The organism is Pantoea sp. X-Soil-TKNS-1279 (assembly GCF_059730565.1).
The window spans coordinates 632813-863498 of sequence record NZ_AP035948.1 but is presented as its reverse complement, the minus strand read 5'-3'; the positions used below and the strand labels follow the sequence as shown (position 1 = coordinate 863498).

201 protein-coding genes, 4 tRNA genes, 1 pseudogene, 1 riboswitch and 1 other annotated feature (2 of these 208 cut by a window edge) are annotated in these 230686 nt (G+C 54.4%); of the genes and pseudogenes, 91 read left to right on the top strand and 115 right to left on the bottom strand.

Going from position 1 to position 230686, the window contains the following annotated elements:
- Positions 1-720: the 5' end (the start) of a bifunctional aconitate hydratase 2/2-methylisocitrate dehydratase gene (gene acnB, locus AC6I8N_RS03870; protein WP_497830082.1), read on the bottom strand. The gene continues 1878 nt to the left of window position 1, outside the view; 720 of the gene's 2598 nt are visible here — the first part of the coding sequence; the start codon lies at positions 718-720; the stop codon falls past the left edge of the window.
- A 340-nt stretch (positions 721-1060) separates the two neighbouring features.
- Positions 1061-2056 (bottom strand): aldo/keto reductase, encoded by a 996-nt coding sequence (locus AC6I8N_RS03865; protein WP_497830081.1) that lies wholly within the window; start codon positions 2054-2056, stop codon positions 1061-1063.
- A 98-nt stretch (positions 2057-2154) separates the two neighbouring features.
- Here AC6I8N_RS03865 and AC6I8N_RS03860 point away from each other — a divergent pair, with 98 nt between their 5' ends.
- Positions 2155-3051 (top strand): LysR family transcriptional regulator, encoded by an 897-nt coding sequence (locus AC6I8N_RS03860; protein WP_497830080.1) that lies wholly within the window; start codon positions 2155-2157, stop codon positions 3049-3051.
- Between the two features lie 150 nt (positions 3052-3201).
- Here AC6I8N_RS03860 and lpdA read toward each other — a convergent pair whose 3' ends face one another.
- The 4 genes from lpdA to pdhR all read right to left on the bottom strand — a co-directional run bounded on the left by lpdA (position 3202) and on the right by pdhR (position 10266).
- The gene (lpdA, locus tag AC6I8N_RS03855) at positions 3202-4626 is read right to left on the bottom strand and encodes a dihydrolipoyl dehydrogenase (RefSeq protein WP_036626678.1); all 1425 of its coding nucleotides are present in this window, start codon (positions 4624-4626) and stop codon (positions 3202-3204) included.
- 174 nt (positions 4627-4800) lie between these two features.
- Complete coding sequence (gene aceF / locus AC6I8N_RS03850; RefSeq protein ID WP_497830079.1) at positions 4801-6693, bottom strand: pyruvate dehydrogenase complex dihydrolipoyllysine-residue acetyltransferase; 1893 nt, start codon at positions 6691-6693, stop codon at positions 4801-4803.
- 14 nt (positions 6694-6707) lie between these two features.
- Positions 6708-9374: a pyruvate dehydrogenase (acetyl-transferring), homodimeric type gene (gene aceE / locus AC6I8N_RS03845; RefSeq protein ID WP_208724796.1), complete on the bottom strand. Its 2667-nt coding sequence runs from the start codon at positions 9372-9374 to the stop codon at positions 6708-6710.
- A gap of 127 nt (positions 9375-9501) precedes the next feature.
- Positions 9502-10266, bottom strand: coding sequence for a pyruvate dehydrogenase complex transcriptional repressor PdhR (gene pdhR / locus AC6I8N_RS03840; protein WP_021184716.1), 765 nt, complete (start codon positions 10264-10266; stop codon positions 9502-9504).
- Between the two features lie 504 nt (positions 10267-10770).
- Between pdhR and aroP the strand changes: the two genes are divergently transcribed.
- From aroP to AC6I8N_RS03825, 3 genes are all read left to right on the top strand, one after another.
- Positions 10771-12126 carry an aromatic amino acid transporter AroP gene (gene aroP, locus AC6I8N_RS03835; RefSeq protein WP_208724795.1) on the top strand — a complete coding sequence of 452 codons (1356 nt, stop codon included), beginning with the start codon at positions 10771-10773 and terminating at the stop codon, positions 12124-12126.
- A 172-nt stretch (positions 12127-12298) separates the two neighbouring features.
- Positions 12299-13711, top strand: a complete 1413-nt coding sequence (locus AC6I8N_RS03830) for a glycoside-pentoside-hexuronide (GPH):cation symporter (RefSeq protein WP_208724794.1) — start codon at positions 12299-12301, stop codon at positions 13709-13711.
- On the top strand, positions 13708-14667 hold the full coding sequence (locus AC6I8N_RS03825; protein WP_497830078.1) for a glycoside hydrolase family 43 protein: 960 nt from the start codon (positions 13708-13710) through the stop codon (positions 14665-14667). Before AC6I8N_RS03830 ends, AC6I8N_RS03825 begins: the two co-directional genes overlap by 4 nt.
- Here AC6I8N_RS03825 and ampE read toward each other — a convergent pair.
- Both ampE and ampD read right to left on the bottom strand, forming a co-directional pair.
- Entirely contained in the window at positions 14649-15503 is an 855-nt protein-coding gene (ampE, locus tag AC6I8N_RS03820; RefSeq protein WP_497830077.1) for a beta-lactamase regulator AmpE, read from the bottom strand. The genes AC6I8N_RS03825 and ampE overlap by 19 nt on opposite strands.
- A 16-nt stretch (positions 15504-15519) precedes the next feature.
- On the bottom strand, positions 15520-16071 hold the full coding sequence (ampD, locus tag AC6I8N_RS03815) for a 1,6-anhydro-N-acetylmuramyl-L-alanine amidase AmpD (RefSeq protein ID WP_208724792.1): 552 nt from the start codon (positions 16069-16071) through the stop codon (positions 15520-15522).
- Between the two features lie 182 nt (positions 16072-16253).
- On the opposite strand from ampD, the gene nadC reads away from it, so the two are divergent.
- From nadC to hofC, 4 genes are all read left to right on the top strand, one after another.
- The gene (gene nadC / locus AC6I8N_RS03810) at positions 16254-17150 is read left to right on the top strand and encodes a carboxylating nicotinate-nucleotide diphosphorylase (protein WP_497830076.1); all 897 of its coding nucleotides are present in this window, start codon (positions 16254-16256) and stop codon (positions 17148-17150) included.
- Positions 17151-17329: 179 nt separating this feature from the next.
- A complete protein-coding gene (gene ppdD / locus AC6I8N_RS03805; protein ID WP_021184723.1) occupies positions 17330-17785 on the top strand; it encodes a prepilin peptidase-dependent pilin in 456 nt (151 codons plus the stop codon).
- On the top strand, positions 17772-19160 hold the full coding sequence (gene gspE / locus AC6I8N_RS03800) for a type II secretion system protein GspE (RefSeq protein ID WP_497830075.1): 1389 nt from the start codon (positions 17772-17774) through the stop codon (positions 19158-19160). Before ppdD ends, gspE begins: the two co-directional genes overlap by 14 nt.
- A complete protein-coding gene (hofC, locus tag AC6I8N_RS03795) occupies positions 19153-20352 on the top strand; it encodes a protein transport protein HofC (protein ID WP_021184725.1) in 1200 nt (399 codons plus the stop codon). Before gspE ends, hofC begins: the two co-directional genes overlap by 8 nt.
- 98 nt (positions 20353-20450) lie before the next feature.
- On the opposite strand, the gene AC6I8N_RS03790 is transcribed toward hofC, so the two are convergent.
- On the bottom strand, positions 20451-21491 hold the full coding sequence (locus tag AC6I8N_RS03790) for a GMP reductase (protein ID WP_021184726.1): 1041 nt from the start codon (positions 21489-21491) through the stop codon (positions 20451-20453).
- 229 nt (positions 21492-21720) lie between these two features.
- Here AC6I8N_RS03790 and coaE point away from each other — a divergent pair, with 229 nt between their 5' ends.
- The 3 genes from coaE to yacG are packed head-to-tail and all read left to right on the top strand — an operon-like array spanning position 21721 to position 23283.
- A complete protein-coding gene (coaE, locus tag AC6I8N_RS03785; protein WP_497830074.1) occupies positions 21721-22329 on the top strand; it encodes a dephospho-CoA kinase in 609 nt (202 codons plus the stop codon).
- Between the two features lie 4 nt (positions 22330-22333).
- Entirely contained in the window at positions 22334-23077 is a 744-nt protein-coding gene (zapD, locus tag AC6I8N_RS03780; RefSeq protein ID WP_497830073.1) for a cell division protein ZapD, read from the top strand.
- Positions 23078-23085: 8 nt separating this feature from the next.
- Complete coding sequence (gene yacG, locus AC6I8N_RS03775) at positions 23086-23283, top strand: DNA gyrase inhibitor YacG (protein WP_021184729.1); 198 nt, start codon at positions 23086-23088, stop codon at positions 23281-23283.
- Between the two features lie 24 nt (positions 23284-23307).
- On the opposite strand, the gene mutT is transcribed toward yacG, so the two are convergent.
- The 22 genes from mutT to ilvI all read right to left on the bottom strand — a co-directional run bounded on the left by mutT (position 23308) and on the right by ilvI (position 49067).
- Entirely contained in the window at positions 23308-23703 is a 396-nt protein-coding gene (gene mutT / locus AC6I8N_RS03770) for an 8-oxo-dGTP diphosphatase MutT (protein ID WP_497830072.1), read from the bottom strand.
- Between the two features lie 97 nt (positions 23704-23800).
- Positions 23801-26506, bottom strand: a complete 2706-nt coding sequence (secA, locus tag AC6I8N_RS03765; RefSeq protein ID WP_497830071.1) for a preprotein translocase subunit SecA — start codon at positions 26504-26506, stop codon at positions 23801-23803.
- 69 nt (positions 26507-26575) lie between these two features.
- Positions 26576-27082, bottom strand: coding sequence for a secA translation cis-regulator SecM (gene secM / locus AC6I8N_RS03760; protein ID WP_497830070.1), 507 nt, complete (start codon positions 27080-27082; stop codon positions 26576-26578).
- Between the two features lie 268 nt (positions 27083-27350).
- A complete protein-coding gene (gene lpxC / locus AC6I8N_RS03755) occupies positions 27351-28268 on the bottom strand; it encodes a UDP-3-O-acyl-N-acetylglucosamine deacetylase (RefSeq protein WP_021184733.1) in 918 nt (305 codons plus the stop codon).
- A gap of 101 nt (positions 28269-28369) precedes the next feature.
- Positions 28370-29524, bottom strand: a complete 1155-nt coding sequence (gene ftsZ / locus AC6I8N_RS03750; RefSeq protein WP_021184734.1) for a cell division protein FtsZ — start codon at positions 29522-29524, stop codon at positions 28370-28372.
- A gap of 71 nt (positions 29525-29595) precedes the next feature.
- Positions 29596-30852: a cell division protein FtsA gene (gene ftsA, locus AC6I8N_RS03745; protein ID WP_013507861.1), complete on the bottom strand. Its 1257-nt coding sequence runs from the start codon at positions 30850-30852 to the stop codon at positions 29596-29598.
- Positions 30849-31688, bottom strand: coding sequence for a cell division protein FtsQ (ftsQ, locus tag AC6I8N_RS03740; protein ID WP_021184735.1), 840 nt, complete (start codon positions 31686-31688; stop codon positions 30849-30851). Before ftsQ ends, ftsA begins: the two co-directional genes overlap by 4 nt.
- 1 nt (position 31689) lies before the next feature.
- Positions 31690-32610 (bottom strand): D-alanine--D-alanine ligase, encoded by a 921-nt coding sequence (locus AC6I8N_RS03735; protein ID WP_208724783.1) that lies wholly within the window; start codon positions 32608-32610, stop codon positions 31690-31692.
- Positions 32603-34078, bottom strand: a complete 1476-nt coding sequence (gene murC / locus AC6I8N_RS03730; RefSeq protein ID WP_497830069.1) for a UDP-N-acetylmuramate--L-alanine ligase — start codon at positions 34076-34078, stop codon at positions 32603-32605. Before murC ends, AC6I8N_RS03735 begins: the two co-directional genes overlap by 8 nt.
- A 70-nt stretch (positions 34079-34148) precedes the next feature.
- Complete coding sequence (murG, locus tag AC6I8N_RS03725) at positions 34149-35207, bottom strand: undecaprenyldiphospho-muramoylpentapeptide beta-N-acetylglucosaminyltransferase (protein ID WP_415173440.1); 1059 nt, start codon at positions 35205-35207, stop codon at positions 34149-34151.
- The gene (gene ftsW / locus AC6I8N_RS03720) at positions 35204-36418 is read right to left on the bottom strand and encodes a cell division protein FtsW (RefSeq protein ID WP_021184739.1); all 1215 of its coding nucleotides are present in this window, start codon (positions 36416-36418) and stop codon (positions 35204-35206) included. The genes murG and ftsW overlap by 4 nt, the downstream gene beginning before the upstream one ends.
- Positions 36418-37734 (bottom strand): UDP-N-acetylmuramoyl-L-alanine--D-glutamate ligase, encoded by a 1317-nt coding sequence (gene murD, locus AC6I8N_RS03715; protein WP_208724780.1) that lies wholly within the window; start codon positions 37732-37734, stop codon positions 36418-36420. The genes ftsW and murD overlap by 1 nt, the downstream gene beginning before the upstream one ends.
- Before the next feature lie 2 nt (positions 37735-37736).
- Positions 37737-38819, bottom strand: a complete 1083-nt coding sequence (gene mraY, locus AC6I8N_RS03710) for a phospho-N-acetylmuramoyl-pentapeptide-transferase (RefSeq protein ID WP_013507854.1) — start codon at positions 38817-38819, stop codon at positions 37737-37739.
- Positions 38813-40174: a UDP-N-acetylmuramoyl-tripeptide--D-alanyl-D-alanine ligase gene (murF, locus tag AC6I8N_RS03705; RefSeq protein ID WP_497830068.1), complete on the bottom strand. Its 1362-nt coding sequence runs from the start codon at positions 40172-40174 to the stop codon at positions 38813-38815. Before murF ends, mraY begins: the two co-directional genes overlap by 7 nt.
- Entirely contained in the window at positions 40171-41658 is a 1488-nt protein-coding gene (gene murE / locus AC6I8N_RS03700; RefSeq protein ID WP_021184742.1) for a UDP-N-acetylmuramoyl-L-alanyl-D-glutamate--2,6-diaminopimelate ligase, read from the bottom strand. Before murE ends, murF begins: the two co-directional genes overlap by 4 nt.
- Positions 41645-43411 (bottom strand): peptidoglycan glycosyltransferase FtsI, encoded by a 1767-nt coding sequence (locus tag AC6I8N_RS03695; protein WP_021184743.1) that lies wholly within the window; start codon positions 43409-43411, stop codon positions 41645-41647. The genes murE and AC6I8N_RS03695 overlap by 14 nt, the downstream gene beginning before the upstream one ends.
- A gap of 16 nt (positions 43412-43427) precedes the next feature.
- Positions 43428-43748, bottom strand: coding sequence for a cell division protein FtsL (ftsL, locus tag AC6I8N_RS03690; protein ID WP_021184744.1), 321 nt, complete (start codon positions 43746-43748; stop codon positions 43428-43430).
- Positions 43745-44686, bottom strand: a complete 942-nt coding sequence (gene rsmH / locus AC6I8N_RS03685; protein ID WP_021184745.1) for a 16S rRNA (cytosine(1402)-N(4))-methyltransferase RsmH — start codon at positions 44684-44686, stop codon at positions 43745-43747. The genes ftsL and rsmH overlap by 4 nt, the downstream gene beginning before the upstream one ends.
- Positions 44687-44688: 2 nt before the next feature.
- Entirely contained in the window at positions 44689-45147 is a 459-nt protein-coding gene (gene mraZ, locus AC6I8N_RS03680) for a division/cell wall cluster transcriptional repressor MraZ (RefSeq protein ID WP_021184747.1), read from the bottom strand.
- A gap of 494 nt (positions 45148-45641) precedes the next feature.
- Complete coding sequence (gene cra, locus AC6I8N_RS03675; protein ID WP_021184748.1) at positions 45642-46652, bottom strand: catabolite repressor/activator; 1011 nt, start codon at positions 46650-46652, stop codon at positions 45642-45644.
- Positions 46653-46848: 196 nt separating this feature from the next.
- Positions 46849-47340, bottom strand: a complete 492-nt coding sequence (gene ilvN / locus AC6I8N_RS03670) for an acetolactate synthase small subunit (RefSeq protein ID WP_021184749.1) — start codon at positions 47338-47340, stop codon at positions 46849-46851.
- Positions 47341-47342: 2 nt separating this feature from the next.
- Positions 47343-49067: an acetolactate synthase 3 large subunit gene (gene ilvI, locus AC6I8N_RS03665; protein ID WP_021184750.1), complete on the bottom strand. Its 1725-nt coding sequence runs from the start codon at positions 49065-49067 to the stop codon at positions 47343-47345.
- Between the two features lie 915 nt (positions 49068-49982).
- Here ilvI and leuA point away from each other — a divergent pair.
- From leuA to leuD, 4 genes are read left to right on the top strand one after another with little or no spacing between them, the layout of a single operon-like run.
- Positions 49983-51545, top strand: a complete 1563-nt coding sequence (gene leuA / locus AC6I8N_RS03660; RefSeq protein WP_497830067.1) for a 2-isopropylmalate synthase — start codon at positions 49983-49985, stop codon at positions 51543-51545.
- A gap of 2 nt (positions 51546-51547) precedes the next feature.
- Positions 51548-52639, top strand: a complete 1092-nt coding sequence (leuB, locus tag AC6I8N_RS03655) for a 3-isopropylmalate dehydrogenase (protein WP_021184753.1) — start codon at positions 51548-51550, stop codon at positions 52637-52639.
- A 4-nt stretch (positions 52640-52643) separates the two neighbouring features.
- The gene (leuC, locus tag AC6I8N_RS03650; protein WP_021184754.1) at positions 52644-54050 is read left to right on the top strand and encodes a 3-isopropylmalate dehydratase large subunit; all 1407 of its coding nucleotides are present in this window, start codon (positions 52644-52646) and stop codon (positions 54048-54050) included.
- Positions 54051-54053: 3 nt separating this feature from the next.
- Positions 54054-54659, top strand: coding sequence for a 3-isopropylmalate dehydratase small subunit (gene leuD, locus AC6I8N_RS03645; RefSeq protein WP_497830066.1), 606 nt, complete (start codon positions 54054-54056; stop codon positions 54657-54659).
- 56 nt (positions 54660-54715) lie between these two features.
- On the opposite strand, the gene AC6I8N_RS03640 is transcribed toward leuD, so the two are convergent.
- On the bottom strand, positions 54716-55894 hold the full coding sequence (locus AC6I8N_RS03640) for an MFS transporter (protein WP_497830065.1): 1179 nt from the start codon (positions 55892-55894) through the stop codon (positions 54716-54718).
- A 254-nt stretch (positions 55895-56148) separates the two neighbouring features.
- Between AC6I8N_RS03640 and sgrR the strand changes: the two genes are divergently transcribed.
- From sgrR to thiQ, 4 genes are all read left to right on the top strand, one after another.
- A complete protein-coding gene (gene sgrR / locus AC6I8N_RS03635) occupies positions 56149-57810 on the top strand; it encodes an HTH-type transcriptional regulator SgrR (RefSeq protein ID WP_208724775.1) in 1662 nt (553 codons plus the stop codon).
- 35 nt (positions 57811-57845) lie between these two features.
- Positions 57846-57943, top strand: a riboswitch (TPP riboswitch).
- 47 nt (positions 57944-57990) lie between these two features.
- Positions 57991-58977 carry a thiamine ABC transporter substrate binding subunit gene (gene thiB / locus AC6I8N_RS03630; protein ID WP_497830064.1) on the top strand — a complete coding sequence of 329 codons (987 nt, stop codon included), beginning with the start codon at positions 57991-57993 and terminating at the stop codon, positions 58975-58977.
- Positions 58953-60563, top strand: a complete 1611-nt coding sequence (gene thiP / locus AC6I8N_RS03625; RefSeq protein WP_497830063.1) for a thiamine/thiamine pyrophosphate ABC transporter permease ThiP — start codon at positions 58953-58955, stop codon at positions 60561-60563. Before thiB ends, thiP begins: the two co-directional genes overlap by 25 nt.
- Complete coding sequence (thiQ, locus tag AC6I8N_RS03620; protein WP_208724772.1) at positions 60547-61248, top strand: thiamine ABC transporter ATP-binding protein ThiQ; 702 nt, start codon at positions 60547-60549, stop codon at positions 61246-61248. Before thiP ends, thiQ begins: the two co-directional genes overlap by 17 nt.
- Here thiQ and AC6I8N_RS03615 read toward each other — a convergent pair.
- A complete protein-coding gene (locus AC6I8N_RS03615) occupies positions 61245-62009 on the bottom strand; it encodes a DedA family protein (protein WP_021184761.1) in 765 nt (254 codons plus the stop codon). The two genes, thiQ and AC6I8N_RS03615, sit on opposite strands and share 4 nt — an antisense overlap.
- A 167-nt stretch (positions 62010-62176) precedes the next feature.
- Between AC6I8N_RS03615 and polB the strand changes: the two genes are divergently transcribed.
- From polB to rluA, 3 genes are all read left to right on the top strand, one after another.
- Positions 62177-64537: a DNA polymerase II gene (gene polB, locus AC6I8N_RS03610; RefSeq protein WP_497830062.1), complete on the top strand. Its 2361-nt coding sequence runs from the start codon at positions 62177-62179 to the stop codon at positions 64535-64537.
- A gap of 154 nt (positions 64538-64691) precedes the next feature.
- Positions 64692-67598, top strand: a complete 2907-nt coding sequence (gene rapA, locus AC6I8N_RS03605) for an RNA polymerase-associated protein RapA (RefSeq protein ID WP_497830061.1) — start codon at positions 64692-64694, stop codon at positions 67596-67598.
- 37 nt (positions 67599-67635) lie between these two features.
- Positions 67636-68289 carry a bifunctional tRNA pseudouridine(32) synthase/23S rRNA pseudouridine(746) synthase RluA gene (rluA, locus tag AC6I8N_RS03600; protein WP_021184764.1) on the top strand — a complete coding sequence of 218 codons (654 nt, stop codon included), beginning with the start codon at positions 67636-67638 and terminating at the stop codon, positions 68287-68289.
- A gap of 91 nt (positions 68290-68380) precedes the next feature.
- On the opposite strand, the gene djlA is transcribed toward rluA, so the two are convergent.
- Positions 68381-69196, bottom strand: coding sequence for a co-chaperone DjlA (gene djlA, locus AC6I8N_RS03595; protein WP_208724769.1), 816 nt, complete (start codon positions 69194-69196; stop codon positions 68381-68383).
- A gap of 182 nt (positions 69197-69378) precedes the next feature.
- Between djlA and lptD the strand changes: the two genes are divergently transcribed.
- Genes lptD through apaH form a run of 6 tightly spaced genes read left to right on the top strand, consistent with a single transcriptional unit; the run spans position 69379 to position 76203 of the window.
- Positions 69379-71751 (top strand): LPS assembly protein LptD, encoded by a 2373-nt coding sequence (lptD, locus tag AC6I8N_RS03590; RefSeq protein WP_497830060.1) that lies wholly within the window; start codon positions 69379-69381, stop codon positions 71749-71751.
- Between the two features lie 54 nt (positions 71752-71805).
- The gene (surA, locus tag AC6I8N_RS03585) at positions 71806-73101 is read left to right on the top strand and encodes a peptidylprolyl isomerase SurA (protein WP_021184767.1); all 1296 of its coding nucleotides are present in this window, start codon (positions 71806-71808) and stop codon (positions 73099-73101) included.
- Positions 73091-74083 (top strand): 4-hydroxythreonine-4-phosphate dehydrogenase PdxA, encoded by a 993-nt coding sequence (gene pdxA / locus AC6I8N_RS03580; RefSeq protein ID WP_497830059.1) that lies wholly within the window; start codon positions 73091-73093, stop codon positions 74081-74083. Before surA ends, pdxA begins: the two co-directional genes overlap by 11 nt.
- Positions 74076-74900 carry a 16S rRNA (adenine(1518)-N(6)/adenine(1519)-N(6))-dimethyltransferase RsmA gene (gene rsmA / locus AC6I8N_RS03575; RefSeq protein ID WP_021184769.1) on the top strand — a complete coding sequence of 275 codons (825 nt, stop codon included), beginning with the start codon at positions 74076-74078 and terminating at the stop codon, positions 74898-74900. The genes pdxA and rsmA overlap by 8 nt, the downstream gene beginning before the upstream one ends.
- A gap of 4 nt (positions 74901-74904) precedes the next feature.
- The gene (gene apaG, locus AC6I8N_RS03570) at positions 74905-75282 is read left to right on the top strand and encodes a Co2+/Mg2+ efflux facilitator ApaG/CorD (RefSeq protein WP_021184770.1); all 378 of its coding nucleotides are present in this window, start codon (positions 74905-74907) and stop codon (positions 75280-75282) included.
- Positions 75283-75333: 51 nt separating this feature from the next.
- Positions 75334-76203, top strand: a complete 870-nt coding sequence (gene apaH / locus AC6I8N_RS03565; protein ID WP_021184771.1) for a bis(5'-nucleosyl)-tetraphosphatase (symmetrical) ApaH — start codon at positions 75334-75336, stop codon at positions 76201-76203.
- A 96-nt stretch (positions 76204-76299) separates the two neighbouring features.
- Here apaH and folA read toward each other — a convergent pair whose 3' ends face one another.
- The 10 genes from folA to ribF form a co-directional block, all read right to left on the bottom strand.
- Positions 76300-76782 (bottom strand): type 3 dihydrofolate reductase, encoded by a 483-nt coding sequence (gene folA / locus AC6I8N_RS03560; protein WP_021184772.1) that lies wholly within the window; start codon positions 76780-76782, stop codon positions 76300-76302.
- Positions 76783-77069: 287 nt separating this feature from the next.
- On the bottom strand, positions 77070-78212 hold the full coding sequence (locus AC6I8N_RS03555) for a porin (RefSeq protein WP_021184773.1): 1143 nt from the start codon (positions 78210-78212) through the stop codon (positions 77070-77072).
- A 236-nt stretch (positions 78213-78448) separates the two neighbouring features.
- Positions 78449-81673 (bottom strand): carbamoyl-phosphate synthase large subunit, encoded by a 3225-nt coding sequence (gene carB / locus AC6I8N_RS03550; RefSeq protein WP_021184774.1) that lies wholly within the window; start codon positions 81671-81673, stop codon positions 78449-78451.
- Between the two features lie 13 nt (positions 81674-81686).
- Positions 81687-82835, bottom strand: coding sequence for a glutamine-hydrolyzing carbamoyl-phosphate synthase small subunit (gene carA / locus AC6I8N_RS03545; RefSeq protein ID WP_036626638.1), 1149 nt, complete (start codon positions 82833-82835; stop codon positions 81687-81689).
- A 470-nt stretch (positions 82836-83305) separates the two neighbouring features.
- Entirely contained in the window at positions 83306-84121 is an 816-nt protein-coding gene (gene dapB, locus AC6I8N_RS03540; protein WP_497830058.1) for a 4-hydroxy-tetrahydrodipicolinate reductase, read from the bottom strand.
- Between the two features lie 246 nt (positions 84122-84367).
- Positions 84368-85321 carry a 4-hydroxy-3-methylbut-2-enyl diphosphate reductase gene (ispH, locus tag AC6I8N_RS03535; RefSeq protein ID WP_013507818.1) on the bottom strand — a complete coding sequence of 318 codons (954 nt, stop codon included), beginning with the start codon at positions 85319-85321 and terminating at the stop codon, positions 84368-84370.
- A complete protein-coding gene (gene fkpB / locus AC6I8N_RS03530) occupies positions 85302-85772 on the bottom strand; it encodes an FKBP-type peptidyl-prolyl cis-trans isomerase (protein ID WP_021184777.1) in 471 nt (156 codons plus the stop codon). The genes ispH and fkpB overlap by 20 nt, the downstream gene beginning before the upstream one ends.
- A 9-nt stretch (positions 85773-85781) precedes the next feature.
- The gene (gene lspA, locus AC6I8N_RS03525; protein WP_036626641.1) at positions 85782-86282 is read right to left on the bottom strand and encodes a signal peptidase II; all 501 of its coding nucleotides are present in this window, start codon (positions 86280-86282) and stop codon (positions 85782-85784) included.
- A complete protein-coding gene (ileS, locus tag AC6I8N_RS03520; RefSeq protein ID WP_497830057.1) occupies positions 86282-89101 on the bottom strand; it encodes an isoleucine--tRNA ligase in 2820 nt (939 codons plus the stop codon). Before ileS ends, lspA begins: the two co-directional genes overlap by 1 nt.
- 27 nt (positions 89102-89128) lie before the next feature.
- Entirely contained in the window at positions 89129-90067 is a 939-nt protein-coding gene (gene ribF / locus AC6I8N_RS03515) for a bifunctional riboflavin kinase/FAD synthetase (protein WP_497830056.1), read from the bottom strand.
- A gap of 318 nt (positions 90068-90385) precedes the next feature.
- Between ribF and rpsT the strand changes: the two genes are divergently transcribed.
- The gene (gene rpsT / locus AC6I8N_RS03510; RefSeq protein ID WP_013507813.1) at positions 90386-90649 is read left to right on the top strand and encodes a 30S ribosomal protein S20; all 264 of its coding nucleotides are present in this window, start codon (positions 90386-90388) and stop codon (positions 90647-90649) included.
- Positions 90650-90700: 51 nt separating this feature from the next.
- Here rpsT and nhaR read toward each other — a convergent pair whose 3' ends face one another.
- The 4 genes from nhaR to dnaK form a co-directional block, all read right to left on the bottom strand.
- On the bottom strand, positions 90701-91603 hold the full coding sequence (gene nhaR, locus AC6I8N_RS03505; RefSeq protein WP_497830055.1) for a transcriptional activator NhaR: 903 nt from the start codon (positions 91601-91603) through the stop codon (positions 90701-90703).
- Positions 91604-91625: 22 nt separating this feature from the next.
- Positions 91626-92798, bottom strand: coding sequence for a Na+/H+ antiporter NhaA (gene nhaA, locus AC6I8N_RS03500; RefSeq protein ID WP_497830054.1), 1173 nt, complete (start codon positions 92796-92798; stop codon positions 91626-91628).
- 176 nt (positions 92799-92974) lie between these two features.
- A complete protein-coding gene (gene dnaJ / locus AC6I8N_RS03495) occupies positions 92975-94117 on the bottom strand; it encodes a molecular chaperone DnaJ (protein ID WP_013507810.1) in 1143 nt (380 codons plus the stop codon).
- 100 nt (positions 94118-94217) lie between these two features.
- Positions 94218-96128 carry a molecular chaperone DnaK gene (gene dnaK, locus AC6I8N_RS03490; RefSeq protein WP_013507809.1) on the bottom strand — a complete coding sequence of 637 codons (1911 nt, stop codon included), beginning with the start codon at positions 96126-96128 and terminating at the stop codon, positions 94218-94220.
- Between the two features lie 292 nt (positions 96129-96420).
- Between dnaK and satP the strand changes: the two genes are divergently transcribed.
- Entirely contained in the window at positions 96421-96987 is a 567-nt protein-coding gene (gene satP, locus AC6I8N_RS03485) for an acetate uptake transporter (protein WP_497830053.1), read from the top strand.
- A gap of 36 nt (positions 96988-97023) precedes the next feature.
- Here the strand turns inward: satP and AC6I8N_RS03480 are convergent, their stop codons facing one another.
- The 3 genes from AC6I8N_RS03480 to tal all read right to left on the bottom strand — a co-directional run bounded on the left by AC6I8N_RS03480 (position 97024) and on the right by tal (position 100209).
- On the bottom strand, positions 97024-98334 hold the full coding sequence (locus AC6I8N_RS03480) for an MFS transporter (RefSeq protein WP_497830052.1): 1311 nt from the start codon (positions 98332-98334) through the stop codon (positions 97024-97026).
- Between the two features lie 112 nt (positions 98335-98446).
- On the bottom strand, positions 98447-99034 hold the full coding sequence (gene mog / locus AC6I8N_RS03475) for a molybdopterin adenylyltransferase (protein WP_036626658.1): 588 nt from the start codon (positions 99032-99034) through the stop codon (positions 98447-98449).
- 221 nt (positions 99035-99255) lie between these two features.
- A complete protein-coding gene (gene tal / locus AC6I8N_RS03470; protein ID WP_013507805.1) occupies positions 99256-100209 on the bottom strand; it encodes a transaldolase in 954 nt (317 codons plus the stop codon).
- Positions 100210-100422: 213 nt separating this feature from the next.
- Here tal and yaaA point away from each other — a divergent pair, with 213 nt between their 5' ends.
- Positions 100423-101199, top strand: coding sequence for a peroxide stress protein YaaA (yaaA, locus tag AC6I8N_RS03465; RefSeq protein WP_021184786.1), 777 nt, complete (start codon positions 100423-100425; stop codon positions 101197-101199).
- Positions 101200-101250: 51 nt separating this feature from the next.
- Here yaaA and thrC read toward each other — a convergent pair whose 3' ends face one another.
- The 5 genes from thrC to AC6I8N_RS03440 form a co-directional block, all read right to left on the bottom strand.
- Positions 101251-102534, bottom strand: coding sequence for a threonine synthase (gene thrC / locus AC6I8N_RS03460; RefSeq protein WP_208724760.1), 1284 nt, complete (start codon positions 102532-102534; stop codon positions 101251-101253).
- A 3-nt stretch (positions 102535-102537) separates the two neighbouring features.
- Positions 102538-103467, bottom strand: coding sequence for a homoserine kinase (gene thrB, locus AC6I8N_RS03455; RefSeq protein WP_021184788.1), 930 nt, complete (start codon positions 103465-103467; stop codon positions 102538-102540).
- A gap of 2 nt (positions 103468-103469) precedes the next feature.
- A complete protein-coding gene (thrA, locus tag AC6I8N_RS03450; protein WP_497830051.1) occupies positions 103470-105932 on the bottom strand; it encodes a bifunctional aspartate kinase/homoserine dehydrogenase I in 2463 nt (820 codons plus the stop codon).
- 26 nt (positions 105933-105958) lie between these two features.
- Positions 105959-106080, bottom strand: a sequence feature (Thr leader region).
- Entirely contained in the window at positions 106016-106087 is a 72-nt protein-coding gene (gene thrL, locus AC6I8N_RS03445) for a thr operon leader peptide (protein WP_071783593.1), read from the bottom strand. It overlaps the preceding feature by 65 nt.
- Before the next feature lie 185 nt (positions 106088-106272).
- On the bottom strand, positions 106273-106977 hold the full coding sequence (locus AC6I8N_RS03440; RefSeq protein ID WP_497830050.1) for a tRNA/rRNA methyltransferase: 705 nt from the start codon (positions 106975-106977) through the stop codon (positions 106273-106275).
- 609 nt (positions 106978-107586) lie between these two features.
- Between AC6I8N_RS03440 and arcA the strand changes: the two genes are divergently transcribed.
- Complete coding sequence (arcA, locus tag AC6I8N_RS03435) at positions 107587-108303, top strand: two-component system response regulator ArcA (protein WP_013507799.1); 717 nt, start codon at positions 107587-107589, stop codon at positions 108301-108303.
- A 66-nt stretch (positions 108304-108369) separates the two neighbouring features.
- Here arcA and creA read toward each other — a convergent pair whose 3' ends face one another.
- The gene (gene creA, locus AC6I8N_RS03430) at positions 108370-108843 is read right to left on the bottom strand and encodes a protein CreA (RefSeq protein ID WP_013507798.1); all 474 of its coding nucleotides are present in this window, start codon (positions 108841-108843) and stop codon (positions 108370-108372) included.
- Between the two features lie 195 nt (positions 108844-109038).
- On the opposite strand from creA, the gene robA reads away from it, so the two are divergent.
- Complete coding sequence (gene robA / locus AC6I8N_RS03425) at positions 109039-109920, top strand: MDR efflux pump AcrAB transcriptional activator RobA (protein ID WP_021184792.1); 882 nt, start codon at positions 109039-109041, stop codon at positions 109918-109920.
- 42 nt (positions 109921-109962) lie between these two features.
- On the opposite strand, the gene gpmB is transcribed toward robA, so the two are convergent.
- Positions 109963-110610: a 2,3-diphosphoglycerate-dependent phosphoglycerate mutase GpmB gene (gpmB, locus tag AC6I8N_RS03420; protein ID WP_021184793.1), complete on the bottom strand. Its 648-nt coding sequence runs from the start codon at positions 110608-110610 to the stop codon at positions 109963-109965.
- A 51-nt stretch (positions 110611-110661) separates the two neighbouring features.
- On the opposite strand from gpmB, the gene yjjX reads away from it, so the two are divergent.
- A complete protein-coding gene (gene yjjX, locus AC6I8N_RS03415) occupies positions 110662-111180 on the top strand; it encodes an inosine/xanthosine triphosphatase (RefSeq protein WP_497830049.1) in 519 nt (172 codons plus the stop codon).
- Here yjjX and trpR read toward each other — a convergent pair whose 3' ends face one another.
- On the bottom strand, positions 111181-111489 hold the full coding sequence (gene trpR, locus AC6I8N_RS03410; RefSeq protein ID WP_497830048.1) for a trp operon repressor: 309 nt from the start codon (positions 111487-111489) through the stop codon (positions 111181-111183).
- A gap of 44 nt (positions 111490-111533) precedes the next feature.
- The gene (gene sltY, locus AC6I8N_RS03405) at positions 111534-113453 is read right to left on the bottom strand and encodes a murein transglycosylase (RefSeq protein ID WP_497830660.1); all 1920 of its coding nucleotides are present in this window, start codon (positions 113451-113453) and stop codon (positions 111534-111536) included.
- Between the two features lie 259 nt (positions 113454-113712).
- Between sltY and atzF the strand changes: the two genes are divergently transcribed.
- The 9 genes from atzF to deoR all read left to right on the top strand — a co-directional run bounded on the left by atzF (position 113713) and on the right by deoR (position 126342).
- Positions 113713-115509, top strand: a complete 1797-nt coding sequence (atzF, locus tag AC6I8N_RS03400; RefSeq protein ID WP_497830047.1) for an allophanate hydrolase — start codon at positions 113713-113715, stop codon at positions 115507-115509.
- Between the two features lie 2 nt (positions 115510-115511).
- The gene (gene uca / locus AC6I8N_RS03395) at positions 115512-119129 is read left to right on the top strand and encodes an urea carboxylase (protein ID WP_497830046.1); all 3618 of its coding nucleotides are present in this window, start codon (positions 115512-115514) and stop codon (positions 119127-119129) included.
- 9 nt (positions 119130-119138) lie between these two features.
- Positions 119139-119840 (top strand): GntR family transcriptional regulator, encoded by a 702-nt coding sequence (locus AC6I8N_RS03390; protein ID WP_021184798.1) that lies wholly within the window; start codon positions 119139-119141, stop codon positions 119838-119840.
- Positions 119841-119870: 30 nt separating this feature from the next.
- The gene (gene urtA / locus AC6I8N_RS03385) at positions 119871-121139 is read left to right on the top strand and encodes an urea ABC transporter substrate-binding protein (protein ID WP_021184799.1); all 1269 of its coding nucleotides are present in this window, start codon (positions 119871-119873) and stop codon (positions 121137-121139) included.
- Between the two features lie 262 nt (positions 121140-121401).
- On the top strand, positions 121402-122967 hold the full coding sequence (gene urtB / locus AC6I8N_RS03380; RefSeq protein ID WP_021184800.1) for an urea ABC transporter permease subunit UrtB: 1566 nt from the start codon (positions 121402-121404) through the stop codon (positions 122965-122967).
- Entirely contained in the window at positions 122967-124043 is a 1077-nt protein-coding gene (gene urtC, locus AC6I8N_RS03375; RefSeq protein WP_497830045.1) for an urea ABC transporter permease subunit UrtC, read from the top strand. Before urtB ends, urtC begins: the two co-directional genes overlap by 1 nt.
- Positions 124036-124827 (top strand): urea ABC transporter ATP-binding protein UrtD, encoded by a 792-nt coding sequence (gene urtD, locus AC6I8N_RS03370; RefSeq protein ID WP_021184802.1) that lies wholly within the window; start codon positions 124036-124038, stop codon positions 124825-124827. Before urtC ends, urtD begins: the two co-directional genes overlap by 8 nt.
- A 1-nt stretch (position 124828) precedes the next feature.
- Entirely contained in the window at positions 124829-125527 is a 699-nt protein-coding gene (urtE, locus tag AC6I8N_RS03365; protein ID WP_021184803.1) for an urea ABC transporter ATP-binding subunit UrtE, read from the top strand.
- 50 nt (positions 125528-125577) lie between these two features.
- Complete coding sequence (deoR, locus tag AC6I8N_RS03360) at positions 125578-126342, top strand: DNA-binding transcriptional repressor DeoR (RefSeq protein ID WP_021184804.1); 765 nt, start codon at positions 125578-125580, stop codon at positions 126340-126342.
- On the opposite strand, the gene AC6I8N_RS03355 is transcribed toward deoR, so the two are convergent.
- The gene (locus AC6I8N_RS03355) at positions 126339-127286 is read right to left on the bottom strand and encodes a 2-hydroxyacid dehydrogenase (protein ID WP_497830044.1); all 948 of its coding nucleotides are present in this window, start codon (positions 127284-127286) and stop codon (positions 126339-126341) included. The two genes, deoR and AC6I8N_RS03355, sit on opposite strands and share 4 nt — an antisense overlap.
- Before the next feature lie 186 nt (positions 127287-127472).
- Here AC6I8N_RS03355 and ettA point away from each other — a divergent pair, with 186 nt between their 5' ends.
- From ettA to AC6I8N_RS03340, 3 genes are all read left to right on the top strand, one after another.
- The gene (ettA, locus tag AC6I8N_RS03350; RefSeq protein WP_071783592.1) at positions 127473-129140 is read left to right on the top strand and encodes an energy-dependent translational throttle protein EttA; all 1668 of its coding nucleotides are present in this window, start codon (positions 127473-127475) and stop codon (positions 129138-129140) included.
- A 345-nt stretch (positions 129141-129485) separates the two neighbouring features.
- Positions 129486-130640, top strand: a complete 1155-nt coding sequence (locus AC6I8N_RS03345) for a mandelate racemase/muconate lactonizing enzyme family protein (RefSeq protein ID WP_497830043.1) — start codon at positions 129486-129488, stop codon at positions 130638-130640.
- Positions 130633-131919, top strand: coding sequence for an MFS transporter (locus AC6I8N_RS03340; protein WP_021185819.1), 1287 nt, complete (start codon positions 130633-130635; stop codon positions 131917-131919). The genes AC6I8N_RS03345 and AC6I8N_RS03340 overlap by 8 nt, the downstream gene beginning before the upstream one ends.
- Positions 131920-131942: 23 nt before the next feature.
- Here the strand turns inward: AC6I8N_RS03340 and nadR are convergent, their stop codons facing one another.
- Genes nadR through serB form a run of 3 tightly spaced genes read right to left on the bottom strand, consistent with a single transcriptional unit; the run spans position 131943 to position 135613 of the window.
- A complete protein-coding gene (gene nadR / locus AC6I8N_RS03335) occupies positions 131943-133181 on the bottom strand; it encodes a multifunctional transcriptional regulator/nicotinamide-nucleotide adenylyltransferase/ribosylnicotinamide kinase NadR (protein ID WP_021185818.1) in 1239 nt (412 codons plus the stop codon).
- Positions 133182-133239: 58 nt separating this feature from the next.
- A complete protein-coding gene (radA, locus tag AC6I8N_RS03330; RefSeq protein WP_013507777.1) occupies positions 133240-134622 on the bottom strand; it encodes a DNA repair protein RadA in 1383 nt (460 codons plus the stop codon).
- A gap of 13 nt (positions 134623-134635) precedes the next feature.
- On the bottom strand, positions 134636-135613 hold the full coding sequence (gene serB / locus AC6I8N_RS03325) for a phosphoserine phosphatase (protein WP_021185816.1): 978 nt from the start codon (positions 135611-135613) through the stop codon (positions 134636-134638).
- 107 nt (positions 135614-135720) lie between these two features.
- Here serB and AC6I8N_RS03320 point away from each other — a divergent pair, with 107 nt between their 5' ends.
- Complete coding sequence (locus AC6I8N_RS03320) at positions 135721-136374, top strand: YtjB family periplasmic protein (RefSeq protein ID WP_497830042.1); 654 nt, start codon at positions 135721-135723, stop codon at positions 136372-136374.
- Positions 136375-136406: 32 nt separating this feature from the next.
- Here AC6I8N_RS03320 and yjjJ read toward each other — a convergent pair whose 3' ends face one another.
- The 4 genes from yjjJ to AC6I8N_RS03300 form a co-directional block, all read right to left on the bottom strand.
- The gene (gene yjjJ / locus AC6I8N_RS03315) at positions 136407-137735 is read right to left on the bottom strand and encodes a type II toxin-antitoxin system HipA family toxin YjjJ (RefSeq protein WP_497830041.1); all 1329 of its coding nucleotides are present in this window, start codon (positions 137733-137735) and stop codon (positions 136407-136409) included.
- A gap of 105 nt (positions 137736-137840) precedes the next feature.
- Positions 137841-138524: a pyrimidine 5'-nucleotidase gene (yjjG, locus tag AC6I8N_RS03310; protein WP_021185813.1), complete on the bottom strand. Its 684-nt coding sequence runs from the start codon at positions 138522-138524 to the stop codon at positions 137841-137843.
- Positions 138525-138544: 20 nt separating this feature from the next.
- Complete coding sequence (gene rimI / locus AC6I8N_RS03305) at positions 138545-138985, bottom strand: ribosomal protein S18-alanine N-acetyltransferase (RefSeq protein ID WP_036627496.1); 441 nt, start codon at positions 138983-138985, stop codon at positions 138545-138547.
- Positions 138957-139367, bottom strand: coding sequence for a DNA polymerase III subunit psi (locus AC6I8N_RS03300; RefSeq protein ID WP_497830040.1), 411 nt, complete (start codon positions 139365-139367; stop codon positions 138957-138959). The genes rimI and AC6I8N_RS03300 overlap by 29 nt, the downstream gene beginning before the upstream one ends.
- A gap of 106 nt (positions 139368-139473) precedes the next feature.
- On the opposite strand from AC6I8N_RS03300, the gene rsmC reads away from it, so the two are divergent.
- The 4 genes from rsmC (at position 139474) to AC6I8N_RS03280 (ending at position 140969) form a co-directional block, all read left to right on the top strand.
- The gene (rsmC, locus tag AC6I8N_RS03295) at positions 139474-140505 is read left to right on the top strand and encodes a 16S rRNA (guanine(1207)-N(2))-methyltransferase RsmC (RefSeq protein ID WP_497830039.1); all 1032 of its coding nucleotides are present in this window, start codon (positions 139474-139476) and stop codon (positions 140503-140505) included.
- 142 nt (positions 140506-140647) lie between these two features.
- Positions 140648-140734: transfer RNA gene (locus AC6I8N_RS03290), tRNA-Leu, on the top strand.
- Between the two features lie 32 nt (positions 140735-140766).
- Positions 140767-140853 (top strand) — tRNA-Leu (locus AC6I8N_RS03285).
- Positions 140854-140882: 29 nt separating this feature from the next.
- Positions 140883-140969, top strand: a tRNA-Leu gene (locus AC6I8N_RS03280).
- Positions 140970-141053: 84 nt separating this feature from the next.
- On the opposite strand, the gene AC6I8N_RS03275 is transcribed toward AC6I8N_RS03280, so the two are convergent.
- Entirely contained in the window at positions 141054-141338 is a 285-nt protein-coding gene (locus AC6I8N_RS03275; protein WP_021185811.1) for a DUF1435 domain-containing protein, read from the bottom strand.
- 232 nt (positions 141339-141570) lie between these two features.
- Here AC6I8N_RS03275 and AC6I8N_RS03270 point away from each other — a divergent pair, with 232 nt between their 5' ends.
- The 3 genes from AC6I8N_RS03270 (at position 141571) to AC6I8N_RS03260 (ending at position 144120) form a co-directional block, all read left to right on the top strand.
- A complete protein-coding gene (locus AC6I8N_RS03270) occupies positions 141571-142665 on the top strand; it encodes a diguanylate cyclase domain-containing protein (RefSeq protein WP_497830038.1) in 1095 nt (364 codons plus the stop codon).
- A gap of 113 nt (positions 142666-142778) precedes the next feature.
- Complete coding sequence (gene fhuF, locus AC6I8N_RS03265; RefSeq protein ID WP_497830037.1) at positions 142779-143582, top strand: siderophore-iron reductase FhuF; 804 nt, start codon at positions 142779-142781, stop codon at positions 143580-143582.
- A gap of 85 nt (positions 143583-143667) precedes the next feature.
- Complete coding sequence (locus AC6I8N_RS03260; RefSeq protein ID WP_497830036.1) at positions 143668-144120, top strand: YbaK/EbsC family protein; 453 nt, start codon at positions 143668-143670, stop codon at positions 144118-144120.
- On the opposite strand, the gene AC6I8N_RS03255 is transcribed toward AC6I8N_RS03260, so the two are convergent.
- The 4 genes from AC6I8N_RS03255 to AC6I8N_RS03240 form a co-directional block, all read right to left on the bottom strand.
- On the bottom strand, positions 144117-145337 hold the full coding sequence (locus tag AC6I8N_RS03255) for an MFS transporter (protein WP_021185807.1): 1221 nt from the start codon (positions 145335-145337) through the stop codon (positions 144117-144119). The genes AC6I8N_RS03260 and AC6I8N_RS03255 overlap by 4 nt on opposite strands.
- 217 nt (positions 145338-145554) lie before the next feature.
- Positions 145555-146538, bottom strand: coding sequence for a nucleoside hydrolase (locus tag AC6I8N_RS03250; RefSeq protein ID WP_036627489.1), 984 nt, complete (start codon positions 146536-146538; stop codon positions 145555-145557).
- Between the two features lie 8 nt (positions 146539-146546).
- A complete protein-coding gene (locus tag AC6I8N_RS03245) occupies positions 146547-147569 on the bottom strand; it encodes a LacI family DNA-binding transcriptional regulator (protein ID WP_497830035.1) in 1023 nt (340 codons plus the stop codon).
- 53 nt (positions 147570-147622) lie between these two features.
- On the bottom strand, positions 147623-149017 hold the full coding sequence (locus AC6I8N_RS03240; RefSeq protein ID WP_497830034.1) for an MFS transporter: 1395 nt from the start codon (positions 149015-149017) through the stop codon (positions 147623-147625).
- Between the two features lie 584 nt (positions 149018-149601).
- On the opposite strand from AC6I8N_RS03240, the gene AC6I8N_RS03235 reads away from it, so the two are divergent.
- On the top strand, positions 149602-150156 hold the full coding sequence (locus AC6I8N_RS03235) for a histidine phosphatase family protein (RefSeq protein WP_497830033.1): 555 nt from the start codon (positions 149602-149604) through the stop codon (positions 150154-150156).
- Here AC6I8N_RS03235 and AC6I8N_RS03230 read toward each other — a convergent pair.
- Complete coding sequence (locus tag AC6I8N_RS03230) at positions 150149-151099, bottom strand: beta-propeller fold lactonase family protein (RefSeq protein ID WP_497830032.1); 951 nt, start codon at positions 151097-151099, stop codon at positions 150149-150151. The two genes, AC6I8N_RS03235 and AC6I8N_RS03230, sit on opposite strands and share 8 nt — an antisense overlap.
- Positions 151100-151500: 401 nt before the next feature.
- Between AC6I8N_RS03230 and AC6I8N_RS03225 the strand changes: the two genes are divergently transcribed.
- Positions 151501-152520 (top strand): glycosyltransferase family 32 protein, encoded by a 1020-nt coding sequence (locus AC6I8N_RS03225; protein WP_208724740.1) that lies wholly within the window; start codon positions 151501-151503, stop codon positions 152518-152520.
- On the opposite strand, the gene AC6I8N_RS03220 is transcribed toward AC6I8N_RS03225, so the two are convergent.
- The gene (locus AC6I8N_RS03220) at positions 152494-153417 is read right to left on the bottom strand and encodes a LysR family transcriptional regulator (RefSeq protein WP_021185800.1); all 924 of its coding nucleotides are present in this window, start codon (positions 153415-153417) and stop codon (positions 152494-152496) included. The genes AC6I8N_RS03225 and AC6I8N_RS03220 overlap by 27 nt on opposite strands.
- Positions 153418-153537: 120 nt before the next feature.
- On the opposite strand from AC6I8N_RS03220, the gene AC6I8N_RS03215 reads away from it, so the two are divergent.
- From AC6I8N_RS03215 to AC6I8N_RS03200, 4 genes are all read left to right on the top strand, one after another.
- Positions 153538-153927, top strand: coding sequence for a tautomerase family protein (locus AC6I8N_RS03215; protein ID WP_021185799.1), 390 nt, complete (start codon positions 153538-153540; stop codon positions 153925-153927).
- A 215-nt stretch (positions 153928-154142) separates the two neighbouring features.
- Complete coding sequence (opgB, locus tag AC6I8N_RS03210) at positions 154143-156440, top strand: phosphatidylglycerol--membrane-oligosaccharide glycerophosphotransferase (protein WP_497830031.1); 2298 nt, start codon at positions 154143-154145, stop codon at positions 156438-156440.
- Between the two features lie 292 nt (positions 156441-156732).
- Positions 156733-158334, top strand: a complete 1602-nt coding sequence (locus AC6I8N_RS03205; protein ID WP_497830030.1) for an APC family permease — start codon at positions 156733-156735, stop codon at positions 158332-158334.
- 173 nt (positions 158335-158507) lie between these two features.
- Entirely contained in the window at positions 158508-158936 is a 429-nt protein-coding gene (locus AC6I8N_RS03200; protein WP_497830029.1) for a hypothetical protein, read from the top strand.
- Here AC6I8N_RS03200 and AC6I8N_RS03195 read toward each other — a convergent pair.
- On the bottom strand, positions 158933-159643 hold the full coding sequence (locus AC6I8N_RS03195) for a GNAT family N-acetyltransferase (RefSeq protein ID WP_497830028.1): 711 nt from the start codon (positions 159641-159643) through the stop codon (positions 158933-158935). The genes AC6I8N_RS03200 and AC6I8N_RS03195 overlap by 4 nt on opposite strands.
- Before the next feature lie 103 nt (positions 159644-159746).
- On the opposite strand from AC6I8N_RS03195, the gene pdxR reads away from it, so the two are divergent.
- Positions 159747-161195: a MocR-like pyridoxine biosynthesis transcription factor PdxR gene (gene pdxR / locus AC6I8N_RS03190; RefSeq protein ID WP_497830027.1), complete on the top strand. Its 1449-nt coding sequence runs from the start codon at positions 159747-159749 to the stop codon at positions 161193-161195.
- On the opposite strand, the gene AC6I8N_RS03185 is transcribed toward pdxR, so the two are convergent.
- From AC6I8N_RS03185 to AC6I8N_RS03170, 4 genes are all read right to left on the bottom strand, one after another.
- The gene (locus AC6I8N_RS03185) at positions 161192-161638 is read right to left on the bottom strand and encodes an RcnB family protein (RefSeq protein WP_497830026.1); all 447 of its coding nucleotides are present in this window, start codon (positions 161636-161638) and stop codon (positions 161192-161194) included. The genes pdxR and AC6I8N_RS03185 overlap by 4 nt on opposite strands.
- A 166-nt stretch (positions 161639-161804) precedes the next feature.
- A complete protein-coding gene (locus AC6I8N_RS03180; RefSeq protein ID WP_497830025.1) occupies positions 161805-162986 on the bottom strand; it encodes a serine hydrolase domain-containing protein in 1182 nt (393 codons plus the stop codon).
- 144 nt (positions 162987-163130) lie between these two features.
- Positions 163131-163913 (bottom strand): MetQ/NlpA family ABC transporter substrate-binding protein, encoded by a 783-nt coding sequence (locus AC6I8N_RS03175; protein WP_021185790.1) that lies wholly within the window; start codon positions 163911-163913, stop codon positions 163131-163133.
- 14 nt (positions 163914-163927) lie between these two features.
- Positions 163928-164947, bottom strand: coding sequence for an isopenicillin N synthase family dioxygenase (locus AC6I8N_RS03170; protein WP_208724734.1), 1020 nt, complete (start codon positions 164945-164947; stop codon positions 163928-163930).
- 233 nt (positions 164948-165180) lie between these two features.
- On the opposite strand from AC6I8N_RS03170, the gene AC6I8N_RS03165 reads away from it, so the two are divergent.
- The gene (locus AC6I8N_RS03165) at positions 165181-165855 is read left to right on the top strand and encodes a YecA/YgfB family protein (protein WP_415173075.1); all 675 of its coding nucleotides are present in this window, start codon (positions 165181-165183) and stop codon (positions 165853-165855) included.
- 87 nt (positions 165856-165942) lie between these two features.
- Here AC6I8N_RS03165 and AC6I8N_RS03160 read toward each other — a convergent pair whose 3' ends face one another.
- Positions 165943-166992, bottom strand: coding sequence for a DUF1176 domain-containing protein (locus AC6I8N_RS03160; RefSeq protein WP_497830024.1), 1050 nt, complete (start codon positions 166990-166992; stop codon positions 165943-165945).
- Positions 166993-167220: 228 nt separating this feature from the next.
- Between AC6I8N_RS03160 and AC6I8N_RS03155 the strand changes: the two genes are divergently transcribed.
- A complete protein-coding gene (locus AC6I8N_RS03155) occupies positions 167221-170454 on the top strand; it encodes a DEAD/DEAH box helicase (protein WP_497830023.1) in 3234 nt (1077 codons plus the stop codon).
- Here the strand turns inward: AC6I8N_RS03155 and AC6I8N_RS03150 are convergent.
- On the bottom strand, positions 170438-171328 hold the full coding sequence (locus AC6I8N_RS03150; RefSeq protein ID WP_497830022.1) for a LysR family transcriptional regulator: 891 nt from the start codon (positions 171326-171328) through the stop codon (positions 170438-170440). The genes AC6I8N_RS03155 and AC6I8N_RS03150 overlap by 17 nt on opposite strands.
- A 90-nt stretch (positions 171329-171418) precedes the next feature.
- Here AC6I8N_RS03150 and AC6I8N_RS03145 point away from each other — a divergent pair, with 90 nt between their 5' ends.
- Positions 171419-172198, top strand: coding sequence for an NAD(P)H-dependent oxidoreductase (locus tag AC6I8N_RS03145; RefSeq protein ID WP_415173071.1), 780 nt, complete (start codon positions 171419-171421; stop codon positions 172196-172198).
- On the opposite strand, the gene AC6I8N_RS03140 is transcribed toward AC6I8N_RS03145, so the two are convergent.
- Together AC6I8N_RS03140 and AC6I8N_RS03135 are read right to left on the bottom strand one after the other, a co-directional pair.
- Positions 172199-172528: a DUF1493 family protein gene (locus tag AC6I8N_RS03140; protein ID WP_497830021.1), complete on the bottom strand. Its 330-nt coding sequence runs from the start codon at positions 172526-172528 to the stop codon at positions 172199-172201.
- 107 nt (positions 172529-172635) lie between these two features.
- Positions 172636-173327: pseudogene (locus AC6I8N_RS03135) on the bottom strand (AraC family transcriptional regulator).
- Here AC6I8N_RS03135 and AC6I8N_RS03130 point away from each other — a divergent pair.
- Positions 173259-173402 carry a hypothetical protein gene (locus tag AC6I8N_RS03130; RefSeq protein ID WP_497830721.1) on the top strand — a complete coding sequence of 48 codons (144 nt, stop codon included), beginning with the start codon at positions 173259-173261 and terminating at the stop codon, positions 173400-173402. The pseudogene AC6I8N_RS03135 and the gene AC6I8N_RS03130 overlap by 69 nt on opposite strands.
- 40 nt (positions 173403-173442) lie before the next feature.
- Here AC6I8N_RS03130 and AC6I8N_RS03125 read toward each other — a convergent pair whose 3' ends face one another.
- The 9 genes from AC6I8N_RS03125 to AC6I8N_RS03085 form a co-directional block, all read right to left on the bottom strand.
- Positions 173443-174399 carry a nickel/cobalt transporter gene (locus AC6I8N_RS03125; protein WP_497830020.1) on the bottom strand — a complete coding sequence of 319 codons (957 nt, stop codon included), beginning with the start codon at positions 174397-174399 and terminating at the stop codon, positions 173443-173445.
- A gap of 368 nt (positions 174400-174767) precedes the next feature.
- Complete coding sequence (locus tag AC6I8N_RS03120; RefSeq protein ID WP_497830019.1) at positions 174768-175235, bottom strand: hypothetical protein; 468 nt, start codon at positions 175233-175235, stop codon at positions 174768-174770.
- 2 nt (positions 175236-175237) lie between these two features.
- Entirely contained in the window at positions 175238-175960 is a 723-nt protein-coding gene (locus AC6I8N_RS03115) for a hypothetical protein (protein WP_208724724.1), read from the bottom strand.
- A gap of 230 nt (positions 175961-176190) precedes the next feature.
- Positions 176191-178518: a phage/plasmid primase, P4 family gene (locus AC6I8N_RS03110; protein ID WP_497830018.1), complete on the bottom strand. Its 2328-nt coding sequence runs from the start codon at positions 178516-178518 to the stop codon at positions 176191-176193.
- An 11-nt stretch (positions 178519-178529) separates the two neighbouring features.
- Positions 178530-178853 (bottom strand): DUF5375 family protein, encoded by a 324-nt coding sequence (locus tag AC6I8N_RS03105; protein WP_497830017.1) that lies wholly within the window; start codon positions 178851-178853, stop codon positions 178530-178532.
- The gene (locus tag AC6I8N_RS03100; RefSeq protein WP_497830016.1) at positions 178850-179074 is read right to left on the bottom strand and encodes a hypothetical protein; all 225 of its coding nucleotides are present in this window, start codon (positions 179072-179074) and stop codon (positions 178850-178852) included. Before AC6I8N_RS03100 ends, AC6I8N_RS03105 begins: the two co-directional genes overlap by 4 nt.
- Positions 179071-179610, bottom strand: coding sequence for a host cell division inhibitor Icd-like protein (locus tag AC6I8N_RS03095; protein ID WP_497830015.1), 540 nt, complete (start codon positions 179608-179610; stop codon positions 179071-179073). The genes AC6I8N_RS03100 and AC6I8N_RS03095 overlap by 4 nt, the downstream gene beginning before the upstream one ends.
- A gap of 11 nt (positions 179611-179621) precedes the next feature.
- Positions 179622-179840 (bottom strand): hypothetical protein, encoded by a 219-nt coding sequence (locus AC6I8N_RS03090; protein ID WP_497830014.1) that lies wholly within the window; start codon positions 179838-179840, stop codon positions 179622-179624.
- Positions 179837-180055 carry a helix-turn-helix transcriptional regulator gene (locus AC6I8N_RS03085; RefSeq protein WP_497830659.1) on the bottom strand — a complete coding sequence of 73 codons (219 nt, stop codon included), beginning with the start codon at positions 180053-180055 and terminating at the stop codon, positions 179837-179839. Before AC6I8N_RS03085 ends, AC6I8N_RS03090 begins: the two co-directional genes overlap by 4 nt.
- A gap of 583 nt (positions 180056-180638) precedes the next feature.
- Here AC6I8N_RS03085 and AC6I8N_RS03080 point away from each other — a divergent pair.
- From AC6I8N_RS03080 to AC6I8N_RS03070, 3 genes are read left to right on the top strand one after another with little or no spacing between them, the layout of a single operon-like run.
- Positions 180639-181379 carry a phage polarity suppression protein gene (locus AC6I8N_RS03080; RefSeq protein ID WP_497830013.1) on the top strand — a complete coding sequence of 247 codons (741 nt, stop codon included), beginning with the start codon at positions 180639-180641 and terminating at the stop codon, positions 181377-181379.
- Positions 181376-181924 carry a phage polarity suppression protein gene (locus AC6I8N_RS03075; RefSeq protein WP_497830012.1) on the top strand — a complete coding sequence of 183 codons (549 nt, stop codon included), beginning with the start codon at positions 181376-181378 and terminating at the stop codon, positions 181922-181924. The genes AC6I8N_RS03080 and AC6I8N_RS03075 overlap by 4 nt, the downstream gene beginning before the upstream one ends.
- Entirely contained in the window at positions 181924-182202 is a 279-nt protein-coding gene (locus AC6I8N_RS03070) for an ogr/Delta-like zinc finger family protein (protein WP_497830011.1), read from the top strand. The genes AC6I8N_RS03075 and AC6I8N_RS03070 overlap by 1 nt, the downstream gene beginning before the upstream one ends.
- Positions 182203-182505: 303 nt before the next feature.
- Here AC6I8N_RS03070 and AC6I8N_RS03065 read toward each other — a convergent pair whose 3' ends face one another.
- The 5 genes from AC6I8N_RS03065 to AC6I8N_RS03045 all read right to left on the bottom strand — a co-directional run bounded on the left by AC6I8N_RS03065 (position 182506) and on the right by AC6I8N_RS03045 (position 188451).
- Entirely contained in the window at positions 182506-184545 is a 2040-nt protein-coding gene (locus tag AC6I8N_RS03065) for an ATP-binding protein (protein WP_497830010.1), read from the bottom strand.
- Positions 184542-185006: a hypothetical protein gene (locus AC6I8N_RS03060; protein ID WP_497830009.1), complete on the bottom strand. Its 465-nt coding sequence runs from the start codon at positions 185004-185006 to the stop codon at positions 184542-184544. The genes AC6I8N_RS03065 and AC6I8N_RS03060 overlap by 4 nt, the downstream gene beginning before the upstream one ends.
- 2 nt (positions 185007-185008) lie before the next feature.
- A complete protein-coding gene (locus AC6I8N_RS03055; RefSeq protein WP_497830008.1) occupies positions 185009-185911 on the bottom strand; it encodes a hypothetical protein in 903 nt (300 codons plus the stop codon).
- Between the two features lie 127 nt (positions 185912-186038).
- A complete protein-coding gene (locus AC6I8N_RS03050) occupies positions 186039-187307 on the bottom strand; it encodes a tyrosine-type recombinase/integrase (RefSeq protein WP_497830007.1) in 1269 nt (422 codons plus the stop codon).
- A gap of 679 nt (positions 187308-187986) precedes the next feature.
- Positions 187987-188451, bottom strand: a complete 465-nt coding sequence (locus AC6I8N_RS03045) for a helix-turn-helix domain-containing protein (protein ID WP_497830006.1) — start codon at positions 188449-188451, stop codon at positions 187987-187989.
- 241 nt (positions 188452-188692) lie between these two features.
- Between AC6I8N_RS03045 and AC6I8N_RS03040 the strand changes: the two genes are divergently transcribed.
- Both AC6I8N_RS03040 and AC6I8N_RS03035 read left to right on the top strand, forming a co-directional pair.
- Entirely contained in the window at positions 188693-189190 is a 498-nt protein-coding gene (locus tag AC6I8N_RS03040) for a hypothetical protein (RefSeq protein WP_497830005.1), read from the top strand.
- A gap of 109 nt (positions 189191-189299) precedes the next feature.
- Positions 189300-190022, top strand: a complete 723-nt coding sequence (locus AC6I8N_RS03035) for a hypothetical protein (RefSeq protein WP_497830004.1) — start codon at positions 189300-189302, stop codon at positions 190020-190022.
- Here the strand turns inward: AC6I8N_RS03035 and AC6I8N_RS03030 are convergent.
- The 3 genes from AC6I8N_RS03030 to AC6I8N_RS03020 all read right to left on the bottom strand — a co-directional run bounded on the left by AC6I8N_RS03030 (position 190011) and on the right by AC6I8N_RS03020 (position 192098).
- Entirely contained in the window at positions 190011-190910 is a 900-nt protein-coding gene (locus AC6I8N_RS03030) for a Dam family site-specific DNA-(adenine-N6)-methyltransferase (RefSeq protein WP_497830003.1), read from the bottom strand. The genes AC6I8N_RS03035 and AC6I8N_RS03030 overlap by 12 nt on opposite strands.
- Before the next feature lie 113 nt (positions 190911-191023).
- Positions 191024-191584, bottom strand: coding sequence for a recombinase family protein (locus AC6I8N_RS03025; RefSeq protein WP_497830002.1), 561 nt, complete (start codon positions 191582-191584; stop codon positions 191024-191026).
- Positions 191585-191738: 154 nt separating this feature from the next.
- Positions 191739-192098 (bottom strand): hypothetical protein, encoded by a 360-nt coding sequence (locus tag AC6I8N_RS03020; protein WP_497830001.1) that lies wholly within the window; start codon positions 192096-192098, stop codon positions 191739-191741.
- 1281 nt (positions 192099-193379) lie between these two features.
- On the opposite strand from AC6I8N_RS03020, the gene AC6I8N_RS03015 reads away from it, so the two are divergent.
- On the top strand, positions 193380-193712 hold the full coding sequence (locus AC6I8N_RS03015; protein ID WP_497830000.1) for an NIPSNAP family protein: 333 nt from the start codon (positions 193380-193382) through the stop codon (positions 193710-193712).
- A 133-nt stretch (positions 193713-193845) separates the two neighbouring features.
- On the opposite strand, the gene AC6I8N_RS03010 is transcribed toward AC6I8N_RS03015, so the two are convergent.
- Both AC6I8N_RS03010 and AC6I8N_RS03005 read right to left on the bottom strand, forming a co-directional pair.
- Entirely contained in the window at positions 193846-195756 is a 1911-nt protein-coding gene (locus tag AC6I8N_RS03010; RefSeq protein ID WP_497830658.1) for a tyrosine-type recombinase/integrase, read from the bottom strand.
- A gap of 89 nt (positions 195757-195845) precedes the next feature.
- Positions 195846-195930 (bottom strand) — tRNA-Leu (locus tag AC6I8N_RS03005).
- Positions 195931-196177: 247 nt separating this feature from the next.
- Here AC6I8N_RS03005 and AC6I8N_RS03000 point away from each other — a divergent pair.
- The 3 genes from AC6I8N_RS03000 to AC6I8N_RS02990 all read left to right on the top strand — a co-directional run bounded on the left by AC6I8N_RS03000 (position 196178) and on the right by AC6I8N_RS02990 (position 198250).
- Positions 196178-196684 (top strand): YjjA family protein, encoded by a 507-nt coding sequence (locus tag AC6I8N_RS03000; RefSeq protein ID WP_497829999.1) that lies wholly within the window; start codon positions 196178-196180, stop codon positions 196682-196684.
- A gap of 175 nt (positions 196685-196859) precedes the next feature.
- The gene (locus AC6I8N_RS02995) at positions 196860-197495 is read left to right on the top strand and encodes a hypothetical protein (RefSeq protein ID WP_497829998.1); all 636 of its coding nucleotides are present in this window, start codon (positions 196860-196862) and stop codon (positions 197493-197495) included.
- 77 nt (positions 197496-197572) lie between these two features.
- Positions 197573-198250, top strand: coding sequence for a MarC family NAAT transporter (locus AC6I8N_RS02990; RefSeq protein ID WP_497829997.1), 678 nt, complete (start codon positions 197573-197575; stop codon positions 198248-198250).
- Between the two features lie 77 nt (positions 198251-198327).
- On the opposite strand, the gene AC6I8N_RS02985 is transcribed toward AC6I8N_RS02990, so the two are convergent.
- Genes AC6I8N_RS02985 through AC6I8N_RS02975 form a run of 3 tightly spaced genes read right to left on the bottom strand, consistent with a single transcriptional unit; the run spans position 198328 to position 202123 of the window.
- Entirely contained in the window at positions 198328-199581 is a 1254-nt protein-coding gene (locus AC6I8N_RS02985; protein WP_021185776.1) for a c-type cytochrome, read from the bottom strand.
- A gap of 4 nt (positions 199582-199585) precedes the next feature.
- Positions 199586-201355 (bottom strand): GMC family oxidoreductase, encoded by a 1770-nt coding sequence (locus AC6I8N_RS02980; RefSeq protein WP_497829996.1) that lies wholly within the window; start codon positions 201353-201355, stop codon positions 199586-199588.
- Positions 201356-201391: 36 nt separating this feature from the next.
- Entirely contained in the window at positions 201392-202123 is a 732-nt protein-coding gene (locus AC6I8N_RS02975; protein WP_021185774.1) for a gluconate 2-dehydrogenase subunit 3 family protein, read from the bottom strand.
- A gap of 532 nt (positions 202124-202655) precedes the next feature.
- Between AC6I8N_RS02975 and AC6I8N_RS02970 the strand changes: the two genes are divergently transcribed.
- From AC6I8N_RS02970 to AC6I8N_RS02960, 3 genes are all read left to right on the top strand, one after another.
- Positions 202656-204227 carry an ABC transporter substrate-binding protein gene (locus AC6I8N_RS02970; RefSeq protein ID WP_497829995.1) on the top strand — a complete coding sequence of 524 codons (1572 nt, stop codon included), beginning with the start codon at positions 202656-202658 and terminating at the stop codon, positions 204225-204227.
- 94 nt (positions 204228-204321) lie between these two features.
- Positions 204322-205824, top strand: a complete 1503-nt coding sequence (locus tag AC6I8N_RS02965; RefSeq protein ID WP_497829994.1) for a helicase HerA-like C-terminal domain-containing protein — start codon at positions 204322-204324, stop codon at positions 205822-205824.
- A 10-nt stretch (positions 205825-205834) separates the two neighbouring features.
- Positions 205835-207118, top strand: coding sequence for a DUF445 domain-containing protein (locus AC6I8N_RS02960; RefSeq protein ID WP_497829993.1), 1284 nt, complete (start codon positions 205835-205837; stop codon positions 207116-207118).
- 77 nt (positions 207119-207195) lie between these two features.
- Here the strand turns inward: AC6I8N_RS02960 and lptG are convergent, their stop codons facing one another.
- Positions 207196-208272, bottom strand: a complete 1077-nt coding sequence (gene lptG, locus AC6I8N_RS02955) for an LPS export ABC transporter permease LptG (RefSeq protein ID WP_497829992.1) — start codon at positions 208270-208272, stop codon at positions 207196-207198.
- Positions 208272-209372 (bottom strand): LPS export ABC transporter permease LptF, encoded by a 1101-nt coding sequence (gene lptF, locus AC6I8N_RS02950; protein ID WP_021185768.1) that lies wholly within the window; start codon positions 209370-209372, stop codon positions 208272-208274. The genes lptG and lptF overlap by 1 nt, the downstream gene beginning before the upstream one ends.
- Before the next feature lie 269 nt (positions 209373-209641).
- On the opposite strand from lptF, the gene pepA reads away from it, so the two are divergent.
- The 4 genes from pepA to AC6I8N_RS02930 all read left to right on the top strand — a co-directional run bounded on the left by pepA (position 209642) and on the right by AC6I8N_RS02930 (position 215118).
- Positions 209642-211153, top strand: a complete 1512-nt coding sequence (gene pepA / locus AC6I8N_RS02945) for a leucyl aminopeptidase (RefSeq protein WP_021185767.1) — start codon at positions 209642-209644, stop codon at positions 211151-211153.
- Positions 211154-211226: 73 nt separating this feature from the next.
- Positions 211227-211685: a DNA polymerase III subunit chi gene (locus tag AC6I8N_RS02940; protein WP_021185766.1), complete on the top strand. Its 459-nt coding sequence runs from the start codon at positions 211227-211229 to the stop codon at positions 211683-211685.
- A 5-nt stretch (positions 211686-211690) separates the two neighbouring features.
- Positions 211691-214546, top strand: a complete 2856-nt coding sequence (locus AC6I8N_RS02935) for a valine--tRNA ligase (protein ID WP_021185765.1) — start codon at positions 211691-211693, stop codon at positions 214544-214546.
- 68 nt (positions 214547-214614) lie between these two features.
- The gene (locus tag AC6I8N_RS02930) at positions 214615-215118 is read left to right on the top strand and encodes a GNAT family N-acetyltransferase (protein ID WP_021185764.1); all 504 of its coding nucleotides are present in this window, start codon (positions 214615-214617) and stop codon (positions 215116-215118) included.
- 39 nt (positions 215119-215157) lie between these two features.
- Here the strand turns inward: AC6I8N_RS02930 and miaE are convergent, their stop codons facing one another.
- Entirely contained in the window at positions 215158-215919 is a 762-nt protein-coding gene (miaE, locus tag AC6I8N_RS02925) for a tRNA isopentenyl-2-thiomethyl-A-37 hydroxylase MiaE (RefSeq protein WP_497829991.1), read from the bottom strand.
- A 57-nt stretch (positions 215920-215976) separates the two neighbouring features.
- Positions 215977-216396: a ribonuclease E inhibitor RraB gene (rraB, locus tag AC6I8N_RS02920; RefSeq protein WP_013507725.1), complete on the bottom strand. Its 420-nt coding sequence runs from the start codon at positions 216394-216396 to the stop codon at positions 215977-215979.
- A 164-nt stretch (positions 216397-216560) separates the two neighbouring features.
- On the opposite strand from rraB, the gene argF reads away from it, so the two are divergent.
- The 4 genes from argF to ridA all read left to right on the top strand — a co-directional run bounded on the left by argF (position 216561) and on the right by ridA (position 219693).
- Positions 216561-217568 carry an ornithine carbamoyltransferase gene (gene argF / locus AC6I8N_RS02915; RefSeq protein ID WP_021185762.1) on the top strand — a complete coding sequence of 336 codons (1008 nt, stop codon included), beginning with the start codon at positions 216561-216563 and terminating at the stop codon, positions 217566-217568.
- A 244-nt stretch (positions 217569-217812) separates the two neighbouring features.
- Positions 217813-218748, top strand: a complete 936-nt coding sequence (pyrB, locus tag AC6I8N_RS02910) for an aspartate carbamoyltransferase (RefSeq protein ID WP_208724712.1) — start codon at positions 217813-217815, stop codon at positions 218746-218748.
- 13 nt (positions 218749-218761) lie between these two features.
- Complete coding sequence (gene pyrI, locus AC6I8N_RS02905; RefSeq protein ID WP_021185759.1) at positions 218762-219226, top strand: aspartate carbamoyltransferase regulatory subunit; 465 nt, start codon at positions 218762-218764, stop codon at positions 219224-219226.
- Between the two features lie 80 nt (positions 219227-219306).
- On the top strand, positions 219307-219693 hold the full coding sequence (gene ridA, locus AC6I8N_RS02900; protein WP_208724711.1) for a Rid family detoxifying hydrolase: 387 nt from the start codon (positions 219307-219309) through the stop codon (positions 219691-219693).
- Positions 219694-220040: 347 nt separating this feature from the next.
- On the opposite strand, the gene AC6I8N_RS02895 is transcribed toward ridA, so the two are convergent.
- Entirely contained in the window at positions 220041-222425 is a 2385-nt protein-coding gene (locus AC6I8N_RS02895; protein ID WP_497829990.1) for a beta-N-acetylhexosaminidase, read from the bottom strand.
- A 269-nt stretch (positions 222426-222694) separates the two neighbouring features.
- On the opposite strand from AC6I8N_RS02895, the gene nrdD reads away from it, so the two are divergent.
- The gene (gene nrdD, locus AC6I8N_RS02890) at positions 222695-224833 is read left to right on the top strand and encodes an anaerobic ribonucleoside-triphosphate reductase (RefSeq protein WP_497829989.1); all 2139 of its coding nucleotides are present in this window, start codon (positions 222695-222697) and stop codon (positions 224831-224833) included.
- Entirely contained in the window at positions 224830-225396 is a 567-nt protein-coding gene (nrdG, locus tag AC6I8N_RS02885) for an anaerobic ribonucleoside-triphosphate reductase-activating protein (RefSeq protein ID WP_208724709.1), read from the top strand. Before nrdD ends, nrdG begins: the two co-directional genes overlap by 4 nt.
- On the opposite strand, the gene AC6I8N_RS02880 is transcribed toward nrdG, so the two are convergent.
- Positions 225289-226326: a permease gene (locus tag AC6I8N_RS02880; protein WP_497829988.1), complete on the bottom strand. Its 1038-nt coding sequence runs from the start codon at positions 226324-226326 to the stop codon at positions 225289-225291. The two genes, nrdG and AC6I8N_RS02880, sit on opposite strands and share 108 nt — an antisense overlap.
- A 155-nt stretch (positions 226327-226481) precedes the next feature.
- On the bottom strand, positions 226482-226910 hold the full coding sequence (locus AC6I8N_RS02875; protein WP_021185754.1) for a YhbP family protein: 429 nt from the start codon (positions 226908-226910) through the stop codon (positions 226482-226484).
- Between the two features lie 100 nt (positions 226911-227010).
- On the opposite strand from AC6I8N_RS02875, the gene AC6I8N_RS02870 reads away from it, so the two are divergent.
- A complete protein-coding gene (locus tag AC6I8N_RS02870) occupies positions 227011-227298 on the top strand; it encodes a GIY-YIG nuclease family protein (protein WP_013507715.1) in 288 nt (95 codons plus the stop codon).
- Here AC6I8N_RS02870 and AC6I8N_RS02865 read toward each other — a convergent pair.
- Positions 227282-227788, bottom strand: coding sequence for a GNAT family N-acetyltransferase (locus AC6I8N_RS02865; RefSeq protein WP_013507714.1), 507 nt, complete (start codon positions 227786-227788; stop codon positions 227282-227284). The genes AC6I8N_RS02870 and AC6I8N_RS02865 overlap by 17 nt on opposite strands.
- Positions 227782-228309 (bottom strand): ubiquinone anaerobic biosynthesis accessory factor UbiT, encoded by a 528-nt coding sequence (ubiT, locus tag AC6I8N_RS02860; protein ID WP_497829987.1) that lies wholly within the window; start codon positions 228307-228309, stop codon positions 227782-227784. Before ubiT ends, AC6I8N_RS02865 begins: the two co-directional genes overlap by 7 nt.
- 202 nt (positions 228310-228511) lie before the next feature.
- Here ubiT and ubiU point away from each other — a divergent pair, with 202 nt between their 5' ends.
- The 3 genes from ubiU to AC6I8N_RS02845 form a co-directional block, all read left to right on the top strand.
- Complete coding sequence (gene ubiU / locus AC6I8N_RS02855; RefSeq protein ID WP_021185752.1) at positions 228512-229507, top strand: ubiquinone anaerobic biosynthesis protein UbiU; 996 nt, start codon at positions 228512-228514, stop codon at positions 229505-229507.
- A 9-nt stretch (positions 229508-229516) separates the two neighbouring features.
- On the top strand, positions 229517-230404 hold the full coding sequence (locus AC6I8N_RS02850; protein ID WP_497829986.1) for a U32 family peptidase: 888 nt from the start codon (positions 229517-229519) through the stop codon (positions 230402-230404).
- A 117-nt stretch (positions 230405-230521) separates the two neighbouring features.
- Positions 230522-230686, top strand: partial view of a luciferase-like monooxygenase gene (locus AC6I8N_RS02845; protein WP_497829985.1) — the beginning only. Its footprint extends 846 nt past the window's final position; the window shows 165 of its 1011 coding nt (coding positions 1-165); it begins with the start codon at positions 230522-230524; the stop codon falls past the right edge of the window.

Here is a 230686-nt window from a genome sequence, read left to right as displayed (position 1 = left end):
GACCACGTCGCCAACGTACGTCAGCGGGAAACCTTTTTTCTGTAATGCTTCGATTTGTTTGATCGGACCAATGTTACCGGCATCATCGGGTTCGATGCCTTCACGGGCGTTCTTCAGCATCGCCAGTGCGTGCAGTGGAATATCCGGGCGAGACCATGCATCCGGTGCCGGAGAGAGGTCATCGGTGTTGGTTTCGCCGGTCACTTTGAACACGGTGGTGGTGATTTTTTCTGCCAGTTTAGGACGCTTCAGGAACCATTCTGCATCGGCCCAGGACTGGATGATTTTTTTCGCGTGTGGGTTACCCGCTTTGGCTTTCTCTTCGACATCGTAGAAGTTATCGAACATCAGCAGCGTGTGAGACAGGGCTTCTGCGGCAATCGGTGCCAGTGCTTCATCATCAAGCGATTCAATCAGCGCATGGATGTTGTAGCCACCTTGCATGGTGCCCAGCAGTTCGACTGCTTTTTCAGGAGTAACCAGAGGAGAGTGGGCTTCGCCCTTCGCGACAGCTGCCAGGAAACCGGCTTTTACATACGCCGCTTCATCAACACCCGGTGGGACACGATTGACCAACAGGTCAGTAAGGAATTCTTCTTCACCCGCTGGCGGGTTTTTCAGCAGTTCAACCAGCGCGGCCATTTGGGAAGCATCTAACGGCTTAGGTACGATTCCCTGGGCAGCACGCTCGGCAACGTGCTTACGGTATTCTTCTAGCACGACGTTCTCCTCGCTCTCATTGTATAGCTTTCCGGTGCACCCTTTAATGCAGTCCAACAGTAGGGTGAGGTGCCCGGTTCCGCGTCGGCCAGCATAGCAGCATTTCGGCTGATTGTTAATCTGTTTACAAAAAAGCAACATCCTTTCGTTAAGCAGCAGATTTCGCTGCACAGGGGACACATCACAAAAAAGGCAGGCAAACGTATTGCTCCGTAGCGGCGCGATTTATCACGCAATAACAGCAGCGATGCCGGGAAACCTCGCGCGATAAATCGCGCCGCTACGAATGGTGCCTTAACAGGCAGCAAGTGCCTGTTAAGTTGAGCATTTTCAGGACACCTTAACGATCAACCAGCACAAATTCTGTGGCGTTATAACGCTCACCCTGGATATGTTGCGGATCGAACAGCGCATCCAGGGTGCTGATATCGGCGCTGCGCAATGGCAGCGTGGCGGCGGCACAGTTTTGTTCCAGATGCACGATTTTGCTGGCACCAGGAATCGGGACAATAAACTCCCCTTTTGCCAGCACCCAGGCCAGCGCCAGCTGTGCAGGCGTGGCATCATAACCTGTAGCCATCTCTGTCAGCTGATTCACTAACTTCTGGTTATGCGCCTGAGCATCCTGCTGGAAGCGTGGCAGGTTACGCCGGAAATCATCCTCTGCCAGCGTTTCCCCCGCTGGGAATTTTCCTGTCAGGAACCCCCGACCTAATGGGCTGTAAGGCACAAAGCCTATATTCAGCTCGCGGCAGGTGGCGAGGATTTCTTGCTCCGGGTCACGCGTCCATAAGGAGTATTCACTTTGCAACGCCGAGATAGGGTGTACCGCATTGGCGCGCCGCAAGGTGGCGGAGGAGACTTCCGACAAGCCGAGGTATTTGACTTTACCTTCACGCACCAGATCGGCCATCACGCCCACCACGTCTTCAATCGGTACCGCAGGATCAAGACGATGTTGATAGAGAAGATCGATGCTCTCTACACCGAGACGTTTCAGCGAGCCTTCTACCGCACGGCGAATATGCGCCGGGTCGCTGTTCACGCCAGTAACGCGCTCCCAGCCTTCCCCTTGTTCGTTGATACGGAAGCCAAATTTGGTGGCAATTTTAATGTCTTTGCGCCCTTGCAACGCTTTTGCCAGCAAGGTTTCATTGGTAAAAGGGCCATAAACCTCGGCGGTATCAAGAAAATCGACACCCAGCTCAAAGGCGCGTGCCAGGGTATTCAACGCTTGCTTCTCATCATTCTGGCCATAGGCAAATGACATGCCCATGCAGCCCAATCCCAATGCTGAAACCTGTAATCCCTGATTGCCTAATTGACGCTGTTGCATTGTTTCATCCTCGTTGCTGTCAGTGTTATTGTTATAACCCTCAACAATTGCAGCAACAATTGAGGCATTCTTGCCGATTTAGTGAGTAAAATTCAGTAATGAACCCTTATCGCGCCACGCTACAGGAACTGGAGATGTTTGCCGCTATCGCGCAGCATCTGAGCTTTCGCAAAGCCGCCAGTGAACGCAATATCACCCCCTCGGCGCTCAGCCATGCGATGCGTAATTTTGAAGAGCGCCTCGGAGTACGATTGTTGAATCGCACTACGCGCAAAGTGGCCCTGACCGAAGCCGGAGATCGTTTTCTCCAGCGTATTCAACCCGCATTGCAGGACCTGGCGCAGGCGGTTGATGAACTAAACGACTGGCGCAGCGACCCGCGGGGTAGCCTGCGGATCAGCATGCCACGTTCAGCAGAAGCGCTGTTTTTCCAGTCCCTGATCCTGCCGTTTATGCAGCGCTATCCAGACATCACGCTGGAGATCGACAGCAACGATACGCTGCTGGATATTGTGGCCGCCGGTTTCGATGCCGGCGTGCGCTATGGTGCGGTGCTGGCACAGGATATGGTGGCGGTCCCCTTCGGCATCCCAATGCGCGCATTGGCCGTTGCCACCCCCGGATTCATTGCACGCTATGGCGTGCCGGGCACCCCCGCTGAACTGCTGAATTTTTCCTGTATCGAACGCCGCTTTCCCAGTGGGCGTCGTTACCGTTGGGAGTTCTGGCAGGACGGACAAAAACAGGAAGTGGCAGTAAACGGTTCGTTAGTACTCGACAATAATGAACGCATTTTGCAAGCGGCACTGGCGGGAGCAGGTATTGCCTTTCTACATCAGGGGACGGTGATGGAGGCGATCCAGCGTGGTGATCTGGTGGAAATTTTATCTGATTTTACTCAGGTGGAAGAAGGGTTCTGGCTTTATTATCCAAGTCGTAAATATCTGTCTACGCCATTGCGTTATTTCATTGACTGGCTTAAGGAAAATAGATGATTAATTCTCAAACAAAGATATAGCGGCGCGATTTATCGCGCTTATTTAAACATTTGCATGTAATAAAACCAGCGCGATAAATCGCGCCGCTACGAAATATGCCAAAAAAAAACGGCTCACTCAGGGAGCCGCTTTTTTATTTTTCAGCGCTTATTTCTTTTTCGCTTTCGCGTTCGGCAGGTCGGTGATGCTACCTTCGAACACTTCCGCTGCCAGGCCCACAGACTCGTGTAACGTCGGGTGCGCATGGATGGTCAGCGCGATATCTTCGGCATCACAACCCATCTCAATCGCCAGACCGATTTCACCCAGCAGCTCGCCGCCGTTGGTGCCGACAATGGCGCCACCAATCACACGGTGCGTTTCTTTGTCGAAAATCAGTTTGGTCATACCGTCAGCACAGTCAGAGGCGATAGCACGGCCTGAAGCAGCCCACGGGAAGGTGGAAACTTCGTAGCTGATGCCTTTCTCTTTCGCTTCTTTCTCGGTCAGACCTACCCATGCCACTTCTGGCTCGGTGTAAGCAATTGACGGAATCACTTTCGGGTCGAAGTAATGCTTCATACCGGCGATAACTTCAGCCGCAACGTGGCCTTCGTGCACGCCTTTGTGCGCCAGCATCGGCTGACCAACGATGTCACCGATCGCATAGATGTGTGGCACGTTGGTGCGCATTTGTTTGTCGACGCGGATAAAACCACGATCGTCCACTTCTACGCCCGCTTTACCGGCATCCAGACCTTTACCATTCGGCACACGGCCAATCGCCACCAGCACGGCATCATAACGCTGTGCTTCAGACGGCGCTTTTTTGCCTTCCATGGAAACGTAAATGCCATCTTCTTTCGCGACAACGGCGGTGACTTTAGTTTCCAGCATCAGGTTGAATTTCTTGCTGATGCGTTTGGTGAACACTTTCACCACGTCTTTATCGGCCGCCGGGATAACCTGGTCAAACATCTCAACCACGTCGATCTCTGAACCCAGCGCATGGTAAACAGTACCCATCTCCAGACCGATGATACCGCCACCCATAACCAGCAGACGCTTAGGTACTTCTTTCAGTTCCAGCGCATCTGTTGAATCCCACACGCGCGGATCTTCGTGCGGAATGAACGGCAGTTCAATCGGACGAGAACCGGCAGCGATGATAGCGTTGTCGAAGTTAATGGTGGTCGCCCCACCTTCACCTTCAACCACCAGGGTGTTAGCACCGGTGAATTTACCCAGACCGTTCACCACTTTGACTTTACGGCCTTTGGCCATACCCGCCAGGCCACCGGTCAGTTGTGTGATGACTTTCTCTTTCCAGGTACGAATTTTGTTGATGTCAGTTGAAGGCTGGCCAAACACGATGCCGTGTTCTTCCAGTGCTTTCGCTTCTTCAATGACTTTCGCTACGTGCAGCAGCGCTTTTGACGGGATACAGCCAACGTTCAGACAGACACCACCGAGGGTGCTGTAGCGCTCTACCAGTACGGTTTCCAGACCTAAATCAGCGCAACGGAAGGCTGCAGAGTAACCTGCAGGACCTGCCCCAAGTACCACGACTTGAGTTTTAATCTCTGTACTCATCATGACCTCTTATTAGATTTCCGGCGGTCAGACGCGAACCTGTCCCAGGCTCTGGATGCCCTTATTCCACCGGCACATTTCACCGCAAGAGTTTACAGAATTGTTAATAAACTGCCAACCGCGGTGACTCTGAATGCGTACAACAAGGCCGGCATTCGCCGGCCTTGATTAACTTCACATCACCAGACGGCGAATGTCTGACAACATGTTGTTGATGATGGTGATAAAGCGCGCACCATCAGCACCGTCAATCACGCGGTGGTCGAAGGAAAGAGAGATTGGCATCATCAGACGCGGAGCAAACTCTTTACCATTCCATACCGGCTCCATCGCCGATTTGGAGACACCGAGGATAGCCACTTCCGGCGCGTTCACGATTGGCGCAAAGTGCGTGGTGCCCAGGCCACCCAGGCTGGAGATGGTGAAACATCCACCCTGCATATCGCCCGCAGTCAGCTTACCGTCACGCGCTTTTTTCGAGATCGCCATCAGTTCACGGGACAGCTCGGTGATGCCTTTTTTGTTCACATCTTTGAACACCGGAACCACCAGACCGTTTGGCGTATCCACGGCCACACCGATGTTGATGTATTTCTTCAGCGTCAGTTTCTGACCATCTTCGGACAGTGAGCTGTTGAAACGCGGCATCTGCTCCAGCGCAGCGGCAACGGCTTTCATGATAAACACCACCGGGGTGAATTTCACATCCAGCTTACGTTTCTCTGCTTCGCTGTTCTGCTGCTTACGGAACGCTTCCAGATCGGTGATATCGGTTTTGTCGAAGTGAGTCACATGCGGGATCATGACCCAGTTACGGCTCAGGTTAGCACCGGAGATTTTCTGGATACGACCCAGCTCGACTTCTTCGATTTCACCAAACTTGCTGAAGTCCACTTTCGGCCACGGCAACATGCCAGGCAGACCGCCGCCACTCGCCGCCGCAGCCGGAGCTGCTTCAGCGCGTTTCACCGCGTCTTTCACATACGCCTGAACGTCTTCTTTCAGGATGCGACCTTTACGGCCAGTGCCTTTGACTTTCGCCAGGTTGACACCGAACTCGCGCGCCAGGCGACGAATCACCGGGGTAGCATGCACGTAAGCGTCGTTCTCAGCAAAATCACTCTTCGCATCCGCTTTGGCGGCAGTGGGTGCCGGAGCGGCCTGAGCAGCAGGTGCCGGAGCAGATTCCTGTTTCGCCGGTGCAGCAGCAGCAGCAGGCGCAGCGCCTTCGACTTCAAACACCATGATCAGCGAACCCGTTTTCACTTTGTCACCGGTGGAAACTTTCAGCTCTTTCACGGTGCCCGCGAACGGCGCCGGGACTTCCATTGAGGCCTTATCGCCTTCAACCACAATCAGTGACTGCTCAGCGGTAACTTTGTCGCCCACTTTGACCAGCACTTCAGTGACTTCAACTTCATCACCACCGATATCCGGTACGTTGACATCTTTCGCGCCAGCAGCAGCGGCCGGTGCCGGGGCCGCAGCAGGTTGTGCCGCCGCCGCAGGGGCTGCCGGAGCAGCAGCGCCTTGCGCTTCAAATACCATGATAAGTGAACCAGTGTTCACTTTATCGCCGGTAGCAATTTTGATCTCTTTCACTACGCCCGCGAACGGTGCCGGGACTTCCATTGAGGCTTTGTCGCCTTCAACGGTGATCAGGGACTGCTCAGCCGCAACGGTGTCGCCCACTTTAACCAGAATCTCGGTGACTTCGACTTCATCACCACCGATATCCGGCACGTTGACGTCTTTGCTGACAGCAGCGGCAGCCGCAGGTGCCGGCGCGGCTTCTGCTTTCTTCTCTTCTGCCGCCGGTGCAGCAGCCGCTGCGCCTTCTGCGTCAAAGATCATGATCAGTTTGCCGGTTTCGACTTTGTCGCCGGTGGCAATTTTGATCTCTTTGACTACGCCAGCCTGCGGTGATGGCACTTCCATCGAGGCTTTGTCGCCTTCCACGGTGATCAGTGACTGTTCGGCTTCAACCTTGTCACCTACTTTGACCAGGATCTCGGTGACTTCAACTTCATCTGCCCCGATATCCGGCACTTTAATTTCGATAGCCATTACTCTCTTACCTCTTAAGCCAGACGCGGGTTAACTTTATCGGCATCGATGTTGAATTTGGTGATCGCTTCCGCCACCACTTTCTTATCGATTTCGCCGCGTTTAGCCAGTTCACCCAGTGCTGCAACCACGACATACGATGCATCCACTTCGAAGTGGTGACGCAGGTTTTCACGGCTGTCTGAACGACCGAAGCCATCAGTACCCAGCACACGGTAATCGCTCGCCGGTACGTAGCTACGAACCTGTTCTGCGAACAGTTTCATGTAGTCAGTTGACGCAACGGCCGGCGCGTCATTCATCACCTGAGCGATGTAAGGCACACGCGGGGTTTCAGTCGGATGCAGCATGTTCCAGCGCTCGCAATCCTGACCATCACGCGCCAGTTCAGTGAACGAGGTCACGCTGTAGACGTCAGAACCGATACCGTAGTCTTTCGCCAGGATCTGAGCCGCTTCACGGACGTGACGCAGGATAGAACCAGAGCCAAGCAGCTGCACTTTACCTTTGCTACCTTCAACCGCTTCCAGCTTGTAGATACCCTTACGGATACCCTCTTCCGCACCCTGCGGCATCGCAGGCATGTGGTAGTTTTCGTTCAGCGTAGTGATGTAGTAGTAAATGTTTTCCTGCGCTTCGCCGTACATACGCACCAGACCATCATGCATGATGACAGCCACTTCGTAGGCATAAGACGGATCGTAAGAGATACAGTTCGGGATAGTCAGCGACTGAATATGGCTGTGACCATCTTCATGCTGCAAGCCTTCACCGTTCAGGGTGGTACGACCGGAGGTGCCGCCGACGAGGAAGCCGCGCGCCTGTTGGTCGCCTGCCAGCCACATCAGATCACCAATACGCTGGAAGCCGAACATCGAGTAATAGATGTAGAACGGAATCATTGGCAGATTGTTGGTGCTGTAAGAGGTCGCCGCCGCCAGCCAGGATGAACCTGCGCCCAGCTCGTTGATCCCTTCCTGCAAAATCTGGCCTTTTTCATCTTCTTTATAGTAAGCAACCTGCTCACGGTCCTGCGGGGTGTACTGCTGGCCGTTCGGGCTGTAGATACCAATCTGACGGAACAGACCTTCCATACCAAAGGTACGGGCTTCGTCCGCGAGGATCGGCACCAGACGATCTTTGATCGACTTGTTCTTCAGCATCACGTTCAGCGCACGCACGAAAGCGATGGTGGTAGAGATCTCTTTGCTCTGCTCTTCCAGCAGCGCGCTGAACTCTTCCAGTGCCGGCATTTCCAGCTTCTCGGTGAAGTTTGGCTGGCGAGTCGGCAGGTAGCCGCCCAGCTTCTCACGCTGACCGTGCAGGTAGTTGTACTCTTCTGAGCCTTTTTCGAAGGTCACGTACGGCAGTTTTTCGATGTTTTCATCAGCTACCGGCACATTGAAGCGATCGCGGATGTAGCGAACGCCATCCATGTTCATCTTCTTCACCTGGTGAGCGATGTTTTTACCTTCGGCGGTGTCACCCATACCATAACCTTTGATGGTATGTGCCAGAATCAGCGTCGGCTGGCCTTTGGTGTCCTGCGCTTTTTTCAGTGCCGCGTAGATTTTCTTCGGATCGTGACCACCACGGTTCAGGGCGAAGATCTCTTCGTCTGACCAGTCTTTCACCAGCGCAGCAGTCTCCGGGTATTTACCGAAGAAGTGCTCACGCACGTAGGCACCATCGCGTGATTTGAAGGTCTGATAGTCACCGTCAACGGTTTCGTTCATCAGCTGGATCAGTTTACCGCTGGTATCTTTCTTCAGCAGCTCATCCCAACGTGCGCCCCAGATCACCTTGATCACGTTCCAGCCAGCACCGGCAAAGATGCCTTCCAGCTCGTTGATGATCTTACCGTTACCGGTGACCGGGCCATCCAGACGTTGCAGGTTACAGTTGATGATGAACACCAGGTTGTCCAGTTTTTCGCGGACAGCAATGGTGATCGCACCTTTAGATTCCGGCTCATCCATCTCACCGTCACCCAGGAAGGCGTAAACGGTCTGAGCAGAGGTGTCTTTCAGACCACGATGATCCAGATATTTCAGGAATTTCGCCTGGTAGATCGCATTCAGTGGGCCAAGGCCCATGGATACGGTCGGGAACTGCCAGAATTCCGGCATCAGTTTCGGGTGCGGATAAGAAGAAAGACCGTTGCCATGCACTTCCTGACGGAAATTGTTCATCTGCTCTTCGGTCAGACGGCCTTCAAGGAACGCACGAGAGTAGATACCCGGAGAGATATGGCCCTGGAAGTAAACCAGATCGCCGCCATCTTTCTCGCTACGCGCACGGAAGAAGTGGTTAAAGCACACTTCATAGATAGTCGCGGAGGACTGGAAGGATGAGAGGTGACCACCCAGCTCCAGATCTTTCTTCGACGCACGCAGTACCGACATGATGGCGTTCCAGCGGATTGCGGAACGGATACGACGTTCAAGCGAGGTGTTGCCCGGATAGTCCGGTTCATCTTCAACGGCAATAGAGTTGATGTAGTTGCTCACGGCAGAAGAACCTGCAGCAACTTTTACGCCGCCTTTGCGTGCAGCACTTAATACCTGGTCAATCAGATACTGCGCGCGCTCAACACCTTCTTCACGGATGACCGATTCGATCGCCTGTAGCCAGTCACGAGTTTCGATCGGATCCACGTCATTGTGTAAACGTTCTGACATGGGGTGTATTCCTTATCTGTGTCTAATACGTTGAATTGTCAGGAGCCTGTCTGCTTGTGCTTTGCTTCAGTTCACAGCACAAGAAGACAGGCCCGTCGCTTTTTATCCGCACGTTCGTTGCCGCGCGTTATTCCTTACGTTGCTGTAAACGACGCAGGGAGCGTTCACGACGACTCTGCTCCCGACTTCTATCCAGCAAGATTTCCTCAATGAACGCCAGGTGACGGTGTGATGCCTCGCGTGCTTGTTCTGGCTCACGAGCCACAATCGCCTCAAAAATACTGGCGCGGTGACCGCTCACTTTCGCCAGCATTTCCCGGCGAGCGTAGAGCAATTCAAAATTCTGACGGACGTTTTGTTCCAGCATAGGGCCCATAGAACGCAGCAAATGCAAAAGCACCACATTATGGGCCGCTTCTGTGACAGCGATCTGATACTGCATCACGGCGTCGGCTTCAGCGTCGAGATCGCCACTGTCCTGAGCCTGCTGGATTTGAACATGGCAGTCGCGAATGCGTTGCAGGTCCTCATCCGTACCACGCAACGCCGCGTAATACGCAGCAATGCCTTCCAACGCGTGGCGGGTTTCCAGCAGGTCAAACTGAGATTCCGGATGTTGGGCAAGCAGGCTGACCAGCGGATCGCTCAGGCTTTGCCAGAGATGCTTTTGAACGAAGGTGCCGCCACCCTGACGGCGCAGCAGCAACCCTTTCGCCTCAAGGCGCTGGATCGCTTCACGAAGAGAAGGACGTGATACATCGAATTGTTTGGCGAGTTCGCGCTCGGGTAGCAGCTTCTCTCCTGGCCGCAGCGTCCCTTCCATAATCAGGGATTCCAGCTGCTGCTCAATGGCATCGGAGAGCTTTGGTTGGCGAATCTTACTGTAAGCCATCGTCCCTTCTTATTGTGACTGACGTCCGGAGTAAATTGGTAATACCAATTGCCAAAAGTTGCCGGTAAAGTAACAAAGTATTCACCTTGTGTCTATATGGCAGCCGTCACACTTCAGGGGATTATCATTGGTTAAATGCGCTAAACGGCTGGGATAAAGACAGAAATAGAGCTGCGGGGCGAATTGTTAACAGAATCCGCTTTTACCAAACCTTACACAGGCTTAGCGTATCCCTTCCACACTCACCATAAGGGAAAGCTATTCGTGTTTATTACCAATTCATGTCAGAAATACCGCGTCAGCGCGGCAGTGGATGCTGCTGCTTTTCCAGGCGTCTCTTAGCACAAAAAGCAAAAGCAGGTGCAAAGCGTCGCGCTTATCACTATTCTGGTCGCCAAGGTAGCTCACGTATGCACACAGCACGCCAGATACCGTAAATAAATGAGTACGTTATGTAAAAATAGCCTTACATTGGGCGAAAAATAACAACATCACGAGGTTCGTATGGAACAACAGCATGGCGACACGCTGCACCGCGGCTTGAAAAATCGCCATATTCAGCTGATTGCGCTGGGTGGTGCCGTAGGTACTGGTCTGTTTCTGGGTAGCGCTTCAGTCATCAAATCTGCCGGCCCGGCCGTTATTCTGGGCTATGCAATTGCCGGATTTATTGCCTTTCTGATTATGCGCCAATTGGGCGAAATGGTAGTGGAAGAGCCGGTTGCCGGTAGCTTCAGCCATTTTGCCTACAAATATTGGGGCAACTTCGCCGGTTTCGCCTCTGGCTGGAACTACTGGGTGTTGTATGTACTGGTTGCCATGGCCGAGTTAACCGCCGTGGGTAAATATATCCAGTTCTGGTGGCCCGACTTCCCCACCTGGGCAACCGCCGCCATCTTCTTTGTCGCGATCAACGCCATCAACCTGACCAACGTGAAAGTGTTTGGTGAGATGGAGTTCTGGTTTGCCATCATCAAAGTCGTTGCGGTCATTGGTATGATCCTGTTTGGCGGCTGGCTGCTGTTCAGCGGCAATGGCGGCCCGCAGGCGACCGTCAGCAACCTGTGGAACCAGGGCGGCTTCCTGCCGAATGGCTTTGGTGGGTTGGTGATGATGATGGCGATCATTATGTTCTCGTTTGGCGGTCTGGAGCTGGTGGGGATCACCGCTGCGGAAGCCGACAACCCGGAGCAAAGCATCCCTAAAGCGACCAACCAGGTGCTGTGGCGTATTCTGATTTTCTATATCGGCTCACTGGCGGTGCTGCTGTCGCTGCTGCCGTGGACTCGCGTCACCGCTGACACCAGCCCGTTTGTACTGATTTTCCACGAACTGGGTGATGCGCTGGTGGCGAATGCACTCAACGTGGTGATCCTGACGGCGGCACTGTCGGTGTATAACAGCTGCGTTTACTGTAACAGCCGCATGTTGTTCGGCCTGGCGCAGCAGGGCAATGCCCCGAAAGCCCTGTTGAAAGTCGATAAACGCGGTGTACCGGTGGCAACCATTCTGGTGTCTGCGGTAGCAACTGCCCTCTGCGTGCTGATTAACTACCTGATGCCTGGCGAAGCCTTCGGCCTGTTGATGTCCCTGGTGGTTTCGGCGCTGGTGATTAACTGGGCGATGATCAGCCTCGCTCACCTGAAATTCCGTAAGAAGAAAGACCAGCAGGGCGTTACCACACGTTTCCGCGCCATCCTTTACCCGCTGGGTAACTGGATCTGTCTGGTGTTCCTCGCCGGTATTCTGGTGATTATGGCGATTACTCCCGGCATGGCGATTTCGGTCTGGCTGATTCCGGTTTGGCTGGTAGTACTGGCTATCGGCTACGCGATTAAAAACAAAGCGCAGCAAGCGTAAATCTGCCCACTCTGCCCGCCCTTGATCGGCGGGCAGAGATCTTCCTTCTTTAGATCTCCCTCACACTTTTTTCCGCCCAGGTGTTTTGTCCATCATCCTGACCAAATGGTCCCCGCCAGATTGCTGATTTTCCGCTAATAATTTTCCCACTGGTTATTACTGGAGAACAACAATGAAAGGAACCGCGCTCTCATTTCGGGAAAAGCTGGGATACGGCATGGGCGATGCCGGATGTAACATGATTGGCGGGGCCATCATGCTCTTCCTTAACTATTTCTATACCGATGTGTTTGGCCTCGCACCGGCGCTGGTCGGCACCTTATTGCTTTCCGTGCGGGTACTGGATGCGGTGACAGACCCGATTATGGGTGCCATTGCCGATCGCACGCAAAGCCGCTGGGGCCGTTTCCGCCCCTGGCTGCTGTGGATCTCCGTCCCCTATGTTCTGTTTAGCGTGTTGATGTTCACCACTCCGGACTGGAGCTATGAAAACAAGGTCATCTGGGCCTTTGTTACTTACTTTTTGATGTCATTAACCTACACCGCCATCAATATTCCTTACTGCTCGCTGGGTGGCGTCATCACGAATGATCCGGGTGAACGCGTCTCCTGCCAGTCATACCGTTTTGTCATGGTCGGGGTTGCCACATTGATTTTATCCCTGTCGCTGTTGCCAATGGCCGAGTGGTTTGGCGGCGACAACAAAGCGCGTGGTTATCAGATGGCGATGAGCGTGCTGGCACTGATTGGCCTGGCGATGTTTCTGTTCTGCTTTGCCACAGTACGTGAGCGTATTCGCCCGGCGGTACCCACCAATGATGATTTGAAAAACGACCTACGTGACGTGTGGAAAAATGACCAGTGGGTACGCATTCTGCTGCTGACATTCTGCAACGTCTGCCCGGGTTTTATCCGTATGGCCGCTACCATGTATTACGTCACCTGGGTAATGGGTCAGTCGACCCATTTTGCCACCTTATTTATCAGCCTGGGCGTCATTGGCATGATGCTGGGCAGCACGCTGGCAAAAGTGCTGACCGATCGCTGGTGCAAATTAAAAGTGTTTTTCTGGACGAACATCGCCCTGGCGCTGTTTTCCTCTGGTTTCTACTGGATCAACCCGCATGCCACTCTGAGCGTGGTGATCGCCTACTTCCTGCTGAATATCCTGCATCAAATTCCTTCACCGCTGCACTGGTCGCTGATGGCCGATGTTGATGATTATGGCGAGTGGAAAACCGGCAAACGCATCACCGGCATGAGCTTCTCTGGCAACCTGTTTTTCCTCAAAGTCGGACTGGCCGTCGCCGGGGCGATGGTCGGTTTCCTGCTCTCCATCTATGGCTATGATGCCGGGGCGAAACAACAATCAGACCAGGCAATCAACGGCATTATGCTGCTATTCACCGTTATTCCTGGCGTTGGTTATCTGATCACCGCCGGTGTCGTCCGTCTGCTGAAAGTGGATCGAAAATTGATGCGTACCATTCAGGACGATCTGGCGTTGCGCCGCGCGAACTTTCGCGATCTGCAAACATCACGTCCCTCCTCTGCCGCCGTTATCGAACCCGGAGAAATTAAATGAGTCATTCCTGGCCTAATCCCTTTATCACGCAACGTGCTGATCCTTTTATTCTCCGTCATGACAACGGGTATTACTTTGTCGCGTCAGTGCCTGAATATGATCGTCTGGAAATACGTTATGCAACCACGCTGGCAGCACTGCCCGAGGCTGAACCGGTTGTGGTTTGGCACAAACCGGACACGGGACCGTTTAGCGCACTGATCTGGGCACCCGAGCTGCATCATATCAACGGCCAGTGGGTGATCTATTTTGCTGCTGCCCCCACGCGTGAAATTAAAGATGGCTTGTTCCAGCACCGCATGTACGCGTTGGTTTGTAGCGATGCTGACCCGCTGACCGGCCACTGGCAGCCGGTGCGTCGGGTGCATACGCCGTTAGACAGCTTCTCACTCGACGCTACACATTTTGTTCATCAGGGAAGAAACTGGTATCTGTGGGCGCAGAAAGATCCCGCTATCCCAGGTAACTCGAATCTGTATCTCGCTGAATTGCTTAATCCCTGGACGCTGAAAGGCACGCCACAGATGCTGAGCCGCCCGGAATATGAATGGGAATGTGCCGGATTTAGCGTGAACGAAGGTCCGGCGGTGATTCGTCATGGTAACCGGTTGTTTGTCACCTACTCCGCCAGCGCGACGGATGAAAACTATTGTCTGGGAATTCTCAGCATTGATGTGGATGCCGACCCACTGCAAGCAGCCGCGTGGCAAAAATCAGCGCGCCCGGTCTTCAACACCAGTTGGGACAATCATCAGTACGGACCAGGCCACAATAGCTTTACCGTCGACGAACAAGGGAAGGATGTACTGGTTTATCACGCGCGTAACTACACGGAAATTGAGGGCGATCCGTTATGGGATCCTAATCGCCATACGCGGTTGAAATACTTTGCCTGGCGTGATGACGGCACACCGGATTTTGGTGTGCCGCCCGCCGATCACACCAGCGTACCGTAGATGGTCAACAGCGCGACTACCACCACCAGCACCAGGGAAATGCGTTTTGCCAGCGCAACAGCCACGCGCGGGGTTTCCACTTTATCAACATGGGGATCCCGCGCCAGGGAGAACTGCGCCAGACTGGTCAACACCTGATATTGCGAGCGATGCCAGTCAGTCAGCGAGGCGAACCAGGCGGGCAACGCTCGCTCACCATGCCCCAGTAACGCGTAGGCAACGCCTGCAAGACGTACCGGAATCCAGTCCAGCAGATGTAAAATGCGGTCAACACCTGATTGCGCACGTTCCAGCGGGGTATGATGCTTTGCCAGCCAGCTTTGCCAGGCTCGCAGAAAGGCGTAGCCCACCAGCAGCACTGGCCCGTAAGGACCGCCCACCACGAACCAGAACAGCGGGGCCAGATAAAATCGGAAGTTAATCCAGATCAGCGCGTTCTGAAGCTCACGCAGAAATTCGCGCTCGCTGCACTCAACCGGCACCCCGTGAATCAGCGTCAGCTCTGCCGCCATCGCCTGATGCGCCGCCTGGTCATCGTGACTCGCTGCTTTCAGATAAGTGTGATAATGCAGGCGTACCGAACCTGCGCCAATACACAGCAATCCCACGACAATCCAGAACAACAGCTGCACCACACCAAAAAGCAACCCTTTCAGGCTCCAGGCCAGCAGCCAGACAATCAGCATGGCGATAACCGTCATCACCAGGGTGCGAAGCAGCGAAAAATGCCGGCGACCACGAAACAATGGCTCCAGCCGATGATCCAGCTGCCAGTGCTCACCCAGCTTAAACAATCGTTCCCAACCTAAAACCAATAACAAGCTAAACAACGTCATACCTGCTCCTGCTGATTCAGGGATTCTCCCGCTTTAAGGCATGTTTATAGCGTACCCAGTCAAATGCCGGTCCCGGATCGGTTTTACGTTCCGGCGCAATATCACTGTGTCCGGTGATACGTTCCGCTGTCAGCGGATAGTGTTGCATCAATAGCTCGGTTACCTGTGCCAGCGTCGCATACTGTGCATCGGTATAGGGCAGAATATCGGTGCCTTCCAGCTCTATCCCCATCGAAAAATCATTACAATTTTCCCGACCGTCAAACTGCGATGCCCCCGCATGCCAGGCTCGCTGGTCAAAGGAAACATACTGCACCAGTTCACCGTCGCGCCGGATCAGACAGTGCGCAGCCACACGTAAATGGGCAATATCGGCAAAATAAGGATGCGCATCCGCAGGCAGAGTCCCCGTGAACAGACGATCAATCCACGGGCCGCCAAATTCGCCGGGCGGCAAACTGATATTGTGAATAATCAGCACCGAAGGTATTTCATTTTCCGGCCGCTGATTGAAGTGCGGTGAAAGCACCTTACGCGCACTGCTAATCCAGCCATCTTCCAGTTTCATGCCGTTTTCCCTACGTTGAGGTCAGGCTGAGAATAACATGATTCTTTCCGGGAGCTTGTGAGTTAATGCGAAAGGCAGAGAAAGTTAAGGATACTAAACATTTCATCACCATGAACTGGTATTGACGCAAGAATCAGGCTAAGGTGTGCGCTCATTCTCTCGTCATCTGGAGCAGAAATAGTATGGCATCGCGTCGTTACGATCCCGATCATCGTCGTCAGGCATTGATCAGGCGCATTGAGCAGGACATCCCGGAAGCCGTTGCCTCTGCGCTTCGGGAAGACTTAGGCGGCGAAGTGGATGCCGATCGTGACATCACAGCGCTATTGCTCCCGGCAGACAAACAAGCCGAAGCCAAAATCATCACACGCGAAGCCGGTGTTTTCTGTGGTAAACGCTGGGTGGAAGAGGTCTTCATCCAACTGGGTAATAAAGTCACCATCACCTGGCATGTTGAAGATGGGCAAACCCTGACCGCTGACCAGTTGTTGTTTGAACTCCAGGGCCCGGCACGTCTGCTGTTGACGGCGGAACGCACCGCGCTGAATTTTGTACAAACGCTCTCTGGTGTGGCAACCGAAGTCAGTCATTATGTGGCCTTGCTGGCAGGCAGCAATACGCAGTTACTGGATACACGAAAAACCTTACCGGGGTTGCGAACCGCCCTTAAATATGCCGTGCTCTGCGGGGGCGGTAGTAATCATCGTCTCGGTCTGTCTGACGCCTTTCTGATTAAAGAGAACCATATTATCGCCAGTGGCTCGGTGCGCCAGGCCGTGGAGAAAGCGTTGTGGCTGCACCCTGATGTGCCGGTCGAGGTCGAAGTTGAAACGCTGAATGAGTTGCGGGATGCGCTGGATGCGGGTGCCGACATCGTGATGCTCGATAACTTCAGTCTCGAGATGATGCGTGATGCCGTGGTGCTGACACAAAAGCGCGCATTACTCGAAGTGTCCGGCAACGTGACAGAAACGACACTGCCGCAAATTGCGCAAACCGGGGTGGATTATGTCTCGGTAGGAGCGTTAACCAAACACGTACGCGCACTTGATCTTTCTATGCGTTTTCGCGAAACCTGATAGTCCCGTCGCGGTGCGGTGCGCTGCACCGCGAATCTGCGAGGTTGCTTCCAGTTCCCTGTTCAGCAGGCTGCAAATGCGGATCTTTTCTGCGTAACGTTTCCAGCCGTTTGATTTCATCGCTTTTTCTTTCCTGCCCCCTTTTTTACCGTGACGGCTCCACAACAAGGAGCCTGCTTATGGAACGACAACGTGGTTTTACCCTCATCGAATTAATGATTGTGATCGGCATTGTGGCCATCCTCAGCGCAATCGGTGTTCCGGCTTATCAAAATTATCTACAACGCGCCGCTCTGACGGATATGTTACAGACGATGGTGCCTTACAAGACGGCGGTGGAACTTTGTGCCATTGAACGTGGTGGCCCTGCTCAATGCCAGGCAGGTGATCGGGGGATACCGGCAGCCAAAGGTTCGCGTTATGTCGCGACACTTGCCGTCATCAACGGCGTCATCACGCTGACCGGGCAGGAAAGCCTGTCAGGATTAACGGTGGAGATGCAACCGGTGTGGAACAGCACCGATGGCACGCTTGACTGGCAACGTAGCTGTAACAGCGACAACAGCACCCTGCGCGAAAACTGCCTGGAACAGTTCCGCTTTGCCGACAAAGGTGGACGTCATGGAGAAGCCTGATGACATGCTCAAGACGCTGTGTCGGCGTCATAACGCGATAATCCTGCATCATGATGACACTTTGCTGCGCGTGGCTGTGTCCGGTACACCTGATCCGGCGCTTCTGGAGGCACTGCAATTTGCCAGTCAGTGCAAAGTCGAGGTGGAGTGCTGGCCAGCCGCCCGAATCGAGCTGCAACTCCACGAGCCGGGGCGTTCTGAGGTGCCCAAAGAACAGGCTGCGGTGGAGTCTGCCATCAACGCAGTGGAGTATATTCTGCGCCAGGCATTACAACGTCGTGCATCCGATGTCCATTTTGAGCCACAGCATCACGCGTTGCGTGTTCGGCTGCGTATTGATGGTGTCCTGCACAAGCTGGCGCAATTACCCGATGCTCAACCCGCTGCGGTGCTGGCCCGGCTGAAAATTCTCGGCGGGCTGGATATTGCTGAACGACGATTGCCACAGGATGGGCAATTTACGCTGGAACTGGAAGGGAAGCAGGCCTCCTTTCGTCTCTCCACCTTACCCATCAGCCACGGAGAGAAAGCGGTTGTACGTTTAATGCAGAGCGAAAATAGTGCGATTGCGCTGGATAAACTCGGCATGCCGACCAGCCAGTTGCGTCAGTTCAGCACGGCACTGGCGAAACCGCAGGGGTTGATTCTGGTAACCGGCCCAACCGGTAGCGGCAAAACCTTCACCCTTTACAGCGGATTGAGTGCACTCAATGTGCCGGAAAAAAACGTCTGTAGTGTTGAAGATCCGGTGGAAATTCCGCTTGAAGGTATCAACCAGACACAAATTCAGCCCCGCAGTGGGCTGGATTTTAATCTGGTGTTGCGCGCCTTATTGCGCCAGGACCCGGACATCATCATGGTGGGTGAAATACGTGATGCGGAGACGGCGGGGATTGCCGTCAAAGCCGCGCAAACCGGTCATCTGGTCCTCTCTACGCTGCATACCAACTCAACCGCTGAAACCCTGACGCGGCTTCGGCAAATGGGGATCCCCGGCTATCTGCTAGGTCCGGCGCTGCAACTGATTGTTGCACAACGGCTGGTAAGACGCCTGTGTATACATTGCCGCCAACCGGGGCAGGCAATTGCTCATCTGCCCCCCGAATTATGGCCGGGAACGCTCCAGACCTGGCGGGCTCCGGGGTGCGACCACTGTTTTTCTGGCTACTATGGGCGGTTGGCACTTTTCGAACTCCTGCCCATGACCGCCAAATTGCAGAACGCCATCTCAGCTGATATGCCACTGGAGCATCTGCTCTCACTGGCAAATCAGCAGGGAATGAAAACGCTGGTCGCCGCCGGACTGGAAGCGGTCAGTCGAGGGGAAACCTCACTGGAAGAGATGCAACGTGTGGTTGGATTGGGCAATGGCTAATCTCTATCATTTTCGCTGGCAGGCACTGGATAGTGCGGGTTTACTGCAAAACGGTGAATCATTAATCTCCACCCCGGATGCACTGCTGCACCAGTTGGCGGATCGTGGAATGATGGCCGTGAGTTGGAAACGGGGGAAGTGCTGGCGTGCGCGCGACTGGAAGTGGCAGCAAAAAAGCAACCTCATCCAACAACTTGCCACGCTGCTCAAGGCAGGGCTTCCTCTGGCAGAAAGCCTGGCTCTGCTTGCCGAAGGGCACCCCGATATCGGCTGGCGTACATTACTCAGAGGGTTGCAGCAACGGGTGCTTGCCGGAGTACCCTTTTCCCAGGCATTACGCGACTGGCCGCAAATTTTCCCGCCGTTGTTTCCGGCATTAATGCAGGTGGGAGAACTTACCGGGCAATTAGACGAATGTTGCCGCCAACTGGCGCAGCAGCAAACCGGCCAACAGCTTTTGCGTCAGAAAGTGGTCAAGGCACTGCGCTACCCATTGTTCATTATGCTGGTCGCGATAGCAGTGAGTGCTGGCATGCTGCTATTTGTCTTGCCGGAATTTGTCTCGGTGTACGCCAGCTTCGATGCACCACTCCCGGCACTCACTGCCGGTGTGATGGCATTATCAGCCTTGCTACAGGCGGTTGCTTTACCGTTACTGTTGACCTGCGGAGCCGTTGCCATTCTGGTTCAACAATTTTATCGACGATCTCCCCGCTGGCAGCGTCAATGCCAGCTTTGGCTATTGCGGCTGCCATTGCTGGCACCGTTATGGCGCGGCAGCCAGCTCACGCAAATTTATGACATTCTGCAACTGACACAGCGGGCCGGCCTGACCTTACTGCAAAGTTTGCAAGCGGTTGAAGTCACACTGGCTGCCCGACTTTGGCGTGAGGCTATCAGGGAATTGCAGCAACATATTGCAGCTGGCGCACCCTTGCACCAGGCTCTGCTACAACATCAATTGTTCACTCCCCTGTGTGCCCAACTCATTAAAGTGGGTGAAGAGGTGGGTGCTTTAGATGTCATGCTGTCACGCCTGGCGGAATGGCATCGGCAGAATACGCTGAGCCGCGCAGAGTCTCTGGCCGCAGCACTTGAGCCCATGATGATGGTCGTTATTGGCGGCATCGTGGGGACACTGGTGATTGCGATGTATCTGCCGGTATTTGGCCTGGGTGATGCTATTCGCTGATGGGCGTGCATTTTTATTTGTAGCGGCATGATTATTCGCGCAATTTCGTACGCGAAGTCAGAAAAGGCCGCGCGATAAATCGCGCCGCTACCGGTGAATCAGCGAGTAAACACCCGATTTTCCTGTTCCGCCACCCGAATAAAAGTGGTGCGTTTGGTCAGTTCTTTGAGTCTTTCCGCCCCAACATAAGTACATGCCGATCGCAGGCCACCGAGGATATCTTTAATCGTGTCGTCAACCGGACCACGCAGCGGCAGCCGAACGGTTTTGCCCTCTGCCGCACGGTACTGCGCAACACCACCAACATGGCGCTTCATGGCTGATTCTGAACTCATGCCATAAAACAGCATAAATTGCTCGCCCTGCTCCTCAACGATAGTGCCTTCACACTCATCATGTGCCGCCAGCATACCGCCAAGCATGACAAAATCGGCTCCGCCACCAAAGGCTTTGGCGATATCACCCGGTACGGCACAACCGCCATCACTGACGATCTGCCCCCCCAGCCCATGAGCAGCATCTGCACATTCAATTACCGCTGAAAGCTGCGGATAACCCACCCCAGTTTTCACGCGTGTGGTGCAGACTGAGCCGGGACCAATACCCACTTTCACGATATCCGCACCAGACAAAATCAGTTCTTCCACCATTTCCCCGGTGACCACATTACCGGCACAAATCGTTTTATCCGGGAAACTCTCGCGCGCACGTTGCAGGAACGCGACAAAGTGCTCGGAATAACCATTAGCAACATCGATGCAAATAAAGTTAAGTTGAGGTGAAAGCGCCAGAACGGCACTGAGTTTGCTGAAGTCTGCTTCTGACGTCCCGGTAGACACCATTACATGCCCCAGCACCGATGCGGGCACACGCTGAATAAACGCCTGCCAGTCTTCGACACTGTAGTGTTTGTGCACGGCGGTCAGCACGCCAAATCCTGCCAGCGCTTCTGCCATAGTGAAAGTACCGACCGTATCCATATTAGCGGCGATAACCGGTACGCCAGTCCAGCTTAGTGCAGAGTGTTTAAAGGTAAAAGTACGCTCAAGTTCAACATCAGAACGGCTTTTGAGAGTGGAACGTTTAGGGCGGATCAGTACGTCTTTAAAGCCCAGTTTAACATCTTCTTCAATACGCATAACGGGTGTCCTGGTTAGTGGCATCGAACCTCAGTTCGGGTAGCGCTCACGGCTCCAGTGTCGTTATCATACGCGCCATTCGTTCTACGACAAGACTGCGAATTTCACTTTATTTAAGCTACAATCCGTTAAATTTAGCTGAGAAAATCGATTGTGATCCTGCTCTCATCTTGCCTTAAGTTTTACGCAGGTTGTGGCAGCATGACGGTGCAGATTCCAGGAAAACGCTATGCCTTTTACCGTTGCGCTAACGGGTGGCATTGGCAGTGGTAAATCCACCATCGCCAATGCCTTCGCGGCGCTGGGTGCCGAGATCATCGACGCCGACACCATTGCCAGAGAAGTAGTTGAACCGGGTACGCCAGCATTGCAGGCGATCGTTAAACGTCATGGCGAATCGATCCTGACGGCAGAAGGCACGCTTTATCGTACACGGTTGCGCGAAATTATTTTTCAGCAGCCGCAGGAAAAAAACTGGCTGAACCAATTGTTGCATCCATTAATTAATGCGCGAACTCAGCAGTTAAAGGCACTCACTACCTCACCTTATGTGCTGTGGGTGGTGCCGTTGCTGGTGGAAAACGGCCTGCAACATCAGGCCAACCGCGTGCTGGTGGTGGATGTGGATGAGGCAACCCAATTGCAGCGTACGCAACAACGCGACGGGATATCTCTCGCGCAAGCCCAAAATATTCTTGCCGCGCAGGCCAGCCGACAACAGCGCCTGGCCGTCGCGGATGACATCATCGATAATAGCGGCACGCCTGATGATGCGCTGCCGCGTGTTGCTGAACTTCACCAGCGCTACTTGCGTCTGGCCGCAGCAGAACAGGATTAACATCATGAGTACAGTCGTTCTGTTTGAACATCCCCTGAATGAGAAAATGCGTACCTGGTTACGCGTCGAGTTTCTGCTTAACCAATTGCACGAAACCATCCCCGTCTCCAGTTCCGTTTCCGCGCTGGGTGTCTTCCGCATTCTTGCCGATTTGCTGGACATCTTTGAACGGGGTGACATGCGCACTGAACTGCTGAAAGAACAGGAACGCCAGCAGCAAAAGTTGCGCGCCTGGCTCGATGTCCCGGGAGTGGATCTGCAACGAGTGCAGACGTTAAGCAAACAGCTAAAACAGCAATCGAGCGAGCTGTTACAGGCACCACGTATGGGCCAGCAATTGCGTGAAGATCGTCTGATCGGGCTGGTTCGTCAGCGCCTGAGCATTCCTGGTGGTTGCTGTAGTTTTGATTTGCCCGGCCTGCATATCTGGTTGCATCTCGAACAACCGATGCGTGATGCGCAAGTCAACGCCTGGCTGGAATCGCTTAATCCACTGCGTAACAGCCTTGTGATGATCCTTGATTTAGTTCGCCAATCGGGTGTGTTTCGCAATCAAACCAGCCTGAACGGGTTTTATCAGGATAACGCCGAAGGTGCTGATTTGTTGCGGTTGCAACTCACACTGGAAGATGCCCTATATCCGCAAGTCTCCGGCCATAAGAGCCGTTATGCCATTCGCTTCCTGCCGCTGGACAGTGAACGTGGTGAAGTACCCGAACGACTTAACTTTGAACTGGCCTGTTGTTAGAGGATGTTATGCAGGAAGAGATGATTGTTGTACCTTGCCCCAATTGCGGTAAAGACGTGATGTGGGACGAACTGAGTCCCTGGCGCCCATTTTGTAGCAAACGTTGCCAGCTGATTGATTTAGGCGAATGGGCAGCAGAAGAAAAACGTATTGCCAGCAGCGGTGATATGACCGACAGCGACGACTGGAGCGAAGAACAACAGTAACTATCAGGGGCCTGGCCCCTGATATCAGATTTCTCCCGCCACCAGCCGTGCAATCAATGCATGGTTTGCGGGTGGGAATTCTTCTGCAACCAAGGCTGTTTGATCGACCCAGCGTTGCGGCTGCCCTTCCTTACCCCAGGGCTCGCCATGCCAACCTTCCACCAGAAAGAAGTGCAGCGTGACACGCAAATCTTCATAGCTGTGATCAGCTTGCCCAATTGGCTGAGCTGCCGTCACTTCAATCCCCGTCTCTTCCATTAGCTCACGCTTCAACGCCTGTTCAGCGGTTTCGTCCTGTTCGATTTTGCCGCCAGGAAATTCCCATTTGTTAGCCATGTGGGAACTTGCTGCACGTTGAGCAAGGAAGATCTGGTGACTGGCATTGCGAATGATGCCCACCGCGACTTGCAGGTGTTTCATAAGCTGAATTCCGCTATAAGAATAAAATGAGTCGCTGATTCTAAAGCAGTCACCGTGAAAACGCATAAAAAAAGGAGCCAATCGGCTCCTTTCTTTATCAGGCCAGACGGCCGTGGCACTGCTTATATTTTTTACCTGAACCACATGGGCAAGGATCGTTACGACCGACCTTACGTTCGCCGCCCTGCGCCGCCAGCGCGGCAGCCGCTGCGGTCTCATCATCCACATGACTCAACTGCTGCTGCTGTGCCAGACGCTCAGCTTCTTCCCGACGTTGTTGCTCCATCGCTTCAACTTCTTCCGGCATACGCACCTGAACTTTGCTCAGGGTGCTGATCACTTCGTATTTCAGCGATTCCAGCATGGCGGCAAACATGGAGAAAGATTCGCGCTTGTATTCCTGCTTCGGATCTTTCTGCGCGTAACCACGCAGATGAATACCCTGACGCAGATAATCCATCGCCGCCAGATGCTCTTTCCACAGTGAGTCCAGCGTTTGCAGCATCACGCCTTTTTCAAAGTTACGCATCATTTCCACGCCCACCACTTCTTCTTTGGCAGCGTAGCTTTCTGTCGCATGCTTCATGATGCGCTCGCGCAGCGTCTCTTCATGCAGGTCAGGTTCTTTATCCAGCCATTCCGCAATCGGCAGATCCAGGTCGAAATCAGTACGCAGACGCTCTTCAAGGCCAGGCACATCCCACATTTCCTCCAGCGACTGCGGCGGAATATAGGTGTCGATGGTTGCTTTAAACACATCCTCACGGATGCTGTTGATGGTTTCTGATACGTCAGACACATCCAGCAGCTCGTTACGCTGGCTGTAGATCGCGCGGCGCTGATCGTTAGCAACATCATCATACTCAAGCAGTTGCTTACGGATATCGAAGTTACGGCTTTCTACTTTACGCTGCGCATTGGCAATCGCTTTGGTTACCCACGGATGTTCAATCGCTTCACCTGGCTTCATCCCCAGCTTACGCATCATGTTAGAGACACGATCCGAGGCGAAGATACGCATCAATCCATCTTCCATTGACAGGTAGAAACGTGAAGAACCGGCGTCACCCTGACGGCCCGCACGGCCACGCAGCTGGTTATCGATACGACGCGATTCATGGCGCTCAGTACCGATAATATGCAAACCACCGGCAGCCAGAACCGCTTCATGACGCTGCTGCCAGGCGGCTTTGATTTCTTCAATCTGTGCGTCGGTTGGCGCTTCCAGCTCCGCCACTTCCGCATGCCAGTTACCACCCAGCATAATGTCAGTACCACGACCCGCCATGTTTGTGGCGATGGTCACAGCACCAGGCTGACCAGCCTGTGCCACGATATCTGCTTCACGGGCGTGGAATTTGGCGTTCAGTACACTGTGTTTAATGCCGGCACGCGTCAGTTCGTTGGATACCACTTCAGATTTTTCAATTGAAATGGTACCCACCAGCACCGGCTGCCCATTGGCAGTACAGGCACGAATATCTTCAATGATGGCATCAATCTTCTCTTTCTCGGTCATGTAGACCAGATCGGCCATATCTTTACGCACCATCGGACGGTTGGTTGGCACCACGATGGTATCGAGTTTGTAGATCGAGCTAAATTCAAAGGCTTCGGTATCCGCTGTACCGGTCATACCGGCCAGTTTTTCGTAGATACGGAAATAGTTCTGGAAGGTGATGGACGCCAGCGTCTGGTTTTCGTTCTGGATCTCCACGCCTTCTTTGGCTTCAACCGCCTGATGCAGACCATCTGACCAACGACGTCCCTGCATCGTACGACCGGTGTGTTCATCAACGATCACAACCTCACCATCTTTAACGATGTAGTCAACGTCACGGGTGAACAACGCATGCGCACGCAGAGCCGCAGTGACATGGTGCATCAGCATAATGTTGGTCGGTGAATAGAGAGATTCACCCTCATCCATAATGTTCTGGCTAACCAGCAGTTCTTCGACTTTAACCAGACCGCGCTCAGTCATATGTGCCTGACGCGCTTTTTCATCCACCCAGAAGTCACCTTCGCCCTGGAAGGTATCGGAATCTTCTTTGTCCTGACGGATCAGGTGCGGGATGATTTTGTTGACCTTGATATACAGGTCAGAGCTGTCTTCAGCCGGGCCAGAGATGATCAGCGGCGTACGCGCTTCATCGATCAGGATGGAGTCGACCTCATCCACCAGCGCATAATGCAGTTTACGCTGCACGCGCTCTTCCGGGCTGAAAGCCATGTTGTCACGCAGATAGTCGAAACCATACTCATTGTTGGTACCGTACGTGATATCGGCAGCATAGGCAGCGCGTTTGGCAATTGACGGCATACCTGGCAGGTTGATACCCACGGTCAGACCAAGGAATTCAAACAGCGGACGGTTATTTTCGGCGTCACGTTGAGCAAGGTAATCGTTCACGGTTACGACGTGGACGCCTTTGCCACTCAGGGCATTCAGGTAAGCAGGCAGCGTAGCTGTCAAGGTTTTACCTTCACCGGTACGCATCTCAGCGATGCAACGTTCGTTGAGTACCATGCCGCCAATCAACTGCACGTCGAAGTGGCGCATGCCAAACACACGCTTACTTGCCTCACGTACGGTGGCGAAGGCTTCCGGGATCAAGCTTTCCAGGCTTTCACCTTTTTCCAGACGCTCGCGGAATAAACCCGTTTTCGCTTTCAATTCGTCATCGGAGAGCTTTTCAAAATCCGGCTCCATCTTATTGATGACATCCACGACTTTGCGCATGCGGCGCAGAGTACGATCATTGCTACTACCAAAAACTTTAGTTAATAATTTGATTAACATGATAATTATTTTCTCAATTCAGTCGTGACACCACGAACTGCGCAATCTAAACAAAGTGAGTGAAAAAGGTTAGCAATTGAGCAATGAAGGTCCGGCGCGAATGCCCTGAAGAGCAGACAACCAGAAAGCGGGGGTATTAATTTGCGGTTCTGAGACGCGAACAGCGCGTTGCGGTTCGGCAACCATCTGTGGCTTCGCCGGTGAAGTCAGCAATGCTTGTAATGAATCGATGAGCGCCAGCTTTTGTGCTGCCAGCGGAGCCACCTGATCGCTCTGCGCCTGCGCCGGTGGCGTCATGCTGAAAGAGAGATGGCGAATAACGGTGCGAATGGCATGTTGATGCCAGTAATCGACATTAAAACTTGGGCGGCGTGCCGTTTCCTGGAGACGGATCAGGTGGTCGAAACGGACGATATTACCGACAAACAGGCTGCTGACAGGGGTATCAGCGGAAGTAGGTTCGGAGGTTTGCGCACACGCGGGCAAGCCAAAACTGGCTGCAACCATCCCCAACAGGAGATGCGGCCAGAAGTAGCGTCTGCCAAATTGTCGCCAGCGTGAGAAAATCCCGATCACAACCCGTCCACAATGCTTCAGTAAAATAGTATTCCCGCCTGCGGCGGTACTTACCCTGCCAATTCAGGCGCCTGATAATAGCATTTATGTGTGACTTCCACACCAGTGATTCAATGGTCGTCGGGCGAATTCACGCTTTTTCGTACAAGAACTAACCCGTGTTGACAGTGAAATGCGAGTCGTTACGCAGAAAGGATAGAGAATAAAAAAACGGCAGGTTCCACTGACCGGAGAGAGTGTCAGGGAGACCCGCCGTTTTATGTCTGACTTACGCCAGAACCAGATTGGGTGCTTTGAATGCCAGCGGCAGTTCAGCTTCGTCTTCGAAGGTTGCCCATTCCCAGGCTTCCTGCTTCGCCAGTACCGCTTGGAGCAGCTTGTTGTTCAATGCATGGCCTGATTTAAAGGCGGTAAACGCGCCAATAACGTTGTGGCCGCACATAAACAGGTCGCCGATCGCGTCCAGCATTTTGTGACGAACGAACTCATCCTCAAAGCGCAGACCTTCTTCGTTCAGTACGCGGAAATCATCGAGGCCAATCGCACAATCTAAACTACCGCCCAGGCACAGGCCTTTAGACTGCAGATATTCGATTTCACGCATAAAGCCGAAAGTACGCGCACGGCTGATCTGGCGAACAAACGCCTCGGCCGAGAAGTTCAACTGATAGCGCTGCGAACTTGAATCAATTGCCGGATGTTTGAAATCGATGGTGAAGTCGAGTGAGAAACCATTGTACGGTTTAATCTCTGCCCACTTGTCGCCATCTTCAACGCGCACCGCTTGCTTAACACGCACAAATTTCTTCGCGCTGTTCAGCTCTTCGATGCCCGCATCCATCAGCAGATAGATAAAAGGTGCAGCACTGCCGTCCATGATCGGGATTTCCGGCGCATCGACTTCAACAATGATGTTGTCGATACCCAGGCCCGCCAGCGCGGCGTTCAGGTGTTCTACGGTCGAAATACGCACGCCTTCATCATTCACCAGGCAAGTACTCAGCATGGTGTCGCGCACGTATTTTGCATCAGCCGGGAAATCTACCGGTGGATTCAAGTCTGTGCGACGATAGATGACCCCGGTATTAGCCGACGCAGGGCGTAAGGTCAGCGTGACTTTTTTACCGGTATGTAAACCGACGCCAGTCGCCTGAACAATACGTTTTAATGTCCTTTGTTTGATCATCGCATTATCTCGCAATATTACCCATCCGACCGCCAGTATAAATTACCGGCGGGCGAATACTTTAGCACAAAGAGCGGAGAATCCCAATTCTCGGGATATTCTTAGTCGGCCTGCTTACGCAGAAACGCCGGAATATCCAGATAGTCAGGCTCTTTGCTTGACGAAGCAGCCGGGTCGTTAACCACTTTCGCAGCAGGTTTTTGCTCCTGCGGCAGCGGCGCCATGCCATGCTGCTGGTAACGATGGTCCATCACTGGCTGGCTGGCCGGTTTGTTGGTCACCAGGGTGATTTCCGGACGCTTGTCCATACCGATACCGGTCGCGACCACGGTCACACGCAGTTCATCGTTCATCTCTGGATCCAGAGAAGTACCGATTACCACGGTAGCGTTGTCTGAAGCGAAGGCACGGATGGTGTTACCCACGGTTTCGAACTCGTCGAGACGCAGATCGAAGCCAGCGGTGATGTTAACCAGCACCCCACGCGCGCCGGACAGGTCGATATCTTCCAGCAGCGGGCTGGAGATCGCCATTTCGGCCGCTTCTTCCGCACGGTCTTCACCACATGCCACGCCAGAACCCATCATGGCGTAACCCATCTCTGACATCACCGTACGTACGTCGGCGAAGTCAACGTTCATCAGACCCGGACGGGTAATCAGCTCAGCGATACCCTGCACCGCACCTTTCAGTACGTCGTTAGCTGCACCGAAGGCATCCAGCAGAGAAATGCCACGACCCAGCACTTTCAGCAGCTTGTCGTTCGGAATCGTGATCAGTGAATCGACATGCTTCGACAGTTCAGCGATACCCTGCTCGGCAAAAGCCATGCGCTTTTTACCTTCGAAGTTGAAGGGCTTAGTCACCACCGCAACGGTCAGGATACCCAAATCTTTCGCGACTTCCGCAACCACCGGTGCCGCACCCGTACCGGTGCCGCCACCCATGCCCGCCGCAATGAACACCATGTCTGCCCCATCCAGCGCAGAACGCAGTGCTTCGCGATCTTCTTCCGCTGAAGTGCGACCGACTTCCGGGTTTGCACCCGCACCCAGACCCTTGGTGATATTGGTCCCGATCTGGATAGTCTGGCCGACCGCCGTTTTACGTAACGCCTGCGCGTCGGTGTTCACAGCGAAGAATTCCACACCTTCGATACGCTCGCGTACCATGTGTTCTACGGCGTTGCCACCGCCACCGCCGACGCCGATGACTTTAATCACCGCGTCATTGGTCAATTCCATAGGTTCAAACATGATTTCTCTCCGTTATGTGCCTGTCGCCTGGAGATCATAAAAACTGCCAGCATGATCCCCTTTTACAAAAATTAAAACTCTTTCTTCAGCCAGCTGTTGATTCGTTTGAACCAGTTACCCACTGAAGCACGTTTTTCCGTTTCCGCATCACCATTCATATGTGACTCTTTGCCGTAATGCAGCAGACCAACTGCGGTTGAATAGTACGGCTCCTGCGCATAATCCGTCAGGCCGGTGATGTTCAGTGGCTGACCAATACGCACCTGCGTGTGAAAAACACGCTGGGCGCAGGCCGCCAGGCCTTCAATCTGCGCCGCGCCACCGGTCAGCACAATACCGGCTGCCAGATGGTGCTTCACGCCCTGCTGGCGCAGCTGTTCCTGCAATTGCAGAATCTCGTCATTCACCAGATTCAGCAGTTCGGTGTAACGCGGCTCAATCACTTCTGCCAGCGTCTGACGCTGCAAACTACGTGGTGGGCGTCCACCCACACTCGGGACTTCCACATTCTCGTCTTTACCGACGATGGAACCCAGCGCGCAGCCATGACGAACTTTAATCGCTTCAGCGTCCGTCGGCGGTGTACCAAAGGCGTAAGCGATATCGCTGGTCACCACGTTCCCGGCATACGGGATCACTTTGGTGTGACGCAGCGCGCCGCCGGTATACACCGCGATATCCATAGTACCGCCACCAATGTCGACCACGCACACGCCCAATTCGCGCTCATCTTCCGTCAACACCGAGAAGCTGGAAGCCAAACCGGCAAAAATCAGTTGGTCCACTTTCAGACCGCATCGTTCTACCGCCTTCACGATATTTTTCGCCATATCGTTGTGGCAGGTGATCAAATGAACTTTCGCCTGCATGCGCACACCGGACAGCCCAACCGGATTCTTAATGCCTTCCTGGTAGTCGATGGCATATTCCTGCGGAATCACATGCAGGATACGATGTTCATCACGAACGCGAACCGATTTAGCGGTATGCACCACGTTCTCCACATCATCCTGAGTGACTTCCTCTTCGGAAATCGGAACCATCCCGATTTCGTTCTGACAACTGATATGTTTGCCCGATAAAGCAAGGTAGACGGATGAAATCTGGCAATCTGCCATCAGTTCAGCCTGATCGATGGCGCGCTGCACGCATTTCACCACCGACTCAAGGTCATTCACGCCACCTTTGTCCATACCGCGAGACGGGCAGCTGCCCACCCCAATAATGTTGACCATACCATCGGGCAGAATTTCCCCAACCAGGGCGGCAACCTTCGCGGTGCCGATTTCAAGTCCTACTACCAGTTTTCTGTCCGTTGCCTTGATCATTGTTGTTTAGCCTGTGCCTGGTTCTGTTGCTGATTGACTTCCTGTGGCTCTAACGGTGCCGGTGTCCATCCTACGGCAGCACCCGAGTCATAGCGCAAATCGACATAGCTGATGCGCTTGTTACCGCTCTGGGCCTGCTGTTGCAGTTCCGGGTAGAGCTCAATAAAACGGTTCAGACGCTTCATGGTATCGCTGCGCCCCAACTCGATGCGCACATCATCGCTGGTCACCAGCTGCCACGAGCGCCGCGCCGTCATCGACGCGACCTTCAGGGTAAACTTGCTGGCCTTCAGTACATCACTCATGGTGTGATACCCGGCCAGCACCTCTTTCTCACTGCCTTCCGGCCCGTACAGCATTGGCATGGTTTCTTTACCAATGTGACTGGCCGGGATGCTGAAGGAGACACCATCAGCGTCCACCATGTGCAGGTCATTCCAGCGTGCCACCGGAACATACTCCACCAGGTTAATCTTCAGCTCATCAGGCCACTGCTTACGCACGCTGACCTGTTTAATCCACGGCAAACGTTCAATTTGCTGCTGGATAATGTCGACATCCTGCGACATAAAGGTGCCCGGTGCGCCGAGTGACAAAATCGCCTGGCGAATGTCATCGTGCGTGGTGTAATGCGTTTCACCGGTCACCACCAGTTTCGATAATGGCAGGCGAGATGCATCGTTCATCCACTTCAACACCACCAGCCCGCCAGCCACCATAATGCCTAACACAATCAGCAGGAACACGATGCCGAAAAGCCGGGCACCGTTGCTACGCCCGGAGCGCGTGCGCTCCTGGGGTTCGCGGTTGCGTACGTTCAGCGCCGCCTGTGACATATCAGTCGGCCAACTCCAGAATACGGGCAACCAGCTGCGGGAAGCTGAGTCCCGCCTGCTTCGCTGCCATCGGCACCAGACTATGGCTGGTCATTCCTGGCGAAGTATTCACTTCCAGCAGCTGGAAATTATCCTCACCGTCGACCATCACATCCACTCGTCCCCAGCCGCTGCAACCTAATGCCCGCCAGGCCGCCAGTACCAACGACTGCAATTCTGCTTCACGCTCAACACTCAAGCCGCTCGGGCAGAAGTATTGAGTATCGTCAGAAATGTATTTTGCTTCATAGTCATAGAACTCACTGGCAGTTTGAATTTTGATGGATGGCAGAATCTGGTCGCCTAAAATGCCGACGGTGTATTCCGCACCACTCAAAAACGCTTCCACCAGCACGTCATCATCGTGACGAAACGCTTCTGCCAGCGCCGCCGGTAACGCATCACGCGTATTAACCCGGCTGATCCCCACGCTTGAACCTTCGCAGCTTGGTTTGACGAACACCGGTAAGCCCAGTGCATCAATATCGGCCAACGTCTGCGCATCCAGCCCGTTTTCCTGCTGCTGACGCGTCAGCCAGACAAATTTTCCAGCCGGCAATCCCCTGCCCTGCCACAGCAATTTGCTGCGCAGTTTATCCATGGTGATCGCCGAGGCCATAACACCGCTGCCGGTGTAGGGGATCTGCTGGAATTCCAGCACCGCCTGCAAAGTACCGTCTTCACCGCCACGGCCATGCAGGGCAATGAAAGCTTTATCAAATCCTTGTTGTTTCAGGGTGAGAACTGAAACATCGCGTGTATCCACCGGATGCGCGTCAATACCCATCTCGCGCAATCCAGCCAGCACCGCGCTACCGGACATCAACGAAACTTCACGCTCCGCCGAGGTGCCGCCAAACAAAACCGCTACCTTCTCAGCCATTGCGCACCTCCGCCTTCATTGCGGGCTGTAAACGGATTTCCGCCAGCTTGCGCGCGATTTTGCCAATATTACCTGCGCCCTGAACAATCACCAGGTCGTTGCCACTCAACAGGGGTGCCAGCGTCTCTGGCAGCGCATCGTGTTCAGACACCAGAATCGGATCAACTTTGCCGCGACCGCGAATCGCGCGGCACAGCGAACGGCTATCCGCTCCCGGAATCGCGGCTTCGCCCGCCGGATACACATCCAGCATCAGCAGCACATCCACCTGTGACAACACGTTGGCAAAGTCGTCAAACAGATCGCGGGTGCGCGTGTAACGATGCGGCTGAAATACCATCACCAGTTTTTTCTCTGGCCAGCCAGCGCGCGCAGCTTTGATCGTCACATCCACCTCGGTGGGGTGATGACCATAATCGTCGACCAGCATCGCGCTACCCGGCGTACCGTTAACCGGGGCGGTATCAAACTCACCCAGCACATCAAAACGTCGGCCCGTGCCCTGGAAGCTTTCGAGCGCAGCCAGAATCGCGTTGTCGTCGATGCCTTCTTCGGTCGCTACCGCCACCGCAGCCGCTGCGTTGAGCGCGTTATGGCGACCCGGCGCATTCAGCGTCACATGCAGCACTGGCTTGTCATGACGAATCAGGGTGAAGTGCCCCTGTGCACCACGCTGCTCATAATTTTCGATGCGCACATCAGCATCTTCGCTAAAACCGTAGGTGGTGAGTTGACGGCCGACGCGCGGGATCAGATCGCGGATCACCACATCATCGACACACATCACCGCACGGCCGTAGAACGGCAGGTTATGCAGGAAATTGATAAACGTCTGTTTCAGGTTCTCGAAATCGCCCTGATAGGTATCCATATGATCGGCTTCGATATTGGTGACAATCGCCACCATCGGTTGCAGATGCAGGAACGACGCATCGCTTTCATCCGCTTCAGCAATCAGATAACGACTGCTACCCAGCCGTGCATGGGTGCCTGCGGCTTTCACCAGGCCACCGTTGACGAAGGTCGGATCCAGGCCACCTTCGGCATAAATACTGGCTACCATCGCGGTAGTGGTGGTTTTGCCGTGCGTACCGGCAATCGCGATGCCGTGGCGGAAGCGCATCAGCTCCGCCAGCATCTCTGCGCGACGAATCACCGGGATACGCTGTTCACGCGCCGCCACCAGTTCCGGGTTGTCCTGCGCCACGGCAGTGGAGACCACCACCACACTCGCATCGGTCACGTTTTCCGGGCGATGGTTGAAATAGATCGTTGCGCCCAGCGATGCCAGATGCTGCGTCACCGGGTTGGGTGCCAAATCGGAACCGCTAATATGATAACCTTCGTTCGCCAACACTTCGGCAATACCGCCCATGCCAGCACCGCCAATGCCGACAAAGTGGATGTGCCGGACGCGACGCATCTCGGGCACAATGGAACGCAGTTTTGCCAATTGTTGTGTATTCATCTGTCTCTGTTACCTGTGTTTTCCATTTGTACCTGAACCAGGTACGGGTCAATCTGACTGACCGATTAACTTACTTCGCGGCGCGCGCAACTTCCTGAGCAACCCGTTCAGTTGCATCGGGAATCGCCACCTGGCGGGCTTTTTCTGCCATCTCCAGCAAGGTAGCGCGATCCCAGTGGCGCAGCGTCTCCGCGACCACAGCTGCGGTGAACTGCGGCTGCTCAAAAATTTTGGCTGCGCCCGCCTGCTCCAGCGGCAACGCATTCCAGTACTGCTGACGATCTTTATGCATGAAAGGCACGAAAATCGCCGGTAAGCCTGCGGCGGCCACTTCACTGACGGTCAGCGCACCGGAACGGCACACCACCACATCAGCCCAGGCATAAGCAGCAGCCATGTCATCGATGAACTCGGTGACTTTATGCTGCGGCTGACCGGCATCGCGATACGCCTGTTGCACCGTCTCCAGCGCACCTTTGCCGGTCTGATGCCATAACGTGATGACATCACCGAGTTCAGCGGCAACCTGCGGCAGCGTCTGATTGAGGATACGCGCCCCCTGGCTGCCCCCTACGACCAGCACACGCACCGGACCGCTACGGCCAGTCAGGCGTTCAGCAGGTAACGGCAGCGCCAACACATCGGTACGTACCGGGTTTCCAACCACATCCGCATTGGGGAATGCGCCGGGAAAAGCCTGCATCACTTTGCTGGCTATCTTTGCCAGCCATTTGTTGGTCAGCCCGGCGATACCGTTCTGTTCATGCAGCACCACCGGGATACCGCAGCTCCATGCCGCCAGACCGCCAGGGCCAGACACATAACCGCCCATACCCAATACCACATCTGGCTGCCAGTTCTTCATGATGCGGCGCGCCTGACGCCAGGCATTAAAGATGCGCAGCGGTGCCAACAGTTGGGCTTTCACCCCTTTGCCACGTAATCCGCTGATGCGGATAAAATCAATCTCGATACCATGTTTTGGCACCAGATCGGCTTCCATGCGATCGGCGGTCCCCAGCCAGCGTACCTGCCAGCCCTGTTCCATCAGATGATGGGCGACAGCCAGACCAGGGAACACATGTCCACCGGTTCCACCTGCCATCACCATCAGTCGCTTCCCACTCATCGACCACCTCGGGTAAACGCCTGGGCTTTCGCCAGACGCGTTTCATAATCTATGCGCAACAAAAACACGATGGCCGTCGACATAATGATCAAACTGGAACCACCGTAACTAATTAGCGGTAACGTCAGACCTTTGGTCGGCAGCATACCGGCGGCCGCACCGACGTTAACCAATGCCTGGAAGCTGAACCATACGCCGATGGAACAGGCCAGAAAGCCGGAAAAACGTTGGTCGATCTCCAGCGCGCGACGGCCAATCGACATCGCGCGAAAAGCGACGAAGAATACCATCAACAGCGCCAAAACCACACCGGCATAACCCAATTCTTCACCGATGATGGAGAAGATAAAGTCGGTATGCGCTTCCGGCAGATATTCCAGTTTCTGCACCGAGTTGCCCAGCCCCTGCCCCCAGAACTCACCACGGCCAAACGCCATCAATGACTGGGTTAACTGGTAGCCGCTACCAAAGGGATCTTCCCACGGGTTCCAGAACGACGTCACACGACGCATACGATAGGGTTCCGCGATAATCAGCAGCACCACGGCGAAAATACCGGAACCGATGATTGCGAGGAACTGCCACAACTTCGCGCCTGCCAGAAACAGCATCGCCAGCGTGGTGACAAACAGCACCACCACCGTTCCGAGGTCGGGCTGCGCCAGCAGTAACACCGCCAGCACCACCATCACGCCCATCGGTTTACAGAAGCCCCAGAAGTTGTTACGCACCTCTTCCACTTTGCGCACCAGATAACTGGCGAGATAGCAGAACAGCGACAGCTTCGATAGCTCCGCAGGCTGAATACGCAACGGTCCCAATGCAATCCAGCGCGATGCACCGTTGACCGAGCTACCCACCACCAGCACCACCAGCAGCATCACTACGGACACCACCAGCATGGCATTGCTGTATCGTTGCCAGAAATCCATCGGCACGCGCAAAGTGACCAGCGCCATACCGAACGCCAGTGCGATATAAAAAGCATCACGCTTGGCAAAATAGAACGGGTCTTCATTCAAGCGCTGGCCCACTGGCATTGAGGCCGAGGTCACCATAATGAAGCCCACCAGGGCCAGACCAAACGTCAGCCACAGCAGCGTGCGGTCGTACAGCACCACCGGCGCATCTTCGTTTTCCCGCGCGCCCATCACCCAATCTTTCAGGCGCAGGGAAAGGAAGCTGGCTACACCGGCACCGGGAATCCGCATCAGCCTAACTCCTTCGCCAGTTGCGCGAACTGATCGCCACGCTGTTCAAAATTACGGAACTGATCGAGGCTGGCGCAGGCTGGTGACAGCAGCACCATATCGCCCGCTTTTGCCTGCTGCGCGATCTGTTCCATTGCCTGCTGCATGGTTTCAGTGCGGGTAGCCACGTCTGGCCGTAAGGCCGCCAGTGCATCGCCGTCACGACCAAAGCAGAACAGTCGCACATTGTCACCTTGCAGATAACGCGCCAACGGGCTGAAATCAGCGGATTTACCATCGCCGCCCAGCAATAGCCACAGCGTGCCTTTGACCTGCAAACCATTCAACGCGGCTTCAGTGCTGCCAACATTGGTGGCTTTGGAGTCGTTAATCCAACGAATACCGTGCGCTTCATGTGCCAGTTGGAAGCGATGCGGCAAGCCGGTAAAGGTGGTCAGCGCTTTCAGGCTGGAGGCTCGCGGGATATTCACCGCATCAGCCAGCGCCAACGCCGCTAACGCATTGGTGAAGTTGTGTTGCCCCACCAGCTTCATTTCGTCGGTGTTCAGCACCTTCTCACCTTTCACGCGCAGCCAGGTACTGCCCTGCTGCCGGTTGAGATGATAATCACCGATATCGATACCAAAGCTGACGCAGCGGGTATCGGCACCGCGTACCGGCATGGTCATGCCGTCATCGGCGTTAACCACACAAATCCGGGCATTTTCGTAGATGCGCAGTTTGGCAGCGCGGTACTGCTGCATGCCCAACGGATAGCGATCCATATGATCTTCCGTCACGTTGAGGATGGTCGCCGCTGCCGCTTTCAAGCTGTAAGTGGTTTCCAGCTGGAAGCTGGAGAGTTCCAGCACGTACAGCTGAGCCGGGGATTTCAGCAGTGACAACGCCGGTAAACCGATATTGCCACCCACGCCCACCTGCCAGCCTGCGGCACGCGCCATTTCCCCCACCAGGGTGGTCACGGTGCTTTTACCGTTAGAGCCGGTAATCGCCACAATCGGTGCCTGCGCTTCACGACAGAACAGCTCGATATCACCCACGATTTCGATACCGGCATCTGCCGCTTCGCTCAACGCCGGGTGCGCAAGGGCAATACCTGGGCTGGCGATAATTAAATCGGCCGCCAGCAACCAGTCGTTGTTCAGTCCACCGACATAGCGCTCCACCTGTTCTGGCAGCTTATCCAGACCCGGCGGTGACACACGGGTGTCCATCACGCGGGGCGTTACGCCCTGCGCTAAAAAGAAATCAACACAGGAGAGGCCGGTCAGCCCCAACCCGATGATGACGACTTTTCTGCCCCGATAGTCAGCCATGATTAACGTACCTTCAGCGTTGCCAGGCCAATCAGCACCAGCATCAGCGAAATAATCCAGAAGCGCACGATCACGCGCGGCTCCGGCCAGCCTTTCAATTCATAGTGATGGTGAATCGGTGCCATGCGGAAAATGCGTTGTCCGCGCAGCTTGAACGACCCCACCTGGAGGATCACTGACAGCGTCTCCACCACGAACACGCCACCCATGATCACCAGCAAAAATTCCTGACGCAGCAACACCGCGATGGTACCGAGCGCGCCACCCAGCGCCAGCGAACCGACATCACCCATAAAAACTTGCGCCGGATAGGTGTTGAACCACAGGAAACCGAGGCCTGCACCGACAATCGCGGTACACACGATAACCAGTTCCCCTGCATGACGCAGATAAGGGATATGCAGATACTCAGCAAACTTCACGTTACCGGTCGCCCAGGCAACCAACGCAAAGCCGGCAGCAACGAACACGGTCGGCATGATTGCCAGACCATCCAGACCATCGGTCAGGTTGACGGCGTTCCCCGTCCCTACAATCACAAAGTAAGCCAGTAGAATGTAAAACAGCCCCAGCTGCGGCATGATGTCTTTGAAGAAAGGCACCACCAGCTCTGTCGCCGGGGTGTCTTTACCCGCCAGGTAGAGCGCGAACGCCACACCGAGCGAAATCACCGACATCCAGAAGTATTTCCAGCGGGCGATTAACCCTTTGGTGTCTTTGCGTACCACTTTGCGGTAATCATCGACAAAGCCAATCACACCGAATCCAACCAGTACCACCAATACGCACCAGACATACGGGTTGGACGGATATGCCCACATCAACACCGATACAGTGATGGAAGTAAGAATCATCAGGCCGCCCATTGTCGGGGTGCCGCGCTTACTGAAGTGCGACTCAGGGCCATCGTTACGTACTACCTGACCAATTTGCAGCTTTTGCAGCCAGGCAATCAGGCGTGGGCCCATCCACAGAGAGAGGAACAGAGCGGTCAGCAGGCTGACAATGGCGCGAAACGTCAAATAGGAAAAGACGTTAAAGCCGGAATAAAGTGCGACCAGATGCTCGGCCAGCCAAACTAACATGTTCCTTTCTCCTGTAAGCTCTGTACTACCTGCTCCATGGCGGCACTACGCGAACCTTTAATCAAAATCGTTAACTCCTGATGTTCGGACAATAACGTCCGTAAACGTTCAATCAGCGCGGCTTTGCTGGCGAAATGTTCGCCATTGCCACTGTTTTCACTGATCAACTGACTAAAGCGTCCGGTGCTCAGTACACAATCAATTCCAGCGGCTTTCGCCGCCTCGCCGACCTGACGGTGACAGGACTCCGTCTCATCACCAAGTTCCGCCATATCGCCGACCACCATGACGCGATAGCCCGGCATATCGCCCAGCACCTGCGCGGCAGCAGTCATCGATCCCACATTGGCGTTGTAGCTATCATCAATCAGCAGTTGATGCTCAGCCAGACGAACCGGGAAGAGGCGGCCTGGAACAGGCTGTAATTTCGTCAGACCTGCCTGAATTGCGCTGAGAGGTGCATCTACCGACAGTGCCAACGCGGCTGCGGCCAGGGCGTTGGCAATATTGTGGCGGCCCGGCAGCGGTAGCGTCACCGCGATATCACCGCGCGGGGTGTGCAGCGTGAATGCGGTGGCATCGGCGCGCAGTTGGACATCGCTGGCACCAAACTCCACCTCAGCCTGCGGTTGTGGTGAAAAACGCCACAAGGTTTTACCCGCCAGCAACGGTTGCCAGTTCGCCAAATCATTGCTGTCGGCGTTGATAATGGCCGTGCCATGCTCTGGTAAGCCACCAAAAATCTCACCTTTGGCTTTGGCGACACCGGCAAGCGAACCGAAACCTTCCAGATGCGCTGCGGCAAGGTTATTCACCAGCGCCGTCTCCGGGCGTGTTAAATCGGTGGTGTAGGCAATCTCGCCCTGGTGGTTCGCACCCAGCTCAATCACCGCGTAGTCATGGTCTTTGGTCAAACGCAGCAGCGTCATTGGCACGCCGAAGTCATTATTCAGGTTACCGGCGGTATACAGCGTCTCACCACACTCGCGCAGAATCGCCGCGGTCATCTCTTTAACCGAGGTTTTGCCGGACGAGCCGGTCAACGCGACCACACGGGCTTTTGCCTGTTGGCGCACCCAGGCAGCCAGTTGACCAAAAGCGATACGGGTATCGGCCACCACGACCTGCGGCACCGCCACAGGCAAGTGCTTACTTACCAGCAATGCTTGCGCGCCACTGGCGATCGCATCGCCGACAAAGTCGTGTGCATCAAAGCGTTCACCCACCAGGGCGACAAACAGGCATCCTGCTGTCACTTTTCGGGTATCGGTGACCACGTCGTTGACGGTTGCATCGCTTCCGTACAACTTACCGCCACTGACGTTAGCCAGTGTCTCGAGGGAAATCGGGATCATGCCATCACCCCCAGTAAACGGGCGACCGTGTCGCGGTCGGAATAGTCCAGGCGGCGATTGCCGACAATCTGATAATCTTCGTGCCCTTTACCTGCCACCAGCACGATATCCTCGGCTTTGGCTTGCATAATGGCATTGGTGACCGCCTGCGCCCGCCCCGCTACCACGCGCGCGCGGCCAGGGTCGAGCAATCCGGTCAAGATGTCATTCACGATTGCCTGCGGATCTTCACTACGTGGGTTGTCATCGGTGATCACCACCACGTCAGCAAACTGTTCAGCAATCGCCCCCATCAGCGGGCGCTTACCTTTATCGCGATCGCCACCACAACCAAACAGGCACCATAACTGACCTTTACAGTGCAGGCGCGCTGCTTCCAGCGCTTTCTCCAGCGCATCTGGCGTATGGGCGTAATCAACCACTACCGTAGGTTTTTCCGGCGCACTAAACACTTCCATACGACCTGTGACCGGCAGTAACTGCGATGCGCTGCTGACCAGGGCATCCAGTGGGTATTCCAGCGACAGTAGCGTTGCCAAAGCCAGCAACAGGTTGCTAACGTTAAAAGCCCCCATCAGGCGGCTGTCAAACTCGCCATCACCCCAACTGGAGCTGAAGCGGATATGTGCCCCGCCATCGTGATAGTTTACGGCGGTGGCTTTCAGCCAGCGGCCATGACAACCGGGTTGCAGGTTATCCGCCATGGTGACGGCAACGGCATCCGGCAGGTTTGCCAGCCAACGACGTCCAACCTCGTCATCCGCGTTGATAATCGCCGCACCAACATGGTGTTCAGAGAACAACAACCATTTGGCCGCTTCGTAGCTTTGCATATCACCGTGATAATCGAGGTGATCGCGACTCAGATTGGTAAACACCGCAGCAGCAAACGGCAGAGCAGCAACACGATGCTGTACCAGGCCATGCGACGACACCTCCATCGCCGCCAGCGTTGCGCCCTGGCCAACCAGGTCATGCAGGACATGCTGAACATCCACGGCGGAACCGGTGGTATTTTCCGTCGGTGCCAGTTGGCCATACAGACCATTACCCACCGTCCCCATCACCGCGCCCGTCTCGCCCAAAAGATTGGCCCACTGCGCGATCAATTGGGTGGTGGTGGTTTTGCCGTTGGTGCCGGTGACACCAATTAATTTCAGTTTTTCAGCAGGTTGTTGATAAAAGCGTCCAGCCAGTGCCGAGAGACGCTGCGGCAACTGCGCCAGATAGATAACCGGGACACCATGTATCTCGCGGATATCTCCATCACTGGCTTCACCTTCGGCTTCGGCAATCACTGCCGCCACGCCTTGGGCAATAGCCTGCGGAATAAATCGACGTCCATCAGCATGATGGCCCGCCACGGCGATAAACAGATCGCCAGAAGCCGCAGAGCGGCTATCCAGTGTCATGTCACGGAGTGGACGCGCCGGCGCGCCCGGCACCCAAGGGGCCAGTAAGTCGCGCAGGTTACGATCTGTCACTTGATTCCTCACTCTGGTTCTTCACCAAATCGTTCTTATCATTTACCGGTAGCGCATCGGGTTCGATGTTCATGGTACGCAGTACGCCGCCCATGATGGCACCAAACACCGGCGCGGAGACCGCACCACCATAATATTTACCGGCCTGGGGATCGTTGATCACCACCACCAAAGCAAAACGAGGATGACTGGCAGGTGCTACGCCTGCGGTGTAAGCAATGTATTTATTGACGTAGCGTCCATCGGGACCGACTTTCTTCGCGGTACCGGTTTTGATCGCAATGCGATAACCCTTGATGGCGGCCTTAACGCCACCGCCACCCGGCAGAGCAACGCTTTCCATCATATGCACCACGGTTTTCACCAGGTCTTCCGGGAAAACACGTTCACCGGCAACCGGTGGATCAACCTTGGTAATCGACAGCGGACGATAGACGCCATAGCTGCCAATGGTTGCGTAGACTCGCGCTAACTGTAACGGCGTTACCATTAGCCCGTAGCCGAAAGAGAAGGTGGCCCTCTCTATGTCAGACCACCGTTGTTTTTGAGGATATAAGCCACTGCTTTCTCCGACCAACCCCAAATTGGTCGCCTTACCCAGCCCAAAGCGCGCGTAAGTGTCTACGAGTGCTGAGGACGGCATCGCTAACGCCAGACGTGAAACCCCGACGTTACTCGACTTCTGTAGGACCCCGGTCAGGGTCAATTCGTTGTAGCGCGCCACATCTTTGATCTCATGACCATTGATACGATAAGGCACGGTATTCAGTACGCTGTTTTCTTTCACCACGCCGCGTTGCAGGGCGGTCATCACCACCATCGGCTTAACGGTGGAGCCAGGCTCGAAGATGTCGGTAATAGCGCGGTTACGCATCACATCTTTTGGTGTGTTGGCAAGGTTGTTCGGGTTATAGGCCGGGCTGTTAGCCATCGCCAGCACTTCACCGGTGTTAACGTCCACCAACACCGCAGAACCCGATTCGGCTTTGTTAAAGGCCACCGCGTTATTCAGTTCGCGATACACCAGCGCCTGCAAACGTTCATCAATGCTCAGCGTCAGGTTATGGGCAGCACGGCTATCCACCGAGGAGATATCTTCAATCACGCGACCGTAACGATCTTTACGCACCGTACGTTCGCCAGGTTCACCGGTCAGCCATTTGTCGAAGCTTTTTTCTGTGCCTTCAATGCCCTGACCGTCGATATTGGTAAAGCCAATCAGGTGGGCAGTAACCTGACCAGCCGGATAGTAGCGACGAGACTCTTCACGCAGATAGATACCGGGAAGCTTGAGTTTTTTGACATATTCGCCGATCGCCGGGTTTACCTGACGGGCCAGATAAACAAAACGCCCTTTCGGGTTGGCGTTGATGCGTGAGGCGAGTTGGTCGAGCGGGATCGACAGCGCATCCGACAGCGCTTTCCAGCGGCTATCGACAGAGACGCCGCCGTGTTCATTCAGTTCTTTCGGATCGGCCCAGATGGCGTTCACCGGCACGCTGACCGCCAACGGACGCCCGGCGCGATCGCTGATCATGCCACGCGCGGTAGGGACTGCCTGCACACGCAGTGAACGCAAATCCCCTTCTTTCACCAGTTTGTCAGGATTAATCACCTGCAACCAGGCAACACGCGATAACAGGCCACCCAGCGCCAGTAAAATACAGCCGCACAGCAACGCAAAACGCCAGCTGACAAAGCTGGCCTTATCTTCCGGTTTTTTTAACTTCAGCGTTTTGCTTGCGCCGCTCATCAGGTTCTGAGATTCCTTATTGCTGCACCACAATGTTTTCCTGTGAAGGATCGACATGCTGCATTTGCAATTTCTCGGTTGCGATTCGTTCTACCCGGCTGTGATCACCGAGCGCGTTCTCTTCCAGAATCAGGTTGCGCCACTCGATATCCAAGGCATCACGCTCCAGCACCAACTGTTCACGTTCTGCCGTCAGACGACGCGTCTTATGCGTGGTCGTGACCACCAGCATCGCGGAAATCAGGACCGCCACCAGCAACAGCACCGGAATCTTGCCAAAACGCAGCAGATCGCCACCAATGACACCGGGCAGGCTATGACGCTCGTTTCCGATCATGACGCTGTCCTTTCAGCAATACGCAGCACCGAACTGCGTGCGCGCGGGTTATCAGCGACTTCGGCTTCGCCCGGCACCAGCTTGCCAAGCGTTTTCAGTTCCCGACCACCCAACGCCTTCAACTGCGTTTCGGTCATTGGGATACCTGCCGGTACTTGCGGACCACGGCTCTGATCGCGCATAAAGCGTTTCACCAGGCGATCCTCCAGTGAGTGGAAGCTGATCACGGACAATCTGCCGCCAGGTGCCAGTACTGACAACGCCCCTTTCAGCGCGGTGTCGATCTCTTCCAGCTCACTGTTGATCCAGATACGAATCGCCTGAAAACTGCGGGTCGCCGGATGCTTGAATTTATCTTTTACCGGTGTTGCCGCAGCAATCACTTCAGCCAACTCTTTGGTGCGCGTCATCGGCTGCTCGCGGTTGCGCTCGACAATCGCCCGGGCAATGCGCTTGGCAAAACGTTCCTCACCGTAGGTCTTCAGCACAAAAGCGATATCGGCTTCTTCAGCGCTGAGTAACCATTCCGACGCTGACTGGCCACGCGTCGGGTCCATACGCATGTCCAACGGCCCATCACGCATGAAAGAGAAACCACGTTCTGCGTCATCCAACTGCGGCGATGACACGCCTAAATCGAGTAAAACGCCGTCGATCTTGCCGGTCAGCCCGCGCTCGGTTACGTATTCCGCCAGTGCCGAAAACGGCCCATGCACGATCGAGAAGCGCGGATCTTTTATCTCAGCGGCTGCGGCTATGGCTTGCGGATCGCGATCAATCGCCAGTAGCTGCCCGTTCGCGCCAAGTTGCGAAAGGATCAATCTGGAGTGACCACCGCGACCAAAAGTGCCGTCAATGTATATGCCGTCTTCCCTGATATTGAGAGCGTTTACCGCCTCATCCAGCAGCACTGTGGTGTGTTTGAAATTTTCCTGCATAGCTATAGCGACAAGTCCTGCAACCGCTCAGATAAAGGTTCCTGAGCTGACTGTTCTGCGTCAATATCATCCTTAACTTGTTGATACCAGGTCTGTTCATCCCACAGTTCAAACTTGTTGAACTGGCCGACCAGCATCACTTCTTTCGTCAGGCTCGCATGTTGGCGAAGGGTATTTGCCAACAACAAGCGGCCTGCATTATCCATCTGACACTCACTGGCATGCCCCAACAGCAGACGCTGCACGCGACGCTCGGCGGGGTTCATGCTGGATAAGCGAGACAGCTTTTTCTCAATGATTTCCCATTCGGGCAGGGTATAAAGCAGCAGGCAGGGCTGATGGAGGTCGATGGTGCAAACCATTTGACCCTGAGACTCTGCGATCAGCAATTCACGATAGCGTGTTGGTACGGCCAGCCGCCCTTTGCTGTCGAGATTGACTAACGTTGCCCCACGGAACATGCCAGCCTCACCCCTCAGATACCCTTTTTCACCACTTTATCCCACATTTTACCACGAAAAGAGTTTACGGAGCCGATGAAATCCTTGTCAAGCCGCAACGGCGAGTGAATATCACTCTTTACAGCGGGTGAAATTATTCAAAGAAGGGTGGAAGAAGACGATGAATGGCAAAATAAAAATTAACCTGATGAATAATGGAATAAAAATTTTCGCGTCATGAAAAATGGCGAAAAATAAAGCGCGTTGCCCCGTTAAGATAAATATCCCGCGTTATGCGACAGCGGCTGCATTTTAGGGGATTTCCGAAAAGAAGCCCAGCACCATCGCGACAGCTCTGCTACCCGCTGCTGCCGAAGATGTAAACAAATAAGAAAAGCCAGGCAGTTTAATTTGTTAGCAAATCAGGTGAAAATTTACGCTTTTTTACCTGAATGGTGGCAGGGGAAAATTAACAGGCTGGTTAATAAAGTGGGGCAGCACGCCACCCCACCGATTCATTTTGTCCGACGGCTTAATTGACCACGGCGAAATAAATTACGTCGAATTCGGGTTAAACCCGGCTTCGGTTTTCGGGGTTCATCCAGTGACGCTAAAACAAGTTCAAGCACGCGTTCCGCAACATCACGATGACGCTGCCCTACGGCCAGTACCGGACACTCAAGGAAATCCAGCAATTCGTGGTCGCCAAAGGTGGCAATCGCCAGGTCGGTTGGCAGACGCCCGTCACGTTTCAGCGTCACATCCATCACCCCCTGTAACAGACCAAATGAGGTGGTGAACAACGCCTCTGGCATAGGATGATCTTCCAGATATTTCTCGAACAGCGCCGCGGCAGCCGTGCGTTCAAAGCTATTGCAGTAGATATAATCGATTGGGCGCTCGTCGCCTTTCCACGCCTCACGGAAACCCATTTCGCGCAGGAAGCTCACCGACAGCTCCGGCAGCGCGCCAAGGAACAGGACGTTTTTCACCGGCAGCTGACGCAATTCAGCGGCCAGTTGCTGGGCATCATCCTGATCGGCACCGACCACGCTGGTAAAATGTTCACGATCCAGCGCACGGTCCAGCGCAATGATCGGCAGCGGATCGTTGATCCAGCGCTGATAAAACGGGTGTTCCGGCGGCAGAGAAGTAGAAACAATGATCGCATCAACCTGACGCTGCAAAAGATGTTCAATGCAGCGCATCTCGTTATCAGGCTGATCTTCAGAACAGGCGATCAGCAGCTGATATCCACGCTGCCGCGCCTGGCGTTCAAGGTAATTGGCAATGCGCGTATAGCTGGTGTTTTCCAGATCGGGGATCACCAGCCCAATGGAACGGGTACGCCCGGCGCGCAGGCCCGCCGCCACGGCATTCGGGTGATAATTGTACTCACGCACCACCGCCATCACTTTCTCGACGGTTTTGTCGCTGACACGATATTGCCGCGCTTTGCCATTGATCACATAGCTGGCCGTAGTGCGCGACACGCCAGCCAGGCGCGCGATTTCATCCAGTTTCACGATGACACCTTAATTCCTGATAAGCCCTGTGGCGAAAATGCCCGCAGAGTAGCTAAGGGTAAAACATTTGTAACATCTAACCGCAGAAAACTACGCTGAGCAACCGCTTTTATCCGTCAGCTTGTTCAAGCGCATAAAATAAAAAAACCCGGCATTACGCCGGGTTAGCATCGTGACTGTCTGTTACTGACGGTGATTAACGCATGATGCGATCGCCGCGCGATACACCAACGATACCGGAACGCGCCACTTCAACAATTTCCGCTACGTCACGGACAGTGTTAAGAAACGCATCCAGCTTGTCGCTGGTGCCTGCCAGCTGAACCGTGTACAGCGTTGGCGTCACGTCGATGATCTGCCCACGGAAAATTTCCGCGCTGCGTTTCACTTCTTCGCGGCCATAGCCGGTCGCCTGGATTTTCACCAGCATGATTTCACGTTCAACGTAGGCACCCTGCCCCAGCTCGCTGACACGTAACACGTCAACTAACTTGTGCAGTTGTTTTTCGATCTGCTCCAGCACCTTTTCATCGCCGACGGTTTGAATCGTCATACGTGACAGGGTGGGATCGTCAGTTGGCGCTACCGTCAGGCTTTCAATGTTGTAGCCGCGTTGCGAAAACAGGCCAACCACGCGGGACAATGCGCCGGATTCGTTCTCCAGCAGTACCGATAAAATACGACGCATAATTATGTCCTCTCCGTTTTGCTCAACCACATCTCGTCCATACCGCCACCACGAATCTGCATCGGGTAAACGTGCTCGCTGCCATCAACCGTCACATCAACAAACACCAGTCGCCCTTTCGCCAGGGTTTCCAGTGCCTGGGTCAGCTTCTCTTCCAACTCGGCCGGATGCTGAATCGCGATACCAACGTGACCATAGGCTTCCGCCAGGCGTACGAAGTCCGGCAAGGACTCCATGTAAGATTGTGAATGGCGGCCAGAGTAGATCATGTCCTGCCACTGCTTCACCATGCCGAGGAAGCGGTTGTTGAGGTTCAGTACCAGCACCGGCAAATCATATTGCAGCGCGGTCGACAGTTCCTGAATGTTCATCTGGATACTGCCGTCACCGGTGACACAGATTACGGTTTCTTCCGGCAGCGCCATCTTCACACCCAACGCCGCAGGCAGGCCAAAGCCCATGGTGCCCAAACCACCGGAGTTGATCCAGCGACGAGGTTTGTCGAACTGATAATACAGCGCTGCGAACATCTGGTGCTGGCCCACGTCCGAAGTGACGTAAGCATCGCCTTTGGTCAAACGCCAGATGGTTTCGATCACTGCCTGCGGTTTGATTTTATCGCTGGTGCGATCAAATTCGAGGCATTTGCGACCACGCCAGCCATCAATGGTCTGCCACCAGTCGCGCAGGCTGTCGAGCTCCTGCTTCACCTCGGTCTGCGCCAGCAGTTCCAGCATCTGGGTCAGCGTCTGTTTCGCATCACCGACGATCGGAATGTCTGCGGCAACGGTCTTGGAAATCGAGGTTGGGTCAACGTCGATATGCATCACCGTGGCATTCGGGCAATACTTCGCCAGATTGTTGGTGGTACGGTCATCAAAACGCACGCCGATACCGAAAATCAGGTCAGCGTTATGCATGGTCATGTTGGCTTCATAAGTACCGTGCATACCCAGCATACCCACGCACTGACGATGCGTTCCAGGGAAAGCACCCAGCCCCATCAGTGAGGTCGTCACCGGGATGTTGAGCTTTTCCGCCAGTTGCAACAATTCGGCTTCGCAACCCGAGGTAATAGCACCGCCACCGACATACATCACTGGCTTATGGGCCGCCAGCAGGGTTTGCAGCGCGCGCTTAATCTGCCCCTTATGACCCTGAATAGTTGGGTTATAAGAACGCATGCTGACCGACTCTGGCCAGACATAAGGCAGCTTATTCGCCGGGTTCAGGATATCTTTCGGCAGGTCAATCACCACCGGGCCCGGGCGGCCACTTTTTGCCAGCCAGAACGCTTTTTTGATGACGGTTGGGATCTCTTCGGTGCTTTTGACCAGGAAGCTGTGCTTCACCACCGGGCGGGAAATCCCCACCATGTCGCACTCCTGGAAGGCGTCATAGCCGATCAGTGACGACGGCACCTGACCCGACAGAACCACCATCGGGATCGAGTCCATATAAGCAGTGGCGATGCCGGTAATGGCATTGGTGGCGCCAGGACCGGAAGTCACCAGCACGACACCCACTTCGCCGGTAGCACGCGCCAGGCCGTCAGCCATGTGCACCGCGCCTTGTTCGTGGCGAACTAATACGTGGTCGATACCGCCGACCGTTTGCAGAGCGTCATAAATATCGAGCACCGCTCCGCCCGGATAACCGAAGACCTGCTTAACGCCCTGATCGATTAACGAACGGACGACCATTTCGGCTCCTGACAACATCTCCATTTTCTGCCTCCAGGCTTGAGGGACGGAATCCACGGACGTTCGCTTTCCAGCCGCGTCAGTGACATCCTGCCCCGGATTCGCCAATTAAGATCAAAACCTTATGTTTATGCTCAGAAGACGGAATTCATTTCCGCCTTCCAGGTACAGGGAATCTACTTGAGTTCATTCTTTTGAGAGTAGGTCGATTACCATAACCGCAGAAAACCCGGCAGGCAAACGCCCATCCCTCTCAGCCCCGTTTCTTTCCACCTCAAAGGCACTAAGGCGTGATAATTGCCCGCGAGGATTAAACTAATCCCAGCACAGAACAGCAGATGATAATGCTGGTTCGGTAATTATTTACAGCGAGTTATAAGAAATACACGATGCATATTTTGCAACATTCCAGCCCACAATCTTACCCGGCAATTAATTCCTGGCGTGATTATCTTTAAAATCCTTATCTGACGTGAGATTCGTCTAAACAACCGCTGCGCCATTGTTTTACCACCAGGCAAACAAACCCGATAAAACAAATTAAAATCAACAATTTAAAATAAATATTCATTTTTAAAACATTTTTGCAAGTGATCAAAATCGCCAGCGCCGCGTTAATATTTGTTTTTCCTCTGAACAAGCGAATAATCCCAGCAGATCCACCTTGAGCACCTTGAGAAATAACCTTTCACTTATGGTTGACATCAGCGGCCTTTCTCAGTATCAATATGTGCAGCACTCAATTTACAAGGTTTGATCCATGTCCCGTTCTTTCCGTCTACTTGGTCTACTACTAATCGCATCCCCATTGCGCGGTAGACTCGTGGGCGGAATCAACAACTGATTCGAACCTGCAGAAAGTTTAAAAAAACCCGCGCCAATGCGCGGGTTTTTTTATGCTCGTAGCACCGGCGAAGTTAATGCATAAGGAAGATTACGATGAGCCAGCAAGTTATTATTTTCGATACCACTCTGCGCGATGGCGAGCAGGCGTTACAGGCCAGCCTGAGTGTTAAAGAAAAATTGCAGATTGCCCTGGCGCTGGAACGTATGGGCGTAGACGTAATGGAAGTCGGTTTCCCGGTCTCTTCTCCGGGCGACTTTGAATCCGTTCAGACCATTGCACGCACCATCAAGAACAGCCGCGTCTGTGGCCTGGCACGTTGCGTTGAGAAAGATATCGACGCCGCTTACGAATCTCTGCGCGTTGCAGAAGCGTTCCGTATCCATACCTTTATCGCCACCTCGCCGATGCATATCGCCACTAAGTTGCGCAGTACGCTGCCTGAGGTGATTGAGCGTGCGGTGCATATGATCAAGCGTGCGCGTAACTACACCAACGACGTGGAATTCTCCTGCGAAGACGGTGGCCGTACACCGATTGATGACCTGTGCCGCATGGTGGAAGCCGCGATTAATGCTGGCGCCACCACCATTAACATCCCGGACACCGTGGGTTACACCCTGCCGCACGAATACGCCAACATCATCAGCCAGCTGATCAATCGCGTGCCGAATATTGATAAAGCGATTCTGTCTGTGCATACCCACGATGACCTGGGCATGGCCACCGGCAACGCGATTGCAGCGGTGATGGCCGGTGCACGTCAGGTTGAGGGAACGCTGAACGGCCTGGGCGAACGTGCCGGTAACTGTGCACTGGAAGAGGTAATCATGGCGATCAAAACCCGCCAGCAGATCATGAACGTGCACACCAATATCAAACATCAGGAAATCTACCGCACCAGCCAGACCGTCAGCCAGATCTGCAACATGCCGATCCCGGCCAACAAAGCGGTGGTCGGTTCGAATGCCTTCGCCCACTCGTCCGGCATCCACCAGGATGGCGTGCTGAAAAACCGCGAAAACTACGAAATCCTGACGCCGGAATCGATCGGTCTGCATAAAATCCAGCTCAACCTGACCTCACGTTCAGGTCGTGCCGCGGTGAAACACCGTATGGAAGAGATGGGCTACAAAGAGACCGACTACAACCTGGATACTCTGTACGACGCCTTCCTGAAGCTGGCGGATAAGAAAGGTCAGGTGTTCGATTACGATCTGGAAGCGCTGGCCTTCATCAACAGACAGAATGAAGAACCGGAACATTTCCAGCTGAAAGAATTCAACGTGCAGACCGGCTCCAGCGTGACCGCCACTGCATCTGTCCAGCTGGGCTGTGGTGAAGAGATCAAATCTGACGCCGCCACCGGTAACGGTCCGGTCGACGCCGTCTATCAGGCGATTAACCGTATCACCGGCTTTGAAGCGGAGCTGGTGAACTACAAACTGACCGCCAAAGGCCACGGTGAGAACGCCCTGGGTCAGGTTGATATCGTGGTCAACTACAACGGTCGCAAATTCCACGGCGTGGGCCTGGCGACCGATATCGTCGAATCCTCCGCCAAAGCGATGGTCAACGCCCTGAACAATATCTGGCGTGCCAAACAGGTGGAAAAAGAATTGCAGCGCAAATTTAAAGAGCAAAAGGAAACGGTGTAACTATGACTAAGTCTTTTCATATCGCGGTAATGCCGGGCGACGGAATCGGCCCGGAAGTGATGGCGCAGGCCATGAAAGTTCTGGACGCGATTCGTGCGCGTTTCGACATGCGTATCACCACCAGCGAATATGATGTTGGCGGTATCGCCATCGATCGTCACGGCGAACCGCTGCCACCTGCCTCTGTTGCCGGTGCCGAGCAGGCCGATGCCATTCTGTTTGGTTCCGTGGGTGGTCCGAAGTGGGAACACCTGCCGCCCGCACAGCAACCGGAACGTGGCGCACTGCTGCCACTGCGTAAACACTTCAAACTGTTCAGCAACCTGCGTCCGGCAGCGCTGTATAAAGGTCTGGAAGCCTTCTGCCCGTTGCGCAGCGACATCGCCGCGCGTGGCTTCGATATCCTGTGCGTACGCGAGCTGACTGGCGGTATCTACTTCGGTCAACCGAAAGGCCGTGAAGGCAGCGGCCCACACGAACGCGCATTCGACACCGAGGTGTATCACCGTTTTGAGATCGAACGTATTGCCCGCATTGCGTTTGAATCTGCGCGCAAACGCCGCAACAAAGTGACATCAATCGATAAAGCCAACGTGTTGCAGACCTCTGTGATGTGGCGTGAGATCGTCAACGAAGTGGCGAAAGATTACCCGGATGTGCAACTGAGCCATATGTACATCGACAACGCCACCATGCAGCTGATTAAAGATCCATCACAGTTCGACGTACTGCTGTGTTCAAACCTGTTTGGCGACATTCTCTCTGATGAATGCGCGATGATTACCGGTTCAATGGGCATGCTGCCGTCAGCCAGCCTGAACGAAGAAGGTTTCGGCCTGTACGAGCCAGCGGGTGGTTCAGCCCCAGATATCGCGGGTCAGAATATTGCCAACCCGGTAGCTCAGATCCTCTCGTTGTCCCTGCTGCTGCGCTATAGCCTGAACGCCACTGAGGCTGCCGACAGCATTGAGCGCGCGATCAACCGTGCGCTGGAAGCGGGTCATCGCACCCGTGATTTGGCCGGAGACGGTCAGTCCGTGAGCACCGATGAAATGGGCAGCATCATTGCCCGCTTCATCACCGAGGAAAAATAAAAAAATGAAAAGCTTATACCAGAAGTTATTTGATGCACATGTCGTCCACGAAGCACCGAACGAAACCCCGTTACTGTACATCGATCGTCATTTGATCCATGAAGTCACGTCACCGCAGGCCTTTGATGGCCTGCGCGCTCACGGTCGCAAAGTCCGTCAGCCGTCGAAGACCTTCGCTACCATGGACCATAACGTCTCCACCCAGACCAAAGACATCAATGCGTCGGGCGAGATGGCACGTATTCAGATGCAGGAACTGATCAAGAACTGCGCTGAATTCGGTATCCAGTTGTATGACCTGAACCACCCGTTCCAGGGCATCGTCCACGTCATCGGCCCGGAACAGGGTATGACCCTGCCGGGTATGACCATCGTCTGTGGTGATTCCCACACCGCGACTCACGGTGCTTTTGGTTCACTGGCGTTCGGTATCGGCACCTCTGAAGTGGAGCATGTGTTTGCCACCCAGACCCTGAAACAGGGCCGTGCCAAAACCATGAAGATTGAAGTGCTGGGTGAAGCCGCACCGGGCATCACCGCGAAAGATATCGTGCTGGCGATCATCGGTAAAACCGGCAGCGCCGGCGGTACCGGTCATGTGGTGGAGTTCTGTGGCCCGGCGATTGAAGCGCTGACCATGGAAGGCCGTATGACGTTGTGCAACATGGCAATTGAAATGGGTGCCAAAGCGGGCCTGGTCGCGCCGGATGACACCACCTTTAATTATCTGAAAGACAAACAATTCGCACCGAAGGGCGAGCAGTGGGAACAGGCTGTTGCTTACTGGCGCACCCTTAAATCCGACAGCGATGCGAAATTCGATACCGTAGTGACGCTGAACGCCGCCGATATCGCCCCGCAGGTGACCTGGGGCACCAACCCGGGCCAGGTGATGGCAGTTGACCAGGCAATCCCGAACCCGGCCTCATTCGCCGATCCGGTTGAGCGCGCCTCTGCCGAAAAAGCGCTGGCCTACATGGATCTGCAACCGGGTATCAAACTGACCGACGTGGCGATCGATAAAGTGTTTATCGGTTCCTGCACCAACTCACGTATCGAAGACCTGCGTGCTGCTGCCGCGATCGCCAAAGGCCGCCATGTAGCGCCTGGTGTGGTTGCGATGGTGGTACCGGGTTCTGGTCCGGTAAAAGCGCAAGCGGAAGCGGAAGGTCTGGACAAGATTTTCCTCGAAGCCGGTTTTGAATGGCGTCTGCCAGGTTGTTCTATGTGCCTGGCGATGAACAATGACCGTCTGAATCCGGGTGAGCGCTGTGCTTCCACCAGTAACCGTAACTTTGAAGGTCGTCAGGGCCGTGGTGGACGTACCCACCTGGTCAGCCCGGCGATGGCCGCTGCGGCGGCGGTGACGGGCCGTTTTGCCGATATTCGTGAACTGACTCAGGGAGCTTAAGCCATGGCGAAGAAATTTACTCAGCACAGCGGAATCGTAGCCCCGCTGGATGCCGCGAATGTTGATACCGATGCCATCATTCCTAAGCAGTTCCTGCAAAAGGTGACTCGCACCGGCTTTGGTGCGCACCTGTTCCACGACTGGCGTTTTGATGATGATGCAGGCACCGTACCGACCGCCAGCTTCGTGCTGAACAAGCCGGAATACAAAGGCACCAGCATTTTGCTGGCGCGTGAAAACTTTGGCTGTGGCTCCTCGCGTGAGCACGCACCCTGGGCACTGACCGATTTCGGTTTCCAGGTGGTGATTGCACCCAGCTTTGCGGATATCTTCTACGGCAACAGCTTCAACAACCAGTTGCTGCCGGTGAAGTTAAGCGATGAAGAAGTTGATGAGATGTTTAAGGTGGTCGCAAGCCATCCAGGCATCAGCTTTATCGTGGATCTGGAAGCCCAGACCGTGACTGCTGGCGACAAAACCTATAGCTTCGAAATCGACAGCTTCCGTCGCCACTGCATGATTAACGGACTCGACAGCATTGGCCTGACGCTGCAACACGAAGCGTCCATCGCCGACTACGAGACGAATCAGCCCGCGTTTTTACGTTAAAATAGCGCGATTAATCGCGCCGCTACAGCCGTAGCGGCGCAATTTATTGCGCGCAGTTACACATCCCGCACGCGCGAAGCCAGCCCCAACGCCAGCACTGCCAACCCTAGCGCCAGCCAGTACACCGACTCATGGCCGAACTGTTCACTCAGCGCCCCCTGAATCAAACCCGCCACAATCATTCCGGTTGAGATCGAGGTAGTAAACATGGTGGTAGCCGCGCCTGCACGTCCCGGCATCAGGTCCTGGAACCACAACATACCGATTCCGGCAACAATCCCGATAAACGCAGCATTGAACAGCTGCAACACCATCAGCGCGGTACGTGACTGGAACAGACCCAGCCCGAGATAAAACACCATTGCGGCCACCAGCGCCACCTGCACCAGCCGACGTTTACCGAAGCGACGCGCATAATGCCCGGCCAGCAACATAATCGGGATCTCCAGCCCGGCAGCCGTTCCCATCAACAGGCCAGCCAGCTTTTCCGGCAAACCGAGTGTGGAGCTGATATAGAGCGGCATATCAATGATATACATCACGTTGCAGGTCCACATTATCACCGAGGCGATAAACAGCAGACGCACCTGGCTGTCTTTCCACGGACTCAGTTGTGTCAACACCTGCTCGGGAGACACGATCACACGCGGCACCGACGGCAGGGTGCGCCAGATCAGCAGCAGGCTTAACAAAAAGATCACCGCCGCCACGCAAAACAGCGTCACAAAGCCATAGTTCAATGCCAGCGCGAACGATAACGGCGGGCCGATCACCCACGCCAGCGACAACTGCGCACGCATGACCGAACTGAACATCACCACTTCGCGGGCGGAACGGTCAGCATACTCACGCGCCAACGCAAAAATTTGCGGCACTGCCACGCTGGCCAATGCCGACAGCAGCACGCCCAACGTAATCAACGTCAGATAATGACGGGTAAAGGCAAACAACAGCGAATTACACACCGCCATCAGGCAACAAAACATAATCAGGTGGCGGCGATCGCCGTGGTTGTCGGAACGTTTCGCCATCAGCAGGCTGATGACAATCCCGGCAATCGCGTTGACGGTAAAGAACAACCCAACCCAGAACGGCCTGACCTGCACTTCACGCGTCAGGAACAGGCTCAGCGTCGGTGCCTGCAAAGCACCGGCCACGCCAACCATAAAGGAGACGGCCATAAAAGCCAGATAAACCGGGTTGAGGAACGGCTTACGCGTTAACAGCGATTTCATGCAGAAATCCCTTTGCGGATTCAATCGGGGAAAAAAATGAGGGTAGAAGATTCCACAGCAAGACGAAAAAAGCCAGCAGAGAACACACTGCTGGCGGTGAAATTGCACCCTACTCAGAAAAGGTTCTACGTCGGCAGAACCGCTGGCAGAGCGCCATTCATGACTGAATGCCTCCCGCTCTTCCATTGGGGTCTACTATGCCTCTAATATAGGGCAAGAAAAACTGAGCGATTACGCGGCGGAGTTCCCCTTTTATGTCCTCTTCACGTCTACAACAGCAATTTATTCGCCTGTGGCAAAGTTGCCAGGGCCAGGATCAGGAAACCACCCTAAGCGAACTGGCTGAATTGCTGCACTGCTCGCGACGTCATATGCGCAACCTGTTGAATGCCATGCAGGATGCGGGTTGGTTAATCTGGCAGGCGGAAGCCGGACGGGGTAAACGTTCAACGCTGAGTTTTTGTTATACCGGGCTGGCATTGCAGCAGCAGCGGGCCGAAGATTTGCTGGAGCAGGATCGCATCGAACAACTGGTGCAATTGGTAGGCGACAAAAATCAGGTACGCCAAATGATTGCTTCTCACCTCGGCCGTAGCTTCCGCCAGGGTAAGCATATTCTGCGCGTCCTGTATTATCGCCCGCTTCCCAACCTGCTACCCGGTTCCCCGTTGCGTCGCTCCGAAACCCATTTAGCGCGGCAAATCTTCAGTGGTCTGACACGGATAAATGAGGAAAAGGGGGAAATTGAACCCGATATTGCCCATCACTGGCAACAAACATCGCTGCTGCACTGGCGCTTTTTCCTGCGACCCGCGATTCGTTTTCACCACGGTCGTGAACTTGAGATGGAGGATGTCATCAGCTCGTTGGATCGTCTGCGTACCCAACCGCTGTTCTCCCATATTGCCAAACTTCACTCCCCTGCCCCCTGGACGCTGGATATTCAACTGACTCAACCTGATAACTGGCTACCGTGGCTGCTTGGCAGCGTCAGCGCGATGATCTTGCCGCGCGAATGGCAAACGGTACGCGATTTCGCCCGTCAGCCGATTGGCACAGGCCCCTACAGCGTGGTGCGCAACCAGCAAAGCCAACTTAAAATTGCCGCTTTTGATGACTACTTCGGCTACCGCGCGCTGATTGATGATGTCTCAATCTGGGTATTGCCGGAAATCAGCGACGAACTGGTGTATGCCGGAGTGAAGTTGCAGGGCGAAACCGCCGATGAAAAATCGGAGGAGAGCCGCCTGGAAGAGGGTTGCTATTTTCTGCTGTATGACCAACGTTCAGAGCAAGGACGCGATGCCCATTTCCGCCGCTGGGTCAGCTATCTGTTTAACCCTATCGCCCTGCTGAACAACGCCGGGGTAGGGTATCAACGCTACTGGTTCCCGGCCTATGGCTTGATTCCTCGCTGGCACCACCGCCGCGACTTAACCCCAGTCAGCAAACCACAGCATCTCACCCAACTGACCATCAGCTGGTACAGCCATCATGTTGAGCATGAAGGGATCGCCAATGCGCTGCGCCCACTGCTGGCGCAGCAGGGCGTAGAGTTAATCACCCGTGAACTGAGTTACGAAGCATGGTTTAACGGTGAAGGCGAAAGCGATATCTGGCTCGGCAGTGTCAACTTCACCCTGCCACTGGATTACTCGCTGTTCGCCCAATTGTATGAGCTGCCGCTGATGCAGCAATGCATCCCAATAGACTGGCAAAGCGCGGCTGAACGCTGGCGCGAAAAAACGCTACCGCTGGCGGAATGGAGTAAGCAACTGGTGGACAGTGACTACCTGCATCCGCTGTTTCATCACTGGTTGCTGCTGGAAGGCCAGCGCAGTATGCGTGGTGTGCGCATGAATACCCTTGGCTGGTTTGACTTTAAATCCGCCTGGTTTGCCCCGCCGGAGCTGTGAACCTTTCGCCCTGAGCCGGAAATGACTAGAATGAGCCGTTCTCAACGGGGTGCCCTGCATTACAGGGGCTGAGAGAGACCCGTCGAACCTGATCCGGTTAATACCGGCGTAGGGATTTGAGATGCCTCACTGCTCAGATCCTTTGCGACTCAACCTTATCTTCTCCTCAAGGAGCGCAAAGTGTTTAAAAAAATTCTGCCCGTGCTGCTGCTGATTTCTGCCCCGGCGCTGGCTGCCAAACCGGTACTGACCGTCTACACCTACGATTCATTCTCTGCCGATTGGGGACCCGGTCCGGCAGTAAAAAAAGCCTTTGAAGCCCAGTGCGGCTGTGAGCTGAAATATGTCGCGCTCGAAGATGGCGTGTCGCTGCTCAATCGTGTCCGGATGGAAGGCAAAAACAGCAAAGCGGATATCGTGCTGGGCCTCGATAACAATCTGGTGCAGGCGGCAGAAAAAACCGGCCTGTTTGCCAAAAGCCAGGTGGATACCGGCGCACTCCAGCTGCCAGATGGCTGGCACAACGACACCTTTATCCCGTTCGACTATGGCTACTTCGCCTTTGTCTATGACAAAAACAAATTGAAGAACCCGCCCAAAAGTCTGAAAGAGTTGGTGGAAAGTCCTGAAAAATGGCGCGTGATCTATGAAGATCCACGTACCAGCACCCCCGGACTTGGCCTGCTGCTGTGGATGCAAAAGGTGTATGGCGACAAAGCACCGGAAGCCTGGCAAAAACTGGCGCAAAAAACCGTCACCGTCACCAAAGGCTGGAGTGAAGCTTATGGCCTGTTCCTGAAAGGTGAAGGCGATCTGGTGCTGAGTTACACCACCTCCCCGGCTTATCACATCATTGAAGAGAAGAAAGAAAACTACGCGGCAGCGCCGTTCAGCGAAGGCCATTACATGCAGGTTGAAGTGGCGGCACAGCTCGCCAGCAGCAAACAACCAAAACTGGCACAGCAATTTATGCAGTTTATGGTATCCCCGGCCTTCCAGCAGACCATCCCGACCGGCAACTGGATGTATCCGGTCATTAAAAGCGATCTGCCTGCCGGTTATCAGACGCTAAACGTACCGCAAACGGCGTTGCAATATAGCCCGACTGAGGTTGCCGACCATCGCGCCGACTGGATAAGTGCATGGCAACGCGCCGTCAGCCGTTAATTCCCGGCTGGCTGCTGCCCGGCAGTTTCACCGCGCTCTTGTTATGCGCGGTGGCGCTGCTGGCGTTTGGCGCGCTGCTGATGTCAGCCCCCATCGGTGACTGGCGTGGCCTGCTCACCGATGACTATCTGCATCACGTACTGGCTTTCTCCTTCTGGCAGGCGTTACTGTCGGCGCTGTTCTCAGTCATCCCCGCGATCCCGCTGGCACGCGCCCTGTACCGTCGACGTTTTCCCGGACGTAACCTGCTGTTACGCCTGTGCGCCATGACGCTGGTGCTGCCGGTACTGGTGGCAATATTCGGCCTGCTGAGCGTCTATGGTCGCAGCGGCTGGCTGGCCCAGCTGTGCAGCCTGGTAGGTATCGATTATCACTTCTCACCCTATGGGTTGCAGGGCATTTTGCTGGCACATGTGTTCTTCAATCTGCCGCTGGCCACGCGCATGCTGTTGCAGTCGCTGGAAAGCATCCCGGGCGAGCAACGTCAGCTGGCGGCACAGCTCGGCCTGCGCAGTTGGAACCTGTTCCGCTTACTCGAATGGCCGTGGCTGCGGCGGCAGATTATGCCGACCGCCGCGTTGATTTTTATGCTGTGCTTTGCCAGTTTTGCCACCGTGCTGGCGCTGGGCGGTGGCCCACAGGCCACCACGCTGGAGCTGGCAATTTTTCAGGCGCTGAGTTTTGACTACGATCCCGGCCGCGCGGCCCTGCTGGCGCTGCTGCAACTGGGCTGCTGCCTGCTGCTGGTGTTGCTGAGCCAGCGCTTCAGCCAAGCTATTCCGAGCGGAAGTCAGCAGATACGCGGCTGGCGCGATCCCCAGGATAGCTGGCGCGCGCGCCTCAGCGATGGCTTATTGATCGGTTTAGCCTTGTTGTTGTTGCTCCCGCCTTTGCTGGCGGTAGTGACTGATGGCCTGCGTGGCGGCGTCGCCGGGGCGATTCAACAACCGGCTCTGTGGCAGGCCACCTTTACCTCATTACGCATTGCCATCGGAGCAGGCGTGTTGTGCGTCATTCTTACCCTGATGCTGTTATGGAGCAGCCGTGAACTGCGCCTGCGTCATCACACTATCCCGGCGCAAGCAATGGAACTGAGTGGCATGTTGATTCTGGCAATGCCAGGTATCGTGCTGGCGAGCGGTTTTTTCTTGCTGTTCAACGCCACCGTTGGCCTGCCGCAATCCGCCGACGGACTGGTGATCTTCACGAACGCACTGATCGCTATCCCCTATGCCATGAAAGTGCTGGAGAACCCGATGCGCGATCTCAGCGCGCGTTACAATCAGTTATGCGCCTCGCTGGGTATGCAGGGGTTGAACCGCCTGCGCCTGCTTGAACTGCGCGCACTGAAACGTCCGATTGCCCAGGCGCTGGCCTTTGCCTGCGTGTTGTCGATTGGCGATTTTGGCGTGGTGGCGTTGTTTGGCAGCGCGGATTTCCGCACGTTGCCATTCTATCTGTTCCAGCAAATTGGGGCCTATCGCGGTGAGGACGGCGCGGTCACCGCGTTGCTGTTGCTGCTGCTGTGCCTGCTCCTGTTTACCCTGATGGAAAAATTGCCAGGTCGTCATGCTGACACTGAATAACCTCACCTACCTGTACCAGCATCTGCCGATGCGCTTCCAGTTTAGTGCGCAAGCCGGCGAACGGCTGGCGATCCTGGGTCCGAGCGGAGCCGGGAAAAGTACCCTGCTTAGCCTGATTGGCGGCTTTTTGCCGGTCAGCAGCGGCAGTTTATGGTTAAACGGCGAAGAGCATACCGCCAGCGTCCCCGCCGCGCGCCCGGTGTCGATGTTATTCCAGGAGAACAACCTGTTTCCGCACCTGACGGTGCAGCAGAATCTGGGACTGGGGCTGCATCCGGGCTTAAAACTCACCGCTGACCAGAAACAGCAGGTGCTTGAGATCGCCGGGCAGACCGGGCTTCAGGAGATGCTACAGCGCCTGCCGGGACAGCTCTCCGGCGGGCAACGCCAACGCGTAGCGCTGGCGCGCTGTCTGCTGCGCAATCAGCCGATTCTATTGTTGGATGAACCTTTTTCTGCACTCGATCCGGCGTTGCGTCAGGAGATGCTGCAACTGGTGCATAGCGTCTGCGTCGCGCGTAACATCACGCTGCTGATGGTGTCGCATAGTCTGGAAGATGCGCGGCAAATCGCGTCGCGCAGTCTGGTGGTGGTTGATGGTCGGATTTACTGGGATGGCAGCACGGAAGACCTGCTCAATGGCAGAACCCCCGCCGCCGCCATTCTCGGCGTGGCACAACGTTAAGCGAAGAACACCTTCCACAGCAGATGACGGAACACCGGCATCATTGGGTGGAACTGGATAGCAATAAACGCTGCCACGCCGACCACTGCGGCCAACGGTGCCAGCCAGCGTAAACGCGCCGCCGGTAGATACGCCGTTGCCCAGTCGATATTTTTGCCACTGCGCCACCAACGCCAGCACAGCCAGAACCCCAGCCATACCAGCAACGCCACCAGCGCCAGCAGCCAGGTAAAGTGGCTGCCTTGTGCGGCCTGCGGCACATCAATCGCCACCCCGGCGAGGATACCAGGCATCAGATACAGCGGCGGCCAGAGGATGCAGCCAATAATGTTCGGTGGCAGGAATTTGCGCACCGGTAACTCCAGCATCCCAGCCGCCAGCGGAATCAATGGACGCGTCGGGCCGACAAAGCGCCCAACCAGAATGGTAAACATGCTGTGCTGATGCAGCGCATGCTCGGTCTTATCCAGCAAACCACGATACTTCTGTAAATATTTCCAGCGATGCAGCGGGCCCTGGAATCTCCAGCCAATGCCATAGGAAACCCAGTCGCCAATCAGGCAACCGACCAGCCCGGCAGCCCAGGCCGGATAGAGACCAATCTGGCCGCTGCCGACCAGCGCGCCCAGACTTGCCATCAACACCGTGCCCGGCAGCAGCAATCCTACGAAGGCCAGCGACTCAAGAAACGTCACCAGCGCGACAGCAAACAATGCCCATTCCAGAGATTGCGTAAAAAGATGTTGTACCCAGGCTTCCATAAATATCCTCTGCGGAATATGAAGGCTGGATTGTCCAGAGCCAGCCGCGCAGCGTCAAGGCAAGATTTGTACACCAATGTTGACAAAGCGCCGACAATTTAAGCAAACCAAAGACACTGTATAAACATCCATGATACACTAAACGGGTTATCACACCCGGAGTTCCCGTGACCGATCCACGCGCAGGTTTTCTGCTTACCCGACACTGGCGAGACACCCCCACTGGCAGCGAAGTGGTGCTGTGGCTGGCTACCGACAGCGGCGCGCAGCGCTTAGTGTTGCCCGCTCAGGAGTCGGTGGCGTTTATTCCCAGCGAATTTCAATCGCAGGTCGAAACGCTAATCCGCGACGAGCGCCACACGCGCATTCAGTCCCTGAAATTAAGAGATTTCCGTCGCCGTCCGGTGTTCGGCCTCTATTGTCGCAGCTATCGCCAACTGCAAAATCTGGAAAAACGCCTGCGGGACAATGGCATCCCGGTGTATGAAGCGGATATCCGCCCGCCGGAGCGCTATCTGATGGAACGCTTTATCACCGCGCCGGTGTGGTTCAGTGGCGACACGCGCGGTGACAGCGTAGTTAATGCGCGCCTTAAACCCCATCCCGACTATCGCCCAGAACTAAAATGGGTGTCGCTGGACATCGAAACCACCGAACATGGCGAACTCTACTGCATCGGGCTGGAAGGTTGTGGCCAGCGTCAGGTGTATATGCTCGGCCCGCCCAACGGCGATGCCAGCCCGCTTGATTTCGAACTGATTTACGTTGATAGCCGCCCGCAACTGCTGGAGCAACTTAATGCCTGGTTCGCCCGCCATGAACCTGATGTCATTATCGGCTGGAACCTGGTGCAATTCGACCTGCGTGTGTTGCAAAAACACGCCGATCGTTATGGCATTCCGCTGCGTCTGGGACGCCAGCAACAGCCGCTGGAGTGGCGCGAGCATGGTTTTAAACCCGGCGTCTTTTTTGCGCAGGCCACCGGGCGCCTGATTATTGACGGCATCGAGGCGTTAAAATCCGCCTTCTGGGATTTCCCCTCCTTCAGTCTGGAAACCGTTTCGCAGGCGTTACTGGGTGAAGGCAAAGCCATCGATAATCCGTGGCAACGCATGGAAGAGATCAACTGGCGCTTCGCCAACGATAAACCGGCGCTGGCGCGCTATAACCTGAAAGATTGTGAACTGGTGACGCGCATTTTCCATCATACCGCCATCATGCCGTTTCTACTGGAACGCGCTACGGTGAATGGGCTGGCGGTCGATCGCCACGGCGGTTCAGTGGCGGCATTTGGTCATCTCTACATTCCACGTATGCATCGCGCCGGGTTTGTTGCGCCTAATCTCGGCGAAGTGACGCCGGAAGCCAGCCCCGGTGGTTACGTGATGGATTCGCGTCCCGGCCTGTACGATTCGGTGTTGGTGCTGGATTACAAAAGCCTCTATCCATCGATTATCCGTACTTTCCTGATTGATCCGGTGGGACTGGTGGAAGGGCTGGCACATCCTGCTGATGCCGACTCGGTACCCGGTTTTCGCGGCGCACGTTTTTCCCGTGCCACCCACTGCCTGCCCGCGATCGTTGAGCAGATCTGGCAGGGGCGTGAGCGGGCAAAACTCGACCACAACAAACCGCTGTCGCAGGCGCTGAAAATTATCATGAACGCTTTTTACGGCGTGCTGGGTACCAGCGCCTGTCGCTTTTTCGATCCCCGCCTCGCGTCCTCCATCACCCTACGCGGGCACGCTATCATGCAGCAAACGCGTGAACTGATTGAAGCCAAAGGCTATGACGTGATTTACGGCGACACCGATTCAACGTTTGTCTGGTTGAAGGGGGCGCACAGCGAAGAACAGGCGGCGGTAATTGGTCGTCAGTTGGCCGAACACGTCAATGGCTGGTGGCAGGAACATTTGCAGCAAACCTATGGCCTGAGCAGTGCGCTGGAGCTGGAGTACGAAAACCATTTCAGTCGTTTCTTAATGCCTACCATTCGCGGTGCGGAACAGGGCAGTAAAAAGCGCTATGCTGGTCTGATTCGCACCGACGACAGTGAACGGCTGGTGTTCAAAGGGCTTGAATCGGTACGCACCGACTGGACCCCCCTGGCGCAACAGTTCCAGCAAACCTTGTATGGTCGCATCTTTCGCGGTGAACCCTGGCAGGATTATATCCGGGATACCGTGGCGCAATTGCTGGCAGGCGAACTTGATGATCAGCTGGTCTATAAAAAGCGCCTGCGCCGCCCGCTCAAAGATTATGAGCGCAACGTGCCACCGCATGTTCGCGCCGCGCGCCTGGCGGATGAGGTCAACCGCAAACTGGGGCGGCCGTTGCAGTATCAGAACGGCGGCACCATTCGCTATGTCATCGCCACCGCAGGCCCGGAGCCTCTGGAAGCGCGCCATACGCCGCTCGACTATGATCACTATGTGACGAAGCAGTTGCAGCCCGTGGCGGAAGGCATTTTACCCTTCGTCGGCGATGATTTTGCTACACTGATTACCGGGCAGTTGGGGCTTTTTTGACAGGTGACGAATGCCCTGCCATCCAGTACCATAGCGCCCTTCCTGAATCTCACCGCATCCACACGCTGCCCAAACCCTTTCGTTTGGCGGTACGGTTTTGCCTGAGAGCAGGTGCACATCTTCATGACATGACAGAGAATCGAACAGGAATTATATGGTTTTTACACTGGGTCAACGCTGGATTAGTGATACGGAAAGTGAACTGGGACTGGGCACGGTAGTTGCGCTGGATACGCGCATGGTCACACTGATGTTCCCGGCAACCGGCGAAAACCGCCTCTATGCCCGTAATGATTCTCCTGTTACCCGCGTGATCTTCAATCCGGGTGATACCGTCACCAGCCATGAAGGCTGGCAGATGCGCGTCGATGACGTCCGTAACGAAAACGAGTTAATTACCTACATCGGCACACGTCTCGACACCGAAGAATCCAACGTGCTGATGCGCGAAGTGATGCTCGACAGCAAACTGGTATTCAGCAAACCGCAGGATCGCCTGTTCGCCGGACAGTTGGATCGCATGGACAGGTTTGCGTTGCGCTTCCGCGCCCGTAAATATCAGAGCGAGCAGTACAACCTGCCGACCAGCGGTTTACGTGGTATGCGCACCAACCTGATCCCACATCAGCTGCACATTGCGCACGATGTTGGCCGTCGCCATGCACCGCGAGTTTTGCTGGCTGACGAAGTGGGTCTGGGTAAAACCATCGAAGCCGGGATGATCATCCAGCAACAGTTGCTGGCTGGACGTGCGGAGCGCGTGCTGATTGTGGTACCGGAAACCCTGCAACATCAGTGGCTGGTGGAGATGCTGCGCCGCTTCAATCTGCGCTTTGCGCTGTTTGATGATGACCGCTACACCGAAGCGCAGCACGACAGCGATAACCCATTTGATACCGAGCAGCTGATCATCTGCTCGCTCGATTTTGTCCGCCGTAATAAGCAGCGTCTGGAATTGCTGGCCGATGCCGCCTGGGATCTGCTGGTGGTTGATGAAGCACACCATCTGGCATGGAGCGAAGACGCACCGAGCCGTGAATATCAGGTCATTGAGCAGTTGGCGGAACAGACGCCTGGCGTACTGCTGCTGACCGCGACACCGGAACAGCTCGGTTTGGAGAGCCATTTCGCCCGTCTGCGCCTGCTCGATCCTAACCGCTTCCACGATTTCAGCCAGTTTGTCGCTGAACAGCAGCACTATCGCCCGGTAGCCGATGCGGTAAGCACCCTGCTGGCCGACAAAGCGATCTCCAAAGATGAAATGAACCTGATCAACGATCTGGTCGGTGAGCAGGACATCGAACCGCTGTTGCAGGTGGCAAACAGCGATCGCGAAGGCAAAGAAGATGCACGCAAAGAACTGATTTCTATGTTGATGGACCGTCACGGCACCAGCCGCGTGCTGTTCCGCAACACCCGTAACGGCGTGAAAGGTTTCCCGAAACGCGAACTGCATCAGATCCGCCTGCCGCTGCCGGCGCAGTACCAGACGGCAATTAAAGTCTCCGGCATTATGGGCGCACGTAAAAGCGCGGAAGAACGCGCCCGTGACATGCTGTACCCGGAGCAGATTTATCAGGAGTTTGAAGGTGACAGCGGCACCTGGTGGAACTTCGATCCGCGCGTTGAGTGGCTGATGGGCTACCTCACCAGCAACCGTAAAGAGAAAGTGCTGGTGATTTGTGCCAAAGCCGCCACCGCCCTGCAACTGGAACAGGTGCTGCGTGAGCGCGAAGGTATCCGCGCCGCCGTGTTCCACGAAGGTCTGTCAATCATCGAACGTGACCGCGCTGCGGCCTGGTTCGCCTCCGAAGAAGATGGCGCGCAGGTGCTGCTGTGTTCGGAAATCGGTTCTGAAGGCCGCAACTTCCAGTTCGCCAGCCGTCTGGTGATGTTTGATTTGCCGTTCAACCCGGACCTGCTGGAGCAACGAATTGGTCGTATCGATCGTATCGGCCAGATGCACGATATTCAGATCCTGGTGCCGTGGCTGGAAAAAACCGCGCAGGCGGTGCTGTTGCGCTGGTATCACGAGGGTCTGGACGCGTTTGAGCACACCTGTCCAACTGGCCGCACCATTTACGACAGCGTCTACAGCCAATTGATTGAATACCTGGCCGCACCGGAAAATCCGCAGGGGCTGGATGAATTCATCATTGAGTGCCGCAAGCAGCATGACCAGTTGAAAGCCCAACTGGAACAGGGCCGCGACCGTCTGCTGGAGCAAAACTCAAATGGCGGTGAAGCAGCCCAGGCGTTGGCAGAAGCGATTGCCGAGCAGGATAACGACACCGGCCTGGTGAATTTCGCCCTCAACCTGTTTGATATCGTGGGTATCAACCAGGAGGATCGTAGCGATAACCTGATCGTGCTGACGCCGTCAGATCATATGCTGGTGCCGGATTTCCCCGGTCTGCCGGAAGATGGCTGCACCGTGACCTTTAACCGCAACCAGGCACTGTCACGCGAAGATACCCAGTTCATTACCTGGGAACACCCGCTGATCCGCAACGGTCTGGACCTGATCCTCTCCGGCGATACCGGCAGCTGTGCGCTGTCGCTGTTGAAAAACAAAGCGTTACCGGTTGGCACGCTGCTGGTAGAGATGATCTATGTGGTGGAAGCCCAGGCACCGAAGCATCTGCAACTGACCCGCTTCCTGCCACCGACACCGGTGCGTTTGCTGATGGATCGCACCGGCAACAACCTGGCCGGAAAAGTGGAATTTGAGAGCTTTAACCGTCAGTTAAACGCCGTGAATCGCCATACCGGCAGCAAGCTGGTGAATGCCGTTCAACAGGATGTGCATCAGATTCTGACGCTGGCGGAGAGCGCAGTGGTGCCGGAAGCACAAGCGATTATCGCGGCGGCAAAAGCCGAAGCCGATGAGAAGCTGAGCGCTGAGCTATCCCGTCTTGAGGCACTGCGCGCCGTCAACCCCAACATCCGTGATGACGAGGTTGAGGCGCTGGAAAGCAACCGTAGCCAGGTGCTGGCAAGCCTCGGTGACGCGGGCTGGCGTCTGGATGCGCTGCGCCTGATCGTGGTGACGCATCAATAATTGACCGGGGCCGCAAGGCCCCCTTACGGAATGGCTGATGGAACCTTATAACCCGCCGCTTGAACCCTGGCTGCATATCCTTTATCAGGACGATCACATCATGGTGGTCAATAAGCCGAGCGGTTTGCTGTCGGTGCCGGGTCGCCTCGATGAGCACAAAGACAGTGTGATGACACGGATCCAGCGTGATTACCCGCAGGCTGAATCAGTGCATCGTCTGGATATGGCCACCAGCGGCGTTATTGTGGTGGCGTTGAATAAAGCGGCCGAGCGTGAGCTGAAGCGGCAATTCCGTGAACGCGAGCCTGCCAAACAATACGTGGCGCGCGTCTGGGGCCATCCGGCTGAAGAAAAAGGCTTAATTGATTTGCCGCTGATTTGCGACTGGCCAAACCGGCCAAAGCAGAAGGTGTGTTTTGAAACCGGCAAACCGGCGCAAACCGAGTATCAGGTGCTGGCATATGATGACGACAACAGCGCCAGGGTGCAGCTGAAGCCAATTACCGGACGTTCGCATCAGTTACGTGTGCATTTGTTGGCGCTGGGGCATCCGATTCTTGGTGACCGCTTTTACGCTTCGCCAGAAGCGCTGGCGATGGCATCGCGCCTGTTGTTACATGCGGAATCGCTGACCATAACCCACCCGGCGTTTGGCAACAGTATGACGTTTCGCCAGCCAGCAGATTTCTGACAACCGTAGCGGCGCGATTTATCGCCTTGGTTTGTGCCGCCATTGGGAAACGGCCGCGCGATAAATCGCACCGCTACGCCGGAGCAAGGATTTATTTAAATCCTTTTTCCTTACGAATCAGATCGTAAGCCGCCTGAATTTCCTGCGCTTTCTGCTTCGCCATCTCCATCATCTGTGGCGGTAGCCCTTTCGCCACCAGTTTGTCAGGATGATGTTCCGCCATCAGCTTACGGTAGGCGCGCTTGATCGTGGTGCTATCATCGCTGCTTTTCACCCCCAGCACGCTACAGGCATCTTCCAGCGTCGGGCCACGTTTAGCCTGCTGATACGCGCCGCCACCATACGATGAACCGCCACCACCAAATTGCTGGCCGCCTTCCATCATGCGCAGGAACTGGTCAAACTGCATTTTTGAGATGCCCAGCTCCTCGGCGATCACATACAACACCTGACGTTCGTTGGGATGCAGCGAACCATCAGCGAAGGCGGCCTGGATCTGAATTTCCAGAAACATCCGAATCAGATCAAAGCGACCAAAGCAGGCGCTGCGCAGCTCACGCAGCTTATTGCGTAACGGATAGTCGCCCTGCTTACCTTCACGGAAGGCTCGCTGTGCCGCAGTGCGCGCATCGCCATGCAGCTGCATACGATCCATCAGTAAAGATGCAATCTGGATATCCGCCTCGGTCACGCGCCCTTTTGACTTGGTCAAATGGCCCATTACCTGAAAAGTGGTACTAAAAAACAGTGTCTGGCGGGTTTGGTTGTTAGCGAAATAGCCTTGTCCCTGAACGCTGCGCACCTTATCAAACATGTGACCAATGATCAGACCCAGTACAATGCCCCAAAAGCCCAGTCCGGAAAGTAAGCCCAGAGCCAGACCAATTACTTTTCCCCAGTAGCGCATAAACTCCTCAATTCGCCATGCTTGCGGCTGAAAATTGCATTATCATACCTGTCATTTATCTCAGCGCCTAACGGCAACGCGGACAGAAAAGGATTAACACTGGCGCATCGCCGGGCAGTAAGTTAGTCTCTGACCGGATTGTCGGCATGATGCCAGTTTTCATGGAATTATCGAAACCGCGTATGAAAAAACGTATACCTACCCTGCTGGCTACCATGATTGGTGCAGCGATATACAGTCAGCATTCCCTCGCCGACGACTTAATGTCGCAGTGTATGCTGGGCGTGCCGAGCTTTAACCGTCCGCTGGTTAATGGCGACACGAATTCGCTGCCCGTGACGATTCATTCTGACTCGTCCAAAGGCACCTATCCCAACGACGCGGTATTCACCGGTAACGTCGATGTGCAACAGGGAAACAGCCGTCTGACTGCCGATGAAGTGCAGTTACATCAGCGTCAGCAGGAAGGGCAAACCGCGCCGGTTCGTACCGTCGATGCGCTAGGTAATGTGCACTATGACGACAATCAGGTCATCCTGAAAGGTCCGAAAGCCTGGTCGAATCTGAATACCAAAGATACCAACGTCTGGAACGGTAACTATCTGATGGTAGGCCGTCAGGGACGTGGTGATGCCGATCAGATGAAACTGCGTGGCAACAATCGTTATACCATCCTCGAAAACGGCAGCTTTACCTCCTGTTTGCCCGGTAGCAACAGCTGGAGTGTGGTGGGCACAGAAATCATTCAGGACCGCCAGGAAGAAGTGGCGGAGATCTGGAATGCGCGCTTTAAACTTGGCAATGTGCCGGTTTTCTATAGCCCCTACCTGCAACTGCCGATTGGCGATCGTCGCCGCTCTGGCTTCCTGATCCCGAATGCAAAATACAGCAGCACGAATGGTTTCGAGTTCATGCTGCCGTACTACTGGAACATCGCACCGCAGGCCGATGCCACCATTACGCCGCACTATATGAGCAATCGTGGCCTGCAATTGCAGAATGAATTCCGTTATCTGACCCAGTTTGGTGCGGGTTTGATGGAGCTGGATTATCTGCCATCCGATAATCAGTACGATAAAGACAAAGCGGTGCGTGGTATTGCGCAGGATGCCAGCTCCGATCGCTGGTTGTTCTACTGGCGCCACGCTGGGGTGTACGATCAGCACTGGCGTTTCAATGCCGACTATACCAAAGTCAGCGATCCTTATTACTTCAACGACTTAACGTCAAAGTATTACAGTTCGACTGATGGTTACGCCACGCAGAAATTCAGCGTTGGCTATGCCGATACCAACTGGGATGCCACACTCTCAACCAAAGATTTCCAGGTATTTGGCACCACCAGCAACAGCAACGTCTATCGCGCGATGCCGCAGCTCGATCTGAATTACTATCAGAACGATATCGGGCCGTTTGATGGCCGTATTTTCGCGCAGGCGGTGAAGTTTACCAACGTAAATAGCCGGATGCCGGAAGCAACGCGTCTGCATATTGAACCGACGCTGGATCTGCCGCTGTCAAACGGCTGGGCCAGCCTGGATACCGAAGCCAAGTTCCTTGCTACCCATTATCAGCAGGACGGCCTCGATTATTACAACAGCTCAAGCTACACCCGTACCTCCAGTGGCCTGCTGAAAGACTCCGTTAACCGTACGCTGCCGCAATTTAAGGTCGATGGTCGTCTGGTATTTGACCGCGATATGGACTGGGCTGAGGGCTATACCCAGACGCTGGAACCGCGTGTCCAGTATCTCTACATCCCGTACCGCGACCAGAGCGCTATCTATCCGTACGATTCAACATTGCTGCAAACCGACTATACCGGCTTGTTCCGTGACCGCACCTACAGCGGCCTCGATCGCATCGCCTCGGCCAATCAGGTCGCAACCGGTGTTACCACACGAATTTATGATAACGATCTGGTTGAACGTTTTAACGTTTCTGTTGGTCAAATCTACTCGTTTACCCCATCGCGGACTGGCGTTGAGCAGATCGACGATGAAGATGACACCGGTAGCCTGATCTGGGCCGGTGACACTTACTGGAAAGTGAGCGATCGCTGGGCCGTGCGTGGCGGGCTGCAATATGATACCCGTCTCGATAACATCGCTCAGGGCAATGCGGTACTCGAGTATCGTCAGGATGCCGATCGTATGGTGCAGCTGAGTTATCGCTACAGCAGCCCGGAATACGTCGCGCAAGCACTGAATGACTCCAGCCTGCTGACTAACCCGATCTACAAAAACGGGATCTCTCAGGTCGGAGCAACCGCCAGTTGGCCGATTGCTGACGCCTGGTCGCTGGTCGGTGCGTATTACTACGACACCCGTAACAGCAAACCGGCTGACCAGTTGGTGGGTCTGCAATACAGCTCCTGCTGCTATGCAATCCGTGTCGGTTACGAGCGCAAAATCAACGGTTGGGAAAACAACAATAGTAAGTATGACAACCAAATCTCATTCAACATTGAGCTGCGTGGCCTGAGCTCCAACTATGGCTTAGGCACCCATGACATGCTGCGTCAGGGCATCATCCCTTACCAGCAGGCTTTCTGATGTTGTGATGTTTGACAGGCTATCCCGCAGTGCGGAAACAACAATGGATAAAGTATGAAGAACTGGAGAATGCTGATTCTTGGTGTGGCGATTGCCGCTAACACTGCGTTCGCAGCCCCGCAAATGGTAGATAAAGTTGCCGCCGTCGTGAATAACGGCGTGGTGCTGGAAAGTGACGTTGATAGCATGCTGCGCACGGTGAAAGCACAGGCACAGCAGGCCCATCAGCAACTGCCTGATGACAATACCCTGCGTCATCAGATCCTTGAGCGCCAGATCATGGATAGCATTGTTTTACAGATGGGTGAAAAAGCAGGTTTGCAGATAAGCGATCAACAACTGGATGAAGCTATCCAGAATATCGCCGGTCAGAACCATATGACCCTTGATCAACTGCGCAGCCGCATTGCCTACGACGGTATTAACTACAACGAATACCGTGCGCAGATCCGCAAAGAGATGATGATCTCTGAAGTGCGTAACAATGAAGTGCGCCGCCGCGTGACCATTCTGCCGCAGGAAGTGGATACCCTGGCGAAACAGATTGGTTCACAGAACACCCAGGGTACTGAGCTGAACGTCAGTCAGATCCTGCTGCCACTGCCGGAAAACCCGACCCAGCAGCAAGTTGACGATCAGGAAGCGCTAGCCCGACAGTTAGTGGGTGAACTGAAAAAAGGGGCCGATTTTGGCAAGCTGGCTGTGACCTATTCTGCTGATCCGCAGGCGCTGAAAGGCGGCAACATGGGTTGGAGCAAAATTGAAGAACTGCCGACCCTGTTCTCCCAGGCGCTGGCCACCGCGCAGAAAGGCGATGTCGTCGGTCCGATCCGTTCAGGCGTGGGCTTCCATATCCTGAAAGTGAACGATCTGCGTGGTGAGAGCAAAAATATCTCCGTCACCGAAGTGCACGCACGTCATATCCTGCTGAAACCGTCGCCGATCCTCACTGACGATCAGGCACGCGCTAAGCTGGAAGAGATTGCTGCGGATATTCGCAGCGGGAAAATTACCTTTGCCGCCGCCGCTAAACAGTATTCAGACGATCCGGGGTCTGCGAACCAGGGCGGCGATCTGGGTTGGACCTCGCCGGAGGTGTTCGATCCTGCCTTCCGTGATGCGCTGATGCGCTTGCAGAAAGGCCAGACCAGCCAGCCGGTTCACTCCTCTTTCGGCTGGCATCTGATTCAGTTGCTGGATACCCGTCAGGTTGATAAGACGGATGCGGCGCAGAAAGAACGTGCCTATCGCTTGCTGTTTAACCGTAAATTCGCGGAAGAAGCACAGACCTGGATGCAGGAACAACGCGCCAGTGCTTACGTGAAAATTCTGGACAACAATGGTCAGTAATTATCGTGTAGTTATCACTCCCGGCGAACCCGCCGGGATTGGTCCTGACTTAACCGTTCAACTGGCCCAGCGTGACTGGCCGGTTGAGCTGGTGGTGTGCGCTGATGGTGAACTGCTGCGTCATCGCGCAGCTCAGCTTGGTTTACCGCTGACGCTGCGTGATTACCAGCCCGGTGTTGCGGCGCAACCGCAACAGGCTGGCTCGCTGACGCTGCTCCAGGTTGATACTGCGCAAGCGGTCATACCGGGTGAACTGGCGGTGGCTAACAGCCACTACGTGCTGGAAACGCTGGCACGCGCCTGTGATGGCTGCCTTAACGGTGAATTTGCCGCGCTGATTACCGGCCCGGTTCACAAAGGCGTGATCAATGATGCCGGCATCCCCTTTACCGGGCATACTGAGTTTTTCGCCGATCGCGCTGGCGGCGACCGCGTGGTCATGATGCTGGCTACTGAAGAGCTACGGGTAGCATTGGCTACGACCCATCTGCCACTTAAAGATGTGTCGGCGGCAATCACCCGTGACAGCCTGCATGAAGTGATCACCATTTTGCATCGTGATATGCAGCAAAAGTTCGGCCTGCCGAACCCTCATATTTTCGTCTGCGGCCTGAATCCGCACGCTGGCGAAAGCGGCCATATGGGCCGTGAAGAGATCGATACTATCATTCCGGCCCTGGACGAATTGCGTCAGCAGGGCATTCAGCTGACCGGTCCCCTGCCCGCTGATACCCTGTTCCAGCCCAAATACCTGCAACATGCAGATGCGGTGCTGGCGATGTATCACGACCAGGGCTTACCTGTACTAAAATTTCAGGGGTTTGGCCGGGCGGTGAATATCACGCTGGGCCTGCCCTTTATCCGTACCTCGGTTGACCACGGCACCGCGCTGGAACTGGCCGGTCTGGGTCAGGCGGAGCCGGGCAGCTTTATTACGGCGCTTAACCTCGCCATCACTATGATCAAGAGCAGTAATGAATAATCGCGTCCATCAGGGGCATTACGCCCGTAAACGTTTCGGGCAGAACTTCCTGAACGATCAGTATATTATCGACAGCATCGTCTCCGCTATTCATCCTCAGAAGGGTGAAGCCGTGGTGGAGATCGGTCCCGGCCTCGGCGCATTGACGGAGCCAGTGGGCGAGCGTCTGGATGCGCTGACCGTGGTAGAACTGGACCGCGACCTTGCCGCGCGTTTACAAACTCACCCGTTTCTTGGCCCCAAGCTGACCATCTTCCAGCAGGATGCAATGACCTTTGATTTCTCCGCGTTGGCGCGTGAGAAAGGCCAGCCGCTGCGTGTGTTTGGTAACTTGCCGTACAATATCTCCACCCCGCTGATGTTCCACCTTTTCAGCTATACTGGTTCGATTAAAGACATGCACTTCATGCTGCAAAAAGAGGTGGTCAACCGTTTGGTGGCCGGACCGGGCAGTAAAGCCTACGGTCGACTCAGCGTGATGGCGCAATATTATTGTCAGGTGATTCCGGTGCTGGAAGTGCCGCCACAATCATTCACGCCACCGCCTAAAGTGGACTCCGCGGTGGTACGCCTGGTGCCTTATGCCCAGCCACAACATCCGGTCAGCGATGTGCGTCTGTTAAGCCGCATCACAACCGAGGCGTTCGGCCAGCGCCGTAAAACGCTGCGTAATAGCCTCGGCCATCTGTTTGCTGCCGGCGCGCTGGATGAACTGAATATTGATGCCACCCTGCGTGCAGAGAACGTCACGGTAGCTCAGTATTGTCAGCTGGCCAACTGGCTTGGCAACCATCAGGCAGAAAATCCGGAGAACTGAGTGCATGAGTGAAATGGCCCGCGTCTGTATCCAGGTACAAAGCCTGTATGTGGAGTCGCAATCGTCGCCCGACGAGGAGCGCTACGTGTTTGCCTACACCATCACCATCCGCAATTTGGGGCGCAGCAGCGTCCAGCTGCGCGGTCGTTACTGGTTGATCACCAACGGTAACGGTCGCGAAACCGAAGTTCAGGGCGAAGGTGTGGTCGGTGAACAACCCCATATCGCACCCGGCAGCGAATTCCAATACACCAGCGGCGCGATCCTCGAAACGCCGATGGGCACCATGCAGGGCCACTACGTGATGATCGACGAAGAGGGAGAAGAGTTTTTTGTCGACATCCCCGTGTTCCGACTCGCGGTGCAAACCCACATCCACTAATCCTTCCTCGCCCGGCCTGTCCGGGCGATGCGTTTTAACCGGACTGATGTAATGAGTACATATCTGATTGGCGATGTTCACGGCTGTTATGATGAACTGCGTGCCCTCCTGGCACAGGTTAACTTCGATCCGCAGCAGGATGTCCTGTGGCTGACCGGCGACCTGGTGGCCCGTGGTCCCGGCTCGCTTGACGTGTTGCGCTACGTGAAGTCACTGGGAGACTGCGTACGATTGGTGTTGGGCAATCACGATCTTCATTTGCTGGCGGTATATGCCGGTATCAGCCGCAACAAACCCAAAGATCGCCTGACGCCGCTACTGGAAGCTGCCGATGCGGATGAACTGATTAACTGGCTGCGTCGTCAGCCGTTATTACAGGTGGATGAAGAAAAAAAACTGGTCATGGCTCATGCTGGCATCACACCGCAATGGGATCTCGATACGGCAAAACTTTGTGCGCGTGAAGTCGAAGCCGTGCTGTCCAGTGACAGCTATCCGCTCTTTCTCGACGCGATGTATGGCGATATGCCGAATAACTGGACGCCGGAACTCAGCGGTCTGGCGCGTTTGCGCTTCAGTACTAACGCGCTAACGCGGATGCGGTTCTGTTTCCCGAATGGTCAGTTGGATATGATCTGTAAAGAAACCCCGGAATCCGCTCCACCACCGCTGAAACCCTGGTTTATGATCCCGAGTCCGGTAGCGCATGATTACACGTTAATCTTCGGGCATTGGGCATCACTGGAAGGGAAAGGAACACCGGAGGGCATCATCGGGCTGGATACGGGTTGCTGCTGGGGTGGCACACTGACGATGCTGCATTGGGAAACGCAACAATATTATGTCCAGCACTCCAACCGTGAGCAGGCGATGGCGCAGAGCGCTCCCCACCCACATCCACCGCTCAGCCATCAGGAATGATAGGGCGCGTAGCGACGGAAAATCCCGTGCGACCAGCCCCCTCATCCCGACCTTCTCCCGCAAGCGGGAGAAGGAGGTGTACAATATATCCGTTAATTAACGGCGGCGTTCGAGGATTTCGAAACAGTAGCTGTGCGAATTCTGCGCATCGGCGTCGTGGAATTCACTGAAGGTGGATTGCCACTCATCGGGCTCGTAGTCCGGGAATTGGGTGTCACCCTCAACTTCCGCATCGATATGGGTCAGATAGAGACGATCGGCACGCGGCAGCATCTGTTCGTAAATACGACCACCACCAATCACCATCACTTCTTCCGCATCACCCGCTGCATTCACCGCATCTTCCAGCGATGTCACCCAGGTCACGCCGTCATGGTCACCCGGTTTGCTGCTGACCACAATATTCAGACGGCCCGGTAACGGACGGCCAATCGATTCAAAGGTCAGACGCCCCATAATCACGGGCTTGTTCAGGGTATTACGTTTGAACCATGCCAGGTCGGCAGGCAGGTTCCAGGGCATGGCGTTTTCCATACCGATGATGCGATCCGCTGCCAGAGCTGCGATCAGACTAATCATGTTTAATGACCTACAGGAAAAAAATTGGCGCCATCATACGTAAAGGCGAAACTTTCGTCGATAGGAGGGACTCGCTATTTACGTAAAGCTCCTTTGCCACCGCATTTTTGTTATTGGACAGAGTTTTACACCGCCTTTCTCAGCAATATCCGAGAGAGGCGCCATATTTTCGCGTGGAAACGGCACAAGGCAGCGTGAAAAGGGGATGTAGCCTGTACAGCCGTGTAAAGAAATGCGCACTGACTGACACAAATGAAAACGGCTCCCGCAGGAGCCGTGGATAGTGATTAGAAATCGTAGCGCAGACGCACCAGGTTAACGTTACCCAGTGATTTGTCGGTGCTGGAGGTAATCACGTATTCGTAATCAACACGGAAACCGTAGTCGAGCTGGAAGCTCACACCCAGGCCGTTGTCGATACGTTTGTAGTTACGACCATTCAGGTATTCCAGACGGTCACCCATAAAGTACGGCTGGATGGATTTAACCGCATATTGACCAATCGGGAATTTGTAGCCAGCAAAGTATTCCAGGCCCCAGGCATCATCAGCAAAGTAGTTGTGTACCTGAGATGTTTTGGTAGACAGGAAATTCTGGTAGTAACCGCCACCGGCAGAGAGCGTCCAGTGACCCGGCGTCCAGCTCAGCGCTGTACCGTAGATATTCTGGTCATAGGTTTTGCTATCGCCAGTTGACGGCTGGTGGATATCAGCACGGGTGTAGTTCCACGCGGTACCCCACGCCAGATCTTTGGTGATGTGATAGTTCACACCCAGAGAGCCGCCGCCTTTACGTTTGTAACGCATCCCTTTACCTGGCAGATAGTCGTTATCTTCAAACAGGTAAGATGCATAGACATCAACGTCACCGAAGGTGTTTTTGTATTTCAGCTGCTTACGTGAACGGTAGGAACCATCGTAGTCGCCGTTGATACCGTTACCCGGTGCCTGGGCCAGCATGTCGTAGTCCCAGATATCGGTCTTCGCACCGACCACATCATAGTAAACGCTGTTTTGCTGACCGAAGTAGAGTTCACCGAGGGTCGCACTTTTGAAGCCGGTGTACAGTTGACGACGCGTGGTGTTGTTCGCGCCATCGGCATAGTGGTTATCCCAACCCCACCACGCCGGGAAGTTAACGCCCAGCTCGTAGTAACCTACCCAGCTTACGTCATCAAACAGGTAATAATTGGCGGTGAAGCGGAAACGTGAACCGCCGTCATAGCCATTACGCTTATAAGACTTGTCGTTCACGCCGTTCTGATGCATGAACTGCGGGCGGATACTACCGCCAACTTTAAAGTCGAGACGGCTCAGCGGATCGTTAGCCTGTGGGTCTGCTTTAAGAAGAGTAACTTCAGCCTGGCTGGCAAGGGGTGCCGCTGCGACCAGCGCAGCAATGGCGGTGAGAGTGAAAGCACGCATTTTCATTTTTTATAAATATCCCAGTTATGCTCGAAAAAATGAGCGATTAACATACTAAGGGGAGCAGCATCGCTTTATATTTATAAAATTGTGCTAATAATGATGTGAAAAATTAAATCCGCACTAAGCGCTAAAAACTAAGTCAAATCAATATGTTTCATATAAGTTAACTTATTAACCAGACAGATAAATAAAAAAAACGGCCCCCTGAGGAGCCGCTGTTTATTATTTAAGCAGAAGATTTAACCGGTAATTTGCTGATGCATTTCCTGCACAGAAATCACTTTTTCGGTTGGGTCCGCATTCAGTGCCATCGCCGTAGCAAAACCACCGTTCAGCGTGGTGTCGTAATGCACTTTATATTGCAGTGCACTGCGGCGAATCAGCTTGGAGTCCTCAATCGCCTGACGTCCTGCGGTGGTGTTGACGATGTAGGTGTATTCGCCGTTCTTCAGGCGGTCCTGAATGTGCGGGCGACCTTCATGCACTTTGTTCACCAGACGCGGATTGATACCGGCTTCACCCAACACCACGGCGGTGCCGTGGGTAGCATCCAGCTCAAAGCCAAACTTCTGCAACTTCGCCGCCAGGTCAACGATACGTTTCTTATCGCCTTCACGTACTGACAACAACGCACGACCTGATTTCTTCATGTTGCTCTGCGCACCCAACATCGCTTTCGCGAAGGCTTCCGCGAAGGTACGACCCACGCCCATCACCTCACCGGTAGAGCGCATTTCTGGTCCGAGAATCGGGTCAACACCCTGGAACTTGTTGAACGGCAGCACCACTTCTTTCACCGAGTAGTATGGCGGAATCACCTCTTTCGTGACGCCCTGCTCAGCCAGCGTTTTGCCTGCCATCACGCGCGCCGCCACTTTCGCCAATGGTACACCGGTCGCCTTGGAGACGAATGGCACGGTACGTGCCGCACGCGGGTTCACTTCAATCAGGTAGACTTCATTGTCTTTCACCGCGAACTGCACGTTCATCAGACCACGGACATTCAGTTCGAATGCCAGTTTTTCTACCTGCTGACGCATCACATCCTGAATCTCTGCGTTCAGGGTGTAGGCTGGCAGAGAACACGCCGAGTCGCCGGAGTGAACACCCGCCTGCTCGATATGTTCCATGATGCCGCCAATCAGCACGCGCTCGCCGTCGCAAATCGCATCCACGTCCACTTCAACCGCGTCATCCAGGAAACGGTCCAGTAGCACAGGCGCATCGTTGGAAACGGATACCGCCGTCTGGAAGTAGCGCTTCAGGTCGATTTCGTCGTAAACGATTTCCATCGCACGACCACCCAATACGTAAGACGGGCGCACCACCAGCGGATACCCGATACCTACCGCTTTCTCCACCGCCTGCTCCAGCGTGGTCACGGTGGCGTTAGCCGGTTGTTTCAGGTTCAGACGTTCAACCGCCTGCTGGAAACGCTCACGGTCTTCGGCACGGTCAATCGCATCCGGGCTGGTACCGATAACCGGTACACCGGCGGCTTCCAACGCGCGCGCCAGTTTCAGCGGAGTCTGGCCGCCGTACTGCACGATGACGCCTTTTGGCTGTTCAATACGTACGATTTCCAGCACGTCTTCCAGCGTAACTGGCTCGAAGTAAAGACGGTCGGAGGTGTCGTAGTCGGTAGAGACGGTTTCCGGGTTACAGTTAACCATGATGGTCTCGAAACCATCTTCGCGCAGCGCCAATGCGGCGTGAACGCAGCAGTAGTCAAACTCGATACCCTGTCCGATACGGTTTGGACCGCCACCCAGTACCATGATCTTATCGCGGTCCTGGTTTGGATTAGCTTCGCACTCTTCTTCATAGGTTGAGTACATATACGCGGTGTCGGTCGCGAACTCTGCCGCACAGGTATCAACGCGTTTGTAGACCGGATGCAGGTTGAACTGCTGACGCAGTTTGCGGATTTCACCTTCAGCCACGCCAGCCAGCGTTGCCAGACGCGCATCCGCAAAACCTTTACGCTTCAGGTTACGCAGGAAGGCAAAGTCCAGCGCCTTCACGCCTTCACGCGCCACTTGTTCTTCCAGGCGCACCAGTTCTTCAATCTGTACCAGGAACCAGCGGTCGATGTTGGTCAGATTGAACACGCCATCAACTGACATGCCAGCACGGAAAGCATCGGCGATGTACCAGATACGGTCAGAGCCAGCATCTTTCAGTTCGCGGCGAATGCGAGTCAGCGCTTCGGCGTCGTCCAGATTCACTTTCGGGTCAAAACCATTGGCACCCACTTCCAGGCCGCGCAGCGCTTTCTGCATCGATTCCTGGAAAGTACGGCCAATCGCCATCACTTCGCCGACAGATTTCATCTGCGTGGTCAGGCGATCGTTAGCACCGGCGAATTTCTCGAAGTTGAAACGTGGAATCTTGGTCACAACGTAGTCGATAGACGGCTCGAACGATGCCGGGGTACGACCACCCGTGATATCGTTCATCAGTTCGTCGAGGGTGAAGCCCACCGCCAGTTTCGCCGCCACTTTAGCAATCGGGAAACCGGTGGCTTTAGAGGCCAACGCTGAAGAACGTGATACACGCGGGTTCATCTCGATAACGATCAGACGACCATCTTTCGGGTTCACCGAGAACTGCACGTTGGAACCGCCCGTCTCAACCCCGATTTCACGCAGTACCGCCAGTGAGGCGTTACGCATGATTTGATACTCTTTATCGGTCAGGGTTTGCGCCGGGGCCACGGTGATGGAGTCACCGGTGTGGATACCCATCGCATCGAAGTTTTCGATCGAGCAGACGATGATGCAGTTGTCGTTTTTATCACGCACCACTTCCATCTCGTACTCTTTCCAGCCAATCAGCGACTCGTCAATCAGCAGCTCATTGGTCGGCGACAGGTCCAGACCGCGTTCACAAATCTCTTCAAACTCTTCGCGGTTATAGGCGATGCCGCCACCGGTGCCGCCCATGGTAAAGGAAGGACGGATGATGCACGGGAAGCCAACATCTTCAGCCACCGCCAGCGCCTCTTCCATGGTATGCGCGATACCGGAACGTGCGGTGTCCAGACCGATGCTTTTCATCGCCACGTCAAAACGGCGACGGTCTTCAGCTTTATCGATCGCGTCGGCAGTCGCACCAATCATGGTCACGCCGAACTCTTCCAGCACGCCCTGACGCTCCAGCTCCAGTGCGCAGTTCAGCGCCGTCTGGCCGCCCATCGTAGGCAGCACGGCATCCGGGCGCTCTTTTTCAATGATTTTACGCACCACTTCCCAGTGGATTGGCTCGATGTAGGTTGCATCAGCCATCTCCGGGTCAGTCATGATGGTGGCCGGGTTCGAGTTCACCAGAATGACGCGGTAGCCCTCTTCACGCAGCGCTTTACACGCCTGCGCACCCGAGTAGTCAAATTCACATGCCTGGCCGATAACGATCGGACCTGCGCCAAGGATCAGGATGGATTTTATGTCTGTACGTTTTGGCATCGTTAGCTCCTGATTACTTCGCGTTAGAACGGTAGGCTTCAATCAGTTCGATAAAGTGATCGAACAGCGGCGCCGCATCGTGCGGGCCTGGGCTGGCTTCCGGATGTCCCTGGAAGCTGAAAGCCGGTTTATCGGTACGGTGAATGCCCTGCACGGTCTGGTCGAACAGCGACACATGGGTCACGCGTAAATTTGCCGGTAAGTTGCTGTCATCAACGGCGAAACCGTGGTTCTGTGCGGTGATCATCACGGTGTTGTTGTCGAGATCTTTTACCGGATGGTTGCCGCCATGATGGCCCAGCTTCATTTTGATGGTTTTCGCACCGCTTGCCAGCGCCAGCAGCTGATGACCCAGGCAGATACCGAATACCGGGATATCGGTATTAAGGAAAGACTGAATCGCGCTGATGGCGTAATCGCACGGCTCCGGGTCGCCAGGGCCGTTGGAGAGGAAAATACCATCCGGGTTCAGCTTCAGAACGTCTTCAGCAGACGTCTGCGCCGGCACTACCGTCAGGCGACAGCCACGGTCTACCAGCATGCGCAGGATGTTGCGCTTGGCACCAAAATCGTAGGCAACCACATGGAATGGCAGCTCTGCCGCTGACTTCTGCTCCGGCAGATCGTCTTTCAGCGTCCAGCTACCTTGCTGCCACGGATAAGTTTCCGCCGTCGTCACTTCTTTTGCCAGGTCCATACCTTTCAGGCCCGGGAAGGCTTGTGCCTTCTGCAACGCCAGAGCGGCGTCTGGATTATCACCGGCGATGATGCAGCCGTTCTGTGCCCCTTTTTCACGCAGCAGACGCGTCAGCTTGCGGGTATCGATATCGGCAATGGCGACGATGTTGTTGCGCTGCAAATAGGCTGACAAGCTCTCTTCACTACGGAAGTTGCTGGTAATCAGCGGCAGGTCGCGGATAACAAGGCCCTGAGCATGAATTTGGCTGGACTCTGCGTCGGCGGCATTAGCGCCAACATTGCCGATATGGGGATAAGTGAGGGTGACGATCTGGCGGGAATAGGAGGGATCAGTGAGGATTTCTTGATAACCGGTCATTGACGTATTGAAAACGACCTCCCCCACTGCCGATCCCGTTGCCCCGATGGCCCGACCGTGGAATTGGGTTCCGTCTTCCAGAACCAAGAGCGCTGACTTAATCAAAACATCCTCCAGGGAATAAACAGTCACAATATTTGCATATTAATTCAAAATACTGTCCTGAATCAATGCAAAAACCGCCTGACCGGTCGATTTTTGGCAAATTGCGCGCATTCTAATGATCGACCCGCACCTTGTCTACCCTGATACGTTATTTTTTTGTTTTTTTCGGGCAACTGAATGTTAAAAGCAACAGAAACCGACAAAAGAGCGAGACAACCTGGAAAAATAAACGGTTGCGAGGCGGAAATAATCTGAAAGTCGTGCTACCGGGATGATAATTTTGACCAAATGGTCAAAAATGACGTTTTTAAGGATAAAAAACGATCGCAAACAACGAAAAACAAGAGACTTAGCACTAAAAAATAACGAAGACCATTTTTTACAGACAAAATAAAGGGCAATAATATTATTGCCCTATTCAATCAATGTCTTACCGATTGAAATAACCACATCACGATGGTTCACAACACTCACAACATCGATAAATCCAGCACGTCACGCATGTCATAAAGGCCAGATTTCTTGTCTTTAAGCCAATAAGCGGCTTTTACGGCTCCCTTTGCAAAGGTCATGCGGCTGGAAGCCTTGTGAGTAATTTCAACGCGCTCCCCGATATCTGCAAACATCGCGGTATGTTCACCGACGATATCACCGGCGCGAACGGTAGCGAAACCGATGGTTTGCGCTTTACGCTCACCGGTATGGCCTTCACGCGCGTAGACGGCGTGCTCGTCCAGTTTCCAGTCCATTGCTTCAGCAATGGCTTCACCCATCGCCAGCGCTGTGCCTGATGGTGCATCAACTTTATGACGGTGATGCGCTTCTACGATTTCAATATCGGCATAATCGCCCATCACTTTTGCGGCTTGTTTCAGCAGTTCCAGCACCAGATTCACACCAACGCTGAAGTTGGCCGCAAACACGATGCCAATCTCTTCTGCCGCGGCACGAATCGCCGCTTTACCTGCCTCATCAAAACCGGTGGTACCAATCACCATCGCTTTTTGGTGCTGGCGGCAAAAAGCCAGGTATTCCAGCGTACCTTCCGGGCGAGTGAAGTCGATCAACACGTCGAAGTCGTTGACCACCTGCTGCAAATCCGCAGTGATGATCACCCCGGTCTTGCCAATACCAGCCAACTCACCGGCGTCACTGCCGATCAATGACGAACCGGCACGCGCCAGCGCAGCACCTGGCACGACGCCTTCCGCCTGCTGCGCGGCCTGAATCAAATTGCGTCCCATGCGACCCGGCGCACCAACAATAGCAATGCGGATTTCACTCATATTTATTCATTCCTGATACAAATCTATGCATGCAAAGCGCAAACAGGTTAACGGTCAGATAACAGTCACGCCACAATAAAAAAGGGATAATAAGAATTTTATGCCAGCCGCGTCAGATTATCAGTAAAAGCAATCTCACCAGGTGGAAATCGGCTTGCGCGGGTTGGTGTAGCGGCGCGATTTATCGCGCGTCTTTTTGCCTGGTCGAAAAAAGCGCGATAAATCGCCGCCGCTACGGGGAAGGGGTTACTGCACGTTGCGCACTTCTACACGCAATTCTTTCGGTACTTCAAACACGATGTTTTCTTCGCGGCCAATCAGCTCAATCGCTGCTTCACCACCCAGATCGCGCAGGCGCTGAATTACCTGCTGCACCAGAACATCCGGCGCGGAAGCTCCTGCGGTCACACCTATGGTGGTCACGCCCTTTACCCACTCTTCCTGAATATCATCGGCAGAATCGATCAGCTTCGCCAGCTTACCGGCGCGCTGTGCCAGTTCCGCCAGACGATTGGAGTTGGAGGAGTTTTTCGAACCGACCACCAGCACCACTTCAGCATCACGCGCCAGCACACGCACCGCTTCCTGGCGGTTGGTGGTGGCATAGCAGATATCATCTTTGCGTGGCCCGATGATCGCCGGGAAGCGCTGACGCAGCGCGTCAATCACGTCCGACGTATCATCAACGGACAACGTCGTCTGGGTCATAAAGCACAGGTTGCTTTCATCTTTGACCTGCAATTTGAACACGTCTTCCGGCGATTCCACCAGATACATGCCGCCGTTGGGGTTGCTGTATTGCCCCATCGTGCCTTCCACTTCCGGATGGCCTGCATGTCCGATCAGAATGGCTTCGACGCCTTTACGGCTGGCGCGCGCCACTTCCATATGCACTTTGGTCACCAACGGACAGGTGGCATCAAACAGCATGGTCAGATTACGCGCCTTCGCCTCAGCACGTACCGCCTGGGATACCCCATGCGCGGAGAAGATCAGGATAGCGTCATCCGGCACTTCGCTGATCTCTTCGATAAAGATGGCACCGCGTTCGCGCAGGCTGCTTACCACATAGCGGTTATGTACCACTTCATGACGTACATAGATTGGCGCGCCGTACATCTCCAGCGCGCGCTCAACGATGCTAATGGCGCGATCCACGCCCGCACAGAAACCACGCGGGTTAGCTAACAGGATTTGCATCGCTTGCCTCCAGGACCGGATCAATCTCCAGCACTTCAATCTCAAATTGAATGCGCTGACCCGCCAGCGGGTGATTGAAGTCTACGGTGATGGAATCACCGGAGACTTCACGGATCACCCCCGGCATTTCGCTGCCGCCCATGCCGCTGAACAGCATGATGGCACCGACTTCCGGCTCGCCTGCATCGATAAAATCACGACGCGAAAAGTATTGGATCAGGTCCGGACTGATGCCACCAAAGGCATCTTCCGGTGCCAGGGTAAAGCTGTGCTTGTCGCCCACTTTACGTCCCAGCAACTCCTGCTCCAGCGCCGCCGACAGGCTGCCATCACCGAGACGAAACAGCGCGGGTTTGCCATTGGCGCGCGTCGATTCCGCTGTCGAACCATCTTCCAGCTTCAGCGTAAAATGCACCAGCAACGCGCTATCGCGCTGTACAGAGTCTGTCATCATTTACCCTTAATCTTTAACCTGTTTGCCTTTTGGGCTTAAGAAGCCCTCCAGCACCACCAACGCGGCACCGATACAGATGCCGCAGTCAGCGATATTAAAGGTCGCGAAATGCCAGTCACCGATATAGAAGTCGATAAAATCGACCACAAAACCGTGATATGCGCGATCAAACAGGTTACCTAATGCCCCGCCGATAATCAGCGCATAGGCAATGTTGGTTAATTTGTTACGAGCCGGGTTGCGATACATCATCACCAGCAACGACACCACAATCGCGATGGCGATACCGGCAAAGAACCAGCGCTGCCAACCGCCTTTATCCGCCAGGAAACTGAACGCCGCGCCATAGTTGTGCGCGTAGAACAGATTCAGGAACGGCATCAGCGGTCGCGTTTCATGCAGCATCATGTTGTTCATGACCCACTGCTTACTGGCGAAATCGACCACAATCACCACCAGCACCAGCCACAGCCAGCGCAATCCGGTTGAGAAAATCGCTTTACTCATCAGGCAAACTTACGCTCTTCGCCGTTACCGGCTACGTTGGTATAACAACGTCCGCAGACCGCCGCATGTTCCGGGTTCTGACCGACGTCGGTAGTGTAATGCCAGCAGCGCGGACATTTCTCGCCTTCTGCTTTATGCAGCGCGATTTTCAGACCTTTCAGCAATTCGCTCTGCTGCGCTTCATCACTCGCGGTGGCGTAATCTGCCACGGTCGCGCCGGAAGTCAGCAGGACAAAGCGCAGTTCGTTACCCAGCGCCTGCAATTTCGCCGCCAGCTCTGCATCTGCGTATAACGTCACCGTTGCTTCCAGCGCACCACCGATACGTTTGTCGCTACGTGCCTGCTCAATCACCTTGTTGACTTCGCCGCGCACTTTCAGCAGCTCAGCCCAGTAGGCATCGTTGAGGGTTTCATCATCAGCCAGACCAAACAGACCGTCGTACCACTCTTCGGTGAAGACGTATTGCGCACGATCGCCCGGCAGGTAGCCCCAAATTTCATCAGCGGTGAAAGACATGATCGGTGCCATCCAGCGCACCAGCGCTTCCACGATATGCCACAGTGCCGTCTGGCAGCTGCGACGCGCCAGGCTGTCGCCTTTAGCGGTGTACTGACGGTCTTTGATGATGTCGAGATAGAACGACCCCATCTCAATTGAGCAGAACTGCATCAGACGCTGGATCACTTCATGGAAATCGTAATTGGCGTATGACGCGACGATATCTTTCTGCGCGTCCAGCGCACGGCCAACGGCCCAACGATCCAACACCACCATCTCTTCCGGGCTGACTTTATCGGTCGCCGGATTAAAGCCGTTTAGGTTCGCCAGCAGGAAGCGCGCAGTGTTACGGATACGACGATAGGCATCTGCGGAACGCTTCAGAATTTCATCGGACACCGCCATTTCGCCGGAGTAGTCGGTTGATGCCACCCACAGACGCAGAATGTCAGCACCCAGCTTATCCATCACGTCCTGCGGTGCCACGGTGTTGCCGATAGATTTCGACATCTTGCGGCCCTGACCATCCACGGTGAAACCGTGCGTCAGTACCTGGCGGTACGGTGCTTTGCCCTTCATCGCCGTGGAGATCATCAGTGAAGACATAAACCAGCCGCGATGCTGATCCGAGCCTTCCAGATACATATCCGGGCTATGGCCTTCAAATTCCGGGCGCGCATCAACGACGGAATAGCTGGTTGATCCTGAATCGAACCAGACATCCAGCGTATCCGGCACTTTGGTATAGTTGTCGGCGTCATCGCCCATCAGATCGCGCGGGTCCAGATCCCACCACGCCTGAATTCCGTCCTGCTCGACACGCTGCGCCACTTTTTCCATCAGCTCCAGCGTATCCGGGTGCAGCTGCTCGGTTTCGTTGTGCACGAACAGCGCCATCGGCACACCCCAGGTGCGCTGACGGGAGATACACCAGTCCGGGCGGTTGGCGACCATCGCTTCGATACGCGCCTGGCCCCAGTCCGGGATCCACTGCACGCCTTTGATCTCTTTCAGCGACTGCGCACGCAGACCTTTCTGATCCATGCTGATAAACCACTGTGGGGTGGCACGGAAGATGATCGGCGTTTTATGGCGCCAGCAGTGCGGGTAGCTGTGCAGCAGTTTTTCCACATGCAGCAGCGCGCCTTTCTCTTTCAGCAGCTCAACAATCATATCGTTGGCTTTAAACACGTTAACGCCATCCAGCGTCGGATAGGTACCTGGCAGGTAGGTGCCATCCGGGCCAACCGGGTTAGCCGTTTCGATACCGTATTTCTGACCGATAACGTAGTCGTCCGGACCGTGGCCAGGCGCGGTATGCACTGCACCAGTACCAGCTTCAAGGGTGACGTGCTCACCCAGCACCACTTTCGACTGGATCTGCTCCAGGAACGGATGCTGGAACAGTTGCAGCTCAAGCGCCGCGCCTTTGCATTCGCCCAGCACACGCCAGTCGCTGATGCCCGCGCGTTTCATCACGCTTTCCACCAGATCTTTGGCGAGGATCAGGCTGCGGCCTTCGATCTGCAACAGTTGGTAGTCGAATTCCGGGTGCAGCGAGATGGCACGGTTAGCGGGCATGGTCCACGGGGTAGTGGTCCAGATCACCAGAGAAACCGGGCCTTCAGAAGCAGATACACCAAATTTGGCGCGCACCGCATCGGCATCTAACGCGTTAAACATCACATCGATGGAGGGGGAGGTTTTGTCGTAATATTCGACTTCCGCTTCCGCCAGTGCTGAGCGGCAGTCCAGACACCAGTGCACCGGCTTCGCGCCCTTGTGCAGGTGGCCGTTGCCGATGATTTTACCCAGCGCACGGATGATGTTGGCTTCGGTCTGGAAGTTCATGGTCAGGTAGGGACGATCCCAGTCGCCCAACACGCCAAGACGGATAAAGTCTTTTTTCTGCCCTTCCACCTGCTCCGCCGCGTACTTGCGGCAAGCTTCGCGGAATTCAGCCGCGCTGACTTTCTCGCCCGGCTTACCAATCATCTGCTCAACTTTGTGTTCAATCGGCAGACCGTGGCAGTCCCAGCCCGGAACGTAAGGCGAATCAAAGCCCGCCATGCCTTTCGACTTAACGATAATGTCTTTCAGAATCTTGTTAACGGAGTGACCAATATGAATGCTGCCGTTCGCGTAGGGAGGGCCATCGTGCAGAATAAAGGTTTTTTTCCCTTTTTTGGCTTCGCGGATGATGCCGTACAGGTTGTCATCATACCAACGTTGCAGCATTCCCGGTTCGCGTTTGGCCAGATCGCCACGCATCGGGAACCCCGTTTCCGGCAAATTCAGGGTAGATTTATAGTCACTCATCAGATTCTCGGTTCCGTATTTCGGTCATTAAACCGGTGTTTTTAGCCCAAAAAATTGTCGGGCCGTCACCACATCTTTCGCTATTTGTTCTTTCAACGCGTCCAGCGAGGCGAAACGCTGTTCGTCGCGAATCTTCTGTTTCAGTACCACATCAATGTGGCGTCCATAGAGATTTATATGTGTGTCAAGCAGGTGAACTTCAAGCTGCTGACGCAGACCTTTTACCGTCGGACGCGTACCAATGTTGGCAACGCCGGGGATCGGGTGTTCACCCAGGCCCAGTACTTCAACCGCAAATACGCCTTTCACCGGCGTTACTGTGCGGCGTAAAGGGAGATTGGCGGTGGGAAAACCAATGGTACGGCCCAGGGCATCACCATGCACCACGCGGCCTGAAATGCTGAAGGGATGGCCTAACAACGCCTGCGCCTGGACAAAATCATCCTGCGCCAACGCCTGACGCACCGCAGTACTGCTGATGCGTTTGCCGCCATCACAAAATGTCTGGGTGCTGATGACATCAAAGCCATATTCCACACCGGCTTTCTGTAATAACAGGAAATCCCCCTGGCGACCAGCACCAAAGCGGAAATCATCACCAACAGCGAGAAATTTAACGTTCAGTTTCTCCACCAGCAGTTCAGAGATGAAAACCTGTGCTGAATGGGCAGCAAAACGACGATCGAAACGAACACATAACACCGCATCGACGCCGGCCTGCTTAAGATACCTCAGCTTTTCACGCAGACGCATCAGACGAGCCGGGGCTTTATCGCCCGCAAACAGCTCCAGCGGCTGCGGTTCGAACAGCATCACGATCACCGGCAGCTGACGCTTACGTCCCTCTTCGACCAGCTCCGCCATCAATGCCTGATGGCCACGATGAAAACCGTCAAAATTACCAATGGTCAGGACGCAGCCGCGATGCTGCTGAGTGAGATTGTAAATACCGCGGATAAACTTCATGGCTGACTCAAACCGGTGGAAATCGGCGGATTATACCCTCGAATAGCGTTCAGGTTAACCCGTCTGCGTGCCTTTCCTGCTTCTGTTGCCGCTTATTCCGCGTGCAGGCAGTAGCTTAGCGGCGATCTGAAGAATTTTGTTGTGAAATACTGTATTCAGCGCGGTGTTGCTGGTAGAATCTTGCGCCATCAATTACGTAACCGGGTGTCGTTTGTAAAACGGCGCTTATTTGCACAAATCCATTGACAAAAGAAGGCACAAAAGGCATAGTCCTCGGCCTTTGATTTGTCCATATAGAACACATTTGGGAGTTGGACCTTGGCTAATATCAAATCAGCTAAGAAACGCGCCGTAACATCAGAGAAACGTCGCAAGCATAACGCGAGCAACCGTTCTATGATGCGTACTTTCATCAAGAAAGTATACGCGGCTATCGCAACAGGCGACAAAGCTGCTGCGCAGAACGCATTCAACGAAATGCAACCGATCGTGGACCGTCAGGCTGCTAAAGGTCTGATCCACAAAAACAAAGCTGCACGTCATAAAGCAAACCTGACTGCACAGATCAACAAACTGGCTTAATCGCCTGTCTGTTAATCGCTTTGTGAAAGAACCGGCGTTAAGCCGGTTTTTTTATGCCTGCGATTTGCCGCTAAACAACGCGCTGAAGTCGCGATGGCAGATGCGTTGTACCGCCGGATGCTGGATCATGCGCTCGGCAAAAATCACATGATACTCCTCCATCACCGCATCCAGACGACCAATTTCCTGAATAGCCTCATCGCGGTAGACCGCTTCACCATACAACGTGGGGGCCACGAAAATCGCGTTGTGCTGCGCACCAAACGCTTTCATCAGCGCCGCATCATCAAATTCACCCAGAATTTCGACCTGTAATCCCTGGCTGTGAATCCAGTTGAGTAGCTTACGTCCCAACATCGAGCGACGACCCGGGATCAGCAAACGCCGATGTTCAAGGCAGGCGGGAAAAGTCTGTTCCGGCCACGGGGCATAACACCAGAAGCTCACCGGGCATTCCCCTAGCTTGACCGAAAACAACCCCTCCTGCTGCGTTGAATCAATCGGGCAGTCCGAGACAATCATATCCAGCTTATGCTGGCTTAATTGCTCCAGCAGCATCTCATGTGTCGATTCAAAGCAGCGCAGATGAATCTTCTCATCCGCGACCACTGCCGCCTCCAGCACCTGACTCACCAGTTGCTTGGAGAGCGCATCCGCAATACCCACATCAAACAGCAGGTTTGACTCTTTGCGATAGTTGACGATATCGAGCATCTCCTGGCTGAGCATAAACATTCGGTCGGCATAGCGGAACACCAGTTGCCCCAGCTCAGTCGGCACCAGACCGCGGCCCTGCCGACGGAACAATTTGCCTTGCAGACGCTCCTCCAGCGCCTTGATCTGCCCGGTGATGGTTTGTGGTGTGAGGAACAGTGCCTCTGCCGCTCCGACAATCGATCCCTCACGGCACACATGCCAGAAGTAATACAGATGGTTGTAGTTGATATGTGACATCTGGCTACCGCCTTGTATTAGGTTACGCCGCCTGACGCGGCAGACGCCGCCACAGCAGCAAGTAACCGACCACCGCCGAGATTATCGAACCCAGTAAAATGCCCAACTTCGCCAGCGTAATCAGCTCAGGCGCGGCTTCAGCGTAGGCCAGCGAGGCGATAAAGATCGACATGGTAAAGCCAATGCCACACAACACGCCGACAGCCGCGATATCATGTAGCGAGGTATTATCCGGCAATTTTGCCAACCCGGTTTTAACGCTGAGCCAGCAGAATAAGGTAATGCCGAGCGGTTTACCGACAAACAGGCCGAGCATGATGCCAAGCGGCAGCAACGAGAACAGGCTGCCTGGTGTCACCCCGGCCAGCGATACCCCTGCGTTAGCAAAGGCAAACAACGGCAGAATCAGCCAGCGTACCCACGGATGCAGCGCGTGTTCCAGGTGGATTGCCGGGGAGTGACCATTTTTCTTCTCCAGTGGGATCAGGAAGCCCACCACCACGCCCGCCAGCGTGGCATGCACACCGGATTTCAATACCGCCGTCCACAACACCAGCCCAACCAGCAGATAGAGGCCGGTATTACGTACATTCAGCAAATTCATGATGCCGAGCACCGCAATCGCGCCAGCCGCTACCCCCAGCGATACCATCGACAGATCGCTGGTGTAGAACAGCGCAATAATCACGATAGCGCCCAGATCATCAATGATCGCCAGCGCCATGAGGAAGATCTTCAACGCTGGCGGCACACGGCTACCCAGCAGCGCCAGAATACCCAGGGCAAAAGCGATATCGGTCGCTGTCGGGATCGCCCAACCGCTGCGCGTGGCCGCATCCCCGGCGTTAAACAACAGGAACAGCAGTCCCGGTACCAGCATGCCGCCAACGGCAGCAATCAACGGGAAAATCGCCTGGTCGCGGCGTGCCAGCGCCCCCATGACCATTTCGCGCTTCACTTCCAGACCGACCATCAGGAAGAACACCGCCATCAGCGCATCGTTGATCCACAGCAACAGGTTTTTACTGATATCCAGTGAGCCAAAACGAAACTCCACCGGGATTCCAAGCAGGTCAAGATAGCCCTGCTGGGTGCTGGCGCTGTTGGCCAGCAACATGGCAATGGCTGCGGCGATGATGAGCACCACCCCGCTGGTGGCGTCACTATTCAGGAGTTTTTTCAATCGGATATTCACGTCCAGGTTCCTTGTCGCAGAGCGAATAATGAAAAGGCGGTTAGCTTAGCGATAATATTAGATCGAAAAAAACAGATTATTTATTAGGTCGGATTCGAAAAAACCGAATAATCGTGGCGATCAGGAAATAAAAAAGCCAGCGACGCAGCGCTGGCTTTCAGGTAAGTCGCGCGGACTTAGCGGGTTAAATCATCAAAAAACTTCTTCACGCCATCGAAGAAACTCTTCGAACGCGGGCTGTTTTTCTCACCGGTCGGGCCGCCAAAACTCTCTTCCAGTTCACGCAACAGCGCTTTCTGTTTGTCGTTCAGGCTAACCGGGGTTTCCACCACCACGCGGCACAGCAGATCGCCCACGGCACCACCACGCACTGATTTCACGCCTTTACCACGCATGCGGAACAGCTTGCCGGTTTGCGTTTCTGACGGTACTTTCAGCTTCACACGACCATCCAGAGTCGGCACTTCAATCTCGCCACCCAGTGCAGCCATCGCAAAGTTGATCGGTACTTCACAGTACAGGTTGTTATCTTCACGCTCGAAGATCGGGTGTTTTTTCACTGACACCTGAACGTACAGATCGCCCGCCGGTGCGCCATGCTCGCCCGCTTCCCCTTCGCCGCTCAGACGGATACGATCGCCGGTATCAACACCTGCCGGGATTTTCACTGACAAGGTTTTCGAGCGTTCAACACGACCGTGGCCATGACAGGCGTTGCACGGATCTTTGATCACCGAGCCACGGCCATGACAGGTCGGACACGCCTGCTGTACGGTAAAGAAGCCCTGACGCATCTGCACCTGGCCTGCACCATGACAGGTTGGACAGGTTTGCGGTTGAGTCCCGGCTTTCGCCCCGCTGCCGTGGCAAACATCACACTCTTCCAGGGTTGGAATGCGGATCTCTTTGGTCACGCCGCGTACCGCTTCTTCCAGCGTCAGGTCCATGTTGTAGCGTAAATCGGCGCCACGGGCAGCGCGCTGACGGCGACCACCACCAAAGATATCGCCGAATACGTCGCCAAAGATATCGCTGAAGTCAGCACCGCCACCGAAGCCGCCGCCGCCAAATCCACCGCCACCCATGCCGCCCTGTTCGAAGGCCGCATGACCGTACTGATCGTAGGCCGCACGCTTCTGCGCGTCGGTCAGAATTTCGTAGGCTTCCTTAACCTCTTTGAATTTCGCTTCGGCTTCTTTATCGCCCGGGTTACGGTCCGGGTGATATTTCATCGCCAGGCGCTTATACGCCTTTTTGATTTCGCGCTCATCTGCCGATTTAGAGACGCCTAAGATCTCGTAAAAATCACTCTTCGCCATCTTCTGCCCTTAACATGATCGCACGGGCGTGGAGAGATCTCCTACGCCCGTGCTGGTTTCAACGGCTGTCAGGCCAGCCGTCGCGCCCGGTCAGGGGCAATTATTTTTTATCTTTAACTTCTTCGAATTCAGCGTCGACAACGTCGTCATCTTTCTTCGCGGAAGCGTCGCCAGCGTCTGCTGCGCCAGCCTGAGCCTGCTGCTGTGCCATTTCCATCAGCTTGCTGGAAACCTGCATCAGAGCCTGCATCTTCGCTTCGATGTCAGCTTTGTCTTCGCCTTTCAGCGCAGTGTTCAGATCGTTCAGCGCAGATTCAATCGGGGCTTTGTCATCGGCAGACAGTTTGTCACCCGCTTCATCCAGCTGTTTACGGGTGCTGTGCGCAATCTGGTCGCCCTGGTTACGCGTCTGCACCAGCTCTTCAAATTTACGGTCGGCTTCGGCGTTCGCTTCAGCGTCACGTACCATTTTCGCGATTTCTTCTTCGTTCAGACCAGAAGACGCTTTGATGGTGATCTTCTGCTCTTTACCGCTGTTTTTGTCTTTCGCTGATACGTGCAGGATACCGTCCGCATCGATGTCGAAAGTCACTTCAATCTGCGGCATACCGCGCGGTGCAGGCTGGATACCGTCGAGGTTAAACTGGCCCAGTGATTTGTTATCGCTGGCACGTTTACGCTCACCCTGCAACACATGAATGGTCACGGCAGACTGGTTATCTTCAGCAGTTGAGAACACCTGGCTGTGTTTGGTCGGGATGGTGGTGTTCTTGCTGATCAGCGAAGTCATCACGCTACCCATAGTTTCGATACCCAGTGACAGCGGGGTTACGTCGAGCAGCAGGACGTCTTTCACGTCACCACCCAGCACGCCACCCTGTACCGCAGCACCTACGGCAACGGCTTCATCCGGGTTCACGTCTTTACGTGGCTCTTTGCCAAAGAATTCTGTCACTTTAGCCTGAACCAGCGGCATGCGGGTCTGACCACCGACGAGGATCACGTCGTTGATGTCAGAAACCGACAGGCCAGCATCTTGCAGAGCGACTTTCAGCGGCTCGATAGAACGCGCAACCAGATCTTCGACCAGCGATTCCAGCTTCGCACGGGTCACTTTGATGTTCAGGTGCTTAGGACCGGTCGCATCCGCAGTGATGTACGGCAGGTTAACGTCAGTCTGCTGAGCAGAAGACAGCTCGATTTTCGCTTTCTCTGCCGCTTCTTTCAGACGCTGCATCGCCAGCGGATCGTTGTGCAGATCGATGCCCTGATCTTTCTTGAACTCCGCAACGAGGTAGTTGATCAGACGGCTGTCGAAGTCTTCACCACCCAGGTGGGTATCACCATTGGTTGCCAGAACTTCAAAGGTTTTCTCGCCATCAACTTCATCGATTTCGATGATAGAGATATCGAAGGTACCGCCGCCCAGGTCGTATACCGCGATGGTGCGGTTGCCCTGACCTTTGTCGAGGCCGTAAGCCAGCGCCGCCGCAGTCGGTTCGTTAATAATACGTTTCACTTCCAGACCCGCGATACGGCCGGCATCTTTGGTTGCCTGACGCTGTGCATCGTTGAAGTACGCCGGTACGGTGATAACCGCTTCAGTCACTGGCTCACCGAGGAAATCTTCCGCGGTTTTCTTCATTTTTTTCAGCACTTCAGCAGAGATCTGCGGCGGAGCCATTTTCTGGCCTTTCACTTCCAGCCAGGCATCACCGTTGTCAGCTGCGGCGATTTTGTACGGCATGATTTTGATATCACGCTGCACTTCTTCGTCCTGGAAACGACGGCCGATCAGGCGCTTAATCGCGAACAGGGTGTTCTGCGGGTTAGTCACCGCCTGACGTTTAGCCGGTTGACCGACCAGAGTTTCGCCATCCTGTGTATAAGCAATAATTGAAGGCGTGGTACGATCACCTTCGGCATTTTCCAGCACGCGTGCTTTGGTGCCGTCCATAATCGCAACACAAGAGTTGGTTGTACCCAAGTCAATACCAATAATCTTACCCATCTAAACGTCTCCCACTTAAATTCTTTGCCAAATTGGGTTGTGAAGCAGAGATGCGGGCATGTTTCGCCGCTTTCAACTGCCTGAGCAGGCTTTTTTTCCTGCACCACAACTCTCGATGACAACTAGATGGGGCCGCTTCGAAGCGCATCAAGGGTTAAAACTAAAAAAATTTTAATTATCTCTCCCCACTCAGATCAAAGATGCCGGGTAGCTGGCTGATTATTATGCTGCGCCCCGTCTGACTAACGGGATAAGACAACATTCAGATATTAATAATTACCTTTGAGGAACTATGCGTAACATCACTCTGGCGAACCCTGCGCCACTGGGCTTAATGGGCTTTGGTATGACCACCATTCTGCTCAATCTGCACAACACCGGACTCTTCGCGATGGATACCATCATCCTGGCGATGGGCATTTTTTATGGCGGCCTCGCGCAAATTTTTGCCGGCCTGCTGGAATTTAAGAAAGGTAACACCTTCGGCCTGACGGCATTTGCCTCTTACGGCAGCTTCTGGCTGACGCTGGTCGCGATTCTGCTGCTACCGAAAATGGGGCTGTCGGAAGCCGCTGACAGTCATTTCCTCGGGGCTTACCTTGGCCTATGGGGCGTGTTCACGCTGTTTTTATTCTTTGGCACCCTCACCGGCCCGACTATGCTGCAATTTGTGTTTGCCAGCCTGACGGTGCTGTTTGCCTTGTTGGCGATTGGGCATCTGCTGGATAACGCGCTGCTGGTGCGCATCGCCGGTTGGATTGGTCTGATCTGTGGTGGTAGCGCCATCTATCTGGCGATGGGTGAAGTGCTGAATGAACAATGGGGCCGCACCGTGCTGCCGATTGGTCAACCACGCTGAATCGCAACGCGGAGCCTGGAGGCTCCGCGTAATCATTTATGAAGAATGAATGGATGTCTCAAACTGCACGCTTTCCTGCCGGTTATCACGTAACAGCCACACCCCTACTGCAAATCCAATTACCGCCAACGCCAACACGTACCATGCCGGTGCCATCGGTGTCAGACGCATAATCAAGGTCACGCTAATCGGCGTCAGGCCGCCAAAAATGGCGTAGGCGACGTTATAGGAGAAGGAGATACCGGTGAAGCGCACCGCTGCCGGGAAGGAGCGAACCATCACAAACGGTACAACCCCCACCACGCCAACGCTCAACCCCGCCAGACCATACCAGACAAACAACATCTCCGGCGCACTTCCTAATTGATGGAAGAAGTTCCAGCTACCGATCGCCAACAGCAACGAACCGATCATCAAGGTGCGCGCCGCTCCGATACGGTCCACCAGCCAACCCGCAATCACGCAGCCAAACAGCAACATCACCGTAGCCAGGCTATTGGCCTGTAAGCTCAGCGCCGCCGGAATCGCGTGTTGTTTTTGCATCAGCGTCGGAGCCATCAGAATCACCACTACGATGCAGGCGGAGAGCAACCAGGTCAGCAGCATGGAAATCACGATGCCGCGTTTGTGTTGGGCCAGAATAGTTTGCAATGGCAGCTTATCCGCCAGCGCCTTGCGCTGCTGCATTTGCTGAAACACTGGCGTTTCATGCAGCCAGCGGCGCAAATACATCGCCAGCAAACCAAACACGCCACCGAGAAAGAACGGGATGCGCCAGCCATGCGCGGCAATTGCCGTCGGAGAGAGCGAAGTATTGATGATGGTTGCCACCAGCGAGCCGAGCAAAATCCCGGCGGTTAAACCGGCGGTTAAGGTGCCACAGGCAAAACCCACGCGTTTTTCTGGCACATGCTCCGCGACAAACACCCATGCGCCCGGCACTTCGCCACCAATCGCGGCCCCCTGTAACACGCGCAACAGCAGCATCAACAGCGGAGCAGCGATACCAATGCTGTCGTAAGTCGGCAACGCCCCCATTGCCAACGTCGGCAGAGCCATCAGCAGGATACTCAGACTAAACATCTTCTTACGGCCAACTTTGTCACCAAAGTGCGCCATGATGATGCCACCAAGCGGGCGCGCCAGATAACCTGCGGCAAAGATGGCAAAGGTCTGCACCTGACGCAGCCATTCCGGCATATCTGCCGGGAAGAAGAGTTGGCCGATCACCGCAGCGAAGAACACAAAGATGATGAAGTCGTAAAATTCCAGCGCCCCACCAAGGGCGGCCAGCGACAGGGTTTTATAATCCTGTCGGTTGAGGCGACGAGTTGCGAGCGAATCCATAACGTAGCGGTATCCAGAGGCAAAAAAATATAGTTGTAAAGTTACGCTTACTATACCGTCAATTTTTTGCCACACCAGTACGTCTGAATTTTATGCCTGAAAACGGCGATATTCAGACGTTTGTCTCACGCCTCGCGCTTTTTGGCCGAAATGCTGCTACCACTACCGGGTCAGTCTCGACATAAGGCCCGTCAAGCAGCTGTAAACAATACGGTACGGCCGCGAAGATACCCGGCACTTTCACCACGCCGTCATCTCCTTTCAGTCCTTCCAGCGTTTCTTTGATCGATTTCGGCTGCCCCGGCAAATTGAGGATCAGCGACTGTTTACGGATCACCCCCACCTGGCGTGACAGGATCGCCGTCGGGACAAATTGCAGGCTGATCTGGCGCATCTGCTCGCCAAAACCCGGCATCTCACGATCGGCAACCGCAAGGGTCGCATCAGGTGTCACATCACGGCGCGCGGGTCCCGTACCGCCCGTGGTCAGTACCAGATGGCAGAACAATTCATCCACCAGCTCGCAAATCGCCTGTTCGATCATCGGTTGTTCATCCGGCACCAGCCGGGTTTCGATCTCAAAGGGCGTCGTTAATGCGCTGCCAAGCCAGCTTTCCAGCGCCGGAATGCCCTGATCCTGATAAATGCCGTTCGCCGCGCGATCGGAAACAGAAATTAATCCAATACGTAATGTATCCATAGAGTTATCGCTGTGGTGCATGAGGGGGATAAAAAGAAGAATAATATAGGGAGATGCTAATACCCTAAATAATTCGAGTTGCAGGAAGGCGGCAAATGAATGAATCGCCGGGAGCTTACACCAGTAAGTGACCGCTGTGAATGAGTGCAGCCAACGCATCTGCAACTCGAATTATGACGGGGATTAAACCGTGGCGGGCAGTGCCGCCACGGTGTCATCACTTACAGCAGTTCAGCGATCATCTTCTCAAGTTTGCCCTGGTCGATGGCAAAGTTGCGGATGCCTTCCGCCAGTTTGGTGACGGCCATCGGGTCCTGGTTGTGCTGCCACAGGAACTCGGCTTCGGTCATTTTCGCCGGACGCGCTTTCACTTCGCCGCTGTAGCTCAGTTTACGCTCAACAGCGCCTTCGCTTTCAGCCAGCTCTTTCAGCAGGTTCGGGGAGATGGTCAGACGGTCGCAACCGGCCAGCTCGATGATTTCACCGACGTTACGGAAGCTGGCACCCATTACCACGGTTTCGTAACCGTGTTGCTTGTAATAGTTGTAGATCTCAGAAACAGAAACCACGCCCGGATCTTCGTGCGCAGCATACTCTTTCTTGTCGGTGTTCGCTTTATACCAGTCGAGGATACGACCTACGAACGGAGAGATCAGGAACACGCCCGCTTCAGCACAAGCACGCGCCTGCGCGAAGGAGAACAGCAGGGTCAGGTTACAGTTGATACCTTCTTTTTCCAGCTGCTCAGCGGCACGGATACCCTGCCAGGTTGAAGCCAGTTTGATCAGGATGCGATCGTTGCTGATACCTGCATCGTTGTACAGTTTGATCAGGCTACGCGCTTTGGCGATGCTCGCTTCGGTGTCATAAGACAGACGCGCATCGACTTCAGTCGAGATACGACCCGGGATCAGTTTGAGAATTTCCAGACCAATGTTGACGGCCAGCTTGTCAGAAACCAGCTGTAACTGCTCTTCTTTGTTGCTGCTCTGCTGACGTGCCCAGCTAATGGCTTCGTCAATCAGTTTACGGTATTCAGGAATTTGAGCGGCATTGAGGATCAAAGAAGGGTTGGTGGTGGCATCTTGCGGTTGATACAGCTTCATTGCCGCGATATCACCGGTGTCGGCGACCACAGTAGTCAGCTGACGCAAGGAAGTAAGTTTGTCCGTCATGGTTCTCTTTTCTCTTAGGTTGACTGTCAGGGTGAAAAAGGCTGTTGCGATAATATCACGCGGTAACCACGGTGCAAGGTCGCGGCGTGCCCTTTCCGATAGCACGGACAAATGGGAACGATTTGCCGATCCGTCACGCTTTTTTGCTACACTCGCCGAACAAATTTTCCGTTAATACCCTGAAAAACCTGGGGGTAAACCGAGGACAACACCATGCTGATGGTCATCTCGCCAGCCAAGACGCTGGATTATGAAAGCCCGCTTGCGACGCAAACCTTCACTCAACCAGCGCTGTTAGAAAAGTCACAACAGCTGATTGATGTCGCCCGTGATCTGTCACCGGCGCAAATCGCCTCGCTGATGGGCATCAGCGACAAACTGGCCCATCTGAACGCAGAACGTTTTAACGAATGGCAGCCCCCCTTCACGCTGGAGAATGCGCGTCAGGCGATTCTGGCGTTCAAAGGGGATGTCTACACCGGTTTGCAGGCTGAAACCTTTAGCGAAAAAGATTTTGCTTTCGCCCAGCAGCATCTGCGTATGCTGTCGGGTTTGTATGGTTTGCTGCGCCCGCTCGACTTAATGCAGCCCTACCGGCTGGAAATGGGGATCAAACTGACGAACCCGGCGGCGAAAGATCTCTATGGTTTCTGGGGTGATTTGCTGACGGAAAAACTGAATGCTGCGCTGGCGGAACAAGGCGATGACGTGTTGATTAACCTGGCGTCAGATGAATATTTCAAAGCTATCAAGCCGAAAAAACTGGCCGGGCGACTGATTAAGCCGGTGTTCCTGGATGAGAAGAACGGCAAGTTTAAGGTGATCAGCTTCTACGCCAAGAAAGCGCGTGGCCTGATGAGCCGTTATGTGATTCAGCACCGCCTGACCAAACCGGAGCAATTGAAGAAATTCGATGTGGATGGATATTTCTTTGCTGCGGCTGAAAGCAGCGAAAACGAGCTGGTGTTTAAACGCCACGAGCAGCAATAACCCGTAACGGCGCGATAAAAGAATGGCTGGCATTTGCCAGCCATTCTTATGTTATTTCAGCAAGAACGCACGCAGCGCGGCGAAATCTGCTTTCAAATTATGCGACAGCAGCGGCAGGTCGGCACGCTCAGCCAGTGCTTCCGGCAGCGGCAGCGTCTGCTCCAGAATCGCTTCAACGCTCTCCTTGAACTTCGCCGGATGCGCAGTGCCAAGGAACAGACCGTACTCACCTTCCTGCAACTGATCGCGCAGCAGACGATAAGCAATCGCCGCATGCGGTTCAGACAGATAACCGATTTCTGCCAGCTCACGCATGGTCGCTTTGGTGGTTTCGTCGCTCACCGCACCATAGGCCAGATCGCCCAGACGCCAGGTTTTGCGGCGGAACAACTCTTCCACGCGCGGCCAGTTGTTCGGCTGGCTCACATCCATAGCGTTGGACAGCGTGGCAACGGTGGCATGCGGCGTCCATTCGCCATTGGCGAGGAAGCGCGGCACGGTATCGTTGGCGTTGGTGGCAGCAATAAAGCGTTTGATCGGCAGACCGAGTGATTTCGCCAGCAGGCCTGCGGTCAGGTCACCAAAGTTACCACTTGGCACCGACACCACCAGCTGATTGCGTTTTTCCTGCGGCAGTTGCGCCACAGCTTCAAAGTAGTAGCAAATCTGCGCCAGCAGACGGCTGATGTTGATGGAGTTGGCTGAGTTCAGGCCGATCGCCTTTTTCAGTTCTTCATCATCAAAGGCTTGTTTCACCAGCGCCTGGCAGGCATCGAAATCGCCGTCGATGGCGATGGTTTCGATGTTCCCCCCCAGGGTGCAGAACAATTTTTCCTGCAACGGGCTGATTTTGCCCTGCGGATAGAGGATCACCACGCGCACGTTTTCCATGCCGTAAAACGCATGGGCTACTGCTGCGCCGGTATCGCCAGACGTGGCGGTCAGAATGGTGATTTTTTCATCGGCACCGCTGACATACGAAAGCATCTGCGCCATAAAACGGCCGCCGAAGTCTTTGAACGCCAGCGTCGGGCCATGAAACAGTTCGAGGCAGGCGACGTCGTCGCTCACTTTTGCCACCGGGGCCGGGAACGCAAACGCGTTTTTCACGCGCTCAGCCAACTGATGTGCGGCAATTTCGTCACCGATGTAAGCCGAGAGGATTTTGCTGCTGCGGGTAACAAAATCCATCTCCAGCATCGCATCGATGTCGGTCAGTTCAAATTCCGGCAGTTCGAGCGGAAAAAACAGCCCCTGCTGCGAGCCAAGGCCCTGCTTCACGGCCTGAGCGAAGCTCACCTGCTCGTTATGATCCTTAAGGTTGTAGAGTTTCATGCGTTATCCCAATTTACGTGCGCCAGCCGTATCAAGACGGCAGATATGGACGAAACCTTCTTCATTTTGCAGATAGTGCTGGCTCAGCCAGTCTGCCATCCGCTGTGCCGTTGCCATCTCGTTGCAAACGGCGAAAAGTGTCGGGCCGGAACCCGAAATACCGCAGGCCAGCGCGCCAATATCGGCTGCTGCCTGGCGTGCTTCCGCAAAGCCCGGCAGCAGTTTGGTGCGATACGGCTCCGCCACCACATCCTGCATCAGCTTCGCGGCCAGTTCTGGCTGCTGAGTATGACAGGCATGGATGAAACCGCCCAGCAAACGACCGTGTTTGATGATGTCCTGTTTACGATACTGCGCCGGTAGAATCGCACGCGCTTCAGCGGTGGAGACTTTGATGCCCGGATAGGCCATCACCCACAGCCACTCGTCAAACGACGGCACTGACTGGCTGATAATGCCGTTCTCTTCAATCATCAACTGCACGCCGCCGAGGAAGCACGGCGCAACGTTGTCGTAATGCACGCTACCGGAGATACGTCCTTCCAGCTCGCCCATCAACGCCAGCAGTTCGGTGTCATTCAACGGTTTGCCACAAAATTCGTTCATCGCCATCAGGCCAGCCACGACCGAGCAGGCGCTGGAGCCAAGACCCGAGCCGATCGGCATGTTTTTTTCCAGCGTCATCGCCACCGGCACTTCTTTACCAATCGCTTCACAAAAACGCTGCCAGCACTGATAAACAATGTTTTCCTGTGGATTGTCCGGCAGTTTGCTGACGAAGCGCCCTTTGTTTACCAGGCTAAAGCGGTCGGCCGCCTCGACCGACACACAATCACCCAGCAGGGTGCCATCCACCGGCGAAACCGCCGCGCCAAGCACATCAAAGCCGACGCTGACGTTACCTATCGAGGCCGGTGCATAAATTTTTACCATCATCAAACTCCCAACTTCCACGACAGCGTGCGCAGCAGATCGGCAAACACCCCGGCTGCGGTCACATCATTCCCGGCACCGTATCCACGCAGAACCAGCGGGATCGGCTGATAATAACGGCTATAGAACGCCAGGGCGTTTTCGCCATTTTTGACTTTAAACAGCGGATCGTTACTGTCCACTGCATCAATTTTCACTTTGCAGGCACCACCCTCTTCGATGGCACCAACGAAGCGTAACACTTTACCTTCATCACGCGCTTTGGCAACGCGCGCCGCAAAGGCGTTGTCCAGTTCCGGCAAACGCTGCATGAATTGCTCAACGTCAGCAATCTCCGTCAGACTGGCAGGCAGCAGCGGTTCGATCTCGATATCGCTCAGCTCCAGTTGATGTCCCGCTTCACGCGCCAGAATCAGCAGCTTACGCGCCACATCGGTGCCCGACAGGTCATCACGCGGGTCCGGTTCGGTGAAGCCCATGTCACGCGCCATTTTGGTCGCTTCAGACAGGGAAACGCCCTCATCCAGCTTGCCGAAAATAAACGACAGCGAGCCGGAAAGAATACCGGAGAATTTGATCAGCTCATCACCGGCATTCAGCAGATTTTGCAGGTTCTCGATCACCGGCAAACCCGCCCCCACGTTGGTGTCATACAGGAACTTACGGCGCGATTTCTCCGCTGCCGCACGCATCTGCTGGTAATAATTCCATGAAGAGGTGTTGGCCTTTTTGTTCGGCGTCACGACATGGAAACCATCCGCGAGGAAATCCGCGTACTGATCGGCCACCGCCTGGCTCGAAGTACAATCGACAATCACCGGGTTCAGCAGGTGATACTCTTTCACCAGACGGATCAGACGACCAAGATTGAACGGTTCTTTGGCTTCCGCCAGCGCCCCTTTCCAGTTACTGAGATCGATGCCGTGCACGTTGGTCAGCAACGCGCGCGAGTTAGCGATGCCACACACCCGCAAATCGATATGCTTTTGCTTCAGCCACGCCTGCTGACGATGTAGCTGCTCCAGCAACGCCGCGCCGACGCCGCCGACACCGACCACGAACACTTCAATCACCTGATCGGTGGCAAACAGCATCTGGTGCACCACACGCACGCCAGTAGTGACTTCATCGTTGCTCACCACGGCAGAGATGGAACGCTCCGAGGAACCCTGGGCAATGGCCACGATATTGATATTGGCTCGCGCCAGCGCGGAGAAGAACTTGGCAGAGATGCCACGCAGGGTACGCATGCCGTCACCGACCACCGAGATAATCGCCAGTTGCTCAACCACTTCCAGCGGATCCAGCAAGCCGTCTTTCAATTCGAGGTAGAATTCATCTTCCAGCACGCGGCGCGCACGCGCCAGCTCGTTCTGCGGCACGCAGAAGCTGATGCTGTACTCGGAAGAGGATTGGGTAATCAACACCACCGAGATACCGGTGCGCGACATCGCAGCAAACACGCGTGCCGCCATGCCAACCATGCCTTTCATCCCCGGTCCGGAGACGTTAAACATCGCCATGTTGTTGAGGTTAGTGATGCCTTTTACCGGGTTTTCATCATGCTCACCTTCGCCACCAATTAAGGTGCCGGGTGCTTGCGGGTTAGCGGTGTTTTTAATCAGGCAGGGAATCTGGAACTGGGCAATCGGGGCGATGGTGCGGGGGTGCAGCACTTTGGCACCAAAGTACGACAGCTCCATTGCCTCCTGATAGGACATGGACTTCAGCAGGCGCGCATCCGGCACCTGACGCGGGTCACAGGTATAGACGCCATCGACGTCAGTCCAGATTTCACAACAGTCAGCACGCAGACAGGCCGCCAATACCGCTGCCGAATAGTCAGAACCGTTACGGCCTAGCACCACCAGTTCGCCACGCTCGTTTCCGGCGGTGAAACCGGCCATCAGGATCATATGATCGGCAGGGATCTGGCTGGCGGCGATACGGCGGGTGGATTCATTGATATCCACGGTAGATTCAAGGTAGTGGCCGACGGCCAGCAGTTTTTCCACCGGGTCGATGACCGTCACTTTGTAGCCGCGCGCCTGGAGCAGCGCTTCCATAATGGCGATGGACAGCTTCTCACCCCGGCAGATGATGGCAGCATTGACCGCATCCGGGCACTGACCCAGCAGGCTGATGCCATGCAGCACCTGCTTCAGTTGGGCAAATTCGAGGTCAACGCGCGTCTTCAACCCTTCATAATCGAAGCCCGGCTGTGCATCGGCCAACCCCTGCAACAGCTCGGCAAAAATACGTTCGGCATCGCTGATATTCGGCAACGCATCCTGCCCGCTAATGGTTTTCTCAATCATCGCCACCAGATGATTGGTAATTTTCGCTGGCGCAGAGAGTACGGTTGCAACCTGTCCCTGTTGCGCATTGCTTTCCAGAATGTCTGCCACGCGGAGAAAACGTTCCGCATTGGCTACCGAGGTCCCGCCGAATTTCAGCACTCGCATGGTTAAAGCTCTCCTGAATTTATGCCGAAAAAAAAGCCCGCACTGGTTAGGTGCGGGCTTCTTTTTTGTTTTTCCTGTATGCGTCAGCCCGCACCGTTACCTGTGGTAATGGTGGTGGTAATAATAATGGTGGTGTTCAGGCTGTTTGTACGCATTGAGATTTTTTTCTGTCTGTCTTGATTGTCCGTCTGCCTTCCAGAATTAAAGCAAAGCGCACGTTAAGTCAACGAATTTGTCCTAAGACGGATTTTTCGCCACTACGCAGTGCTGCGCTTTGCCCGGAAAATGCCATCGGGATCGTTCAGCAAATAGCCACAACTCCCGATCTGTCACTGCAAAGTCAGGATTTACCCGAGTTATTATCTATAAGTTTTTTTTCTACGTCGTGCAGCAGACGATGCAGCATGGCGCTGTCACGTTGTTCCAGCAAACCGATACGTTGATCGATCCAGTCCACCATCTTGGCATCGTCGTCCACTGCCAGACGAACCAACAATTGCTGGAAACGCACCCGCAACGCCTGCAACTGCTGCGCATCCGCCATCGCTGCGGGCTGGGCCACCACCTGATTCAGCGCAGAGAGTTGGTAGCAATACACCATCACTGCCTGCCCGAGATTGAGCGAGGGATAGTCGTTTGCCATCGGAATGCCGGTGAGCAGGTCTACCTGTTCCAGCTCCTCATTGGTCAATCCGCTATCCTCGCGGCCAAACACCAGCGCTATCCGGCTCAGCCACTGGCGTTTCTCCTGCAAAATGGTTTCCACTTGTGCGGGTGTAGCGTAGTAACGGAACTTCGCCCGGCTGCGCGCCGTGGTCGCGACCGAGAAGTCCACGTCCTGAAGTGCGTCACTAAGCGTGTCATAAGTTTTTACGCTATCAAGGATTTCGCCTGCGCCGTGCGCCACGCGTCGGGCCGCCGGATCCTGCCAGGCATCGCTGGCGACAATACGCAACTCGCTAAAACCCATGGTTTTCATGGCACGGGCGGCGGCACCGATATTTTCTGGTCGGGCGGGAGAGACAAGAATGAGGGGGAAATGCATGATTTTTCCATCGAACTGTTAACAACTCAGCGTATGTTGGCATGCACACCGGAAAATACCAACCATGTGGATATAAGAAAATAAGATGTTAAGGATGTTAAAACAGAATAAAAGCGCGAGGTAGCATAAATTAACGTATTAAAGCTAAATTTCCGTGCCATTTTATTATAAAAGCATTAGATATCATCTTATTGAAATATAATTTCCGGCAAGTTTTTGTTTTGCTATTATGCAGCCGGAATGTAGCAAAAATGCTGCTTTTTGTGAGCTAAGCTGGCATTCCTGGAGAAGTTTTTCATAAAAGTGTTAACGTGCTACACTTGCATTTGATATAAGTCAACGAAGCGTTGTTTTTATGCTTATCGGTTGTTGTTGGTGCTGTTAGGTTGCTGTTAATACGGTTAGGATAAGCGCCAGTCCGATACCCACGGGGCACGCAAATATTCATCCTGACTGGCTGAGCTAACACTGAAGTTGACGTAGATGGATGGTGTATTCCGAAGATTATTTCGTACACCGGTTGCGAACGGCATGCTGTTACGATTAACAGTAAGTGCAACCGCCGTACGCCCTGTTTTCGATTTGTTGGCAAATTTTAGGTAGCGAAACATGCAGACCCCGCACATTCTTATCGTTGAAGACGAACTGGTCACGCGTAACACCCTCAAAAGCATCTTTGAGGCTGAAGGTTACATGGTCTATGAAGCCACCGACGGCGCCGAAATGCATCAGGTTCTGACGGAAAACGACGTCAATCTGGTGATTATGGACATCAACCTGCCGGGCAAAAACGGCTTGTTGCTGGCGCGTGAACTGCGTGAGCAGGCGAACGTAGCGCTGATGTTCCTCACCGGCCGTGATAATGAAGTGGACAAAATCCTTGGTCTGGAAATTGGCGCGGATGATTACATCACCAAGCCATTTAATCCGCGTGAGCTGACCATCCGTGCGCGTAACCTGTTGTCGCGTACCATGAATCTGGCGATGCCCAATGAGGAGCGTCGTCAGGTGGAAAGCTATCGTTTCAACGGTTGGGAGCTGGATATCAACAGCCGCTCACTGATCAGCCCGAACGGCGAGCAGTACAAGCTGCCGCGCAGTGAATTCCGCGCCATGCTGCACTTCTGCGAAAACCCAGGCAAAATTCAGACCCGTGCTGACCTGCTGAAAAAGATGACCGGTCGCGAGCTGAAGCCGCATGACCGCACCGTGGATGTCACCATCCGCCGTATCCGTAAGCATTTCGAATCTACGCCGGATACCCCAGAAATCATCGCCACCATTCATGGCGAAGGTTATCGCTTCTGCGGTGAGTTGCAGGACTAATCTGCACATATCTGTTCTGTAGCGGCGCGATAAATCGCGCCGCTACGAATAGGTGCCAGCCTGTTGTTAATGCCAGGGCATAATCGGCACAGCGCTCAGCGCGTTTTTTGGCGAGCCTTCCACCACTTTATCTGAGTAGGCCAGGTAGACCAGCGCGTTGCGCTTTTGATCATAAAAGCGTACAACCTGTAGCTTCTTAAAAACCAGCGATGTGCGCTTCTGGAACACCACATCTCCCTGCGCTTTACCTTGCGCAATTTTATCGCTCAGCGTAACCGGCCCTACCTGCTGGCAGGAAATCGCCGCATCGGAAGTGTCCTCGGCCAGACCTAATCCGCCTTTGATCCCGCCGGTTTTCGCCCGGCTGATATAACAGGTTACATTTTTTACATCGGGGTCATCAAAGGCTTCCACCACGATCTTATGATCGGGGCCAAACATCTTGAAAACCGTGTCAACTGAGCCGATCTCCTCTGCCTGGAGGGATCCCGCGAAGGCATATGTTGCCAGGGTGACTATAAGAAGGCGAGCTATTGTCATGGAGTTACCATTGCAAACGGAATAGATGAGAATGTAATGTACTGGCAATCGATAACAGAACCAAACCAAATGGGTAACAACCCGCATTGATGTAGCACAGTCGACTTACAAAACCGCCCTCTCGCCTTTTTGCATTTCGTGCTATTATTCGACGACTTCATAAGTTGCGCCACCAGAGAGTTATGAGGATGTTTTATGGACCAAGCCGGTATCATTCGCGATTTGCTTGTCTGGCTGGAGAGCCATCTGGATCAACCCCTTTCACTGGATAATGTCGCCCTGAAAGCGGGCTATTCCAAATGGCATCTGCAGCGCATGTTTAAGGACGTGACAGGCCACGCGATCGGCGCTTATATCCGCGCTCGCCGGCTGTCTAAGGCCGCGGTGGCGTTACGCCTCACCAGCCGTCCGATACTCGACATCGCCCTGCAATACCGTTTCGATTCCCAGCAGACCTTTACCCGTGCGTTCAAAAAGCAGTTTAATCAGACGCCCGCCTGGTATCGTCGTTCGTCAGACTGGAATTCCTTCGGTATCCGCCCGCCGATTCGTCTGGAAGATAACCACATGCCTGAGCCGCAGTTTGTCACGCTGCCGGAAACGGTGTTGGTGGGTCAAACCCAAAGCTACAGCTGCACGCTGGAGCAGATCTCCAGCTATCGCGACGAAATGCGTGTGCATTTCTGGAAACAGTTCCTGCTGGAAACCGATACCGTGCCACCGGTGCTGTATGGCTTGCATCAGGTACGCGCCAGCCATGAAAAGGATGATGAGCAGGAGATTCTCTACACTACCGCGGTGCCTGCCGATCAACTGGCAAAAAGCATGCAATCCAATCAGAGTGTGATTCTGGAAGCGGGTGATTATGTGCAGTTCACCTATAACGGACCGCGTACCGCGTTGCAGGAATTTATTCTGCTGCTGTACGGGACTTGCATGCCCACGCTGGGCCTGGTACGTCGTCAGGGGCAGGATATCGAACGTTTCTTCACCCACGGTGGCAAGAAGCGTAGCGAGCCACCTACCGAGATTCGCTGCGAGTATCTGATTCCGATACGTCCGGTGCAGGAACGCTAACAGCAAAATGCCGTCGTCATGACGGCATTTTCATATTGCGCTTCAGCGTTGCAGTTCATCCAGCGCTGGTGCATCCAGATGTGACACATCCCCGGCCGTCTCCACCACCCAGCCCGCTGCCAGCCAGGCGCTCTGCTGATGGTCAACGCGAGAGATGGAGCAGTTACGCAGACGCAAACGGCGTTCGGCATGTGCCGGTAAACCAAGAATGGTACTCACCAGCACGCCGAGTGCCATACCGTGGCTGACAATCAGTGGACGGCTGCCTGCCGGTAATCCGAGGCAATCATTTAACGCCGCGTGCATCCGCGCCGCCATCTCCGCCATCGACTCACCGCCAGGAATGCGACCGTTTTCGGTGCCATCCACCAGGGTTTTCCGCCAGCTCTCTTCTTCCGCCGTCAACCCTTCGATTGGGCGCTGTTCCAGCACCCCCATATTGAGTTCGCGCAGGCGCGCATCAAGCGTTACCGCACAACCGCAGGCATCCGCGATAATTTCCGCAGTGCGACGAGTACGTCCTAAATCGCTGGCAATCACATGGGTAATCCCCAGCGATTTAACGCGCTCACCCACCTGATGGGCTTGTTGCTCACCTTTCTCCGTCAGCGGACTGTCGGACTGCCCCTGAATGCGTCGGGCCGCATTCCAAACCGTTTCACCGTGACGAACAAGATAGACCTGTAGCATGCTTAATTTCCGTTATACTGCGACAAATTTGCCTTAAGGGTTCAAACAATTATGTACCATGTTGTCGCAGCCACCATCAATCCGGCAAAAATCCGCGCGATTGCACAAGCGTTCAACGACGTTTTCGGCGAAGGATCCTGCCATATTGAAGGGGTCGAGGTCGAGAGCGGCGTTGCAGCCCAGCCGCTGACGGATGTCGAAACGCGAACTGGCGCACGTCAGCGTGTTGCCAACGCACGCACCAAAAAAGCGGATGCGGACTTTTGGGTGGCCATTGAAGCCGGAATTGAAGGCGACAGCGCCTTCGCATGGATGGTGGTGGAAAATGCGCAGCAGCGCGGTGAATCACGCTCCGCCAGCTTTACGCTGCCAGCAGTAGTGATGGCAGGTTTGAGCGCCGGTCATGAGCTGGGTGATGAAATGGCGCGCTTAACCGGCGTGGAAAATATCAAACAGAAAGGCGGGGCGATTGGTGCCTTTACCCACGGGCTGCTGACGCGTTCCAGCGTCTACCATCAGGCGCTGATTCTGGCGCTTTGCCCGTTCACCCATCCGTTATACCAGCAGTGATCAGGCGCGTCCCAGACGCGCTTCCAGCCAACGTTTCAGCTCCGGCGGGGCTTCTTTCAGGCTGTTGGAGCCACGGGTGATGGTGGCAATGCCAACGCCCAGCTCATTCTTCAGCTCACGCTGGCTCATCTCTCCGTTCATCAACTCTTCAATGATGCGCAGACGCGTGCCAAAAGATTCCCGCTCATCCGGGGTCATCATCAATTGCAGCAACGGTAAGGCGACGCCATCGGCGAAGGCATTTTGCATCAGGTCAACAAAACGCAGCCAGTTATTTTCAACAGGCTGGGAAGAAAGGGGTTGGCTCATGAAGGGCTTCCGTACTCATTAACGAGTACGGAAGCATAACACAGTCAGTAGCGGCGATTCCACTCGCTATCTGCCAGAATCTTATCGGGTTGTCCCATGAAGTAACGATAGTAGGCATCATACGCCAGCACGTTCTTCACGTAGCCACGGGTTTCCGAGAAGGGAATGGTTTCAATAAACGCCACCGCATCCAGACGCCCACCACTGTTGTTCAGCCAGCTACGCACTCGTGACGGTCCGGCGTTGTAAGCTGCCGAGGCAAAGATACGGTTCTGCTCAAACTGCTGATAGACATAATCCAGATATTGCGTACCAATCTGGATATTGGTTTGTGGATCAAGCAATTGGCCGCTGTTCACATAACCGGGAATGTTATACATCTTCACGGTATGCGTGGCGGTCGCGGGCATCACCTGCATCAGCCCACTGGCCCCCACCGGCGAACGCGCTTTCGGGTTCCACGCACTCTCCTGACGCGAAATCGCCATAGCATAACTTTGCGGAATCGCTTTGCCGCTGGTGTATTGCTGATAAAGATTGCGCCATGCCAGCGGGAAGCGTTCTTTCAGGCTGTCCCACATTTTGGCGGTAATGGTGGCCTGCACGCTCAGATCCCACCAGTCCTGCTCATTGGCGTAGCGCGCCAGCATCTGTTGCTGCTCACGGGTTTTGCTGGAAACCAGGTTAGCCCATTCGCTGCGCGCCAGGTTATCCAGCCCCCAGTACATCAGCTCACGCACCCGTGCCAGTTCCGCCCCCTGCACCAGATTGCTCTCCGGTGCCGGAGCCGGATTCACCTGCAACGGGTAGTCGACGCCCAACCGCTGGGCCGCCACCATCGGATAGAACCCTCGTCCCTGCATTAACTTGCGCAGGATTTCGTCGGCTTCATCTTTACGTCCCTGCTCAATCAGCAGATCGGCCTGCCAGTATTGCCACTCATCTTTCTCTTTGGCCTCTACCGGCAGGCGAGCAATCCAGGTATTCAGTCCACGCCGGTCGTGATTACCCAGAGCCAGTCGCACCCGGCGCTCAATCAACGTGGTGGATTCGCTGTTCATCACCACGTTATCGCGCCAGCTCGCCTGCTCAGAAGTCACATCGTTGCCCATGAGACGCCACGCGACGATCTCTTTCAGCGCCTGCTCATCTGCCGGTCCCATCTTCTGCGACTGCACCAGTCCCGGGATCATCAGGCGCGCATTTTCTGCGTCCTCACGAGCCACACGGGCGAAAGCAAAGTTGGTGGCCTGGCGGGTAAAATCGGTTGGCCCAACGCTGCTGGCAAAACTGGTGACAGTTTGCGGGTTCTGCTGCAACGTCATCACTGCCGTGGCGATGGTTTGGTAATCCGCTGGCAACATCTTCGCCAGATAATTGACCAGGCTATCGTTACCCGCTTTCATCGCCAGGCGAATACGCTCAAGGATGGTGATCGGCGAGAGTTGCCCGGCAGATTGCCACACTGAGAACAACTGGTCGCAATCATTAGGCAGCGATGTCCCGCGCAGCCAGATGTCTTTCGCGCCATCAAACGCCACCTGCTGCTGGCCGGTGGCCCACTTGGCGTAATACCAGTTACAACGCGCCTGTACCGGTTGCGGTGCTTCCGGGCTGAAATTCAGCAATTCCTGCCATGCCTGACGGTGTGCCAGCACATTGACAAAACGGGTGGAGAGCGCACGCGCAGGCGGTAACGTCGGGTATTGTTGAATAAAATTCTTCACCGCCAGCGGCGTTTCCTGATCGAGATCCTGCGCCAGCATACGGTATTGCAGATAAGGATAGAGCGGGTAATCCTGTAGCGTTGGCATCAACTGTGCCACGGTGTCCATCTGCTTGTTATCCCAGGCTTGTTTTATCTGGGCATAACGCTGTCGTTGCTGGTCTAGCGAATCGGCCCACACGCTGCTGGCCGCACTGACCAGGCAGATCCCTATAATCCAGTTACGCCACTTATCCACTTCACTCTCCTCTTTGTGCTGCGATCCAGCTGCATGCCAGACTTTCTTCATGCTAACCAGGCCAACACGCTCTTGCCATGTTCTTCATAAAATTTACGATCACGCACCGCTATCGACCAGATGCTGCGCCGCCATTGTGCACTTATTCATCACAAAAACTTATCGTACTGGAACTAATTTCGCATAATCATTCCGTTACAAATATGGCACGGCCTTTGCTCTGTTGAATTCCATCTTGTATACCAGTTGGAATTCACTCATGGCATCGACTTTTGGCTACACGCTTCAGGATTGGCAACAGCGTTACCAACAGGAACCGCAGCAGATAACCGCCCTGCTGGAAGCACACCTCGCAGCTATCGATAACCAGGATAATGCGTGGTTGTATCTCGCCACCCCGGCACAACTTCAGGCACAAATTGAGCCGCTGTTAGCCAGCTATCTGCGCAACCCGGCGGCACTGCCGTTGTTTGGCGTACCTTTTGCCGTCAAAGACAATATCGATGTCGCGGGCTGGCCGACGACCGCCGCTTGCCCGGCGCTGACTTATACCGCCAGCGCAGATGCCTTTGTCGTCGCCCAACTTAAAGCCGCCGGCGCGGTGGTAATTGGCAAAACCAACCTCGACCAATATGCCACCGGTCTGGTCGGCACCCGTTCCCCTTATGGTGCGGTGCGTAATACCTTTAATGCCGACTACGTCAGCGGCGGCTCCAGTTCCGGCTCGGCGTCGGTACTGGCACGCGGTCTGGTAGGCTTCTCGCTCGGCACCGATACCGCCGGTTCCGGTCGCGTACCGGCTGGCTTCAATAATGTGGTGGGCCTGAAACCGACCAAAGGCTGGTTCTCGGCCAGTGGTTTGCTGCCCGCCTGCCGCCTGAACGACACCATTTCAGTATTTGCCCTGACGGTGGAAGATGCCTTTGCCGTCGCCAACGCCGCTGGCGGTTATGACGCGGCCGATGCCTATTCGCGCAGCAATCCGCATACTGCGCCCGCCAGCATCAAGGCGCACCCCGACTTTGCCATTCCGGCCAACCCGGAATTCTTTGATGACAAGCAAGCAGAAGCCGCCTGGGACAGTGCACTGGAACGCCTGCTCGCCAGCGGTGCTACGCTGCACCCCATCGACTTTACCCCATTCCAGCAACTGGCCGAGCAGCTGTACTACGGCCCGTGGGTAACGGAGCGCACCGTGGCGGTGGGCGAGATGATCAACCGCCCGGAAGAGATGGACCCGGTGGTCTATGGCATCGTGAAAAGCGGTCTGGATTACAGCGCGGTCGATGCCTTCAAAGCCGAATATCTGCGCGCGGAACTGACGCGCCAAATTCAGCAAACGCTGGCGCAGTTCGATGCGCTGGTGGTGCCGACCTCCCCCACCATCCACACCATTGAAGAGATGAAGCAGGAGCCGGTGCGCTACAACTCGCAGTTCGGCACCTACACCAACTTCACCAATCTGGCCGACCTCAGCGCGCTGGCGCTACCGGCACCGTTCCGTGCCGATGGCCTGCCGGCGGGCATCACCCTGATCGCCCCCGCCTGGCATGATCGTGCCCTGGTGGAATTCGGCCTGCGCTGGCAGCAGCAGTTGGCATTGCCGCTCGGTGCCACCGGCAAAGCGCAGCCGACGCAGCATCGCGCCCTGCCGCCTTCCGCCGATCATGTGCGCGTCGCAGTCGTGGGAGCCCACCTCACCGGTATGCCGCTCAACTTCCAACTCACCACCCGCCAGGCGGTGTTGGTGGAGGAAACCACCACCGCCAGCCATTACCGCCTGTTTGCGCTGCTGGATGGGCCGATCAAAAAACCGGGCCTGCTGCGCGATGAACAAGGGGCAGCGATCACCGTCGAGCTGTGGGATATCCCGCTGGCACGCTTTGGCGAGTTTGTGGCGGAAATCCCGCCGCCGCTGGGAATTGGCTCGCTGACGCTGGCCGATGGCCGGGTGGTGAAAGGTTTTATCTGTGAACCGATGGTGCTGAAACAGGCACTGGAGATCACCGAATTTGGCGGCTGGCGCAACTGGCTGACATCCCTGGGGAGTAAATAATCATGTTCAGTACCGTTCTGATTGCTAACCGTGGCGAAATTGCCTGCCGCGCTATCCGCACCCTGAAACGTCTTGGCGTGAAAAGTGTGGCGGTATATTCCGACGCTGACCGCAACGCTCGCCATGTGAAAGAGGCTGATGTGGCGATTGCCCTTGGCGGCGACAAAGCCAGCGACAGCTACCTGAGAATCGACAAAATCCTTGCTGCCGCTAAAGAAACCGGCGCAGAAGCCATCTGGCCGGGCTACGGTTTCCTTTCTGAGAGCCTGCCGTTTGCCGCCGCCTGCGAAGAAGCCGGTATCGCCTTTGTTGGCCCAACCGCGCAGCAGATTGGCGAGTTTGGCCTCAAGCACCGCGCCCGTGAACTGGCAGCCAGTGCTGGCGTGCCGATGACGCCGGGCACCGCGTTGCTGACCTCGCTGGAAGAAGCCCTGAGCGCTGCCGATCGCATCGGTTATCCGGTGATGCTGAAAAGCACCGCCGGTGGTGGTGGTATCGGCCTGACGCGTTGCGCCGACGCCGATGCGCTGGGCAACGCCTGGGAGAGCGTGCGTCGTCTCGGCGAACAATTTTTCAGTGACGCAGGCGTGTTTCTTGAGCGCTGCATCGATCGCGCCCGCCATGTTGAAGTACAGATTTTTGGCGACGGCAGCGGCAAAGTGATTGCTCTGGGCGAACGCGACTGCTCGCTGCAACGTCGTAATCAGAAAGTGGTGGAAGAAACTCCAGCGCCAAACCTACCGCAGGCCACGCGTGAAGCGCTGCTGGCCTCAGCGGTGCGTCTCGGCGAGCTGGTCAGCTACCGTAGCGCAGGCACTGTGGAATATATCTACGACGCCGAACAGGACGCGTTCTATTTCCTCGAAGTCAACACCCGCCTCCAGGTCGAACATCCGGTCACCGAGTGCGTCACCGGTCTTGATCTGGTGGAGTGCATGTTGCAAGTGGCGGCGGGCGACAGCCTCGACTGGGCGCGAATGCAGCAGGCACCGCAAGGCGCATCCATTGAAGTGCGCCTGTACGCGGAAGATCCGCTGAAAAACTTCCAGCCCAGCCCTGGCGTGCTGACCGGCGTCAGCTTCCCGGACGATGTGCGCGTTGATGGCTGGATCGATACCGGCACCGAAGTCTCCGCGTATTACGATCCGATGGTTGCCAAGCTGATCGTCCATGCCGACACCCGTGATGCCGCGCTGGCGAAAATGCAGCAGGCGCTGGGGGCCACCCAACTGCACGGTATCGCCAGCAACCTGGATTATCTGCGTCAGATCGTTGCCACCGAGGCGTTCCGCAGCGGCAAGGTCTGGACACGTTACCTCGACAGCTTCACCCCGGCGGCCAGCGTGATTGAAGTGCTGCAACCCGGCACCTTCAGCAGCATTCAGGATTTTCCGGGTCGCCTCGGCTATTGGGATATTGGCGTGCCGCCATCTGGCCCGATGGATGATTTTGCCTTCCGTCTTGCCAACCGCATTGTTGGTAACCACGAAGCCGCTGCCGGTCTGGAATTCACCCTGCAAGGCCCGACGCTGCGTTTTCACAGCGACGCGCTGATTGCCCTGACCGGTGCCGATTGCCCGGCCGATCTCGACGGTGAGCCGGTTAGCTACTGGCAACCGGTCAAGGTCACGGCAGGACAGACACTGACACTGGGCCGCGCCCACAGCGGTTGTCGCACTTATCTTGCCGTGCGTAACGGTTTTGATGTGCCGGAGTATCTCGGCAGCCGTTCAACCTTCTCACTCGGCCAGTTTGGCGGCCATGCCGGACGTACGCTACGCGTCGCCGATATGCTGCCGATCTCCCAACCTCTGCTTGCGGCCTGCACCACGCCTGCGCCAGTCAGCGAACCCCAGGCGCTCGATCACGCACTGGTGCCGCACTACGGCAGCGAATGGCGTATCGGCGTACTCTACGGACCGCACGGCGCACCGGATTTCTTCACCCAGGCCGCTATCGATGAATTCTTCGCCAGCGACTGGCAGGTCCATTACAACTCCAACCGTCTTGGTGTGCGTCTGGTAGGTCCGAAACCGAGCTGGACGCGTGCCAACGGTGGCGAAGCCGGGTTGCATCCTTCCAACGTGCACGACTGTGAATATGCCATCGGCGCGGTGAACTTCACCGGTGACTTCCCGGTGATCCTTACCCATGACGGCCCAAGCCTCGGCGGCTTCGTCTGCCCGGTCACCATCGCCAAAGCCGAGCTGTGGAAAGTTGGTCAGGTGAAGCCGGGTGATCGTATCCGATTCCACCCGATCAGCGCCGACGAAGCGGTGGCGCTGGAGAAAGCCCAGGCCCATAGCGTCGCGACCCTGCGTTCTGCCCATGCACCTGCGTTTGACGTACCGTCACTGGCGGCCAGCGACATCGGCTCGGCGACGCTGCTGGCGGCATTACCCGCCACCACCAGCACCCCGGCAGTGGTATATCGCCAGGCCGGTGATAAATACGTGCTGATTGAGTACGGCGACAACGTGCTGGATCTGGCGCTGCGCCTGCGCGTGCATCTGTTGATGCAAGCACTGCGGGATCGCGCCGTGCCTGGTGTGGAAGAGTTGTCACCCGGCGTGCGTTCGTTGCAGGTGCGCTACGACAGCCTGATCCTCAGCCAGCCGCAGCTGATGGCGCTGCTGCTGGAACTGGAAGCCGGACTGGGTGATGTCAGCCAGTTGAAAGTGCCGTCGCGCATTGTCTGGATGCCGATGGCATTTGAAGACAGCGCCACGCTGGGCGCGGTGGAACGCTACAAAGAAACCGTGCGCGCCACTGCCCCGTGGCTGCCGAACAACGTCGACTTTATTCAGCGTATTAATGGCCTGGAGAGCCGTGAAGCGGTGCGCGATACCATTTTCGATGCCAGCTACCTGATCCTCGGTCTGGGCGATGTCTATCTCGGCGCGCCCTGCGCGGTGCCGGTCGATCCGCGTCATCGCCTGCTGAGTTCCAAATATAGCCCGGCGCGTACCTTCACCGCTGAAGGCACCGTAGGCATTGGCGGCATGTACATGTGTATCTACGGCATGGACTCCCCCGGTGGCTACCAGTTGGTCGGCCGCACGCTGCCCATCTGGAACAAATTCCTGAAAAACGATCAGTTCGCGGCCGACGAACCCTGGCTGCTGCACTTCTTCGATCAGGTGCGTTTCTACCCGGTAAGCGAAGCAGAACTGACACAGTTACGCGACGACTTCCGCGAAGGTCGCGCACGTATCCGCATCGAGGAGACGCTGTTCGACTTCGCCGCCCATCGGCAATTCCTGGTTGAGCACGCCGACTCGATCGCTGAGTTCCGTGCCCGCCAGGCCGCCGCCTTTGAACAGGAAGTGACGCTGTGGGCGCAGGAGGAGCAGAACGCACCACTGACCAGTGACGAGACACTGGTGGTGGCGGAAGAGGACGACTCCGCACTGGCGGTGAGCGCCGATATGAACGGCAACATCTGGAAAGTGCTGGTGCAGCCGGGTGATGAAGTGGCCGCCGGTCAGACGCTGATCATCGTCGAGGCGATGAAAATGGAGCTGGCTATTGTCGCACCCGAGGCGGGTCGCGTGAAACGTATCGCCTGCCAGGCGGGGCGTCCGGTGAGTCCGGGCGACACCCTGCTGTGGCTGGAATAAGGAATGCCCATGAGTACCAGCCCGCAACGCAGCAAAGGCCGTCCGGAAGCGCTGGCAGAGAAAGTCTACCAGGCGCTGAAGAACGATATTTTCGAGTTTCGCCTGATGCCCGGCGACCGCTTTAGCGAAAGCGAAATCGCCGAACGGATGGAGGTCAGCCGCACGCCGGTGCGTCAGGCGCTTTTCTGGCTGGAGCGGGAAGGTTATGTCGAGGTGTGGTTCCGCAGCGGCTGGCAGGTTAAGCCGTTCAACTTTGAATACTTCGAGGAGCTATACGATTTCCGCACCGTGCTGGAACGCGAAGCGGTGCGCCGTCTCTGCTCGCTGCCGCCGTTGCAGTGCGCGGAAACCCTGACCGAGCTGAAAATTTTCTGGATCGATAACCCGCGTCTGGAAGATGGCAAAACCGTGTCACTGCACGACGAAGCCTTTCATATGGCGCTGGTCAGCGCCACTGGCAACCGGGAAATGGCCCGTGTGCACGCCGAACTGACCGAAAAAATTCGCATCATCCGTCGTCTCGACTTCACGCGCGACGACCGGGTCGATGCCACGTACCGCGAGCACGCTCAGATTTTACGGGCGATATTTCAGCAACATACCGAGGAGGCACAGCGCATTCTGACCGACCATATCGCCGTCAGCAAAGCAGAGGTCAGAAAAATCACTTTACACATGTTACAGCAGGCCAGGCTTCAACCCATTGAATAACAACACATTACACATTTAGGGGTTTAAACGATGAAAAGACGTTCGTTGCTTAAGGCTTTCGCTCTCTCCGCTACCGTTGTCAGCATGGGCTTTGCCTTTGGTGCCCAGGCTGCCGATACCATCAAAGTGGGGATTATGCACTCACTCTCCGGCACCATGGCCATTTCGGAGACACCGCTGAAAGATGTTGCGCTGATGACCATTGATGAAATTAACGCCAAAGGTGGCGTGCTGGGCAAAAAGCTGGAACCGGTGGTAGTTGACCCGGCCTCCAACTGGCCGCTGTTTGCCGAGAAAGCCCGTCAGCTGCTGACGCAGGACAAAGTCGCGGTGGTGTTTGGCTGCTGGACCTCGGTATCGCGTAAATCGGTGCTGCCGGTGTTTGAAGAGTTGAACGGCCTGCTGTTCTATCCGGTGCAATACGAAGGGGAAGAGATGTCGCCGAACGTGTTCTACACCGGTGCGGCACCGAACCAACAGGCGATTCCGGCGGTGGAATATCTGATGAGCGAAGACGGCGGCAGCGCTAAACGCTTCTTCCTGCTGGGCACCGACTACGTCTACCCGCGCACCACCAACAAGATCCTGCGCGCCTTCCTGCATTCGAAAGGGGTACAGGACAAAGATATCCAGGAAGTGTATACGCCGTTTGGTTACAGTGATTACCAGACCATCGTCTCCAACATTAAGAAATTCTCTGCGGGTGGCAAAACTGCGGTGATCTCCACCATCAACGGCGACTCCAACGTGCCGTTCTACAAAGAGCTGGCAAACCAGGGCATCAAAGCCACCGATATTCCGGTGATCGCCTTCTCGGTGGGCGAGGAAGAACTGCGCGGTATCGATACCAAACCGCTGGTGGGCCAGTTAGCGGCGTGGAACTACTTTGAGTCAGTCGATAACCCGACCAACGCGAAGTTTGTCGCCGATTACAAAGCCTATGCCAAAGCACATAACCTGCCGAACGCCAACACCGTGGTGACCAACGACCCGATGGAAGCGACCTATGTCGGCATCCATATGTGGGCGCAGGCGGTAGAGAAAGCCGGTACTACCGATGTGGATAAAGTACGTGCCGCGATGGCCGGACAAACCTTTAAAGCGCCGGACGGTTTCACCCTGACCATGGACAAAACCAACCACCATCTGCATAAGCCGGTGATGATCGGTGAAGTCGAAGAGAACGGTCAGTTCAACGTGGTGTGGCAGACCGACAAACCGGTTCGCGCCCAGCCGTGGAGCCCGTATATCGCCGGTAACGATAAGAAGCCTGATTATCCGGTGAAATCAACGCAGTAAGGTGCGGCCTGTGCCCTCACCCTAACCCTCTCCCGCAAGCGGGAGAGGGGACAGATCGAGTTCACAAACCTCCCTCTCCCTTATGGGAGAGAGGACAGATCGAGCAAGCGTTTGCATGTAGCACACCTCCCTCTCCCTTATGGGAGAGAGGACAGATCGAGCAAGCGTTTACATGTAGCACACCTCCCTCTCCCTTATGGGAGAGGGCCGGGGTGAGGGTAACAGCACGCACCTCACCCACCCCAACCACAGGGCCAGAACCATGACAATTCGCCGCTATCTCTGCTGTCTGCTGTTGCTCCTGCCCTGGCTGGCCCAGGCGGGCGATGGCGCAGATTTCGCTGCCGCCAGTCGTACGCAGCAGGCCACGCTGCTCCAGCAATGGGCCGCCGCGCCACAGGCCAGTCGCCTGCCGCTGCTGGAGGCACTGCGCAATGAAACCGTGGTCATTGATGAACACAAACAACCGTTCAGTAAACAGGACGATAAATTCCAGCCGCTCGACAGCGCGCAACAGCCGAGTGGCGAAACCAAAAAACTCTTTATGAACAACCGGCTGCGCGTGTTGATCGCCAGTGCGCTCGCCGCACATCAGCTGGTCAGTGCCGACCCCGCCATTCGCCTGCGCGCCGCGCAGCAACTGCAAAACGACGGCGCTGCCGACCAATTACCGCTGATTGAACAACGTCTCGCCAGCGAAAAAGACAGCAAGGTGCACGCCACCCTGGCGATGGCTGCCGCCAACCTGCAACTCACCAGCCCCGATGCGCAGGTACGCCTGAAAGCGGTAAAACTGTTGGGAGAATCCAGCGATCCTAATATGCAGGCCAGCCTGCAACAGCTGACGCAAGCGGCGAACGAACCCGATGCGCAGGTACGGGCCGCCGCCAGCGATAGCCTGCAACAAATCAAGCATCGCCTGATGTGGGGCGACCTGCTCGGCCAGGCCTTCACCGGCCTGTCGCTCGGTTCGATCCTGCTGCTGGCGGCGCTCGGCCTGGCGATCACCTATGGTCTGCTCGGCGTGATCAATATGGCGCACGGTGAAATGCTGATGCTGGGTGCTTACGCCACCTGGCTGGTGCAAAGCCTGTTTCAGCAGTTCGCGCCGCAATGGCTGGCGTGGTATCCGCTGCTGGCGCTGCCAGTCGCCTTCCTGGTCACCGCTGTGATGGGGATGGTGCTGGAACGTACCATTATCCGTCATCTGTACGGTCGCCCGCTGGAAACCCTGCTCGCCACCTGGGGCATCAGCCTGATGTTGATTCAACTGGTGCGGATGCTGTTCGGCGCGCAGAACCTGGAAGTCGCCAACCCGGACTGGCTCTCCGGCGGGATGCAGCTGCTGCCAAACCTGGTGCTGCCGTATAACCGTATCGCGGTCATCGTGTTCGTGTTCGCCGTGCTGGGTTTGACCTGGCTGCTGCTGAACAAAACCCGCCTCGGCCTCAGCGTGCGTGCCGTGACGCAAAACCGGGCGATGGCAGATTGCTGCGGCGTTCCTACCGGGCGCATCGATATGCTGGCGTTTGGCCTGGGTTCCGGTATCGCCGGGCTGGGCGGCGTGGCGTTGTCGCAACTGGGTAACGTCGGCCCTGAACTCGGTCAGGGTTACATTATCGACTCCTTCCTCGTGGTGGTGCTGGGTGGCGTCGGCCAGTTGGCAGGCACCGTGGTGGCCGCATTCGGGCTGGGCATTCTCAACAAGGTGCTGGAACCGCAGATTGGTGCGGTGCTCGGTAAGATCCTGATTCTGGTGTTGATCGTTCTGTTTATTCAGAAACGTCCCCAGGGCCTGTTTGCCTTTAAAGGGAGGGTGATTGACTGATGAGCCAGCCACTGACCTTAACCGCCGCGCGCAAAGCGCCGCGTCTGACCCTCAGCCTGGGCGTGCTTATCGCGCTGCTGCTGTTGATCATGCCGTTCTTTGCGCTGCTGCCCGCCAGCCATCCGCTGGCGCTCTCGACCTATACGCTGACGCTGGTCGGCAAGATCCTCTGCTATGCCATTGTCGCGGTGGCACTTGACCTGGTGTGGGGTTATGCCGGGCTGCTGTCGCTCGGCCACGGCCTGTTTTTCGCCCTCGGCGGTTATGCGATGGGGATGTATTTGATGCGTCAGGCGTCCGGCGATGGCCTGCCTGCGTTTATGTCGTTCCTGTCGTGGAATGAATTGCCGTGGTTCTGGGCCGGGACACAACACTTCGCCTGGGCACTATGCCTGATCGTGCTGGTGCCAGGCCTGTTGGCGCTGGTGTTCGGTTTCTTCGCCTTCCGCTCGAAGATCAAAGGTGTCTATTTCTCGATCATGACGCAGGCGCTGACCTACGCAGGCATGCTGCTGTTTTTCCGCAACGAAACAGGCTTTGGCGGCAACAACGGCTTCACCGGCTTCACCACCCTGCTCGGCTTTAACGTCACCGCCACCGGTACGCGCATCGGATTGTTTGTCGCCACCGTGTTGTTGTTGCTGATCAGCATCGGCGTCGGTTTTGCCCTGGCGCGCAGCAAGTTTGGTCGGGTGCTGACGGCGGTGCGCGATGCAGAAAACCGCCTGATGTTCATCGGCTACGATCCGCGTGGTTTTAAGTTGTTCGTCTGGACCCTCTCCGCCGTGCTGTGTGGGCTGGCGGGTGCGCTCTACGTCCCGCAGGTCGGCATCATCAACCCAAGCGAAATGTCCCCCACCAACTCCATCGAAGCCGCTATCTGGGTGGCGCTGGGTGGGCGTGGCACCCTGATTGGTCCCTTGCTCGGCGCGGCGATTGTCAACGGCGCGAAAAGCTGGTTCACCGTCGCCTTCCCGGAGTACTGGCTGTTCTTCCTGGGACTGATGTTTATCCTCGTTACGCTGTTCCTGCCGCGTGGCGTGATTGGCCTGCTGCGCCGGAGGAAAGATGACTGAACAACTGTTTACCCAACCGCATCCGGCGGATCGCCATCGCGATCAACGTGATCCGGTGCTGCTGCTGGAAAATATTAACGTGTCGTTTGACGGTTTTCGTGCGCTGACCGACCTGTCGTTACAGATCGGCGTTGGCGAATTGCGTTGCGTCATCGGCCCTAACGGCGCGGGTAAAACCACGCTGATGGATGTGATCACCGGTAAAACACGACCTGATAATGGACGAGTGATTTACGATCAGGACACCGACCTGACCGCCCTGTCTCCGGTGGAGATCGCCCGCGCCGGGATTGGCCGTAAATTTCAGAAGCCGACAGTATTTGAAGCGCTGACGGTGTTCGAAAATCTCGAGATCGCCCTAAAAAATGACAAATCGGTGTGGGCCAGCCTGCGCGCCCGTCTCAACGGTGAGCAGCAGGATCGCATCGACGAGGTGCTGAAGTTGCTGCGTTTGGGCGGCGAACGTCAGCGCAAAGCCGGTCTGCTGTCACACGGACAAAAACAGTTTCTGGAGATTGGCATGTTGCTGGTGCAGGACCCGCACCTGTTGTTGCTGGATGAACCGGCAGCGGGCATGACCGATGCGGAAACCGAGTACACCGCAGAATTGTTCCGCAGCCTCGCCGGTCAGCATTCGTTGATGGTGGTGGAACACGATATGGGGTTTGTCGAAACCATTGCCGACCATGTGACGGTACTGCATCAGGGCCAGGTGCTGGCCGAGGGATCGTTGCGCGAAGTACAGGCCGACGATCGGGTAATCGACGTTTATCTGGGGCGCTGAGATGTTACAGGTATCGGATCTGAATCAATATTATGGCGGCAGCCACATTCTGCGCGGCTTGTCGTTTGAAACCAAACCCGGCGAAATCACCTGCCTGCTGGGACGTAACGGCGTAGGCAAAACCACGCTGCTGAAGTGCCTGATGGGATTGATACCAGCTAAGTCCGGCGAGATCCGCTGGCAAGATAAGGTGATCAACCAGCGCAAACCGCATCAGCGGGTGCAATCTGGCATCGCCTACGTTCCCCAGGGACGGGAAATTTTCCCGCGTCTGACGGTAGAAGAAAATCTGTTAATGGGACTGGCGCGCTTCTCAGGTGCACAGGCCAAAGCAGTGCCGGAGGAGATTTATCAATTGTTCCCGGTACTGAAGGAGATGAAAGCACGACGCGGCGGCGATCTTTCCGGAGGACAGCAGCAACAATTGGCGATTGGCCGCGCCCTCGCCGCCAAACCACAACTGCTGATCCTTGATGAACCCACCGAAGGGATCCAGCCGTCGGTGATCAAAGAGATCGGCGCGGTGATCCGTCAGTTGGCACAACGCGGTGATATGGCGATCCTGCTGGTGGAGCAATTTTACGACTTCGCCGCTGAGCTGGCCGACAACTACCTCGTCATGTCACGCGGTGAAATCGTCCAGCGTGGCCGTGGGGAAACAATGGAAGCGGATGGGGTGCGTGGACTGGTGGCGATCTGAGGTGATTTCTGGTTAACATGGCGCATGTTTTTTCCAGGAAAAACCGAGAGATGGAAACCCGCCGCTTTGATCGTATCACCCGCCTGGCGCTGGCGCTGAAACGCACCGATAAACTGCATCTGAAGGAAGCGGCACAGCTGCTGGGCGTGTCCGAGATGACCATCCGCCGCGATCTGACCGAACCGGCAAACGGCGTGGTGCTGCTGGGCGGCTACATCATGCGCGATCCGCGTCAGAACATCGCGCATTACTTTGTCAGCGACCAGCAAAATCTCAACGTCAGCAAAAAACAGCAGCTGGCGCAGCATGCGGCGGCCCTGATTGAGGCCAACGACACGGTTTTTTTTGACTGTGGCACCACGCTGCCGCTGGTGATTGATGCCATTGATGACGAGCTGCCATTCACCGCCATTTGCAGCGCCATCAATACCTTTCTGGCGTTGAAAGAGAAGCCTAACTGCCGGGTGATTTTATCGGGTGGGGAGTTTCATGCCGACAACGCGGTATTCACGCCACTGGAACAAGTGACGGTACTGGACGCGCTTTGTCCGACCAAGGCCTTTATCTCTGCCGCCGGAATGGATGTACGTCAGGGTGCCACCTGCTACAACCTGAATGAGTTACCGATTAAACATCTGGCGTTGCAACGGGCGCAGACATGTATCGTGGTGGGCGACAGCAGCAAATATGGCAAGGTGCTGCCCGCCCGGATCGGCGATTTCTCGTTATTCGATATTCTGCTGAGCGACAGCCCGCCGCCACCTGCGTTGTTGAAGGTGATGCAGGTGGCCGGGGTTAAGCTGTGCTGCGGTTAGGCCCAGCGATCAATCACCGCCTCGCCGTCACGCAGACGGCGCAGGTTATCGCACACGCCTTTGATATTCCCTGCCAGCGAGATATCGGTGACGCCGCCAATATGCGGTGTGGCAATCACGTTATGCTGAAACACCGCATCGTTGGGATCAGGCGGCTCCTGCCAGAACACATCTAAACCGGCACCGGCCAGCGTTTGATTCTCAAGCGCGGACAGAAACGCCGCTTTGTCGATCAGCCCGCCACGCCCAAGGTTTACCAGGAAAGCGGTGGACTTCATCTGCGCCAGTGCCACCGCATCAATAATCTGATGGGTTTCCGCGCTGTGCGGCAGACTTAACACCACAAAATCAGACTCGGCCAACAGTTGCGGCAACTGGCTGATACTGCCTACCCAGTCAAGCTGATGCTCACGGGCAAAGGCTTCATCCGCTTCCCGTTTCACACCAATCATCCGCATACCAAAAGGCGCGAGGCGTTTTGCCAGCGCTTTACCGATACCGCCCAACCCGACCAGGCCGACGGTTTTGCCCATCAACCCCATGCCGATCGGCTGTCCGAGCAACTGCTGCGCCAGGCATTGCGCGATTTCCTGCTGACGGCGCGCCAGGCCGATCATCATCCAGATACCCAGCTCTGCGACAGAATCGGCGTTGCCGGAGTGATCAGAGGGGACATTTGCCACCATGATGCCGGCCTTCTTTGCCGCAGCGATATCAACGCCTTCCAGCCCGACGCCTGCCTGCTGAATCAGCTTCAGGCGATCAGCCGTCGCCAGTAGCCGCGCATCGACCCGGCACATACCGGGCACCAATGCATCAAACCCGGCGAGGCTCTCAGCTGCATGACCCGCTGACGCAACAAACTCCACATCGGGTAACATCTGACGAATCGACGGGATTAAACCGCCCCAGGCCTGTTCATCCGCTGCAATCAGCACTCTCATCGCACCTCCTCCCGTTTTAAGGCAAAAAGCCAGCATAGTCCGATGGCTGAGTGAGAATCAAACAGTTATCCGTTTATCGCGCCAGCTCCAGAAGTTTCCCCGCTGTGTCGCTGTGATTGGACCGGGAAAACGGCTAAACTTCAGCATCTGACGTCCACCTCCACAGACCAAGAGGCTCATTACAACGTGGCTCAATTCGTCTATAGCATGCATCGCGTCGGCAAAGTGGTTCCGCCGAAGCGTCATATTCTGAAGAATATCTCCCTCAGCTTTTTCCCTGGAGCCAAAATTGGTGTCCTCGGCCTGAACGGTGCGGGTAAATCAACCCTGCTGCGTATCATGGCGGGTATCGATAAAGATATCGAAGGGGAAGCCCGCCCACAGCCGGGTATCAAAGTCGGCTATCTGCCGCAGGAACCGCAACTCAACCCGGAACACACCGTGCGTGAATCCGTAGAAGAAGCGGTCTCTGAAGTGGTCGGTGCGCTGAAGCGCCTCGACGAAGTTTATGCGCTGTACGCTGACCCGGATGCCGATTTCGACAAACTGGCCGCTGAGCAGGGCCGTCTGGAAGAAGTGATCCAGGCCCATGATGGTCACAACCTGGAAACCCAGCTGAACCGTGCGGCGGATGCCATGCGTCTGCCAGAGTGGGATGCCAAAATCGCTAACCTGTCCGGTGGTGAACGCCGCCGCGTTGCGCTGTGCCGTCTGCTGCTGGAAAAGCCAGACATGCTGCTGCTCGACGAACCCACCAACCACCTGGATGCAGAATCCGTGGCCTGGCTGGAGCGTTTCCTGCACGACTTCGAAGGTACTGTCGTGGCGATCACCCACGACCGCTACTTCCTCGATAACGTGGCGGGCTGGATTCTGGAACTGGACCGTGGCGAGGGTATTCCGTGGGAAGGTAACTACTCTTCCTGGCTGGAGCAGAAAGATCAGCGTCTGGCGCAGGAAGCCTCTGCCGAAGCGGCACGTCGCAAGTCCATTGAGAAAGAATTGGAATGGGTGCGTCAGGGCGCGAAAGGCCGTCAGTCGAAGGGCAAAGCCCGTCTGGCTCGCTTCGAAGAACTGAACAGCACCGAATACCAGAAACGTAACGAAACTAACGAACTGTTTATTCCGCCAGGCGCACGCCTCGGTGACAAAGTGTTGGAAGTCGCTAACCTGCGTAAGTCCTACGGCGATCGCGTGCTGATTGACGATCTCTCCTTCTCGCTGCCGAAAGGCGCGATTGTCGGGATTATCGGACCGAACGGCGCGGGTAAATCTACCCTGTTCCGTATGATGTCCGGTCAGGAGCAGCCGGACTCAGGCACCATCGAGCTGGGCGAAACCGTGAAACTGGCGTCCGTCGATCAGTTCCGTGATGCGATGGATAACAGCAAAACCGTGTGGGAAGAAGTTTCCGGCGGTCAGGACATCATGCGTATCGGCAACACCGAAATGCCAAGCCGCGCTTACGTTGGTCGCTTTAACTTCAAAGGCACCGACCAGGGCAAACGCGTGGGCGAACTGTCTGGTGGTGAGCGTGGTCGTCTGCACCTGGCGAAACTGTTGCAGGTTGGCGGCAACCTGTTGCTGCTCGATGAACCGACCAACGACCTCGACATCGAAACCCTGCGCGCCCTGGAAAACGCCCTGTTGGAATTCCCTGGCTGTGCGATGGTTATCTCGCATGACCGTTGGTTCCTTGACCGTATCGCTACCCACATCATCGATTACCAGGATGAGGGTAAAGTGGAGTTCTTTGAAGGTAACTTCACCGAATACGAAGAGTACAAAAAACGCACCCTCGGCGCAGAAGCGCTGGAGCCGAAGCGTATCAAGTACAAGCGTATGGCGAAGTAATTGCGCTAACGCGATAATAAAAGGCGCCTTAACCGGCGCCTTTTTTTGCGTGATAAATCCTGAAACGGATCGCGCGATAAATCGCGCCGCTACAGATATTTGCCCAACCCGTAGCGGCACGATTTATCGTGCAGTGATGATATTTCCATCATATTTGTGATCCCCTGCACCACGCGCCGTTAATCAGCACAAAAACCCGCCTGAATCCGCTTTCACTCCTGGGCTGTTGCCCGATGTTCCCGTTTGGCCTGCTTTTTATACTCGCTATTGACCCGATGTATCCCTATCCGTCCCGGCATTTTTCATAACTACTCACGCCGGGCGCACCCTTTTGAGGTCTATGGCATGAAGATATCTACGATTGAAGTGATGCGCATCGCGATCCCCTTTGATGCTCATCGACGTCCACCAGCGGAGCAAGAAACCACGTTTAACGCGGCCTCGCCGTCGTTGAGCCGGATGGAAACCCTGCTGGTGAAAGTCACCAGCGACAACGGACTGGTGGGTTGGGGAGAAGCCTTCGGGCATCTGGCTAACCCGGTCACGGAGCAGGCACTGTGCAGCCTGGTCGCCCCCTTTTTCCTGCAACAGCCACTCCCCGACAGTGAACCGGCAATCGCGTCATTAATGCAGAACGCCGAGCAGGCTCTGCATGCGTTTGGCCGCAGTGGCCCGGTGCGCTACGCCCTTTCCGCTCTTGATATCGCCTTGTGGGATTTGCTCGGTCAGCAGCGCCAGCAACCGCTGTGGCAACTATTGGGAGCAACGCGTCATCAGATCGAGCGCTATGCCAGCCTGGTAAGCTACGCCAATGATCCCGAAGAAGTCGCCACCCAGGTGCAGCGCGCTTATCAGCAGGGATTCCGCACCATGAAGCTGCATGAAACAGCCAGCCCCGCTATCGCTGCTGCCCGTGCTGCACTGCCTGCTGACGCGCAGTTAATGGTGGACGTTAACTGTCCGTGGACGCGTGCAGAGGCGAGCCAGCACGCTTATGAACTGCGTGCGCTGGAGCTGGGCTGGCTGGAGGAGCCGATCTGGCCACCGGATGATTTTGACGGTCTGGCGCAGTTGCGTCGTGTCGGTGTACCGCTGGCCGCCGGTGAAAACGTCGATGGTGATTTCGGTTTCGTCAATCTGCTGGAAAGTGGCGCGGTCGATGTGGTGCAACCCAGCGTCACCAAAGTCGGCGGTATCACCGCCGCTCTGCATGTCTTCGACCTGGCGCAGCAATATCGCGTACGCGTGGTGCCGCACTGCTTCTATTACGGCGCAGGGATGCTGGCTACCGCTCATCTGGTCGCGTTGCTGCCAGACAGCGTCAAAATGGAGATCCCGTGGATCGACTTCGCCGTCGATCTTTACCCCGATCTGCCCCACGACGTGCACTTTACCCTGAGCGATCGTCCTGGCCTCGGTTATCAGCCCGACGAGCAGGTGCTACGCGAGTATCGGATAACCCATCAACGGGTGGATCAACAGGGAGTGCATCATGTTTAAAAATTATCGTGTGGTCATTGCCCTGCTGCTGTTCTGCGCCGGGATGCTCAACTATCTCGATCGCGCCGCACTGTCGGTCATGGCGCCACTGGTGAAAAAAGATCTCGGCATTGATGATGCACAGATGGGCATCCTGTTTAGCTGCTTCTTTATTGGTTATTGCCTGTTTTGTTTTCTTGGCGGCTGGGGGGCTGACCGCTTTGGCCCACGTCGTGTCTATGCCTGGGCGGCTTCGATCTGGTCGCTGTTTTGCGGTGCCACCGCGCTGGTCACCGGCTTCGGTCATCTGTTGATTGTGCGTATGCTGTTTGGTATCGGCGAGGGGCCGATGGGTACCACCACCAACAAATCGATTGCTAACTGGTTCCCGCGTCAGGAAGTTGGCCGGGCAGTCGGTTTTACCAATGCCGGACAGCCGCTGGGTGCAGCCATTGCCGCACCGATTGTTGGTCTGGTTGGGCTGAATTTTGGCTGGCGTATTGCTTTCATCGTGATTGCCGCGCTGGGCTTTATCTGGGTCGCCAGTTGGCTGCTGCTGTTCCGTGATAAGCCAGAGCAGCATCCGCGCGTCAGCCGCGAGGAAAGTCAGCTGATTATGCAGCAACGTCCGGCCAGCCAGAGCGCCAGCACCCCGCAGCAGGATCAGCACTCGCTGTGGCGCTACGTCTTCTCACTGCCGGTGTTAGGCGTCGCCAGCGCCTTCTTCTGCTTCAACTACATCCAGTATTTCTTCCTCTCCTGGCTACCGAGTTACCTGACCGACTTCCAGCATCTGGATATCAAAAGCATGAGCATCATCGGTATTCTGCCGTGGCTCGGTGCCACCGTTGGTTTTCTCGGTGGTGGCGTGGTGTGCGACATGCTGTTTCGCCGCACGCAGAACTTCCTGTTGTCTCGTAAGCTGGTGATTTTTGTCGGACTGGCCGTCGCCGCGTTATGTGTACTGCTGACTGCCTGGAGCCAGAGCCTGGCTGCGGCCGTCACCCTGATTACCCTGGCGAGCGTGTTTGCTTATATGACGCCGCAAGCCTGTTGGTCATTGTTGCAGGATATCGTTCCGGCAGGACGAATTGGTACGGCAGGCGGGTTTGTTCACCTGCTGGCGAATCTGGCGGGCATTCTGTCACCGGGGATTACTGGCTTCCTTATCCAGTACGGCGGCGGCTATCACACCGCCTTTGTGTTGGCGAGCGTACTGGCTTTGACGGGAATGCTATTGCTGGCGCTGCTGGTACGGCAAAAAGGGGTTAATACGCTGCGCGCACTGGCGTCGCATTAAGGCGGAAATACGTAGCGGCGTGTTTAACGGGGGACGCCGTTCCCCAGCATCTGTTTAACCAACTCGACACAGCGCAGGAAGCGCGTGTCGTAGTCGTCCTCTTTCACATGGACGAAGTCGATATTGTTCTCACGCAACATGGTGATCAGCAACGACTGAAACTCGCGTCGATCCACTGAACTGCCCAGGCTACGCAACCCATCCGCCACCCACGGCACGTTATTCTCCAGCAGAATCACCAGGTCGAAACGGTATTCATCAATCAGCGCCTGCACAAACGGATGTTCGCGCCCCTCATACTTGAGGCAAAACGCCTGGGTCGTGATGAAATCGGTATCGATAAAGGCCACTTTGTTGGCGTACTTGACGGCAAAATCGATGTACTGCGCCTGACCAAGGGCGATTTTGTCATAGTCCGAATATTGCAGCGCGATCTCGTCGCCACCAAGGTGAGAGAACACATAATCGCGGCCATATTCCCACGCGCTGGTGGTATTGAAGATGTTCGCCAGCTTATTGACCAGCGTCGATTTCCCGCTCGACTCACCGCCAAGGATCGCCACGGTGCGCACAAAGAACGGCTTGACCTCAGTCGGAATATATTCCCAATAGCGGAACGGATCCTGGCGAATCTGCGCGCCGCTGATGCTCATAAAGGATCGATTGGGATCGAGCACTACCGCTTCAATACCGAGGTGCTGCTGATACATCGGCGCATCCGGTGCTTCGCTGGTGTAGACGCAATCCGCTTCAATGCCCTGCTGCGCCAGAAACGCTTTAACGCCTTCACTCCACACATCCCAGCCGTGCGGATAAGGCTCGATGCCTTCTTCGTTGAAGGAGTGGATACGGATGTTTTTCTGGTATTTGAAGGTTTGCAGCAGCCAGCGCAGGCGATCGCTGACCGTCGGCTGCTGCGACATGGCGCTGTTTTCAAATAATTCGCGATCGCGCGGATCGTCATGTCCCATGATGATATGCAGTTCATCAACCTGGCTACAGGCGCGCTGGATCAGATAAATATGACCGGTGTGCAGCGGGTAGAACTTACCGAATATCACGCCGACGGTCTTCTCGCGACGCGGAAACTCCAGACCGAGAAAGCGATGTAACGCTTCCAGTTTAGCGGCGCTGGGGCTTTTGATTTTGGCATTCAGCAACTGGCTTAAATAGCCTTTGGTCATCCCGCTGGCATCCGCCACCTGTTGCAGCGTATGGCCCTGCTGGCGAATGGCGGTTTTCAGATAGTCAAATGATGACACTGCGTGCCTCCTGCATAAAATGTAGCGGCGCGATTTATCGCGCGTTTTTGGGTCAAGATTACAGCTCGTCCAGAATCGCCAGCGCATCCGCCAGCTTCTTCGCGCTGTATACCTTCATCCCCTCAATCGGTTTTTTCGGTGCATTGCCTGCGGGCACTATCGCGCGCTTGAAACCATGCTTGGCGGCTTCGGAAATACGTTCCTGACCACTGGGCACCGGGCGAATTTCACCGGCCAACCCGACTTCGCCGAAAATCACCAGATCCTGTGGCAGAGGACGATCGCGCAAGCTGGAGACCATCGCCAGCAGCAACGCGAGGTCGGCACTGGTTTCCGTGACTTTTACGCCACCCACCACGTTGACGAACACGTCCTGATCCGCCATCTGTAATCCACCGTGACGATGCAGCACCGCCAACAGGATCGCCAGGCGATTCTGCTCCAGACCCACCGCCACGCGACGTGGATTGCCCATCATGGAGTGGTCCACCAGCGCCTGAATCTCCACCAGCAGCGGGCGTGTCCCTTCCCACACCACCATCACCGAGCTGCCCGAGGTGATTTCATCACCGCGAGACAGAAAGATGGCCGAGGGATTGCTGACTTCACGCATCCCCTGCTCGGTCATAGCGAACACCCCTAACTCGTTCACCGCGCCAAAACGGTTTTTGTGGCTGCGCAGGGTGCGGAAACGTGAATCGGCGTCACCATCCAGCAACACGGAACAGTCGATGCAATGCTCCAGCACTTTAGGACCAGCCAGTGAGCCATCTTTGGTGACATGTCCCACCATCACAATCGCCACGCCACGCGTTTTTGCGAAACGCGTCAGATAAGCGGCAGTTTCACGCACCTGCGCTACGCTACCCGGCGAAGATTGGATCTCCGCCATATGCATCACCTGGATCGAGTCGATCACCATCAGTTTCGGTTGTTCCTGCTCGGCGATCAGGCAGATCTGCTCGATGCTGGTTTCCGACAGCATATTCAGATTTTCGGTGGGTAATCCCAGACGATGGGCGCGCATGGCCACCTGTTGCAGCGATTCTTCGCCAGTGACGTACAGGGTTTTCATCCCCTCCGCCAGCTTACACATCACCTGCAACAGCAGCGTTGATTTCCCGGCACCGGGGTTGCCGCCAATCAGAATCGCGCTGCCCGGTACCACGCCGCCGCCGAGCACACGGTCAAACTCTTTAAAACTGGTGGAGAAACGCGGCAGGGCCTCAAGGCTGATCTCCGACAGCTTCTGCACCCGGCTGGTACCGGCGCTTCCGGCGTAACCACTCAGGCGCTCGTTGCGCGCAGCGGCTGGCGAGGCGGCAATGCGCACCTCGGTGATGGTATTCCAGGCATGGCAGGCGCTGCATTGCCCCTGCCAGCGCGGATAGTCAGCGCCGCATTCATTACAAACGAAAGCGCGTTTTGCCGCTTTGGCCAAATCCGTTCCTTAATTAACGTTCTTCGTGAATCAGGCTGCCGCTCAGGATGCAGAACACCCCCATCAGGTCAGCGTGACGGATAATGACCTCCGTCTGCTCATTCACTTTGGGTTTAGCATGATAGGCGATACCCAGACCGGCGGTTTTAATCATCGGCAGGTCATTGGCTCCGTCGCCAATCGCCACGGTCTGCTCCGGGGCAATGGCAAAACGCTGCGCCAGGTTATTCAGGGTATCGGCTTTAAATTGTGCATCGACAATCTGGCCCAGCACCTGGCCGGTCAGTTTGCCGTCGCGGATTTCCAGTTCGTTAGCCACGGCCGCTGCCAGATGCAAGGTGTCGCGCAGATAGTCAGCGTAATAGGTAAAGCCGCCAGAGGCGATCGCCACCTGCCAACCCAGCGCCTGTAATTTCTGCACCAGCGTGGTCAGGCCCGGCATCAAAGGCAGCGTATCACGCACCTGCTTCAGGATATTGGCATCGGCACCGGCCAGCGTGCCGACTCGTTCGCGCAGGCTGGCTTTGAAATCCAGTTCACCACGCATCGCGCGTTCGGTCACTTCCGCCACGCGTTCGCCGCTGCCCGCCAGTTTGGCGATTTCATCAATACATTCGATCTGAATCGCCGTGGAGTCCATATCCATCACCAGCAAACCCGGGGTTTTCAGGTGTGGAATTTTGCCAAGCGGTGCCACATCAAAACCGGCATCATGCGCCAGTTTGGTCGCTCGCGGCGTCAGAGAGCCAGCCAGACGAATCACCTGGTACTCATCAACATTCCAGGCACTGACGATCACCATCGCTGCGCCCAGCTGATGCTGATAGTCAGTCAGCTTTTGTTTATCAAGCCCGCGCCCATACAGCAGCCAGCCAGTCCGACCAGCACGGTAATCCAGCGGCATCACTTCATCACCGCTGAGGGAAAGGGGTAGACCCGGCCAAAGGGAAACATCGGCGGGCAGATCGCACCAGGTAAGACGATTTGGCATTACAGCTCCTGTAGGGACAACAAAACCACGCAAGAGGCTACCTTGTCTGCGCGGGTTCTGGCAACATAATTGCCAGCCTTTCTGCTGTTATGTCACACGGGTTTCTGATGGTTAAAACCGCACTGAAATTTCGCCTGCACCGCACGGTGATTGTTCTTATCTCGCTGGCCCTGTTAGTGGTGCTGATGCAGGGAGCATCCTGGTTTAGTCTCGGGCACCAAATGGCGCGCTCCGAACAGGTGGAGGAGCTGGCCCGCACCCTGACCAAACAGGTGGCATTCAGCCTGCAACCCTTGATGGATAACAGCGACGATAATCGCACGCAAATTGAAGCGGTGCTGAATCAGCTCACGGACAACAGCCGCATCCTGGATGCCTCTGTCTATGCTGATGATGGCAGCCTGGTGGCGCACAGCGGCGAAAGCATCGATGTGCGCGACCGCCTCGCCCTCGATGGCAAACGCGCCGGTAGCTATTTCAATCATCAGATTGTGCAGCCGCTCAACGGTAAAGACGGCCCGCTGGGTTTTCTGCGTATCACGCTGGACACCCACGTACTGGTCACCGAATCGCGCCAGGTAGATAACACCACCAACATTCTGCGTCTGATGATGCTGCTGGCGCTGGCGATTGGCATCATCCTGACCCGTACCCTGCTGCGCGACCGCCGCACCCGCTGGCAGCAGTCGCCGTTCCTGCTCACCGCCAGTACACCGGTGAAAGAGGATGAAGAAGAAGAGGCGGAAAACGGTAAACCGTAGCGGCGCGATAAATCGCGCCGCTACAGCGTATTTCATTTCTCCGTCATCTTTTCCAGCGTCAGGTCCAGTTCAGCCAGTTGCTGCTGTGCCTGGCGCGCAATCAGCCGGAACCCTTCACTAAACGCCCCTTCTGCTGCAATGGTCTGCCAATAGCTTTTCGCCATTGCGCTGGCCGTCCGCCACACCTCACCAGGCAGCGAAAAGTCGAGAGTTAAATTCACCTCGTCACGCATATGACCGAGCGAGTTCGGTGCCAACGCCATCGGTAGCATGTCGTAGGCCGGGGTCAGTTGCAGCTGTTCCCCGTCGGTAAAAAACGACAGGTTCCCGGCGTGCATATCGCTGTTGGCGATCAGGCGACCAAAGGCCCATTGCAGCGTCCCACGCTGCTTTGATGCTTCATCCAGCCGTTGCTGGCGCGCCAGTTCGCGCAACGCATCTGGCCAGTGCTGCTGTCGCCCCAAAAATTCCGCGCTAACCGCTTCCAGCGAACACATCCCACGCCGTCCTCGTTCGCCTTCACGATCGAAGCGCTCAACTTCGAGGAACAACTGGCCGCCTTGTTCAATAATCTGGCTACGTGCTGCCGCCAGCCCTGTCTCGGCCAATTGCCGTAGTGCCAGATGTTCCGCCCGCAGTAAATCACGCCAGCGCTGGCTGTTTTCGCTCTGACGCGGCACCGTGAATTTGACCAGGCAGTGATGTTCGCCGTGGGCGGTTTCGGCATAACACAGGAACTTTGGCTGCTCACCCGCCGCCGATGACCCCACCTCATCACCGTTCAGCACCTGTTGTGCCAGTTGCGGATAGCGCATAATTTTTTGCCCGACGCTCAGCAGCACGGGGGCAGATTGCTGTAACCAGCGCTGATACGCCGTCGCACCGAGCAGGCAGTTGCCCGGCATGTCCATGCCCGTTACCGTCAATGCCATCAGGCACTGCTCATCGCTCCAGACACGGAGATCCTCGGTTAACCCTAGTGCATGCGCATTCTCTCTTCCCCACAGCCGTCCGAGGAACCCCTGGGGACGCATATCGCTGAGGAACCACGGCAATCCATCGTAGAACGTCCCGTTCTCCTGTTCATCCAGATGCAAACAACTGCCCTGCGGCCAGGTACGTACCAGCCAGCCTGCTTGTACCGTCTGACCCGACGGCAGCACCCGATAAAGAGGAAAACGGCTTTCACCGCGCAACGGGCGCAGCAGAGCATAGCGCGTGGCGCGGGCTTTGCCCCAACGCACGACCTGATCCTGTTGACGTAACTGGCGCGAAAGCGTCGCCTGGCTGATGCCAAGACGGCGCAACAACTCTGCCGCACCTAATGGGCCATCCAACAGCTGTGTCGTGATATCCGCCATCGCGCCCTCGTTGATGAATAGATTTATGAATAGATTCTAGCATGAAAAAAGGCCCGCTCAGCGGGCCTTCAGACGCATAATCATCTCAATGATGAATAGATACTTTTAACGCTGCGTCAGTAAGTTTTCCAACTCAGACAGCGAGGTGACCTGCCAGTCCGGGATGATGTGCTCAGGCAACGGGCGCGTACCGTGATCGAACCAGCAGGTTTTCAATCCGGCATTAATGCCGCCGAGGATATCCGATTCCGGCGTATCCCCCACCATCAATACCCGTTCACGCGCCGGGTTGCCGAGCAGCGCCAGCGTGTGATCAAAGATGGCACGATCGGGCTTGGGTACGCCGACCTGCTCTGAAATCACCAGCGCATCAAAATAATCACGGAAGCCGGTACGTTCGAGACGCGCCTGCTGCAACGCGGTAAAGCCGTTGGTAATGATGGCGATCTTCACCTTGCCGTGCAGCGCGTCAAGCAAACGGGCCGCCCCCGGCAAAGGCAGGCAGATTTCCGCCATTGCGTTCAGAAAGCCGCTGTTGAGCACTTCCGGGGCCACGCTGAGTTTTTCGCCCCAACCGGTGAAGCGGCGTGTCTGTAGTTGCAACGCCGAAATCGCTCCGTTCTGATAATCGACCCACAGCGGTTTGTTGATCGCCTGGTAATCGGCGTAATCCTGATCGGTGAATTGCACGTCATAACCGGCAAACATGCGTTGCAAACCGGCATAGGCGTCGAAGTGAAATAGCGTGTCATCCGCATCAAAAATAATGCAGTCCCAGTCGTTTAACATAGATCTCCTCAGCCAAAACGCTACAGCGTCAATGCCATGATAATGGCGTCTTCTCTTCCGCTGGCAGTGGGGTAGTAATTGGGGCGGCGGCTTACCTGGTGAAACTCCAGCTGTTCATACAGCGCTATCGCCGCCAGATTGGAGGCACGAACTTCCAGCCACAGCGTCATGACCTCGCGCTTTTCCAGTTCAGCAATCAGATGCTGCAATAACTGGCGGGCATAGCCACGGCGTTGAAAATCAGGATCGACAGCGATATTGAACAGCGAAGCTTCATCCAGCACCACCTGGGTGATGGCAAAACCAACCAGACGGCCTTCCGCCTCAATACGAAAATTTAAAAAACGTTCCCCCTGATTGCTGGCAAACGTCTGTTCGCTCCAGGGAAACGCATGGCTGCGGCGCTCAATCGCCAGCAGCTGTGGTTGGTCTTCAGGGGTGACTAAAGAGATGGCTGTCATGGTTACACATCTGTTGCCAGAGGGCGCGTTTCGCCGCACCGCTACTGATTAATTCATTGAAAGCGGCGGTCGCAAAAGTGACGCCATTAAAAGGATGCGAGCTCTCGACACCCAGCAACCAGCCCGCACAATCCACCTGTTCCGGTAGCATCTGGAGCTGTTCTGGCGTGAGCGTCATTACCTGCGCGGGTTGCAGGTTTAAGGTACGCAGCACATCGCGAACCAACGGCTCATGCAACGCCGGGGCGTGTTCCGCCACCAAGAGCAGACGAGTCTCTGGCGTAAGCCGAACGGCAATCTCTCCTTGCAACACGCGTGGACGCCGCAGTTGATACTGCGTAATCCCCATTTGCTGTAAAAGCCAGTCGCGCCTTGATGTCATGCTATTACCCGTTGTGCTGCCAGAATGCGACGCTATGCTAGCAAACCCATCGAACATGCGCCAACAAAGCACTATAATCCCCGCTCTGATTTAACAGGAGCCATCCATGTCTGCTTTTACCCCGGCCAGTGAAGTGATTCTGCGCCACAGTGATGAATTTACCGCCCGCCATGTTTTGTTTGCTGGCGATTTGCAGGATGACCTGCCCGCTCAGCTGGAAACCGCGTCAACACGCGTGCATACCCAGCAATATCATCACTGGCAGAACCTTAGCCGCCGTCTCGCGGAGCGCGCGGTCTATGGCCTGGTCGCAAGTGCGGCGGATGTGGCAGGCTGCGATACCCTGGTTTACTTCTGGCCGAAGAATAAACCGGAAGCGCAGTTCCAACTGCAAAACCTGCTCTCGCTGATGCCGGTTGGTAGCGATATTTTTGTCGTAGGCGAAAACCGTAGCGGTGTCCGTAGCGCGGAAGGCATGGTGGAGTCGTGGGCCAAACTGGAAAAGATCGACAGCGCACGTCGCTGCGGCCTGTACCACGGTCAACTGGAACAGCAGCCCACCTTCGATGCCGATGCCTTCAACGACAGTTATATGCTGGATGGCCTGACCATTCACACCCAGCCTGGCGTATTCAGCCGTGACGGCCTTGATGCCGGAAGCGCGCTGCTGCTCTCGACGCTGACGCCGCACACCAAAGGTAAGGTGCTGGATATTGGCTGTGGCAGTGGCGTACTGGCAACCGTGCTGGCGCAACATTCGCCGAAAGTCCGTCTGTGGCTGTGTGATGTGCATGCCGCCGCAGTAGCAGCGAGTAAAGCCACGCTGGCGGCTAATGGCCTTGAAGGTGAAGTCTTTGCCAGCAACGTCTTCTCCGATGTCACCGGTCGTTTTGACCTGATCATCTCCAACCCGCCGTTCCATGATGGCCTGCAAACCAGCCTCGATGCGGCACATACGCTGATTCGTGGCGCGGCAAAACATCTCAACAGTGGCGGCGAACTGCGTATCGTCGCCAACGCCTTCCTGCCCTATCCGCAGGTGCTGGATGAGACTTTCGGAAACCATGAAGTGCTGGCGCAAACCGGACGCTTTAAAGTTTACCGTGCGGTTTACGGCCGCGGCGCGAAAGCACGTTAATTCAGCGATGTTGCTGACGCGGCGGCAGAAACGTTGCTTTTTCCAGCAATCGTTTCACCGCCGCGAAATATGTGTTGACGCATTGAGTAAAATCTCTAAAATGCGCCTCCGTGGTTAGCAATACTTAAGGTATTGCAGGTACGCGAAGGTGGCGGAATTGGTAGACGCGCTAGCTTCAGGTGTTAGTGTCCTTACGGACGTGAGGGTTCAAGTCCCTCTCTTCGCACCAAAAACCACGTAGTTCATATCGCACTGCACAATGCGAAGGTGGCGGAATTGGTAGACGCGCTAGCTTCAGGTGTTAGTGTTCTTACGGACGTGAGGGTTCAAGTCCCTCTCTTCGCACCAATGCGGTGATATGAACAGACAACTACGATGCGAAGGTGGCGGAATTGGTAGACGCGCTAGCTTCAGGTGTTAGTGTCCTTACGGACGTGAGGGTTCAAGTCCCTCTCTTCGCACCAACGTTGTCATCCTTCCCGGTTATCTCATCCATCATGTTTACAGCTTCTGCTCACGCTTATGCGTGATTTTGTCATTTCTGTCGTTCAGATCAGATGAAAATTCACTGACACCGCCGCTAATCCGCCCGCCAGCGCCAGGCAGGAAGGCAACAGCAGGTAATGACGCAGACGATGATGAAACAACATCACTATTGTCAGCAGCAACGCCACAATCATCACTAACCGCCACTGGCTGAAACTGGGTTCCCATAGCGCGAAGACCGGCATCGCCGCACAGGGCAACAGCACACCCCAGCCGCTATCCAGGCGTTTACCCATTATCCAGCTCACACCCCATAAACCACAGGCAGCCAACATCGCCATGATCATCGCGCAACCCTCAAATGATAAGTATTCGTATTATCATATGATAATATTTCTCATTATGCAGCGGATTTTTTTTATCGAAAAAGCCCTGCGGATGACAGTACTACTGGAAAATGCTAAATTGCCGCCGATAACTATTTTGATAACACAGCAATAATGTGCTCATTACCCTGGCAGAGAGAATATTCCGGCCGGGTAGCGCTTTGATATTTCAGGGCTGTTACGAGTAATAATAATGAAATTACAATCTTACGATGAATTGAAACACAGCAAATATCGGCTCTCACTGATGCTTTTTCTGTTTTTGAATGTCGCTGTTTCACTATTTTCTTTGTTACCATTTTTAGGGGAGGCATCCAGCATCTACTCACTGCCAGCAGTACTGGTGGCAGGCTTTAGCATCTCTTTACTTACACTTTGTTTAATCAGCCCAAAACTAAAATTACCGCTATTAAATCCTGTGGCATTGTTATTTGGTGCATTATGGGCATGGCACATAAACCACAAATACCATCTGGTTTTCTATTTTGATGGTAGTTTTTTAATAATCAGTCTGTTGAGCGTATTTTTTGTCAGTGCCATTGCGCTAAGTGATTATTTAGTTGCTTTCTGTTTACACATCACGCCGCCGGTATTCACTGTTTTACTGCTGGATGATGGTCAGCATTTAATGATGATTTTGTTTACCATCACCTTGCCGTTGATTGGTTTTTCATTACACCATCTGATGCGTCGCCGCTTCGATCATTTCACCCGCCGTCTGGTGCGGCAGCTATATGAAGAGAAAGAGAGTTTCAGCGACTTAAGCATGCTGGACCCGTTAACCGGTTTGTATAACCGCCGGGGGCTGAAAAACCGTCTGGATACCATTCTGGAAAATCACGCAGGCAGCCACTTCGTCTTACTGCTGGATATCGACCATTTCAAGGCCTACAACGACAACTACGGCCATGCGATGGGCGATCAAGCATTGGCAAGGGTTTCGGTCGCCATTCGCGATGCCGTACGCTCGCGCGATGTGGTGACACGGTACGGCGGTGAAGAGTTTCTGGTACTGATGACGAACGTTAACGCCTCAATTGCCATGAAACTGGCCGAGCGCATTCGCCAGTACGTGGTCGATCTGGAAATTCCCCATCGCTTTAATGAGAAGGTTTCGACCCACGTCACCATCAGTGCAGGTATCGCCCCAATTTTTGATGATGATTTTGATCAGGCGGTCGCGAATGCTGACCGTGCCCTGTATGTGGCGAAAAATCAGGGACGTAATACCATCCTGGCGTGGGATGATTTACCCAAAGCGCCGCTGGATACCAAAGATCTCGCCTGAAACGTTGGATTCACGGGTGCCATGACGGTGAATCCAACGCCGGGTTGTCTTGTGAGCTGAAGCGGGAACGATTATCATTTGTTTTTCGCTTCCCGTTTTCATTCAGGACCGGCATGGCTACTATCACCCGTCAGGATCATCGCTTCAGCGAACATCCACTGATCTTTATCCAAAGCGACCGCACGCTGGCGAGCGCACTGGAAGATCTGATGCGTGAACAGCGCAGCTACATGCTGGAAACAATACACCTCGGCCAGCCTGCGCCATCAGGCACCTTCACACTTGCCGAATGGTCCCAACCCCAGCATTACCGCCGCCTCACCCAGCGCTACAGCGATTATTTGTATCGCAATCATCCTGATGTCCCGCATGAGGCGAAGCCACTCCAGTCGCTCTGGGCGCAATGGTATTTCGGCCTGTTGCTGTCACCGTTGATGCTGGCACTGCTGCTGGAACCACGCGCGCTTAACTGCGCTCCCCATCTGATTCACGTTGAATTCCATGAAAATGGCCATCCCTGCGCTTTCTGGATTGATGTGCAGGAGGATGAGGATGCTCGTTACCTCAACGCACAGCAGCGTCTCGATCGCCTGATCCAGCACTACCTGATTCCAGCCGTAAATGGCATGGCGCAGCACGGTGATATCAACGCCAAACTGATCTGGAACAACATGGGATTCTCCTTCTGGTGGTTCCTTGGAGAGTTAAAAACGCTGTTGCCCGCAGATGTGGTGTCACAGCTGGAGCAGGCGTTGTTCTTCAGCCGTACCCTGCTGGATGGCAGCGATAACCCGCTTTACCGCACAATGATCCCACGCAATGGCGTGATGGAACGACGTAGTTGCTGCCAGCGTTACCGCATTCCCGACGTTGAACGCTGTGGTAACTGCACATTAACAGCGGTGTGTGCTCAGTAAATTCTGTTACAGATTCTCCTGCATTCTCGTTTACAGTTGAGAGGGCTTATGGCAGTTTTAGCGCTTGATTTTGCCGGAGAAAAAAATGAGCCTGGAGTCGGTACGGCACTTCTTTGCCAAACATGCACCGGATGTCGATATCATCGAGATGCCGGACGCTGAACTGGCCCTACGCCTGCATGACGTGGAGCCAGGACAACTCGCTAAAACCCTGTCTTTTAAAGTAAAAGATAAAATCGTGCTGATTGTCACGCGCGGTGATGCGCGTCTTGATAATGACAAATTAAAAGCGACACTTGGCAGGAAAGTACGTATGTTGTGCGTCGATGAGGTGGTGAATTTGACAGGCCATCCCGCCCGCGCAGTCAGCCCATTCGGCCTGGAAAATCCGCTAACCGTCTATTGCGATGTCTCATTGCGTCGCTACGATGAGGTGCTGCCTGCGGCGGGTTCAATTTACAATGCGGTGCGCATTTCGCCGCAGCGTATGGCGGATCTCACTGCGGCAAAATGGATTGACGTCTGCGAGTCGTTTTAATGCGACTCGCGCGCCACGGCACCGGATATTTCAATGCCACGCGTTTCCCGTCCAAATGCGACAAACACGCATATCAACACCGCCACCGTCCCGGCAACAATCGCCATCCCTAAGCCATAGTTACCGCCGTGTGCTTCCGCAATACGCGATTGTAAGGTGGCGTTAACCGAGGCAATCAGGTTCCCCAACTGGTACACAAAACCCGGCAGCACCGCACGCGCATTGGCAGGCACCAGCTCGGTGAGATAGGTCGGTACCACACCCCATGCGCCCTGCACCATAAACTGCATCAGAAACGCACCGATGCCAATCATCCAGGAACCGCTGGAAAACGCCCACAACGGCAGCACCGGCAGCGCCAGAAACGACGCCAGCATAATGGCTTTCTTACGCCCGATACGCTCCGAAAGCGAACCGAAAAAGATACCGCCCAGCATCGCCGCGATATTGTAGCTAATCGCAATAATGCTTACGGTGTGCGGATCAAACTGGTGTTGTACCTTCAGGAAGGTGGGATAGAGATCCTGGGTACCGTGGCTGAAGAAGTTGAAGCAGGCCATCAGCAGCACCATGTAAATACAGATTTTCCAGTGCTGGCGAATAATCGGCAGCAAGGCGGTACTCTCTTTACGCTGTCGCGCCGCCAGCCACACCGGGGATTCCGGCACCTTGAAATAGATAAAGGGCAACAACAAAATTGGCAGCGCACCAATCATAAACATTCCGCGCCAGCCCACGCTCTCGAAGAACAAACCGAAGATGATCGACGCCAGCAGGTAGCCACAGGGATAACCCGCCTGGAAAATTCCGGACATCAAACCCCGCGAACGATCCGGGATGGTTTCCATCGCCAGCGACGAGGCCACGCCCCAGATGCCCCCCATTGCCACGCCGTAAATCACGCGGAACGTCAGGAAAGCAGCAAAGTTCGGTGACCAGGCTGACAGCAGCTCAAACAGCGAGAACAACACAATATTGAGCATCAGAATCGGGCGGCGCCCATATTTTTCCGCGAGACGACCAAACAGCAGCGCACCAATTGGCCGCACTGCCAGCGTGAGCATAATCGCGATAGAAACATCAGAAACGCTGGTGTGGAAATACTGGGCAAGATCGCTGAGTACAAACACCAGAATAAAAAAGTCGAACGCATCCAGCGTCCAGCTGGCGAAACTGGCAAAAGCCACATTTCGCTGCGTCGCAGTCCAGTTAAACATAGGGGGTATCCTGTCTGACAGCGCCCGGATCGTTGGCCGGACATTATTGTGAACGTTACCGTGCGAATGATTGCATCGGTTACTATTTTGTTAACTATTTGTATATAGCATGTCAGAAAGGCAGGCTGTGACGCGGAATTGTCAGCGAGTGCGTCCCGGTGTAAGGAAGCATGTCAGGTGAAATACGGTCATCGCCAGCGCGATGACCGGGCTTTTTTTAGTTGTTCAGGCCGTTAAATGCCTGCTCGATGATGTCCAGCAACAAGGGGTTATCGACGCTGTGCAGGACATGTACCAGCGCGCCGGCATCGTGCGGAATGCCCACATCCAGACGCAGCGGCGTGCGATAACGCCAACTTTTACCCCGCGTGGCTCCAGGCCGTAATTCCACATCGACATGATAATCCATGCCGTCGGCGACACGTTGATTCAACAGCCAGGCGACCACCAAAGCATCGTGGATCCAACAGCCCGGCAAATGGCGGGTACGGATGGAGTAATCAATCCACGGTCGCAGCGTTTCCCGGACAAACTGGGTGAGTGTATGTTGATGGTGGGTAAGACGGCTGAGATCCTGATGCGTCAGCAACGTTTGCGTGGTGACATCCATTGGCACCAGCGTCACCGTCGCCCCGCTGTGCAGCACCTGATGCGCCGCTTCCGGGTCGAGGCCAAAATTGGTGTCTTTGATATAATCGTCCAGCGCAAATACGCCGCCCATGATGACAATCTCCGCCACCGCTTCCGCCATCTGCGGATAACGTTGTAGCGCCTGTGCCACATTGGTAAGTGGACCGATCGCCACCAGGGTAAACTCGCCCGGATTGTCACAAATCAGCTGGCCCATCACGCCTGCGGCATCATTGCCATCGGCTGGCAACAGCTGTGGCTGACGTACGCCGCGCCACAGTTCGGCCAGTTTTTTGTCCTCGACACCATCAAGACGCGCGCGCCACGGTGCCGGGTCTTCGCGTAATGCCTGCTGGGCACCCTGCACCACCGGAATATTCAGGCCCAGTCGCTGCAACAGATCCTTCACCACCTGGGTTCCCACCGCACAAGGGGTATTACCGGTGACAGTGGTGATCAATTCCACTGACAAAGCAGGTGACGCCAGCGCTAAGGCTAAAGCCAACCCATCGTCGGTGTTTGCACCGGCAATGCCATTCCCCGGATCACAATCAATAATCAATCTTTTCATGGTGTTATTTATTTTCGGCTGGTTAGTTGGCAACCACAGGACTCACCGATCTCCAGATGGTGAGGAAATTCCGCCAGCTCCGCCTCGCCATCCCAGTTTTTCAGCATGGCAATTGCGCGCTGCGCCATTTCACGCAGCGGCTGGCGTACTGTTGTCAGCGTCGGCACATGAAAGGCCGACTGCTCAGTACCGTTAAAACAGACCAACGCAACATCGTGCGGCACGCGTAAGCCAGATTCAGCAAAGGCACGAATGCAGCCAATCGCCTGCCCTTCATTGCTGGCAAAAAGCGCACGCGGCACCCGGTTGCTGTTCATCATCCGCCATGCGGCATCGTAGCCGCCCTGTCGCGTATAACTGGCGGGGAAGATCAACGCCTCATCCACCTGCAAGCCATACTCGGCCTGCGCATCACGCCAGCCCTGAATACGATCCTGCGTATTCAACATTTCCAGTGGACCACTGATCATCCCAACCTGCTGATAACCGTGACTGAGCAGATGCGCTGTCACCTGACGTGCCGCTTCGCGTTCATTCACTCGCAGCATGCTGACGCCGGGTTGTGGCTCAACGCGATCGAGCATGACAAACGGTGTCCCGCTGGCTTTGATCACATCGATATAAGGGTGGCGATCGACGCTGTTATAAAACAGGCCGTCGACCTGACGATTCAGCAGTCCCTGAATCAACTCCAGCTCGCGCTGACGATCATCACCAGCATCGCCCAGCAACATGACGTGCCCGTGGTTTAGCGACTCCTGTAACAACAGATGCGCCATCGATGCGACAAACGGGTTGGCAATATTGGGCACAATCAAGCCAAAGGTTTTGGTGCTGCCCGATGCCAGCGCACGCGCCACGGCATTTGGCCGGTAGCCGGTTTGTTTGATCGCCTCCAGCACCCGCTGACGTGTAGCTTCTGCCACCGGGCGAGGTCCGTTGTTGATGACGTAACTCACCACCGCCACAGAGGTGCCTGCGGCTTTGGCGACGTCACTACGCGTGACATTTCCGGACGACGATTTAGCCAATACTTTTACCTCGAATTCTGTTCCTGGCACCCAACCGTAGCGGCAGATGCACGTCAGATCGCATCATCCGGCAGATTGAGGTCACGCCCGCGCGTCTCCGGTGCCACAAAGGTGGTCAGAAACCCAATGGTTGCCATGGCGCTAAAGTAGATAGCAATCGCCCACCAGTGGCCGGTAAACGACAGCAGCGCCGCAGCCACCAATGGCGCAGTACCTCCTGAAAGGATAGACCCCAGCTCTTTTGCCACCGCCATTTTGGTGTAACGATGCTTCACACCGAACAACTCAACGCCCCACGCCGCCTGTACGCCAAAGATACCGAGTGACGCCAGCGCCATCCCCACCACCATCACCGGAATTACAATAGCCGGGTCACGGCTATCGAGCAGGTGGAACGCAGGCCAGGCGTAGAACATCAGCAACAGACAGAAACCACGGTAAGTAATGCGACGGCCAAAGCGGTCAGAGAGCCAGCCGGCCAAAGGAATGATCAGGAAACCCAGAATCGAGGCGATAAAAACCGCAGTGGTGGGCACCGATTTGTCCACCATCAGCACTTTCGCCACATAACCCACGATAAAACCTTGCGCCAGATACGATGGTCCATTTTCGCCAATACGCAGGCCAACCATAGTCCAGAAGGCACGGCTACGTTGCCAGAAGCTGCGGGTATCGGTGGGTGCGACATGGGTGGCGAGGCTCGCGTCACGTTCCGCTTTCAGCTCCGCCTGCTGGCGTTCGAATACCGGGGTTTCGCGCAGATGGCGACGAAGCCACAACGCCACCAGCGCAATCAGCACACTACTGAGGAACGGAATGCGCCAGCCCCAGGCGAGCAGGCTTTGCTGGTCCATCTGCACCACCGCCAGCCAGACCAGTGACGCGATCAGCGTACCGCTGTTGGAACCGAGCGCAATCACCGACGAGACCAGGCCACGACGTTGCACCGGTGCATACTCGCCCAGCATCACCGTACCGCCAGACAACTCAGCCCCCGCCCCTAACCCCTGGGTAAAGCGCAACAGGACCAGACAGGCGGGTGCCCACAAACCAATGCTGGCGTAGGAGGGGATTAAACCAATCAGCGTGGTAGAGGCACCCATCAAAATGATGGTGGTGATCATCACCACCTTGCGGCCTTTACGATCGCCAATCCAGCCGAACAGGAGCGCGCCAATCGGACGGGCAATAAACCCAACCGACCAGGTGGCAAAACTGGAGAGCAGCGCCATCGTCGGACTGGCTTCGGGGAAGAATACATCGCCAAAAATGATGCCGGCAGCAAGGCCATAGAGCGCGAAATCCGCATACTCCATTGCCGTACCCAACCAGCAGGATAAGGTGGCGCGCCAGAAATCTTTGCGGCCAGAGGAAGTTTCGAGCCGCGCATCGGCGGCCGAAGAAGAAGACAGTGCGCGTTGTTGCGAAACGGAGTGATGTACCGTCATAACCATTTCCCTGATAGATGAGGATCGAGCAAACGCCCTTCCGTGGTCTGGTTCCCTTGCAACAAGCGGAACGCCCCGGTGGCGACGTTTAGTGGGCAAACCTGGATGCAAGGTCAATAAAGGATTCCCTGGTGTTGGAATTCTCTGATTTGCCAGACTTCGCCGATGTTTTTTTCACCGGTCGCATTAACAAGGCAAATGTAACTTCGTCATCTCAAGGCCAACTTCGTCTTTGGCACCGTGAGCTATCACTGTGTAATCAGTCTATCTACGCGCGTAGATAAATCAAGTGATTTCAGTAAAAACAATTAATTTATCTTTACTATTTCTCAGGGATTATCGATAAAAATGGCGTCAATTCATGACATTACAATGCAATGCGAGCGCGCAAAAAAACGTCAAAAATGCACCAGACTGACGATTTCTGCTTATCATTAGCAAAGTGGCGATTGAACCTGCATCGCGCCACTTGTCGCATAATTCAGTTAAGTTTTGATGACAGATGAGGATTTGTCTGAAATCTTGCCACTCTCCCAGGTTGCCAACCGGCTGCATTACACTGGAGAAATTCATTGCGAGGCGTTATGACCATCATTCTTATGCGACATGGCAAACCCAACCATCCGGTGAGCGGGCGCTTTACGGCGCGAGCGCTGGCTGACTGGTGTGAAGGTTACGACCAGGCGGATATCTGTGATTCACCACCACCTCGCAGCATGGCAATCGCCAGCCAGGCCAGTGTCATCGCCTCCAGCCCGTTACCGCGTGCCCGATCCTCACTGACACGCCTGGGGCTACAGCCACATGCAGTGGATGAAGTCTTCAGCGAAGTGGCAATGCCGCTCTTGCCCTACGCAAGGCTACATTTGCCGCTCAATGTCTGGTTGGCGCTGCTGCGCCTGTTGTGGCTATGTGGCTATTCCGGGCATGTGGAATCGGTGCATCATGCGCGCCAGCGCGCCCAACAGGCTGCCGACAAACTGATTTTGCTATCAAACCGTGGCACCGTGCTGCTGGTTGGCCACGGCATTATGAACAAACTGATTGCACGCGAACTGCGCAAGCGCGGCTGGCAGGCAGAAAAACACGCCAGCAGCCGCCACTGGAGTAGCGCCATTTATCATCGCCCCTTTATTTGAGGGTGAAATAACTCAGCACCTCACAACCCGTCCCAACCTGCGGCGTGGCAACCACCCTCAACTGCGCCAAATCGATCACGCTCAACGACCCCTCACCTTCATTGGCAATCAACAACGTGCGTTTGTCATCACTGAAACAGCCATCCATCGGTTTATCACCCACGGCGATATCACCCAAGGGATTGAGAAGATCGTCGAACAGCGTAATCACTGCCTCATGATCGCCAATCGCCACCAGACGCTCGCCGTCAGCGCTGAAACGAACGACCTGACAAGGTTGCTGATGACCCGCTAAACGTAACCGCTGGCGAATGCGATGACTCTGACGATCCACCACATAAAGTAAGGGGGCATCGGCCGCGCTGGCGACCAGATAAGGATGTTTTGGCGAGGCGGCGATACCGGCAATCGGTCCTGGCATCAGAATGGTGTCGATAACCCGCCCTTCAGCCTCACAAAGATCAACCACCGTAATGCTGGCATCTTCTTCGTTTTCAGTGAACAACTTGCGCCCACTGGGTGACAGTGCCAGCCGGTGGGCGTTATGTGACGGCAGGGGAATGGTTTTCTCCAGCCGATCGGTAAGCGGATCAATCACCGCCACGGTGGCGCTGTTTTCGCAGCAGAGATACACTTTACCGTCGCGCCCCAGTTGCCCGCTGTGTGGCGCCTGCAAGGGCGTAACATCGATAAAACCACTGATCACCCGCTGACGCAGATTAATCACCGCGATTTTGTGGCCCGGATGGGGATTATCGCCGTGGATGCCATCACCATAAATCGGGACATAGGTTTTCTCCCACTGCGGCAGCATCAACAACTCATGTGGCCGGGGTGGAAAGGCATTCAGTTCCTGTTGCACTGCAAAAGTGTCCGGGTTGAGAAACAACACGCGATTGCCCTGTTTATCGACTGCCAGTAATCCGCGGTTATCAGGCTGCATAGCGTCTCCTTTTTTAACAACGTCCTTTAAGCGTAGCTAACGCTGATCAGCGTTGGGTAGGCCAGTGAAAAATCCAGTACGGTTAACCCATCATTTGACTCACGTTTTTTAATCCTGCCCGCATCAAACCACAGCGAAATTCTATTTTATTAGGAATAGTCTTATCCATACTTAATTAAACAAACACCGATTACCAAAATTATTTAATGATAATTTTAACTTGAGTGGCTCATTCATTTTCCGGTTTATCTGAAAGATAAAGAAAATGATGGTCTCGCGCGCAGGAATGTTTTATTAAGCAAGGGTAGTCTTTTACACACAGCCGTGAGGAAACAAGAGCGCGCCCACGCGCCAGCATCAGGGAATCCCCAACCGCGATAATCACAATAATCAGGTGCACCATGACAAAAAAACGCCTCCAAACTGCCCGTATGCTGTGGCACAACTGGCAGAAAATTGCTTTTACCGGCCAGATGTTACTGCAAAAAAAGCAGCAAAATAGCCTTGTCGCTCCGGAATACGATCCGAGCGAAGAGGATAACGTGGTGTTGATTTCTGCCGAAAAAGAGTTGGCAGATATCCCTAAAATAGTCTGGATGTATTGGGACGATGAATATTTACCGAAATCAATGGCGTTAAATATTCAAAAAATCCGCCAGGATAATCCCGATCATCAGGTGCATTTGTTAAATCGTCAGACGGTAAAAGAAGTCTTGCCCGATTTTATCTTCACTTCACCAGAATTAACGCTGAAACAAAAAAGTGATGCCATTCGGTTGGAATTATTATTACGCTACGGCGGCATCGCCATTGATTGCAGCACCCTGCTGTTTGAAGATCTCGCCTGGGTACATCGTGTGCATCAGGAACGTCCTATGGATGTGATTGGTTTTTATTGTGAAGTCTCAACCATGAATTACCTGTCGCCGGTGATGGAAAACTGGTTTCTCGCCGCCAGCCCCAATAATCCTTTTATCCGCGAATGGCAGAAGCAGTACGCGCCGATTAAACATCTTGGGGCGCAACGTTTCTTCAGTGAATTGAATAAGCGCGATGATTTTACCCTGCTGGCGCAAAAAATTGCTGAGCCGGAGCAGCAACTTTGCTCCCTGGCGCAACAGGCGGCGATGCGTGAATATCGCCGGGCGAATATCTATCTGCGCAAGGGCGAAGCGAATGCCTACTTTTATCAACGCCTGAGCGGCTGGAATAGTGCGGCGTTTGCTAAATCGGTGTTATTTCAGCAGCGCCCGCACACCCCGCCACCGGTGATTAAATTAAGCGGTAATGAACGTCAGCATCTCGACTTCAACCTGCGCCTTGGCAACTACAATCGCACCAGCCTGCTGGGACAAATGATGCAACCCCATGCACCGGTTGCGCTGGTGTCGCCCTCAGCCATCAACAAAGCGCGCGCGTAGCCAGTGAATAAAGGTGGTGACCGCTCGTGGCACCTGGGCCGCATAAGGGCGCACCACCCATAAACGATCGGCGAAGGCGTCCACCGACTGCCATTGCGGTAAAACCCGTTGTAACGTACCCGCCGCCAACGCCGCGCTGGCGCTGAAATCTGGCAGCATAGCAATGCCCAACCCCTGCAACGCCGCATCGCGAATCGATTCGCTATTGTTAGTGGCAAAATTCCCCTGGATTCTGACCAGCACCGTTTCGCTGGCGTCGTTCAGTTGACGGAAACGCCACTGTGGTGACTCCAGCCCGCGCGGATAGTACAGGCAATTATGCTGCTGCAATGCCTGTGGGGTTTGTGGTGTACCCTGCTCCGCCAGGTAAGCGGGGGACGCCACCAATAAAGTCTGGGTTTCACACAGCGGCAATGCGACATGCGTTTCCGGCAACTGCTGGCTGTGACGAATCGCTAAATCAAAACCCTCACTGCCGAGCGAGACTAAGCGGTCGGTCACATCCAGTTGGATACGCACCTGCGGATATTCACGCAAAAAATCGCCGATGATCGGCACCAATTGCTGCCGGGCAAAGGCTACGGGGGCGCTGACACGAACCATGCCGCGTACCGGGCCCGCCTCATCACGCACGCTGAAAAAACTTTGCTCAATACGCGCAAAGGGATCTCGTAGCTCATCCACCAGCTTTTCTCCGGCAGATGTCAGGCGTACGCTGCGGGTGGTGCGTTGCACCAGCGCGACGCCCGCCATCTCTTCCAGCTCTTTAATCTTTTGACTCATCGCCGCCTTGCTGACATCCAGCCGTTCAGCCGCACGGGTAAAGCTCCCCAACTCAGCCAGCACGGTCAGCCAGTGCAGGTGCACCCAAAGTGCATCGGTTTTAATCTCTTTCATGATGATTGTTCAAAATAATAAATAATCATTTCAGGCAGCGCGCTTTTTCTTTGCAACGGTACACGGCAGCATAGCACCACATCCTACTCTTTCCATGTGAGCAAAAACGAGGGTTTATTTATGCCGTTACTGCAATTTGACGTGATTCAGGGCCGTTCTGAATCAGAATTACGTACTCTGCTGGATGCGGCTCATCGCGCCGTTCTGACTGCTTTTAAAGTCCCACCCCGCGATCGTTATCAGATTGTTCACGAAAACAAAAGATACCAGATGGTTTTTCAGGATACCGGCCTCGGTTTTGAGCGCAGTGACAATCTGGTGATGGTACGGGTCTACACCAGCCCGAGAAGTGAAGAACAGAAAACGCTCTTCATGGCAGAGTTAGCACGCGAGTTACAGGAAAACTGTGGCGTGCAGGGCAATGACCTGATGATCAGTTTTATTACCAATAATAAAGGTGACTGGAGCTTTGCCGATGGCGAAGCGCAGTACCTGACCGGCAAACTCTGATCCTCTTCTCTTCCCCCTTATCTGGCAGCGATCTTTGATAGCTGCCAGTGCAAACCATAGCCTGCCTAAACCCGCTTTAAACAAAGTCAAATCAGCCGCACAAATCTGACTGGTCGTGTTGCAGACATGTGACAGCCAATATAGATTGACGCAAAAACCCCCAAAGAGGGTGGTTACGCACGGATTGCGTATTCAATCAGCCTGAGGATCCGACCTTGTCCGAAGTATTATCGGTTGTACTTTTTTTAGCTGCGATTGCAGTCTATTCCCACAAAGCCGGGCGTAATAAGTTCTGGTTTGGTGTGATTTTGCTTCTTCTTACCCTGTTCATCGTGCTCAACATCACGCTGTTTGCCAGCAACTATTTTACTGGCGACGGGATTAATGACGCGGTGCTCTATACCCTGACTAACAGCCTGACCGGTGCGGGCGTCAGCAAATACGTGGTGCCGGCGATCGGTATCATCATTGCCTTATTTCTCCTGTTCTGTCTGCTCACATGGCTGCTACGTCGTCGCAAACAGAAACACCATCTTGGCTGGAGCCTGCTGGCTATCGCCTGTGCTGCGGGTTCAGTGCAAACCACCCCGGCATTTCGTCAGGTGAAAGATTTAATTGCTTCCCATAATCGACTGGCGGATTCCGATTTCGAGACTTACTACAAGACGCCAAAATCGGTGATTAGCGAGCCAAAGCTCAACCTGGTCTATATCTATGGCGAAAGTCTGGAGCGAACCTACTTTAACGAAAAAACGTTCCCCGGCCTGGCACCCGAGCTGAGTCGTGAAAAAGATCAAAGCCTGGATTTCAGCAACACCGAACAACTGCCCGGCACGGATTACACCATCGCCGGTATGGTCGGCTCACAATGTGGGATTCCGCTGTTTGCTCCGTTCCAGGACAATGCGTCTGCCGCACTGTCCAGCTTCTTCCCACAAAATATCTGTCTCGGCGATATCCTGAAGAATTCCGGCTACGATAACTGGTTTATTCAGGGTGCCGACCTGCGCTTTGCCGGTAAAGATACCTTCCTGAAATCGCATGGTTTTGACCCGGCACATATGTACGGTGCGCAGGAACTGAAAGATCGCGTGGCTGACCCTGACTATCGCAACAACTGGGGTTATTACGATGATACCGTGATGGATGAAGTGTTTAAGAAGTATGAGGAACTGTCGCAGCAGCAGAAACGCTTTGCGCTCTTTACCCTCACCGTCGATACCCACCACCCGGACGGTTTTATTTCCCGTACCTGCCAACATAAAAGCTATAGCTATGATGGCAAACCAAATCAGTCATTCAGTGCGGTGGCCTGCTCCCAGGAACATGTGGCGCGACTGATTGAACGTATTAAAGCCTCGCCGTGGTTTAAAAACACCATCATTGTGGTGACGTCCGATCACCTGGCGATGAATAACACCGCGCATCAATATCTGATCCAACAACCACGCCATGACCTGTTTATGGTGATCCGTGGCGATCAGCCTGAAGCGAAGGTGCTGGATGGCAAGCGCAGCACGCTGGATAACGGTGCCACCGTGTTGGATATTCTCGGTGGCGATAAAGCCATTGGCCTTGGCCGCAGCGGCCTCAGTTCCCCTTCGCTTTCCGCGCAGTTTGATAACATGACGCAGAAGGTGTTGTCATGGAAACCGGATATCATCCAGCTGTGGAATTTCCCCAGCAAGCTCGATGCCTTCACCATCGACCAGCAGAAGAACACTTTCAGCTTCTCAGGTACCACCTTCAAGCTGCCGATTCTGTTCCGCGTGGGCGATAAACGCGTGGAACCGCTGCCGGAAGGTGAGTATTCCGCGCCGCTGCGTTATCAGCTGGCAGACTTTACCGCTGCGGAGAAGTTCGTCTGGGTGGATCGCTGCTTTAAGATGGCGCGCCTGTGGCAGCCTGATCTGGCACTTTCCAGCGACCTCTGTCTCGCAATGGGGCAGATGGGCGGTCAGCCAACGATTACGCGTATTGATAAACCGGTGTGGAAGGGAAAAGCGATCTTCCCGCTAACCACCCTCAGCGATGCGCAATATCAGCACAATGAGCAGCAGATCCGTATTGAAGACAACGCCATTCGCTATAGCGCTGACAGCTTTATGCTCAACGTGCCCGGTGCACCGCAAAGCGTGAAAAGCTTCACCGGCATTTCGCGCCCGGAGCTGTGGGGACGTTGGTCCAACGCCAATCTGGCACCGGAAGTGAACATCGAATATGTCGATCCGCTGCCGGGAAGTTTTGATGTGGTGATCACCGCCCGTGCATTTGGCCCCAATGCGCATCGGCCAATTCCGGTTCGCGTTGGCGATCAGCAGCAGGAATTAACCTTGGGTGACGATGTATCGACCACCACGCTGCATTTCACCAATCCCGGCGGCAGCCATAATTTAATTATTGCCCCGCCGGAACCTCAGCTCTCCAATGTGGGAAATATCATCGGCCAGGACCCCCGTAAATTAGGTATTGGCATGGTGGATATTAAAATTATTCCACAACCGCAGGAGTAACGGGAATTATGTCATTCCTGTTGCAGGGATGACATAATGTTTCAACTACATGCATAATGTATATTTCGGATCATCGCGGTGCGTCCTGCACCGCGAATCCATAGGTTCAGATAGTTCCCGAATATATTGAACCCCCTATTTCCATGTCAGGCATTTACCTAAACCGCCCATTCTCCAGGTGATGCCAGAATATTTATTTCATCGCTAAACCTTCACATCCCTAAAATATTACTGGCACGCAATATGCTTTATTCCCCTCTCACAACATCTAATAATCAGACAGGGGCATGTTATGGCGTCAAGTGGGCTAAAACAGAAATTAGGGCTGGTCGATCTGTCGTTACTTGGCATTGGATCGATGATTGGGTCGGGCTGGTTATATGCCGCACTCAATAGTTCCGGCTATGCGGGCAGCCATACTGGTTGGGCGTGGGTATTAGGGGCAGTGATCGTGCTGCTGATTGGCCTGGTGTATGCCGAGCTTTCATCGGCGCTGCCGCGCGCGGGCGGCTTTGTGCGCTATCCCAACTATTCACACGGCAATATCGTCGGTTTTGTTATTGGCGTGAGTTCACTGCTCGCCTACACCAGCACGGCCGGGGTGGAGGTTGAAGCCGTGCGTCAGTACGCCATTTATTGGTGGCCAGCGCTGGGGCATGCTGATGGCAGCCCGACCGGACTGGGTTTTGCCGTGCAGATTGGGCTGCTGGTGGTGTTTTTCCTGCTTAACTACTGGAGCGTCAGTTTCTTTGGCCGCGTTAACACCATTGTCACCACCTTTAAATTTATCGTGCCGCTGCTGACCATTGTCACCCTGCTGCTCTACTTCCATGCGCCAAATCTTGAGGTGCCACCGGCACCTCCGGGCGGTGCTCATGGCGTCTTCAGTTCACTGACCGGCGCAGGGATCGTGTTTGCCTACCTCGGTTTTCGTCAGGCGGTGGATTTTGCCAGTGAAGCCAAAAACCCACAGCGCAACGTGCCGCTGGCGATTGGTATCGCTATCGCCGTCAGTTTCGTTATTTATCTGGCACTGCAATACGCCTTTATGGGTGCAGTGCCGACAGATTTACTGTCGCAACACGGCTGGGCTGGTCTGAAGCAGGTATTCCAGTCACCCTATGCTGACCTGGCACGCAGCCTTGGTCTTACCTGGTTAATTAACCTGATCTTGATCGACGCCGTTATTTCACCGGCCGGGACCGGTAACATCTATCTGGCTGGGGCCGCACGCGTACTTTTCGCGTGGGCGCGCAACGGCCATCTGTTCAAGGTGTTTGGTGAAGTGGATGCGAAATCCGGTGTGCCTCGTGGCGCGTTGTGGCTGTCACTGCTACTGGCGATCGTCTGGACGCTGCCATCAGAGTTTCAGGTATGGGGTGGCTTGATTGGTGCAGTGACCTCCGCAACGGTGTTTACCTATATGCCCGGTCCAATTACCCTGGGCGCGTTCCGTAACCACTTGCCAGATATGCAGCGCCCGTTCCGTTTACCGATTGCCGCGATCCTCAGTCCTCTGGCCTTTGTTGCCAGTACTCTGCTGATCTACTGGAGTGGCTGGTCAGTGAATGAGATCCTCATCCCGATCCTGATCGTCGCCTGGATTGGCTATGCCATTTTTGGCAAGAAAAACAGCCAGTTCCGTCAGGATTTGCAGTGCGCATGGTGGCTATTGGCCTACTACATCGCCGTAATGGTGATTTCCATGCTCGGCACCTATGGCGGCAGCGGTGTGATTAGTGCGCCACTGGATATGATCCTCGCCATCGTTGCTTCACTGGTCTGCTACTTTTGGGGAGTAAAAGCCAGCCTGTCCGTGCCCGCCATCACCGATGAAGAGGATGAAACCCCAACTTCCGGCAAAAAAATTAGCGGTAAATACGCACATAATTAGTCCCACACCCGCCTGTGCCACGGCACAGGCGGCCTGCCTCTGAAAATCTCGTTACTCGTTGTCCTAATTGATTTTTTTCGAGATAGCGCGCAAAATACACACTGTAACATGGCGCAACTATCACATCCCGGATAGGTTTCTCCCCAGGAGAAAACCATTCAGGGAGAACAGGGATGATACTGACGATGATGAATACCCATAAAGCGTACAAATCGTTGCAGCAGGCAGGTGTGGACGAACGCCAGGCAGAAGTGCTGGTCGAGATCTTCGCCGAAATGCAGCAGGAACATTCACTGACCAAAGCCGATTTATCCCAGGCGATGGAAGGGGTGGTAAAAGGACAACAGGCGCTCCAGACACGCGTTGACCGCCTTGAAGATCGGGTCGACCAGTTTGAGAAGAACGTCAATCAACGCTTTGAACACGTTGATAAGCGCTTCGAAAAACTTGAAGCGCGTTTTGATCACACGGATTCCCGTATCAGTGGCATGAATCTCGACATTGTCGGGATGAAGAAAGAGCTGCAATGGCTGAAGCGGGTGATGATGGCAGCAACCTGTGCCATCGTGCTTGCCGCCAGCAAATATATCTTTCTCACTTAACCCTGACGCAGCGCTTCCAGTCGGTTGCGCTGCCTTCCCCCGGCGTCGAAGTTATCCGCTGACAACCAGCGTTCAAAGCCCAGTTTCACCTGCGGCCATTCGCTATCAATAATCGAAAACCAGCAGGTATCACGGCTGCGGCCTTTATAGACAATGGCCTGACGGAAAATCCCTTCCAACTGGAACCCCAGCCGCAGTGCCGCATTACGTGATGGCTGATTGCAGCTGTCACATTTCCACTCGTAGCGGCGGTAGCCAAGTTGTTCGAAGGCATAGCGCATCAGGAGATAATGGGCCTCGGTTGCCATACGCGTTTGCTTTAAAAGCGGAGAAAACGCCACATGTCCAATCTCCATCACACCATGCGTAGGTTCGATACGCATCAACGCCAGCGTTCCGACAGCACGCCGACTTTCTTTATCAATCACCGCGAAATGCATGGGATCGTGCCCATTCTCAATCTGACGCGCATACGCCAGATAGGCCGCTTCATCCTTGAAGGGTTGCGCAAACATATAGGTCCAGTCCCGGCCATCTTCCGCCAGCGCATAGGCAGCATAGAGTTCGCGACCATGACGTTCGGCACTGAGCGGTTCGAGGAAGCAATAGTCGCCGGTAAAGGGGATAAATTCCGGTCGCGGACGCGGTTGCCAGTCAGGTAATGCAAACCCCACGGGTTGCCCCCAGGCATTGGTGTTCTGAGACATCGTGTTTCCCTGTCGTTGGATTGGGTAGAGGTAATTTGCCACTTTGCTGGCCCTGTAAAAAGCGCCACAATCATGCTTATTGTTAGATCCACGCGAGCACGGCATGAACGAATTCGACCTCAGCACCCTGCTAACGGCACCGCTGGCAAGCCATCACCCTTTGACGCTACAGCAGCAGTTGTTCCAGCGTATCCGACAGGCGATTCTGGCTGGCAAACTCCCCGCAGGCACCCGACTGCCCGCCACGCGCCAGTTGGCACTTGAACTTCAGGTTTCGCGTAATACGGTGATCGCCGTCTGGACACAGCTACAGGCTGAAGGTTTTCTGGTGAGCGATCGCCAGGGTAGCCGCGTCACGCCGGTTGCACAGCTCCCCGCCCCTGCTGCTATGGCTGAACATGACAGCGAGCCACGGTTGGCAACTCGCGTGGCCCAGTTAAATTCATCACACCGTCCGTTCAGTCAGGAAATGGCGCTGAGGCCAGGTGTTCCGGCGCTGTCGCACTTTCCACTCGCCCAGTGGCGACGCGCATTTAATCGCGTGATGCAACATCAGCCCCACCAGTTGCTGGGCTATGGTGATCCGCTTGGGGAAGGTGCATTACGTGAAGCCTTGGCCCAACATCTTGCTCTGGCACGCGGGGTACGCTGCACCCCGGATCAAATTGTCATCACCGAAGGCGCACAACAGGCGCTGTCATTATGTGTGTTGCTCCTCAGCAATCCGGGTGACATAGGTTGGGTGGAAGAACCGGGCTATCGCGGGGCGAAAGCCGCGATGCGCACAGGAGACCTGCACATCGAACCTGTCGCTGTAGACACTCACGGGCTGGCACCGCAGCCGCAAGACTGGCAACAACGTCCACCAAGGTTGATTTACACCACACCGACTCATCAGTATCCCACTGGCGTGGTGATGAGTGCGCCACGCCGTCTGGCGTTACTGGCGGCGGCGCGGGAGCATCAGGCGTGGATTATTGAAGATGACTACGACAGTGATTTTCGTTACAGCGGCGAACCCATCGCGGCAATGCAGGGGATGGCGCAGCACGCCCCGGTGATTTACGTGGGTTCATTCAGCAAAACCCTGTTTCCTGCATTGCGTCTGGGTTTTATGGTGTTGCCGCCCCAGTTGTCACCGCGTCTGCGCCCGGCGCTGCATGAAGTGCTGCGCGGCGGTAATCGCCTGGAGCAGCAGGCGCTGGCGGCTTTTCTCCGCAATGGCGATTTCAGTCGTCATCTGAGCAAAATGCGTCGCCTGTACCGACAACGTCAGACCGCATTGCGCAACGCACTCATCCAACAATTGGGTGAAAAGGTTTCATTGCTCGGTGGGGAATGTGGCATGCATTTGGTATTACAGCTCCCACCCGCAATACAGGATATCGCGTTGGCAGACCAACTGATTCAGTCAGGTTGCGCGCCCGGCGCACTGTCAGGGTTTTATCTGGGAGAGCACAAACAGCAAGGACTGGTGCTGGGATACGGTAATACCAGCACCAGTCAAATCAGCAATGCGGTGGCGCAGTTGGCGCGCCTGATTAATCGCTAGCCTTTAAAGAAGATGTCACCGGATTTCGCCATCACGATTTTACCGGTGTCATTGGTGATCAGGATGTAGTTAGCGTTGATATATGCCCAATGGGTATCTTCCTGCGGTGCTGGCAGGTGACGCGGCTGCCATTCGCTAATGATGTAGGATTTACCGCGATACTCATCCGGCACCACATCGCCGACTTTATATTCTTTGTAATCAATCACGATAGTGGTGAGATCGTAGTTGTTCGGTGCGACAGGCTGTGCGGCGTTATCCTGCGGTTGCGCCGGGGTTGCCACTACCGGTGCCTGGGCCTGTGCGTCTGGCGCGGTTTGCTCAACCTGCGGCGGCGGTGGCACGTTATCAATTTGCTCGCCTTCGGCCAGCGCGGCGGGCGTCAGGGTTAACGAGCCCAGAAAAAGTCCTGCAGAAAGAAGTACGGCGTGAGTCCTGCGCATGGTGATGTCCACTCTGGTTAATTATTCAATGTTCAATTTACTGACAATTGCGGCACGCAGAAGGTTCCCCGGTGCGCTTTGCACCGCGTCCTGCGCGTCAAATTTCGCCGGACAGCATACAACAGCCGCCACGCAATTCTGCAAGGCTTAATTGCAAGCAACCGTGTTACTGCCGCACCAAATCCCTCAATAACGCAATGCCAAGGTAATTACTCCAGTTAAACGCATTTTGCAGCACCACGATGGCATTGCCGTTGACCTGATCAAACCCGATAAAGCTGGAGTAACCGCCAATATAGCCTACCTGCCAGGTAATGCGCTGATCGCCGTAGCTGTCGGTAACCCAGGCAATATTTTGTGACTGATTTCCGTGCTGCTGATAGCCCTGCCCGACCTGGGAAAAGGCCTGATTAATGGCCTCATCAGGCGTGGCGCTGAGATGCGCACCGAGATAGCGAATGAGATCCCGCGCGTTGCTGTACAGGCTCGCCGCAGCCACCATGTTGTGACGAAATTGCCAGTCTGGCGTCAGCTGACCTCGCGGAATCAACTTTGGCTGATCGCCAGCATGGCCCAGCGCACGGTAAGGGAAATGGCGTAGATGAGAGGCAGCAAAGCTGGTGCTGGTCATGCCCAGTGGAATAAATAAATGATGTTGGGCCAGGACTTCGATGCTCTGATGAAAGTGATATTGCAGGATATAGCCAAGCAGGGCGTAACCCAGGTTGGAATATTGTGCCTGTGGATTGTCTGGTGCACGGAAATCCGCCAGATAGTCCAGCACCTCATCGCTATCTAAATTGCCGTAAAAATTCTCGCCGCTGGAGAGGTAGCGCATGAATTTGATAAACATCGACAAATCCATGTCCTGACGTGGCAGGCCTGAGGTGTGCGTCACCAGTTGTAGCAAGGTTATGCGCCTGGCATCAGCGCTGAGTGGCACAGCCGTGGGCAGCAACGTCGCCAAGGTATCCGTCCAGTGCAACTCGCCACGATTGACTAACTGGATAATCACCTCTGCGGTGATCCCTTTGCTCAGCGATCCCAGGGCAAACAAGGTATCCGGTGTGATGGGATAACGATGCACAGCATCAGTGACGCCATAGCTGTAAAACTGGGGTTCACCACGCTGATGAATAATGGCGATGCTGATCCCGGAGACCTGCTTTTGCTGCATGTAATGCCGCACCATGTCATCGACATTATCCTCGAATGACGCATGCGAAAGGTAAATATTGTCACTGACCGGGGCCGATGTCTGCGAGAGCGTGCCACAGCTACTGAGCAAAAAAACCGCCGTTGCCACCGTTAACAGACGCAAGCAACAGGTGACGATGCCATGTTGCATCACAAAACCCCGGATGTCAGAAAGGAACCACAGCTGATTTAAGTTAAATCAATAAATTAGAACAAAACAGCCCGTGAAATATCCGGCGAAATATAACACAGATAGAGGGGAACACCACCCGTCAGATACGGGTGGTGGCAGGAATTATTGGTGCACCGGGATCACCGAACCTTTGTACTGCTGGTTAATAAATTCAGCAGTTTGCTTTGACTCAAGATCTTTCGCCAGTTCCAGAATACGTGGGTCGTGTGCCAGCTTCGGTGTTGTAACCAACACATTGGCATACGGATTGTCTTTCGCCTGCTCCAGTCCCAGCGCATCCTTTGACGGTACCAGACCTGCCTGCAACGCATAGTTACCGTTAATAATCGCCAGCGTGGCATCATCCAGCGCACGAGGCAGTTGCGGTGCTTCGATTTCAATAATTTTCAACTGATGCGGGTTATCGCTGATATCCGCAGTGGTGACCAACGAACCGGCACTGCCACTTTTCAGTTTGATTAACCCGTTAGCCTGCAACAGATACAACGCACGACTCAAATTGGTCACGTTATTGGGTACCGCTACCTGCGCCCCTTGAGGCACATCTTTCAAGGATTTGATTTTGTGCGAATAAATCCCTAATGGCTCGATATGGACCGTTGCCACCACGGCGAACTTCTCGCCCAGCGCCTTTTCCTGGTCACGCAGGTACGGCACATGTTGGAAATAGTTAGCATCAACATCCCCCCGCGCCAGCAGCTCGTTGGCATTCAGGTTGCCGTTCAGTTCAATCACCTGCAAATCGAGCTTTTTATCGGTTTGCTTGATTTGATTGAGAATTTCGCTGTGCGGTACCGGATCGGCAGCCACACGCAGTGCGGCCGCGGAAGCGTAACTGCTCGCCAGAGAAAATAAAGCCAGTGCTGCTATCACTTTTTTGTCCATCGGTTTCCCTTTTCTTATGATTTAACGGTATTGAGTGCATCGGTGTAATAACGCAGAGCCACGTCACGATGGGAACGCAAACGTCCTTTCAGGTAATTCCAGCCAACGTCACGAATCAGTGGATTTGCCGGATCGCTGGTTGGCCCGGCCGCCTCGGCCGCCAGTGATGCCGGCAATTGATAGAGCGGCACCTGTGCGTCCAGTTGCGCGCCAAGAAAAAAGGCGATGGAAATGCGTTCTTTACGTGCCGGGGGCGAAACCACACGATGCACGGTGGCACGTAAATAGCCATTGGTCGCCAGCTCCAACAGTTCGCCAATATTCACCACGAAAGCGCCAGGTTTCGGTAACGCATCAACCCAATTGCCCGGCGTGACCTCTACCTGCAATCCCCGCTGTTCGTCCTGCAACAAAAAGGTGAGAAAGCCGGAATCCTTATGCGCCCCGACACCCTGCTGGCTCTCATGTGCCGCCTGGCCAGGGTAGCGAATCAGCTTCACATGTTCGTTTGGATGGGTGCCGTAGAGGGCATCAAAGGCATTAGCAGGCAGAGACAGCGAGCGGGCAAATGCACGCAGCAGACGCAGCGCCACACCGGTCATCTCCTGCTGCCATGCATGGATCACCGGACGCAACTGCGGCAATGCCTCCGGCCACAGATTGGGTCCCTGCAATCGCTTCCATGCCGGATCGCCAGGTTGTAGCGTTAACGCGACACGCTCGGCACCGATATCAAACTGTTCACGCTGGTCACGTTGCTCGCGGGTATATTCCACCCCGGCACGGTTGTAACCGCGAAAATGGGGTGAATGGATCATCGACACGCGTTGTTTTTCCGCCTCTGGCAGGGCGAAGAAAGCGCGGGTGATGCTCTGCACATTTTGCAGCAGCTGCGCATTGACGCCGTGATTCACCAGGTAAAAGAAACCGACATCGCGTGCCGTTTCGCGTAACTCAGTGAGATGTTCTGCCTGCGCAGCGCCGGGTAACTCCAGCAGTCCTAAGTCCAGTACCGGCAAAGTGCCAACACTCATGATATTTGCGTCCTTAATGCAGCAAGTTCAGTGTTTACGCTGACATTGGTCGCGAATCAGAGCCAATAATGTTGCGAAATATGTTATGGGAAATGATTTTTAGGAAAGGTTCAGCAATGGATAGCTGAAAAGTGGCAATTGATGGCTGAATCCCTCCGCTTCCCGCTATAATCGCGCGTTATCGACGTCGGGCAACGTGCCCGTCAATGAGCAGCGATCGCAGGAGATACCGTATGAACCACGGCCCGTTAACCGAAAAAGAGCTGAACTGGCTTGAAGAGATGCTGGAGAAATACGGCACTGAGCACTCCGTGGTGGATGTTGCTGAACTGGATGGCATGCTGACTGCGCTGCTTTCCGGCCCCAATGATATCGAACCGAGCGAATGGCTGGTGGCGATGTGGGGAGGCCAGAAATACATTCCGAAGTGGTCGAGCGAACGTGAAATGGACCGCTTTATGACCCTGACTTTTCAGCATATGAACGATATCGCCGAGCGCCTGAGCGAGTTCCCGGACCAGTTTGATCCGCTGTTCGGCACTCGTGAGATGGAAGGTCAGGAGTTTACCGTGGTGGAAGAGTGGTGCTTTGGCTATATGCGCGGCGTGGCACAAGATGACTGGTCAGCCCTGCCGGAAGCCCAGCAACCGGCACTCGATGCCATTGCCTTACACGGCAGTGAAGAAAATTTTGCCCAACTGGACGGCTTCACCCCGGAAGAGTTTGAAGCCAGTATCGCAGCGATTCGCCCGGCGGCCTTGCAGCTACATGATTACTGGCAGGAGCAGCGCCTGTCACAGCCTGAGCCAGCCCCCCAGGTGCCCTATTTTGCCGGTGAAAAGATTGGACGTAACGATCCCTGTCCGTGCGGCAGCGGCAAAAAATATAAGCAGTGCTGCATGAAATAATACCTGGCGTAGCGGCGCGATTTATCGCGCATCAGGCAACCCGGTGCTGTTATTACGTGATAAATCGCGCCGCTACGCAAAACCATCTCATCGCGCTGGCTTCACATTGGTCACCAGCGTGGGCAATTGCCAGGGCCCACCCGCCCGGATAGCACGACACATGCCCGTGGTGGCCTCGCTGGTTTGCTGGAAGTCTTTGCCATCCCACACCCAGGCGGCGGTACTCCAGCAATCACCGATGCCCCGCCCTTTCTGCGCCAGCGAAATCACGCCGTCGTGGTAGTCGGAGGCGGAATCGGTAATCAGTTCGGGTTTTTGCTGTAATCGCTTGTCCATCAACCAGAAACCGTAACCTTCGTTGTAGGCACCGCGCCAGCACAGTGCGGAGATCAGCACATGCGTTTTATCCACTGGCGTCAGGGTGATTGGCTCAGCCCCCTCTTCTGGCTGGTCATCGGACGGTTGCAAATTATCGCAGCTGTCATCATCGGTCAGCGAGTCAATCAATTGCGGTTTAACCGATGACAACTCCTGGACAGTGAGCGCGCGCGGCTGGGCCTGCATCACTTTAACCTGCTGAATGACTGGCGCAGCAACCGCCACCAATACGCTGCTTTCCGGCTTATCGCCTTTTCTGACCAGCGCCCCTGGCGTGCCGGGACGCCCCTGCGCATCATCCATTTTAAGCAAGGTCGCAAAGGCGCCATTATCCGACAGTTCAAACGGTTCTTCACCACCACGAAACTCGACCGTCCCGTTGCCTTTCACTGCGCGGATCACCGCCTGTGTCTGGGCCTCCGTTAAACGCCATTCGTCGTTATCGGCTTTCTGCAACTCACCCAGTGAGTTGTCATCGATCCATAACGACAGCATCGCCACGGGTTTCGGCTCATCCTCCATTGCGTCTGCCAGCACTACCTCGCCACTTACCGGGGTATTTGCCCCGGCCTGGCGTGTCAGCAGTACCGAACCACCCGCGCCCTCTTCGGTGCTGTAGCCTGCCGCCCGACAGGTCAGGGTGTTATCACACGCCAGCTCCCAGTCTTTATGGCTGAAGGAAATACCGCTGTCATCAGCCCACAGCGGCGTGGCCATGCTGGCAAACAGCGCGATCGCCAGCAGGTTTCGGGATGTCATACCATCTCTCCATAATGATAAAGCTGGATAGTGTGCGCAGTTTTTCAGGCCGGGAGAAGTGAATTTTTAGCGATATAAGATGGCTCCAATCATAGCCATGAGAACGTCTTCGAATTTCCGACTAAATCCGCAGAAAATTAAGCAACGTTGCTAATCATTGAACAAGTATCATTCAACGCAGTAGTATGTCCAAAACTGCGTACTTTTCCATAAGGACTGCAACTTAACATGGACAGCCATAACTCAAATTCCGCAACGCACCAGGCCATTCATATTCTCGAGTATTGGCACAAAATTGAATTCTTCGAATCGACAGATATTAAAGATCTTGAAGATAATGCCGATGGCGTGTTGCAAATTGAGATGGAAGCCCTGCAATCGCTGACTATCCTCCCGTGGATCAATCCTGAGCAAGTGAGGCGGGCTGGCCACCGCTACTCTCCCACTAAAAAATATCGCTATGAGCTTTTTTTCGGTATTTTTGATCGTCAGGAAATATTCCAACAAGCACAGCAATCCTTTCCGACAATCAGCGATATTGATGTTGAAAAGATTGGCGATGACGGGCGTACTTGCTCAATAAAATGTGTGGTTGATCCGCATGGCGTTATAGACAGCGATAGCTTTGAATTTTCCACCGTGACCTGGGCATTAGGACAATTAAAAAAAGGCAGCCTGGATAATCTGCGGTTTGAAAACTATGAACTGAGCACGAAAAAACTTCACGACCGCTTTAAAAGTATTATTACCGTTGCGAATAATATTAAGCAGCAACACAACTTACCTAAAGTTCTGACGACCTTTGAAATTATCGAGTTTTTGCAGGCAATGGCCGAGTGGACATCTTTCCAGCCGCAAATCCAGGTTCCTGCATTATTTATTAAATTAAGAGAAGTGAGGAATCAGCAACAACCTGGGGAAACAATCGATCCCCGACACCTGCCAGAACTGAGCCAAATAACGCAACAAGCCCTGATAACTGGCAGTCATCATGCCTTATCCGCAGCAGATCACTCAGGTGACATCAGCATTCTGAACAGTTTTTATCTGCGTGATATTGAGCAGGCGATGACATATATCCGCCAGCATGGGCTGGATGCGGCCTCACCTCTGGGTCGCTATCTGACGGGAGATCGCCAGCGAAAAGCGGATTTGCTGTTACCGGAAGGGCGATCGCTGCTGGTTGATCATCTCCGGTTAAATAAACTGCCTCCCGGACGCTGGTTGTCCGATGCTCAACACAATATGAGTCTGATGCAGCAATTTGCCATTAATACGCTTGCAGATGAACTGACGGAGACCGGGCTTTTTTCCGTTAATGGGCCGCCGGGCACCGGGAAAACCACTTTATTACGTGATGTGATTGCCAATAATCTGGTGAAACGCGCTGGCATGCTGGCGAATCTCCACCAGGTTGAAGATGCCTTTTCCTGTAGCATCCCGTTAAGGATAAATAATGAAACCCGCATGATTCCCTGCCTGCGTGATGAACTTACCGGCTTCGAGATGGTGGTGGTTTCAAGTAACAATACCGCGGTAGAAAATATCTCACGCGAGCTGCCACAAATTAAAAGTCTCGGCGATGACTGGAAAGAGGTTGATTATTTAAAACCCTCAGCACGTAAAGTTGCAGCAACCTCGCGCCATCTCACTCCAGGCGAAAAGCAACAAGGCAAAACATTTGCCATTGATCCGCTGTCAGCGGAAGAAGATTGCTGGGGACTTATCGCGGTCGCGTTGGGGAAACAGAAAAATCGCGAACAATTTAAGGAGCGGGCTTTTACTCAGAGCCATAAATCCGCCATTGCCCCGGCGCCAGCAGATGAATATCGCAATCTTTTCTCTGCCATCAATGGTGCCAATATAACAACCTTCGCAGAAGCGAAGCTCGCCTTTCAGCGAGCCGAAAAGCGCTATCAGGATATTTTGCGCGATCTTCAGTTGCTTGAAACACAAAATGATCGGCGCAACGCCCACCAGCAACAGCTGCGAAAGCGGGAAAAATTAAACCTGCGTCTTTACCAACTTCAGGCCGTCATCGCTAAACGCACTTTACGTATTCCTGGCTGGTGGACATTACGTATTGAAAAAATTTGTCGGGAAAAAGCCATTTGTGCGGGATTACATCGTCGTCTGGTCGCCACGCAGGCAACGCTAAATCTTGAAGAACAACGGGCAAAACAGCTGCTTGCAGAACTGGAAGCCGCGCAGCAGCATTGCGACGAGCTACAGCGGCAGTACCCGGATGTGATGTTTGCTGGCGCGGATACCGATATCGAAGCGGAACAGGTGCAGCGCAGCGCGTTTGGTCAGGGTGCAGTGTTAAATGCCGCGCGCAGTCAGCTGATGGCATGCGCACTGGACCTGCATCAGGCCTGGCTGAAAGCGTCTTACCGTAAGTGCAATTTAAAAGAGGTTTTGTTCTCGTTAAGTGATGCAATCAATGGCAGCATCACCGATCGACGAGCAAGCCTGGCGCTCTGGCAGTTGTTATTTATGATTGTGCCGGTGGTGTCATCTACCTTTGCTTCGGTCCATCGACAGTTTAAACATTTCAGCTTCGCAGAGATTGGCTGGCTATTTATTGATGAAGCAGGACAGGCAACGCCACAACAGGCCGCTGGTGCGCTGTGGCGAGCCAGACGGGCCGTGGTGGTTGGCGATCCACTGCAAATCGAGCCCGTGTTTACTATCCCCCCGGCATTTGTCGAAACCCTCGCCGAACGCGCCTTTGGCGCTGAATGGCTAGAATGGTCGCCAACCACCCAATCGGTGCAAAATCTGGCTGACCGCGTCAACCCTTATGGTACTGCGCAAATCGCGAAGAATAACTGGCTTGGCAGCCCGTTACGTGTCCATCGACGTTGCGATGAACCGATGTTTAGCATTGCGAATGCCATTGCGTATAACAACAAAATGCTGCATGGCCGCGATCAACGCTGGCCCAGGGACAGTAGCGTTTGGGGAGCCAGTCGCTGGCTGGACATTGGCGGCGAGGTTCAGGGAAAACACTATGTGCCTGCCCAGGGACAGCGGGTGCTGCAAATGGTGACATCATGGTTAGACGCTCATGACAATCTGCCGGATGTGTATGTCATTTCGCCCTTCCGCCAGGTTAAAAACCAATTGAAATCTCTGCTCCGTGCCGAACTTGGTCACGTAGAAGGGATTAAACGCTGGTTAGATGACCGGGTGGGAACGGTACATACCTTCCAGGGGAAAGAAGAGAAAAATGTGATTATCGTGCTGGGACTGGATGCCCGTACCCGGGGAGCCGCTAAATGGGCTTCCGCCAAACCTAACCTGCTTAATGTCGCGGTGACCCGCGCACAAAAACACGTCTATATCATTGGCAGCAAAAACATTTGGGCGAGCTGTCCCGGATTTCAGGTTGCCGACGAGAAATTAGGCGCAATGGCAGCCAAAAACCCGCCAGTGTACGAGGTTACACTGCGGCCATAATCTGTTGCCTTAACCACTGATGGGCCGGATCGCGCTGCATACGTTCGTGCCACATCATTAAAATATCAAACCCCGGCACATCAAGCGGCGGCTCGATAACCTGCAATTGCGTTGAGCGGCGTACCAGCCGCTCCGGCAGCACCGCGACCATGTCGCTGCTCGCCAGCACTTCCAGCATAAAAAGAAAATGTGGCACCGATAACACCACGCGCCGCGCGCGTCCGATCCTGGCCAGCGCGCTGTCGGTAGCGGCGCTGAATCCACCACCGTCCGGCGAGACGATGAGATGTTCCAGCTGACAGAACGTATCCAGCGTCAGGCCCGGATATAAATGCGGATGACCAATACGTCCGGCCAGCATGTAACGCTCACTGAACAATTTGCGCTGATGCAACGTCTCAGGCGCGCGATCGCCAGTATGGAAAATCAAATCCAGTTCGGCTTTCTCCAGTTGCTGCGCCACCAGCGGCGGATTAAGACCAAACACCGCCACACGGCAATCCGGTGCTGCGACCCGCAACGTCCCGATCACCGGCAGCATGATCGCCGAGGACATGTAATCGGTGGCGGCGATACGCCAGGTCAGGTTTGCCTTATCAGGTTCAAAAGCCTGCGGAGGGGCAATCGCCCGTTGCAGCGACTCCAGCGCCAGCCGTAGCGGCTCGCGCAGCGCTTCCGCCCGTGACGTCGGCAACATACCACGCGGTCCAGGCAGCAACAGGGGATCGTTAAAGATGCTGCGCAGCCGCGCCAGTTGCGCACTCACCGAGGGTTGCGACAGATTGAGGCGCTGTGCCGCTCGCGTCACATTCAGTTCGGCCAGCAGCACATCGAGTGTGAGGAGTAGATTTAAATCCAGCGCTCCGATATTCACTGTGTCTATACCTGAGATATCAGCAATTGATTTCTACTATATCCAGCCATGACGTAGCCTGCATCCACTTTGTTCTCACAGGATTACACCATGAATGTATTGATTGTCTTCGCTCACCCGGAAGCCCATTCACTGAACGGATCGTTAAAAGATTTCAGTGTGCAGCAGCTAAAAAACGCCGGGCATCAGGTGCAGGTGTCAGATCTCTATGCCATGAACTGGAAAGCGCAACTGGATGCTGCGGATACGCAGGCTCCGCTGGTGGGCGAGTATTTTCACGCTTCTCTGGATTCCCGGTTCGCCTATGAACATCAGCAACAGGCGGCGGATATCACCGCAGAACAGGAAAAATTGCGCTGGGCCGATGCGGTGATTTTCCAGTTCCCACTGTGGTGGTTCTCCATGCCCGCCATCATGAAAGGCTGGTTTGACCGCGTCTATGCCTGTGGCTTCGCTTATGGCGTGGGTGAACATAGCGAAAGCCGCTGGGGAGAACGCTACGGTGAAGGTAACCTGGCGGGTAAACGGGCGATGCTGGTGGTCACCACTGGCGGCTGGGAATCACATTACAGCCCGCGTGGCATCAATGGTCCCATCGACGATCTGTTGTTCCCCATCCAGCATGGCATGTTGTTCTATCCGGGCTTTAGCGTGCTGCCACCGGTGGTGTTGTATCAGGTGCAGAAAGCGGCGGACGCGCGTTTCGCCAGCTGGTGCGATACGCTGGCTACCCGACTGGATACCTTAGCGACCTGCGAACCGATTGCGTTTCGGCGGCAAAATGGTGGCGATTATGTCATCCCGGCGCTGACGCTCAGGGAGGACATTGCGCCAGGGGAAAGCGGCTTTGGCGTGCATCAGAAACGCTAATTATTCATACAACCAGCGCCTGGCCTTAGCCGATTCAATCAACATACCCAACGTGAAATCCGGCACCACCGGCACCTGGCGTTTGTTGAAAGGATTGAGGATCGCGCCCAGCGATGGTTCAGGAGGATAGTAGGCCGCGATAGAAAAGGTGCCGCGCGCCACGTTGAACTCGGAGAAAAACTCCTCCATCAGCGCGGCCGCTTCATCGGCGTCAAAATTGAGATCGCTATCGATATCAATCTGCGGCGACAGCGTTTTTTGCTTAAACAGATAAACGCCATCATAACGACGGACAAGTTCATAGATGCGCTGCTCGATATTATCTGGCATATCGTCTCTCTCTTGCACGATTCTGATGGGTCGGGCGGCTATTCTGCCACGATATGGGCGCGCTGTGTCGAGAAACTCCCGCCAGCAAACACTGTCGGGAGTTTCTGCTATTTCAATGGCAGATAGATGTCAGTGATCAGTTGGTGTTCCGGCACATCGTGAATAAAGTTCTGATAATGAAAGAACAGTGGAAAATCTCGCAGCTCCTCACCGTTGGCTGGCAGCCAGTCGCTATAAAGCCTGCGCGCGCTTGCGGCAATGGCATCGTGCGAACCATGATGACGCAGCAGCGCACACCGGCCGGCGGGGATAAGCGCATTGACCACACCAAACGCATTTTCTTCCGGGATCGGGGCTGTTATCGAGCCGCAGATATCAAAGCGGAATATCTCTGCGGGGGTGCTGGCCGGGTCATGGTGGGCAATGCCAAATGTCTGGCTGCTGACAATCGGTGATAACCCGGTGGTTTTGCGCCAGGTGATAAAACGCGCCGCCGTCTCCATAATGCGTTCGGGCTGGCCGTAATGTGACAACATCGCCACCTGGGTGGCGGGAAAATTAACGACTCCGCATGCTGAAAGCCTGCATCCAGCGCAATATCGATAATCTTCTCGGACGGATTGAATGCCAGCCGGTATGACGCACGTTTCAGACGCATCAACTGAATGTAGCGCCCCGGCGTTACACCGCAGTAACCGGTAAATTGCCGGTGGAAATGGTAGGGCGAAAAATGGGCAACTTCGCTCAGTTGTTCCAGCAGCAGCGGATCGTCAAGGTGTTGATCGATATAATCAAACACCTTGTTAAAGCGCTGGTGGTAAACCTCAGTTTTGTTGACGGGCATGGCATTCTCCTTGCCATTAACTATGCCTGAGCGGTAGCGCGTTTGGCCTGACGGATCTTGCTGAGTTTGGCTAGCACCCGGCGGCGATATAATCTCCGTTGGCGCTGACCGGGATAACGGTGAGAAACAGCACGGTGGCAAAAAGGATGATAATCACACCGCCCGCGATCCGTACCGCCGGAATCAACCAGCGATAGTTTTCGTTGTCACGACTGAAGAAGGTCACGGTACGATGGCGCGCATAACGCACCGCCAGCGACAACCCCAGGATGGACAGTGCCGTCCCCAATGACATCGTCATCACAGCGGCGATCCCCCAACTGACAATCCCCAGCGTATTGGAAAACAGCAGAATCATAATCGCACCGCTGCATGGCCGCGCGCCAATTGCCAGAACCACGCCGAGGCGGGTTTTCCAGTCTGCGTGGGTTAAATCCGCGCCAACACCGTGATGCCCACAGCCGCATTGTTCCGGATGCTGATGCAGCGGTTTGATCCTGCTGATGGCTATTTTTCGTGGTCGCTGCTGGTACAACGTCTGCCAGATAACAAACGCACCAAACGCGCCAATCAGCAGCGCGCTGACTTTTTCCACATACCAACGGCTGGTACTGAGATCGCCAGCCGCCAGGTTAAAACCGACAGCCAGGATATAGACAAACAAAATGGCACAGATGCCCTGCATCAGGCTGCCAAGAAACGGCACCACGCGCGCCGCCAGCTGGCTTTCTTTGTTAGTGCTGAGATAGGTGGTGACGATAAATTTGCCATGCCCCGGCCCGATAGCATGCAGCACGCCGTAAATAAATGCGCCGCCCAACAGCCATACCCCACCGGTGTAATCGTGGCTGTTGAGTTGCAGCAGGTACGTCACCAGCCTACGGTGCAGCGAGATTTGCGTGGCGAGGCTCCATTGCAGGAATGCGGGCCAGTGGGTGTAGAGCGTGGTGGCGATCAGCAGCAATGTCAGGGTGAGGAGTGCTGCGATGGGGATGCGCCAGTCACGGGTGAGAGAGCGAGTTAGCATGGGGTGGCCTGGGTGGTGGGTTTAGGGGATATAGTGGGAATGCTAGTTGGTGTTTGGGGGGAATGCTATGACATTCGGTTGAATGGATTTGAGACACAAAAAAAGCCGCCCTTGAGCGACTTAATTTCTTCATCATGGTGCGAAGGCCGGACTCGAAACTACATTTAACTCGCTAATTTTAAACAAAAAATAAATTAACAAATATTATTATGCCCCTTTTTGTGCCCCCAAATGATTTTGCATATAAGGCTGAGACTACTCGATAAAGTTACTTTTTAACCTACCTCATAGACGCCCTAACTAATAGCCAGTTTGGTTCCGTATGACGGCACCGAACCCAACATCCAGCGATGTTGGCATTCTCGTTTTCATTTAACACTTTCCGACACTGAACCTGTCGAAAAAGTCATATAGGTTTTTAATCCAGAAGGACGTTTCACGCCGCGCGGGTCAGACAGGAAAGGAAGGCGCAAATGGGGTGACCTGGAAATTGTTACGGTCCATCTGACATCATCGATAAACTGAAAATGAACACTCTCTTTATCTACAGAGGCATTTTCAAATGTACCCGAAGCGTATTCTCCGCCAAGGTGGGCAATCTCAATAACACCCTGCTCACGGCTTATCAGGGTAATTGTCAGCGACTCTTCGAACAGAACGTCATCGGTAGTAAAGATCAAATAGCGATCCTCATCAACTCTGAAAGCCGCTTCCAGTACCTTTCCGGGCACCACTATGCCGGATGGTTTACCGTCAAAATAAACCTCTGAACGCGCCTGCGAAAACTCGGTTTGCCCGGAATGTTCGACCAGGGATAATGTGCTGAGCTGTTGCATGATTACCTCCAAAAATATCCCATTTCCCATGCAGCAAGTGCACCACCGATAAATCCGCCGATGAGAACACAAACAGGTGCTCCCGGACCACACACCAGCCCCGCCACCATGCCCCCTGCGGCTCCGCCTGCAATACCAGCACCATTGATAGCCAGCTGGCGTCCAGTTTCTGCGACCTTATTATCAGAGGTATAAATTTCGTAGAGGGACACGGCAATTGAAAGGACCACAAGCCCCTTCCCTATCCGGGAGAGCTTGAGCATTCTCAGATTAACCTGTGGATTTGATTTACCCGCAGATTCAACAATGCTGGCATAAACCTGATTTTTCTGAGCCTGGGAAAGCGTATTGAAATTAGTACGTGGCCCGAACAGGGAAATGGCTTTCTTAGCCACTAATTCATTGAGCGTTTTCCCCGAAGACTTCATCTGCTGAGCCATGGCACGCCCGAGCGGGGTACTACGCGTTCTGACGAGATCCATGATCAGATTGCGTGTTTCCTGCGCCTGCTGCGCTGCCTGTTCCCAGCTAATAAGACCAATGTTTGCTCTTGAGCGGAGATCTTCAGCCATCTCTTTAATGCGTTTCGAATACTCCAGACGCAAACGTGGATCAATTAGCAGGCGTGCAGCGGCTGCTGATATGTCTCCCTGAAGCGCATTCACGGCAGATTCAAACTGCTCACGTCCCTGGCTGTTTACTGAGTTTAAAAGGGAAGTATCCATTTTCGGTTCCTTATCTCATGCCTGGAAAGACTCTAGCAAAACATACGCAGAATAAAAAAACGAAGCATTAAAAAAGATTTATCAAATAATCCTTCACACTGTTCACCTTTCACTTTTATCCATATTAAACAGATTGTTAGCTGGTGATGAATGTGTGAAGGGTGACGGATATTCTTCACCAGCGGTGAAGCATGGGCGTAAAAAAACCGGCTTTCGCCGGTTCAGGTTGGTCAGGCTGCTGCCGGTTCGTCACACTTCGGCAGCCAGTCCGCGTTGCTGTCGTCCGTCAGGTCGAGGTTGGTCTGAATGCCTGACTTCGTGCGGCGCTTCAGGTAGTTCAGCCCGTACTCGCGCAGGATACTCTCCAGCGCCTGGCTGAATGACTTCATGCTGAGTGGGTTGCGGTAGCCGTTGGCCTCCATATAGGCCAGATAGGCGTGATACAGGTAGCGCCGGGGTTGCAGGGGCCGGATGCTGGCATTTCCCATGTGCAGGCCGTTTGGCTCAGCCGTCGCAAACAGGTAGCCGCAGAAGTCCACCATCGGGTCGGCGTCACGCTTGATGCGCATGGCTTCCCCGGAGTTCTGCTGCGACTGAAGCAGCGCGCGGGCGTCCTGCGGCTGGCTGAAACGCTGCATCAGCTGGCGCACGATAACGGCCAGCTCGGCCTGTATCTTTTCCTTCAGCTGCGGGTCGCGCTCGTTCGCCGGGATGATTTCCGGGAAGTGCAGTATCACCCGGCGACGGGACACACCGCCGCTGCGGTCGGTGAAGCGCATCGGGTTGTTGTTTACCGCCAGAATCACCGCCGGAATGTGCGTCGAGTAGGCGTCCTTATACTTCGGGTCCACCGATACCGCATCGCCGCCGGTAATCGCCTTGATGCCCGCGCCGTCGCCGCTCCACTTCTCCTGGTCGGGCAGGCGGATGAGCGAATAGCCAATAACGGACGCGCGTTCGCGTGAGGATTCCAGCGTCTCGATGGTGGCCGACACCGCGTTATCCGGCCCGGCCAGCATGGTGGCGATTTCCGCCATGATGCTTTTACCGCTGCCGCCGGGGCCGGTGACCTCCAGAAACAGCTGCCAGTCGTAGCGGTTCGCCAGCACCATGAACAGCGCGGCCAGAATGATGTCGCGTTTCTCCGCGCTGCGACCGGCGGCCCGGTCCAGCCACTGCCAGAAGTGCGGCGCGTGGTTCTCAAGCGTCTCTCCGGTCACCGGGCGGGTGTAGTCCACGTCGCTGACCGTGCGCAGCCAGTTCTCCCGGCGGTGCGGGCTGAATGCGCCGCTGCGGGTATCGAGCACGCCGTTACGGAAGCCGATAAGCTGGCGCTGCGGTGCATCCTGCTGCGGCAGCATGAGTTTAAGCGTGTCCACCACGCCCGCCACCTTACCCGCCGAGAACGGCGCGCGCAGGCGCTGAAACAGTTTAGCCACGTCACGTTCGAAACGGTTGCCGGAAATCACCTTCCACGCTCCGGCCTCATAGCGGCAGAGGATTTCCCCGCTGGCGTCCACGGCCAGATTGCTGCGGTAGTGCTCCGCCACGCGCTCGGCCTTTTCGCTCGCGCTCATGGCCGAAAATTCCGCCTCGCTCATCGTGTCGAACGGGCTGGCTTCAGGCGGTGCGGCGGCTTCAGTCAGTGCCTGTTTTACGGTGGTCTCACCGTGCTGAATGAACGCATCGTTCCAGTCACCGAACACCGGCGGCAGGGCCACCGTGCCGTTGCAGGCAGCGGCGGCCTGCTGCGCCTTGCGCTGACCGTCGCCGTTCAGGTCACGGTCGGCGGCAATCACCAGCGGCAGTGACGGATGTCTGTCGCGGACGAGGCCCGCCAGGGAAAGGAGATTGGCAGACGACAGGGCAATCCACACTTCATCCCCGGTCAGGTTGTGCACCGTCAGGCCGGTGGCGTACCCCTCTGCCAGCCAGATGCGCCTGGCTGATTTCTTGCTGCTGAAAACGTGACACGCGCCCTTTACCTGCCCGCCCTTCAGGGTGCGTTTTTCACCGGCGGCGTTAATCAGCTGCACGTTGACCAGGTCGCCGCTCATGTCGTGCAGCGGCACAACCAAATCGCCGGGCAGGTAACGGGTTATCGCCACCTTCTGCGGCTGTGTCAGCATCAGGGATACATGCTCAGGCCAGCCCTTGCGGGACAGGTAGGCGTTACCGGCGGCCTCCTGCGCGCTGCTGACCAGCTGCCCTGCAAGTAAGGCAGCGGCAGTGCGGGCAGCCTCATCGTCTGCGGCTTCTGTGACCGGTATCGTGTCAGTCACCGGCAGGTGGCCGGTCAGGTCATTCACCCGTGCGGCGGCTTCGGTCAGGTCAATACTGAGCGCCTTTTTCACCAGGTCCATGCCGTCACCGGCACCGCACTGGTTACAGTACCAGGTGCCTCGCCCTTCCTTATCATCAAAGCGGAAGCGGTCAGAGCCGCCGCACACCGGGCAGGGCATATGGCGGTTCTTTATCACCTTCAGGCCCAGCGCGGGCAGGATGCGGGGCCAGTGGCCCCGCGCGGCGGCGGCCGCATCGGATACAGTTCTTTTCATCGTGTCGTCCCTCAGTGCAGCGGGCGGGCGTCGTGAATGCGCCCGCTCAGTTCGTCCATCACCACCTGACCGAGAAAGCTCAGGCACGGGGCCGACTTCAGCGGCCCGGCGGCCAGCAGATCATCCAGCAGCGCACAGGCAATCTCCTGACCGCGTGCGCGGCCATGCTGGCGCAGGTAGAAGCCCTCCAGCTCGTTTTCAATCGCGTGCTCAAGGCGTGCGAGCGTCAGGCCGGGCCAGCGCTGCTGTTTATGGCACAGGGTAAGCCAGGCGCAGGCCACCGCACGGCGGGCCAGTGCCGCGCGCAGGTCGGGGGAAAGGCGCTGTGGTTTCATGGCGTCACCTCCTCATTCATCCAGCTGTTGTGGCAACGGGCCACCACGGCGTCGAGCTGTTCCGTCATCAGGAAGACCAGCGAGGCGAGCTGCGCGCGCTGAAGCGGCTGCGGCTTCTCGCAGCACTCCTGAAGGGTGGTCATGTCGGACACAAAGCGCCCGGCGTTACGCAGGTGCTCCAGGCGGATGATGTCGGCGTGTGAAATCGAGGCGTGGCTCATGCGCGTACCTCCGCAACCGGCAGGCGGCAGGCAAAGGACAGGACGTAATCGCGGGCCAGAATCCGGCGGGCGGCGTGCTCATCGGCAGCAGTGGTGCGCAGCATCTGAATGCGGGAATGGCGCTCACAGCGGCGCACGGCGGCAAACACAAAGACAAACTCAGGGTACGGGGAATGAGGGACGGTAGCCATAAGGGCAGTCTCCATTGAGTAGCGGTTATCGCCACCACCGGAAACGCCAATTTCACTGGTGGTGACCCGAACGGGGTTGGCGTAACCGGCCTCAATGGATACCGGCGCTTCGTGAGAAGCCCCCGCCCGGGCCACCATTACTCTTAAGGCGCAGCGGATACAGAACCGCCGCCCGAAAAATGGGTGCATCAGGGCACAGACACAAAAAAAGACGCACGGCGCGTCTGGTGTCGCCATTGAGTTGCTCAGGACGCCAATCCCGGCTGCCGGTTTTACGGCAGCGGAATTACTGTACCAGGGAAAGCCCCCGGCGCGCAAGCCGGGGAAAGCAGGAAGAAAGCACACGGGGGAGCACCTCAGCAGTCGGTGAGGGTGATGCCGTTACCGGAAAACACCTCAGTGCCTGACAGTACAGACGGGGTGTCGGCACTCTGCACGCTGAAGGCGATGCCGGTGCCGCGAAAGCGCTGCGGCTGTCCCGGCTTATCCACTTCAGAGGCAATCGCCAGCGCCAGCTGCTTCGCGTCCGCCACGGACAGTTCATGAGTGTTACCGCCAATGGTCAGCATAATCATGCGGCACGCTCCTGGCCGCGTGCGGCGATACGTTCGTTCATCCAGGTGTTCACCTCGCTGGCAAGCCACGCAACGTTTTTACCGCCGAGAGAGACCTGCGCCGGGAAGGCGTCACGGCTGATAAGGTCGTAGATGGTCGAACGGGACAGGCCGCTGACGTGGATAACCTCCGGCAGGCGCATAAAGCGTTCCTGAATGGGTGAAGGTACCGGCATTACCGGGACCGCCGGGGCGGAAGATGGTGCGGATAAAGCGGTGTGCATGGGCTACCTCTCAGTGTGTCCGTAAAGCACCGGACAGATACGTCCGGCACCGGGTAGCCCTTTATTCTGCGAATATTTCCGCCGGTGACAACAGGATAAAATTGTCTGGTGAGTGTCACAAAGACCCTGTAAATCATGGGTGTACGAGAATAGTCTCAAACAGTACCAGATAGTGCTGAGAACGTTTTTTCCAGTAACTGATGGTTACATAAATCATGATTTTAATTCTTATTTATTCTATGTGGAGTTCCGCTCAGAAATCCCGGGGTGAAGAGTGGTGAACAGCGGGTGAAGGATTCTCTCTCAACTGTTCACCCTTTAATTTACTGTATTTACTCTCTTTTTCTTTAAGGTGAAGAATGGTGAAGGATGTATATAAAACTGAAAGCTGAGAAACGGCTTTCGTGAGACCTTTCCCTGGCTCGCCAGAAGAAGGGCTTTTTGTCTGGTCCGTCGTACAACGTCCGCCGCTGGCTGCTTCTGTGCCAGCCCCGGCACAATTGACTTACCGAAACCGACCTGACAGGAGCCCGTCATGACCGACACCACCGCAGACAACATCAACGCCTTACCCGCCGCCACGCAGGCCGCGCTGGAAAAGGTGAACATCACGAAAGCCGCCTGGCTTGAGGCGCGCCGTAAACAGGAGTCAGCAGCCGCACAGGCCGGAATCATCCGCCAGCGCCGCAGCGAGACGGAAGCCAGCGCAAACGCGCAGAACGACGAATGGCGCAGGCTGTTCCGCGAAAACGGCGGCGTGATGACGCCGGAAATGAAAAAGCTGCGCGCCGAGGTAGCGCTCGAACGCGAGTCGCTGGAGGAATTTGACGCCCTGCTGGCCGCGCATGAAAGCGAAAACGAATTTCTGCCGTGGAAAACCGCAGACCGGGCACACGCATACATTAACGCCCATGACCGTCTGACAGAACACCGCGCCATGCATATCTGGCAGGACTTCATGAGGACGCACGGCAGGCAGCTGATACAGACGCTGAGCCTGCTGAAAATCACGCTTGGACGCAGCGCCGGTAGCGGTTCCGGGGTTGTTCATTCCGTCAACGACCCGGAAACCGTGCTGAAGGACTTCATCAGCAGACAAATCACTCAGCCCGTGCTGGCCGGTGATGCGCTGCCGAAAGATGACGTGGTGTTTAAGCTGGCGGGTATCTTTGCCGGTGACGCCGCACACTCCGACTTCCGTAAAGGTCCGTCACCGGCAGCGCGTCTTAAATTGCTGAGCCGCCGTGAAACGGCGAAGAAGGAGAATGCACAGTGACCATTGCCACCACACCTGCACAGGCGCTGGACCAGTTCCGCGCCGCCCGGAGCCAGTGGCAGACGCACCTGACGTCCCGCACTGATGCGGAGCAGGCGCTCAGTGCGCTGCTGGCCGCCGGTGAGAACACACCCGGTTACGGTGAACGGGTGCCGCTGCTGCGTGAGCGCATCGCGGTGCTGGACTGGCAGATTCACTGCGCCGCCCGCGAGGGCGTGTATGCACAGAGGCTGGTGCTCGAAGCCTGTACGGAGGACGCGCTCAGTACCTTCATGGCCGAACACGGCCCGGCGCTGACCTCAGCACTGGCTCCGTTCCTGAACGGTCCCGGCGGGCCGGAGGTGGTCACCCGGCTGCTGCGCAGCGCTGTACTCCGTGAGGCACAGCGGGCGCGCCCCGTAGTGGCAGAGGCTTACCGCGACGCGCTGAACGAAACCGGCCTGACGCCGGAGACGTCCATGCTGCGCGACGGTCAGGGCAGCTATACGCCCGCACAGCACCTGCGCTTTCAGCAGCGGCTCAGCAGACTGACGGAGGGCGCATAATGGCCCTGAAATGTCCTGAATGCGGCTCCATCTCTCACGCGCGCACCAGTGCCTATGAAGCCCCGTCCGTGAAGCGCACCTGGTATCAGTGCAGGAATCTGGAATGCTCCTGCACGTTCATTGCGCTGGAGAGCGTTGAGCGGATCATGATGAAGCCGCAGAAAGTGACAGACAGGGAGAACGCCGGGGAGCAGGAAATTGCGGAGCGGCAGGCACAGACACTGAACCGCTACGGCTCCGCCAGTAAACTGTCAAAGCGTCAGCAGGCCCCCGTCTGAAAAGCGTTTAATCATCTTCTGAACCGGTCACTGCGCCGGTTTTTTTTGTGCCCCTTTTCCCTGGCTGGCCCTCTCATGCTCGAGTGCATGTCTATGCTGCATGAAAACGCATGAATCCCTGCACCCTGATTATCTCCGCGCAGGCCAGACGGGGCGCGGTCCGGGACCATTCATGCAGGTGCATGAAAAACGCTACATAAAGCGGGCAGGCGTGGCGGGGGTACGAGCGCGCGCAACCTTGTTTGATGCTGAAGCTATTCCTTTTTCCGAGACTAACTTTCATTCATCAATAATAAAACAGTCCTATAGTTCAACTCTTCTGATAATGTTCTCTTCAAAGTGGAGCATGTTAACTTTGACTCCATCTATCATCTTGATCAGATCCTCAAATTTCTCACTAGTACCAAAAATGATTTGTTTATCAAAAGATTTAGTTTCCGAAGCTTTATTGATAAAAGTTTTGAAACTTATATCTTTAGTTTCCTGCTGCCGAGGCTCATCCATTATTAAAACCCCGAGATGATTGGTGCTCACCCCATTGGGTCCGGCATCAAGCATTAATAAAGAATAAAGATAAGACCATATAACCCTAATGTTATCACTGGCAGAGGCTTCAGAACCTATATCAACCCCATCCAATGAAGGCTTGTATGTATTCATTGATAGCTCGAACTCTTCTATCTCTGTGCTTTTATAACCAAAATCTTTTAGATTTTCTTTAAAACAACTTTTTAATCTATTTAACTTTCTTTTATCTTCATAAGAAAAACTATCGTATGGAAGATCACTCAACTTAGAGATAACATCTCTCCACTCAATCAATATAGCGCTAAGCGTAGTTTTAATATTCTTTTCAAATTCTAACAATGAAGATAACACCTCAATATTTTTTTCTAATGCAACTTCTTGCCGAACCTGCTCTCTTACATTAGCGTCACCAGGGGAAATTAAACTACGCTGGATTGCTCTCAGTTCCGAACGCAGCTCTCTTACTCTGGAGTTGGATATTTTTATCAGTGCCTCTTTGTCCTCTATTTTTTTCTTTTCGCTTTTAGAAAGGCTTTCAAATACGGCTTGGGTTTTCTCCAAGTACTTAATATTCTCCTCAATTGAAAGCGCCTGCCTTTCTATAGAATTAGGAAGTAAGGTACCCTGCAAAGGTTGCCCACAAGTTGGACAATCATCTTCAGTAAATTTAAAATCCTCTTGAGAGCCTAACTGCTGTAACTTTTCAACATCTCTGTACTTCCTAAGGCTTTCCTTTGTATTTTTTAAACTTTTTGATATTGACTGGAAATAATCATAATTCATTTCCAGATCGGAAATCAAAACTCCTAATGCCTTTTCATGATTTACCAAAGCTAATTTAACCGCATCTAATGAATCACTTATTTTTTCACTATCGTTATCTAAATCATTAAAACTCTTAGCTTGTAATGAAATCAGGGCCTCCTCTTTAGACTTAATATCATGAGGCAGAGAAACTTCCATTTTATTATCATCGAAAGTATATAAATCACTATCCTGTGCAACTTCAACTTTATTTCCAATATTCTCAGGCAGGCGGCCCGAAACAAAAAAACCATAAGTTTTTGCAGTTAAAATTAATTCACCTAAAGTCGAAACCCACTTTGCTTCATATCTCCTTTTTAGTTCAAGATATGATTCTCTTTTTCTTCTTATTTCTCTAACATCTAAATTAAGAGTATATTCTAAAATGTTTTGTGAGAGATCCTTTATGCCTAAATAAGTTGGTATTACATTGAGAATCCCCCCCCAACCACGGGTTTGCTCTACGTAGTTGATAGTAAAAATTGACTCTAGGTAAATACTACTTTTCGAACCATCATATCTCATTACTTGTGGTTGTTTTATTCCCAAAAACTCACCTAAAAAATGATGAAAGCCTCTTTCACGCTGTGCAGAACCGGGATCTTTTAGAAAAAAATCAGTAAATTTATCTTCTTGAATACTGTCAAAACTAGAGTTAAAAACAGTGACAATCTTAGATGCCTCAGTATCACTCCTTCTAAGAACCGTGATAGTTTCCTCATTCTGATTTGATATTTCTAAATATACCCCCGTTCTCTGAACAAACACCTCTTCACCACTCACATCTCTAAGCTTCGATGTAAGAGCCGACTTCAGAGGGTTATTTCTTGATGGGCCAAGGACCCCTTCAAGCCCTAAGGCAAATATTATCGACTGAATGCATGTTGTCTTTCCAAAAGAGTTCTCAGCACTGATGACATTCAGCCCTGAATAAAACTTCAAATCAGCACCAAATAAACCTGAAGTAGTATCAGTCCTTATAACCAAACGGTTGAATTTGAGCTTACTCATATCAATCCCTTATACAAAAGCAAATCAATGTTTTCATCAGAAAATTCGGTCTTATTAAAGACATCCAAAAATCTCTTTTCATCAACAAACAAATCAGAATCTTTATATATTTTTGATGAAAAAGCTTTCCCCAATTTTGTAAGGGTTACACTTTTAGATGAATTCAGTTCGAAAAGACCTTCCCCAATACCTATTGAAATAGCCCGATCTAACAACGGATCAAATCTCACATTTATTTCTGCATTGAATCTTTTAAGGATGTATGCCTCCCTTTTTTCATAGGAAGATACAATTGCATAAATAACTTGCAACTTCCTTAAACTTGCCGTTGAACCTCGGCAAAGCTGACTTAATATTATAGCAAGTATAGAAATCCTCCATATGGGCCTTAACTCAGGTTCTACGGGCGTACCTGAGGAATTAAAGCTCATCTTTATAGGAGTTTCATTTAGAATGTCCATTATTAGAAATCCAAATTGCAACGCATGAGCCAATCACCAACAACTCCAGTTGATATACATTTTAAATTATCTTTGTGAAGGTTGCTAGTTTCCGAAAGGTTGTTTTTTAAAATTTCTATTTGCTTTAATGGAGGTGGTATATCCATGCTAAAAACATCCAAATCCAGCTCTTGCTCACGATTAAATATCCCTTTAGTTATTTCCTCATGTAAGGAAGGATAGTTTTCCTTTAAGTCCGTCATTATGTTTTTATAACTGACTATATTATTAAGAAGTTGATTTGTAGCATTAGTAACTTGAGTGTCGTTATCTCTTAGCTTTCTTAGTTTTCGAGAAATATTATTAACAAATTCACTTTCACTTTCTTTTAAGGATTCAATCTCTTCTGACGAAACATCGGGGATGTCTACTTTAAGAATTCTCATCCCACGATTTATTAAATCGCTTTCTTCATTTTTTAGCGTATCTCGGTCCCAAATCAAAACTTTAAAATCATCGCTATCTACATATGACAAATCTGCTGCGATGACTTCGCTTTCTTTATTAGCGGCATGTATAACCAGATGTTTAGACATATGCCTAGGAACGACCAATACCCAGCGTTTTATTTTTGTGTTTTGTAATATTTTTTTTAAGTAGCCATTTTTATCATCTATAAACTTTGCAATGTCAGCAGTCATTTTAGCTCGTTGCTTTTCATAAAGCTTATCTATGGGACAGGCCTCATCTGGACAATAAGATTGAAATGCATTACCTTTAGTACAGTATCCCTCAATACCAGCATCACCATTATGAATATCAGGAATAGGAATGTAATTATCTTCACCATATCTATTTCTCAGTAAATCATTTACATGAGCTTCCCATTCCTTACTTTCCCAAATTTTATTTCTTGAAATTTCCATAATTTCGCCAATTAGAAAGCCTAAAATTAAATGCGGCTAATAATAAACTTATTTAATCATTAACACTTAACCAGTGAGAATTCAAGATTATTCTTATTCTTGGTTTGATTTATCTTAAAGTGCATTATTAATCAATAGCTTGACTTGTCTTCGCATATTCATAGGGCGTAATAAACTCCATTTTATTGGCATCCAAAAAATCAGCCCACCACTGGACCATAAGCAGCCGCTCATCCAAGTGCTCGGACGTGTGAATATAAGCAGCGCGCACACTATTTCTTTCTGCATGGCTTAGTTGTCTTTCTATCGCATCGTCGCTCCACAATCCTGACTCTCCCAAGGCCCCACGAGCCATAGTACGAAAACCATGTCCACATACTTCAGTCTTCGTATCATATCCCATAGTACGTAGAGCATGATTCACCGTGTTCTCACTCATCACTTTTTTGAAATCGTGATCACCAGGGAACAAGTGTTGATTATCACCGCTAAGATGTTTTAGCTGGTCAAGCAAAGCTAATGCCTGACGGCTTAATGGTACAATATGCTCTTCCTTCATCTTCATACCACGATGTGAATAGCGAACTCCCTCAATCTCTTCACGTTTTGCGGGAATCCTCCAGCAAGCTTTGCCAAAATCGAACTCAACCCATCTTGCAAAGCGAAGCTCACTTGAACGCACAAAGGTAAGCAAGGAAAGCTCAACAGCTATGCGAGTCATAACACGCCCGCGATAAGAATGCAGACGCGCTAGGAATTCAGGGAACCGACTGAAGGGCAAAGCTGGGTAATGACGAGCTTTGGTGGTGGATAAAGCTCCAGCCATATCCATCGCGGGGTTAGAGTCAATGTAATCGTTCTGTACGGCGTAACGCATAATGGCTGTAACACGTTGCTGAAGACGCTGTGCAACGTCATGCTTACCGCTGGTATCAACCTTTTTAATCGGGGCTAACAGATTGCTGGTTTTAAGCTGGCGAATATCAGACGAGCCAATAAACGGGAAGATATACAGCTCAAGATAACGAAGAACGCGCGATCGATGGTCTTCACTCCAGCGTTTGTTGCTCGCGTGCCACTCACGGGCAATTGTCTCAAAGGTATAAGCTCCCGCATTTTCTGCCTCGGCTTCCTTTTGTTCAGCTTTTGGATCGATGCCCTGCCCTAACAGCTTTTTCGCTTCATCGCGTTTGGCCCTTGCCTCAGCAAGAGTTACTGTCGGCCAGACACCAAATGCTAAGCGATCTTCTTTCTTGTCAGAAGGACGCCTATATTTCATGCGCCAATATTTAGAACCCCTTGCCGAAACCTCAAGGTACAAACCGCCACCGTCGGCCATTTTATAGGTTTTCTCTTTGGGCTTTGCGGTCTCTACCTGTCTGGCGTTAAGTTTCATTTTGGGGGCACATTTCTAATCGAAGTGAAGATGCCCCCAATTATGCCCCCAGTGCCCCCCGGATTTCAACGGACGGACTCGGACAACACAGGACGTAAAAATCGCTGCATGCTTTGATTTTTAAGGGATAAATGGACTTTCTCGGAAGGTCTTGGAAGAACTAATGGTGCCGAAGGCCGGACTCGAACCTAAGTCTCCATAACCTGCTGTAATCACGTTCCCTTTAGCCTTTAAAAGAACAATCGTAGGGCCTTTTTGTTCTAGGGGCTACATCTTAAGTTTGATCCGGTGGACGGAATCAAACCGAGTGTTCGTGACACCACAAAATATCAACATGCCATACCTGTCTTTTGATGTTTATGGAGGTCTGCGGGGTCGGGAGACAAGAACGTTTGTCAGCTATGTGGACGTTAAGTAAACGCCACTGCGTTCGGATTTTGAAACCAGTTAAACCCCGGCAGACCTTGTTCAGAATAACTATTTAACTCAATGTTATTTATATGAATTAAGCCATTCAGCGTCAAAGTGAAACGCCACCGTAACGCCTACGTAACGCACCCGCATTTTGCTGTTTTATTCACTCTTATAGAAACAAAGGGCTGATGAAACGTAAGACTATCAGCATCTAATGAATACTGTTCATCCATACAGCATCAAAGTTCATAAACTTACACTTGAGCTACTTTCTCAGTTTGTCCCACCGAACCGCAGAGACGATACCCCAGTTGCCGCTAGGATTAGGCCTACGCCATTTTGCTGTCTCCATGCAACGAAGATACTCAAGCGCTTCGGAAAAGGTGCCAAAACGCTTCTGAGCCGCTTTATCACCTACACCAAACGAACCATCACGGGTGCTCGCCAAACCGGGGTGAAAACAGGAACCATCGGCCGCGTATGGAACCAACAGTTCCGGGTCGTTATCTTCAGATGAGCCAGACGCTAACAACTGCCACGGCTCAACGCTCAGGGCGTTAGCCAGCATCTCAATCGCATCCAAAGACGCATTAGAGCCACCGCGTTCAATTCGGCTCATATAGCTACGAGCAAACCCACACCGATCAGCAAACGCTTCCTGGCTCATTCCGGTGGCAACGCGCAGTTCTTTTACCCGCTCGCCAAACTGTATTCTCAAGGTCTTTTTCATGCACTGAATGTGCAGTTTTGACCACTACAAGGCCACGCTCCATATGAGACATTTTGAATCCGATCTCGCATCAAGCGAACTTAGTCACTCTCATAAGTCGCCTGTATCATGACAATCCATTAGATTCAAAATAAACACCAGTAGTGACATTCAAAACCCAACAAGTATGATGATCGTCATCAGGTGGGCGTAACCAGTGTTCGCTATCAGACGCGATGTAGTTTAGAAAAATGAGGGAATCATGGCAGGAGCAGACTTTTTATTACCGATGGCAGCGGGAGCTGCGCTTAGCTGGGCCAGCTATAGTGTGGCCGCTCAAGTTGTATCAAAACGGCAGGTCAGCACACTACGCGCAATTGCATGGGGGATCCTCGGCACTCTCTCATTGGTGCTGGGCGTGTGCGCATTTTCTGCTGTAAGCGCAGAACACCCGGCAGCGAAAAACGATACATCGTGCTTAGGTAACAGCCCGGAATGCTATGCGAAAACACATCATAACCCGGTCAGGGAGTGCAAGCAGGTAATAGACAAGAAAGCGACGTTTCGCCATGTGTGGCAGGAAAGTGAAGCGCAGCCGATTTTCGGAACTTACTTGTGGCATGATGAGGAAAAGAAAACGATTCAAGCATTTGGACAGCAGGCTAGCGCAATTAATAGTCTGGAAATGCTAACACCGCTTCAGTATTATTGCGTTTTTAACGCCAACACAGGGGAAATTATAGCCGCTTCTTTTGAATGAATGGTCCGAAGCGAAAGTCCTCAACTTGTTTTACCTAACATCATGTTAGTGCTCTCATAACTTATCGTAGACCATGGACAAGAACCGTTTCATATGGTTTCCTTGTCCTATGAATACACACAGCGTCGATCCCCGCATACTGGCACTATGCGAGAGGGTCACTAGAAAACGTGCCAAGACAGTAATCGACCACATTATAGAACATGGTTTCATTACTACAGAGGACTTACAAGAGACATACGGATATGACCATCCACCAAGAGCGGTAAGAGATGTAAGAGAGGAAGGAATTCCTATTGAAACATTCAAAACTGTAAGCAATAGGACTGGGAGAGCGATTGCAGCTTATCGTTTTGATAGCCCCGACAACATTAAAAATGGACGCATTGGTGGGCGTAAAGCTTTTTCAAAAGCCTTTAAAGATGCTTTGATTATTAAATATGATTCACGTGATGCCATTACTGGCGCTCAAGTTGAACAACGCTATTTACAAATAGATCATCGCGTTCCATATCAGGTAGCAGGTGATTCACAACATGACGAGACTAATCTCGACGCATACATGCTACTTGACGCTTCAAGCCAAAGAGCAAAATCATTTACATGTGAGTCCTGCGATAATTGGATAAGAATACAAGACCCTAACATTTGTATGAATTGCTATTGGGCATTTCCAGAAGGTTATTCACATGTTGCGATGAACCCTGTCAGGCAACTGAATATCACGTGGTCCGGTGAAGAAGAAGTTAATGCTTATGAAGAATTAAAATCTAAAGCTGAAGCAGAGGGCCTTGATATTAAGACCCTCTTGAGTCGCCTTTTAAGAAAATAGTTCTTCTTGACTTGTATTTCTCAAGTTAAGTCTTGTTTTTATTGGAGCCTTTATATTTGAAGAAAGATAAAGGCTCTCTACTGTCTCTGCCTTCAGGCCATTTAATGTTGCCTGACTTGACTGACCTGCATTTATTAGTAAACGAGACATTGATAAATGTTCTGGCAGAGCAGGCCCATATTCTTTATCACCTGTCATACCATCATATGAAAGAGCAAATCGAATATTTCTTTCATTTAATAGTTCTAATCCAGAAACAAGAGAGTCAACCTCAAGTTGTTCGTGGTAACGCTTATCTCTGCCAACGGAAGTCCCTAAATAGGGGGGATCCATATAAACGAAATCTTGGCTCTTAGCGTCTTGCGAGGTTGTCTTCCAATCCCCCACACGAAACTCAACGCGGCCTTTTAATAATTTTGAAGCGCCTTCAATGGCCAATGACATCTTTTCCGGTGCCATACCTTTTCTGCGCTTATCCGCTGATTGTGTAAATTTCCCTTTCGCATTGAAGCGAACAGCATTTTTTACACATCGGCATACTAAATAAAGCAGGGCGACTGGATTTTGAGTTTCATTATAATGCTCACGCACCTCATTGAAATAATTATGATTCTCACCATCAAACCCCATCCAAATGGTGGAATATTCATCAATTACTTGATGAGGATTATTCACCATCATTTCCCATAACTTAATAATTGAAGGGAATTTGTCTCCAACTACGAAGCGCTCAGCCGCATTGTTGCCAGCCATAAAAAGTGTCATCGCTGCGGAACCTGCGAATGGTTCATAGAAGCAACGTATGTTACGAGGTATGACGCTGTAGATAACTGGTGCTAGCTTTCTTTTACTACCTTGATAAGGAATAGGATGCGGTATTGTTTTCATTGAATATTTTTCTCAAACTTTTTTCTGAGCGAGACTGCCTAAGAGCGCATACCCATCAGAGCATTCGTAGTATAGGGGTATGATAGCAGCCCAAACTCTTAATGTAATCGGAGCTAACGCCCCAAAGCAGCAATCGTAGCTCTGGATACGCCATATTCACGGGCTAACGCACTGATACTAGTTCCGCTACTCATTTTATCTACAATCGCTCTACGGGCTTCTGGTGCGATTTTAGAGGGTCTCCCCAGCTTCTTACCTTCGGCCTTAGCCCGTGATAGCACCGCCTGAGTGCGTTCAATCAGTAGATCACGCTCCATCTCCGCAACTGCTGCCAGCATCGACAACAAAAGCTTACCGGCAGCAGAGGTGAGATCCGTTGTGCCAAGCTGCTGGACAATGACCTTGATATTACGCTCTGCCATCGCCCTGACCGTTTGCAGGACGTCAATAGCATCACGCCCGAGGCGATCCAACTTCGCTACAACTAGCGTTTCACCTTCACGGATCTTACCAAGCAACTCAGAGAACGCTTTACGCTGCATGGCCGGAACCTTCCCGCTCACAACATCGGCAAACCAGAAGTCAATTTGCCATCCCGCCTGTTCAATCTCCAGTCGCTGGTTCTCAGTTTCCTGCTGCGATGTAGAAACACGCCCGTAGCCAAAAGTCGCCATAGTAATCACCTCATCCGGCCCCTGCCAGAAAACGGTGTCAACAATAGGACGCCTGCCAACAATTGCCAAGGCTAATTTTCCAACGGTCTGGAAGTCACCTCAAAAGAGATGCCGGAAAACGGTCGATTTTCGGCAGAGATTTATACCGTGGAGATTAAACTTTCTTCCTAGCGACGATGTCATATTCCAAGACTAAGGCTTCATCTCCATCCTCATTCCAGACCGTTGTATCCAGTCCCCAGTAGAAACGATGAGTCACCGTATTATTATCATCATTCCATACTCCAGTCCTATTTCTCCCGGAACGAGTGAACAAGATTACATACTCGTTCTCCTGAACGCTTTTGTTTGGAAAAAAGTAGACATGTCGATGTTTATTCGATACGTGTCCATCCTCATAAGTGCAATCCATGACCATGAAGTCTTTCAAATTACAATCATCAGTCACTTTCAATATGAGTCGTTCATTTTCATCGTCACCAGCGTCCTTAACACCAACAATCTTTAAAGACATAACGCCCCCTTTAGTTGTCATTCCTTAGAAACTGATAAGTTTCATCGGGTTCCTTTACTTCATTGACCATAATTTTTACCCTCAGAATTAACAAACAGCAACTTGAATTAAAGCCTCAAAATGTTACTATCAGTCTACATTTTGGGGTTTTGGTATACAGACGCTTACCCGAAATGGCGCAACAACAAGGCTCAGCAACTAACGGAGCCGGGGTTTAAAGCGGGCGCACCGTTACCCACTGGTCTGGTTCCGAAAGGCGGCGTATGCCAGGGTGCGTGAGGTTGTGTAAGGTGCTGAGTCTTGGACTTGCACAGCCAATAAGAATAGTGAGTTATCATGTTTTGCAAAGGGCTTACGTCGTGAGCCTTATTTAAAGCAGAGTAGCTCACATCGCCGATCCAAGCAGGGACCCAGAGAAGAGGTTACAACTCTGGAAGCCTGATTAGCCAAGGGCCTCACTGCAAATCATCGCATTGGTCCTTAGGGCTAGTTTTGCTCCCCAGAAAAGAGGTTTAATAAAACATATAAAACAAAACAATAAGTTAAGAAGAAAAACAACTCAAGAACCACGTTCTTGTTGTCTTGAAGTTTTAGCTTAGAACTCACCAGAACCCCCAACCCACACGACAAAAGCTACCGGAAAAATTATCGCGCCGAAAAGTGGATCTCCTAGGTTTGCCAGCCCCCCTTTCAGGCATTGCGTTCAAAAACTTCGGCGGTTGCAGGCTTTTCCTTATAGAGGCAAACAGCCTAAAACGTTAAGCGGCGCGGTAAAGCTTAAAGCTCACCCAGACTTCTCATTGATTGCTCGAACTCCGCTACCCACTGCTCAGGGCAAGGATAAACCCGGCTTTCGGTGTTAATGCGGTTTGGAGATACGCGGCGGGTTAGCCCATGCAATGACTTTACATGCGCTATCCAACATGTTTTGACTGTTCTCCCCGTTCGGGATTTAACATCATCGGCAATCTGTCGGTAAGTCGCCATAAACGTCCGTGCTCCTCAGGTTGTTAAAATGTTCCGAAGGTGGCTACTTGTTGAAGGTTACATCTGATTCATCTAGCTGCACCAATCGAGCTACGAAAGCGCTGCAAATTCCGCACCATGATTTCCACCACCCTTGATAAAAAACTCGCAAGTGAGCCTTACAGCGCGTTTGAACCGCATATCGCGGCTTCTGCTTACGGATGGCTGTCTGATTAGCGGTAGCTTCATGACCCAGTCCGGTTTACTTTATTGCTATCAACCAAGATACGCCCAAGGGCGACACGGAGATAACGCTTGAGAACCGTCGAAATACTGCAATACACCTTACGCAAAGGCAGCGGTGCCGCTTTTCACGCCATCATGCAGGAAATCAGCGTTCCCCTACACCAGCGCCACGGGATCGACGTTGTTGCGTTTGGTAACTCGCTGCATGACCCTGATTGCTACTACCTGATTCGTGCCTTTGACAGCTCTGAAAGCATGGCTTCGGTTCTTGATGCTTTTTACGCAAGCGATGACTGGCGCAGCGGCCCACGCGAAGACATCATTGGCAGCATAGAGACCAATATTAAAACAGTGATTCTCCTACCATCGGAATGCGTTGACGGGCTGCGGGTGCAATCATAGGTCATCAAGTTTTACCAAACGCGTTTTGAGCGTCTCCAAATTCAGCACTATGAAATCCACCACCCTTTATAAAAAACGCGCCAAAGAGCTTCTTGGCGCATTTAATCATAGCTAAGCTGGATAACAACTGACCTTAGTCCGTTTCTTTACCCCGCTTTCTTCGCTGCGCATCTCCGATCGCATCAAGCCCATCAGGAATGTTGAATTTCGCTATCTCAGGCAACGAAAAATCTATCTTCTCTACCACTTCAATCATATGAATTGGTTTGAGGTCTTTGCTATATCGCACTTCTGTTTCTGTTTTGCCGCGCACATGCCCTGCTAATTGGGCACGTAGTTCCGAGTTGATGCCTTTCTCTTTAAGTAAGGTCGAGACTGAGTGACGGAAAGAATGAAAAGATTTGGTTCTGTTTCTTTCAAGTTTCAATCGTTTATTTAGAATCGATTCATTGAACCATGCGGAAACGGCTTTTCCATGACCCTTAACGGTATTAGGTGTGATCTCAGGGAATAGACGATCATAACCAGTGCTCCTTAAAGCTTTCACGTATTCGATAAGCCCCAACTTAATCAACATTGAATGAACCGGGATCTCACGACGCGCATTAGCATTCTTCAGTTTCTTGTCGCTTTCTCCATCAACATCAAGATTGAAAAAGGGAATGCCGTCATTTTCCCTGATGTCATCAAGCATTAGCTGAGCTAACTCATTAACTCTGGCTCCAGTAAACAACGCGAGCAAAGGCATCCAATAGTAATAAGGTTGATACAGATGGAAACGCCCGTGTTTATTTCGCTCACCAGTTCCAGTTGTAAACCACGGCAAGGAGAAAATACCATGTAATTCATCCGGTTCGAACACATCAACTTTGTCTTGTTCTCTTTCGGTTTTATCTTCAGGAGGAAAAAAGTCCACACACGGGGATTTAAGAAGCTTGCCCTCAGCAACAGCCCACTTCATTGCACCATAAAGGCCATTGATATACTTCCTGACTGATTCGGCAGTCATTAAATTATCACCACGTTCAGCCGCTTTAACGATAGCTTCATCCAGCGTTTTAACGCCGTATTTCAATTTCATCAAATTGCGGTTTGCAGGAATTGTGCGTAGTTTACTTTCATAGGCACGGAGGAAATCACGGTCGAAGCTTTCTAACTGTATGTCACCCATCACCTCAATCATTAAATCAAAGAAGTCACGGTGAGCTTTAAGCACCGTTTCTGCTGCTTTATTATCGCGTCTGTATTTTAAATATGCGTCACGAAGCCATGACAAGCTTTTGTTGTAATGTTTGCGGTGAACATACTCATTTACAATGATAGTCGCAGGAGCGGCAAGAGGGGCAGCATGAGGAGCGCTAATCGCTGGTGGTGTGCTCTTAGCCAGCCAATCAAGCCGAAGGCTTTCTGCATGGATTTTATTGATCAGCAGCGTATCGGGCTTAATTACCGGACAACTGGAGGTGAAAAACCAACCGCCTTTAGCTTCGCTGCCGACAGTTTTGAACACCGAAGCTTCTGAATAACCATCGCTAATAATGTTACGCAAATGCGCTGGTTGCGCAGTGAGTTGCAGATAACCTTTAGCAACCCCTTCGATACCCTGCTCTTCGCCATAATTAAGAACGTAACTGCCATCAAGCGGGTCTAGCTCAGCCTCAGAGAGCGCTGCAACATAAAAGCCAGCCTGCCCCGTCGCCAGCCAGAATACGGGCAGGTTGCGGTTCATCACCGCCTGAATCAACTGTGCAACAGGCAGTTCAATCGACTGCGAGAAATTCGAAAGCGAGATCATTCCCTCACCAGCAAGCAGCGGGGCGCAGTCACTTAAAGTTTGGTAATCCAATTGTTCATACTCTTGTAAGGTCTGATACCAGACCGCCAACAGGAGCACGGACTTCTGCTTTGCTTCATGAAGATCATGAGTGCCTGTTGAAGTGTGAATCTCACACTGTCCTGCGTATCGACGAAAACGTTGGGGAACGCTAATGCGAACAACATAAATGCCGCTGGTTCGACGATAGAGGTTATAACGCTGAGACATCGCCTCGTATACCCTTTTGTAGTAGGGCAACGCGATATTGAGGTCTAGAAACAAAAAAATCCTTACAAAATAAGGATTTAATTGAGTCATGGTGCCGAAGGCCGGACTCGAACCGGCACGTATTTCTACGGTTGATTTTGAATCAACTGCGTCTACCGATTTCGCCACTTCGGCACTGAAGAGGATGCGGAAAACGTTGGGGATTATACCGTTACCGGCAAGGCACGCAACCGGAATCGATCCGGATGTGCGCTAAGCGCTGAAAAAAGCACCACCACCACAGCTGCCAGCAAAATTCCGCGCAAAATCCCGCCAAAAACCAGAACATTCCCAATCTCCCCTTCCCCCTGGAACTTTCTTAGGTCTACCCTTTCTTAAGCAACACTGACAGCAGTCAGCCATAAAGATAAATGAGGTTGAGATGACTAAAGCAACACAACGCATGATTTGGGGATGGGGCATTGCTGCGGTACTGGTTGCAGGAAGCGCATCAGCGGCGAGCTGGCAGGATCAACTGAGCAGCGCCGCTTCACAGCTGAGCAGCGGAACCACCAGCGGCAGCAGCACGTCGAGCGAAGGGATGTCGCTTTCTTCAATCACCGGCTTGCTGAACGGCGGTGACAAAGCCGTCAGCGCCAACAGCATGACCAATGCGGCAGGTGTGATGCAGTACTGCGTTGAACACAATGTGGTGAAAAACAACGTAGAGTCGGTGAAAGATCAGGTATTGGGCAAACTTGGCCTGAGCAGCACCACCGCCCAGGAGCAGAAAACCGATTACCAGCAGGGTCTGCAAGGCTTGCTTAACACCGGTAACGGCCAGCAGCTGAACCTCGAAAGCCTGAGCAACTCCACCATGGGCGAAAAGTTGAAAACCAAAGCCTGTGATGTCGTGCTGAAGCAAGGCAAGAAATACATCGGCATGTAATGACATTGGGCAGCGCAGGACCGTGAGGCAGGCTGTCCCCTGGTTCAATGTCCTGCGCTGCCCTCCCGCCAACTCCCCGCATCGTGCTACCCATCACGCCCTTCCCTTGTGGAGTGATTTCCCCGCACCACCATAAACGCTATAGTGGGATTTTAGAACTCACAGGACAGCGCGCATGAAAGGCATCAACATTGCGATCTACTTCGATCCCGACCTGATTCGCATTTGCGTACATCAGCAGGACGACAGCTATCTCAGCCAGAATTTCAATTACGATGACAGCGTGATTGAAGAGATTTACCAGTGGCTGGAACAGTTCACCCCCAATCGCACACACATTTGCCTGATTGAGCATGACACCGCCGATCTTCTTGCGGATGAACTGGTGGATAACGGCTACCACGTTCATCAGATAAGCCAGCATGACTTGCTGACTTGGTTTGCCAGTGAACCTCCGTCAAAGCCGGATGGCTCGCCAGTACGCGCCCTGCTGCGTTACCTGGAAAACGAAATGCCGCCTGAATATCAGTCACGCACCCCGCAGATTGAAGCCCTGATGGATCTGCTGGATGAGCTGGACGCACTGGAAGCGGTAGAAGAAGCCGAAGATGAAGACAGCCTGCCCGATGACGTACTGCGCCTGATGAAGCAGAAAAAAATCAGCGCCCATGATGCTGCGTTGCGCCTGATCCCTGATGTCAACGAACGCATTCGCGAGCATCTGATCAACTATCCTGATCTGATGACACCCGAATTGCTGGAAGACTTTTTCCCTGAGTTGATCGAAGCGCTGGATCGCCCGAAACACTAATCACCTACATCACGTTGTCTCCGTAAACTGAACCGCGCCGAGCTGTCATCGGCGCGCCTGCATCAGAAGGAACCGACATGCTGGATCTCTTCAAAGCCATTGGCCTCGGGCTGGTGGTCATTCTCCCCCTCGCCAACCCACTCACCACCGTCGCGCTGTTTCTCGGCCTCGCCGGGGATATGAATTTCCAGGAACGTAACCGCCAGGCCATGCAGGCCTCCATCTATGTTTTTCTCATCATGATGGTGGCCTGGTACGCGGGCACTGCGGTGCTGCACACCTTTGGGATCTCCATTCCCGGCCTGCGCATGGCGGGCGGGCTGATTGTGGCGTTTATCGGTTTTCGTATGCTGTTTCCCGCCAAACCCGTGGGCCATTCGGTGGAAGCCAAACACAAACAGGATGAAATCGAATCCAGTGATAACCAGCGTGAAAGCGTGAACATCGCTTTTGTGCCGCTGGCGATGCCCAGCACCGCCGGTCCGGGCACCATTGCGATGATCATCAGTTCAGCCTCGACGATACGCAGTGGCGTTGATTTCCCTGGCTGGGTGGTGGCGGTGGCGCCGGTGATGATTTTCTTTTTAGTTTCAGTGATTTTGTGGATATCTCTGCGCAGTTCAGGCGCGATCATGAAACTGGTAGGGAAAGGCGGTATTGAAGCGATTTCACGCCTGATGGGCTTTTTGCTGGTGTGTATGGGCGTGCAGTTTATTATCAACGGCGTGCTGGAAGTGATTCATACTTATCACTAATCCGTTGAAAATCAGTGCGATAAATCGCGCTGCTACTATGAATAACAGGGGCGGCATGAACGCCGCCCCGATGATCATTAGTGCTTCAGAGTCTTACGAACGTCAGCAACCTGATCTTTCGTGACTGCCGGGGCGTTGTTGCTCCAGCCCTGACGAATAAAGGTCGCCAGTTGCGCCACTTCATCATCGCTCAGACGGTTGGCAAAACCAGGCATCAACAAGGTTGAGGCTGTTTTTTCAGTCGATGGCTGCTGTGCACCTTCCAGAATGGTGTGGATCAGTCCGGTTGGATCTTTGGCGTTGACGATAGTGGCCTGATCCAGTTCCGGGAACACGCCCGGCGCGCCTTTACCGGTGACAAAGTGGCACGCGCCACAGTTGTCGAGGTACAGACGCTCACCTTCCGACAGATTTTTGCCTGCGGTCAGCTTCGCTTCCGTCGCCTGCTGGGCCTGAACGTTGTACGCCTGCAACGGCGGGTTACCGCCCAGGAACTTCAGGTAGGCCGCGATGGCTTTCAGATCGGCATCGGTCATGTGCGAGCTGCTGTGCTCAATCACCGACTTCATCTCACCGCCAACGGCGGCTTTATCGTTACGACCGGTTTGCAGGTAATCAACGATCTCCTGCTCGCTCCAGCGCGGCAGACCACGCAGTGACGGCACGTCCCAGTTGTTCAGGCTACCACCAGCGAGGAACTGATCATCGCTGCTGTCGAGCGCTTTCTCGTTCATACCCAGACCGCGCGGTGTATGGCAGCTACCGCAATGGCCAAGGCTTTCCACGATATAAGCACCACGGTTCACCTCTTCAGAGGCACCACCAATCGGCTGGAACGGCTTGTCAGAGGTGAACGCCCAGTTCCAGAAACGCATACCCCAGCGCTGGCTGAACGGGAAGCTCAGTTTGGTTTCCGGTGGCTGCTCCGCACTCGGTTTTACGCCCTGCATAAAGTAGACATACAACGCGTGCATATCTTCATCGCTGATTTTGGCGTAATCCGGGTAAGGCATCGCCGGGTAAAGGTGGGAGCCATCCGGCAGCACGCCTTTACGCACCGCGTCGGAGAACTGCTGCTCGGTATAGTTACCGATACCGTGTTCTTTATCCGGCGTGATGTTGGTGGAGTAGATGGTACCCAGATTAGACTCAATCGCCAGGCCACCGGCATAGTCCGGCTTACCCGCTACCGAGTGACAGGCCATACAGTCGCCGAGACGCGACAGGTATTCACCCTTTTTGATCAGTTGTGCGTCATCTGCCGCGTGCGCCTGCGCCGCAATGCTTCCCAGCAACACGGCATTAGCGATTAACAATGATTTTAATTTCATGTGCTTATGCCTGTACCAGTGGACCGGGGTTTTTCAGATAATGTTCTTTGATTGCCTGTGCCGCCATCAGGGTGATCGCGCCGATAGTGTCGGTCGGGTTCGCCTGGAAGTTCTGCGGGAAGGCGTTACCGCCCGGTACAAACACGTTATGCACGTCCCAGCTTTGCAGGTACTTGTTGAGCGCGGAGGTTTTCGGGTTGTCACCCATTACCGCGCCGCCCACGTTATGAGTGGATACGTATTTGGTCAGGTCAAAGTCTGCGCCCATTGGCAGGAAGCTCATGCTCATGCTATCCGGGTTCAGCTCTTTGGCGATGTTGCCCACAATGCCTTTCAGATGCTGTTGCAGCTTCAACTCGTTCTCTTTCCAGTTGAAGGTCATACGCAGCAGCGGCAGGCCACGGTGGTCGGTGTAGTGCGGGTCGAGATCCAGATAGATATCACGATACGACTGGCAGGTCGTGGTGATGCTGATCTTCATCGAATGGTTGTACCACTGCTCCAGACCTTCTTTGTAGCCCATACCCCAGCTCGGCGTGCCTTTCGGCAGTGCAGCGGCCATTGGCGTACCGGTCGCCTGTGAACTGTGGATCTTGGCACCGCCGAGGAAGCCGAGACCTGGACCATCGAAGTTGCCCGGAGAGATGTCGTTGAACATCTGGCCGGTCGCACCAGCGGTCGCGAACGAGTTGAAGTTCTTGTCTTTGAAGAACAGGGTCGCGCCACCATTCGACAGGAACGCATAGTTACGACCAACCACACCTTCTTCGGTGATCGGGTTGTACGGCTTACCAATGCCGGACAACAGCATCAGACGCACGTTGTACAACTGGAAGCTGGAGAGCACCACGATCTTCGCCGGCTGGAACACTTCGTTGCCGTTTACGTCGTAGTAAATCACCCCTTTAGCGGTCTTCTGGTCATCGTGCAGAACCACTTTCACCACTTCCGCGTGCACTTCATAGGAGAAGTTCGGCATACGCTTCAGCGCATCCATCACCGCCGTTTGCGGTGAAGCTTTGGAGTAGTTCAGGCACGGATATTTCGAGCAGTAACCACAGTAGTTACAAGGCGCGATGGTGTTGCCATACGGGTTTTTCCACGCGCGTGAAACGCAGGCAGACGGGTTCGGGAACGGATGGTAGCCCAGTTTGGTCGCCGCTTCTTTAAACATCACGTTGTTCAGCGTGTCTTCCAGCGCTGGCAGCGGATAAGGCTCAGAACGTGGACCTTCAAACGGGTCACCACCTTCGAGGATCTGACCGCGCAGGTTGCCGGTGTTACCGGACTGACCGCAAATTTTCTCAAACTTGGTGTAATACGGCTCGATCTCATCCCAGGTGAACGGGAAGTCCATTACGCGCATATCTTCCTGGAGAATGCCCGGCTTGTACGCCTGATCGACATAGGTTTTCAGTTTGATATCGGTCGGGGTAGGACGAATCAGTACCGCCGTCCAGTGCATGCCCGCGCCACCCACACCGGTACCCGGTGCAAACGCGCCCCACTTACGGGTCGGCAGCGCCGTCTGGTCCATGTTGTAGCGTACGGTCACCGCCACTTCTTTCGGCGTAGCGAACACCTTGTTACGCACGTTATAGGCGTACTCATCCGCCGGTTTCGGGTAAGCGAACTCGGGATAGTCGCGCTCACCACCGCGCTCCAGCGCGCGTACTTCTAAGCCAGCCAACGCCAGCTCAATGCTCATTAACGAGCCTGCCCAGCCGAGGCCGCAGACAACGACGTCGACTTCTTTTTTAGTAATCTGTGCCATGATAATCCTGTCTCAAATACCTGATGCGAAACGCAATTACGCGCGCTCACCCATGATGCTAACCGGGCCAAGCGGGTACGGTACGTTGTGCTGTTTAACCCACTCGGTGAAGCTGGCGCGTGCGCCAGGGAAGCCGATGGCAATCCAGGCTTTCATGCCTTTGTTGCCGCCGTACATCGGATCAGCGAGGTAGCCATGTTTGGTATCTGCAAGCAGTTGGCTGAAGAACTGGGAGGCTTTCAGGTTCGGCTCGCCCAGTGCGGCGAAGTCGATACCGTCATTTTTATTCACTTTAGTGAGAACCGCGTCTTTCTCTTCCAGCGTCAACTCGTGGAACGCTTTCTGGTAGCTGCTCTGCGTCCACTGATTCACCAGCTTGATGCCGGTGTGATACATCTGCTGCGGAGTAAACGGAATCTGATAGCCCATCGTGGCGGGCGCATGCACGTCAAACGGACCCTGCATGTAGATTTCGTCACCGAACTCAGGGCTGTGAAGCTGCTGGTCGATAAAGATCGGTACGTTCGTTTCCAGCGCGCCCGGAGCCTTGCCATTACCGCCGGCAGGAATCAGACGATCGGTGGCGGCAAGAATGAATTGCCACTCATCGCTGCTGAAAAAGATCGGTTTATAGTCGGCAAGTTCCGGTGCTGCCATTTCCGCGGCCTGGGCCGCAGTCAATCCCTTAAATACCAGGTCACTTAATGGCAAAGCCAAAAGCGACCCAAGCAGAAATTTACGTCTGGTGGTCGGTTTTTGTAAAAGCATGGCCTGACGACTCTCACTTGCTAAGAAAGATAATTATTTTTGTTAATGACTTAATTCATCGGTAAACAACCTGGCAATCTTAGGGATACAGATATTTCAAAGTGTAAGAATTAAATTAAGGATGTGTTTTGATGAGAAAGCATCATCATGTTGAATTTTGGTTACGAGCTGGTGAAGGGCTTTCGCGGCGGGAATTTCCGTTTTAACCGTACAAATGTCAGGTTTTTGTTCGAATCGACTGTGCAAATGACCAAAACAATTTACGCATCGCAATAATACCGGGAATTAATCGATAAAAATAAATCACACTTCCATACAAGAGAACCATTCTCATTAATAACATCTTATTTACTTACAGGAAACACAATCTCCATATCTATTTCCAAAAAATGACAGGCAGCGCACAAAATAAGCGAAATAATTGAGCGCCGAAATGGATTGTTAATTTCTGGCACAGCTCAGAACAAACCGGCATTTTGCCATTTGCGCCTCAGCGATAGAGTCAGTTAATCAATCACTCGGGACGACAATAATGCGATCATTAGTTTTGTTGCTGGCGCTAATCAGTTGCGCTTTTACGTTACAGGCGGCGACGCCGAAGGACACCTTAGTTGTCGCCGTGCCGCTCGATGGCATCATCAGTTTTGACCCTGCGGAAAGTTTTGAAACCGTCAGCAACAGCGTGCAGCGCAATCTGTATCAAACGTTGGTGGAGGCCGATCGCACGACGCCGCAGAAACTCGCGCCGCTGCTGGCGACCTCCTGGCAAGCGGGCAGCACGCCGCACAGCCTGGTCTTTACCCTGAAATCCGGCGCGCATTTTGCCAGCGGCAATCCGGTAACGCCGCAGGATGTGGTGTTCTCCTTAACCCGCGCGGTACAACTTAACAAGGCACCGTCGTTTATCCTCGCTGAGTTTGGCTGGACGCCAGACAATATCGCCGCTCAGTTTAAGGTGTTAAATGATCACCAACTGGAAATCCAGTGGCCTGCGGCGATTGGGCAGGATCTGGCGCTACGCCTGCTGACGGCGCCGGTGGCCTCGATTGTTGACAGCAAAACCGTGCAACAGCATGAAGCCAACAACGATCTGGGTAACGGCTGGCTGCACACCCATTCCGCAGGCAGCGCGGCCTTTGTCATTCAGCAATATGTCCCGCAGCAGGCATTGGTGTTGACCGCTAACGCCCAGGCACAGCCCCAGTCGCACCTGCAACGTATTCTGCTAAAAGGCGTGGCCGATGCTGGCGCACGTCGTTTGTTGATTCAGCAGGGTGATGTCGATGTCGCCTACCAGCTTGGTCCGGATCAGATTGACGCGCTGAAAAGCGATAAAAACCTGCGCATCGCTGCTTTCCCGTCCAGCCTGGTGTATTACCTCGGCTTCAATACGCAAAACAAAGCACAACCGGCACTTGGCAATCCTGCATTCTGGCAGGCCGCTCGCTGGTTGGTGGATTATCACGCCATCGCCGATCAACTGTTAAAAGGCCAATACGCTATTCATCAAAGCTTCCTGCCGCAGGGGTTTGACGGCGCGCTGGAAAACCAGCCATTCCACTACGATGTGGCGAAAGCCAAACAAATTCTGCATCAGGGTGGCATTCAGCCCGGCACCCGGTTCTCGCTGACGGTCATCAATCAACCGCCTTATATCGATGTGGCCCAGGCACTGCAAGCCAGCTTTGCCAAAGCGGATATTCAGATTGAGCTGCAACCGGTGGCGGAGTCGGAGCTGTGGAGCAAAATGCGCGGGCGTGATTTCCAGTCAATCTTTATTTACTGGGGAGCGGATTATGTCGATCCCAATACCAACGCCAGCGCCTTTGTGTACAACGTACCCGGCGGCTCGAAAACCCTCGCATGGCGCGTCGGCTGGGACATTCCGGATCTGAGCGCCAAAACCCGCGCCGCAGCAGGCGAAAGCGATGCGGCCAAACGTCGCCAGCTCTACACCGAATTGCAGCAGTCGGTGCAGCAGAATTCGCCGTTCGTTATCACCTTACAGGGCGCGCAGCAGGTGGCGGTGCGTAATAATGTCGATCATGTGCAGCAGGGGATCGGTGTGAGCCTGTTATATTTCGATACGGTGCAAAAGAAATAACCTGTCCCGTAGCGGCGCGATAAATCGCGCCGCTACATCAGATGTACGTTTGCTATTCTTTCAGGCATAACCATTTGCCTGAAAGAGAAAAATCATGACCACCCCGTTGTTGATTGCCCAAACCCCGGAAGTGAAACTGCAACTGCTGCCAAACATGGCGAACCGCCACGGCCTGATTACCGGCGCGACCGGCACCGGTAAAACCGTCACGCTGCAAAAACTGGCAGAATCCTTCTCCTCCATTGGCGTACCGGTGTTTATGGCCGATGTGAAAGGCGATCTGACGGGTATCGCCGCTGAGGGCGACGGTTCGGAGAAACTGCTGGCTCGGCTGGCGAAAATCGGCGTGACCGACTGGCAACCTCAATCCAATCCGGTGATGTTGTGGGATATCTTTGGCGAGCAAGGCCATCCGGTGCGCGCCACCGTCTCGGATGTTGGCCCGCTGCTGCTGGCACGTTTGCTCAACCTCAATGACATCCAGAGCGGCGTGCTGCAAATCATCTTCCGCATCGCCGACGATCAGGGCCTGTTGCTGCTGGATTTCAAAGATTTGCGCGCTATGACGCAATACATCGGCGACAACGCGAAAGAATTCCAGACGCAATATGGCAACATCAATAGCGCCTCGGTCGGCGCAATTCAGCGTGGCCTGCTGACGCTGGAGCAGCAGGGTGCTGAGCATTTCTTTGGTGAACCGATGCTGGATATTCGCGACTGGATGCGTTGCGACGATCAGGGCAAAGGCTTTATCAACATCCTCTCCGCCGAAAAACTCTATCAACTGCCAAAACTCTACGCCACCAGCCTGCTGTGGCTACTGGCAGAATTGTATGAACAATTGCCCGAAGCGGGCGATCTTGAGAAGCCGAAAATGGTGTTCTTCTTTGATGAGGCGCATCTGCTGTTTAACGACGCGCCCGCGGTGCTGCTGGAGAAGGTTGAACAGGTGATTCGCCTGATTCGCTCGAAAGGCGTTGGCGTCTATTTTGTCACGCAGAACCCCGCCGATATTCCCGACAGCGTGTTGGGCCAACTCGGCAACCGTGTGCAGCATGCACTGCGCGCCTTTACCCCGAAAGATCAGAAAGCGGTGAAAACGGCGGCCGACACCATGCGCGCCAATCCGGCGTTTAATACCGTCGAGGCCATTCAGGCGCTGGGGACTGGCGAGGCGTTAATCTCCTTCCTCGATGAAAAAGGCAGCCCGTCGATAGTGGAACGTGCGATGGTGATTGCGCCCGGTTCCCGCATGGGGCCAGTCAGCAGTGATGAACGTAATGGCCTGATTAACCACTCGCCGTTGTACGGTAAATACGACAGCGAAGTCGATCGTGAATCTGCCTTCGAGATGCTACAAAAAGGGGTGCAGGTTGCCACCGATCAGGCCAATGCCCCCGCAGCGAAAGGCAACAATGTGGCGGTGGATGACGGCATTCTCGGCGGCCTGAAAGATATTCTGTTTGGCAGTACCGGCCCGCGCGGCGGCAAGCGTGATGGGGTGGTACAGACGATGGCAAAAAGCGCCGCACGGCAGGTCACTAATCAAATCATTCGCGGCGTGTTGGGTAGCCTGATGGGAGGGCGTCGTCGTTAAGGAGCAGTCAATGGATAAACATCAACAACTGAAACGGAGCAAACGTCTGGCGCTGTCACTGCTGCTGATTGCCGCCGCGATTTTTGTCATTACGCTGTTTCTGCCGCCCAACTTTTGGGTCAGTGGCGTTAAAGCCATTGCCGAAGCGGCGATGGTCGGTGCGCTGGCCGACTGGTTCGCGGTGGTGGCGCTGTTTCGCCGCGTGCCGGTGCCCTTTATTTCACGTCACACCGCGATCATCCCGCGTAATAAGGATCGCATAGGCGAAAACCTTGGCCGCTTTGTGCAGGAAAAATTCCTCGATACCGATTCGCTGCTGGCCCTGATTCGTCGTCACGACCCTTCGCAGATGCTGGCGCAGTGGCTGAATGCGCCCGGTAATGCCGATCGCATTGGCCGCCATCTGTTGCAGGTGATGCGCGGCTTTCTCGACCTTACCGACGATGCGCGTATTCAGCAGTTTCTGCGTCGGGCGGTACATCGCGCGCTCGACAAGGTTGACCTCACCCAATCCAGCGCGCTGCTGCTGGAAAGCCTGACCAAAAACAACCGCCATCAGGAGCTGCTGGATGCGGCGGTGCAGCAACTGCTGCGTATCCTGCACAAGCCCGGCACGCGGGAGTTTATCGCCATGCAGATTGTGCGCTGGCTGAAACGCGAGCATCCAATCAAGGCCAAAGTGTTACCTACCGAGTGGTTGGGCGAGCACAGCGCCGAGCTGGTGGCAAACGCCGTCGATTCGATTTTGGATGAGGTGGCGCTGGATCAGGGCCACGAATTTCGCCTCGGTTTTAACCGTGCGGTGGAGCGGCTGATTGTGAAGCTGAAAAACGATCCTGAGATGGGCGAACGCGCTGAGGTGATCAAAAGCTGGCTGAAGGAAGATGAGTCGCTGAATCGCTACATCGGTGAACTGTGGCAGGATTTACGCGGCTGGCTGAAGGAGGATTTGCGCAGCGACAACTCGCGTGTGCAGGAACGCGTTCGACTGGCTGCGTTGTGGTTGGGTGAAACGCTTGCCGCTGACCGGGCGCTGCGCACCTCAATGAATCAGCATCTGGAAGATGCCGCACGTAGCGTCGCACCGGAGTTTGCCCAGTTTCTGACACGCCACATCAGTGACACAGTGAAAAGCTGGGATGCGCGCGAAATGTCGCAGCAGATTGAGCTGAATATTGGCCGTGATTTACAGTTTATTCGTATCAACGGCACGCTGGTGGGCGGTTCGATTGGTCTGGTGCTGTATTTGTTGTCGCAGTTGCCCGCGCTGATTGGATATTTAACCCTCCAGTAGCGGCGCGATTTATCGCGCAATTCCGTGCGTGAAGCCGGAAAAATCCGCGCGATAAATCGCGCCGCTACGGAGGGTGTTTAACGACGTTTCAACATCAAAAACAGGCTGATGGCGAAGAACGCCGCGCTCGGCAGAATCGCCCCGAGAATCGGTGGGATACCATACACCAGACTCAACGGACCGAAAATCTGATCCAGCACGTAGAACAGGAAACCAAAGCTGATCCCGGTTACGACACGTACCCCCATCGACACGCTACGCAACGGTCCAAAGATAAACGACAACGCCATCAGCATCATCACCGCCACCGAGAGCGGCTGGAAGATTTTGCTCCACATGTTGAGCTGATAACGCCCCGCCTCTTGTCCACTTTGTTTGAGGTACTTGCTGTAGTTGTAAAGCCCGCGAATCGACAGCGCATCCGGGTCCAGCGCTACCACACCCAGCTTATCTGGCGTCAGGTTGGTTTTCCATTCGCCGCTCAGGCTTTGTGAACCGGCAATCTGCTTCGCATCTTTCAGGTCCGACTCATCCACCTGGGACAGCACCCAAAGTTTCTTCGTTTTATCCCAAGTGGCAGTCGCTGCATAACGAACGCTCAACAGGCGACGTTGATCGTTGAAGTTGTAGATGCTGACGCCATCAATCTGGTTATCGCCCTTGATACGTTCGATATAGATGAAACTGTTACCGTCTTTCGCCCACAAACCATTCTGCGTCGACACCAGTGCACCGCCGTACAACTGCTGTGCACGGTAGTTACGTGCCATCTGCTCACCCTGCGGTGCAACAAACTCACCAATCGCCATGGTCAGCAACACCAGCGGAATTGCGGTTTTCATCACCGCCAGTGCTACCTGCATCCGGGTGAAACCCGATGCCTGCATCACCACCAGTTCGCTGCGTTGCGCCAGATTGCCAAGACCTAACAACGCCCCGAGCAACGCCGCCATCGGAAAGAAGATCTCAATATCTTTCGGCACACTGAGCAGGGTGTAGTACCCAGCATCCAGCGCGGTATACATGCCCTGCCCGGTTTTACGTAGCTGATCGACAAACTTGATGATGCCCGACAGCGACACCAGCATGAACAACGTCATCATGATGGTGTTAAAAATGGTTTTGCCGATATACCGGTCAAGTACCTTAAACATCACACTGACCCTCCACGGCTAAAACGGGCGCGGATGCGGCGCATCGGCACCGTATCCCACAGGTTCAGGCCGACGGCCAGTGCCAGGTAACCGAAGTTCACCACCCACATCCAGATGGTTGGATCGAATTTCCCCTTCGCCGAGTTTGATTTCAGCGAGCTTTGCAGCAGGAAGAAGATCAGATATAGCAACATCGCCGGCAACATCGACAGGACACGGCCCTGACGCGGGTTCACCACGCTAAGCGGCACCACCATCAACGCCATCACCAATACTGAGAACACCAGCGTCAGACGCCAGTTCAGCTCGGCAGTGAAGGTAGGATCTTTGCTTTGCCACAGCGTGCGCATATCCGCCTGCTCAGCATCGTTGGGATCCAGCACCGCCTGTTTGTAGCCAATCAGCGCCTGGTAATTCACAAAGTCGGTGATACGGAAATCACGCAACATTGCGGTCCCTTCAAAACGCGTGCCTTTATCCAGCGTCACAATTTGTGACCCGTCCGGGCGTTGCTCCATATGCCCGCTATCTGCCAGCACCACTGAAGGTCGCGCATTCCCCTTTGGACGCAACTGGGCGAGGAAGACGTTGCCGAAGGTGTTACCCCGCACGTTTTCAACGAACAACACCGCGTTACCGTCGCTGGAGGTCTGGAATTGCCCTGCCGCCAACGCGGCCGCGCCGGGGTTGGCTTTGGCATTCTGCGTCACTTCATCCTGATAACGTGAAGACCAGGGGCCCAGCCATATCACGTTAATCGCCGCCACCATCGAGGTGAGCAGCATCAGGATCATCGCTGATTTAACCAGCACGCTTTTCCCCAGGCCACAGGCATGCATCACCGTGATTTCACTTTCGGTGTACAGCCGCCCAAGGGTCATTAAAATCGCCAGAAACAGGCTTAGGGGCAGGATAAGTTGTGCCATTTCAGGCACGCCAAGTCCTAACAATGTCAGAACCAGGTTTGTTGGGATCTCGCCATCCACCGCGGCACCCAGGATCCTCACTAACTTCTGACAAAAGAAGATCAGTAGCAGGATGAACAGGATAGCCAACTGGCTTTTGAGCGTTTCCCGAACCAGATATCTAATGATGATCACGCTTAGTACGCCTGTGATAACTTGTCTTTTTGCAGGAAAATCGCTAGTTTCAACGCTTATCAGCCATTTTTCTTCATCAATGGCCGTCATCGCAGCTAAAATAGTATGACAAACGCGTCCGGGTGGTGAAAAAACAACACATTGCCACCCTAACTCATTATGACCGCCGGCGTTTAAATGTCATGGCGTCGCAACAAATTTAATGCGTTACGAGCGCGCTACATTCTAACGACAGCTTAGGCCGTTGTCTTTAAGATTCAGGAGAGTGCATGGAGTTCAGTGTAAAAAGCGGTAGCCCGGAAAAACAACGCAGCGCCTGCATTGTGGTTGGCGTTTTCGAACCGCGTCGTCTTTCACCGATTGCCGAACAGCTCGATAAGATCAGCGACGGTTACATCAGCGCCCTGCTGCGCCGCGGTGAGCTTGAGGGTAAAGTGGGCCAGACACTGCTGCTGCACCATGTGCCGAATATCCTTTCCGAGCGCATCCTGCTGATCGGCTGCGGCAAAGAACGCGAACTGGATGAGCGCCAGTACAAGCAGGTAATTCAGAAGACCATCAACACGCTGAATGATACCGGCTCAATGGAAGCGGTATGCTTCCTGACTGAACTGCACGTCAAAGGCCGCAATACCTACTGGAAAGTACGCCAGGCGGTGGAGACCTCCAAAGAGGCGCTCTACAACTTTGATCAACTGAAAAGTAACAAAGTCGAGCCACGCCGCCCACTGCGTAAGCTGGTGTTCAACGTGCCGACACGTCGTGAACTGACCAGCGGCGAACGCGCAATTCAGCATGGTCTGGCAGTAGCCTCTGGCGTTAAAGCGGCCAAAGACCTCAGCAACATGCCGCCAAATATTTGTAACGCCGCGTATCTGGCGTCGCAGGCACGCCAACTGGCGGATGCGTTCAGCAAAAATGTCACCACCCGCGTCATCGGCGAACAGCAGATGAAAGAGCTGGGGATGAACGCCTATCTCGCCGTCGGTGCGGGTTCGCAGAATGAGTCACTGATGTCGGTGATTGAATACAAAGGCAGCAGCAACGCAGACGAACGCCCGATCGTGCTGGTCGGTAAAGGCCTGACCTTCGATTCCGGCGGTATCTCGATCAAACCGGCGGAAGCGATGGACGAGATGAAGTACGACATGTGCGGCGCTGCGTCGGTCTATGGCGTGATGCGCATGGTGGCGGAACTGAATCTGCCGCTGAACGTGGTCGGGGTGCTGGCAGGCTGTGAAAACATGCCTGATGGCCGTTCGATGCGTCCGGGTGACGTGCTGACCACCATGTCAGGCCAGACGGTAGAAGTGCTGAACACCGATGCCGAAGGCCGTCTGGTGCTGTGCGATGCCCTGACTTATGTTGAGCGCTTCGATCCTGAAGTGGTGATTGATGTCGCCACCCTGACCGGTGCCTGCGTGATTGCGCTGGGTCATCATGTCAGCGGTCTGCTGTCGAACCACAATCCGTTGGCGCATGAGTTGATCAGCGCCTCTGAGCAGTCTGGCGACCGTGCCTGGCGCTTGCCGATGGCGGATGAATATCAGGAGCAGCTGGAATCCAATTTTGCCGACATGGCAAACATTGGCGGCCGTCCGGGTGGTGCTATCACCGCAGCGTGCTTCCTGGCTCGCTTCGCGCGCAAATTTAACTGGGCGCACCTGGATATCGCCGGTACTGCCTGGCGCTCCGGTAAAGCCAAAGGCGCAACCGGTCGCCCGGTGCCGCTGCTGTCGCAGTTCCTGCTGAACCGTGCAGGTCTGAACGGCGACGATTAACGCATCCGACGTGCAGCAATTAAAACCGGGGCGCATAATGCGCCCCAATGTCATTAATGGAATCTAGCCCGCCATGAAAAACGCCACCTTTTATGTGATGGAGTCCGATACCGCCAGCGACGGCCTGAGCGCCATTGAAGCGCTGGTGTGCGATTTGGCCGAAGCACGCTGGCGTGACGGCAAACGCATCCTGATTGCCTGCACCGATGAACAGCAGGCCAATCGTCTGGATGAAGCCTTATGGCAGCGCCCGGCCAATGCCTTTGTACCGCATAACCTTGCGGGTGAAGGCCCGCGTTATGGCGCACCGGTCGAGTTAGCCTGGCCGCAGCGGCGTGGCAGTTCGCCACGCGACTTGCTAATCAGCCTGCTGCCGCAGTTCGCAGATTTTGCTACTGCTTTCCATGAAGTGATAGACTTCGTTCCTTACGAAGAATCCCAGAAACAGCTGGCGCGTGACCGCTATAAAGCGTATCGCAGCGTTGGCTTCCAATTGAATACGGCGACGCCACCACAGCCGCAAACGACATAGCAGAAATGGAAAAGACATATAACCCGCAAGATATCGAGCAGCCGCTCTACGAGCACTGGGAACAGCAGGGCTACTTTAAACCGAATGGCGACACCAGCCAGGAAAGCTTTTGCATCATGATCCCGCCGCCGAACGTCACCGGCAGCTTGCATATGGGTCACGCCTTCCAGCAAACCATCATGGACACCATGATTCGTTACCAGCGCATGCAGGGCAAAAACACCCTGTGGCAGGCGGGTACTGACCACGCGGGTATCGCTACCCAGATGGTGGTTGAGCGCAAAATTGCGGCTGAAGAGGGTAAAACGCGCCAGGATTACGGTCGCGAAGCCTTTATCGACAAAATCTGGCAGTGGAAAGCGGAATCAGGCGGCAATATCTCCCGTCAGATGCGTCGCCTCGGCAACTCCGTGGACTGGGAACGCGAGCGCTTCACTATGGATGAAGGGCTTTCCAATGCCGTGAAAGAAGTGTTTGTACGCCTGTATAAAGAAAACCTGATTTACCGCGGTAAACGCCTGGTAAACTGGGACCCGAAACTGCGTACCGCGATTTCTGACCTCGAAGTTGAAAACCGCGAAACCAAAGGTTCGATGTGGCACATCCGCTACCCGCTGGCCGATGGCGCAAAAACCGCGGAAGGTAAAGATTACCTGGTGGTCGCCACCACTCGCCCGGAAACCCTGCTGGGCGATACCGGTGTGGCCGTCAACCCGGAAGATCCACGTTATAAAGATCTGATCGGTAAAGAATTGATCCTGCCGCTGGTAGACCGTCGTATTCCGATCGTTGGCGATGAACACGCCGACATGGAAAAAGGCACCGGCTGCGTGAAGATTACCCCGGCCCACGACTTCAACGACTACGAAGTTGGCCGTCGCCATGCGCTGCCGATGATCAACATCCTGACCTTCGACGGCGACATCCGCACCACTGCGGAAGTGCTCGACACTAACGGTGAAGAGACTGACGTTTACAGCAACGCCATCCCGGCTGAGTTCCAGAACATGGAACGTTTTGCTGCGCGTAAAGCGATCGTCGCGGCGATTGACGCCCTCGGCCTGCTGGATGAGATCAAGCCTCACGATCTGACCGTACCTTATGGCGACCGTGGCGGCGTGGTGATTGAGCCGATGCTGACCGACCAGTGGTATGTGCGCACTGCCCCGCTGGCAAAAGTCGCGGTTGAAGCGGTGGAAAACGGCGACATCCAGTTCGTGCCGAAGCAGTACGAAAACATGTATTTCTCCTGGATGCGCGACATTCAGGACTGGTGTATTTCCCGTCAACTGTGGTGGGGCCACCGTATTCCGGCGTGGTACGACAATCACGGCAACGTGTATGTCGGCCGCACTGAAGAAGAAGTACGTCAGGAAAACAACCTTGGCGCTGACGTTGCGCTGCGCCAGGACGAAGACGTGCTGGATACCTGGTTCTCTTCTGGCCTGTGGACCTTCTCAACCCTCGGCTGGCCGGAGAACACCGAAGCGCTGCGTACCTTCCACCCGACCAGCGTGCTGGTGAGCGGTTTCGACATCATCTTCTTCTGGATTGCCCGCATGATCATGCTGACCATGCATTTCATGAAAGATGAAAACGGCAAACCGCAGGTGCCGTTCAAGACCGTGTATATCACTGGTCTGATCCGCGACGAAGAAGGACAGAAAATGTCCAAGTCGAAGGGTAACGTCATCGATCCGCTGGATATGGTGGACGGCATTTCGCTGGAAGAGCTGCTGGAAAAACGTACCGGTAACATGATGCAGCCACAACTGGCTGACAAGATCCGCAAACGCACCGAGAAGCAATTCCCGGATGGGATCGTACCATCAGGTACCGATGCGCTGCGCTTTACCCTGGCGGCCCTGGCCTCGACCGGCCGTGACATCAACTGGGACATGAAGCGCCTCGAAGGTTATCGCAACTTCTGTAACAAGCTGTGGAACGCCAGCCGCTTTGTGCTGATGAACACCGAAGATCAGGATTGCGGTCAGAACGGCGGCGAAATGAAGCTGTCGCTGGCGGATCGTTGGATCCTCACCGAGTTTAACAGCACCGTAAAAGCCTACCGTGAAGCACTGGATAGCTATCGTTTCGATATCGCTGCCAACCTGCTGTACGACTTCACCTGGAACCAGTTCTGTGACTGGTATCTGGAGCTGACCAAGCCAGTGATGAACAGCGGTAGCGAAGCGGAACTGCGCGGCACGCGTAACACGCTGGTGACGGTGCTGGAAGCGTTGCTGCGCCTGGCACATCCGGTCATTCCGTTTATCACTGAAACCATCTGGCAGCGTGTCAAAGTGCTGAAAAATATCAGCGACGACACCATCATGCTGCAACCGTTCCCGCAGTACGAGGCGGCGAAAGAAGATGCGGAAGCGAAAGCGGATATCGAGTGGATGAAGCAGGCGATCGTCGCGGTGCGTAATATCCGCGCCGAGATGAACATCGCCCTGAGCAAACCGCTGGATGTGTTGCTGCGTGATTGCTCACCGGCGGCGCTGCGTCGCGTGGAAGAGAACCGTAACTTCCTGTCGCGTCTGGCACGCCTGGAAAGCCTCACCATCCTGCCTGCGGGCGAGAAAGGCCCGGTATCGGTGACCAAGATCGTTGAAGGCGCTGAACTGCTGATTCCGATGGCGGATCTGGTGAACAAAGAAGCGGAGCTGGATCGTCTGGCGAAAGAGCTGACCAAGCTGGATGTTGAGATCGAGAAGATCCAGACCAAGCTGGCGAACGAAGGTTTTGTTGCCCGTGCACCAGAAGCGGTGGTAGCGAAAGAGCGCGAACGTGCAGCTGAGCTGGAACAATCAAAAGCAAAACTGATTGAACAGCAGGGCGTGATTGCGGCATTGTAATCGCTTCAGGCCAACTGCTTAACCGAAGCCGGGCACTGCCCGGCTTTTTTCTATCGGATGAGATGCTAATGACCACTGTCACCCCGCTGGATCTTCAGGTACGTCCCATTACCGCAGCCGATAATCCGCTGATTGCTCGGGTCATTCGCGACGTCTCTGCCGAGTTCGGCCTGACTGCTGACAAAGGCTATACCGTGTCTGATCCCAATCTGGATCGGCTGTTTGAATTGTACAGCGAGGCGAACAGCGCTTACTGGATTGTCGAGCATCAGGGCAAAGTGCTGGGTGGCGGCGGTGTGGCCCCCCTGGCGTGTAGCGCGCCGGATATTTGTGAATTACAGAAGATGTACTTTCTGCCGGAAGCGCGTGGTTTTGGCCTGGCCCGCGATCTGGCACTACGCGCGATGGATTATGCACGCCAGCAAGGTTTCCGTCGTTGCTATCTGGAAACCACCGCCAGCCTGACGCGCGCCATTAAGTTGTATGAATCGCTGGGTTTTACCCTGATTGATACCGCGATGGGCTGCACCGGGCATGTGGATTGTGAAGTGCGTATGCTGCGTACCCTGTAATTATTCCGTCCCGTAGCGGCGCGATTTATCGCGCGGATTTTATAAGGTTGGCACACCGCTGTGAAAACGCAGCTCGGTATCCGGTTCGCTGATTAAGCGCCCTTCCGCCTCACCAATCGCGCGCACGCGTGGCGCAATATCTTTCGGCGAAATCTGCGCCGCCAGCGTCAGGTAATCCTGGTAATGACGCGCTTCGGAACGCAGCAGCGAGATATAAAACTTCTCCAGTTGCTCATCCAGATACGGTGCCAGGCTGGCGAAACGTTCACAAGAACGCGCCTCGATATAAGCACCGCAAATCAGCTTATCTACCAGGGTATCCGGCTCATGAGTCGTGACCTCACGCAGCAACCCTTTGGCGTAACGACTGGCGGTAATCTTGCGATACGGCAGACCGCGCGCCTGCATAATTTCCCAGACCTGATAAAAATGGTGCAGCTCTTCTTTAATCAGCAGCACCATCTTTTCCACCAGATCATCCGCCCACGGCAACTCATTACGCACGATGATGCTTTTGGTCAGATTTTTGTGGGCGTTGATAAAGTTGCTGTCGTGATCTTCGCCAAAAATAAAATCTTCATAGGGCTTCAGCCACGCCAGAATAGCGTCACCACTCGGCTTGTCAGCCACATATTTACGAATCAACCAGACGGCGGTTTGCGCGGCTTTTAACTCACAAACCATATGATCGGTGAGTAGCAACGTCAGGTTTTCCGGCTTGCGTGCTTCATCAATCCACGCCTGTGGTGTGCGGCAATGCAGAAACTGATGGATAGGTTCTAATAGCGGGGCGTAATTCATGAATGTCTTTATCTGCGGGGAAAAAATACGGGCAGCAACGCGGCTGCCCGTTCATTTTTAGTGACGTACACCGTCGTCTTCATCATCAATGAAGTCGCCGTCATCATCTTCGTCTTCCGCGTCCGGGTCTTCGAAGTAGGTGCCCCAACCGTCGTAATCTACGTTGTATTTGCCCGCCAGATTCACCAGTTGCTCAACCTGCGCATCAATCAGCTCGGGTTTCAGCGCGGCTTCGCTCAGGATGTCGACACACATCACCGTGCTGCCATCTTCCAGCTCCAGCTCTTCCGGTTCAGTCACCTCATAACCCAGCTTGAAGGCATCTACCGCCGCTTTTTCCAGCGAGTCAAAATTGTTGCAGGAAAGATGGTGCTCGATGGTGTAGAGGGCATCAGGATCGCTGCCATCTTCCAGTAATTCATCAATGATCAACCGCGTCTCTTCGCGTTGTTCTTCCAGCAATGCTTCGTATGCCATGGGGATATCCTCAAAATGTTCGGCAATGAATGCAATTATTTTCCCACACTGCCTCGCGCGCCACTACTCAAAACAGAAAGTTTCTTAACGCCGGGGTTGAAAATGCATATTCATACGGTTAGATTGAATTTTAATTCATTTATGATCCCCACATGGAGCGCTGTATGAGTCAGCTGAACCAACGCCATTTCCTGAGATTGCTGGACTTCACCCCAGCAGAAATTGATTACCTGTTAAGACTGGCCGGTGAATTAAAACACGCAAAGAAAAACGCCAGCGAAACGCAGTACCTGAAAGGCAAAAACATCGCGCTCATCTTCGAAAAAGACTCGACTCGTACCCGTTGCTCTTTCGAAGTTGCCGCTTACGATCAGGGTGCTAACGTAACTTACCTCGGCCCAAGCGGCAGCCAGATCGGCCATAAAGAGTCGATGAAAGACACTGCGCGCGTGCTCGGACGTATGTATGACGGTATTCAATATCGTGGTTATGGTCAGGCGTTGGTGGAAACCCTGGCGGAACATGCCGGGGTGCCGGTCTGGAACGGTCTGACCACCGAATTCCATCCAACTCAGTTGCTGGCGGATCTGCTGACGATGCAGGAACATCTGCCACAAAAATCGCTGAACCAGATGACGCTGGTGTACGTTGGCGATGCGCGCAATAACATGGGCAACAGCATGCTGGAAGCAGCTGCGATGGTCGGGCTGGACCTGCGTCTGGTGGCACCGAAAGGCTGCTGGCCGGAAGAACAACTGGTGGAACAATGCCGCATCGCAGCGCAAAAAACCGGTGGCAAAATCACGCTGACCGAAGATATCGCCACCGGCGTGCAGGGTGCCGATTTCATCTACACTGACGTGTGGGTCTCGATGGGAGAAGACAAATCCGTGTGGTCTGATCGTATCGCGCTGTTGCGCCCGTATCAGGTAAACAGCGCGATGCTGGCGTTGACAGGCAATCCGCAGGTGAAGTTCCTGCACTGCCTGCCAGCGTTCCATGATGACCAAACCACGCTGGGACGTCAGATGGCTGAGCAGTATGGCCTGAACGACGGTATGGAAGTCAGTAACGAGGTGTTTGAATCGGCACACAGCATTGTGTTTGACCAGGCAGAAAACCGCATGCACACCATTAAAGCCGTGATGGTGGCAACGCTCGGCCAGCCCTGACTCAGGCGGGAGCAAACGATTACCTCGCGTGTGATTTTTGCTTGATGCAAAGCAGTGAATGCGTATAATGCGCCACAATTTGCCGGGAGGAAACATGCAACAGCGCAGCGCACAATTTGACGCTCAATTACGCCAGAAAGCTGGCGGCGCACCTGTTTCTTTCCGTCATCAATCGATCGCAAATCAAGCCCCTTAAGCAGGGGCTTTTTTTTGTCCGTTATCCGGCAGCGCAGAGGAGAGAGCTATGGCCAACCCGCTATATCGTAAGCACATTATTTCAATTAACGATCTCAGCCGCGCTGAGCTGGAGCTGGTACTGCATACCGCCGCGCAGCTCAAGGCACACCCGCAGCCGGAGTTGCTGAAACACAACGTCATCGCCAGCTGCTTCTTTGAAGCCTCAACGCGTACCCGTCTGTCGTTTGAAACCGCCATGCATCGCCTTGGTGCCTCGGTCGTCGGTTTTGCCGACGGCAGCAACACCTCGCTCGGTAAGAAAGGGGAAACCCTCGCCGATACCATTTCGGTGATTGGTACCTATGTCGATGCCATTGTGATGCGCCATCCGCAGGAAGGCGCGGCCCGTCTCGCTACCGAGTTTTCCGGCGGCGTGCCGATTCTCAACGCCGGAGACGGGGCTAACCAGCATCCGACGCAAACCCTGCTCGACTTGTTCACCATTCGTGAAACCCAGAGCCGTCTGGATAACCTGAATGTGGCGATGGTGGGTGACCTGAAATATGGCCGTACCGTGCACTCCCTGACTCAGGCGCTGGCGAAGTTCGATGGCAACCGGTTCTTCTTTATCGCCCCTGATGCACTGGCGATGCCGTCTTACATCACCGATATGCTGGATGAGCAAAACATTCGCTGGTCGCGCCATGACAGCATTGAAGAGGTGATGCCGGAACTGGATATCCTGTACATGACGCGCGTGCAGAAAGAGCGTCTCGACCCGTCAGAATACGCCAACGTCAAAGCACAATTTATTCTGCGCGCCAGTGACCTGGTGGGCGCGCGCGACAATATGAAGGTGCTGCACCCGCTGCCACGAATCGATGAGATCACCACGGATGTCGACAGCACACCACACGCCTGGTATTTCCAGCAGGCCGGGAATGGCATCTTTGCCCGCCAGGCTTTGCTGGCTCTGGTACTGAATCGCGATCTGGCCCTGTAAGGAGGAAAACAGCATGACACACGATAACAAATTGCAGGTTGAAGCCATTAAACGCGGCACGGTGATTGACCATATCCCGGCGCAGGTTGGCTTTAAATTACTGTCGCTGTTTCGCCTGACCGAAACCGATCAGCGCATCACCATTGGTCTGAATCTGCCTTCTGGCGAAATGGGGCGTAAAGATCTGATCAAGATCGAGAACACCTTTCTCACCGATGATCAGATCAACCAACTGGCGGTGTATGCCCCTCATGCCACGGTCAACCGTATCGACGAATATGAAGTGGTGGCGAAGATCGCCCCGACACTGCCGGATCGCATCGAACGGGTGCTGACCTGCCCGAACGGCAACTGTATCAGCCGCAGCGAGCCAGTGTTCTCCAGTTTTGCCGTGAAAAAACGCGACGATGAAGTGCACCTGAAGTGCAAATATTGCGAGAAAGAGTTCGCGCACCATGTAGTGCTCGGTCACTGGTAATCGTCGGCATCGCCCCTATAATGGGGCGGTCTTTTCATGCCGTCGGGAGCACTGGCGGCGCATTTTCTTAAGGAGAAACAATGTCTCGCGAAATCAGTACCGAAAAAGCACCGGCAGCGATTGGTCCGTACGTACAGGGCGTGGATCTCGGTAGCATGATCATTACCTCCGGCCAGATCCCGGTTGATCCGCAAACCGGCGCAGTGGCTGACGATGTGTCTGCTCAGGCGCGTCAGTCGTTGGAAAACGTGAAGGCGATTGTTGAAGCTGCCGGTCTGAAAGTGGGCGACATTGTGAAAACCACGGTGTTTGTCAAAGACCTGAATGACTTCGCCACCGTGAACGCAACCTATGAAGCGTTTTTCACCGAGCATAACGCCAGCTTCCCGGCTCGCTCCTGCGTGGAAGTGGCGCGTCTGCCGAAAGATGTGAAGATTGAGATCGAGGCGATTGCGGTTCGTCGCTGATTCTTTGCCGGTTTCGCCCTTGCTCTTGCCCTCACCCTAACCCTCTCCCGCAAGCGGGAGAGGGGACAGATCGAGCAAATCTCCCGCCTCGCGGCAGAGGGGGACAGATCGAGTGAATCTCCCGCCTCGCGGCAGAGGGGACAGAGCGAGTGAATCTCCCGCCTCGCGGCAGAGGGGGACAGAGCGAGTGAATCTCCCGCCTCGCGGCAGAGGGGACAGAGCGAGTGAATCTCCCGCCTCGTGGCAGAGGGGACAGATCGAGTAAACTTCCCGCGCAGATCGAGCATATTGCACGTCTCCCTCTCCCGTCTTGCGGGAGAGGGCTGGGGTGAGGGTACAGCAAGCACCTACTTAAACGATCGCAGCAGTTTCTCCAGCGGGCGTACTAACGCCAGCACCGTCTCATCCTGCACCAGGGCAGCGTCATCCAGTTTCTCTTGCATCTGCGCCACTTCTCCCGCGCCATACGCCTGATTACGCTCCAGCGTCGCGACCAAATCCAGCCCCATGCGGCAGAGAATTGCCACCTGCTGTACCTGCGGTTGCAGCGCATGCAGTTGATAGTTATGCAGCGTCAGCGGCAGCACCCGGTCGCTGTTACTTAGCCAGCGTTGCAATTGCTGACGAATCACATTAGCGGCCTGCCGGTTGCCCCGATTAGCGATCAAGGCATTCACCTGCTTGTCCAGCAAACGCACCGCTTCGCTCTCGGCGGGCAGAACATCGGCCAGACGGTTAAGCGGCTCGAAATAGTTATAGTGGCCTGCCTGGAATTTCAGATGCTGCCGTGTGTAATATTGTGCCGGTTCCAGCACCTCACTCAGCACGCGCAGTGAGGTAATATCGGTGCTGTTCGCCAGTCGCATCATCTGTACCTCCGCCTGCTGATGTTGTTGCAGACCAACGGATATGGCACCCCAGCGATCGATGGCGCTCAACCGCTGATACATATTATCGCTGTCATTCACATCGGCAGCAGACCACAGGCGTTCCGCCACCACAAAGGTTCGTGGCCACAGTTTGGTGTCAATAATCTGGCTATTGACGTTTTCCGCCCACAGCGCCGCTTCACCCCCTTTCAGGTTTTCACTTAACTGCTGCGGGCTGGGCAACGAAGGGGCAATCCCACTGGGTACTTGTGCCAGACGGCCCCCCTCGGTGGGATAACGGACATTGCCCACCAGCATATATCCGGTCAGTTTGTTGTCCGTCAACGTCACCATCGGCTGCACTTCCCCCATCCAGGTATCCACCCGGAACGTCACCTGGCTGGATGACAACCAGTCGACCTGCTGCACCAGGCGCCGCGCTTTGCCGTTAAAGTCAATAAAACCGCGCCACCCCTCTTTTCCCTCAATCAGAGTGAAACTGCCCTTCACCGCGCTGCCTTTCAGACGTGGCAGGGTGAATGCCCAACTCTGTGCCTGCTCATCTGCCTGCACCTGATCCTCGCCGTTCAGCCCCTGCGGGAAAGGCTCATTACGATAGTGGTAAGCCGCAGGTTGTGGTTGATCAAGGTAGAAGCCGGTTGAAAGGATGCCGCGATAGTCGTTTTTCACCACCTCACCTAAGGCATCCTGCCCCTGCCACGACTGGATCAGAATGCTGCGCGGCAGATCGGGATGATAGATTTCGTCCCAGCCCACCATGCGACGTTGATGCGCTTCAAGAATCTTTTCCACCCGCTGATTAAACCAGGCCTGCAACGCATGGGCATCCTTTAACCCGTGATCGCGCATAAACTGTTGAATTTTAGGCGAGTCATTCCACTGCGCAGGATCAACCTCATCACCGCCAATATGCAGATACGGATCCGGGAAGATCGCTGCCACTTCCCCTACCAGCGTATCGATAAAGGCAAAAACCTGTTCATTGCTCGGATCGAGCAGCGGCTTAAATACCCCCCAGCCGCGCTCCATTGAGTACGGTCCCGGTGCGCTGATTAGCTCTGGCATCGCCACGGCGATGGCCGAAGCATGGCCGGGTAGATCGACTTCCGGGACAACGCGGATGCCACGCTGCGTGGCATATTGCACTACATCGCGCATCTGCTGCTGGGTGTAGTAGCGGCCATCACTGGCTTTATCCTGCAACTGCGGATAATGGCTGGAGGCAAAACGCCAGCCCTGATCGTCGGTCAGGTGCCAGTGAAAAACATTCATACGGGCTGCCGCGATGCCATCAATCTGACGTTTGATGGTCTCCACCGGCATAAAATGACGTGCGGAGTCGATCAGCAGACCGCGCCAGGCAAAGCGCGGTTGGTCATTGATGGTGACATACGGGATGACCGTGCCGCTTTCGCTGTTCTCAATCAGTTGCAGCAGAGTCTCCATACCACGCATGGCACCGAAGCGTGTCTGCGCCTCAAGCAAGACACCATCGCTGTTCACCTCCAGCTGATAGCTTTCATCGCTGTCTGGTTGCGGTAAGGGGTCAACCGCCTCCTTGATTTGCACCCGGATAGTCGCCTTTTCATCCGATGCGTCCGTTGGCAACAACGGCCAGCCAGTTTGTCGCGCAATACGTCTGAGCCAGCGCGTCTCCGCCCCCTCCAGATGGTCCCCCGATATGTGTAGCGTCAGCTGTGGCGTCAGTTGATAGGCACCGCCGCTCCGAGGCAGCTCAACCTGTTGCGGCCAGGGCATTAGCGGCAGATCACCCGCCGGGGTGGCGAAAGCGGAAAAACTCACGGATAAACAACAGGCAAGCAGCGTGCGTTGCAGAGGCATGAAGGGCATCCTTGTTAACGATTGTCTGACCAAAGCGGGCAAAAGGCTCATTAAACCTGTTTCGCGTCGCACATCAAGTTGCAGAAAGCGGAACTATGGGCGGGTTAAAACTTTTTCAGTTTAGTCAGCGTTGCTGATTGCGCGCCTTTCAAACTTCCTTATTGCTTCTTTGCGCCATATCAAAAACCCTGCAATTAATTCTCAGGCAAACACCATATATAGCGATTACACTTCGTTAAAATCACAACATGTAGTTTCACGGAGAGTAAATGGCAACGGTAGTGATTAAGCGTGACGGCTGCAAAGTGCCGTTCGATGCCCAGCGCATTGCCTGCGCCGTACAGGCTGCGGCCAGTGCGGTACAGGTGAACGATGCGGCCTGGTGCGCCCAGGTTGCGGCAGAAGTTGAACAGCAACTGGCTGCGCGCCACGAGGTGGATATCCGCGATATCCAATGCGCGGTCGAAGAGACGCTGATGAGCGGTCCGTGGCCGCAGCTGGCACGCGCCTATATTGAATATCGTCACGACCGTGACCTGGCGCGTGAACAGCGCGGGAAACTACATCACGCTATTCGTGGCCTGGTTGAACAAACCAACGCCGCGCTGTTGAACGAGAACGCCAACAAAGATAGCAAGGTGATCCCCACCCAGCGTGATTTGCTGGCAGGGATCGTCGCCAAACATTACGCACAACAACAGATCCTGCCACGCGACGTGGTGCTTGCGCACGAACGCGGTGAGATCCACTACCACGATCTCGATTATTCGCCCTTCTTCCCGATGTTTAACTGCATGCTGATTGATCTGCACGGCATGCTAACCAACGGCTTCAAAATGGGTAACGCTGAGATCGAGCCACCCAAATCGATCGCCACCGCCACCGCCGTCACCGCGCAGATCATCGCCCAGGTCGCCAGCCACATTTACGGCGGCACCACCATTAACCGTATCGATGAAGTGCTGGCCCCCTTTGTCACCCTAAGCCTGGAAAAACATCGTGCTGTCGGCCTTGAATGGCAGATTGCCGATGCCGAGGCGTATGCCCGCGCGCGTACCGAAAAAGAGTGTTACGACGCCTTCCAGTCGCTGGAGTATGAGGTCAATACGCTGCATACCGCCAACGGCCAAACCCCCTTTGTCACCTTTGGTTTTGGCCTCGGTACCGACTGGGCGGCACGTTTGATCCAACAATCGATCCTGCACAACCGTATTGCCGGGCTGGGCAAAAACCACAAAACCGCGGTATTTCCGAAGCTGGTATTTGCCATCCGTGAAGGGGTTAACCGCCGTGCGGGTGACGTCAATTACGACATCAAACAACTGGCGCTGGAGTGTGCCAGCAAGCGGATGTATCCCGATATCCTCAATTATGACCAGGTGGTGAAAGTCACGGGTTCATTCAAGACGCCGATGGGTTGTCGCAGCTTCCTCGGCGTGTATGAAGAACATGGTGAGCAGATCCACGAAGGACGCAACAACCTGGGCGTGATCAGTCTCAACCTGCCACGCATTGCGCTGGAAGCCCAGGGGGATGAGGCACGTTTCTGGTCGCTGCTGGATGAACGCCTGACACTGGCGAAACGTGCGTTGATGACCCGTATCGCGCGGCTGGAAAAAACCAAAGCCCGCGTCGCGCCGATTCTGTATATGGAAGGTGCCTGCGGCGTACGCCTGAAGGCCGATGACGATATCGGGCCAATTTTCCGCAATGGCCGTGCCTCCATCTCCCTTGGCTATATCGGTCTGCATGAAACCCTCAATGCGTTGAGCGGTAACGAAGTGCATCCGTATGATGCCGATTATCTGCGCGCCAAAGGGGTGGCGATCGTCGCCCATCTGCGTCAAGCGGTGGATGCATGGAAAGCGGAAACTGGCTATGGCTTTAGCCTCTACAGCACGCCAAGCGAAAACCTGTGTGACCGCTTTTGCCGCCTTGATGCCGCCGAGTTTGGCGTGGTGCCGGGCGTCACCGACAAAGGTTATTACACCAATAGCTTCCATCTCGACGTCGAGAAGAAGGTTAATCCGTACGACAAAATCGACTTTGAAGCGCCTTACCCACCGATCGCCAACGGCGGTTTTATCTGTTACGGCGAATATCCCAATATCCAGCATAACCTCAAGGCACTGGAAGATGTCTGGGACTATAGCTACGACCGCGTGCCCTACTACGGCACCAACACGCCTATTGATGAGTGCTACGAATGCGGCTTCAGCGGCGAATTCAGTTGCACCAGCAAAGGCTTTACCTGCCCTTGCTGCGGCAATCATGATCCGGCGCGGGTGTCGGTGACACGGCGCGTGTGCGGCTATCTCGGTAGCCCGGATGCACGTCCGTTTAACGCCGGTAAACAGGAAGAGGTACAGCGCCGCGTGAAACATCTGGATACGGGACAACTGGGATGATGCATATCCATCGCTATTATGACGTCGATATTGTTAACGGTCCGGGCACACGCTGCACGTTGTTTGTCGCCGGTTGCGAACACCAATGTCGCGGCTGCTACAACCAAAGTACCTGGCGACTGGACTCCGGCGTGCCTTTCACGCTGGCGATGGAAGAACAGCTGATCGCCGATCTCAAAGATCGGCGCATTCCGCGTCAGGGATTGTCGCTCAGCGGCGGCGATCCGCTGCATCCCCATAACGTGCCGCATATCCGCCGTCTGGTGAAACGGGTGCGGCGTGAATGCCCCGATAAGGATATCTGGCTGTGGACCGGCTACCAGTTAGCGGAACTGAGCGCCGCGCAGCGGGAAGTGATCGCCGAAATCGACGTGTTAATCGATGGGCGATTTATCGAAGCGGAGAAAGATGCGCGGCTGCTATGGCGCGGCAGCCGCAATCAGAAAATCTGGTATCTACGCCAGCCACAGGGCGAGCACACCGACCAGCATTCCGCTGCAAGCGACGCCCAGCAAGGCTATCCACAACGCGCGAGCCGGGAATGCCCGGTGCAGCATCAGTAATGAAGGGACGCTGACCGCTGGCAATGTCAGCAGCAATGCCAGCGCGGGCGCGATGCCCATCCCGGCCAGCATCATGGTCTGGACAATCGGGATCTCTGCCGCAGTCGGGATGACAAACAGGCATCCCGCCACTGCCATCACCACCACCCAGAACAACGTGTTACCCACGGCCCCATCCGCATGCGGGAACAGCCAGACGCGGGCCGCGCCAAGCAGCAGCACCGCCGCCACATACAACGGGATGGTATTCCAGAACAGCCGCCACAGCACCCGCCACCAGCGCTGGAGAAAGGGTTCTTCCGGGGGGACCGATGCCCTGGCCTCAAGTGCACCGACTTTCTGCGGCACGCTACGTTGCACCAGCCAGGCAATGCCCAGCACCATGATGATCCCCGCCACCAGGCGAATCGCCGCGAACTGCCAGCCCAGGACAAAACCCATAAAAATCAGGGTGGCCGGATTCAGTATCGGGTTTGCCAGCCAGAATGCCATCGCCGCACCGCTGGAAACTTGCGACTGCCGCAAACCCGACGCAACCGGTGCGGCACAGCACGTACACATCATGCCAGGTAGCCCAAGCCCGGTGCCAATCAATGCGGAACCAAAACGGTTCTTGCCCATCAGACGCAACAGCCAGCTACGGGGGATCAGCACCTGTACCAGCGATCCGAGCAGTACGCCGAGTACCGCTGCTTTCCACACCGCCAGAAAATAGACCATCGCGTAATCCAGCGCGGCACGCCAGGGTGACGCATCCGCGTTGGCTAAAATCGATTTACCGATCGAATGAGTCTCTGCCGCCATGAAGGCTTTGCCGTAGTAGGGTTGCCATTTGACGTACCAGAGGCCAACAATCACCACCAGCAGAAATAGCAGCGGTTTCCACCAGGCAAAACGCGTTGCCGCAGCAGTTGAAGTGAGTTGAGTCATGACAGGATTCCGTATTCAGACTGAATAACGAATGCCGTACCGGAGGCACGACGGATTAACCCGCGGCAGCACGATTTATCGCGCGGTTTTATCATCCATCACGCACGAAATTGCGCGATAAATCGCGCCGCTACGGATAGAGGGTAGCAGAACGCTTAATCCGCGCGCTGCCAGACAATTTTTTTGCCAAACCCCAGCGCGTTATCCGTCATCTTCACTTCTTCCAGCACTATTTCCCACAGTGGAGCCGTGACGGCTCGCGAAATGGGGAAACGTTTCTGGTAGGCATGACGCGCCTGTTGCTCGGCTTCATCCCTTAAGCGCTGAATATGGCCGCGATATTGTACCCCCTTAATCAGCAACACGGTTTTCGGCTGGCCGTTAACCGTGCCCGCCACGCGCGGATTAGCCAACATCAGTTGACCATGACGGGTATCTGGCTCGGTCATCAGCCAGAACACCATGCGGGATTCATCAAAAACATAAAAACAGTTGGCGCACCAGAGATCGTCACCGTCTGTCGCGCACAGCGACAGCGCATGCTGTTTCTTCAGGTAGCGAATCAGATGGGAATGGTCGGACACAATCGAACTCCCTTGCAGGCCAGAGGCCTGTGCTGACCAATAGCGGCAACGCCGGATGCGCGCTACACTGCCTGCCAGCAATTTTTCCGAGGTTAGTCATATGGAGCAGGGCTGGCAGCTTTATATGCTGCAAACCGCCGCAGGCATGCTTTACACCGGCATCACAACGGATGTTAACCGGCGTTTACAACAGCATCAGCAAGGGCGTGGAGCACGATCACTGCGCGGCAAAGGCCCGCTGACGCTGGTATTTCACTGTGATGCCGGGGATCGCGCCGCCGCATCACGACTGGAGTATCAGGTTAAACAGTTAAGCCGGGCGCAAAAGTTACAACTGGTAGCGCAACAACCGCTCAACCTGACGAACTGGTTTACGCAAAGCGATTGAAAGGCTCGGCAAAATCGATCTGCCCTTCTGCCCCGACGAACGCATCGTCGGCCAACTTGTACACCTGAAACGCTGCTTCTGAACCGGTCCAGCGGCAATGCAAACCATGACGCGCTGCCGGTTCAAAACCGAAGGCATTGTAGTAAGCCGGGTCACCCAACACCACCACTGCGCTGTAACCAAATTCGTTCAGCGCGTCTAATCCCTCGTACACCAGCTGTTTACCGATACCCTGTTTACGTACCGTCTCGTCCACCGCCAGCGGTGCCAACGCCACCCAGCCGCGATCCTCACCCTGCAAGGTTACCGGGCTGAAGGCGGCGTAACCCAATACCTGGCCTTCATCATCAGTCGCCACCACGCCAAGGGTCAGCAAACCATCTTCACGTAACTGTTGTACCAGTTCCGCTTCGGCGGCGCTGGCAAAACAGCGCTTTAACAGGCTGTCGATGCTGGCTGCATCAACACCAATTTCAGTACGAATTAACATGAGATCCTCGCGCGCGACTCACTGGCCTTCGCGTCCTGTTTCAGTCCTGCCTCAACAAAGGCAGCCAGCTGTTGCAACCCCGTGCGCAACGGCGTGGGCATGGCATCCAGTTCAATGGCATCCATCAGGTTTTTCACCTCCAGTCCCAGCTCCGTGTCGCCTTCAATCACCAGACGGCGTTGAAAGAACAACATATCGGGGTCTGCTTTGCGTGCTGCCACCAGCAACAGATCGTTAGCTTCACCACGAAACCAGACATCAGCCTCTGTATCGTGTGAAACGGTCAGACGCCCATCCTGCAAGGTCGTCATCCAGCGCAAATTGATATCGCTGATTTCGATCCCCAGGGAACGCCCTTCCAGAAAGTCTAACTCACCTTCAGCCAAAGCATGGCGAAATTGCCAGTTTAGGAGTTGTTGCAAAACGGCTTTTTTCAGCACAAAAGGGGTCAATAAAACCGGTAACCCGAGGAATTTTGGGCCTTTTTCAACAATCAGGCCGCGTAAGCGAGTAAACACCATCTGCACTCCCTTTAGAAAATTTTACCTATTCTGCCACATCCGTTTGGCTTCGCATCCACTGAGATCAAGGAATTCGCAGTCTGGTTGTGTGAAAAATCTTCACTCTGCATCACCATTGGCCGTTTCACTGCCTTAAATCAACATTCTGCGGCGAGGGCTTACCTACACTCAACGCCGTCCAGAACCTGGGGGAGGAAAAAGTATGGAACTGCTGTGCCCGGCGGGGAATCTGCCTGCGCTGAAATCGGCGGTGGAGCATGGCGCCGACGCCGTTTATGTCGGCCTGAAAGACGATACCAATGCCCGCCACTTTGCTGGCCTTAATTTTACCGATAAAAAACTGGCCGAAGCCGCGCGCTATCTGCACCAGCATCGGCGCAAACTGCATGTGGCGATTAACACGTTTGCCCATCCCGATGGCATGAATCGCTGGCAGCAAGCGATTGATATCGCTGCCCAGAATGGTGCGGATGCGCTGATCCTCGCGGATATCGCCACGCTGGAATATGCGGCGAAGCACTATCCACAGGTTGAACGCCATCTGTCGGTACAGGCTTCGGCCACCAATCTGGAAGCGATCCGCTTTTATCACCGCCATTTTCAGTTGCACCGCGTGGTGCTGCCGCGCGTACTGTCGCTACATCAGGTGAAACAGCTGGCGCGTGAAACACCCGTCCCGCTGGAGGTATTCGCTTTTGGCAGCCTGTGCATCATGGCCGAAGGTCGTTGTTATCTCTCCTCATGGCTGACGGGTGAATCGCCCAACAGCGCTGGAGCCTGCTCACCCGCCAAATTCGTGCGCTGGCAGCAGACGCCAAATGGCATGGAGTCACGCCTGAATGAAGTATTGATTGACCGTTACGGCCCCGATGAAAGCGCCGGTTATCCCACCCTGTGTAAGGGGCGCTATGAAGTCGATGACCAGCGTTATCACGTCCTGGAAGAACCGACCAGCCTGAACACCCTGTCGCTGTTGCCGGACTTGCTGCGGGCCGGTGTGGCATCCGTGAAGATCGAAGGACGCCAGCGCAGCCCGGCCTACGTGGCGCAAGTGGCGAAAGTGTGGCGCCAGGCGATTGATCGATGTATCGCCGCACCGGAACAGTTTGCCGTGCAGACCCCGTGGATGCAGGCATTGGGAGAACTTTCTGAAGGTAGCCAGACCACGCTCGGCGCTTACCATCGCGACTGGCAGTAAGGAGTCAGCATGAAATACGCAATCGGACCGGTGCTGTGGTACTGGCCCAGCGACAAACTGGAAAATTTTTATCAACGTGCCGCGCAATCCAGCGCGGAAATCGTTTATCTGGGGGAAGCGGTATGCAGCAAACGCCGCGCTACGCCGTTCGCGCAATGGATGGAGATGGGCTGGGCGCTGGCGCAGCACGGCAAACAGGTGGTGATCAGCACGCTGGCGCTGCTGCAATCACCTTCGGAACTCAAGGAGCTGCGACGCTATGTGGAAAACGGCGAGTTTCTGATTGAAGCCAACGATATTGGCACCGTGAATATGGCGGCTGAACGCCAGTTGCCGTTTGTCGCTGGCCCGACCCTCAACGTCTACAACGCGCAAACGCTTCAGCTGCTGTTGCAGGAAGGAATGACGCGCTGGTGCATGCCGGTCGAGATGTCACGCGACTGGCTGATCCAGCTGTTGCAGCAGTGTGATGCGGCAGGCGTACGTGATCGTTTTGAGGTAGAGGTGCTGGGTTACGGCCATCTGCCGCTGGCGTTATCCGCACGCTGCTTTACCGCCCGCTCGGAAAATCGTGCCAAAGATGATTGCCAGACCTGCTGCATTGATTATCCCAATGGCCGACGCGTGCTATCCCAGGAAGGCCAGCAGGTGTTCGTGCTCAACGGTATCCAGACCATGAGCGGTTACTGCTACAACCTTGGCAATGATCTGGCCGGTATGCATAACTGGGTCGATATCGTGCGTTTATCGCCACAGGATGAAAGCACACTGGAAGATGTGGATCGTTTCCGCGCCAACGAAGCCGGTGAAGCGCCCTTGATGGTGGCGCGCGGCAGCGACAGCAACGGCTACTGGCGACGTCTGGCCGGGATGGCGCTGGATACGACAGGCCGCTGAAAGGCACGTTCCGGCTATATTCCTGCGGTTATTAGCAGTTTTAATATGGGTACTGATGCGTAATACTGGATGGCGCAGGTTTGATAAACACCTGCGCCATACTTATTTGGAGTGCCCATGTCTGAGAAAAAAACAGTTCGCCTGTCCGTGCTGGATCTGGCTCCTATTCCACAGGGTTCAACGCCCCGCGATGCGTTCCAGAATTCGCTGGCATTGGCCCGTCAGGCTGAAGCCCTTGGCTTTCATCGCTACTGGTTGGCAGAGCACCACAATATGACCGGC

Excerpts from the sequence above, each read along its gene's own strand:
- AC6I8N_RS03865 (WP_497830081.1), bottom strand. The coding sequence starts at position 2,056 with ATGCAACAGCGTCAATTAGGCAATCAGGGATTACAGGTTTCAGCATTG.
- AC6I8N_RS03860 (WP_497830080.1), top strand. The coding sequence starts at position 2,155 with ATGAACCCTTATCGCGCCACGCTACAGGAACTGGAGATGTTTGCCGCT.
- lpdA (WP_036626678.1), bottom strand. The coding sequence starts at position 4,626 with ATGAGTACAGAGATTAAAACTCAAGTCGTGGTACTTGGGGCAGGTCCT.
- aceF (WP_497830079.1), bottom strand. The coding sequence starts at position 6,693 with ATGGCTATCGAAATTAAAGTGCCGGATATCGGGGCAGATGAAGTTGAA.
- aceE (WP_208724796.1), bottom strand. The coding sequence starts at position 9,374 with ATGTCAGAACGTTTACACAATGACGTGGATCCGATCGAAACTCGTGAC.
- pdhR (WP_021184716.1), bottom strand. The coding sequence starts at position 10,266 with ATGGCTTACAGTAAGATTCGCCAACCAAAGCTCTCCGATGCCATTGAG.
- aroP (WP_208724795.1), top strand. The coding sequence starts at position 10,771 with ATGGAACAACAGCATGGCGACACGCTGCACCGCGGCTTGAAAAATCGC.
- AC6I8N_RS03830 (WP_208724794.1), top strand. The coding sequence starts at position 12,299 with ATGAAAGGAACCGCGCTCTCATTTCGGGAAAAGCTGGGATACGGCATG.
- AC6I8N_RS03825 (WP_497830078.1), top strand. The coding sequence starts at position 13,708 with ATGAGTCATTCCTGGCCTAATCCCTTTATCACGCAACGTGCTGATCCT.
- ampE (WP_497830077.1), bottom strand. The coding sequence starts at position 15,503 with ATGACGTTGTTTAGCTTGTTATTGGTTTTAGGTTGGGAACGATTGTTT.
- ampD (WP_208724792.1), bottom strand. The coding sequence starts at position 16,071 with ATGAAACTGGAAGATGGCTGGATTAGCAGTGCGCGTAAGGTGCTTTCA.
- nadC (WP_497830076.1), top strand. The coding sequence starts at position 16,254 with ATGGCATCGCGTCGTTACGATCCCGATCATCGTCGTCAGGCATTGATC.
- ppdD (WP_021184723.1), top strand. The coding sequence starts at position 17,330 with ATGGAACGACAACGTGGTTTTACCCTCATCGAATTAATGATTGTGATC.
- gspE (WP_497830075.1), top strand. The coding sequence starts at position 17,772 with ATGGAGAAGCCTGATGACATGCTCAAGACGCTGTGTCGGCGTCATAAC.
- hofC (WP_021184725.1), top strand. The coding sequence starts at position 19,153 with ATGGCTAATCTCTATCATTTTCGCTGGCAGGCACTGGATAGTGCGGGT.
- AC6I8N_RS03790 (WP_021184726.1), bottom strand. The coding sequence starts at position 21,491 with ATGCGTATTGAAGAAGATGTTAAACTGGGCTTTAAAGACGTACTGATC.
- coaE (WP_497830074.1), top strand. The coding sequence starts at position 21,721 with ATGCCTTTTACCGTTGCGCTAACGGGTGGCATTGGCAGTGGTAAATCC.
- zapD (WP_497830073.1), top strand. The coding sequence starts at position 22,334 with ATGAGTACAGTCGTTCTGTTTGAACATCCCCTGAATGAGAAAATGCGT.
- yacG (WP_021184729.1), top strand. The coding sequence starts at position 23,086 with ATGCAGGAAGAGATGATTGTTGTACCTTGCCCCAATTGCGGTAAAGAC.
- mutT (WP_497830072.1), bottom strand. The coding sequence starts at position 23,703 with ATGAAACACCTGCAAGTCGCGGTGGGCATCATTCGCAATGCCAGTCAC.
- secA (WP_497830071.1), bottom strand. The coding sequence starts at position 26,506 with ATGTTAATCAAATTATTAACTAAAGTTTTTGGTAGTAGCAATGATCGT.
- lpxC (WP_021184733.1), bottom strand. The coding sequence starts at position 28,268 with ATGATCAAACAAAGGACATTAAAACGTATTGTTCAGGCGACTGGCGTC.
- ftsZ (WP_021184734.1), bottom strand. The coding sequence starts at position 29,524 with ATGTTTGAACCTATGGAATTGACCAATGACGCGGTGATTAAAGTCATC.
- ftsA (WP_013507861.1), bottom strand. The coding sequence starts at position 30,852 with ATGATCAAGGCAACGGACAGAAAACTGGTAGTAGGACTTGAAATCGGC.
- ftsQ (WP_021184735.1), bottom strand. The coding sequence starts at position 31,688 with ATGTCACAGGCGGCGCTGAACGTACGCAACCGCGAACCCCAGGAGCGC.
- AC6I8N_RS03735 (WP_208724783.1), bottom strand. The coding sequence starts at position 32,610 with ATGGCTGAGAAGGTAGCGGTTTTGTTTGGCGGCACCTCGGCGGAGCGT.
- murC (WP_497830069.1), bottom strand. The coding sequence starts at position 34,078 with ATGAATACACAACAATTGGCAAAACTGCGTTCCATTGTGCCCGAGATG.
- murG (WP_415173440.1), bottom strand. The coding sequence starts at position 35,207 with ATGAGTGGGAAGCGACTGATGGTGATGGCAGGTGGAACCGGTGGACAT.
- ftsW (WP_021184739.1), bottom strand. The coding sequence starts at position 36,418 with ATGCGGATTCCCGGTGCCGGTGTAGCCAGCTTCCTTTCCCTGCGCCTG.
- murD (WP_208724780.1), bottom strand. The coding sequence starts at position 37,734 with ATGGCTGACTATCGGGGCAGAAAAGTCGTCATCATCGGGTTGGGGCTG.
- mraY (WP_013507854.1), bottom strand. The coding sequence starts at position 38,819 with ATGTTAGTTTGGCTGGCCGAGCATCTGGTCGCACTTTATTCCGGCTTT.
- murF (WP_497830068.1), bottom strand. The coding sequence starts at position 40,174 with ATGATCCCGATTTCCCTCGAGACACTGGCTAACGTCAGTGGCGGTAAG.
- AC6I8N_RS03695 (WP_021184743.1), bottom strand. The coding sequence starts at position 43,411 with ATGAGCGGCGCAAGCAAAACGCTGAAGTTAAAAAAACCGGAAGATAAG.
- ftsL (WP_021184744.1), bottom strand. The coding sequence starts at position 43,748 with ATGATCGGAAACGAGCGTCATAGCCTGCCCGGTGTCATTGGTGGCGAT.
- rsmH (WP_021184745.1), bottom strand. The coding sequence starts at position 44,686 with ATGCAGGAAAATTTCAAACACACCACAGTGCTGCTGGATGAGGCGGTA.
- mraZ (WP_021184747.1), bottom strand. The coding sequence starts at position 45,147 with ATGTTCCGTGGGGCAACGTTAGTCAATCTCGACAGCAAAGGGCGGCTG.
- ilvN (WP_021184749.1), bottom strand. The coding sequence starts at position 47,340 with ATGCGTCGTATTTTATCGGTACTGCTGGAGAACGAATCCGGCGCATTG.
- ilvI (WP_021184750.1), bottom strand. The coding sequence starts at position 49,067 with ATGGAGATGTTGTCAGGAGCCGAAATGGTCGTCCGTTCGTTAATCGAT.
- leuA (WP_497830067.1), top strand. The coding sequence starts at position 49,983 with ATGAGCCAGCAAGTTATTATTTTCGATACCACTCTGCGCGATGGCGAG.
- leuB (WP_021184753.1), top strand. The coding sequence starts at position 51,548 with ATGACTAAGTCTTTTCATATCGCGGTAATGCCGGGCGACGGAATCGGC.
- leuC (WP_021184754.1), top strand. The coding sequence starts at position 52,644 with ATGAAAAGCTTATACCAGAAGTTATTTGATGCACATGTCGTCCACGAA.
- leuD (WP_497830066.1), top strand. The coding sequence starts at position 54,054 with ATGGCGAAGAAATTTACTCAGCACAGCGGAATCGTAGCCCCGCTGGAT.
- AC6I8N_RS03640 (WP_497830065.1), bottom strand. The coding sequence starts at position 55,894 with ATGAAATCGCTGTTAACGCGTAAGCCGTTCCTCAACCCGGTTTATCTG.
- sgrR (WP_208724775.1), top strand. The coding sequence starts at position 56,149 with ATGTCCTCTTCACGTCTACAACAGCAATTTATTCGCCTGTGGCAAAGT.
- thiP (WP_497830063.1), top strand. The coding sequence starts at position 58,953 with ATGGCAACGCGCCGTCAGCCGTTAATTCCCGGCTGGCTGCTGCCCGGC.
- thiQ (WP_208724772.1), top strand. The coding sequence starts at position 60,547 with ATGCTGACACTGAATAACCTCACCTACCTGTACCAGCATCTGCCGATG.
- AC6I8N_RS03615 (WP_021184761.1), bottom strand. The coding sequence starts at position 62,009 with ATGGAAGCCTGGGTACAACATCTTTTTACGCAATCTCTGGAATGGGCA.
- rapA (WP_497830061.1), top strand. The coding sequence starts at position 64,692 with ATGGTTTTTACACTGGGTCAACGCTGGATTAGTGATACGGAAAGTGAA.
- rluA (WP_021184764.1), top strand. The coding sequence starts at position 67,636 with ATGGAACCTTATAACCCGCCGCTTGAACCCTGGCTGCATATCCTTTAT.
- djlA (WP_208724769.1), bottom strand. The coding sequence starts at position 69,196 with ATGCGCTACTGGGGAAAAGTAATTGGTCTGGCTCTGGGCTTACTTTCC.
- lptD (WP_497830060.1), top strand. The coding sequence starts at position 69,379 with ATGAAAAAACGTATACCTACCCTGCTGGCTACCATGATTGGTGCAGCG.
- surA (WP_021184767.1), top strand. The coding sequence starts at position 71,806 with ATGAAGAACTGGAGAATGCTGATTCTTGGTGTGGCGATTGCCGCTAAC.
- pdxA (WP_497830059.1), top strand. The coding sequence starts at position 73,091 with ATGGTCAGTAATTATCGTGTAGTTATCACTCCCGGCGAACCCGCCGGG.
- rsmA (WP_021184769.1), top strand. The coding sequence starts at position 74,076 with ATGAATAATCGCGTCCATCAGGGGCATTACGCCCGTAAACGTTTCGGG.
- apaG (WP_021184770.1), top strand. The coding sequence starts at position 74,905 with ATGAGTGAAATGGCCCGCGTCTGTATCCAGGTACAAAGCCTGTATGTG.
- apaH (WP_021184771.1), top strand. The coding sequence starts at position 75,334 with ATGAGTACATATCTGATTGGCGATGTTCACGGCTGTTATGATGAACTG.
- folA (WP_021184772.1), bottom strand. The coding sequence starts at position 76,782 with ATGATTAGTCTGATCGCAGCTCTGGCAGCGGATCGCATCATCGGTATG.
- AC6I8N_RS03555 (WP_021184773.1), bottom strand. The coding sequence starts at position 78,212 with ATGAAAATGCGTGCTTTCACTCTCACCGCCATTGCTGCGCTGGTCGCA.
- carB (WP_021184774.1), bottom strand. The coding sequence starts at position 81,673 with ATGCCAAAACGTACAGACATAAAATCCATCCTGATCCTTGGCGCAGGT.
- dapB (WP_497830058.1), bottom strand. The coding sequence starts at position 84,121 with ATGAGTGAAATCCGCATTGCTATTGTTGGTGCGCCGGGTCGCATGGGA.
- ispH (WP_013507818.1), bottom strand. The coding sequence starts at position 85,321 with ATGCAAATCCTGTTAGCTAACCCGCGTGGTTTCTGTGCGGGCGTGGAT.
- fkpB (WP_021184777.1), bottom strand. The coding sequence starts at position 85,772 with ATGACAGACTCTGTACAGCGCGATAGCGCGTTGCTGGTGCATTTTACG.
- lspA (WP_036626641.1), bottom strand. The coding sequence starts at position 86,282 with ATGAGTAAAGCGATTTTCTCAACCGGATTGCGCTGGCTGTGGCTGGTG.
- ileS (WP_497830057.1), bottom strand. The coding sequence starts at position 89,101 with ATGAGTGACTATAAATCTACCCTGAATTTGCCGGAAACGGGGTTCCCG.
- ribF (WP_497830056.1), bottom strand. The coding sequence starts at position 90,067 with ATGAAGTTTATCCGCGGTATTTACAATCTCACTCAGCAGCATCGCGGC.
- nhaR (WP_497830055.1), bottom strand. The coding sequence starts at position 91,603 with ATGTCACATATCAACTACAACCATCTGTATTACTTCTGGCATGTGTGC.
- dnaJ (WP_013507810.1), bottom strand. The coding sequence starts at position 94,117 with ATGGCGAAGAGTGATTTTTACGAGATCTTAGGCGTCTCTAAATCGGCA.
- dnaK (WP_013507809.1), bottom strand. The coding sequence starts at position 96,128 with ATGGGTAAGATTATTGGTATTGACTTGGGTACAACCAACTCTTGTGTT.
- satP (WP_497830053.1), top strand. The coding sequence starts at position 96,421 with ATGCGTAACATCACTCTGGCGAACCCTGCGCCACTGGGCTTAATGGGC.
- AC6I8N_RS03480 (WP_497830052.1), bottom strand. The coding sequence starts at position 98,334 with ATGGATTCGCTCGCAACTCGTCGCCTCAACCGACAGGATTATAAAACC.
- mog (WP_036626658.1), bottom strand. The coding sequence starts at position 99,034 with ATGGATACATTACGTATTGGATTAATTTCTGTTTCCGATCGCGCGGCG.
- tal (WP_013507805.1), bottom strand. The coding sequence starts at position 100,209 with ATGACGGACAAACTTACTTCCTTGCGTCAGCTGACTACTGTGGTCGCC.
- yaaA (WP_021184786.1), top strand. The coding sequence starts at position 100,423 with ATGCTGATGGTCATCTCGCCAGCCAAGACGCTGGATTATGAAAGCCCG.
- thrC (WP_208724760.1), bottom strand. The coding sequence starts at position 102,534 with ATGAAACTCTACAACCTTAAGGATCATAACGAGCAGGTGAGCTTCGCT.
- thrB (WP_021184788.1), bottom strand. The coding sequence starts at position 103,467 with ATGGTAAAAATTTATGCACCGGCCTCGATAGGTAACGTCAGCGTCGGC.
- thrA (WP_497830051.1), bottom strand. The coding sequence starts at position 105,932 with ATGCGAGTGCTGAAATTCGGCGGGACCTCGGTAGCCAATGCGGAACGT.
- AC6I8N_RS03440 (WP_497830050.1), bottom strand. The coding sequence starts at position 106,977 with ATGCATTTCCCCCTCATTCTTGTCTCTCCCGCCCGACCAGAAAATATC.
- arcA (WP_013507799.1), top strand. The coding sequence starts at position 107,587 with ATGCAGACCCCGCACATTCTTATCGTTGAAGACGAACTGGTCACGCGT.
- creA (WP_013507798.1), bottom strand. The coding sequence starts at position 108,843 with ATGACAATAGCTCGCCTTCTTATAGTCACCCTGGCAACATATGCCTTC.
- robA (WP_021184792.1), top strand. The coding sequence starts at position 109,039 with ATGGACCAAGCCGGTATCATTCGCGATTTGCTTGTCTGGCTGGAGAGC.
- gpmB (WP_021184793.1), bottom strand. The coding sequence starts at position 110,610 with ATGCTACAGGTCTATCTTGTTCGTCACGGTGAAACGGTTTGGAATGCG.
- yjjX (WP_497830049.1), top strand. The coding sequence starts at position 110,662 with ATGTACCATGTTGTCGCAGCCACCATCAATCCGGCAAAAATCCGCGCG.
- trpR (WP_497830048.1), bottom strand. The coding sequence starts at position 111,489 with ATGAGCCAACCCCTTTCTTCCCAGCCTGTTGAAAATAACTGGCTGCGT.
- atzF (WP_497830047.1), top strand. The coding sequence starts at position 113,713 with ATGGCATCGACTTTTGGCTACACGCTTCAGGATTGGCAACAGCGTTAC.
- uca (WP_497830046.1), top strand. The coding sequence starts at position 115,512 with ATGTTCAGTACCGTTCTGATTGCTAACCGTGGCGAAATTGCCTGCCGC.
- AC6I8N_RS03390 (WP_021184798.1), top strand. The coding sequence starts at position 119,139 with ATGAGTACCAGCCCGCAACGCAGCAAAGGCCGTCCGGAAGCGCTGGCA.
- urtA (WP_021184799.1), top strand. The coding sequence starts at position 119,871 with ATGAAAAGACGTTCGTTGCTTAAGGCTTTCGCTCTCTCCGCTACCGTT.
- urtB (WP_021184800.1), top strand. The coding sequence starts at position 121,402 with ATGACAATTCGCCGCTATCTCTGCTGTCTGCTGTTGCTCCTGCCCTGG.
- urtC (WP_497830045.1), top strand. The coding sequence starts at position 122,967 with ATGAGCCAGCCACTGACCTTAACCGCCGCGCGCAAAGCGCCGCGTCTG.
- urtD (WP_021184802.1), top strand. The coding sequence starts at position 124,036 with ATGACTGAACAACTGTTTACCCAACCGCATCCGGCGGATCGCCATCGC.
- urtE (WP_021184803.1), top strand. The coding sequence starts at position 124,829 with ATGTTACAGGTATCGGATCTGAATCAATATTATGGCGGCAGCCACATT.
- deoR (WP_021184804.1), top strand. The coding sequence starts at position 125,578 with ATGGAAACCCGCCGCTTTGATCGTATCACCCGCCTGGCGCTGGCGCTG.
- AC6I8N_RS03355 (WP_497830044.1), bottom strand. The coding sequence starts at position 127,286 with ATGAGAGTGCTGATTGCAGCGGATGAACAGGCCTGGGGCGGTTTAATC.
- AC6I8N_RS03345 (WP_497830043.1), top strand. The coding sequence starts at position 129,486 with ATGAAGATATCTACGATTGAAGTGATGCGCATCGCGATCCCCTTTGAT.
- AC6I8N_RS03340 (WP_021185819.1), top strand. The coding sequence starts at position 130,633 with ATGTTTAAAAATTATCGTGTGGTCATTGCCCTGCTGCTGTTCTGCGCC.
- serB (WP_021185816.1), bottom strand. The coding sequence starts at position 135,613 with ATGCCAAATCGTCTTACCTGGTGCGATCTGCCCGCCGATGTTTCCCTT.
- AC6I8N_RS03320 (WP_497830042.1), top strand. The coding sequence starts at position 135,721 with ATGGTTAAAACCGCACTGAAATTTCGCCTGCACCGCACGGTGATTGTT.
- yjjJ (WP_497830041.1), bottom strand. The coding sequence starts at position 137,735 with ATGGCGGATATCACGACACAGCTGTTGGATGGCCCATTAGGTGCGGCA.
- yjjG (WP_021185813.1), bottom strand. The coding sequence starts at position 138,524 with ATGTTAAACGACTGGGACTGCATTATTTTTGATGCGGATGACACGCTA.
- rimI (WP_036627496.1), bottom strand. The coding sequence starts at position 138,985 with ATGACAGCCATCTCTTTAGTCACCCCTGAAGACCAACCACAGCTGCTG.
- AC6I8N_RS03300 (WP_497830040.1), bottom strand. The coding sequence starts at position 139,367 with ATGACATCAAGGCGCGACTGGCTTTTACAGCAAATGGGGATTACGCAG.
- rsmC (WP_497830039.1), top strand. The coding sequence starts at position 139,474 with ATGTCTGCTTTTACCCCGGCCAGTGAAGTGATTCTGCGCCACAGTGAT.
- AC6I8N_RS03275 (WP_021185811.1), bottom strand. The coding sequence starts at position 141,338 with ATGATCATGGCGATGTTGGCTGCCTGTGGTTTATGGGGTGTGAGCTGG.
- AC6I8N_RS03270 (WP_497830038.1), top strand. The coding sequence starts at position 141,571 with ATGAAATTACAATCTTACGATGAATTGAAACACAGCAAATATCGGCTC.
- fhuF (WP_497830037.1), top strand. The coding sequence starts at position 142,779 with ATGGCTACTATCACCCGTCAGGATCATCGCTTCAGCGAACATCCACTG.
- AC6I8N_RS03260 (WP_497830036.1), top strand. The coding sequence starts at position 143,668 with ATGAGCCTGGAGTCGGTACGGCACTTCTTTGCCAAACATGCACCGGAT.
- AC6I8N_RS03255 (WP_021185807.1), bottom strand. The coding sequence starts at position 145,337 with ATGTTTAACTGGACTGCGACGCAGCGAAATGTGGCTTTTGCCAGTTTC.
- AC6I8N_RS03250 (WP_036627489.1), bottom strand. The coding sequence starts at position 146,538 with ATGAAAAGATTGATTATTGATTGTGATCCGGGGAATGGCATTGCCGGT.
- AC6I8N_RS03240 (WP_497830034.1), bottom strand. The coding sequence starts at position 149,017 with ATGACGGTACATCACTCCGTTTCGCAACAACGCGCACTGTCTTCTTCT.
- AC6I8N_RS03235 (WP_497830033.1), top strand. The coding sequence starts at position 149,602 with ATGACCATCATTCTTATGCGACATGGCAAACCCAACCATCCGGTGAGC.
- AC6I8N_RS03230 (WP_497830032.1), bottom strand. The coding sequence starts at position 151,099 with ATGCAGCCTGATAACCGCGGATTACTGGCAGTCGATAAACAGGGCAAT.
- AC6I8N_RS03225 (WP_208724740.1), top strand. The coding sequence starts at position 151,501 with ATGACAAAAAAACGCCTCCAAACTGCCCGTATGCTGTGGCACAACTGG.
- AC6I8N_RS03220 (WP_021185800.1), bottom strand. The coding sequence starts at position 153,417 with ATGAAAGAGATTAAAACCGATGCACTTTGGGTGCACCTGCACTGGCTG.
- AC6I8N_RS03215 (WP_021185799.1), top strand. The coding sequence starts at position 153,538 with ATGCCGTTACTGCAATTTGACGTGATTCAGGGCCGTTCTGAATCAGAA.
- AC6I8N_RS03205 (WP_497830030.1), top strand. The coding sequence starts at position 156,733 with ATGGCGTCAAGTGGGCTAAAACAGAAATTAGGGCTGGTCGATCTGTCG.
- AC6I8N_RS03200 (WP_497830029.1), top strand. The coding sequence starts at position 158,508 with ATGATACTGACGATGATGAATACCCATAAAGCGTACAAATCGTTGCAG.
- AC6I8N_RS03195 (WP_497830028.1), bottom strand. The coding sequence starts at position 159,643 with ATGTCTCAGAACACCAATGCCTGGGGGCAACCCGTGGGGTTTGCATTA.
- pdxR (WP_497830027.1), top strand. The coding sequence starts at position 159,747 with ATGAACGAATTCGACCTCAGCACCCTGCTAACGGCACCGCTGGCAAGC.
- AC6I8N_RS03185 (WP_497830026.1), bottom strand. The coding sequence starts at position 161,638 with ATGCGCAGGACTCACGCCGTACTTCTTTCTGCAGGACTTTTTCTGGGC.
- AC6I8N_RS03180 (WP_497830025.1), bottom strand. The coding sequence starts at position 162,986 with ATGCAACATGGCATCGTCACCTGTTGCTTGCGTCTGTTAACGGTGGCA.
- AC6I8N_RS03175 (WP_021185790.1), bottom strand. The coding sequence starts at position 163,913 with ATGGACAAAAAAGTGATAGCAGCACTGGCTTTATTTTCTCTGGCGAGC.
- AC6I8N_RS03170 (WP_208724734.1), bottom strand. The coding sequence starts at position 164,947 with ATGAGTGTTGGCACTTTGCCGGTACTGGACTTAGGACTGCTGGAGTTA.
- AC6I8N_RS03165 (WP_415173075.1), top strand. The coding sequence starts at position 165,181 with ATGAACCACGGCCCGTTAACCGAAAAAGAGCTGAACTGGCTTGAAGAG.
- AC6I8N_RS03160 (WP_497830024.1), bottom strand. The coding sequence starts at position 166,992 with ATGACATCCCGAAACCTGCTGGCGATCGCGCTGTTTGCCAGCATGGCC.
- AC6I8N_RS03155 (WP_497830023.1), top strand. The coding sequence starts at position 167,221 with ATGGACAGCCATAACTCAAATTCCGCAACGCACCAGGCCATTCATATT.
- AC6I8N_RS03145 (WP_415173071.1), top strand. The coding sequence starts at position 171,419 with ATGAATGTATTGATTGTCTTCGCTCACCCGGAAGCCCATTCACTGAAC.
- AC6I8N_RS03140 (WP_497830021.1), bottom strand. The coding sequence starts at position 172,528 with ATGCCAGATAATATCGAGCAGCGCATCTATGAACTTGTCCGTCGTTAT.
- AC6I8N_RS03130 (WP_497830721.1), top strand. The coding sequence starts at position 173,259 with ATGGGCAACTTCGCTCAGTTGTTCCAGCAGCAGCGGATCGTCAAGGTG.
- AC6I8N_RS03125 (WP_497830020.1), bottom strand. The coding sequence starts at position 174,399 with ATGCTAACTCGCTCTCTCACCCGTGACTGGCGCATCCCCATCGCAGCA.
- AC6I8N_RS03120 (WP_497830019.1), bottom strand. The coding sequence starts at position 175,235 with ATGCAACAGCTCAGCACATTATCCCTGGTCGAACATTCCGGGCAAACC.
- AC6I8N_RS03115 (WP_208724724.1), bottom strand. The coding sequence starts at position 175,960 with ATGGATACTTCCCTTTTAAACTCAGTAAACAGCCAGGGACGTGAGCAG.
- AC6I8N_RS03110 (WP_497830018.1), bottom strand. The coding sequence starts at position 178,518 with ATGAAAAGAACTGTATCCGATGCGGCCGCCGCCGCGCGGGGCCACTGG.
- AC6I8N_RS03105 (WP_497830017.1), bottom strand. The coding sequence starts at position 178,853 with ATGAAACCACAGCGCCTTTCCCCCGACCTGCGCGCGGCACTGGCCCGC.
- AC6I8N_RS03100 (WP_497830016.1), bottom strand. The coding sequence starts at position 179,074 with ATGAGCCACGCCTCGATTTCACACGCCGACATCATCCGCCTGGAGCAC.
- AC6I8N_RS03090 (WP_497830014.1), bottom strand. The coding sequence starts at position 179,840 with ATGATTATGCTGACCATTGGCGGTAACACTCATGAACTGTCCGTGGCG.
- AC6I8N_RS03085 (WP_497830659.1), bottom strand. The coding sequence starts at position 180,055 with ATGCCGGTACCTTCACCCATTCAGGAACGCTTTATGCGCCTGCCGGAG.
- AC6I8N_RS03080 (WP_497830013.1), top strand. The coding sequence starts at position 180,639 with ATGACCGACACCACCGCAGACAACATCAACGCCTTACCCGCCGCCACG.
- AC6I8N_RS03070 (WP_497830011.1), top strand. The coding sequence starts at position 181,924 with ATGGCCCTGAAATGTCCTGAATGCGGCTCCATCTCTCACGCGCGCACC.
- AC6I8N_RS03065 (WP_497830010.1), bottom strand. The coding sequence starts at position 184,545 with ATGAGTAAGCTCAAATTCAACCGTTTGGTTATAAGGACTGATACTACT.
- AC6I8N_RS03060 (WP_497830009.1), bottom strand. The coding sequence starts at position 185,006 with ATGGACATTCTAAATGAAACTCCTATAAAGATGAGCTTTAATTCCTCA.
- AC6I8N_RS03055 (WP_497830008.1), bottom strand. The coding sequence starts at position 185,911 with ATGGAAATTTCAAGAAATAAAATTTGGGAAAGTAAGGAATGGGAAGCT.
- AC6I8N_RS03050 (WP_497830007.1), bottom strand. The coding sequence starts at position 187,307 with ATGAAACTTAACGCCAGACAGGTAGAGACCGCAAAGCCCAAAGAGAAA.
- AC6I8N_RS03045 (WP_497830006.1), bottom strand. The coding sequence starts at position 188,451 with ATGAAAAAGACCTTGAGAATACAGTTTGGCGAGCGGGTAAAAGAACTG.
- AC6I8N_RS03040 (WP_497830005.1), top strand. The coding sequence starts at position 188,693 with ATGGCAGGAGCAGACTTTTTATTACCGATGGCAGCGGGAGCTGCGCTT.
- AC6I8N_RS03035 (WP_497830004.1), top strand. The coding sequence starts at position 189,300 with ATGAATACACACAGCGTCGATCCCCGCATACTGGCACTATGCGAGAGG.
- AC6I8N_RS03030 (WP_497830003.1), bottom strand. The coding sequence starts at position 190,910 with ATGAAAACAATACCGCATCCTATTCCTTATCAAGGTAGTAAAAGAAAG.
- AC6I8N_RS03025 (WP_497830002.1), bottom strand. The coding sequence starts at position 191,584 with ATGGCGACTTTTGGCTACGGGCGTGTTTCTACATCGCAGCAGGAAACT.
- AC6I8N_RS03020 (WP_497830001.1), bottom strand. The coding sequence starts at position 192,098 with ATGTCTTTAAAGATTGTTGGTGTTAAGGACGCTGGTGACGATGAAAAT.
- AC6I8N_RS03010 (WP_497830658.1), bottom strand. The coding sequence starts at position 195,756 with ATGTCTCAGCGTTATAACCTCTATCGTCGAACCAGCGGCATTTATGTT.
- AC6I8N_RS03000 (WP_497829999.1), top strand. The coding sequence starts at position 196,178 with ATGACTAAAGCAACACAACGCATGATTTGGGGATGGGGCATTGCTGCG.
- AC6I8N_RS02995 (WP_497829998.1), top strand. The coding sequence starts at position 196,860 with ATGAAAGGCATCAACATTGCGATCTACTTCGATCCCGACCTGATTCGC.
- AC6I8N_RS02990 (WP_497829997.1), top strand. The coding sequence starts at position 197,573 with ATGCTGGATCTCTTCAAAGCCATTGGCCTCGGGCTGGTGGTCATTCTC.
- AC6I8N_RS02985 (WP_021185776.1), bottom strand. The coding sequence starts at position 199,581 with ATGAAATTAAAATCATTGTTAATCGCTAATGCCGTGTTGCTGGGAAGC.
- AC6I8N_RS02980 (WP_497829996.1), bottom strand. The coding sequence starts at position 201,355 with ATGGCACAGATTACTAAAAAAGAAGTCGACGTCGTTGTCTGCGGCCTC.
- AC6I8N_RS02975 (WP_021185774.1), bottom strand. The coding sequence starts at position 202,123 with ATGCTTTTACAAAAACCGACCACCAGACGTAAATTTCTGCTTGGGTCG.
- AC6I8N_RS02970 (WP_497829995.1), top strand. The coding sequence starts at position 202,656 with ATGCGATCATTAGTTTTGTTGCTGGCGCTAATCAGTTGCGCTTTTACG.
- AC6I8N_RS02965 (WP_497829994.1), top strand. The coding sequence starts at position 204,322 with ATGACCACCCCGTTGTTGATTGCCCAAACCCCGGAAGTGAAACTGCAA.
- AC6I8N_RS02960 (WP_497829993.1), top strand. The coding sequence starts at position 205,835 with ATGGATAAACATCAACAACTGAAACGGAGCAAACGTCTGGCGCTGTCA.
- lptG (WP_497829992.1), bottom strand. The coding sequence starts at position 208,272 with ATGTTTAAGGTACTTGACCGGTATATCGGCAAAACCATTTTTAACACC.
- pepA (WP_021185767.1), top strand. The coding sequence starts at position 209,642 with ATGGAGTTCAGTGTAAAAAGCGGTAGCCCGGAAAAACAACGCAGCGCC.
- AC6I8N_RS02940 (WP_021185766.1), top strand. The coding sequence starts at position 211,227 with ATGAAAAACGCCACCTTTTATGTGATGGAGTCCGATACCGCCAGCGAC.
- AC6I8N_RS02935 (WP_021185765.1), top strand. The coding sequence starts at position 211,691 with ATGGAAAAGACATATAACCCGCAAGATATCGAGCAGCCGCTCTACGAG.
- AC6I8N_RS02930 (WP_021185764.1), top strand. The coding sequence starts at position 214,615 with ATGACCACTGTCACCCCGCTGGATCTTCAGGTACGTCCCATTACCGCA.
- miaE (WP_497829991.1), bottom strand. The coding sequence starts at position 215,919 with ATGAATTACGCCCCGCTATTAGAACCTATCCATCAGTTTCTGCATTGC.
- rraB (WP_013507725.1), bottom strand. The coding sequence starts at position 216,396 with ATGGCATACGAAGCATTGCTGGAAGAACAACGCGAAGAGACGCGGTTG.
- argF (WP_021185762.1), top strand. The coding sequence starts at position 216,561 with ATGAGTCAGCTGAACCAACGCCATTTCCTGAGATTGCTGGACTTCACC.
- pyrB (WP_208724712.1), top strand. The coding sequence starts at position 217,813 with ATGGCCAACCCGCTATATCGTAAGCACATTATTTCAATTAACGATCTC.
- pyrI (WP_021185759.1), top strand. The coding sequence starts at position 218,762 with ATGACACACGATAACAAATTGCAGGTTGAAGCCATTAAACGCGGCACG.
- ridA (WP_208724711.1), top strand. The coding sequence starts at position 219,307 with ATGTCTCGCGAAATCAGTACCGAAAAAGCACCGGCAGCGATTGGTCCG.
- AC6I8N_RS02895 (WP_497829990.1), bottom strand. The coding sequence starts at position 222,425 with ATGCCTCTGCAACGCACGCTGCTTGCCTGTTGTTTATCCGTGAGTTTT.
- nrdD (WP_497829989.1), top strand. The coding sequence starts at position 222,695 with ATGGCAACGGTAGTGATTAAGCGTGACGGCTGCAAAGTGCCGTTCGAT.
- nrdG (WP_208724709.1), top strand. The coding sequence starts at position 224,830 with ATGATGCATATCCATCGCTATTATGACGTCGATATTGTTAACGGTCCG.
- AC6I8N_RS02880 (WP_497829988.1), bottom strand. The coding sequence starts at position 226,326 with ATGACTCAACTCACTTCAACTGCTGCGGCAACGCGTTTTGCCTGGTGG.
- AC6I8N_RS02870 (WP_013507715.1), top strand. The coding sequence starts at position 227,011 with ATGGAGCAGGGCTGGCAGCTTTATATGCTGCAAACCGCCGCAGGCATG.
- AC6I8N_RS02865 (WP_013507714.1), bottom strand. The coding sequence starts at position 227,788 with ATGTTAATTCGTACTGAAATTGGTGTTGATGCAGCCAGCATCGACAGC.
- ubiT (WP_497829987.1), bottom strand. The coding sequence starts at position 228,309 with ATGGTGTTTACTCGCTTACGCGGCCTGATTGTTGAAAAAGGCCCAAAA.
- ubiU (WP_021185752.1), top strand. The coding sequence starts at position 228,512 with ATGGAACTGCTGTGCCCGGCGGGGAATCTGCCTGCGCTGAAATCGGCG.
- AC6I8N_RS02850 (WP_497829986.1), top strand. The coding sequence starts at position 229,517 with ATGAAATACGCAATCGGACCGGTGCTGTGGTACTGGCCCAGCGACAAA.